Consider the following 230,686-nt stretch of genomic DNA (forward strand, 5'->3'; position numbering starts at 1 on the left):
GGCGTGCCGGGCGACCTCGACACCCTCACCGAGCGCGCCCGCGTGCTGGCGGGCGAGCAGTCGAACACGTCGGTGATCCTGCCGGCCGTCCCGTCGCCGGGCGGCACGGGCGCGATGCTGAAGATCCTGCGGACGGTGGCGGACGGCCCGCACCCGGACGTCGTGGTGCCGGAGGCGCTGACGGCGGACGGCTGGGACGGCGTGCCCCGGTTCCTGGGCGCGCTGGAGGTCGACGCGGGCGACGCGGAGCCGGTGCACCTGGCGATCCTGTCGGAGCTCGTCCCGAACGCGGAGGACGGGTTCGAGCTGGCCTGCGACCTCGCGAGCCGCGACGAGTCGTTCGCGCCGGACGCCGCCGCGCTGGGCCGGCTGCTCGCCGAGCTGCACCTGCGGTTGGCGCGGGTGCTGCCCGCGGGGCCGCCGCTGGACGCCGCGGCGTTCGTGGCCGGCCTGCGGCGCCGGGCCGAGCGGGCGGTGGCGGAGGCGCCGGACGCCCTGGCCGGGCGCGCCGACGAGATCGTCGCGCTCCTCGACGAGCTCGAGGCGCGCCTGGCGGGCCTGTCCGCCCCCGTGCCGACGCAGCACGTCCACGGCGACCTGCACCTCGGCCAGACCCTCGCCGGGGACGGCACCTGGAAGGTGCTGGACTTCGAGGGCGAGCCGCAGCGGCCCGTCGCGGAACGGACCGCGCCCGACCTTCCGCTGCGCGACGTCGCCGGGATGCTGCGCTCGTTCGACTACGCGGCCGCGGTGGGCGGGGCGCACGAGCCGGAGCGGTGGCGGACGGACGCCGCCGCGGCGTTCCTGGAGGCGTACCGCGCCGCGTCGCCGCTGCCGCCCGGGCTCGACGACGACACGGCCGAGGTCGTGCTGCGCGCGCTCGTCCTGGACAAGGCGCTGTACGAGGTCGTCTACGAGTCACGGCACCGGCCCGCGTGGCTGCCGATCCCGCTGGCGGCCGTGGACCGGGCGCTGGACCCGACCGGCTGACCGACCGACCGCCCGGCCACCGGCGCGACAGGCCGGACCTGCCCGCGCGCCGGTGGCCCGGGCGGCGCTCACACCGCGACGGCCCGCAGCAGCAGCACCCGGTCGGCGAACAGCACGGGCAGCGCGATCCCGACGCGCCCGAGCACGGCGCCGGGCGCCGTGACCCCGCCGTCCTCGACCCAGCCGAGCGGCACGCCCCAGCGGGCGGCGACCCCCTCCAGGGTGGTGACCGGCCCGTCGAGGGTGACGCGGTAGGTGCGCGCCGGGTCGAGCCCGGGCAGCGGCACGGCGGGCGGCGGCCACGTGTCCGACGACGCGGTGCACACCCAGGCGAACAGGGCCTCGGAGCCGTCGCGGGCGACGACGCCGTGCAGCGCGTACGCGGGGTCGGGGACGTCGGCGTGCACGACCCGACCGGAGTGCAGCAGGCCACGACGCCGCTTGTAGTGGTCCACCCAGAGCGCGAGCCGGGTCCGGTCGGCGGGCGGCGCCTCGGTGACGTCCCACTCGATCCCCAGGTGCCCGAACAGCGCCACGGCGCACCGGACGTCGAGCGGCAGCGCACGGTCCGACGTCGGGGCGACCGGCGCGGACACGTGCGCGCCGAGCAGCTCGTACGGGACCAGCAGCGACGTCCAGCGCTGGATCCCGACCCGTTCGTGCGCGTCGGTCGAGTCCGACGCCCAGACCCGGTCGGTGCGCTGCAGGATCTCCAGGTCGACGCGGGCGCCGCCGGACGCGCACGTCTCGACCTCCAGGCCGGGGTGGCGGGCCCGCAGCTCGTCGATCAGCCGGTAGACGGCGAGGGTCTGGGCGTGCGCGGCGGCGCGGCCGTCCGGGGGCAGGCCGCCCTCGCCGAGCTCGCGGTTGTGGTCCCACTTGAGGGAGGCGATCGGGTACTCGGTCACCAGCGCGTCGAGCCGGTCGAGCACGTGGGCGTACGCCCCCGGGTCGGCGAGGTCGAGCACCTGCTGGTGGCGGCCCGGTCCGGGCAGCCGGCCGCCCGCGGCCCGCAGGATCCACTCCGGGTGCGCCCGGGCGACGTCGGAGTCCGGGTTGACCATCTCCGGCTCCACCCACAGCCCGAACTCCATCCCGAGCCCGCGCACGTGGTCGACCAGCGGCCACAGCCCGTGGGGGTACACGTCCGCGGAGACCGTCCAGTCGCCCAGCCCCGCACGGTCGTCGCGGCGGGCCCCGAACCAGCCGTCGTCGAGCACGAACCGCTCGGCCCCCACCTCCGCGGCGGCGTCCGCGAGCGCCGTCAGCCGGGACAGCGAGTGGTCGAACGTGACGGCCTCCCAGGTGTTGACGACGACGGGTCGTGGCGAGGCCGGGTGGCCCGGCCGGGCACGCAGCCAGTCGTGGACCCGACCGCTCGCGGCGTCGAGGCCGTGCCCCCAGGTCGCGTACGTCCACGGCGAGGCGTAGGTCTCGCCGGGCGCGAGCCGCACCTCCCCAGGATCCAGCGCCTCGCCCGCCGCGAGCAGGCGCACCCCGTGGTAGCTGCGCTCGGCGACGAACCGCTGGTTGCCGGACCAGGCGGCGTGCACGCCCCACACCTCGCCGCGCCGGGCACCGAAGCCCTCCTCACCCGCGCACAGCAGGAACGCGGTGTCGAACCCGGGTCGGCCCCGGTGCCCGGTGCGCTCGTGCCGGCCGTGCGCGAACGGCAGCCGCTGGGGGCTGCGCTCGCGGAGCTGGTGGCCGGTGAGGTCGAACAGCTCGGTCGCGCGGGCGGGCACGGGCAGCGCGGGGAGCACGCCGGCGACGTCGTGGACGTCTGCGCCCACGTTCGTGACCTCGGCCCGCAGGCGGACGAGCCCGCTGCGGGCCTGCTCGACGACGAGGTCGAGAGCGAGCCCGGCAGCGTCGTCGTGGGCGCTCACCTCGAGCGCCTGCGACCAGGGCGCCTCACGGTCGGCGACGTGCAGCCCGGTCACCTCGAACCGGGTGGTCGGCGCGCCGCCGGACCGGTGCCCGGTGACGCCCCGGACGCCGGGCCACCCGGTGGACGCCTCGGGCAGCACCGACACCGGCATCGGGCCGTCGACGGGGTAGCCGAACGGCTGCGGGGCGGTCGCCCGCACCAGGGCCGCGAGCGCCGCGTCGTCGTGGTCGCCGAGGTCGGCGCCCCAGTGCACGACGACGGGCAGGCGGGCGTCGTGCACCGCCAGGACGAGGCTGACCCCGCCCGCCCGGAGGTGGACGTGCCGGTCGACCGCCGTCACGCCGGCTCGACGAGCTGGTTGAGGGAGCGCAGGACGTCCGGCGTCACCAGGGCGTCCGGGTTCACGACGGCGCCGACGGGGAGCGTCACGTGCAGGTCGACGCTCTCGCCCGGCAGGAGCGTGACGAGCATGTCGTCCACCACGGCGTCCGGGCATACCTTGTCCACCAGCAGCGTGAGGTCCCGCACGAGGTTCGCCGCGGTGACGCGCACCGTGACACCGCCGTCGGCGGGCAGCACCTCGGTCGCCAGGTGGGGCACGGCCAGGGCCGAGTCGCGCGGCTCGGCAGGGAACCACAGGCCGCGGCTCCCGTCGAGGTCCGCCACCAGCAGCTCCGCGGCGGGGTGCTCGAACCGGGTCGTCACGGCGTCCGGCAGGAGCGTCCGGGTCCCGCGCGCCGGGACCTCCACCGGGAGCCGCAGGGACGTGCGCACCGTCCCGTCGAACCCGAGGCGGCGCACGACGAGCTCGCCGGCCCAGTCCTCGTCGGTGTCGTTCACCAGCACCACGGCGAGCACGTCCGTGTCGTCGCCCACCGGCTCGCCGCCGGCCGCGGACCGCGGCTGCACCGTCACCAGCCGGTCGGCGTGCGCGTGCGCCAGCGCGTGCAGCAGCGGCTTCGCCCGGCCGTCGCCGTCCACCGCCGCCCACGACGTCACCGGCCAGCAGTCGTTGAGCTGCCACACCACCGACCCCTGGCAGCGCGGCGCCCACGACCGCAGGTGCTCGACCGCGACCTGCACGGCCGTCGCCTGGTTCCATGACATCGCCCAGTGCCAGTCGACCATGTCGTCCGGCAGGCGCAGGTGCGCGACCAGCCCGTCGGTGAGCTTGTCGTTGCCGCTCGCCGCCTTCTGGTGGACCTGCATCCCCGGCGACTCCGGCGTCAGCGGGTCGTCCGACACCGCCCGCGTCAACGTCGACCACGTCGGCGGGCCCTGCCAGCCGAACTCCGCCATGAAGCGCGGCACCACGTCGCGGTAGTGCGGCCAGTCCTCCCGGTTCCACACCTCCCAGGAGTGCATGGAGCCGTGCGCCGGGTCGTTCGGGAACAGGTCCGCCCGGATCGGCAGGTCGCCCGACCACGGGCTCGACGGCGTGTACGGCCGCGTGCCGTCCAGCTCCGCCACCACCCGCGGCAGCAGGTCCTCGTAGTAGCCCAGCCCCCATGTGCGCCCGTCGAGACGCTTCACCCAGCCCCACGTGCGGTGGCCCCACACGTTCTCGTTGGAGCCGTTCCACAGCACCAGGCTCGGGTGCGGCGACAGCCGTGCCACGTTGTCCCGCGCCTCCGCCTCCACCTCGGACCACAGCGGCTCGTCCTCGGCGTACGCCGCGCACGCGAACGGGAAGTCCTGCCAGGTCAGCACGCCCCGCTCGTCGCACAGGTCGTAGAAGTCGTCCGACTCGTACACGCCGCCGCCCCACACCCGCAGCAGGTTGACGTTCGCCACGACCGACTGGTCGAGACGGGCCGTCAGGCGCTCGCGGGTGACGCGGGGCAGGAACTCGTCGTCGGGGATCCAGTTGGCGCCCTTGACCCACACGGGCCGGTCGTTCACCACAATCGTGAAGGACGTGCCGTCGTCGTCGGGCCGGGTGTCGAGCCGCACCGACCGGAAGCCGGTCCGACCGTGCCACCGGTCCAGGCCTCCCGCGGCGGCCTGGGTCCCGCCGTCGCCGGCCGCGGACCCGGCGACGAGGGTGACCTCGACGTCGTGGAGCGGCTGGTCGCCGTACCCGCGCGGCCACCACACGGCGACGTCGGGCAGGCGCAGACGCACGACACCGGCGTCGTCGACCAGCGCGCCCGTGGCCTCGTGCGTCATGCCGTGGCCGGTGACGGCCACCCGGACGTGCAGCTCGCCCCGGTCGCCGCCCGGCGCCCGCACGGCGTCCACGTGCACGTCGAGCGTGCCGTCCCATGTGCCGTCGTCGGCGCGCACCACGCCGGGCAGCACCCGCACCCCGGCGAACCGGGCCGTGGTCCACGACTCGAGGCGAACGGGTCTCCACAGGCCGACGGTCGCGGCGTCGATGCCCCAGTCCCAGCCGTAGTTGTACGCGGCCTTGCGCAGCGCGTTGAAGGGGTGGTGGTTGACCTGCGGCCGGTAGCCCAGGGCGAGGCTGCGGGCGTCGGCCTCGCGCACCGGGGAGGCGATCTCCACGACGAGCTCGTTGGCACCCTCACGCAGCAGGTCGGTGACGTCGAACCGGTACCGGCGGTGCATGTTCTCGGTGCGGGCCACCTCGACGCCGTTCAGCCGGACGACGGCGACCGTGTCGATGCCGTCGAACGCGAGGTCGTGACGGTCGGCGCCGTCGGGCGCCCAGTCGAACGCCGTGCGGTACTCCCACGCGCAGTGCCCGACCCACTTCAGCAGCGCCTCGTGGTCGTCGAGGTACGGGTCGGGGATCGCCCCGGCCGCCAGCAGGTCGGTGTGGACCGTGCCCGGGACGGTGGCGGGCACCCCCGCCGCGCTCTCGAGCAGGTCGCGGGAGGACGCCGGGACGGGACCGGCGACGGCGCGCACGGTCCAGCCGCCGTGGATCTCGCGGACCGTCAGCGGTGCGGTGGTGGCGGACGGGGACGTGGTCACGAAGGGCTCCTCGGGTGGTGCGGTCGTGGCGGTCGTAGGGTGGTCGACGGTCGGCAGAAGTCGGCAGCGGGCAGTGCTCGGGCGGTCGGGGCGGTCAGGCGACGACGTCGATGCGGACGCCGCCGCCGGGATGGACCAGCTCGCCCTGCAGGACGAGCGCGGCCGCGCCCACGGCGGCCGCCTCGCCCGCGTGCGACGAGATGACGACGTCGACGTCGTGGTCCCCGCGCGCGAACTGGGCGGTGGCGAGGCGCTGCCGGACGGCGGGCAGGTAGAGCGACCCGGCGACCGCCATCGCCGGGCCCGTCAGCACCAGCCGGTCGACGTCGAGCACCTGGACGAGCGTCTGCGCGGCGATGGCGACGTAGCGGGCGGACCGGCCGAGGAGGTTCGCCGCGAGGGCGTCGCCGCCGAGCGCGGCGCGCGACAGCGCGGCGAACCGCTCCGACAGCCCCCGCCCGGCCCCGTCCAGGTCGAAGCCCGCGGCCTCCGCGGCCGCGACGACCGACCGCGGGCCCGCGAGCGCCTCGACGCACCCGCGCGACCCGCACCAGCACTCCGGACCGTCGGCCTCGACGCACACGTGCCCGATCTCCCCGGCGTTGGAGCTGACGCCGCGCAGCGGCACGCCGTCGATGACGGCGCCCGACCCGATGCCGGTGGCCAGGTAGATCGCGGCGAAGGCACGGCTGCCGCCGGCGCCCCCGCCCCAGTGCTCGCCGACGGCGGCGGCGGTCGCGTCGTTGTCCAGCACGACGGGCAGCCCGGTGGCCTCGCCGAGGCTCGCCCCGAGGGGGAAGTCCCCCCAGGCGTCCATCGCGGGGCGGGTGAGCACGAGCCGGGAGCGTCGTGACAGCGGGCCGGGCGCGACGACGCCGAGGCCGAGGACCTGGTCCCACCGGACGCCGGCGCTCTCCACGAGCCCGCGCAGCGTCGCGGCCATCCGCGCCACGCCCACCTCGGGGGCGCCGACGCCCTGGGCGCGGCGCAGCCGGGCCACGACCGCACCGCCCAGGTCGACCAGGACGTACGTGACGTCCTCGGCGTCGAGGTGCACACCCAGCGCGTACCGGCTGGTCGGCACGAGCTCGAGCAGGACGCGCGGCTTGCCGCCCGTGGACTCCCCCCGGCCCGCCTCGCGGACGAGCCCGTCCTCGATGAGGCGGCGGACGGTCGTCGACACCGTCGCGGCGGTGAGGCCCGTGACCTCGGTGATCTCGACCCGGCTGATCGTGCCCGCCACCCGGATCGCGTCCAGCACGGAGGCGCGGCTCGACGGGGGTGCGCCCAGGCCGGGCACCCGCAGCAGGTCAGTCATCGTCGGTCTCCCGGGTCGTCGTCGCACGAGGCGGGTGCGGGTCGGCGCTCACGCCAGCTCGGCAAGCCGCCGCTCCGGGTCCGGTGACGCGGCCCGCAGCGTCCTCGTGTACTCGTGCTGCGGGTGCAGCAGGACCTCGTCCGCCGGGCCACGTTCCACCACCGAACCCCGGAACATCACCATGATGTCATCGCTGAAGTGCCTGGCCGTGGCCAGGTCGTGGGTGATGTAGAGGACCCCGAGGTTCTCCTCCCGCTGGAGCCGGGCCAGCAGGTTGAGCACGCCGAGCCGGATCGACACGTCGAGCATCGACACCGGTTCGTCGGCGACGAGGATGCCGGGCTCCGGGGCGAGCGCCCGCGCGATGGCGACCCGTTGCCGCTGACCGCCCGAGAGCTCGTGCGGGCGGCGGGCCGCGAAGTCCTCGGCCGGGTCGAGCCGCACCCGGCGCAGGAGGTCGAGCACCCGCGTCCGCACCTGGGCCGCGGACAGCCCGGGATGGTGCAGCGCCACCGGTCGGGCGAGGTGGTGCTCGATCGTGTGGTGCGGGTTCAGCGACCCGAACGGGTCCTGGAATACCATCTGCACCTGCCCGCGGTACGCCCGCTGGGCGGCGCGCCCGCGGCCCACGGGACGGCCGTCGAGCAGGATCTGCCCCGACGTCGGCGACTCCAGGCGCATGAGCATCTTCGCGACCGTCGACTTGCCCGATCCGGACTGCCCCACCAGCGCGGTGGTGCGGCCCGGCTCCAGGGTGAACGACACGCCGTCCACGGCGCGCAGGCGCTCCGAGCGCCAGCCGTCTCGGATCCGGTAGTCCTTCGTGACGTCGCGCATCTCGAGGGTGGTCATCGCGGGTCCCCTTCCGCCAGGTCGTGCGAACCGCTGCGGACGAAGTCGCCCCGCTCCCCGGTGAGGCTGGGGAACGACGACAGCAGCCGCTTGGTGTAATCGTGCTGCGGGTCGGTGTACAGGGTCATGGCCGAGGCCTCCTCGACGATCCGGCCCTCGCGCATGACCGCGATGCGGTCGGAGATCTCCAGCAGCAGCGGCAGGTCGTGCGTGATGAACACGACCGCGAACCCGAGCTCGCTGCGCAGCCGCGAGATCTCCTGGAGGATCTCGCGCTGCACGACCACGTCGAGCGCCGTGGTCGGCTCGTCCATGATCATGACCTGCGGGTCGAGCGCCATCGCCATGGCGATCATGACGCGCTGGCGCATGCCGCCCGAGAGCTCGTGCGGGTACGCTCCGAGCCGGTTGCGGTCCACCCCGACCCGCTCCAGCAGCTCGCCGCCGCGCAGCAGCCGCTCCCGCCTCGACAGGTGCGGCCGGTGCGTGGTGAACACGTCGCCGAGCTGGTCGCGGACCTTCTTGACGGGGTTGAGCGAGTTCATGGCGCCCTGGAAGACCATGGAGATCTTCTCCCAACGGAACAGCCGCAGGTCGTCGCCGGCCAGTGCGCCGACGTCGATCGCGTGCCCCTCGCGGGAGTGGAACGTCACCTGCCCGCCCGTGACGACCGCCGGCGGCTTGAGCAGCCGGTTGATCCCGTAGGCGAGGGTCGACTTGCCGCACCCGGACTCGCCCGCGAGTCCCAGGACCTCGCCGCGGCCGAGGACGAGGGACACGTCGTCGACGGCGCGCACGGTCCGTTCGGCGCGGTACTCGACGCCGTATCGCTCGACCGTGACGACGGGGTCGACCTCGTGCCGCGGGGGCCGGGGACGCGCGTCGACGCCGGTCCCCTCCGCCGTGCCGTTCGAGGTGCCGTTCGCGCTCATGCCCGAGCCTCCGTCCCGGCGCCCTGCCCGGCGTCCCTGCGACCGGTCGTCCGGCGCGCCGGGCGGTCCAGGTGCCACCTCTTGCGCGCCTGGCGGGTCTGGTTGCGCAGGCGCGGGTTGATGACCTCGTCGATCGAGAAGTTGATGAGCGCCAGGGCCGCGCCGAACAGCGCGATCATCAGGCCCGGCGGGACGAACCACCACCAGGCGCCGAGGCGCAGCGCCAGGCCGTTCTGGGCGTAGTAGAGCATCGTGCCCCAGGTGAACGACCCCGTGGCGCCGAGCCCGAGGAACGACAGCCCGGCCTCGCCGAGGATCGCGAAGATCACGGCGAACATCGCCTGGGAGGCGAGCAGCGGCACGAGGTTCGGCAGGATCTCCACCATCAGCACCCGGTACGCGGGTTCGCCGGCCACGCGGGCCGCGAGCACGTAGTCCCGGGAGCGCACCGAGAGCGTGTACCCGCGCAGCACCCGGGCCGAGCCCGCCCAGCTCGTGATCGCCAGGACCACCGCCACGAGCCACACGCTCTTGTCCGGCACGTAGCTGGAGATGATGATGACCAGCGGCAGGCCCGGGATGACCAGCATGATGTTGGTCAGCAGGGAGAACGAGTCGTCGAGGAGGCCCCCGACGTAAGCCCCCACGACGCCGAAGAACCCCGACAGCACCACCACGATGACCCCGACGACGAGCCCGATGGTGAGCGACCCGCGCGAGGCGTAGGCGAGCTGGGCGAACACGTCCTGACCGGTCTGGGTGGTGCCCAGCAGGTGCTCCGCGCTCGGCGGGGCCAGACCCACGTCGCTCACCTGGGACGGGTCCTGGACGAGGAACGGTCCCACGACCGCGAACAGCGTCGTGGCCACGACGATCCCCAGACCGACGACGAGCTTCGGCGTCAGCGGCACCGAGAAGGCGCGCCGCCGACGACGGGCGGCCGGCGAGGGTGCGGCGTCCGGGGTGCGCGACGCGACGCCGTCCACCTCGTCCGCCCGCGAGGTCTCGGGAGGCTGCGGTTCTTGCGTGCTGATCGACATCGTCGTCCTTTCAGCTCCGGGCCCGGGTCCGCGGGTCGATCACGGAGTACAGGAGGTCCACGAGCAGGTTCGCGCCGAGGACCGAGATGGTGATGACCAGGAAGATGCCCTGCATGAGGGCGTAGTCGTTGGAGTTCACGGCCGACAGCAGCGCCGACCCGACCCCCGGGTAGGAGAAGACCGCCTCCGTGACGAGGGACCCCGCCACGACGAACCCGAGCGAGATCGCGAACCCGGACACCGACGGCAGGATGGCGTTGCGCGCCGCGTAGGTCCGCATGATGCGCCCCGGGGCGATGCCCTTGGCCTCGGCCGTGAGGATGTAGTCCTCCGAGAGGGTGGAGACCATCATGTTGCGCATCCCCACCATCCAGCCGCCCACGGACGAGATGACGATGGTGATGGCCGGCAGGGTGCCGTAGTAGATCACCGACCCGACGAACGGCAGGTTCCAGCCGATCTGCGTGGTGTAGACGTCGTAGCCGCCGTTGAGCGGGAACACCATCCACACCGACCCGAGCAGGTACAGCAGGATCAGCGCGAGCCAGAAGTACGGCACGGACTGGAACATCGTCGTGACCGGGACGAGGTTGTCCAGCCACGACCCCCGCTTCCACCCGGCGAGCGTGCCGAGCCCCACGCCGAGCACGAACGAGATCACCGTGGAGATGCCGATCAGGCCGATCGTCCACGGCAGGGTCTGGCCGATCACCTGCGTGACCGGGGCGGGGAAGTACGTCACCGAGACACCGAGGTCGCCCTGGGCGAGCTGGCGCAGGTAGTCGACGTACTGCTCCCACAGCGGTGCCGAGGTGTTGGCACCGAGGAGGAGCTCGATGGCCTCCCGCGTCGCCGGCGTGACCTGGCCCTTCTGGGCCAGCTTCGAGACGAGCTGGTCCACCGGGTTGCCGGGCATGAGCCGCGGGATCAGGAAGTTCAGGGTCAGGGCCGCCCACAGGGCGACGGCGTAGAACCCGAGCTTGCGCAGGACGAACGTCATGGCGATCGAGCCCCTCCGTCAGGTGAGTGCAGGTGCAGGTGGTCCGAGTCAGCCGGCGGGGGTGATCGTCTTGAGGACGATCCCGTTGTCCCACGCCTTCCACGAGGCGGCGAACGCGTACTTGTCGTCGTTGTCCGGCCAGCCGGTGACCCGCGTGTTGTTGAACTCCGTCAGGGTCGAGTTCACGTAGATCGGGATGTAGGGCAGGTCGGCCACGATCTGCTCCTGCACGATCGCGTACTGCGCCTTCTGCTCGGCCTCGTCCGCCGTCGCGGCGGCGGCCTCGATGGCCGCGTCCACCGTCGGGTTGTCGTACCGGGCGTAGTTGCCGCCCGAGGCCATCTCGCCCACCTTCGCGCTGTTCGTCGAGCGGTACTTGCCGTTGTACGTGTAGTAGGGGTTGTCCGACGCGCCCAGCCCGATGGAGTCCAGGGACAGCTGGAAGTTGCCCTTGACCTGGTTGTCGTTCCACTCGTTCCAGGCGATCTGGGTGGGCTTGAGCTCGATGCCGACCTCGGCGAGCTGCTGCTTCATCGTGTCGTTGAGGGAGATGAAGTCCGCCCAGCCGGTGACGGTCTGGATGGTCATGCTGAGCCGCTCGCCGTCCTTGGTGCGGATGCCGTCGTCCCCGGCCTCCCACCCGGCGTCGTCGAGGACCTTGTTCGCGGCGGCGACGTCGGCGGTCTGCGGCACCTCGAGGTTCGCGTCGTCGGCCACCCAGCCGGCGTCCCGCTCGGGCAGCAGCAGTGTCGGCGACGCGACGCCCGCGAACCCGCCACCGGCGAGCTGGTTCAGCTGGGTGCGGTCGAGGGCGTGGTAGATCGCCTGGCGGACCGCCGGGTCGGTCTGCGGGCCCTCGCAGCCCAGGTCGGCGTTCGAGCACGTGAAGACGGACGCCGTGAGGGCGGGGGTGTTGACGTAGGAGATCTGCTCGTTGTCGGCGAGCATCTGGTCGAGGCCCGGCAGGAACGAGCTCATCCAGTCGACCTGCCCGGCGAGCAGCGCGCCGGCGGCGGCGTCGGCCGTCTCCAGGGAGATGTACCGGGCCTCGTCGATGGCGGGCTTGCCCTCGTCCCAGTAGTTCTCGTTCGCCTCGATGACGTAGCTCTGCGGCGAGAACTCCTTGAGCGTGAAGGCGCCGGTGCCGACCGGGTCGGGGTTGATCGTGGTGACCGGGTCGTCGATCTCGGACCAGACGTGCTCGGCGACGATCGCCTGGTTGCCCAGCACGCCCGCCTCCTGCATGAACGAGCTCGGCTCCGGGAAGGTCAGGACGACGGTGGTGTCGTCGGTGGCCTCGGCGGTGGCGGCCGTGCCGGACGTGTTGAGCTCCGGGGTGCTCTGGAGCAGGTTGAACGTGAACGCGACGTCGGCCGCCGTGAAGGGCTCGCCGTCGGACCACGTCACCCCCTCGCGGGTGGTGATCGTCAGCTGCGAGCCGTCGTAGTTCCACGAGAAGTCGGTGCCGAGCAGGGGCGTCGGCTCGGAGGTCTCGGCGAGGTTGTACCAGAACAGCGGCTCGTAGATCACGCCGAGCGTGGGCTGCAGCGCGGTGGGCGAGAACGGGTTCCAGTTCTCGTTGATGGTGCCGGTCGCGCCGTTGAACACGGTGATCGACGTGGTCCCGCCCCCGTCGGTGCCCGTGGTGCCGGTTCCCGCGCCCGTCCCCGTGCCGGCGGTGCAGGCGGCGGTGAGGGCGATCGCCGCCGACGCGGCGGCGGCGCCGAGGACACGGCGGCTGGTGCGTCGTTGCGTGGTCATCTGTCGTCCTTCGGTCGGTCGCCGTCGTTGGCGACACCTGGCCGCTGCGCCCCCGTGGCGCACCCCCGTCGGTGGCCCGGGCGTCAGAGCTCGAGCGGCACTTACTTTTGTAGCCGATCAAAGTTAGAGGGGTCAATACCTTTGAGACGGGGAATCTCTCCTGATTCGTCGATAAGCCCTCCCCACTTCGTCAGGCTGTCGAACGAACTCCTCACCCGCTCGCCACACCGGGCGGACACCCCGCCGCCGGGTACGGTGACGACCGTGAACCGCTCCTGGACCCACGACGTCGCCGGGCTGGTCATCGCCCGACCGGCGCGGATGCTCGCCGTCGAGCCCTTCTTCATGGAGCTCGTCGCCGGGACCGAGGAGGTGCTCGCCCCCGCGCAGCGCTCCCTCCTGCTGCACGTCGTCGGCGACCTCGACGCCGAGGTCGCGACCTACCGCCGCTGGGCCGAGCACGGCACCGTCGGGGTCGTCGTCGTCACCAACGTCCGCGACGACGACCCGCGCCCCGCCGCCCTGCACGCGCTCGGCCTGCCGTTCGTCGTCGTGGGAGCCCCGCGCCCCTCCCCCGACGAGCCGCACGTGTGGATCGACAACGCCCGGCCCGCCCGCGACGTCGTCGCGTACCTCGCCGAGCAGGGTCACCGCGTCGTCGCCCGCGTCAGCGGGCCGGCGGAGTTCGCGCACACCACGACCCGCACGGAGGCGTTCGCGGCGCAGTGCGCGACCAGCGGTCTGACCCACCACGTCGTCGAGGGCGAGTACACCGAGGAGTCGGGCGCCCGGGCCACCGCCGAGCTGCTCGACCTCGACCCACGGCCCACCGCGATCGTCTACGACAACGACGTCATGGCGATCGGCGGGCTCGACCACGCCCGGTCGGCAGGGGTGGACGTCCCCGCCGACCTGTCGCTCGTCGCGTGGGACGACTCCGCGCTGTGCCGGCTCGCGAACCCTCCGCTGTCGGCCATGCACCACGACGTCCACGGCATGGGCCGGCTCGTCGGGGAGGCCGTGCTGTCCGTCCTCGACGGTGCGCCGCCGGCCACCCGCACCGCGCCGTTCCCCCGGCTTCTCGTGCGCGGGACGACGGCGCCGCCCGCCTGACCGGCTCGCGCTCTCCCGGTCAGCCCGCCACCAGACCGTCGCGGGCCGCGCGGGCGAGCGCAGGAGCCAGGGGTGCGCGCGGCAGGAGCGTCGCCTGCACGGCGTGGTAGAGGTCCGGCTTGCCCGGCCACACGTCGCCCGCCGGGCGGTTGCGCGCGTCGAGCTGGTGGAACCAGGAGCCCTGCGCGACGTCGACGAGGTGCACGGCGACCCAGTCCCACCAGGTGGCGTACAGCGCCGCGTACCGCTCCTCGCCCGTGGCGCGGTGCAGGGCGTCGGCGGCCGACACGGCCTCCGCCGCGACCCAGTGCATGCGGTCGCGCACCACGGGGGTGCCGTCCCAGTCGGTGGTGTAGACGAACCCGTCGGCACCGTCGACGGACCAGCCGTCCGTCACCGCACGGTCGAACAGGGCCACCGCGGTCGGGCGCAGCGCCGGGTCGGCCTGGTCCCCGAGCGCCGCCTCCAGCTCGACCAGCAGCCGCGCCCACTCCAGGCCGTGGCCCACGGTCGCGCCGAAGGGCTTGAACTGGTCGTCCGGCCGGTCGCGGTTGAGGTCCGGCTGCGGGGTCCAGTCCGGCCCGAAGTGCTCCGGCAGCCGGCCGTCGTGCCCCGCCGCGAGCGCCGCGACCAGCTCCGCGATGCGGGCCGCGCGGCCCCGCCACGCCGGGTCGTCGAGGGCGTCGGCCGCGGCCAGCATCGCCTCCACGGCGTGCATGTTCGCGTTGAGTCCCCGGTACTCGTCGAGCGTCGTGAACGCCGCGTCCCACGTGTCGACGCAGCGGCCCTCGTCCTCGTCCCAGAACCGGTCCAGCAGAACGCCGGTGGCCTCGTCCAGCAGCTCGCGCCCGCCGGGCAGCCCGGCGAGGGTCGCGCTGGACGCCGCCAGGACGACGAACGCGTGGTCGTAGCAGGACTTGCCCGCCGCGGTGTCGGGGGTGCCGTCGGCGGCCACGGCGTGGAACCACCCGCCGTGCTCGGCGTCGCGCAGCACGCCGGTGAGGCCCGCGAGCGCCCCGCGGGCGATCGTCGCGCTGCCGGGGACGCCGAGCATCGCGCCGAGGCTGTACACGTGCACCGTCCGGGCGGTGATCCAGGTCTGCACGCCGCGCCCCGGCTCGGGCGTGCCGTCGTCACCCAGGTAGGCGGCGCCGCCGGCGGGGTGCACGACGTCCCGCCCGAAGGCGAGCAGGCGCCGACACTCGGCGTCCAGCCAGGCCCGGTGCGTGGGCAGGTCGGTCCAGGGCGTCGTCATCGTGCGTCCTTCCAGGTCCGGGCGACGGGCTCGTCGGCGGGCACGAGCAGCGGCCCCCCGCGACCCTCCGGTCCCACGGATCGTAACGGTCGGCCCGCCCCGGGCCGCGTGTTGGCGGCGCGACCCACCGCCGGGCGTGGAATGGTGAACGTATGACGCCCGAGCCACCCGCCGTCGACCCCGAGGTCCTCACCGCGGTCGCCCGCGGCACCACCCACGACCCGCACGCCGTGCTCGGACCGCACCTGCTGCCCGACGCCGGTCCCACGGACGACGGCACGTCCTGGGCCGTCGTGCGCGTCCTGCGGCCGCTGGCCGACGAGGTGACCGTCGTCGTCGCCGGGCCCGACGGACCCACCGAGCACCCCGCCGGGCACGACGCCGCCGGCGTGTGGAGCGCCGTCGTCCCCGCGCCCGTCGACGCCGACGGCACGCGCCACGCCCCCGACTACCGGGTCCGGACCCGCTACGGCGACGACGTCCAGACCACCGACGACCCCTACCGGTTCCTCCCCTCCCTCGGCGAGGTCGACCTCCACCTCCTCGGCGAGGGCCGCCACGAGGAGCTCTGGCGCGTCCTCGGCGCCAACCCGCACACCTACCCGAGCGCGCTCGGCGACGTCACCGGCACCTCCTTCGCCGTCTGGGCACCCAACGCGCGCGGCGTCCGCCTCGTCGGCGACCACAACCGGTGGTCGCCCCTGCACCCCCTGCGCTCCCTCGGCTCCAGCGGCGTCTGGGAGATCTTCGTGCCCGGCGTCGGCCAGGGCACCCGCTACAAGTACGAGATCTGCGGGCCCGACGGCGTGTGGCGCGCCAAGGCCGACCCTCTCGCCAAGGGCACCGAGGTGCCGCCCGCCACCGCGTCCGTCGTCACCGGGTCCGCCTACACGTGGGGCGACCACGACTGGATGGAGCGTCGCCGCTCCGGCGACCAGCACGGCCGCCCGATCAGCGTCTACGAGGTCCACCTCGGGTCCTGGCGCCAGGGCCTCGGCTACCGCGAGCTCGCCGACCAGCTCACCGACTACGTCGTCGCCCAGGGCTTCACCCACGTCGAGCTGCTGCCCGTCGCCGAGCACCCCTTCGGTGGCTCCTGGGGCTACCAGGTCACCGGCTACTACGCGCCCACCGCCCGGTTCGGCCACCCCGACGACTTCCGCCACCTCGTCGACCGCCTCCACCAGGCCGGCATCGGCGTCATCCTCGACTGGGTCCCCGGCCACTTCCCCAAGGACGAGTTCGCCCTCGCCCGGTTCGACGGCACCCCCCTGTACGAGCACGCCGACCCGCGCCGCGGCGAACAGCTCGACTGGGGCACCTACGTCTTCGACTTCGGCCGCCGCGAGGTCCGCAACTTCCTCGTCGCGAACGCCACCTACTGGCTCGAGGAGTTCCACGCCGACGGCCTGCGCGTCGACGCCGTCGCCTCCATGCTCTACCTCGACTACTCCCGCGAGGACGGCGAGTGGGAACCCAACGTCCACGGCGGCCGCGAGAACCTCGAGGCCATCGCGTTCCTCCAGGAGGCCAACGCCACCGCCTACCGCCGCAACCCCGGCGTCCTCATGATCGCCGAGGAGTCCACCGCGTTCCCCGGCGTCACCCGCCCCACCAGTGCCGGCGGCCTCGGGTTCGGCCTCAAGTGGAACATGGGCTGGATGAACGACTCCCTGCGGTACGTCGACAAGGACCCCATGTACCGCAGCCACCATCACGGCGAGCTGACGTTCTCCCTCGTGTACGCCTTCTCCGAGCAGTACGTCCTGCCCATCAGCCACGACGAGGTCGTCCACGGCAAGGGGTCCCTGCTGCGCAAGATGCCGGGCGACCGCTGGCAGCAGCTCGCCGGCGTCCGCGCGTTCCTCGCCTACCAGTGGACCCACCCCGGCAAGCAGCTCCTCTTCATGGGCTCCGAGTTCGCGCAGGACACCGAGTGGAACGAGGGCCGCAGCCTCGACTGGCACCTCCTCGACGACCCCGGCCACACCGGGGTGCACCGCGTCGTCGCGGACCTCAACGGCCTCTACCGCGCCACCCCCGCCCTGTGGGAACGCGACTTCGACGGCGGCGGCTTCGAGTGGCTCGACGCCGACGACGCCGCCCGCAACGTCCTCGCCTACGTCCGCCGCGCCGCCGACGGCTCCCCCGTCGTCGTGGTCGTCAACTTCGCGGGCGTCCCCCACGAGGGCTACCGCGTCGGCCTCCCCCACTGCGGCACCTGGGGCGAGGCCCTCAACACCGACGACCTGCGCTACGGCGGCTCGGGCGTGGTCAACACCGTGGTCCACACCGAGCACGTCGCCCACCACGGCCGCGAGCACTCCGCCGTGCTGCGCGTGCCGCCGCTCGGTGCGCTGGTGCTGACGCCGCGCTGATCCTCGTGCGGGCCGGGGTGGGGGTGGGGTCCTCGGTCACGGCCACGAGCGCGACCCGAGCCGCGCGCACGACGGAGGCGGTGGGGACGAGGCGTGGGGCGCGGTCGTCAGACCGGAAGTGGAGGGCCCCCTGGGGCCCGTGAACGCGACCGCGCCCCACGCCTCGTCACCGCTGCCGGGCCAGGGCCCGGACCCGGACCCGGGACCGGAAGCGGCGAAGGGCTCAGTACAGGTACATCGCCAGGTGGCGGCGGGCCTTCGTCACGCGGGGGTCGGTGGCGCCGACGACCTCGAAGTACTCGACGAGGCGCGCGCGCAGCTTCTCCTTGGCGTCGGCGTCCGCGGCGGGGAGCAGGTCGAGGAGCCGCGCGAGGGCGTCCTCGACCTTGCCGCCGAGCATGTCCATGTCCGCGACGGCGAGCTGGGCGTCGGCGTCCTCGGGGGCGGACGCCGCGGCGGCGCGCACCTGGTGGAGGTCGGCGTCGCGGGTGCGCTGCATGAGGTGGACCTGGGCGAGGCCGGCGACGGCGTCGGTGTCCTTCGGGTCCTGCTTGAGGGCGCGCTCGTAGGCGGTGGCGGCGGCGTCGAGGTCGTCCCGCTCGATGGCGTCGTACGCCTCCTGGTGGAGCGGCGGCAGGGGCTCCGGCTCCGGCTCGGGGGCGGGTGCGTCGGTGTCCGGGACGCCGCCCTGGGCGGGGGCGCGGCCGGTGACGCCGTTCTGCTCGGCGGCGGCGAGGACCTGGTCGAGGACCTGGCGGATCTGGTCCTCGGGGGCGGCGCCCGCGAAGAGGGGCAGCGGCTGGCCCTGGAGGACGGCGACGACGGTGGGCACGCCCTGGGCCTGGAAGGCGCCGGCGATCTGGGGGGACGTCTGGACGTCGACGCGGCCGAGGAGGAACCTGCCGGCGTAGTCGTCGGCGAGGCGTCCGAGGAGGGTGCCGAGGTCGGCGTTGGCCTGGTCGGTGGGCATCCAGAGCAGGACGACGACGGGGTACCGGGTGGAGTCCTGGACGATCTGCTGGAAGTTCGCGTCGGTGACGTCGACGACGTACCCGCCGGCCGTCGGAGCTCCCCCGGGCTCTCCGGGGGGCGGCGCCTGGGGGCGGGTGAGCGCCGACAGGTCGACGGCGCCGCGGGTGCTGATGCCGGGCTCGGGCATGGGGTTGCTCATGGGGCTCATCCTACGGAGGCGTCGGGGCGGGTGGCCGCGGGGACGACGGAGCCCGGCACCGTCCGGGGACGGTGCCGGGCCGGCGCGGTCACTTCTTGCGGTCGGTGTTCTTCTTGTCGGGGATGCTCGTGTCGGCGGCGACGGCCACGTGGGAGTAGCCGAGGGGGCGCATGAGCTCCTCGGACCCGGCGGGCGGCACGTAGAGGGCGACCTGGTCGGTGTACTCGACGTACAGCTCGTTGGTGGCGTCCTTGTCGCCGACGAGCGCCTTCTGGGTCTCGGTGAGGGGGTTGATCTCCCCGTCCTCCTCGACCTTGATGCGCACGTTGCCGTCGAGGGCGCCCATGACGACGGCGCCGCCGTCGGAGGTGCGCACGGCCACGAGGTCGCCCTGCGGGACGAACGTGAGGGCGTACTCGCCGTCGGCCTCGCCGAACCCGTCGTTCTCGCGGACGCTGCTGGCGTCGGCCTGGACGCGGGCGACGAGGTCCTGGCTGCCGGAGGGCAGCTCGAACGCGGCGGCGTTCTTGGAGTCGTCGGTGCCCTTGGTGACGAGGTCGGCGTACTGGGCGAGGGCGTCGGCGGGGGTGACGGCGAGGGAGTCGTCGTCGGGCGTGACGGCGTCCGACCCGATGAGCTCGGGGTCGGCGAAGTTGGGCATGGTGGTGCCGGGGATGAGCTGCACCCAGGCCCAGAGCCGGTAGTTGTCCCGCGCGGAGGCCTGCTGGTAGGCGACGAGGCGGTTGACCTCGAGGTCGGCCGTGGGCTCGGTGATGGTGTAGCTCACGCGGGGCCAGGTCTGCGTGGTGGGCAGGATGGAGCGCAGGACGTCGGTGGGGATGTCGGTGACGAGCGAGTCGTCCTTGCGCTCGGCGGCGACCTTGAGCTGGCTGCTGCGCACCTCGAGGGCCGGCCCGGTGACGCGGGCCTTGAGGAGCTTGGCGTCGCGTTCCTCGCTGGCCTCGGTCAGGACGGACGCGACGTCGGCGACGACGGCGTCCTCCTGCTCGACGGTCACCATGGGGCCGGTGAACGGCTCCTCGGCGGTGGGGGTGGGCACCTCCTGGGCGCAGCCGGCGAGGAGCGCGACGGCGCCGGCGGCGCCGATCGCGACGGTGGCGGCTCGCCGACCGGCGGTGCGGCGGGTCGTGGCGGTCATCGGTTCCCCTCGTCGGTCGTGTCGTCGGTGCCGGTGTCGCGGTCGGCGGCGCCGGCGTCGAAGCCCCAGGTCTGGCGCCAGGCCGCGGACCGGCGGGACCGGTCGGTGGGCTCGGGCCGGCCGGGTGCCGCGCCGGGCGTGCCGTCCGGCGGGGGCGGGACGACGGGGGTCTGCCCGGTGAGGGCGCGCAGCGCACGTCCCATGCCGGTGCCGCCGGCCTGGCGGCGCTCCTCCTCCTGGAGGCGGAGCTCACGGCGGGTGAGGGGGCGGCCGTCGCGGAGGGCCGCCTGGGTGCCGGTGATGGGCTCGGGCTCGTCGACCGGGGACGCGGGGGCGGCGGGGACGGGCTCGTGCACGGCGGTGGCGGTGAGGTCGGCCTCCGGCTCGGCGGCGGGCGCGGGCCGCTGCCCGAGGCGGGAGCGGCGGGAGAACCGCCCGGCGACGGGCACCGGCGCGGTGCCGGAGCCCTCGCGCTCGTCGTCCGGGGTGCTCTCGGTTGCGGCGGGTTCGGCGTCGGGCTGCGCCGGGGCCGGGGCGGGCGCGGTGCCGGGCGCCGCGGCCGCGGGCCAGCCGGCGCCCGCGGCGGGCGACGTCCAGGGGCTGACGGGGCCGTCGCCCGCCGGGGACCCGGCCGACGCGGCGGACGCCGACGACGTCGGGGACTGCGCCGAGCGGGCGGAGCGGGCGGCTCGGCGCTGCCTGCGCCGTCCGACGACGAGCATGACGACGCCGACGAGGAGCAGGACGGCTCCGACGCCGACGGCGGGCCACAGCAGCGGCGTGGCGACGTCGCGCACCCAGGTGAGCCGGAGCGTCGGGGCGGTGACGGTGTCGGCCGCGGCCTCGTCCTGCGTGGCCTCGTCCGCGGCGGCGTCGCCCTCGCCCTCCTCGGCGGGCGCGGCGCCGGTGGCGGCCGCCATGACGACCCAGGGGCCGGGGCGGTCGCTCCAGCGCAGCGTGACCTCGCCGGGCTCGGTCTGCTCGCTGAGCCACAGGTCGGAGCCGCGGGGGTCGAGCAGGGCCGGTGCGGCCTCCTCGGCCTCGGCGTCGGCCGCCTCGTCACCCTCCTCGGGCGTCGCGGCGGCGACCTGCGTGGTCGACAGGGTCTCCCAGTCGGTCATGCCGGTGACGCGCGTGTAGGCGTCCTCGCCGAGCCAGCCGAGGGCGTCGACGTCGCGGCCGACGACGAGGGTGACCTGCTGGCCGTCCGGCACCGAGGCGGTGACCGTGACGTCCGTGCCGACCATGCCCAGCACCCCCGGGTCGGTGACGACGACGGTGCCGTCACCCGCGGGGCGGGCTGTCGCGACCACCGTGTCCGACTCCTTGAGCACGGTCGCGGACGCGACCCCGAACGCGATGACGCCCAGTCCGAGGACGGCCAGGACGGCACCGAGAATGCGTTGCAGCACCGAGTTTCCCTTCGACGTGGACTTCTCAGGATAGGGACACCTGCGGGCGCACCCGCCCCTGGGGCCGGGAGCGCGGGATGGTTCACCAACCCTTCACGAGTCGGGTACCGATGGCCCCGAGCCTGGCACGACCGGCGCGGCGACGGCGAGGCCAGGCGGCGTCCGGCGCGTCGGGGCGCCGCGCAGGGGTCCCGGCGGCGTCCGTCGTGCGGCCCCGGGGTGCCGCCCGGGCTGCGCCCGCACTATCCTGGCCGGTGCCGAGGCGCACCCACGACGTACGGAGGTCTCCACGTGTCCGACGAGCGCACGCTCTTCCCGATCGCCATGCGCGGTTACGACCGCGCGGCGGTCGAGAACCAGATCGCCCGCCTGGAGCAGGCCCTGGAGGAGGCCCGACGCAACGTCGAGGCCACGGACGGGCGTGCCATGCAGCTCTCGTCCGAGCTGGCCGAGGCGCACCGTCAGCTCCGCGAGAACGACAAGCCGTCGTACGCAGGCCTCGGCGCCCGCGCGGAGCGGCTGCTGCGGACGGCCGACGAGCAGGCCGCGGAGGTCCTCACCCAGGCGAACCAGCAGGCCGCCGACGTGATGGCCCGCGCGAAGCTGTCCGCCGGTCAGGTGCGCCAGCGCGCCGAGTCCGAGGCCTCCGAGCTGCTCGGCAGCGCCCGCCGCGAGGCGGAGGAGGTCCGCGCCACGACGTCGGCCGAGACGGAGGGGGTCCTGCAGGGCGCCCAGCGTCGCGCCGAGGAGCTCATCGGCTCCGCGGAGCGCGAGGCCGCGCTCATCACCAGCACCCTCGCCACCGAGGAGAGCGAGCGGCGCGCGAGCCTGGAGCGCGAGATCGGCACGCTGCGGTCCACCGCGGAGCGCGAGGTGACCGAGGCCCGCGTCGTCGCGGAGCGCGAGATCGCGCAGGCCCGCGCCGAGGCCGCCGCGGAGGCGGCGGCGCTGCGCGAGGAGGCCGACCGCGAGTCCACGGGGCTCATGGAGCGCACCCGCAACGAGGCGGCGCGGATCGTCGCGGACGCGAAGCACCAGGCCGCCGAGGCCGCCGCGGCCGTCACCGCCGAGCTGGAGCAGCTCCGCGAGCAGGCCCGCGCCACGCTGGCGGACGCCGACCTGTCGGCCGCGCAGACCCGGGAGCTGGTCGAGGCCCAGGCCGCGGAGCGTCACGAGGTGGCCCGCGCCGAGACGGAGCGACTCGTGCAGGCGGCGGAGGAGCACGCCGCCGAGGCGGAGAAGCGCGTCGCGGTGGCGCTCGCGCAGGCCGACCAGGTCCGCAGCGAGTCCGACGCGTACGTCAAGGAGCTCCTCGCCGACGCCCGCCGCACCGCGGACCGCATCGTGTCCGAGGCACGGGCGTTCGCCGAGCAGACGGTGTCGGACGCGCGGGTCGAGGCGGACCAGAGCCGCACGACGGCGCAGCGTCAGCTCGAGGACCTCACGCGCCGGCACGACTCCATCAACTCCTACCTGGAGGAGCTGCGCGGGCTGCTCGGCTCGGAGCAGGCCTCGGGTGCCGCGTCGTCCGTGCCGGCGGACGGCGTGCCTGTCGCCGAGGTCGAGGCCCCGCAGGCTCCGGCCGCGTCGTCGGCCTCGCCGGTCGCCCCTGCGCGCCCGGCCGGTCCCGCGCAGACCCCCGCCCAGGCGGCCCGTGCCGCGTCCACGCAGTCCGCGGAGGACGCGGCCGACGAGCCGGACGCCGACACCACGTCCGCCGACGAGGAGCCCGCGCCGACGAACGCCTGACGGCGCTCGCCCGACCGCACTCACGCACGACGGCCCGTCCTCGGTCTTCGGCGGTTTCCAGGGGTCCTCGCAACACCTGATGGTTTATGTGGCCGTCAGTAGACCACGCAGACGCTCGGCTGGGGTATCCCAGTCGAGCGTCTTGCGTGGTCGGCCGTTGAGTTCCTGGGCGACGTGTTCGAGGTCTTCGGGCCCGTAGGCCCGCAGGTCGGTGCCCTTGGGGAAGTACTGACGCAGCAGACCGTTGGTGTTCTCGTTCGATCCGCGCTGCCAGGGCGAGTGCGGGTCGCAGAAGTAGACCGGCACGTTCGTGGCAATCGTGAACTGGCGATGGGCGGCCATCTCGCTGCCCTGGTCCCAGGTCAGCGAGCCACGCAGGTGCGCGGGCAGGGTCCCGATCAGCGGGACCAGAACGTCGCGGACCTCCTCGGCGGTGTGTCCACCGGGCAGATGTCCGAGGAGCACGTAGCGGGTGGTGCGTTCCACCAGGGTCACGATCGCGGACTGCGAGGCGGTACCCACGATCAGGTCACCTTCCCAGTGGCCGGGCACGGCCCGGTCGGCGACCTCGGCCGGTCGTTCGGAGATCATCACCATCTCGTCGGCGAACCGGGGCGTGCGCTGCTCCGCGCTACGGCGCGGCTTGCGGCGGGTGCGTCCGGTGCGCAGCGCGGCCGCGACCTCACGACGCAGCCCGCCGCGGGCCTGGACGTAGAGCGCCTGGTAGATCGTCTCGGTACTCACCCGCATGCTCTCGTCGTTCGGATACTCCTTGACCAGAGCGTGACAGATCTGTTCGGGCGACCACCGCACCGCGAGCTTGGCGGTCACGTACTGGCGCAGCGGACCATTCACGGCGAGCTTGGCCCGCTTGGGGCGCGCCCGAGACGCCACCCAGGACCGCTGGGCCGCATGGGGTCGGTAGACCCCGCCGGCCGACCGGGCGTCGATCTCGCGCTTGATCGTCGAGGCCGGGCGCCCCAGCGCCCGCCCGATCGCCCGCAACGAGGCGCCCTCACGGCGCAGGTCAGCGATCTGCTCCCGCTCCGCCAACGTCAAGAACCGTGGATCCAGCTCGGCCTCCAGCGCAGCGAGCGAGGGCGTGATGGCCACTTCCACATGAGTCGTCACGCCCGTGGTGTAGTCCACCCGGCGACCATCCGGGTAGATGCGAGCCCCGCGAGCCTTCCGTACCCCGGCGTCCCAGTCCAGCGCGGTACGCACGTTGACCCCGACCTGCTGCGCGGCCCGCCGCCGGGACATACCCGTGCGGCGAAGCTGTTCGTACTCGACCCTGCGCGGATGCGGGCCACGCCCACCCTGCCCCTCAGAACGCCGACCAGCCTTGCGCACCCACCCGGCAGCCGTATGCCTGTTCACCCCGACCACGCGCGCCGCGATCGTCGCACTCGCTACCTCGTCGAAGACCTCGAAGAACCGCGCCCTGAGCTCTGGTGAAACCACGATCCCCGCAACCCCCTGAAATCCAGGGTGTTGCGGGGACCGCTAGAACCGGCCCTTCCCGAGGACGGGCCGTCGTCGTACCGCGGCTCAGCGGCGGGTGGCGCGGGCGTGCAGCGCCGCGAGGGCCGCCGCCACCGCGGCGGGCTCCTCGACGGCGCTGAGGTGGCCGGCGTTCGGCACGACCGTCAGCGTCGCGTCCCGCGCGGCGGCCACCATGTGCTTCGCGTCCTGCACGGGGGTGATCTGATCCTCCGCACCCACCACGACGGCGACGGGACCGTCGAACTCCGCCAGGACGTGCGTGCGGTCCGGCCGCGCGGCCATCGCCCGCTGCGCCCACGCGATCCCGGACGGCGACTGCGACCGGATCCAGTGCTCCACCGTCGGGTAGAGGCTGCGCCGCTCCAGGTGGCTGGTGGGCCCCAGCACCTTGGCGGGCATGCCCATGACCGCGTCCAGGGTCTGGGAGTCCTCGACGGTCCGCGCGATCTGCAGCCGGTTGGTCCGCACCTCGTCGGGGTCGACGGTCGTCTTGGTGTCGAGCATCCCGATGCCGTGCACGAGGTCGGGATGGCGGTCGGCGAGGGCGAGGGCGACGTAGCCACCCATCGACAGGCCGGCCACGACGACGTTCCCCTCACCGTGCGCGCGCAGCGTCGCGTGCACGGCGTCGGCGGCGGCGTCGAGGCTCGCCGCGACGCCCCCGAGGTCACTGTGCCCCTGCCCCGGCAGGTCGACGGCGAGGACGCGCAGCCCGTCCGGCAGGTGCGCGACCGTCGGCGCCCACATGCGATGGTCGAACGGGAAGGCGTGCAGCAGCAGCAGCGGCACGCCCACGCCGTCGCGCAGGACGTAGTCGGCCAGGGTCGGGGACGTCATCGTCATCATCCTCTCGTCGGGACGGGTGGGACGTCCGACGGGGCCTGGGTGACCTCGCCGTCGTAGTGCGTGGGCAGGGGTGCGTGCCCGGGCAGCACGTGCGCGACGATCTCGTCGAGCACGCGGCGCACGGCCGGCTCCCCCACCCACAGGTGCTTGGCGCCGTCCACGCCGATCACCTCGGCCTGCGGGACCCGCGCGAACCGTTCGCGCGCCTCGGCGGGACGCAGGTAGTCGTCGTGCTCGGGCACGAGGACCACGAGCGGCTTGCCGAACGCGGCCCACCGGTCGAGGTCCGCGTCGGTGGCCCGGTGCAGGGGCGGCGACAGCAGGATCGCGCCCTCGATGCTCGGGTCGGCGCCGTGCTTGAGCACGAGCTCGGTGCCGAACGACCAGCCGACGAGCCACGGCCGGGGCAGCTCGCGGAACTCGGCGAGCTCCAGGGCGGCGGCGACGTCGAACCGTTCGGCCTCGCCGCCGTCGAACTCCCCCTCGGAGGTGCCGCGGGGCGACGACGTGCCGCGGGTGTTGAACCGCAGGACCGCGAGGTCGGCCAGCGCCGGGAGCCGCCACGCCGCCTTGCGGTACACGTGGGAGTCCATGTAGCCGCCGTGCGTGGGCAGCGGGTGGAACGTCAGCAGCGTCGCGACGGGGTCCCGGTCGGCCGGCAGGGCGAGCTCGCCGACGAGCGTGAGACCGTCGGCGGTGTGCAACTCGACGTCCTCCCTCCGCCCGGGCAGGACGGACAGGGAGCGGATCTGGTGGCCGGTGGCGGCGTCGTCGTTCATCACCTCCAGCCTAGTTCGCGGCGCGTCTCCCGCCCGGTGGACGGGGCGTCCCGGCCGAGGTCAGCGCAGGCGTTCCCGCCGGTCGAAGCAGGAGGAGTGCCAGTGCCGGCGCGCCTCCAGCCCGGCGGCCTCCCCGCCGACGACGTCCCGCTGCCAGGCGACCACGTGGGGCGTGCCGGGCGGGATCTGCTGGTGGCACGCCGGGCAGGTGTAGGACTTGTCGCCCGTGACGCGCCGCACCGTCCACTGCCCGTCGCGGCCGTCGACGTGCCGCACTCCCCCGCGGGCCCGCTCGACGTCCAGCTCGGGGTGCTCGGCGCTCCACGGGCGCTTGCGGGAAGGTCGACGGTTCGGCATGCGCACCATTGTCGCGCGTCGGTCGTCCGGCCGCGGGCGCAGCCGGCGCACAGGTGCGACCGCTACAGTGTCCCGGGTTTGCTACCGCGACCGCACTGCTGCCGACCGAAGGGCCTCCCGTGAAGCTCCGCACCTCCGTCGCCCTCGCCGCGACGCTCGCCGCCACCCTCACCCTGTCCGCGTGCGCCGGGGAGAGCGACGGTTCGAGCGACGACGCGACGCCGTCGGCCTCGGCGTCGGCCGAGTCGTCCGCGTCGGCCGACGCGACGACCGCCCCGGAGCCGACGGCGGAGGACATCGCCGCGCTCGAGGCCGTCGAGGTCACCGGTGACGCCGGCTCCGAGCCGGAGCTCGTGTTCTCCGACCTCACCGTGTCCGTGCCGACCACCCGCAACGTCGACGCCGGTGACGGCACCGAGCTCGCCGACGGCATGAAGGTGACCATGCAGTACGTCGCCTACGACGCCACGGGCGAGCGCCTCGGCTCCACCTGGGAGACGGACGCCCCGCAGAGCTTCGTCCTGGGCGACCCCAGCTTCGACCTGCTCACCGAGCCGCTGACCGGCCAGAAGGTCGGCGCGCGCCTCCTCATCGCGAACCCCACCTACGACGCGGACAACAACCCGTCGACCGTGGTGAACCTCGTCGAGGTCGTCGACGCGTACGAGATCCCGTCGCGCGCCGAGGGCACGGCCGTGGAGCCCGCGGAGGGCCTGCCCACCGTCACCCTCGCCGACGACGGCGCCCCGTCGATCGAGATCCCCGAGGGCTACGAGGGCCCGTCCGAGCTCGTCGCGCAGACCCTCATCGAGGGCGAGGGCGAGAAGGTCACGGCCGAGCAGACCGTCACCGCGCACTACACGGGCTGGACGCTCGACGGCGAGGTCTTCGACTCGTCCTGGGAGCGCGGCGAGCCGTCGTCGTTCTCCCTCCAGGGCGTCATCGAGGGGTGGACCGAGGGCCTGGCCGGCAAGACCATCGGCAGCCAGGTGCTGCTCGTCATCCCGGCGGACCAGGCGTACGGCGCCGAGGAGAGCGCGGACAACGAGCTCGCCGGCCAGGACCTGGTCTTCGTCGTCGACATCCTCGACGCCGACTGACCCCTCCCGCGAGTCAGCGCAGGATCCGCCGAGTCAGCGCGGGATCCCGCGAGTCGGCGCAGGTCACCTGAGCGGCCCCGCACCTCCCCGGAGGTGCGGGGCCGCTCCGCGTCGCGACGGGGCGTCCGGCCGCCAGGTAGTTTTTGCCCATGACGAGCGACACCGAACGCGAGATCCTCACCTGGTCCGACTTCGGGGAGGCCTCGCGCCGCCTCGCCGAGCAGGTGGTGGCGGACGGGTTCCGGCCCGACGTCGTCGTCGCGATCGCGCGCGGCGGCCTCGTGCCCGGCGGTGCCATCGCCTACGCGCTCGGCACCAAGGGCGTCGGCACGATGAACATCGAGTTCTACACGGACATCGGCCGCACCCTCGACGACCCGCGCGTCCTGCCGCCCCTCATGGACACGTCCGACCTCACCGGGTCGCGTGTCCTCGTCGTCGACGACGTCGCCGACTCGGGCCGCACGCTGGAGCTCGTCATGCGGATGCTCGACGGCCACGGCGCCGACGCCCGCGCCGCCGTCCTCTACACCAAGCCGCGCTCCGTGATCCGCCCCGAGTACTCGTGGCGGGAGACCGACCGGTGGATCACGTTCCCGTGGTCCGCGGAGCCGCCCGTCGAGGGCGCGAACAGCGACGTCGTCGCCTGACGAGGCGGCTCCGGACGCACGAACGGGCCCGCACGCTCCTGGCGTGCGGGCCCGTTCGCGCGAGGCGGGTCAGAAGTCCCAGTCGTCGTCCTCGGTCTCGACGGCCTTGCCGATGACGTAGGAGGAGCCGGAGCCGGAGAAGAAGTCGTGGTTCTCGTCGGCGTTGGGGCTGAGCGCGGCGAGGATGGCCGGGTTGACGTCGGTCGCGTCCTTGGGGAACAGCGCCTCGTAGCCCAGGTTCATGAGGGCCTTGTTGGCGTTGTAGCGCAGGAACTTCTTGACGTCCTCGGTGAGCCCGAGCTCGCCGTAGAGGGACTCGGTGTAGGCGACCTCGTTCTCGTACAGCTCGAAGAGGAGGTCGAAGGTGTAGGCCTTCATCTCGTCCTGCTCGGCCTGCGTGAGCTTGGCCAGGCCCTTCTGGAACTTGTAGCCGATGTAGTACCCGTGCACGGCCTCGTCGCGGATGATGAGGCGGATGAGGTCGGCCGTGTTGGTGAGCTTGGCGCGGCTCGACCAGTACATGGGCGCGTAGAAGCCGGAGTAGAAGAGGAACGACTCCAGCATGGTGGAGGCGACCTTGCGCTTGAGGGGGTCGTCGCCGCGGTAGTACTCGAGGACGATCTCGGCCTTGCGCTGCAGGTGCGGGTTCTCCTCGGACCACGCGAACGCGGCGTCGATCTCCTTGGTGGAGATGAGGGTGGAGAAGATCGACGAGTAGCTCTTGGCGTGCACCGACTCCATGAACGCGATGTTGGTGTACACCGCCTCCTCGTGCGGGGTCAGCGCGTCGGGGATGAGCGACACGGCGCCGACGGTGCCCTGGATCGTGTCGAGCAGCGTGAGACCCGTGAACACGCGGGTCGTCATGAGCTTCTCGGCCTCGGACAGGGTGTTCCACGACTGGATGTCGTTCGACACCGGCACCTTCTCGGGCAGCCAGAAGTTGCCGACGAGCCGGTCCCAGACCTCGAGGTCCTTCTCGTCCTGCAGACGGTTCCAGTTGATCGCGGTGACGCGATCGATGAGCTTCAGCTTCCCCGTGGGTGCCATGTCCTTCTCTCCTGCTGCCCCGGACCGACCGGGACGTGGCTACGAAACGAACGCTACGCCGTCGTGCGCCATCGGTTGTCGTGCTGGTGCCCGGACGACGAGCGGGGACCGGAAGGGATGCGGGCGCCGGTCGTGGCGGGCCTGGCGGGAGGCCGCGAGGCACGAGCGGCCGGATGGTCGACCGGCGCCCGCATCCCTGGAGAGTCGCCGCGGTGACAACCTGCTCGGTTGCCTGAGGCGACTACAGCATGCAGCTGACGCAACCCTCCACTTCCGTGCCCTCCAGCGCGAGCTGACGGAGACGGATGTAGTAGAGCGTCTTGATGCCCTTGCGCCAGGCGTAGATCTGCGCCTTGTTCACGTCGCGGGTCGTGACGGTGTCCGGGAAGAACAGCGTGAGCGACAGGCCCTGGTCGACGTGCTGGGTGGCCGCCGCGTAGGTGTCGATGATCTTCTCGTAGCCGATCTCGTACGCGTCCTGGTAGTACTCCAGGTTGTCGTTCGTCATGAAGGGCGCCGGGTAGTACGCGCGCCCGAGCTTGCCCTCCTTGCGGATCTCGATCTTCGCGGCGACGGGGTGGATCGACGACGTGGAGTGGTTGATGTAGCTGATGGAACCGGTGGGCGGCACGGCCTGGAGGTTCTGGTTGTAGATGCCGTGCTCCATGACGGACGCCTTGAGCTCGCGCCAGTCGTCCTGCGTGGGGATGTGCACGCCGGCGTCGGCGAACAGGGCGGCGACGCGCTCGGTGGCGGGCTCCCAGACGCGGTCGGTGTACTTGTCGAAGTACTCGCCGGTCGCGTACGTGGAGGTGGCGAAGCTGCCGAAGGCGCGGCCGCGCTCCTTGGCGAGGCGGTTGGACGCCGCGATCGCGTGGTAGGCCACGGTGTAGAAGTAGATGTTGGTGAAGTCGACGCCCTCGTCGGAGCCGTAGTGGATCCGCTCGCGCGCGAGGTAGCCGTGCAGGTTCATCTGGCCGAGGCCGATGGCGTGACCGAGCTCGTTGGCGCGCTTGATGGACGGCACGGACTCGATGCTGGTCTGGTCGGACACGGCGGTGAGCGCGCGGATCGCGGTGTCGATGGTCCGGCCGAAGTCCGGGGAGTCCATCGTCTTGGCGATGTTGAGCGAGCCGAGGTTGCAGGAGATGTCCCGGCCGACGTGGTCGTAGGAGAGGTCCTCGTGGAACGTGGACGGCGTGGAGACCTGCAGGATCTCGGAGCACAGGTTCGAATGGGTGATGCGGCCCTCGATGGGGTTCGCGGCGTTCACCGTGTCCTCGAACATGACGTACGGGTACCCGGACTCGAACTGCAGCTCGGCGATCGTCTGGAAGAAGTCGCGGGCCTTGATCGTGGTCCTGCGGATCCGCTCGTCGGCGACGAGCTCGTCGTACTTCTCCGTGATGGAGATGTCGGCGAACGGCTTGCCGTAGATGCGCTCGACGTCGTACGGGCTGAAGAGGTGCATGTCGGCGTTCTTCTTCGCCAGCTCGAACGTGATGTCCGGGATGACGACGCCGAGGGAGAGGGTCTTGATGCGGATCTTCTCGTCCGCGTTCTCCCGCTTGGTGTCGAGGAACCGCATGATGTCGGGGTGGTGCGCGTGCAGGTAGACGGCGCCGGCGCCCTGGCGCGCCCCGAGCTGGTTGGCGTAGGAGAAGGAGTCCTCCAGCAGCTTCATCACGGGGATGACGCCGGACGACTGGTTCTCGATGTGCTTGATGGGCGCGCCGTGCTCGCGCACGTTGCTGAGCAGCAGGGCGACGCCGCCGCCGCGCTTGGAGAGCTGCAGCGCGGAGTTGATGCCGCGCGCGATGGACTCCATGTTGTCCTCGATGCGCAGCAGGAAGCAGGAGACGGGCTCGCCGCGCTGCGCCTTGCCGACGTTGAGGAAGGTGGGGGTGGCGGGCTGGAAGCGGCCGGCGATGACCTCGTCGACGATGTCGCGGGCCATCTGCTCGTCGCCGTCGGCCAGGCCGAGCGCGACCATGGAGACGCGGTCCTCGAAGCGCTCCAGGTACTTCTTGCCGTCGAACGACTTCAGCGTGTACGACGTGTAGTACTTGAACGCGCCGAGGAACGAGTCGAAGCGGAACCCGGCGGCGTAGGAGCGCTGGAACAGCTCCTTGATGAAGGCGCGCGAGTACTTCGCGAGGACGGTCGGGTCGTAGTACTTGTTCTCGACGAGGTGGTCGAGCTTGGCGTCGAGGGTGTCGAACTCGATCGTGTTCGGCAGGACGTGCTGCCGGAAGTACGCGGACGCCGCCTCGCGGTCCTTCTCGAACTGGATCTTGCCGTCCGGCCCGTAGAGGTTGAGCATCGCGTTGAGCGCGTGGTAGTCCATCTCCGCCTGCGGCAGGGCGACCTGCGCGGCGGCGTCGGACGTGGTGCTCACGCCGAGATCAGTGACTGTCGTTGCCAAAATCGTCCCCATCCGTCTCGGACGCGCTGGGCGTCCTCGGTCGTGCCGAGCAGCTCGAAGGCGTACAGGTACGGGACCTGGCACTTCGCCGCGATGATGTCGCCGGCGATGCAGTACGCAGCGCCGAAGTTGGTGTTGCCCGCCGCGATGACGCCGCGGATCAACGACCGGTTGTGCGCGTCGCCCAGGAACCTGCGGACCTGGCGCGGCACGGCTCCGCCCTCGTTGCCGCCCCCGTAGGTGGGGACCATGAGCACGTACGGTTCGTCGACCGTGAGGAAGCCGTCGGCCGGGCGCAGCGGGATGCGCCGCACCGGCACGCCCTGCTCGGCGAACCCGAGCTTCTGGACGAACCGGTGCGTGTTCTCCGAGACGCTGGAGAAGTACACGAGCGATGACATGTCGCTCTCCCCCGTTCGGAACGTACGTGGTGCCGGCCCGGTCGCGCGGTGGACGCGACCGGGCCGGAGCGTGTCAGGCCGAGACGGCCTGGGCGGCGACGGAGCTGATGCGGTCGGGACGGAAGCCCGACCAGTGCTCCTCGCCGGCGACGACGACGGGCGCCTGGAGGTAACCGAGACCGCGGACCATCTCGAGCGCCTCGGCGTCCTGCGTGATGTCGACGACGGTGTACTCGACGCCCTTGCGGTCCAGGGCGCGGTAGGTCGCATCGCACTGCACGCACGCCGGCTTGCTGTAGACGGTGACGCTCATGTCGATCTCCCCCTCGTCCGCCGCCCGCCTGGCGGCCCGTGATTTCTGTGTGTGGTGGGCGGTTCCCGGGCGGTCGACCGGGGTCCGCGGGACCCTGCGAAGGGCCCCCGACCAGGGACGACACCGGTGTAACTACGCCGATGTGATGCTCTGCGGAGGCTGGGCCCCCGACGTGCTCCAAACACTACACCTAGTGTTCGCCGCGCGCTCGCCCACGACATGTTGTGTTGCCAACGGTGTGATTTCAGCCGTGTCATCCGGTCCTCGGAGGGCCCGACGACCCTTGGCGACACCTGTGGGACCCATGTTCCCAGCCGCCTCCGACAGCCCCGTCGTCCACCGCCGTCGTCCACCGGCGCGACCCGGCGGGGGCCCTGGCAGGGGGCCGCCGAGGGCCCGGCTTCCACACCTGTGGACGCCCGGTCGTCCACAGGTGTGCACGACGACCCCGAGCCCTCCGGGCGGGCCGGAGGGCCGCTCCCCCGACCCCGGCGCGGACCACGACCGGGCCTTTCTCACACGACGACGCGCCCGGCGTGTCGGGCACGCCGGGCGCGTCTGCGGCCACGGGCCGGACGGTCGGGACGGGTCAGGCGGGCTGCGCCTCGAACACCCCCGGGATCCGGCCGGTGCGCACGAGCCGCGCGTACCAGTAGGCCGAGTTCTTCCACGTGCGCTCCCCGGTGGGGTAGTCGACGTGCAGCATGCCGAACCGCTTGGAGTAGCCGTAGGCCCACTCGAAGTTGTCCATGAGGGACCACGCGAAGTAGCCGCGCACGTCGGCGCCGGCGGCGATCGCGTCGGCGACGGCGGCCACGTGGTCGCGCAGGTACGCGACACGGGCGAGGTCGTGCACGCGGGCGATGCCGAGCGCCGGGTCCTCGACGACCTCGTCCTCGAAGGACGCGCCGTTCTCCGTCACGGCCAGCGGCAGGCCCGGGTAGGTGCGGTGCAGGTCGAGCAGGAGCTCGGTGAGGCCGGCGGGCTCGACGTTCCAGCCCATGGCCGTGTGCGGGCCGGGCTGCGGGAGGAACTCGACGTCGTCGGCGGCGACCCACGGGGAGACCGTGGTGGTCTTGTGGCCGTCGGCCCGCACGGGCTCGCCGTCGCCGGCGAACCGGCGCACGCGGGTGGTCGAGTAGTAGTTGACGCCGAGGACGTCGAGCGGCTGGCGGGTGATCTCCAGGTCGCCGTCCTGGACGAACGACCAGTCGGAGACGCTCGCGGTGTCGGCGAGGACGTCGGCGGGGTACTCGCCGTCGAGGAGCGGGCCGAGGAACACGCGGTTGGCGAGCCCGTCGACCTGCCGCACGGCGTCGGCGTCGGCGTCGGAGCCCGACGCGGCGCGCAGGACGTGCAGGTTGAGGGTGATGGAGCACTGCGCGTCGGGCAGCACCTCGCGGATCGCGCGGACGGCGAGGCCGTGGGCGAGGTTGAGGTGGTGCACGGCGGCGAGCGCGGCGGCGGGCTCGGTGCGGCCCGGGGCGTGCACGCCGGACGCGTAGCCGAGGTAGGCGGAGCACCAGGGCTCGTTGAGGGTGGTCCACATCCGGACGCGGTCGCCGAGCTCGGTGGCCATGGCGCGGGCGTAGTCGGCGAACGCGTACGCGGTGTCGCGGTTGGCCCAGCCGCCGGCGTCCTCGAGCTCCTGGGGGAGGTCCCAGTGGTAGAGCGTGACGTAGGGCGTGATGCCGCGCTCCCGCAACGCGTCGAGGAGGTTGCGGTAGAACTCGACGCCCTCGGGGTTGAGGGGACCGCGGCCGCCGGGCTGGACGCGCGGCCAGGAGATGGAGAGCCGGTAGCCGCCGACGCCGAGGCGGGCGAGGTGGTCCACGTCCTCGGCCCAGCGGTGGTAGTGGTCGCAGGCGACGTCGCCGGTGTCGCCGTTGACGACGGCGCCGGGGACACGGCTGAGGGTGTCCCAGATGGAGGGGCCGCGGCCGCCCTCGGTGGCGGCACCCTCGATCTGGTAGGCGGCGGTGGCGGTGCCCCAGAGGAAGTCGGCGGGGAACGGGCCGGGGGCCGCGGCGCCGGTGGCGTGGCCCGGGGTGGTGCTCATCGGTGGTCTACCTCCTGGTGGTCGGTGCGACGGGTCGCACCCTGGGCGTGGGAGCGTTCCCACGAATCGATTCGATGGTACCTCGGGACGGGCGGTGGATCCACCGCCCCGCCGAGGCGGCGCGTCGTGGCCGTCCTCGCGCCCGGCACCCGGGCACGAGGACGACCACGACACCCCTCACAGCACGAGCGTCACCGCGGCGCGACCCGAGGCCGCGGCCACCACGTCCCCGGCCCGCACGGACCAGTCGCCCGGCGCGTCGTCGGACGACACCACGACCTCGTCGCCGCGGCGCCGCACGTGGAAGCGCACCGGCTCGCCGCCGCCCCGGGCCGGGACCGCCGTCACGGCGTCGTAGCCGTCCGGGAGCTCGAAGAGCCGCAGCTCCACGCCGTCCGCCCACGCGTAGTCCGGGCGGTCCGTCCGCGCGCCGAGCGGCAGCACGGTGCCGGGCCGCACGTACAACGGCAGCGAGTCCGCCGCGTGCCGCTCGCGGACCCAGCGCGGACCGGTCACCTGCTCGCCCGTCAGCAGCGAAGTCCACGTCCCCGCGGGCACGTACACCTCGACGTCGCCCGCCGCCGTGAACACCGGCGCGACCAGCAGGGCCCCGCCCAGCATGTACTGGGTGTCGATGCCGAACGTCGAGCGGTCGTCGGGGAACTCCAGCGGCATCGGGCGCATCAGCGGCACGCCCGCCCCGACGACCTCCTCGGCCGCCGCCCCCAGGTACGGCATGAGCCGCATCTTGAGGTGCGTGAACCGCCGGGCGACGTCGACCGCCTCCTCGTCGAACGCCCACGGCACCCGGTACGAGCTCGACCCGTGCAGCCGCGAGTGGCTGGACAGCAGGCCGAACGCCAGCCACCGCTTGAAGACGTCGGCGTCGGGCGTGCCCTCGAACCCACCGATGTCGTGGCTCCAGTAGCCGAAGCCGGACATGGCCAGGGACAGACCGCCGCGCAGCGTCTCCGCCATCGAGGAGAACTGGGAGTCGCAGTCGCCGCCCCAGTGCACCGGCATGGTCTGCCCGCCCGTCGTGGCGGCCCGGGCGAACAGCACCGCCTCGCCCTCGCCGCGACGACGCCGCAGCAGGTCGAACACGGCCTCGTTGTAGGCCTGGGCGTAGTAGTTGTGCATCCGCTGCGGGTCCGAGCCGTCGAACCACACGACACCCTCGGTGGGCACCCGCTCCCCGAAGTCCGTCTTGAAGGAGTCGACGCCCTGGTCGAGCAGCCGCTCGAGGTGCGACAGGTACCAGGCGGTGGCCTCGGGGTTCGTGAAGTCGACCAGGCCCATGCCGGCCTGCCACAGGTCCCACTGCCAGGTGCCGCCGTCGGTGGTGCGCAGCAGGTAGCCCTTCGCGGCGCCCTCGGCGAACAGCGGGGAGCGCTGCGCGATGTACGGGTTGATCCAGACGCACACCTTCAGGCCGCGGTCGTGCAGCCGGGCCAGCATGCCCTCCGGGTCGGGGAACGTGCGCGGGTCCCACGTGAAGTCGCACCACTGGTACTCCCGCATCCAGAAGCAGTCGAAGTGGAAGACGCTCAGGGGCAGGTCCCGCTCGGCCATCCCGTCGATGAAGGCGTTGACGGTGGCCTCGTCGTAGTCGGTGGTGAACGACGTCGACAGCCACAGCCCGTACGACCAGTCCGGCACGCGCGGCGGACGCCCGGTGAGGGCGGTGTAGCGGGTGAGCACGTCCTTCGGGGTCGGGCCCGCGATGACGTGGTAGGTCAGCGTCTCGCCCGGCACGGAGAGCTGGACCCGGGAGTTCACCTCGGTGGCGACCTCGAGCGACACCTTCTCCGGGTGGTCGACGAGCACGCCGTAGCCGCGGCTGGTCACGTAGAACGGCACGTTCTTGTACGCCTGCTCGCTGGACGTGCCGCCGTCGGCGTTCCAGACGTCGACCTCCTGGCCGTTCTTCACGAACGGCCCGAACCGCTCCCCCAGCCCGTAGACGTGCTCGCCGGGCGCGAGCGCGAGCTGCTCGTGCACCCAGGAACCCCCGGCGTCCGCGGAGACCGCCGCGACCGACTTCGGCAGGGACGACGTGACGACCTGGCCGGCGTGCTCGAAGTCGACGCGCCAGGGACCGCCGCGGTGGACGCGGACGGAGAGCTCGCCGGTCTCCAGGACCCCGGCGGCCTCGTCGACCTTGACCACCGGCCGGAACCCCGGCTCGCGGTGCAGCGCGAAGTCGGGCCCGCGGTGCACCCCCCCGGCGTGGTGCTCGACGCGGACGGTGACGACGCCCGGCGCCGGGGAGGAGTAGGTCAGGGTGAGCATCGGCCGGTTGAGCGTGTCGCCGCGGTGGCGGATCGTCGCGGTGGGGGCGTACACGGTCATGGTGCCCGCCTCCTCGTCGACGCGGACGTCGTCCACCTCGACCGCGTAGAGCGGGTGCAGACCGGGCCGGGACAGCCAGTAGCCGTCGGTGAACTTCATGGTGGGTCACCTTCTCGTCGGGTCCATCGTCCGGCGGGGTCCGCCCCTCCGCACTCCCGGCGGCCGGGGCCGGGTCGGCGGGTGGGCGTCGTCGACGTCGATGTCGAAGCGCTTCGACAGCCGAGTATGTGCGGGCTCGCGGCTGTCGTCAAGAGGGGCGGGAGCGGCGGGACGACGCCGGTCGTACCGATTCGAGGCCGGGCCCGCCCGGGACGGCTCCCGTCACGGGTCGCGTGGGTCGAGGACGACGGCGCCGGACGGCGCCAGCACCACCTCACCGGCGACGACCTCCCCCGTCAGGAGGTCGACCGCGGCCCCGGGCACGGGGACCCGCGCCGCGGAACCGCCGTGGTTGAGCACGAACAGCAGGCCACCGCGACGCACCGCCTCCACGCCCGGCAGGTCGCCCAGCCCGGGCAGCACCCCCTCCACCCCGGCGCGGTCGAGCGCCCGGCCGAGCACGCCGGCGAGCACCGCCTCCGGCAGCACGGCCCCCACGTACCAGGCCGCGCCGCCGCCCGCCGGGACGTGGCGCGTCACCGCGGGCGCACCCGCCAGGTGGCCCTCGGCGAACGTCGCCAGCACCTGCGCGCCGTCGGAGCGCAGCAGCTCGCCGAACGTGGTCGCACGCGGCGCGTCCGACGCCGCGGCCGCGGACGCCAGGTCCGCGCCCACCGCCAGGGCGACGCCGTCGTCGGGCAGCGGCACCCACTCCTCGCCGCTCACACCCAGCGTGTCGCGCAGCAGCACCGGGAACCTCCCGGGACGAACCTGCGCGTCGGCGTCCGCGACGCCGCTGAACGGGCCGACGACGAGGCTCGCCCCGCGCCGGACCGCCGCCTCGAGGCCCAGCGCGGCATCCTCGGTGAGCACGTACGACTGCGGCACCAGGACCACGTCGTAGCCCGTGAGGTCGGCGCCCGGCGGGGCGAGGTCGACCGCGACGCCCGCCGCCCACAGCGGCCGGTACCAGGCCCGCACCTGGTCGAGCACGCCGAGCCGGGCCGTGGGTCGGGCCTGCTCCTCGGCCGCCCACCACGACTCCCAGTCGAACAGCAGCACCACGCGCGCCTCGACGCGGCCACCCACCACGGGGCGCAGGCGCCGCAGGTCCGCCCCGAGGCGACGCACGCCGGCATGGACCCGGGTGTCCGGGCCCGCGTGGGGCAGCATCGCGGAGTGGAACCGTTCGGCGCCGGCCCGCGACGCCCGCCACTGGAAGAAGCACACGCCGTCCGCGCCGCGGGCCACCGCCTGCAGCGACTCCAGCCGGGAGCGGTCGGGACTCTTGGTGAGGTTGTGCTCGCGCCAGCTCACCGCGGCGGTCGCCTGCTCCATGAGCACCCACGGGTCGCCCCCGCCGAGCGACCGGACGAGGTCCTGCACCAGCGCGGAGTCGGCCGGGGCGTGCGGGTCGCCGGGGTCGGGGTACTGGTCGTCGGCGACGACGTCGAGGTCGCCCGCCCACGACCAGTAGTCGACCAGGGGGAAGAACCCCATGAAGTTCGTCGTCACGGGGACGTCGGGGTCGGCCGCCCGGATCACGTCGCGCTGCTCGCGGTAGAGGTCGAGCAGCAGGTCCGAGGAGTAGCGCCGGAAGTCGAGGGCCTGCGTCGGGTTGACGTGGTAGACCATGCGTCGCGGCGGCAGGATCTCGTCGAACGAGCCGTAGGCCTGCGACCAGAACGTGGTGCCCCACGCCTCGTTGAGCCGCTCCAGGGTCCCGTAGCGGGTACGCAGCCAGTCGCGGAACCGCGCGGCGGACTCGTCGCCGTGGCACACCTGGCCGAACTCGTTGCCGACATGCCACATCCGCACCGCCGGGTGCCCGGCGTACCGGGCGACCAGGTCGCGGGTGATCGCGAGCGCGTGGTCCCGGTACACCTGGGACGCCGGGGAGAAGTGGTTGCGCGACCCGGCCACCAGCCGGACGCCGTCGACGTCGACGGGCAGGGTCTCGGGGTACCGGTGCCCGAGCCAGGCGGGCGGCGACGCCGTCGGGGTGGCGAGGTCGACGGCGACCCCGGCGGCGTGCAGGACGTCGAGGACCTCGTCGAGCCACGCGAAGTCGCGCACGCCGGGGCTCGGCTCGTAACGGGCCCACGAGAACACGCCGACCGTGACGAGGTTGACCCCGGCCTCGCGCATGAGCCGGGCGTCCTCGCGCCAGACGTCGGGACCCCACTGCTCGGGGTTGTAGTCGCCGCCGTGGAGCAGGCCGAGGTCGTCGGTCAGCGCGGCGAAGCGCCCTGCTCCGGCGGGGCGGGCGGACGTCGCCGTCCCGCCGGTCCTGCTCGCCGTCGTCCGCTCCGTGCTCGGCACCGTCGCCTCCTCGCGTCGTCGCCGCGACACCGCTGTCGAAGCGCTTCGAGCGCACGCTAGCCTGGGCCGATGCCGGGTGTCCAGCGTCGCCACCAGCCCCGTCCCGCCTCCCCGGGCAGCGCCCGCGGCCCTGCCGCGCCGACCGCCCCCGCCGTGCCCCCCGAGGCCCCGCCACGCGCCGAGGCCGGGCCGACGACGGACCCGCACCCGCCGGCCGACGGCCCCGACGACCTGCACCGGCTCTGGTACGACGCCCCCGCCACGACCTGGCTCGAGGCCCTGCCCGTCGGCAACGGCCACCGTGCCGCGATGTGCGCGGGCCGCCCCGGCACCGAGCACCTGTGGCTCAACGACGGCACCGCCTGGTCCGGGCGCCCCGACCCCGACCCCCTCGCGGGCGTCCGGGCCCGCGGGCCCGAGCACCTCGCCGCGGTACGGCGCGCCCTCGACGACGGCGACGTCCGCGAGGCCGAGCGCCTGCTCGCCGCGATGCAGTCCCCCTGGTCGCAGGCGTACCTCCCGCTCGCGGAGGCCGACGTCGCCGTCACGGCCGCCGACCCGCCCGGCGACGACGACGCGCAGGAGGCCGGCGATGACGGCGCGCGGGCGCCCGGAGCGTCCGGCGCCGGGGAGCGCGGCGCCGCGGTGCGTGAGCTCGACCTGCGCACCGGGGTCGCCACGCACCGCTGGTGGACGCCCGCGACCGGCGGCGTCGTCCAGGAGACCTGGGCCGACGCGACCGGCGGCGCGCTCGTCCACACCGTGCGCGCGGAGCGACCCGTGCGCGTCACCGTGCGGGTGGAGAGCCTGCTGCGCACGTCGGGCTCCCCCGACCCCGCGCTCACGCCGGACGCCTCCGGCGACCTCGCGCACGTCGTGGACCTGCCCGTCGACGTCCCGCCGGGGCACGCGCCGGGCGGGAGCGTCGTCCGCTACGCCGACGACGGCCGCCACGGCGTCGTCGTGGTGCGGGCGGTCGGGGACGCCGGGGCCGACGTCACCGGCGGCATGCTGCGCACCGGTGCGGCCACCACCCACGTCCTGCTCGTCGCGACCGCGACGACCGACCCGCCCGGCGACCCGGTCGGACCCGTCGCCGAGCGCCTCGCGGCCCAGCTCGACCCGCGCCCGGCACGGGTCGGCACGGACGCCGGGGCGGAGCCCGGGGCACGTGCCGGGGCCGTCCGCGAGCGCCTGCGCGCCGCCCACGTGGCGGCGCACCGGGAGCTGTACGACCGGGTGCGGCTGGTGCTGCCGTCGGCGGAGGGCGCCGCCGACCTGCCGACGGACCGGCGGGTCACGGCGGCGGAGCACCGCCCGGACCCGGGGCTGGCGGCGCTGGTGTTCCACCACGGGCGCTACCTGCTGCTGTCGTCGTCGCGGCCGGGCGGGCTGCCGGCGACGTTGCAGGGGCTGTGGAACCCGTGGCTGCCGGGCCCGTGGAGCAGCGCGTACACGCTGAACATCAACCTGCAGATGGTCTACTGGGCGGCCGAGCCGACGGGGCTGGCGGAGTGTCACGAGCCGTTGCTGGCGTTCGTGCGGCGTCTCGCGCGGGGGCCGGGGGCGCGGGTGGCGGCGGACCTGTACGGGGTGCGCGGCTGGACGGCGCACCACAACGCGGACGCGTGGGGGCACGCGGCGCCGGTGGGTGCGGGCGAGGGCGACGCGTCGTGGGCGGCGTGGGCGTCGGCGGGCTGGTGGCTGGTGCAGCACCTGGTGGAGCACCACCGGTTCGCGGCGGACCGGGAGGCGGCGGACGCGGTGCTGCGGGAGTCGTGGGACGTGCTGCGCGGGGCGGCGCTGTTCGCCCTCGACTGGGCGCGGCCCGCCGCGTCCGCTCCGCGAGGTGGCACCTCCGGTCGTGGGGTCGTGCCCCCGGGGTACGACCTCTTGGCTGCAGGTACGACCTCGCGGGCGACGGCGCGGCTGAGCCCGTCGACGTCCCCGGAGAACACGTTCGTCGCGCCGGACGGGGCGCCTGCGGCGGTGACGGCGGACGCGACGATGGACGTGGCGCTGGTGCGCTCGCTGGCGGCCGCGTGCGGGGAGGTCGCGGCGCTGCTGGGCGGGGACGAGGCCGCCGAGCCGTGGGTGGACGAGCTGGCGACCCTTGCGGCGGCGCTGCCGGAGCATCGCGTGGGGCCGCGGGGCGAGCTGCTGGAGTGGGGGGCGGAGCTGCCGGAGGCGCAGCCGGAGCACCGGCACCTGTCGCACCTGGTGGGGCTGTTCCCGCTGGGCGTGCTGGGTCCCGCGACGACGCCGGACCTGGCGACGGCGGCGGGGCGGACCCTGGAGCTGCGGGGCCGGGAGTCGACGGGCTGGTCGCTGGCGTGGCGGGTGGCGCTGTGGGCGCGGCTCGGGCGGGGCGACCGGGCGCACGAGCAGGTGCGCCTCGCGCTGCGCCCGGCCGTGGAGGGTGCGGGGCACCGGGGCGGGCTGTACCCGAACCTGTTCAGCGCGCACCCGCCGTTCCAGCTGGACGGGAGCTGCGGGCTGACCGCGGGCGTGGCCGAGCTGCTGCTGCAGTCCCACCGCGGCTCGCGCGACGTGCCGCACCTGGACGTGCTGCCGGCGCTCCCGGTGGCCTGGCCGGACGGCGAGGTGACCGGCCTGCGGGCCCGGGGCGGGCTCCGGGTGGACCTGGCATGGCGGGCCGGGACGCCGGTGCGGGTGGTGCTGCACGCGCCGCGGGGGCGCGACGTGACGGTGACCCTGGGAAGTTCGCCCGGCCGACCCGCGCCTCCGGGGCCGCTGACGGTCCCGGCCGGGGCTATGTTGACCCTCGACCCCATCAGCCTGACCGACCCGGCCGACCGGGGCCGCACGGACGCGGCCCCGGGCTCGGCGGTCGCCGCCCCGTGAGGAGCTGACCGTGCCCACCATCGAGGACGTCGCGAAGGCGGCCGGAGTCTCGGCGTCGACGGTCTCCTACGTCCTGTCCGGCAAGCGCTCGATCTCGGGCCCGACGCGCAAGCGGGTCGAGCAGGCCATCGCGGACCTGGGCTACCGGCCCCACGCCGGGGCGCGCGCGCTGGCGTCGAGCCGCACGAACGTCATCGGGCTCATGGTGCCGTTGCGTGCGGGGGTCGACGTGTCGGTGGTGATGCAGTTCGTCACCGGCGTGGTCACGCGGGCGCGCGGCGCGGACCACGACGTGCTGCTGCTGACGCAGGACGACACGGGCGGCCTGGAGCGGGTGGCGGCGGGGTCGATGGTGGACGCGATCATCGTCATGGACGTGGAGGCCGACGACCCCCGCGTGCCGGTGCTGCGGGGGTTGCGGCAGCCGACGGTGCTCATCGGGCTGCCGCACGACCCGGCGGGCCTGAGCTGCGTGGACCTGGACTTCGAGGCGGCGGGGCGGCTCGCGGCGGGCCACCTGGCGGACGCGGGCCACCGGGAGGTCGCGCTGGTCGGTCCGCCGCCGGCGGTGCTGGCGCGGCACACGAGCTACGCGGACCGGGTGATCCGGGGCTGGTCGGCGACGTGCTCGGCGCGCGGTGTGGCGGGCGTGGTGGAGGCGTGCGAGACGACGCCGGACGGCGCGCGCCGGGCGGTGGACGCGGTGCTGGAGCGGGCTCCGGGCACGACGGGGTTCTTCGTGCACAACGAGCAGGCGCTGCCCCACGTGCTGGGCCGGCTCGCGGAGCGGGGGCTGGCCTCGGCGGCGGGCGCTCCGGTGGTGGCCCTGTGCCCGACGGCGGTGGCGACGGCGCAGGCGGTGCCGCTGACGAGCATCGACATCCCGGGCGAGGTGATCGGCGGGGTCGCCGTCGACATGGTGCTGGCGGGGCTGGACGGGGAGCGGCCGGCGGAGACCCGTCTGCTGGCGCCGGTCCTGGTCGAGCGCGGGGGCGCGACGACGCCCTGACGGCGCACCTCCGGCTGCCACGGCCGCCGTCCGGGACGTTCCCGGACGGCGGCCGTCGTGCGTCCGCCCGGGGGCCGGAGGGTCCCGGGATGCGGTCGACCCATTGCGCGGCGGCCCTCGTCGGTGATATCAATTCGAAGCGCTTCGACAATGTTCGTCGTCGCGCCGACCATCACGAGGGAGTGACAGGTGAGTCTCACGCAGGGAACCCCGGCGGCCACGGGCGCGCCCGCCGCGACGCAGGCCGCGGCGACCCCGCTGCCCGTCGCCGGACGCGGCACGCCGTCCCGGCGTCCCGGGGGGCGACGCCGCGGCGGGCGCCCGTCGAGCGCCCGGTCGTCCAAGACGATGTTCCTGCTCGTCGCGCCGTTCCTCGTCCTGGTGTTCCTCTTCTCGTACCTGCCGCTGGCGGGCTGGGCCACGGCGTTCTACGACTACAAGCCGGCGCTCGGGCTCGCGGGCAGCGAGTTCGTGGGGCTCCAGTGGTTCGAGATGCTCGTCTCCTCGCCGGTGCAGCTCCAGCAGATCGGGCAGGTGCTGACCAACACGCTGGCCATGAGCTTCCTCGGGTTCGCCACGTCGCTGCTGCCGGTGTTCTTCGCGATGCTGCTCAACGAGATCCGCGCCCCCTGGTTCCGCAACGCGGTGCAGACCCTGACGACCCTGCCGAACTTCATCTCGTGGGTGCTGGTCTACCTCATCGCCTTCTCGCTGTTCTCCAGCACGGGCCTCGTGAACTCGGTGCTCGGCGACTGGGGCCTCATCACCGCGCCGCTCAAGTTCCTCGACACCGACCAGCACGTCTGGCTGACGATGCTGCTCTGGAGCCTGTGGAAGGGCCTGGGGTGGGGCGCGATCATGTACCTCGCCGCCATCACGTCGATCGACCCGGCGCTGTACGAGTCCGCCCGGATCGACGGGGCCAACCGCTTCCAGCTCATGCGGTACATCACGTTCCCCCAGCTCATGCCGACGTACGTCGTCCTGCTGGTGCTGTCCATCGCCAACATGCTCAACAACGGGATGGAGCAGTACTACGTGTTCCAGAACGCGTTCAACAAGGAGTACATCCAGGTGCTGGACCTGTACGTCTACAACATCGGCATCACGGGCAACAGCCTGTCGATGGCCACCGCGCTGGGGATGCTCAAGTCCCTGATCTCCGTCCTGCTGCTGGTCGCCGCGAACGCCGTCGCCAAGCGCGCCCGCGGCACCTCGATCATCTGAGCCCGGAGGACGACGATGACGACGCCCACCACGCCCCGCCCGGCCCCCGCGGCCGACGCCGGCACGACCCCGCCGACCCCCGCCCGGCGGCGGCGCCGGTCCCCCAGCGAGCAGCGCTCCCGCGGGGACGTCCCGTTCGCGATCCTCAACTACGGCGGCTTCCTGCTGTTCGCGCTGCTGTGCGCCTACCCGTTCTACTACCTGATCATCAACTCGATCAGCGCGAACGACGTCAGCGCGCTCGGCGACGTCCGGCTGCTGCCGCAGGGCCTGCACCTGTCGAACTACCAGCAGATCCTGGCGCTGGACGGCCTGACGAACGCGGCCGTGGTGTCGGTGGCCCGCACCGTGATCGGCACGGCGGCCACGGTCCTCGCCTCGGCGTTCCTCGGCTTCATGTTCACCCAGGAGCGCATGTGGAAGCGCTCCCTGTGGTACCGGCTGACCGTCTTCACGATGTACTTCAGCGCCGGTCTCATCCCGCTGTACATCACCATGCAGACCCTCGGGCTGACCAACTCGTTCTGGGTGTACGTCATCCCCGCGATCGTGCAGCCGTTCAACATCATCCTCGTCAAGACGTACGTCGAGGCCATGCCGCGTTCCCTGCAGGAGGCCGCGGAGATCGACGGCGCCGGCACGTTCCGGACGTTCTGGCGGATCGTCCTGCCGAACATGACGCCCATCCTGGCGACCGTGGCGATCTTCACCGCCGTGGCCCAGTGGAACTCGTTCCAGGACACGCTGCTCTACGTCACCGACCAGAAGCTCTACTCGCTGCAGTACCTGCTCTACACGTACACGAACCAGGCGAGCAGCCTCGCGCAGGCCGCGCAGAACGCCCAGGGCAACCTCGGCTCCATCGTGTCGGCCGCGACCTCGCAGACGCCGACGTCGATCCGGATGACCGTCGCCGTCCTGGTCGTGCTGCCGATCATCTTCGTCTACCCGATGTTCCAGCGGTATTTCGTCAAGGGCATCATGCTCGGCGCGGTCAAGGGCTGACCGTGCTCCATCGAACACGAAGGGGTGTCATGAATTCCAGGAAGGCTGCGGCCGTGATCGCCGTGCCGCTGCTCGGGGCGCTGTCCCTGACCGCGTGCACGGGCCCGGGGACCACCGAGGAGGCGGGCGGACCGGTCAGCATCGACCAGGACTGGTCGCAGGCCGAACCGCTGACGATCGACGTCTTCGACGGGCTCGCCAACTACATGGGCACGCAGAGCGGCTGGTTCGGCAAGGTCGTCAAGGACAAGTTCAACCTGGAGCTCAACGTCATCGCGCCCAACGTGGCGGGCGGCGGCGACACGCTCTACAACACCCGCGTCGCCGGCGGCGACCTCGGCGACCTCGTCGTGGTCGACAAGGGCGAGAAGCTCGACGAGCTCGTCGAGGGCGGCCTCGTGCTGGACGCCTCGCCGTACGTCGACTCGATGACGAACCTCGCGCCGTTCGACGCGGCGCTCGACCACCTCAACGAGGGCAAGGACGGCGTCTACGGGTTCCCGACGGCGGTGTCGAGCATCAGCCCGACCGAGTCGTCCGAGGGCCTGGAGCCCACGTTCGGGCCCTACCTGCGCTGGGACCTGTACGCCGAGGCCGGCTACCCCGAGATCGGGACGCTCGAGGACCTGCTGCCCGTCCTGGCGGACATGCAGGAGGCCCACCCGGAGGCCGACAACGGCCAGAAGGCGTACGCGGTCTCCCTGTTCAAGGACTGGGACGGCAACATGATGGTGATGGGCAAGCAGCCCACCACCCTGTACGGGTACGACGAGATCGGCTTCGTGCTCGCCAAGGCCGACGGCTCCGACTACCAGAGCATCGTCGACCCGGACTCCGAGTACGTCCGCGCCCTGCGGTTCTACCACGAGGCCAACCAGCTCGGCCTCGTCGACCCGGAGTCGACCACGCAGAACTACGACACCATGTTCTCCAAGTACCAGAACGGGCAGGTGCTGCTGTCCTGGTGGCCGTGGCTCGGCCAGTCGGCGTACAACACTGACGAGAACATGGCCGACGGCAAGGGCTTCGAGCTCGTCCCGATGGCGGACCAGCAGATCTTCTCCTACGGCGCGGAGGTCTACGGCGGCAAGCAGGTGCTCGCCATCGGCGCCGGCGCGGAGGACCCCGCCCGCCTCGCGGCGTTCATCGACTGGCTGTACTCCCCCGAGGGGGTCACCATGAACGGCTCGCAGACCGGCGCGTCCGCGGGCCCGCAGGACCTCACGTGGGAGGTCGGCGAGAACGGCGAGCCGGCGCTCACCGAGTTCGGCGAGCAGGTGTTCCTCGGCGGCGGCGCGGACGTCCCCGCCGAGTGGGGCGGCGGCGCGTACACCGACGGCGTGTCCACCCTCAACGTGCAGACCGTGCTGCCGAAGGACGTCGACCCGAGCACCGGGTTCCCGTACAACTACACGTTCTGGCCGAGCTACCAGGACAAGGTCGCGAACCCGCTGACCGAGGACTGGAGCGAGCGGATGGGCGGCGCGGCCTCGACCATGGAGTACCTCCAGGCGAACGACCAGCTGCTCGTGGCCCCCGGGTCGAGCTTCACCGCCCCGGCCGACACCAGCGAGATCGAGACGATCCGCAGCCAGGTCAAGGCCAGCATCGTCGAGCACTCGTGGAAGATGGTGTTCGCGAAGGACGACGCCGAGTTCGACGCGCTGCTGGCCTCCATGAAGGAGACCGCGGAGGGCCTCGGCTACCAGACCGTGCTCGACTTCGACATGGCGAACGCCGAGGCGCAGAACGACGCCCGGGAGGCCGTGGCCAACGAGTTCGGGTGACCTGACCCGGCCCCTGCCCGGGCAGGCGCCCGGACGGCGAAGGGCCCGGACCGTACGGTCCGGGCCCTTCGTCCTGCCGGCTCAGGCGTCGGTCGCCTGCCAGGGACCGTTGCGCGATCCCGGCTCCTGGTTGCGGGTCCACCACCTGGCCCGGTAGGTGACGCCGTCGTGCCGGACCACGTCACCGGTGTCGAAGACGCGCGACGGCGTCCACCGGTCCACCCCGTCGGCGTCCGTGGCGATCTCCTGCCACGACCCCCACACGCCGGTGCCCGGCTCGTCGCGGGTCCACCAGCCGGCCCGCCACAGGGAGCCGTCGTGGGTGACCTCGTCGCCGGTGTCGTAGGTGGCTCCCCGCTCCCAGGCGTCCGCCGCGGCGTACACCTGGACCTCGACGAGCCCCGCGGCCCAGCTCGCGTCGTTGCCGTTGTGGTCGTTGACCACCTGCTCCACCGCGACCCGGACGTGGCGCCACGCGCCGGCGAGCTCGTCGGACGTGAACCCGACCGTGGTGTTGTCGAGCCGGGACGCGACCCGTTCCCACGTCACGCCGTCGACGCTGCCCAGCACCGTGTACCGGGCGTACGTCTCCGAGCCGTTCCAGCTGCGCCACGCCAGGTCGACGCGGTCGAGCGGCAGCACCTCGCCGAGGTCGACCTGCCAGGTGAACGGCACCCCGGTCGGCTGGAAGTAGTTCGTCGAGTCGCCGCTGCGGTTGAGGTTGGTCACCACCCCGTCGACCGCCGCGGACGCCGGACGTCCCGCGACGGCGGCGGACGACGTCGCCTCGCGGCCCTCGGACACGAGCGGCGTCGTCGGTGCCGACACGGCACCCGTGGTGGTGTCGAGCGACCACGTGGGCCGGAAGTCCAGCGTGATCCCGTCGTCGTCGACCTCCAGGGGCAGCCACACGTACGTGGAGCGGCCCAGCGTGCCCGCGTCCCACCGGTCACCCATGTACACGTGCTCGGTGCCGCCGTCGGCGCGCGTCACCGACATGATGTTCGTCGGCTGGCTGTAGTACGTCGTGTTGTTCCCGACCGGCTCCAGGTCCGACCAGGCGTCGGGGTCCGTGATGTCGGTGGTGGAGGCGACGTACGCCTGGTTGGGGTACCAGCCGGACTGGCCGGACGTGATCATGACGAACCGGTCGCCGATCTTCGCCACCGCGGGCGCCTCGCGGCGCTCGCCCTCGAACAGCGGGTACGACGCCTCCCAGTCGACGCCCGTGTAGTCGTCGGTGAGGGGGTAGAGCCGCATGCTCAGGTGGTCCTGCGACCCGACCAGGTAGCCCTGGCCGGTGTCCGGGTCGGTGAAGACGGTGAAGTCGCGCGAGCCGTAGCCCCACCGCTCGTCGTCCCCGGTGTAGGTCGGGTCCGCCTCCTCGGTGTGCACCGAGCCGGCTCCGGGCCGGAAGTGGTCGAGGAACGTGTAGTCCCCGTCCACGGTGCTGCTGGTGGCGACCACCAGGTGCGAGGCGGCGTAGCTGTCCGCCGTCTCCCAGTGGCCCCAGAGGACGAACGTGTCCGTAGCATCGTTGTACAGCAGCTTGGGCCGCTCGACCTTGCAGTCCGCGAGCTCCGGGTGGGACGCGGGCGTCAGGATGTCCTTGACGTACTCCCAGTTCACGAGGTCCTGCGAGCGGTAGAGGCTCACCCCGAGGAACGACGCGGCGTCGTGCGACTTGTTCTCGCCGACCCAGTAGTACCAGCCGTCCTTCTCGAGGAACCCGCCGCCGTGCGCCTGGATCGGGTTCCCGTCGGTGTCGTACCAGGTGCGCCCGACCGGCACGGTGTCGTAGCCGTCGGCCGGGACCGGCTCGATGTCGAGCACGGACCGGGCGACCGGGCTCGCGACGCCCTCGTCGACGGCGACGGCCCGCACCGTGGCGGACGTCGCCAGGGTGAACGGCCCGGTGTACCGGGTGCCGTGCGCGACCGTGGGGACGGTGCCGTCGGTGGTGTACCGGACGGTCGCACCCTCGGGGGCCGTGATCGACACCTCCTGGGCCGCGGGGTACAGCCCGCTGCCCGGCGTGATCGTCGGCGCCTCGACCACGAACGGCGTCGTGTCCACGGCGACCTCGCCGGCGGCGACCGCCAGCCAGGAGACCACGGGCGCCTCGGTGCCGCCCGCGATCTCGACGCGCACCTGCGCCGTGCCGGCCTGCGCCAGCTCGACCGTGCCCGACGCGACCGCGTTCCGCGCGGTGGCCGAGGCGTTCGACACCGTGACCGACGGCGCCACGACGGTCGCCGTGCCGTCCGGCGCCACCACCGAGACCTTCATCTGGCGCGGCCCGGACCACCACTCCTCGAACCCGAGGGTCACGGTGTGCGTGCCCGCGTCCAGCGGGAGGCGGTACACGATCGGCCGGGACGTGCCCGCCCGTCCGCGCGCCCACCAGCCGGTGGCGTCCTTGTCGGCCACGTCCCCGGAGCGGGCGCCCACGTCGGCGTCGCCCTCGTTGACGTACCCCCACGCGTCGGGCGCCGTGGACCGCCGGTCGGCGGCGTCGTTGCGCAGGTCCGCCACCGCGGCGACGGCAGCGTACGGCGGCGTGCTCGCCGCCGGACCCGAGTCCACGAAGTACTCCACGGACCCGGGCACGACCTCGACCGCGGCCGACACCGCCAGTCCGGCGGCATCGCCCGCCACGGCGTACGTCGCGTACGTGCGGTCGAACCGGAGGTCGGCGACCTGCCAGTCCACCGGCACGGTCCGCGTGCCGCCGGAGGCGGTGCCCACCTCGACCTGCGCGGGCAGGTCCGGCACGGTGCCGGAGGTGGTCGCCACCGACACCGCCTCCGCGAGCGCCACCGGGGTGTCGTCGGCCGCGGTCGCGGCGCCCGCCCCGGCGGTGATCCCGCCCGCCACGAGGGCGGCGACGAGCGCCGCCCCCGTGACGGACCGGGCGTGCGTGACGGGCCGGGCGTGCGGGCCCGCGACGACGCGGCCCGTCCTGGTCGGGCTCACGGCTTCTTCCCCTTGCCGGGGGTCGCCTGCGGCTCGTCCGCGGGCTGCCAGGGTCCGTTCGCGGCTCCGGGCTCCTGGTTCCGCGTCCACCACTGCGCGCGGTAGGTCACGCCGTCGTGCACGGCGAGGTCGCCGGCGACGAAGACGCGGGACGGGGTCCACAGGGCGGTGCCGTCCGCGGCGCGCACGGTCTCCTGCCAGGAGCCCCACACGCTCGCGCCCGGCGTCTCGCGGGTCCACCACTGGGCGGTCCAGTACGCGTCGTCGTGGAAGACGGCGTCCCCGCCGGTGTAGGTCGCGCCGGCGTCCCAGGCGGGCTCGGCCTCACCGGGCACCTTCGCCATGACCCCGATCTCGGACACCACGAGGTGCGTGTTGTCGCGGGCGGTCATGACGACGCGCACGGCGTCGGCACGGACGTCCGCGGGGACGTCGACGACGGGCGCCGTGCTGCCGCCCGGTACGTCGACGGGCTCGCCGACGGCCTGCCAGGTGCCGCCGGTGCGGGCCTCGACCCGGATGCTGCGCGGCCAGCTCTCCGCGGAGCCGTCGCGCCAGAACCGCGTCACGACGCGGGTGAGGTCGCGGGCGGCGGGCAGGGTGACCGTCAGGGTGTCGGTGGTGTTCTTGGTGCCGGAGCGCCAGTTGGACCAGCCCTTGTCGGTGAGGTCGCCGTTGATCACGCGCTGCGCGGGGTAGCCGGGCTCGGTGTACGACGCGGTCGCGGTGGTGCCGTCGGTCAGGGCGGCGTTGGCCTCCCCCGGCTCGGTCACCAGGACGCGGACGGTCGCGGGCAGGGTGCGCCCGGAGCCGGCGTCGGCGGTGCCGGTGACCTCGACGACGCCGACCTCGGCGACCGCGGCGGCGGTGACGTCCTGCCAGGTGACGGGGCGCTCCACGGCGACCCCGCCGTCGGTGACGGCGGTGACGGTGGCGGGGAGCTGCGGCAGGCCGCCGACGTAGGTCGTGGCGGTCGCGCGGCGGGTCGAGACGAGGACGTCGACGACGACGGTCGCGGTGGCGTCCACGGTGGTGCCGGCGGGGGTGGTCACGGTGCCGGGCACCTCGACGGTGCCGGGCGCGGCCCACGCGTCGTCACCGGGGACGTCCCAGGTGACGGGCAGCTCGCCGCGGCCGTCGCGCAGGACCGTGGTGACGGTCGCGGGCAGCTCGGGCGCGGTGCCGGGCGTGGTGAACACGTCCACCGGCTCGGTGCCGAGCACGGTCTCGTCGAGCAGGCGCCAGCGCTGGTTGTCGCCGGAGTTGGCGAGGTACGTGCCGACGGGCGAGCCGTCGGCCGTGGCCTGGCCGCCGACCTCCAGCAGGGTGCCCGACGACGCGTTGACCAGCGTGTACGTCCCGTCGCCGGTGGTGGACAGGATCCAGCGCGCGGTCGCGGGGGTGTCCGCCGGGTCGGCGGGGGCCGCGACGGTAGTGGCGGACGTGTCGGCGGTGACGGCGAGCAGCGCGCCGGTGCCGACGTTCGTCAGCGTGTACCGGCCGCGGTGCGTGCCCGAGCCCTCGGGGGCACCGAGGTCCTGGAGCGTCCACAGCTGGTCGGCGTCGGCCGCGTCGGTCTCGATGCGCACCCCGGCGCCCGACGGTGCGAGCGAGCGGCCCGACTGCACGCCGTCCACGCGGTAGACGTGACCGTCCTGGGCGAGCGGCGCGTCGTCCGCGACACCGGAGACGCCGTCGACGACGAACGTCGTCACGGACTCGGCGGGCACGACGAGCGTCGCCGCGGGGCCGTCGGCACCGTCGGTCACGGCCACCGGGTCACCCTCGACGAGGTAGCCGGCGGTGGACGTCACCACGGGCGTCACCGTGGCGCCCGGCGCCACGTCGGCGAACCCGGCGAGGTCCAGCGTCACCGCACGGTCGGCGGTCGAGGAGTTGACGTGCACGACGGTCGCGCCGGAGCCGTCGGCCTTCACCGCGGCGGTGCTGCTCGTGTCGTCGACCCCGATCAGCCGGTCGCCCGGGGTGATGTGGTGCGTGAAGTTCTGGGTCGCCCAGTACTTCGTGTTCGTGTAGATCGGGCACGTGGCGAGGGTGTCCTCGGCGGTGCAGTCGAACGGGATCTGGATCTCGCCCCAGTTCATGCCGTCCGCGCTCTCGCCGCCGGGCGCCATGTTGTCGTAGTCCTCGACGGGCTGCCAGAACACCCAGGCGCTCGGCTCGAGCTCGCGCAGGTCGTCGACGATGTGCTGGGCGCTGCCCAGCCCCGACTCCATGGTCTCGAAGTCCTGCCCGGTGGAGCTCCAGTTGCCGCCCACCTCGCTCATCCAGAGCGGCTTGTCCGCGCCCTTGGCGATGTCGCGCACCGTGGTGCGCTGCCCCGTGCCGTACGTGTGCACGTTGAGCTGGGACACCTGGTCGCGCACCGCGCCCGACCACGCGTTCCAGTTCGTCGCGAACCGGCCCGGGTTGGTCTCGTCCATCGCGGAGATCACCGCGTCGGTCGACGCGCCGTCGAGCGCGTCCGCGAGCGCGGGGATCACCCGCTGCTGGAGGCCGGGCCCCATGTGGGCGCCCTCCTGGCGGCCCCCGGTGGGGTTGCCGTCCGCGCCGAGCTGGGTGCCCCAGTAGTTGGTGTTCGGCTCGTTGAACGGATCGATGGTGTCGACCTCGATGCCGTGCGCGTCCTCCAGGCGCTCGGTGACGCCCACCAGGTAGTCCGCGAAGTCCTGGACGCTGCCCGGCTCGAGCTGGTCGGCGTTCGCGTCGAACCCGCCCGACACGTAGCCGCTGACCGTCATGAACCAGGGCGGGGAGTTGGAGAACGTCTCCCAGTGCGTCACGTCGTCCTTGATGCGGTCGACCCACCAGCGCTGGGTGGCGTCGGCGTCCGGGTCCCAGTCGTCCTCGTCGTCGGCGTCCCACCAGTCGACGTCGGTGCGGGTGGTGCCCTCGGGCGCCTTCCACCAGCCGTCCACGGCGCCACCGGCGCGCAGGTAGTCCGGGACGTCGGGCGCGTTGCCGCCGCCGATGTTGTACCGCGCGATGTTGAGGTTGAGGCCCTCGTCGCCGAACACCATGTCGGCGAGCCTCTCGCGGACCTCGTCCGGGTAGTCGCCGGTCGCGTTCGCGAACCAGACGAGGCTGGTCCCCCAGCCCTCGAACGGTTCGCCCGCGTACGACGGGTCGGGCCGCACGGTGACGGCCGACGTCGCCGCCGCGACGGCGGCCCCGGCGTCGGCAGGGGCGGGTGCGGCCTGGGCCGCCGGGACCAGCGCGGTCGCGAGCAGCGCCCCCGCGGTGCCGGCGACCACGCCGCGGCGTGCTCGGTGTGTCCTTCTCGTCGTGCTCATCGGTGAGCGTCCTCTCGCCTCGGTGCGATGGGTGGACCAACGGGTGCTGCCGGGCAGCGGGCACGGCCGCGGCGCGGTCGTGCGAGTCGTGCGGGTCGTGCGGGTGGAACCCGGTGCCGGCCCGGGAGGTGGGCCGGCACCGGAGATCAGGCCTCGGTCGGTCCGAGGTCGGGGGCGGCGACGAACCGGGCGCGGGCACGGGCCGCGCCGTGCAGCTCGAGCACCACGAGCTCGTTGGCGCCGTCGCGCAGGAACGGGCCGGGGACGTAGAGCGTGCGCGTCGGGGACTGGGCCGAGTAGCGGCCGAGCAGCTCGCCGTTGACCCACGCCAGGCCGCGCGTCCAGCCGTCGAGCCGCAGCAGGTGGTCGGTGCCCGCGACGCCCGGGAACTCGCCGCGGTGGAACGACGGGCCGGCCAACGGCGCGTCGGCACCGCCGGGCGCGGCACCGAAGGCGTCGGCGAGCAGCGCGGGTGCGTCCGCGAGCCGCAGCGGCCTCGCCTCCCAGTCGGTGAGCTCGCGGCGTGCGGTGCGGACCGCCCCGACGAGGCCCTTGGGCTCGCCGATGCGGGCGCCGTAGTTCACGCGGCCGCGGTCCTCGACCAGCAGGGTCAGGGTGCCGGCGCGCCGCGGCAGCGGCACCGAGCCCGTGTGGCTCGTGCGGTCCAGCACGCCCACGGGCTCCCCGTCGAGCGCGACCAGCGCCCGGTCGCGGATCTCGTCGACCACCACCACCGCGTCGTCCGCCTCGACCGACGTGCGGTAGAGGGTGAAGCCGGACCACTGCCGCAGCGCGTCCGCGGTCGGGGGCAGCCCGGTGGTGCGGGTGACCGCCCCGCCGAGCAGGTGCTCGACGTCGGCCAGCGCCACCCGGTCGGGCAGGACGACGTCCAGCTCCGGCGCGGGCACCGGCTCGGCCGGGTCCTCGTCGGGCACGGGAGCGTGCTTGCCGATGACGGCCTTGAGGGCGCGGTACTTGGCCGTGGGCGCGCCGTGCTCGGACAGGGGTGCGTCGTAGTCGTACGACGTCGTGATGGGCAGGTAGGTGCCCTTGTCGTTCGCGCCGTTGGTCAGCCCCAGGTTGGTGCCGCCGTGGAACATGTACAGGTTGACCGACGCGCCGGCCCCGAGCAGGTCGTCGAGGTCGTGGGCGGTCGCCTCGGGCGTCGTGGTGTGGTGGACCAGGCCCCAGGAGTCGAACCAGCCGTCCCAGAACTCCATGCACATGAGCGGTCCGGTGGGCTGGTGCCGTCGCAGGACGGCCAGGCGCTCCAGGGAGCGGGACCCGAAGTTCGCCGTCTTGTGCAGCTCCGGCAGGCCGCCGCGGGACAGGTGCTCGTCGTCGGCCTGGTCGCTGGTGAACAGGGGCACGTCGATCCCCTGCGCGCGGGTGAGCGCGACGAGCTCGCGCAGGTAGCGCGCCCGCTCCTCGTCGGGCACGCCCGGGTAGGCGCCGTACTCGTTCTCCACCTGCACCATGAGCACCGGGCCGCCGCGCGTCACCTGACGCTCGGCCACGACGGGCAGGACCTGGGCGTAGTACGTGCCGATCGCGTCCAGGAACCGCGCGTCGTGGCGCCGCACGCCCGCCGCGCCGTCGGCGAACAGCCACGCGGGCAGGCCGCCGTTGTCCCACTCGGCGCAGATGTACGGGCCGGGACGCACGATGGCGTGCAGGCCCTCCGCGGCGACGAGGTCGAGGAACCGGCCGAGGTCGTGGCGACCGTCGAGGTGGAACGTGCCCGGGTCCGGCGCGTGGAAGTTCCACGCCACGTACGTCTCGATGGTGTTGAGCCCCATGAGGCGCGCCTTACGGAGGCGGTCCGCCCACTGGTCCGGGTGCACCCGGAAGTAGTGCAGGGCCCCGCTGACGAGCTGGACGGGGTGGTCGTCGAGGAGGAAGTCCTTCTCGCCGATCTCGAACGTGGGCATCGGGGTGAACCTCTCGGACAGGCAGGGTCGAGGGACGGTCGCCGGACGGGGCCGGCGCCGGCGGTGGTGCGGGCGCGGTGGTGCGCGGCGGCGGCCGCGCGGTGATGCCGGGCGGGGCGGCCGGGTCCCGGCCGCCCCGCCCGGGGCGTCACTCGGAGACGGTGAAGCCCTGGTCGTTGCCGTACGCCACCGACTGCTGCTGCCATGCGGCCAGCCCGTCGGTCAGCGTCGTGCCGGACACGTAGGCCTGGCCGACGGTGTCGTTGAAGATCGAGTTCGCGTACACCTGGAACGGCAGGTACTGCCAGCCCTCGACGACGTTCGCCGCGGAGTCCGCGAGGACCTCGTTGACCTGCTGGCCGCCGAAGTACTCGAACTCCTTGCCGCGGAACTCGTCGGACTCGAGCTCGGCGGTCGTCGCGGGGAACGCGCCGCCGTCGACGCGGGTCTGGACGCCGTCGCCGGCGGTCGCGTACTCGACGAACGCGTAGGCGAGCTCGGCGTTCGCGCTCGCGGCGGGGACGGCGAGCGAGGAGCCGCCGTTCTCGGCGGTGGCGTGCTGGCCGGCCTCCCACTGGGGCATCTCGGCGACGCGCCACTTGCCGGCACCGGCGGGGACGCCCGACTCGAGGTTGGCGGGCATCCAGGCGCCGATGGTCAGGGTGGCGATGCTGCCGTCGCCGAGGCCCTGGTACCACTCGTCGCTCCAGGAGCTGACGGGGGCGAGGAGCTCCTCGTCGACGAGCTGCTGCCAGACCTCGGTGAACGTCGAGGTGCCCTCGTCGCCCGCGAAGTCGATGGTGACGTCGGTGCCGTCGACCGTGTAGGGCTGGCCGCCGGCCTGCCAGATCATGCTGGTGGTGAACCCGGCGTCGCCGGTGTCGTTGGCGATGTACGCCTTCGGGTCGGCCTCGTGGATGGCGCGGGCGGCCTCGAGGTACTCGTCCCAGGTGGTGGGGACGTCCACACCGACCTCGGTGAAGACCTCCTCGTTGTAGAACAGCGCCATGGGGCCGGAGTCCATCGGCAGGCCGTAGATGCCGTCGCCGCTGCGGACGGAGCCCCACGGGCCGGTGGTGAACGTGCCGTCGAGGGCGCTCGCGCCGAGGTCGGACAGGTCCGCGAGGGACTCGGAGATCGCGAACTGCGGGACCGCGTAGTACTCGACCTGCGCGACGTCGGGCACGCCGTCGCCGGCGGCGATCGCGTTCTGCAGCGCGGTGTACTGGTCGTTGCCGGTCCCGACGTTCTCGAGGTTCACGGTGACGTTCGGGTAGGCGGCCTCGAAGTCGGTGACGACGTCCTCCAGCGTGGGCTCCCAGGCCCACACGGTGATCTCGCCGCCGGTCTCCAGCACGGAGGCGGTGTCGACGGCCTCGCCGCCGGTGCCGCCGTCGTCGGTGGAGCTGCACGCGGTGAGCGCGAGGGCGAGGGTGCCCACGAGGGCGGTGCCGCGGATCAGGCGGCGGGGTCGAGCGGTCATGACTGTCCTCACTTCGTTGTTCGGTACGGGGTGGGCGGGTGGTGGGGCGTGCGACGGCCGGTGGGCGCCGTGGCCCCGGGGGTCGGTGCGGTGCGGGGGTGCCGGTGGTGCCGGGCGGTCACTCCTTGACGCTCCCGGCGGCCAGGCCGGACTGCCAGAAGCGCTGGAGGAACAGGAACGCGACGACCAGCGGCAGGATGGTCAGGAGCGCGCCGGTGATGACGAGGTTGAAGATCGCCTCGCCGCCCGCGGTGGCGGCCTGCGCGTTCCACGCGTTGAGGCCGAGCGTGAGCGGGTACCAGGACGAGTCGCGCAGCATGATCAGGGGCAGGAAGTAGTTGTTCCAGGTCGCGACCGTGGTGAACAGCAGCACGGTGACGATGCCGGGGGCGAGCAGCGGCAGGCTGACGCGGAAGAAGGTGCGGAACTCGCCGGCGCCGTCGATGCGGGCCGCCTCGAGGAGCTCGCCGGGGATCGCCTCGGCCGCGAAGGTCCACATGAGGTAGAGCCCGAACGGGGAGATGAGGGACGGCACGATGACGGCCCACGGCGTGTTCGTCAGGCCCATCTGGCTGAACATGAGGAACGTGGGCACGGCGAGCGCGGTGCCGGGCACCGCGACGGCGCCGATGACGACGGCGAACACGCCGCGCTTGCCGGGGAAGTCGAACTTGGCGAGCGCGTACCCGCCGAGGACGGCGAGGAACGTGGCGCCGCCGGCACCGAGGACGACGTACAGCACGGTGTTGACGAACCACCGCACGAACACGCCGTCGTCGTAGGCGAGCGTGGCCTGGACGTTGTCCCACAGGGCGAACGAGTCGCCGAACCACAGGCCGAAGGACGAGAAGAGGTCGGCCTGCGTCTTGGTGGCGTTGATCAGCAGCCACACGAGCGGGACGAGCGCGTAGACGAGCACGAGGGTCGTCAGGACGGTGAGCAGCGGGCTCTTGCGGCCGCGGCCGCCGGTGCCGGGGCGCGGGGTGCGCAGGCGCGGGCCGGGGCGGCGGGTGCTCGGGGCGGGGGTCACGGTGGGAGCGGCGGCGGACGCCGGGACGGGTGCGGGCACGGTCATGCCTCCTTGCGCATGCCGCGCAGCTGCACCACGTAGGCGACCACCATGGTGATCAGGCCCATGATGATGGCGACGGTCGCGGAGTAGTTGTACTGCTGGCCGGAGAACGACAGCGAGTAGGCGTACAGGTTCGGGGTGAAGGACGTCGTGATCGCGTTCGGCGCGAGGCTCTGGAGGATGCTGGGCTCGTTGAAGAGCTGGAAGCTGCCGATGATCGAGAAGATCGTCGCGATGACCAGCGCCCCGCGGATGGCGGGCAGCTTGATGGCCGTGATGACGCGCCACTGCCCGGCACCGTCGATCTCCGCGGCCTCGTACAGGGAGTGCGGCACGACGCGCAGCGCGGAGTAGAAGATCAGCATGTTGTAGCCGACGAACTCCCAGGTGACGATGTTGCCGATGGAGGCCAGCACGAGGTCGGGCGACAGCGGGTTCGGCAGGCTGGTGCCGAGCAGGTCGTTGAGGTTGCCGACCAGCCCGAACCGGGTGCCGTACATGAAGCCCCACATGAGCGTGGCCACGACGGCGGGCACCGCGTAGGGCATGAAGATCGAGATGCGGAAGAAGCTCGTGCCGTAGAGGCGGCCGCTGTCGAGGGCGAGCGCCACGAGCAGGGCGATGCCGAGCATGATCGGCACCTGGACGACGAGGAACAGGCCGACGCGGGCGACGCCGTCCCAGAACTGCGGGTCGCCGAGGGCGCGGGCGTAGTTGTCGAGGCCCACGAACTGCGTGCCGCCGACCATCTGGGTGCGGAACACCGACAGGTACAGCGAGTACGCGATGGGGGCGAGGAACACGAGGGTGAACACGGCCATGAAGGGGCCGACGAACATCCATCCCGTCCACCGCCGTCTGCCGGCGCGGTGGGCGACGGGGTTCGTGCTCGCCGTCGTCGGCGGAGACGTCGTCGTCATCACTTCTTCCTTGGGCTGACTGGATGTTGACGTGAACATCGCAGCCGTGGCGTATCGATGTTTACGTAAACATGGACTAGGCTCATCGTGCATCGCCCCCGGCGAGCCGTCAAGTCACGGTCTGGTGACGACGCCCGCGGACCATCGAAGAGGAGAGCACGTGAGCGACCCGGGACCGCGCCCCAGCGGCGCGTCGACCGACACCGCCCCGGCGGACGAGCCGACCACGGCCGCACGCCGCGGACGCCCCGCCGGACGCGTCCAGCGCGTCTCCATGGCCGACGTCGCCCAGCTCGCCGGGGTCTCCTCGCAGACCGTGTCCCGCGTCGCCAACGGCCACCCCAGCGTCGTGGAGACCACCCGCCGGCAGGTCCTCGACGCCATGCGACAGCTCGGCTACCGGCCCAACAGCGCCGCCCGCGCGCTGCGCTCCGGCCGGTTCCGCACGATCGGCGTCATCCTCTTCACGCTGTCCACCACCGGCAACGTGCGCACCCTCGAGGCCATCGCGACCTCCGCCGCCGCCGAGGGGTACGCCATCACCGTCATCCCCGTCGAGGCCCCCACCCAGGACGGCGTCAACGGCGCGTTCACCCGCCTCGGCGAGCTCGCCGTCGACGCCGTCATCCTGCTCATGGAGGTCCACCTCCTCGACGCCGCCAGCGTGTCCCTGCCCACCGACGTGCCCGTCGTCGTCGCCGACTCCGACGCCGGCGACCGCTACCCCGTGGTCGACACCGACCAGGCCGCCGGGTCCCGCGTCGCCGTGGAGCACCTGCTCGGGCTCGGCCACGAGACGGTCGTGCACCTCGCCGGACCCGTCGGGTCGTACGCCGGGCAGCGCCGCGAGGACGCCTGGCGCCAGGCGCTGCTCGACGCCGGACGCACCGTGCCACCCGTGCGCCGCGGCGACTGGTCCGCGGCCTCCGGCTACGAGGTCGGGCTCGAGATCGCCCGGACCGACGCGACCGCCGTGTTCGCCGCGAACGACCAGATGGCGCTCGGCCTGCTGCGGGCCCTCGCGGAGAGCGGCCGCCGCGTCCCGGCCGACGTCAGCGTCGTCGGGTTCGACGACGTCCCCGACGCCGTCGCGTTCCTGCCGCCCCTGACCACCGTCCACCAGGACTTCGCGGAGGTCGGGCGGCGCCTCGTCACCGGGGTGCTGCGCCAGCTCGCCGAGCACACGACACCGCACGGCACCACGCTGGTGCCGACGCGGCTCGTCGAGCGCGCGAGCACCGCGCCCGCACCCGGCCGGACCACCTGACCGCCCCCGCTCACTCCCCCGAGTGCGGGGAGACGGGCTCGAGCTCCGACGGGTCGGCCCGGCGCCGCCGGAACACCCCGTGCAGCAGCAGGGCCAGCAGGTAGGCGCCGAACGACAGGCCGATCGTCGCCGCGAGGAACCCCGTCACCGGCACGAGGTAGACGACGCACGCGCCGGTCACGGGTAGCAGCACCAGCCCGAGCGTGCGCGCCGGCTCGACCAGCGGCAGCAGCAGCGCGTTGCGCAGGCACCGGCGCAGCGGCGCGTCGAACCACGCGACCAGCGCGAACCCGTACAGCGTCGCGGCGAACCCGAAGGTCGCGGCGAGGACCGACAGCGCCCCCGCCACGGCCGTGAGCAGACCGCCCAGGTTGAGCCAGAACACGGCGCTGAACACCAGCATCAGCGTCGGCACGCCCAGGGCCAGCAGCACCCCGGTGCCCCGCCACAGGTTCGTCCGCAGCGCCCGCAGGTAGCCGCGCACGAGGTCGCCGCGCTCCTCGTCGGCATACCGCAGGGTCACCTCGAGCAGGGCGCTCGTCGCGGCCCCGACCGTCACGACGGGCAGGCAGGTCACCAGGTACAGCACGTTGAGCACCACGAACAGCACGAACGTGGAGATCCCCTGGACCTGGCGCCCGTCGGGGTCGATCCTCACCGCGCGTCCCCGACGGCGAGGACGGTGCGCACGGGCAGGTCGACGCTGGAGGGCCCGGCAGCGACGACGTACTCCCCCGGCTGCACCCGCAGCGCGCCGTCCAGCATCCCCGGCCCGTCCGCGTGCCACACCGCCAGGCGGGTGACGTCGACCGGCACGTCGACCACGGCCTCCGTCCCCGGCTCCAGCCGGACGCGCCGGTAGCCCAGCAGCAGCCGGACCGGTGTCGGCACGGCGACGTCGGCGCACCCGAGCGAGTACACCTGGACCAGCTCCTCGACGGCCCGCGACCCCGCGTTGGCCACGCGCACCCGCACCGTGACGACTCCCGGGGACGCCGGGTCCGCGGGGTGCAGCGGCGGGTGGTCGCGGGTCGGGGCCGGTGCGGCGACGGCGTCCGCCGACACCTCGACCCCGGCGTAGCGCACCGCGCCGTAGGTCAGGCCGTGCCCGAACGCGAAGGCCGGCACCCCCGTGGCATCCGCCGGCAGGTGCCGGTAGGTGACCTGCTGGCGGCGGGTGTCGTAGTCGAACAGGTCGCCCGCCTGCTCGGGGCGTGCGGGCCACGTCTGCGCCAGCCGGCCCGTGGGCTCGACGGCCCCCGTGAGGACGTCGACGAGCCCGTGGCCGAGCTCCTGGCCGCCGTGGCTGCTCCACACCACCGTCGCGGCGTCCGCCACGCCCGGGCCGAGCACGTACGGGTAGCTCGACACCAGGGTGAGCACCGCCCGCGGGTTGGCCTCGACCGCGGCACGCCACGTCCCGACCTCCGCCTCCGGGAGGAACAGGTGCGGGCGGTCCTGCGTCTCGCGGCCGCCCAGGTGCGGGTCGTTGCCGACCGCGACGAGCACCGTGTCGCAGCGCCCCGCGACCTCGGCCACCCGGGCCGCGCCCGACTCGAGCGTCCGCACGACGAACCGCTCCGCCTCCGCCAGGGTGCGCGCCTCGGCGCACACCGCGCCCGTCCCGCGCTGGACCCGCACCCAGCGGCCCGAGCCCAGGTGCAGCAGCGACCACGAGCCGTCCGCGTGGACGTGGCGGCGGAAGCTCTCCTGCACCTCCCAGCCGCCCACCCTCGCGGCGTCGGCGCGCATCGGCCACGCTCCGCCGGTGAGCAGCCCGCCCGAGGCCTGCGACCGCAGCGTGAGCACGCCGTCGCCGCGGTCCGCCACCTCGAACCGGCACTCCTTGCCCGCCACCGCTCCGTCCGCGACGACCCGCTCCCCCGCGTCCGACACCGCCACGTACCGGCCGTCGGTCGTCCGCAGCGCCACGACGTCCGCGCCCGAGGCGACCTCGACCCGGTCCGCGCCCCACCGTTCCCGCACGGCGTCCGCGAGCGTCACCACGTAGGGCGGCGTGCCCGAGTACCAGTCGGTGAGCACCGCGTCCGCCAGCGGACCGACCACCGCGACCGACCCCGTGGGGGTCAGCGGGAGCACGTGGTCGTCGTCGCGCAGCACCACCACACCCTTGGCCGCGGCCTCGCGGGCGAGCTCCCGGTGCGCGGGCAGGTCGAGGTCGTCGGCGCCGATCCCCGCGTACGGGTCCGCGCCGGGCCCGTCCAGCTCGCCGGTGCGGATCCGCAGCTCCAGCAGGCGCAGCACGGCGGCGTCCACGTCGTCGTCGGTGAGCAGGCCGCGCTCCAGCGCCTCGGTGACCCGGGCGATCGTGAGGTGGGAGGCCGCGTCGTCGTCGGTGAACGAGTCCACGCCCGCCCGCAGCATCGCGGCGGCACCGCCGGCCCGGTCGGCGGCGGCCCGCTGGAGGGTGACGAGGAACGTGGGGGCCGCGGCGTCCGAGACGACGGCGACCGACCGGTCCGTCCAGGACCGCAGCTCGGCCAGCAGCTCGTCCTGGAGGTGCGCGGGGACGCCGTTGACCCGGTTGTAGGCGGGCATGACCGCGGCGACGGCACCGGAGGCGACGGGCTCGCGGAACGCCGCCAGCTCCTCCTCGTGCAGGGTCCGCGGCGGGAGGTCCGACGACGTCGAGGAGCGGTCGGTCTCGTTGTTGTAGGCGAGGAAGTGCTTGAGGGTCGGCGCGGTCTTCCACACGCGCTCGTCCTCGCCCCGCAGGCCGCGGCAGTACGCCGCCCCGAGGTGACCGGTGAGGTGCGGGTCCTCGGAGTACCCCTCCTCGTTGCGTCCCCAGGCGGGATGGCGCAGCGTGTTGACGACCGGCGCCCACACGTTGAGGCTGACCGTCGGGTCGGCGGCGTGCTTGGCCCGCACCTCGGTGGCCACCGCGTCGCCGACGCGGCGCAGCAGGTCGGGGTCCCAGGCGGCCGCGAGGCCGACGGGCTGCGGGAACACCGTGGCGGTGCCGAGCCAGGCGACGCCGTGGAGGACCTCGCACCCGGTGTGGAACCGCGCCAGCCCGAGCCGGTCGACGGCGGGCATCCGCTGGTGCAGCATCGCCACCCGTTCGGCACGGGTCAGGCGGTCGAGCAGGTCCCGGGCTCGCGCGGGGGCGGGCAGCAGGTGGTCACGGAAGGCCGGCACGTCCATGGGTCTCCTTCGGGCCGCGACGGTGCGGCAAGACGGGGCGCCCGATGTCGAAGCGCTTCGACCACGCTAGCGACCCCTCCCCCTCCCGGGCAACCGCCCCGCACGTCCCGCGCCGCCCGAGCACCGCCGCCGTGGTGCCGTGCGGGCTCAGACGACCTCGGCCCCCGCGCGCAGTACGCGCTGCACCACCAGGTCCGCGTCCGTCACCACGACGTCCGCCCGGCGTCCGGCCAGCAGGCCACCCACGTCCGTCAGCCCCAGCACGCCCGCCGGCACCCACGACGCGCACCGCACCGCGTCCACCAGGTCCACGCCCGCCGCGACCGTCGCCCGCACCACGTCCAGGAGGTGCGACGTACCGCCCGCGATCGGGCCGCCCTCCGGGTGCGTCGGGTCGGTGACGCGGGCCACGCCGTCCTGCACGGACACCGCCATCGGGCCCAGGTCGTACGCGCCGTCCGCCATCCCCGCGGCCGCCATCGCGTCCGTCACCAGCATCACCTGGTCGGCGCCGACGGTCCGGATCACGCTGCGCACGACCGCCGGGTCCAGGTGGACCTCGTCGCCCACCAGCTCGACCACCAGGTCGCCCCGCGCCGCCGCCGCCAGGCACGCCGCCACCGGACCGCCGTCGCGGTGGTGCAGCGGCCGCATCGCGTTGAACAGGTGGGTCGCCGTCATGCGCAGGTCCGGCGCCGACTCCGCCAGCCCGGTCACGACCTCGCGCACGAAGTCCTCGGCGACCTGCGTCGTCGCGTCCGTGTGACCCAGCGACGGCACCACGCCGGCCTGCACCAGCGCCGCGGCGACCCCGCCGGGGCCCGCGACGCCGTCGACGTCCGGGGCGACGGTCATCGTGCGCAGGTGGCCGCGGCCCGCCTCCACCAGGCGGCGCACGAGCGCCACGTCGCCGGTCTGGAGCAGCTCGGGGTCGTGCGCGCCGCGCCGGACCGGCGACAGGAACGGCCCCTCGGCGTGGATGCCCTCGATCTCCCCGGCGTCGGCGAGGTCGGCGAGCAGCGCCGTGCGCTCCAGCAGCGTGTCCGCGTCGGCCGTCACGAGGGAGGCCAGCATCGTCGTCGTGCCGTGCCGCCGGTGCTCCAGGACGGCCGTCATCACGGCCTCGCGCGTCGTCGCGTCGGGGAACCCGGCACCGCCGCCGCCGTGGTCGTGCAGGTCCACCAGGCCGGGCAGGACCAGGGTGCCGGGCACGGGCTCCGCGGCCGCCGCCACGACGTCGCCCAGGCCGGCGGCCACGGCGTCCTGCAGGGGCCCCACCCAGACGATGCGGTCGTCGGCGACGACGACGGCCGCGTCGGGCACGACGGCGTCGGGGACGACGACGTCACCACGGACGGCGAACACCTCGGGGGCAGCAGGGGTTCCGGTGCGGTCGGCGGGCTCGACGGTCATGCTCCCATCCTGCACCACCGCGAGGACGTTTGGTAACTGCCCTGCCTAAACCTAGAAGAGGCGGGAGTCCACGTCGTCGACGCCCCGCATGGCGTCGTAGTCCAGGGTCACGCACGTGATGCCGCGGTCCGTCGCCAGCACCCTCGCCTGCGGCTTGATCTCCTGCGCGGCGAACACGCCCCGCACGGGGGCCAGCAGCGGGTCCCGGTTCAGCAGGTCGAGGTACCGCGTCAGCTGCTCGACGCCGTCGATCTCCCCCCGGCGCTTGATCTCCACGGCCACCGCGGAGCCCGCGGCGTCGCGCGCCAGGATGTCCACCGGGCCGATCGCCGTCATGTACTCGCGCCGGACCAGGGTGTGCCCCGAGCCCAGCAGCTCGATCTGCGCGGCCAGGAGCTCCTGCAGGTGCGCCTCCACCCCGTCCTTGATCAGGCCGGGGTCGACGCCGAGGTCGTGCGCCGAGTCGTGCTCCACCTCGTGCAGCTCGATCTCGAGGCGGTCGTCCGACTTCTGGTGCTGAACCGTCCACACCTCGGTGACGCCCCGCCCGACCGCGTCGGCGTCGGGCTCGCGCACCGCCAGCGTGCAGGGCGGGCTCATCCAGTTCAGCGGCTTGTACGAGCCGCCGTCGGAGTGCAGCAGCACGCTGCCGTCCGCCTTGACGACCAGCAGGCGGGTCGCGAGCGGGAGATGAGCGGTGAGCCGGCCCGTGTACCGGGCCGAGCAGCGGGCGACGACGAGCCGCACGGGAGATCCCTCCAGGTCGTTCGGTCGGTGCTCAGACCACCAGGTCGCGGCGCCCCGGGGGCGCGGCCTCCAGCCACGACGCGAGTCCCGCGTACGCGCCGGACGACATCGTGAGCTCGAAGTCCACGCCGTCGTACCGGCAGCGCACGAGGTACTGGTCCACCTGGCCGGCCTGGTCCAGCGGCGTGCGGCCCGTGATCGTGAGGCGGTCCCGGTACCAGGTCCGCGCGGGGCGCGGCGACAGCGACCAGCACCGCCACCACTCGATCCGCCCCACGGCGTAGTGGGCGATGCCCACGGACCAGGACGCGTGCGGCGCGCTGCCCGGACGGGCGCTGCAGGGGAACGAGCCCACCCGCCGCGAGAGCGTGCGCAGGCGCGACGCCCCCAGGGCGCCGACCAGGAGCACCGCGAGGAGGACCGCGCCGATCAGACCCAGCACGTACCCCACCGCGGATACCTCAGGCGTGGGTGACCTCGGAGGTCTCGTCGATCCCGTCGACGACGATCGTGACGACGTCGCTGTCGACGGACACGAACCCTCCGGAGACGTGCGCCTCGACCGCGACCTGACCCGGCGCGGTGGAGACCTTGACGGTGCCGGCACGCAGCACCGCGAGCAGCGGCGTGTGGCCGGCGAGGATGCCGATCTGACCGTCGGCGGACGGTGCGCTGACCTCGCGCGCCGCGCCGGACCAGACCTTGCGGTCGGCCGCGACGAGGTCGACGTTCAGCTCTGCCATGTCGGGCTCCAGGGTTCTTCAGTCGAGGATGGTGCGTCGTCCTGCCGGCCGGTTCCGGCCGGCAGGACGACGCGTGGCGTGCTCGGGAGCGAGGCTCAGGCCCCGTACTCCTTCTGGATCCGGGCCCAGTTCTCCTCGAGCATCTCGAGGCCGCCGATGTTGTAGAACGCCTGCTCGGCGATGTGGTCGAACTCGCCCTCGGCGATCTTCTTGAACGCCTCGATGGTCTCGCTCAGCGGGACCGTCGAACCGACGACGCCCGTGAACTTCTCGGCCATGTAGGTGTTCTGCGAGAGGAACTGCTGGATGCGGCGCGCACGCGCCACCAGCGTCTTGTCCTCCTCCGAGAGCTCGTCGACACCGAGGATCGCGATGATGTCCTGGAGCTCCTTGTTGCGCTGCAGGATCGACTTGACCTGCGTGGCGACCTCGTAGTGCTCCTTGCCCACGTAGCGCGGGTCGAGGATGCGGGAGGTGGAGGCCAGCGGGTCGATCGCCGGGTACAGACCCTTCGACGCGATCTCGCGGGAGAGCTCGGTGGTCGCGTCCAGGTGGGCGAACGTCGTCGCCGGCGCCGGGTCGGTGTAGTCGTCCGCCGGCACGTAGATCGCCTGCAGGGAGGTGATCGAGTGACCGCGCGTCGAGGTGATGCGCTCCTGCAGGAGGCCCATCTCGTCGGCGAGGTTCGGCTGGTAGCCCACCGCGGACGGCATGCGGCCGAGCAGCGTGGAGACCTCGGAACCCGCCTGCGTGAAGCGGAAGATGTTGTCGATGAAGAGCAGCACGTCCTGCTTCTGCACGTCGCGGAAGTACTCCGCCATCGTCAGGGCGGACAGGGCGACGCGCAGACGCGTGCCCGGCGGCTCGTCCATCTGGCCGAAGACCAGCGCGGTCTTGTCGAAGACGCCGGCCTCGTCCATCTCGTGGATGAGGTCGTTGCCCTCACGGGTGCGCTCGCCGACACCGGCGAACACGGACACACCGCCGTGGTCCTGGGCGACGCGCTGGATCATCTCCTGGATGAGGACGGTCTTGCCGACGCCCGCACCACCGAAGAGACCGATCTTGCCACCCTGCACGTACGGGGTGAGGAGGTCGATCGACTTGATGCCCGTCTCGAACATCTGCGTCTTCGACTCGAGCTGGTCGAACGCCGGCGGCTTGCGGTGGATCGGCCAGCGCTCGGTGATCTCGAGCTTCTCGCCCTCGGCGAGGTTGAGCACGTCGCCCGTGACGTTGAAGACCTTGCCCTTGGTGACGTCACCGACGGGCACGGAGATCGGGGCGCCGGTGTCGGTGACGACGGCGCCGCGGACCAGGCCGTCGGTCGGCTTGAGCGCGATGGCGCGCACGAGCGAGTCGCCGAGGTGCTGGGCGGTCTCGAGCATCAGGGTGAAGGAGTGCTCCCCCTCGCCCTGGCCCGACAGGTCGATGTCGACCTGGAGGGCGTTGTAGATGTCGGGGATCGAGTCCTCGGGGAACTCGATGTCGACGACGGGGCCGATCACGCGAGCGACGCGGCCGGTTCCGCGCCCGCTCTGGTGCTCGACCGGGGCTTCCACGGTGGTGGCGGTCATTGCTTGCCTCGCTTCGAAAGGTTCGGGTGTGAGTTCGTCGATCGACGGCGTCGGACGGAGGTCACGACGCCGCGAGGGCGTCAGCACCCGAGACGATCTCGCTGATCTCCTGGGTGATGTCCGCCTGGCGGGCCTGGTTCGCCAGGCGCGTGTAGGTACGGATCAGGTCCTCGGCGTTGTCCGTCGCCGTGTGCATCGCGCGCTGGCGGGACGCCAGCTCGGACGCCGCGGCGTCGAGCATGAAGCTGAAGATGCGGCTGCGCACGTAGCGCGGCAGCAGGGCGTCCAGCACCAGCTCGGGGGACGGCTCGAAGTCGTACAGCGGCAGCGCGTCGTGCTCGCCGGGGACGGCGACGCCCTCGACGACCTCGAGCGGCAGCATCCGCACGACGCGAGGACGCTGGGTGACCATGTTGACGAACTGCGTGTACACGACGTGCAGCTCGCCGACGCCGCCCTCGGACGCCGGGGCGAGGAACGCCTCGAGGAGCGAGTCCGCGACCTCGGTGGCGACCTCCGCGTCCGGGCTGTCGGAGCCGTAGGACCACTGGCCCGCCAGCTCGCGACCGCGGTAGCGGTAGAACGTCACCGCGCGACGACCGGTGGCGTAGAGGGCGACCTCCTTGCCCTCGGCCGTCAGCTTCGCGACGAGGCGCTCCGTCTCGCGGATGATCGCCGCCGAGTAGGACCCGGCCATGCCGCGGTCCGAGGCGATGACCAGGACCGCGACGCGGTTGGTGTCCTCACGCTCGCTGGTCAGCGGGTGCTTGGTCGACGTGTGCGTCGCCACCGCCGACACGGCGCGGGTGATCGCCCGCTCGTACGGGGCGGCGGCCGCCGTGCGTCCGCGCGCCTTGCCGATGCGGGACGCTGCGATCAGCTCCTGCGCACGGAACATCTTCTTCAGCGACTGCGTCGACTTGATCCGCTGCTTGTAGACGCGCTGGGATCCTCCGGCCATACGATCAGGCCTTCTTCTGCACGACGAGCTGCTCCTGCTCGACCGCAGCGCCCTCGCCCTCGGCGGCCCCGCCGACGAGCGGCGAGCCGTCCGCCTTGAGGAAGCCGTTGCGGAAGTCCTCGACCGCGGACGCGAGGGAGTCCTCGGTGTCCTGCTCGAGCTTGCCGGTCTCGGCGATCGTGGAGAGCACGGAGGTGTTGCGGCGCAGGTGGTCCAGGAGCTCGGACTCGAACCGCTTGACGTCCTCGACCGGGACGTCGTCGAGCCTGCCCTTGGTGCCGGCCCAGATGGACGCGACCTGCTCCTCGACCGGGTACGGCGTGTACTGGGGCTGCTTGAGCAGCTCCATGAGCACCGCGCCACGGGCGAGCTGACCGCGCGAGGCGGCGTCGAGGTCGGACGCGAACATCGCGAAGGCCTCGAGCGAGCGGTACTGCGCCAGCTCGAGCTTCAGCGTGCCGGAGACCTTCTTCATCGCCTTGACCTGGGCGTCACCGCCGACGCGGGACACCGAGATGCCGACGTCCACGGCGGGACGCTGGTCGGCGTTGAACAGGTCGGACTGGAGGAAGATCTGACCGTCGGTGATGGAGATGACGTTGGTCGGGATGTACGCCGACACGTCGTTCGCCTTGGTCTCGATGATCGGCAGACCGGTCATCGACCCCGCACCCAGGTCGTCCGACAGCTTCGCGCAACGCTCCAGCAGGCGGGAGTGCAGGTAGAAGACGTCACCCGGGTAGGCCTCGCGGCCCGGCGGGCGGCGCAGCAGCAGCGACGTCGCACGGTAGGCCTCGGCCTGCTTCGACAGGTCGTCGAAGATGATGAGGACGTGCTTGCCGTCGTACATCCAGTGCTGGCCGATGGCCGAACCGGTGTACGGGGCGAGGTACTTGAAGCCCGCGGGGTCGGACGCCGGGGCCGCCACGATCGTGGTGTACTCCAGCGCGCCGGCCTCCTCGAGGGCGCCGCGCACCGAGGCGATGGTCGAGCCCTTCTGGCCGACCGCGACGTAGATGCAGCGCACCTGCTTCGTCGGGTCGCCGGACTCCCAGTTCGCCTTCTGGTTGATGATCGTGTCGATCGCGATCGCCGTCTTGCCGGTCTGGCGGTCGCCGATGATCAGCTGACGCTGACCACGGCCGACGGGGATCATCGAGTCGATCGCCTTGATGCCGGTCTGCAGCGGCTCGTGGACCGACTTGCGCTGCATGACGCCGGGCGCCTGCAGCTCGAGGGCACGGCGGCCGTCGGTCGCGATGTCGCCGAGACCGTCGATCGCGTTGCCCAGCGGGTCGACGACGCGACCGAGGTACCCCTCGCCGACGGGCACGGACAGCACCTCACCGGTGCGGCGGACCTCCTGGCCCTCCTCGATGCCGGTGAACTCGCCGAGGACGACGACACCGATCTCGCGCACGTCCAGGTTCTGCGCGAGGCCGAGCGTGCCGTCCTCGAAGCGCAGCAGCTCGTTGGCCATGGCGCCGGGCAGGCCCTCGACCCTCGCGATGCCGTCGGCGGCGAAGGTGACGCGACCGACCTCCTCGGTCGCGGCGCCCTCGGGCTCGTAGGACTTCACGAAGCTGTCCAGCGCGGCCCGGATCTCCTCCGGCCGGATCGTCAGCTCAGCCATTGCTCTTCTCCTGTCGTGGCCGCAGGTGCGACCTAACGTTCATCTGCGCCGACCGGTGGCCGGCTGGGCGTCGAATGTTCAGCCGGCCAGCCGGCGACGGGCGTCGGCCAGGCGGGACAGCACGGTGGAGTCGACGACGTCCGCGCCGACCTGGATGCGCAGGCCGCCCACGACGGTCGGGTCGACCGTCACGTTCAGCTGCACGGGGCGCCCGTAGGAACGCTCGAGGATCGCCCCGAGCCGCTCCTCCTGAGCCTGGGTGAGGACGGTGGCGCTCGCCACCGAGGCCACCAGGCGGTGCCGGCGCTCGGCCGCGACGTCGCCGAACCACGTCAGCGTCGCGACGTAGCGGCGCCCCCGCAGTGCGGCGGTCGCGCGTCGGGCGAGCACCAGCGTGACCGGGTCGACCTTGCCGGCGAGCAGCGTCTCGACCAGGGCGGTCCGACGCTCCGCCGAGGCGGTCGTGTCGGACAGCGCCTGACGGGCGTCGCGCTGCCCGACGAGGCCGCGGGTGAGGCGGAAGAGCTCGTCCTCCACCGTCTCCAGCGCGTCCCGGGACTGCGCCCCGGCGAGCACGGCGTCCAGGCCGAGCCGCTCCACGGCGTCGACCAGGTCCGTGTCGGCGGCCCAGCGGGAGCGCACGACACCGGCGACCAGGTCCACGACGCGCTCGTCGAAGCCCTGGAGGACACCGGCCACCAGTCGGGCCTTGTCCTCGCCGTCGCGGGAGGGGTCCGCGAGCGAGCGGCGCAGCGCGCCGGACCCGTCGAGCGCGTCCACGACGACGAACAGCTGTTCGCCCAGCGTGACGGACTCGGCTCCCGCAGACCGCAGCACCGGCTCGAACCGCTCCTGGGCGGCCGCCAGCGATGCTCCGCTCGTGCCTCGCATCAGCCCTCCTTGACGCTCGTCGACTGGCTGGCCTCGAGCTCGTCGAGGAACCGGTCCACCACGCGCGACTGCCGGGCGCTGTCCTCGAGGGACTCGCCGACGATCTTCGAGGCGAGCTCGGTCGCCAGGCTGCCGACCTCGGTGCGCAGCGACACGGCCGCAGCCTGACGCTCCGCCTCGATCTGCCGGTGGGCGGTCTCGACGATGCGCGCGGCCTCGTCGTTGGCCTTGGTCCGCAGCTCCGCGACGATGGCGGCGCCCTCGGCGCGCGCCTCCTCACGGGTCTTGGCGGCCTCGGCACGGGAGTCGGCGAGCTGCTGGTGGTACTCCGCCAGCGCGGCCGCAGCCTCCTCCTGTGCCTGCTCGGCCTTCGCCAGGCCACCCTCGATCTTCGCCGTGCGCTCGTCCAGGACCTCCTGGAAGCGAGGCAGCACGAACTTGTAGAAGACGACCGCGATGACGACGACGATGACCGACGACCAGATGATGTCGTACCAGGCGGGGATGAAGAGGTCGATGCCCTCCGCCGCCGTGTCCTCCGCCGCCACCGTGAACGGGGCGGCGAGGTTCGCCGCCGGCATCACGCGGCCGGGAAGAGGAAGCCGGCGACGAGACCGAGGAGCGCGAGGAGCTCGACGAACGCGACACCGAGGAACATCGTGGCGCGGAGCTGGCCGGCGACCTCGGGCTGGCGGGCCATGCCCTCGATGGTCTTGCCGATGAGGATGCCGAGACCGATGCCCGGGCCGACCGCGGCGAGGCCGTAGCCGACAGCGTTGAGGTTACCGGTGACCTCGGCGAGGGTGGTGACGTCCACTGGGTTTCCTTCCGTTGGGCGTCGGACCGGGCGGTCCGACGTCGCTGACTTGCGTCTGTGGTGGGTGTGGGCGTGCCGTGTCAGGGAGACACCGACCGGAAGGTCAGTGCTCCTCCTCCAGCGACAGGTTGATGTAGACCGCGGCGAGCAGGGCGAAGATGTACGCCTGCAGCGCGGCGACCAACAGCTCGAACGCCGTGAAGGCGAAGCCGCCGGCGAGCGTGAGCGCGCCGATGGGCTTGAGGGCCGCGGAGGCCTCGAGGAAGAAGAAGTGCGTCGCGGAGAAGCAGAGCACGAGCATGATGTGCCCGGCGATCATGTTCGACGCGAGTCGCAGCGCGAGCGAGACGGGCCGCACGATGAGGATCTGCAGCAGCTCGATCGGCGTCACGATGAAGTAGATCGGCCACGGGATGCCCGGGGGGAACAGGTTGTTCTTGAGGTACCCGCCGACGCCGTGCTTCTGGATGCCGACGTACCAGTACACGACGAACACCCACAGGGCGAAGACCAGCGGCAGGCCGATCCGTGCCGTCCCGGCCATGTTGAGGAACGGGATGACGCCCGTGAGGTTGAACGCGAGGATCGACAGGAAGATCACGGTGAGCATGGGAACGAAGCGCTTGGCCTGCTCCTTGCCCAGGATCTGCTCGGCGACCTGCACCCGGACGAAGTCGAGCATCATCTCGATCGCGCCCTGGAACCGGCCCGGGACGAGCTTGGCGCGTCGCGCCGCGATGATGAAGACGGTCAGGAGCACGACCGCGGCGATGATGCGGACGATCCAGATGCGGTCGATCTGGAAGATCGTGTCCTCGAAGAGGATCGCCGGCGGGAAGAACTCGTCGATGGACGGCGCGTGGAAGCCGCCCTCACCTTCGGAGGCGGCGAGCAGCATGGGGGTCGCTGACGTGAACAGGAGGACTCCCGGTGATCTAGGGCCTTCGGGTGGCACCTCACGTGAGTGGGTACGCCGTCGGACCTGGTCGTCATGGATTCGCGGACAGCCTACCGGATGTCGGGCGATGCTCCGAGCCCGTCCCGGCCTGCCCGGGCCGGAATCTGGCCCCTTGTGAACAACAGCACTTTCCTCGCACAGCGGGTGCCGGGCGCCGGTGAGGTCCGGCGGCCCGGGCGGCCGCGCGACACGCCCGGCCCGCCGCCGCGCGACACGCCCGTCAGGGCTGCACGTACGGCATCCGGCTGTCCCGGACCGCCTGGTAGTCCAGCAGCGCGGAACCGATCGCGCCGACCGCCAGGACGACGAACAGCACGTACGGGTCGTAGAAGTCGGCGCCGCGCAGCACGACGAGCACGACGAGCAGCACGACGATCTTCGCCATCCACGTGCCCATCACCAGGCCGGCCATCACCGTCGGCGACTTCCCGACGGAGCGCTGCATCGACCAGATGGTGGTCGCGCAGAAGAACGCGGCCAGGCCCGCCCCGACGAGGGCGCCCCACAGGCCCGCGGTGCCGGCCACCAGGAGCCCGACGGCCCCGCCGACGACGACGAGCGCACCGACGAGCAGCAGGGTCGAGCGCATGGCGCGGCGCAGCATCGCCCGCTCGTGCGTCTGGACCTCGTCGTGCGTGCGGCCGGTGGGCTCGGTGGGCTCGTCGGGCTGCGACGGCACCGCGGTGGGGTCGGTCATCGTCCGGCTCCTAGTCGTGGGAGGAAGAGGTGGAGGACGTCGCGGCCGTCGGCGCCGTCGCGGCGGCCGCCGCGGGCGTCGGGGCGGCAGCGGCCGGGAGGGTACCCGACGCGACGTCGTCGTCGAGGAAGCGGCCGCGTGTCCGCAGCGGCCCGAGCGTCAGCACGAGCGCGACCACGACCGCGACGACCAGCCAGGTGAGGACCACCTGCCAGCGCCAGCGGACCAGCGCCGCGGCGCCGAACGCGAACACGGCCGTCCACACGTACAGGATCAGCACCGCGCGGCGGTGGCTGTGCCCGAGCGCGAGCATCCGGTGGTGCAGGTGCATGCGGTCCGGCGCCATCGGCGACTTGCCGGCCGCCAGGCGCCGCACCACCGCCATCGTCATGTCGAGCAGCGGCAGCAGCACGACGGCGAGCGGCAGCAGGAGCGGGATGAACAGCGGGGCGCGCTGCGCGCCGCTCACCGCGTCCGTCACCGTGGCGTCGATCTGCCCCGTCACGGAGATCGCCGCCCCCGCGAACACCAGGCCCAGCACCATCGACCCGGAGTCGCCCATGAAGATGTGCGACGGATGGAAGTTGTGCGGCAGGAAGCCCAGGCAGACACCCACCAGGATCGCCGTCACCATCGTGGCCAGGCTCGAGAAGTCCGTCGGGCTGGCCTGCTGGGTCAGCGAGTACGTGTAGAGGAAGAACGCCGTGCCGCCGATCGCGACGATGCCCGCGGCCAGCCCGTCCAGGCCGTCCACGAAGTTCACGGCGTTCATCGCCACGACGACCACCAGGACCGTCACGAACAGCGACAGCCGCGCGGACGGGATCGCCAGGCCGACCGGCGTCGGCAGCGACGTCAGCTGGACCTGGTTGATCGCCATGAACCCGCCCGCGAGGATCTGCCCCGCCAGCTTCGTCATCCAGTCGAGGTCCCAGACGTCGTCGGCCCAGCCGAGCAGGCACACGATGACGGCGCCGCCCACGATCCCCAGGACCTGCGGCTCGTCGAACACGGGCCCGAGGAACGGCATCTGCGAGGCCAGCAGGACGGCGACGACGAGGCCGAGCAGCATCGCCAGGCCCCCGAGCCGCGGCGTCGGCAGCACGTGCACGTCGCGGGCGCGCACCGCCGAGATCGCGTTCGTGCGGCGGGCCACCCACCGGGCGCCGGGGGTGGCGAGGTACGTCACCGCGGCGGCGACGAGCATGAGGAGCAGATAGGCCCTCACCCGGCAGGCTCCTCGTCGGCGCCGAGCACGGGGGCGACCTCGCGCAGCGCCTCCAGGGAGATCGCGCCCGCCCGGACGACGCGCAGGTGCTCCCCGGTCGCGTCGACGATGGTGGAGGCCACTCCCCCGGGCGCGGTGCCGCCGTCGAGGTAGCACGCGACGGCGTCGCCGAGCTGCTCGACGGCCTCGGCGGCCTCGACGGCCGCCGGGCTGCCCGTCCGGTTCGCGCTGGACACCGCCATCGGGCCGGTGCGGCGCAGCAGCGCCAGCGCGGCCGGGTGGTCCGGCATGCGCAGCGCGACCGTGCCGTGGGTCTCCCCCAGGTCCCAGTGCAGGGACGGCTGGGAGCGCAGGATGATGGTGAAGCCGCCGGGCCAGAACGCCTCGACCAGCGCGCGCGCCGCGTCGGGCACCTCGGTGGCCAGGCCGTCGAGGGTGCGCACGTCCGGGACGAGCACCGGCGGCGGCATCTGCCGGCCCCGGCCCTTCGCGGCCAGGAGCGCGGCGACGGCGTCCGCGTCGAAGGCGTCGGCCCCGATGCCGTAGACGGTGTCGGTGGGGAGGACCACCAGCCCGCCGCGGGAGATCGTGTTGACCGCCTCGTCGAGGGCCGGGCCCCAGGTGTTCGGATCGGTGGCGTCGTGCAGGCTGCTCACACGCCGCAGTCTTTCACGTCGCGGGACACGTCGGGATCACCCGGCGTGCCCGTGGTCGTCCCGGACGCGCCGGGAGCACGCGCCACGACCATCCGGTCCCGACCCGTGAGGTCGGTCCGGGTCATGGCGTCGACCAGTCCGGCGTCCTGCACGGTCCGGCGGGCGGCCGCCGCCTGGACCTCGGCGTGCTCCATGACGAACAGCCCGCCCGGGCGCAGCAGGCGCGTCGCGGCGGCGGCGATCCCGCGCGGGACCTCCAGCCCGTCGGGCCCCAGGCCGTAGAGCGCGACGGCGGGGTCGTGGTGCGCCACCTCCGGGTCCTGCGGGACGGCGTCGGAGGGGACGTAGGGCGGGTTCGACACGACGACGTCGACGGTCCCGTCGAGGTCCGCCAGCGCCGTGCGCGCGTCCCCCCGCACCAGCGCGACGGCGTCGCCGTGCGCCGCGACGTTCCGGGACGCCCACGCGTGCGCCGTCGCGTCGAGCTCGACGGCGTGGACCCGGGCGCCCGGGACCTCGGTGGCCACGGCGAGCGCGATCGCCGCGCTGCCGGTGCACAGGTCGACGACGACGGCGGTGCCGCGCGCGGCGACGACGGCCGCCGCCTCGTCGACCGCGACCTGGGCCACCTGCTCGGTCTCGGGCCGCGGGACGAACACGCCCGGTCCGACCGCGAGCTCCAGGTGCCGGAACGGTGCGGCACCGGTGAGGTGCTGGAGGGGCTCGCGCGAGGAGCGACGCGCGACGAGCGCGGTGAAGGCCGCGGCGTCGGCGGCACCCACCGGCACGGAGTCGAGGATCGCGCGGTGCCGCACCTCGGCCCGCGGCACGCCCAGGACGTGGGCGAGCAGCAGCTCGGCGTCGGGACGCGGCGACGGCACGCCCGCCGCGGCCAGCACGGCCGTCGCGTCCCGGAGCAGCACGGAGGGTCGGGCGTCGCCCACGTCAGGCCTCGCCCGCGGCGGCCAGGCGGGCCGCCTCGTCGGCGTCGATCGCGGACTGCACGACGGGGTCGAGGTCGCCCGCGAGCACCTGGTCGAGGTTGTACGCCTTGTACCCGGTGCGGTGGTCCGCGACGCGGTTCTCCGGGAAGTTGTAGGTGCGGATCCGCTCGCTGCGGTCGACCGTGCGCACCTGCGATCGGCGCACGTCCGCGGCGGCCGCCGCGGCGGCCTCCTGCCGTGCCGCCAGGAGCCGGGCGCGCAGGACGCGCATCGCCTGCTCCTTGTTCTGGAGCTGCGACTTCTCGTTCTGCATCGACACGACGATGCCGGTGGGCAGGTGGGTGATGCGCACCGCCGAGTCGGTCGTGTTGACGGACTGGCCGCCCGGGCCCGAGGACCGGTAGACGTCGATCCGCAGGTCGTTCTGGTCGATCTCGACCTCGCCCGGGTCGTCGACCTCGGGCAGCACGAGCACGCCCGCGGCGGAGGTGTGGATGCGGCCCTGCGACTCCGTGACGGGGACGCGCTGCACCCGGTGCACCCCGCCCTCGTACTTGAGGCGGGCCCACACGCCGTCGCCCGGGTCGTCGAGGCTGCCGCGCGTCTTCACGGCCACCTGGACGTCCTTGTACCCGCCGAGCTCGGTGGCGTTCGCCTCCAGGACCTGCGTCGCCCAGCCGCGCCGCTCGGCGTAGCGCAGGTACATGCGCAGCAGGTCGCCGGCGAACAGGGCCGACTCGTCGCCGCCCTCGCCCGCCTTGATCTCCAGGATGACGTCGCGCCCGTCGTCGGGGTCGCGCGGGACCAGCACCCGGCGCAGGTGCTCCGCGGCCGCGGCCGCGGCGTCGCGCAGCCCGGGCAGCTCGGCCGCGAACGCCTCGTCCTCCGCCGCGAGCTCGGCCGCCGCGACGGCGTCGTCCTGCGCCGCCTCCCAGGTCCGGTAGGCCCCGACGACGCGGTTCAGCTCGGCGTACCGACGCCCGAGCGTGCGGGCCCGGCCCGCGTCGGCGTGCACGGACGGGTCGGCCAGCGCCCGCTCGATCTCGGCGTGCTCGGCGAGCAGCGGCCGTGCCACCGCGAAGTCCTCGGTCACGTCTTCAGGCTCCCTGGGTCGCTCGGCGGTCGGGGCGCCCGGCCGGTGCCGCCGTCGGCGACACCCTGGTCGCGCTCCGCCCGTGGGGTGCAGACACGACAGCGCCGGCGGTCCGGCGTCCGACTGCCCCTGGAGAGGTTGTCGGGCGGACCACCGGCGCTGCCGGGGGTGCTACTTGGACTTCTTGCCGTAGCGGGCCTCGAAGCGGGCCACGCGGCCACCGGTGTCGAGGATCTTCTGCTTGCCCGTGTAGAACGGGTGGCAGGCGCTGCAGACGTCGGCGCTGATCTTGCCCGACTTCTCGGTGCTGCGGGTCACGAAGGTGCTGCCGCAGGTGCAGGTGACCTCGGTGAGGACGTACTCGGGGTGGATACCGGACTTCATGATGCTCCTTGGGGTGATGCCCCCGGGTCGCCTCGCAGGACCGCGAGCCGTGAACCGGAAGGCCGACGAACCATTGTGCCAGAACGCCCGGCCGCGCGGAACGATTCCGCGCGACCGGCCGCTGTGACGTGGATCAGATCGTCTCGCCGGGACGGTCGGTCGTCAGACCGGCCGGCGTCGTCTTCTGGACCTGCAGCAGGAACTCGACGTTCGTGCGGGTGTCCTTGAGCTTGCCGAGCAGCAGCTCGATCGCCTGCTGCTGGTCGAGGGCACCCATGACACGGCGGAGCTTGTACACGATCCCCAGCTCGTCCTTCGACATGAGGATCTCCTCGCGGCGGGTGCCGGACCCGTTGACGTCCACCGCCGGGAAGATCCGCTTGTCGGCGAGGTTGCGGGACAGGCGCAGCTCCATGTTGCCGGTGCCCTTGAACTCCTCGAAGATCACCTCGTCCATCTTCGAGCCCGTCTCGACGAGCGCGGAGCCGAGGATGGTCAGCGAGCCGCCGTTCTCGATGTTGCGCGCGGCACCGAAGAAGCGCTTCGGCGGGTACAGAGCCGCGGCGTCGACACCACCGGACAGGATGCGACCCGAGGCCGGCGCGGCCAGGTTGTAGGCGCGCGACAGGCGGGTGATCGAGTCCAGGAGCACGACGACGTCCTGCCCGAGCTCGACGAGACGCTTCGCGCGCTCGATCGCGAGCTCGGCGACGACCGTGTGGTCCGACGCGGGGCGGTCGAACGTCGAGGCGATGACCTCGCCCTTGACCGTCCGCTCCATGTCGGTGACCTCTTCGGGCCGCTCGTCGACCAGGACAACCATGAGGTGGACCTCGGGGTTGTTCTGCGTGATCGCGTTCGCGATCTGCTGCATGATGATCGTCTTGCCGGCCTTGGGGGGCGCGACGATGAGGCCGCGCTGGCCCTTGCCGATCGGCGCGACGATGTCGATGACGCGCGGCGTCAGACGGGTCGCCTCGGGGTTCTCCAGGCGGAGCCGCTCCTGCGGGTACAGCGGCGTCAGCTTGGTGAACTCGGGACGCTCGCGCGACTCCTCCGGCGACATGCCGTTGACCGTGTCCAGGCGGACCAGCGCCGCGAACTTGCTGCGCGGGTTCTTCGGCGAGCCGCCCGTGGGCGGCTCCTCGCCCTCGCGCGGCTGCCGGATCGCCCCGACGACGGCGTCGCCGCGGCGCATGCCGGCCTTCTTGACCTGGTTCATCGACACGTAGACGTCGTTGGCGCCCGGCAGGTAGCCGCTGGTGCGCACGAACGCGTAGTTGTCGTGGATGTCGAGGATGCCGGCGACCGGGATGAGGACGTCGTCCTCGCGGACCTCGACCTCCTCCGGACCGATGTCCGGACCGCCCGGGCGTCCGCCGCGGTTGCGCTTGCGGTCGCGGCCGCGGTCGCGACCCCGGCGGCGGCGCGAGCGGTCGCCGTCGGACTGCGGGCCCTGCCCGCCGCCCTGGTGGCCGCCCTGGCCGTTGCCGCCCTGGTTGCCCTGGCGTCCGCCGTCCCGGTCGGAGCGGTCGTCGCCGTCCTGGCCGGACCGGCCACCGCCGGAGTCCTGGCGCTGACCGCGCTCGCGCGGTGCGGCGACGGCCTCGGCCAGCTCGGCCAGGCGCGCCTCGCGCTCCTCGCGCGGCGGGGACTGACGGCCCTGCTGCTCGCCGGACGCGCGGCCGTCGCCGGACGCGGTCGCGGCGTCGACGCCGGTGGTCGGCCGGACGGCGCGCCGCTGACGGCGCTGCGGCGCCTCGGCCGTGGCGTCGGTCCGCAGGGTCGGTGCCTCTGCGGCGGCCGCGGCGACCGGCGCCGCGGCAGGCTCGCTCGTCGCACGACGGCGCGGGGCGGAGCCCTCGGCCGGCGCGGAGGACGTGCCACCGCGACGCGTACGGATCGCGTCGGCGAGGTCGCCCTTGCGCATGCGACTGGTTCCCTTGACGCCCATCTCGGACGCCATGGCCTGCAGCTCGGCGAGCTTCATCGAGCTGAGGTTGTCGGTGCTGTTCGTCACGAAGGACCCTTCCCCCTCGTCTGCGGTCCTGGGGTTGGTCCCACCAGGGCCGAGTGATGGCGTCCGGGCACAGGGGGCACCCGGACGCGAACCTCACATCAGTGGTACGACGACGTCGGCTGACGGGGTTGCTTGCAGCCTTCGGCAGTGACGTGGGAGGCGCTGGATCTGCCGCCGCGGGCCTGACGTCTCCATCCCGTGGCCGCGCGCGATGGCGCCGCAGGCGGGGAGAGTGCCGTCATGGTCGGTCCCGAAGGCTCACACCATGCTAACACTGCTGGCCGTCGCCCCGGTCGTGTCGATGCCGGGACGCAGCGCGCGCCACCCCGCCACCGCGTCGACGGTGTCGGCGAGCACCGCGTCCAGGGTCCCGGCCTGCGCCGCGGTGGTGAGGACCAGCACGGTCGGCCCCGCCCCCGACACGGTCGCGGCCAGCCCGTGCTCGCGCAGGGTGCGCACCAGCTCGGCCGTCCCGGCCATCACCCCCGCCCGGTAGTCCTGGTGCAGCCGGTCCTCGGTCGCGTCGAGCAGCAGCTCGGGACGCCTGGCCAGCGACTCGACCAGCAGGGCCGCGCGGCCCGCCGTGAACGCGGCGTCGGCGTGCGGCACCTGCGCCGGCAGGACGCCGCGCGCCCGACTCGTCGCCAGGCGGACCTCCGGCACCAGCACGGTCGCGGTGATGCGCGGGTCGATCTCCAGGTCGACGGCCCGCGGGCCGTCGACCCCCGCCCAGGCCACCGTCGCGCCGCCGCGCAGCGCCGGCGCCGCGTTGTCGGGGTGCCCCTCGAACTCCGTGGCGACCCGCAGCATCGTCGCGAAGTCCAGCACGCCCGGGTCGGCCAGCAGCCCGCGCGCCGCCACGACCCCCGAGACGACGGCGGCCGCGGAGGACCCGAGCCCCCGACCGTGCGGGATCCGGTTCACGCACCGCATGTGCAGCCCCGTCAGGGGTGCCCCCGCCAGCTCGAGGGTGTGCCGCAGCGCCCGCACCACCAGGTGGTCGGCACCCTCCGGCACCTCCCCCGCGCCCTCGCCGACGACCTCGACGGTGATCTCGTCGCTGGCGACCAGCCGCACCTCGACCTCGTCGTGGAGGGCGAGCGCCATCCCCAGCGCGTCGAAGCCCGGTCCCAGGTTGGCGCTCGTCGCCGGGACGCGGACGTGGACGCGGTCGACGCCGAGCCGCACGTCAGCCCAGCCCGAGGGCGTCCGCGACGGACACCACGTCGGCGGTGACCCGCGTCGGGGCGACCTCCCCGCCGTCCGGCGTGCGCAGGGCCCACTGCGGGTCCTTGAGACCGTGGCCCGTGACGGTCACGACGATCCGCGCGCCGGCGGGGACCAGGCCCCGCTCCGCCCGGGACAGCAGGCCGGCGACGCCCGCCGCGGACGCCGGCTCGACGAACACGCCGACCTCGGCGGACAGGACGCGGTGCGCGGCGAGGATCTCCTCGTCGGTCACGGCCTCGATGACGCCGCCGGACTCGTCGCGCGCGGCCTCGGCCTGCGCCCACGACGCCGGGTTGCCGATCCGGATGGCCGTCGCGATGGTCTCCGGGTCCACGGGGTGGCCCTTGACGATCGGGGCGGCGCCCGCCGCCTGGAAGCCCCACATCGCGGGCGTCCTCGTGGCGACGGCGACCGGCGCCGCGCCCGGGCCGTCCTCGCTGGTCGGGATGCCCGCGTACTCGCGGTAGCCCTTCCAGTAGGCGGTGATGTTCCCGGCGTTGCCGACGGGCAGCGCGTGGATGTCCGGGGCGTCGCCGAGCGCGTCCACGACCTCGAAGGCGGCGGTCTTCTGGCCCTCGATGCGGTCCGGGTTGACGGAGTTGACGAGCTCGACCGGGTAGGCCTCGGCGAGCTTGCGCGCCACGACCAGGCAGTCGTCGAAGTTGCCGTCGACCTGGAGCAGCCGCGCGCCGTGGGCGACGGCCTGGCTGAGCTTGCCCATCGCGATCTTGCCGTCCGGGACCAGGACGGCGCAGACCATCCCCGCCCGCGTGGCGTAGGCGGCGGCCGACGCGGACGTGTTGCCCGTGGAGGCGCACACGACGGCCTTCGCGCCGCGGGCCGCGGCGGCGGACATCGCGGTCGTCATGCCGCGGTCCTTGAACGAACCGGTCGGGTTCATGCCCTCGACCTTGACGTACACCTCGGCACCCGTGCGCTCGGACAGGACGGGTGCGGCCACGAGGGGCGTACCGCCCTCCGCGAGGGTGACGATCTTCTCGGCGACGTGCGCCGGGAGACGGTCGGCGTACTCGGTGATGACACCCCGCCACTGGTGGGCCGGCATGCTCAGACTCCCTCGACTCGCAGGACGGACGTGATCCGCTGGACGGGCTCGAGCCCCTCCAGCGCGGCGACCGTGGCCGCCAGCGACGCCTCGCGCGCCGCGTGGGTGGTGATGACGAGGTCGGCGACCGGCTCGGTCGTGGTCTCCGGTCCCGCGCCGTGGACGGCCTCCGCGACGTGCGTCGGCGGGTGGGCGACGGTCTGCCGCACCGTGTCGATGGACACGCCGTGGTCCGCCAGCACGCCGGCCACCTGGGCGAGCACGCCCGTGTGGTCGTCCACCTGGAGGCGGACCTGGTACCGGGTCACCGCGGCGTCGGCCGGCAGCACCGGCAGCGACGCGTAGGCCGACTCGAACGACCCCTTGCCGCCGATGAGGCGGTCGCGGGCCACGGAGACGAGGTCGCCCAGGACGGCGGACGCCGTGGGACGACCGCCCGCGCCCTGCCCGTAGAACATCAGGGGGCCCGCGGCCGCGGCCTCGACGAACACCGCGTTGAACGCGCCGCGCACCGCGGCCAGGGGGTGCTCGACCGGGACGAGGGCGGGGTGGACGCGCGCCGACACGCCGTCTGCGGTGCGCTCCGCGATGGCGAGCAGCTTGACGACGTGACCCGTGCGGCGCGCCCACTCGACGTCGTCGGCCGTCACCGACCGGATGCCCTCCCGGGCCACCTGGTCGATGGAGACCCGCGTGTGGAACGCGAGCGACGCGAGGATCGCGGCCTTGGCGGCGGCGTCGAAGCCGTCGACGTCGGCCGTCGGGTCGGCCTCGGCGTAGCCGAGCGCCTGCGCCTGCTTGACGACGTCGTCGAGGTCGAGGCCCTTGGTGGCCATCTCGTCGAGGACGTAGTTGGTGGTGCCGTTGACGATGCCGAGGACGCGCGTGACGTGGTCCCCCGCGAGGGACTCGCGCACGGGACGCACGATGGGGATCGCGCCGGCGACGGCGGCCTCGAACGCGATGTCGACCCCGGCGGCGTCGGCGGCCTCGAACAGCACGGGACCCTGCTCGGCCAGCAGGGCCTTGTTGGCCGTGACCACCCCGGCGCCGCCCGCGATCGCGCGCAGGATGAGGCTGCGGGCCGGCTCGATGCCGCCCATCAGCTCCACGACGAGGTCGGCACGGTCGACGAGCGACTCGGCGTCGTCGGTGAGGAGCTCGGCGGGCACGCCGTCGCGGGGCCGCGTCACGTCGCGCACGGCGACGCCGACGAGCTCGAGCGGGGCGCCGGTGCGGGCGGCGAGGTCGTCCGGGTGGTCGAGCAGGACGCGCGCCACCTCGGTTCCGACGACCCCGCAGCCCAGGAGCGCGACGCGCAGCGGACGCACGGCGTCCGCGGGGGCCGGCGCGCTGGCAGCAGGAGCGGACACGGGTCTCACCTTCGGTGTCGGGATCCGGGGGGACGGACGTCAGGATAACGGTGCGGGAGGGCCCTCGGCCCGGCCGTCCCGCATGCGGACGGCCCGGCCGCCGCCCGGTCCGGACGGCGGCCGCGGCACGTCAGCCGAGGTCGAGACCGAGGAGGTCGTCGAGCGTCTCGCGACGCACCAGCACGCGGGACGTCCCGTCGACGGCGGCGACCACGGGCGGACGTGTCAGACCGTTGTAGTTCGACGCCATCGAGCGGCCGTAGGCACCGGTCGCGGCGACCGCCAGGAGGTCGCCCGCCCGCACGTCGCCCGGCAGCATCACCTGGTGGACGACGATGTCGCCGCTCTCGCAGTGCTTGCCGACGACGCGGGCGAGCACCGGCTCGGCGCCCGACGCCCGGCCCACGACCTCGGCGTGGTACTGCGCCCCGTAGAGCGCCGGACGGATGTTGTCGCTCATGCCGCCGTCCACCGACACGTACAGGCGCGTGAACGTGGCGTCGTCGTCGGAGACCGTGACGGGTTTCACCGTGCCGACCGTGTAGAGCGTCAGACCGGCGGGGCCGACGATCGCGCGCCCCGGCTCCACGGAGATGCGCGGCAGGGGCGTGCCGAGCTCGGCGCACACCGCCGCCACCGACCCGGCGACCTCCCGCGCGACGGGGGCAGGCTCCAGGGCCTCCTCCCCCGGCAGGTAGGCGATGCCGTACCCGCCGCCGAGGTCGACCTCGTCCACCAGCACGCCCGTGCGCGCGGCGAGGTCCGCGCGCAGCCGCAGCACGACGCGCGCCGCCGCCTCGAACCCCGACGGGTCGAGGATCTGCGAGCCGATGTGCGAGTGGATGCCGAGCAGCCGCAACGACGGCCGCGCCAGGACCGCCTCCAGGGCCGCGAGCGCCGGCGAGGTGCCGCCGTCGGCCGCGGGCGCGACGGACAGGCCGAACTTCTGGTCCTCGTGCGCGGTGGAGATGTACTCGTGGCCGCCCGCGTGGACGCCCGTGGTGACGCGCACCATGACGGGCACGACGACGCCGCGCCCGGCCGCGAGGTCCGCGACGCGCTGCACCTCGACCAGCGAGTCCACGATGATCCGGCCCACGCCCGCGTCGAGCGCGGCCAGGACCTCGGCGTCGGACTTGTTGTTGCCGTGCAGGCCGATCGCGGCGCCCGGCACGTCGGCACGCAGCGCCACGGCGAGCTCGCCGCCCGACGCCGTGTCGACGCACAGGCCCTCGTCGCGCGCCCAGCGCGCCACCGCGACGGTGAGCAGGGCCTTGCCCGCGTAGTAGACGTCGACGCCCGTGCCGACGGCCGCGAACGCCGCCTCGAACGCCTGCCGGTAGGCGCGGGCCCGCGCCCGGAAGTCCGCCTCGTCCAGCACGTACGCGGGGGTGCCGTGGTCGGCCGCCAGCGCGGCGACGCCGACGCCCGCGACCTCGACCTCGCCGTCCGGTCGGCGGCGCACGCCCGACGACCACGGGGCGCCCGCCGCGTCGGGACCGCCGGTGGGCAGCCCCGCCGCGACGGCCTCGGCCCCGGGGCCGGTCACATCCGCTCCGGCGCGCTCACGCCCAGCAGGCCGAGACCGTTCGCCAGGACCTGGCGCACGGCGTCGTTGAGCCACAGGCGGGTGCGGTGCAGGTCCTCGACCGGCTCGTCCGGGTAGGGCAGCACGCGGCGGTCCTTCTGCTGGTACCACGTGTGGTAGTCGCCGGCGAGCGCCTCGAGGTAGCGGGCGACGCGGTGCGGCTCGCGCAGCTCCGCGGCCTGGGCGACGATCCGCGGGAACTCCGTGAGGCGGCCCAGGAGGGCGGACTCGGAGGCGTGGTCGAGCAGCGACGGGTCGAACCCGTCCGTGCCGTCCTCGAGCGTGCGCGACACCGCCCGGTCCGCCGCGTTGCGGTCCACGGCGCACGTGCGCGAGTGCGCGTACTGCACGTAGTAGACCGGGTTCTCGTTGGTGGCCCGCGTGAGCAGGTCGAGGTCGAGGTCGATGCTGGAGTCGACCGACGAGCGCGCCAGCGAGTAGCGGGCGGCGTCCACCCCGACGGCGTCCACGAGGTCCTCGAGCGTGACGACGGTGCCCGCGCGCTTGGACATGCGCACCGGCTGGCCGTCCTTGACGAGGTTGACCATCTGGCCGATGAGGAGCTGCAGGTTCTTGCCCGGGGTGTCGCCGAACGCGGCGCACACCGCCATCATGCGGCCCACGTACCCGTGGTGGTCGGCGCCCAGCATGATGATGACGTCGTCGAACCCGCGCTCGCGCTTGTCGAGGTAGTACGCGATGTCACCGGCGATGTACGCGGCGTCGCCGTCCGACTTGATGACGACGCGGTCCTTGTCGTCGCCGAAGTCGGTGGTGCGCAGCCACGTCGCGCCGTCCTTCTCGAACATCTTCCCCGCGTCGCGCAGGCGCGCGACGGCGCGGTCGACCGCCCCGGACTCGTGCAGCGAGTCCTCGTGGAAGTACACGTCGAAGTCCACGCCGAAGTCGTGCAGCGACGCCTTGATCTCGCCGAACATGCGCTCCACGCCCCGGGCGCGGAACACCTCCTGCGCCTCCGCGTCCGGCAGGTCGCGCGGGTCCGGGCCGCCGGCGGCCACCGCGTCCGCGATGACGGCGTCGGCGATCTCGGCGATGTACTGGCCGCCGTAGCCGTCCTCCGGGGCCTCCAGCCCGCGGGCCCGGGCGAGCAGCGACCGGGCGAAGCGGTCGATCTGCGCGCCGTGGTCGTTGAAGTAGTACTCGCGGGTCACCTCGGCGCCGCTGGCCTCCAGGACGCGCGCCAGCGAGTCGCCGACGGCCGCCCAGCGGACGCCGCCGATGTGGATCGGACCCGTCGGGTTCGCCGAGACGAACTCCAGGTTGACCTTCGTGCCCGCCTCGGAGTCGCCGCGGCCGTACGCGGCGCCCGCCTCGACGACCGTGCGCGCCAGCTCGCCCGCGGCACCGGCGTCCAGGGTGATGTTGAGGAAGCCCGGCCCGGCCACGTCCACGGCCTTCACGCCCGGCGTCGCGCCCAGCCGGGCGGCCAGGTCCTCCGCGAGCGCGCGCGGCGTCGTGCCCGCCTTCTTCGCGAGCTGCAGGGCGACGTTGGTCGCCCAGTCGCCGTGCTCGCGCTGCCGGGGTCGCTCCACGTGGACCGACGACGGGACGTCGTCGGCGGGCAGGGCGAGGGTGCCGTCGGCCACGGCCGAGGCGAGGGCGGCGCTGAGTGCTCGGGAGAGCTCGTCGGGAGTCACCGGGCGATTCTATCGAGCCGACGGTGCCGCCCCGCGCAGGGTTTTCCGACCAGCGGACCGACGGTGGTAGTCTCGGTGATCGTGCCGCGACGTCACCTGTGGTGACGCACCCGGCACAGCGCGCCTGTAGCTCAGCGGATAGAGCGTCTGCCTCCGGAGCAGAAGGTCGGGGGTTCGAGTCCCTTCAGGCGCACCAGCACGACGGCCCCGGTCCCACGGACCGGGGCCGTCGTCGTCCCCGCGCCGCGATACCCCGTGCCGGTGTCGGCAGAGACGCGGTATCACGTAGGGTGCGAGGGCAGCCACGAGCGACGACGCTCCCGCGATCCGGAGGACCCCATGATCGACCACACCGTCCGCGTCTACCGTGCCGACGAGCCTCTGCCGCGTGCCGACCAGCTCGCCTGGAAGATCGCGGAGGTCGCGACCGAGCGCCTGGAGCCGACGCCCGAGGTCACCGACATGGTGATCAACCGCGTCATCGACAACGCGGCGGTGGCGACGGCGTCGCTCGGGCGGGCACCCATCCTGGCGGCGCGGGCGCAGGCGGAGGCCCACCCGGTATCCCGGGGTGGTTCGGGCGCGACGATCTTCGGGTCGCCGGAGCGGACGAGCCCCGAGTGGGCGGCGTGGGCCAACGGCGTGGCGGTGCGCGAGCTGGACTACCACGACACCTTCCTCGCGGCGGACTACTCCCACCCCGGGGACAACATCCCGCCGATCCTCGCCGTCGCCCAGCACCTGGGCCGGTCGGGGGCCGACCTGCTGCGCGGCATCGTCACCGGCTACGAGATCCAGGTCGACCTCGTCAAGGGCATCTGCCTGCACGAGCACAAGATCGACCACGTCGCCCACCTCGGGCCGAGCGCCGCCGCCGGCCTCGGCACCCTGCTGGGCCTCGACACCGAGACGGTGTACCAGGCGGTCGGGCAGGCCCTGCACACCACGACGGCCACCCGGCAGTCCCGCAAGGGCGAGATCTCCACGTGGAAGGCGCACGCCCCGGCGTTCGCCGGCAAGCTCGCCGTCGAGGCCGTCGACCGGGCCATGCGCGGCCAGACCTCCCCCAGCCCCATCTACGAGGGCACCGACGGGTTCATCGCGTGGATGCTGTCCGGCCCCGACGCCCGCTACACCGTGTCCCTGCCGGCGCGCGGCGAGGACCGCACCGCCATCCTGGACACGTACACCAAGGAGCACTCGGCGGAGTACCAGGCGCAGGCCTGGATCGACCTGGCCCGGCGCCTCGGCCGCGAGCGCCCCGAGCTGCGCGACCCGGCAGCGGTGCGCGCGGTGGTGCTGCACACCAGCCACCACACCCACTACGTCATCGGGTCCGGCTCCGGGGACCCCCAGAAGTACGACCCGACGGCCTCCCGCGAGACCCTCGACCACTCGATCCCGTACATCTTCACCGTCGCGCTGCAGGACGGCGCCTGGGACCACGTGGGCAGCTACGCGCCCGAACGGGCGGGTCGTCCCGACACCGTCGAGCTGTGGCGCAAGGTCACCACCGCGGAGGACCCGGAGTGGACGCGCCGCTACCACTCGTCCGACCCGGCCGAGAAGTCGTTCGGCGGGCGCGTCGAGATCGAGCTGGCCGACGGCTCGCGGGTCGTCGAGGAGATCGCCGTCGCCGACGCCCACCCGCTGGGTGCGCGCCCCTTCGGCCGGGAGCAGTACGTCGCCAAGTTCCGCACCCTGGCCGCCAATGTCCTCGCCGACGACGAGGTCGAGCGGTTCCTCGACGTCGCGCAGCGCCTGCCCGAGCTCACCGCGGACGAGCTGTCCGGCCTCACCGTGACGCCCGTCGTCGACCCGGCCGCGGCCGCACCCGGCGCCCGCGGGATCTTCTGAGGAGGACCCGGTGCTGTACTCGACCCTGACGCCCGCGGCGAAGCGCGCCGCGTTCCGCAGCCGTCTCGCCTCCGGGGAGATGCTGCAGCTCCCCGGCGCGTTCAACCCCCTGTCCGCCCGGCTGATCGAGCGCAAGGGGTTCGACGGCGTCTACGTCTCGGGCGCGGTGGTCGCGGCGGACCTCGGCCTGCCCGACGTCGGCCTGACGACGCTCACCGAGGTCGCCGGCCGGGCCGGGCAGATCGCCCGCATGACGGACCTGCCCGTGCTGGTGGACGCCGACACCGGGTTCGGGGAGGCGATGAACGTCGCCCGCACGGTGCAGACGTTCGAGGACGCCGGGGTGGCGGGCCTGCACGTCGAGGACCAGGTCAACCCGAAGCGGTGCGGCCACCTCGACGGCAAGCAGGTCGTCGACGAGCCGACGGCGCTGCAGCGGATCCGCGCCGCGGTCACGGCCCGCCGGGACGAGAACCTGCTCGTCATGGCGCGCACCGACGTCCGCGCCGGCACGAGCCTGGAGGCGACGATCGAGCGGGCACAGGCCCTCGTGGACGCCGGGGCGGACGCCGTCTTCCCGGAGGCCCTGCGCGACCTCGACGAGTTCGCGGCCGTCGCCTCCGCCCTCGACGTGCCCGTCCTCGCGAACATGACGGAGTTCGGCAAGTCGGAGCTGTTCACCGCGGCCCGCCTGCGTGACGCCGGCGTCGCGCTCGTCATCCACCCCGTGTCCCTGCTGCGCCTCGCGATGGGGGCCGCGGACCGCGCTCTCGACGCGCTGCGCACCGAGGGGTCGCTCACCTCGCAGGTCCCGCACATGCAGACCCGCGCCGAGCTGTACGACCTCCTGGACTACCCCGCGTACGGCGCGTTCGACGCGGGCGTCTTCGACTTCTCCCTCGAAGGCCACCACCACCAGTGACCCGCCTGCGTCCGCCGGGCACCACCCCGCCCGGCGGGCGGACGCACGTCATCCGAGCAAAGGAGCACCGATGACCGACTCCCCCACCGTCGAGGTCCACCGCGGCCTGGCCGGCGTCGTCGCCGACACCACGGCGATCTCCAAGGTCGACCCCGAGTCCAACTCGCTGCTGTACCGCGGCTACCCCGTGCAGGACCTCGCGGCCACGCAGCCGTTCGAGGCCGTCGCGCACCTGCTGTGGCACGGTGAGCTCCCCACCCCTGCCGAGCTCGCCGCGCTGGAGGCCCAGGAACGGGCCCTGCGGCCGATGGACGAGCGCACCCGGCGCGTCATCGACGACCTGCCGCTCGACACGCACCCGATGGACGTGGTGCGCACGGCCGTCAGCCAGCTCGGCGGGCTCGACGCCACGCTGCTACGCGACGGCGGTGTGCTGGACCCCGAGCTCAACCGCGGCCGCGCCGTCCACCTCCTCGCCCAGCTGCCCGGCATCGTCGCGTACGGCCAGCGGCGCCGGCGCGGCCTCGAGCCCGTCGCCCCTCGCGACGACCTCGACTACGCCCGCAACTTCCTGTGGCAGACGTTCGGCGAGGTGCCCGACGACGTCGTCGTCGACGCGTTCCGCACGTCGCTCGTGCTGTACGCCGAGCACTCCTTCAACGCCTCCACGTTCACGGCGCGCGTCGTCGCGTCCACCCTGTCGGACGTCTACTCGGCCGTCACCGCCGCCGTCGGCGCCCTCAAGGGCCCGCTGCACGGCGGCGCGAACGAGGCCGTCATGCACGCGTTCGCCGAGATCGGGTCCGCCGACCGGGCCGAGGCCTGGCTGGACGAGGCCCTGGCCGCGAAGCGGAAGGTCATGGGGTTCGGGCACCGCGTCTACCGCCACGGCGACTCCCGCGTCCCCGCCATGAAGGCCGCGCTCGACGCCCTCGTCGCGCACTACGACCGGCCCGACCTGGCGGCGCTCTACGACACCCTGGAGTCGGCGTTCGTCGCCCGCAAGGGCATCTACCCCAACCTCGACTACCCCGCGGGCCCGGCCTACCACCTCATGGGCTTCGACACCGAGACGTTCACGCCGATCTTCGTCGCCGCCCGCGTCGTCGGCTGGACGGCGCACGTCGCCGAGCAGCAGGCGGCGAACTCCCTCATCCGCCCGCTCTCGGCGTACACCGGCCCGGCGCGACGCGACGTCCCGCGCTGACCGCCGCGCGGTGCCGGTGCGCGGGCCGAGCCGGACCGGGTCCGCGCCGCGCACCGGCCCGCCGACCCGCCGAAGCGTGCGCTCCCTCGCCCGCCTCTGCGCTGACTCACGCACATCCACGCTGACTCGCGTGACGGTGCGCTGACTCGCGCGAACCAGCGCTGACTCACGTGACCTTGCGCTGACTCGCGTGGCGGTGCGCTGACTCGCGTGGCGGTGCGCTGACTCGCGTGGCGGTGCGCTGACTCGCGGGAAGCGGGTCGTGAGCCGACGGAGCCGGGTGGTGGGGGTGCGGGGCGCGCGGCTGGCCGGGCCTGGCGGGAGGCCGCGAGGAACGAGCGGCCGGATGGAAGCCGCGCGCCACGCACCCCCACCACCCGGCGACCCGACCCAACCCGACAAGACCCGACGGGACCCGACGAGACCCGCCCCTAGGTGGCGTCGATGGAGGTGTTCTCGCCGAAGTCCTCGCGGAACCGCGGGCCGGTACGGACGAGCTCCTGGGCGTACTCCGCGGCCCACTCGGCGTAGGGCTGCACGGCGAGGGACTCGTTGGAGAACCGGCGGTCGTCGGTGATCTCGGTGACGCAGAAGTCGGGGATCTGGAGTCCGGTGACGGGGCCGGAGCGTTCGCACTCGGCGACGACGAGGGGGTGGTTGGCGCCGCCGAAGACGTCGAGGGACCAGCCGTCGGCGCCGATCCAGGCGGCGTAGCGGGTCTTGACGACGCGGGCGCCGCCGCGGCGGACGAGCTCGAGCGCGACGAGGGGGTCGAGCTCGCGCTCGGCCTCGTAGCGGGTGCCGCCGGCGGAGGGGCCCTTGACGGTGACGGCGGCGAAGTCGACGCGGTCGCGGACGGCGTCGAGGACGTCGGCGGGGTCGCTCTGCGCGTCGAGGCGTCCGTCCACCCCGCCGGCCTGGACGCGGACGCGGAGCGCGTACCCGCCGTCGGACAGGAAGTAGGACTGGACGATGAGCGACGGCGCGTCACGGAGCGCGTCGGGGAGGGCGCGGACGAGGAAGCGCCGTTCGAACTCGAAGTCGGTGTACGCGGTCGACATGCTGCCGACACTACGCGCCCGCGGTGGTCGCGGGGCGGGGGCCGACGTCAGTGCCAGGTGGTGATCTTCTCGACGCCGGCGCGGTACTCCCAGTGCCAGGGCTCGTACTTGCCGGAGCCGCCGCGCTGCGCCCACGGCGGGTTCTCCCAGCCGTAGGCGGGGGCGTTGTCCCACAGCCAGCTGTAGACCTCGGAGCTGCCGGTCTCCTTGGAGCACAGGTCGATGGCGAGGCCCCAGCCGTGCATGGAGGTGCCGGGGGTGGCGGCGAGGTAGCCGCGGCTGGCCTTGACCGAGTACTGGGAGGACAGCGAGCGGTAGCTGTCGACGAGGCAGAGGTTGCGGCCGAAGCGGGCGTTGAACGCCTCGTTGAGCGCGCTGAGGGAGATCGCGGCGTCGGGCTGGAGCTGTTCGCCGTCCTGCCAGAGGGCGCACAGGGAGTGGTCGGCGAGCTGGCCGTTGCCGCCCTCGACGGGGGTGTCGCCGTCGCAGTCGGGCAGGGGTTCGCGCTCGGTGGCGCGGCTGGCGGCGGCGACGCTGCGCTCGCGGGGCGCGGCGGCGATGGCGGCGGAGGTGGCGGGCGCGGTGCTCCCGGACTGCAGGACCGCGAGGGTCGAGGGTCCGGTGGGCGCGGTCTCCAGGTCGAACGGGGAGCGGGCCTCGCTGTCGGCGCTGGCCGTGAGCGGGACGGCGATGGTGGCGGCGGCGAGGGAGCCGAGGACGGTCACGCGCGTCACCCAGGTGTGCCCGGCGGACGCGGCGTGGGTGCCGCGGGTGCGGGTCCGGGAGGCGGGTGCCGTCCGGCGGGGGGCGCGGCCTCCCCGGGCCTCCTCGGCCTCGCGGATCTCCCGACGGGAACGCGGGACGGGGTTGCCGTCCGGCGACGTCGTGCCCACGACACCTCCTGCCTCAGCCACGTCCGTGGCGCCGACTCGACCTGGTCCCGACCTGCGAGGACGTCGTCGTGACCCGTCCGGGCCACCGGGTCCTCACCGGTTCGTGACCGCACACTAGCGGTGACGGACGTCTCGGCCAAGTCCCGAGTTGTTCAGGACTTGTTCACGCCGTGGGCGTCCCCGGGCGGGGCCTCAACGACGGCGCTGCATCGCGTCACGGACCTCGCCGACGAGCTCCTCGAGGATGTCCTCGAGGAACACGACGCCCACCGTGCGGCCGCCGTCCTCCACGCGCGCGAGGTGCGCGCCGGTGCGCTGCATGGCCCGCAGCGCCTCCTCGACCTCGTCGCCGGGCGCGACGGACGCCATCGCGCGCACGCGCCAGGACGGGACGGGGCGGGTGCGGTTGCCGTTGGTCGCGTAGAGCACGTCCTTGAGGTGCAGGTAGCCCAGCAGGGCGCCCGGCTCGGCGTCGTCGTCGCACAGCGGGAACCGGCTGTAGCCGGTGCGCGAGACGAGGTGCTCGACGTCGTCGGGGGTCGCCTGCGACGTGATGGTGACGAGCTCGGCGGACGGCACCATGACGTCGCCGGCCGTGCGCGACGAGAACTCGATGGCGCCGGTGAGCAGGCCCTGGTCGTCGTCGAGGACGCCCTCGGCGCGCGAGTGCTCGACGATGGACTGGACCTCCTCGACGGTGAACGCGGAGGCGACCTCGTCCTTCGGCTCGACGCCGAGCAGCCGCACGCAGTGGTTGGCGACCCAGTTGAGGGCGACGATGACGGGCTTGAGGACCCGGGCGACGAGGACGAGCGGCGGGGCGAACCACAGCGCGGCCGTCTCCGGCCCGGACACGGCCAGGTTCTTGGGGACCATCTCGCCGAGCACGACGTGCAGGTAGACGACGATGCCGAGCGCGATGACGAGGGCCACGGGGTGGACGAGCTGCTCGGGGACGCCCAGCGCCTCGAACGGGCCCTCGAGCAGGTGCGCGAGCGCGGGCTCGGCGATGATGCCGAGGCCGGTCGAGCAGACGGTGATGCCGAGCTGCGCGCACGCCAGCATGAGCGAGACGTGCTCCATCGCCCACAGGACGATCTTGGCGCGCTTCTCCCCCGCCTCGGCGCGGGGCTCGATGGTGCTGCGCCGCACGGACAGGACGGCGAACTCGGCGCCGACGAAGAACGCGTTGGCGGCCAGCAGGAGCAGGCCGACCAGCAGGGCGGTCCCGGTGGTCACGCGCCCACCTCCCGCACGCGCAGGCGTTCGACGCGGCGGGTCTCGACGACCTCGACGCGCAGCGCCACACCGTCGACGACGACCTCGTCGCCGGGCTCGGGGAGCCGCCCGAGGCGGTCCATGACGAGGCCGGCAAGGGTCTCGTAGGTGGCCCCCTCGGGCACGCGCAGACCGGTGGTCTCCTGGAGCTCGTCGGGGCGCAGCACGCCCGGCACGACCCACGAGCCGTCCGCCTGACGGGACACGCCGCCGCGCCGCCGGTCGTGCTCGTCGGCGACGTCGCCCACCAGCTCCTCCACCACGTCCTCCAGGGTGACGACACCGGAGGTGCCGCCGTACTCGTCGACGACGACCGCCATCTGCAGCCCGAGCCCGCGCAGCTCGACCAGGAGCGGTCCGAGCGTGACCGTCTCGGGGACGCGAGGCGCGTCGGTCATCAGCGCGGCGGCCGGCACGTCGTGGCGGCGCTCGAACGGCACGCCGACGGCGCGTCGCAGGTGCACGAGCCCGACGACGTCGTCACGGTCGTCGCCGATGACGGGGAACCGGGAGTGCCCGGTGCGGTGCGCGAGCGCGACCACCTCGGTGGCGCTGGTGTCCCGGTCGACGACGGACATGCGGGTGCGGTCGGTCATGACGTCGCGCGCGGTGAGCTCGTCGAGCTCGAGGGAGTTGGCGAGCAGCGTCGCGGTGCCGGCCTCCAGGGTGCCCTCCTGCGCGGAGCGCTTGACGAGCGAGATCAGCTCGGACGCCGAGCGTGCGCCGGACAGCTCCTCGCGCGGTTCGACGCCGACGCGCCGCAGGATCGCGTTCGCGGACCCGTTGAGCACCCGGATGAGCGGGCCGAAGACGATCGTGAAGACCCGTTGCAGCGGGACGACGGCGCGCGCGGTGGCGTGCGGCGCGGACAGCGCGAAGTTCTTGGGGACGAGCTCGCCGAACAGCATGGAGAACGCGTTGACCACGACCAGCGCCAGCACGCCCGCGAGGACGGCCGCGACGCCCTCCCCGAGGGAGGTGGAGGCCAGGCCCGCGCCGAACAGCGACAGCAGGGCCGGCTGGGCGGTGTAGCCCAGCAGGATCGTGGTGACGGTGATGCCGACCTGGGCCGAGCTGAGCTCGGTCGACAGGTGCTTGAGCCCGGAGCGGACGATGCGGTCCCGACGATCGGGAGGCGTCCGGCCGGGCGACGGACTGTCGCCCTCCTCGTCGTCGGCCCCCACCACGGCAGGGTCCAACGTCACCAGGGAGAACTCGCTCGCCACGAAGATCGCGGTTCCGGCGGTGAGCAGCACGCCGAGGCCGACCAAGAGCACATCGGTCAGCATGGTTCGTACCGCCGGCCGGTATATCGACTGTCGTCCATCGTGGACCGATGGTAACCGGTCGTCCGCGTGATGTCCCGTGACGGTCGCCACGCCAGCGTGTGCCCAGCGAAACCTCAGGTTCACCGTGCAAGATGGTGCAATGACCACCACTTCGAGCGGCACGGCCCAGGGCCAGCAGAACGCCACGGTGCTCGTCGTCGAGGACGAGCCCGCCATCGCGACGGCCATCGCGCAGCGGCTCTCGGCCGAGGGCTGGCGCGTCGAGGTCGCCCGCGACGGACTCTCCGGCGTCGACGCCGCGGCCCGTCTGCGACCCGACGCGGTGGTCCTGGACGTCATGCTCCCCGGGATCGACGGGCTGGAGGTGTGCCGGCGGATCCAGGCCGACCACCCCACGCCGATCCTCATGCTGACGGCCCGCGACGACGAGACCGACATGATCATCGGCCTGGGCGTCGGCGCCGACGACTACATGACCAAGCCCTTCTCGATGCGCGAGCTCGTCGCGCGGGTCAAGGCGCTGCTGCGCCGGGTCGAGCGGGCGGCGCAGGCCGCGGCGTCGGCCCCCAGCGACCCGCCGCTCGTCGCGGGCGACGTCACGATCGACCGGGCGCAGCGCCGGGTCCACCGGGGCGGCGAGGAGGTCCACCTCACGCCGACCGAGTTCGAGCTGCTCGTCATGCTCGCCAGCTCGCCCAAGACCGTGCAGACCCGCGAGCGGCTGCTCGCCGAGGTCTGGGACTGGGCGGACGCGAGCGGCACCCGCACCGTCGACTCCCACATCAAGGCGCTGCGCCGCAAGCTCGGGCCGGAGCTGATCCGCACCGTGCACGGCGTCGGGTACGCGTTCGAGCCGCCGGCGGGCTGACGTGCCCGACGTGCACGACGACGGCGTCCGACGACGCGACCACCGGCTGCCCGACGTCCGCCCGCTCGACCCGGTCCACTCGCTCAAGGCGAAGCTGGGCCTGCTGGTCGTGGCGAGCGTGACGGTCGCGGTCCTCATCACGTGGATCGGCCTGCGCAACGGCCTCGGGCCGAGCCGCACGTTCCCGCTGGCCATCATCGTGTCGCTGGTGCTCACGCAGCTGCTGGCGCGCGGCATGACGTCGCCGCTGCGGCAGATGACGGCGGCGGCCCGGGCGATGGCGGACGGCGACTACTCGATCCGCGTGCGGTCGACGAGCCGGGACGAGGTGGGGCAGCTCGCCCTGGCGTTCAACACGATGGCGCAGGACCTGGGCGCCTCGGACCGGGTGCGGCGCGACCTCATCGCGAACGTGTCGCACGAGCTGCGCACGCCGGTGGCGGCGCTGCAGGCGCAGCTGGAGAACCTCGTGGACGGGGTGACCGAGCCGACGCCGGCGGCCCTCGAGCTCTCGCTGGAGCAGACGGAGCGGCTGACCCGCCTGGTGACGTACCTGCTGGACCTGTCGCGGGTGGAGGCCGGGGCGTCGGCGCTCGTGCTGAGCGAGTTCTCCGTGGGCGACTTCCTCGAGGAGTGCGCGGAGGCCGTGTCGATGGTCGACGCCGCCAAGGGCCTGACGTACGTCGTGGACGTCACCCCGGAGGACCTCGCGCTGGAGGCCGACGTGGAGCGCCTGCGGCAGGTCGTGACGAACCTGCTCCAGAACGCGATCCGCCACTCGCCGTTCGGCGGGACGGTGCGGCTGGACGCCTACCCGGTGGGCGACAGCGTGGTAATCGAGGTGGGCGACGAGGGTCCCGGGATCGCTCCGGAGGACCGGGACCGGGTGTTCGAGCGCTTCGCCCGCGGGACGCCGTCGGGTCGTCCGGCGGCGACGGGCTCGAGCGGCGGCACGGGGATCGGCCTGGCGATCGTGCGCTGGGCGGTGGACCTGCACGGCGGGCACGTGGAGGTGGCCGACACGCCGGTCGGCGCGACGATGCGGGTGACGCTGCCCGCGGTGGCCCGCCCGGCCCCGGGCGTGTCGACCGAGACGCCCGTCTGACCGTGATCTCCGTCACACCTGTCATGTGGCGGACATCTCGCCGTGAGGCGCGCATGACGGCTCTCGACACAATGTCGCCTCGTCCTTTCCCGCCCTATTACCCGACCCGCACGTCCCGGTGGGACAGGCCTCGCCGGGCCCGCGCCGCCGCCCCGCGAGCCGCTCCGGCCCGGAGCAGGAGGGCCTACCCTTGGTAGGTGCCCGGGGACACCCCTGGGCACGACCGTCAACGAAGCAATGTGGGAAAGTGGGCGAACCGGGCGTGGCATCCCCTCAGGCTGGGTCAGAGTCGATCAACGCCGAAAGTGCGTCGTTCGGGGCCAACGAATGGCTCGTGGACGAGCTCTACGAGCAGTACCTCAAGGACAAGAACGCGGTCGATCCCGCGTGGTGGGACTTCTTCGCCGACTACACGCCGGGCGAGTCGTCCGACGGGACGCCGGCCGAGACCAGCACCCCCGCCGCACCCGCGCCGTCGGCGCCCGCGGAGCCCGCCTCGCCGGCCACCGCGTCCCCGGCACCGGCGTCCCCGGCGGCCGCGTCGACGCCCGCGACGGACGGCACGGCCGCGGCCGAGGCGTCGCAGCCCGCGGCCGCCGCGCCGGTCCCCGCCGACCCCGAGGTGACGGCGGTCAAGCCCGTCGCCGAGGCCGTCGCCGCGACCGCCCCCTACGCCGAGGTGGCCCGTCGCGCGCCCCAGGCGGACGACGAGGAGGCGACCGACGAGGTGCAGAAGCTGCGCGGCCCCGCCGCGCGCGTCGTGACGAACATGGAGGCGTCGATCGCGGTCCCGACCGCGACGTCGGTCCGTGCCGTGCCCGCCAAGCTCATGGTGGACAACCGGATCGTCATCAACAACCACCTGGCCCGCGGCCGCGGCGGCAAGATCTCGTTCACCCACCTCATCGGCTTCGCGCTGGTCGAGGCGCTGGCCGACATGCCGGTGATGAACGCCCACTACGAGGAGGTCGACGGCAAGCCCGGCGTCGTCCAGCCCGCGCACGTCGGCTTCGGCCTGGCGATCGACCTGGCCAAGCCGGACGGCTCCCGCCAGCTCCTCGTGCCCAGCATCAAGAAGGCCGACGAGCTCGACTTCGCCGGGTTCTGGGCCGCGTACGAGGAGCTCGTGCGCAAGGCCCGCGGCGGCAAGCTCGGCGTGCCCGACTTCGCCGGCACCACCATCTCCCTGACGAACCCCGGCGGCATCGGCACCGTGCACTCCGTGCCGCGCCTCATGCAGGGCCAGGGCACGATCATCGGCGTCGGTGCGATGGACTACCCGGCGGAGTTCGCCGGCGCGTCCGAGGAGCGCCTCGCGCGCATGGGCGTGTCGAAGGTCATGACGATCACCTCGACCTACGACCACCGCATCATCCAGGGTGCGCAGTCGGGCGAGTTCCTCAAGATCCTCAGCGGCAAGCTCCTCGGCCTGGACGGCTTCTACGACCGCGTCTTCGCGGCGCTGCGCGTCCCCTACGAGCCCGTGCGCTGGGTCCGCGACAACAGCAAGGACGACGACGTCGAGGCGGCCAAGCCCGCCAAGATCGCCGAGCTCATCCACGCGTACCGCTCGCGCGGCCACCTCATGGCGGACACCGACCCGCTCGCCTACCGCCAGCGCAAGCACCCCGACCTGGACATCCAGAACCACGACCTCACGCTGTGGGACCTGGACCGCACGTTCCCGACCGGCGGGTTCGGCGGCAAGCCCAAGGCGACGCTGCGCGACACCCTCGGCCTCCTGCGCGACTCGTACTGCCGCTCCATCGGCATCGAGTACATGCACATCTCGGACCCGGCGCAGCGCCGGTGGCTCCAGGACCGCCTGGAGCACGGGTACGCCCGCACCCCGCGCGAGGACCAGCTGCGCATCCTGCGCCGCCTGAACTCCGCCGAGGCGTTCGAGACGTTCCTGCAGACCAAGTACGTCGGCCAGAAGCGCTTCTCGCTGGAGGGCGGCGAGTCCGTCATCCCGCTGCTCGACGCGATCCTGTCCAAGGCCGCCGAGAACGGCCTCGACGAGGTCGGCGTCGGCATGGCGCACCGCGGTCGCCTCAACGTGCTCGCGAACATCGCCGGCAAGAGCTACGCGCAGATCTTCGCGGAGTTCGAGGGCCAGCTCGACCCCAAGTCCGTGCAGGGCTCCGGCGACGTGAAGTACCACCTCGGCACCGAGGGCACGTTCACCGCCGAGTCCGGCGCGACCACCAAGGTCTACCTCGCGGCCAACCCGTCGCACCTGGAGGCCGTGGACCCGGTGCTCGAGGGCATCGTGCGCGCCAAGCAGGACCGCATCGACCTGGGCGGCGACGGCTTCTCCGTGCTGCCGATCCTCATCCACGGCGACGCCGCGTTCGCGGGCCAGGGCGTGGTGCCCGAGGTGCTGAACCTCGCGCAGCTGCGCGGCTACCGCACCGGCGGCACCATCCACGTCGTCATCAACAACCAGGTCGGCTTCACCACGGCCCCGTCGTCGTCCCGCTCCACGACGTACGCCACGGACGTCGCCAAGGGCTACCAGGTCCCGGTGTTCCACGTGAACGGCGACGACCCGGAGGCGTGCGTGCGCGTCGCCGAGCTGGCCTTCGCCTACCGCGAGCAGTTCGACCGCGACGTCATCATCGACCTCGTCTGCTATCGCCGCCGCGGTCACAACGAGGGCGACGACCCGTCGATGACGCAGCCGCTCATGTACAACCTCATCGAGGCGAAGCAGTCGGTCCGCAAGCTCTACACGAAGAACCTCGTGGCGCGCGGCGACATCACCGTCGAGGAGGCCGAGCAGGCCCTGCAGGACTACCAGGCGCAGCTGGAGCGCGTCTTCACCGAGACCAAGGGCGGCGGCTACACGGCGCCCGCGGGCACGGAGGAGGTCGCCGGCCTGGAGCGTCCGGAGTCGCAGCGCGAGGACGCCGGCACGATGGTCGGCTGGCGCACCGCGATCTCCCACGCGATGCTCGAGCGCGTCGGCGACGTGCACGTCGCGCCGCCGGAGGGCTTCAACGTCCACCCCAAGCTCGGCAAGCTGCTCGAGAAGCGCCAGATCATGGCGAAGGAGGGCGACATCGACTGGGGCTTCGGCGAGCTCGTCGCCTTCGGCTCCCTCCTCGCCGAGGGCACCCCGGTGCGTCTCGCGGGCCAGGACTCCCGCCGCGGCACGTTCACGCAGCGCCACGCCGTGCTGCACGACCGCCTCACCGGCGCCGAGTGGACCCCGCTGCTGTACCTGTCGGGCGACCAGGCGAAGTTCTGGGTCTACGACTCCTCCCTCAGCGAGTACGCCGCGCTCGGCTTCGAGTACGGCTACTCCGTGGAGCGGCCCGACGCGCTGGTCCTGTGGGAGGCGCAGTTCGGCGACTTCGTCAACGGCGCCCAGACCGTCATCGACGAGTTCATCTCGTCGGCGGAGCAGAAGTGGGGCCAGAACTCCTCGGTCGTCATGCTGCTCCCCCACGGCTACGAGGGCCAGGGGCCGGACCACTCGTCGGCCCGCATCGAGCGGTTCCTCCAGCTCGCCGCCGAGAACAACATGACGGTCGCGCAGCCGTCGACCCCGGCGTCGTACTTCCACCTGCTGCGCAAGCAGGCGTACGACCGTCCCCGCCGTCCGCTGGTGGTGTTCACGCCGAAGCAGCTGCTGCGCCTCAAGGCCGCGGCCTCCGGCGTGGAGGACTTCACGACCGGCACGTTCGAGCCCGTGCTCGGCGACGTCGCGGTGGCCGACGGCAGCATCACGCCGTCGAAGGTCGAGCGTCTCGTGCTCTGCACCGGCCGCGTCTACTACGACCTGCTCGCCGAGCGGGCCAAGCGGGGCGACGACCGCACCGCGCTGGTGCGCCTGGAGCAGCTCTACCCGTTCCCGGAGGAGCAGGTCCGCGAGCAGATCGCCCGCTACGAGGGCGCCGAGGTCGTGTGGGTCCAGGACGAGCCGCAGAACCAGGGCGCCTGGTCGTACCTGCACCTGGCCCTGCCGACCGACCTGCCCCGCGTCGACGTGATCTCGCGTCCCGCGTCGGCCTCCACCGCGGCGGGCACCGCCAAGCGGCACAAGGAGGAGCAGGCCGCTCTGCTGGAGCGCGTCTTCACCCGCTGAGGTCGTACGACGAAGGGCCCGGCAGCCGTACTGCTGCCGGGCCCTTCGGCCGTCCTGGTGGTCGGCGCACCGTCGGGTGCGCCGACCACGAAACGGTCACCAGCGGTCGTGCACGTGCTCGCGGATCGCCTCGTCGTAGATCTCGCGCACGCCGGCGGCGAACAGCGGTCCGAGCACGTCGGCGTGTCCCGCGGCGGCGTTGAGCCGCGCCTGCTCCGGGTTGCGGGCACCGGGGATGACGGTGGAGACCCCGGGACGCTGCCACACCCACGCCAGGGCCGCCTGGGCGGGCGTGAGGTCGCCGGGGAGCTGCTCGGTCAGCGCGGTGAAGCGACGGGCCGCCTCGACGCCGGTCTCGAACGGCACGCCGGAGAACGTCTCGCCGACGTCGAACGCCTCGCCGGAACGGTTGTAGGTGCGGTGGTCGTCGTCCGCGAAGGTGGTCTCGGCGGTGTACCGCCCCGACAGCAGGCCCGAGGCGAGGGGCACGCGGGCGATGATCCCGACGCCCGCCTCCGACGCCGCCGGCAGCACCTTCTCCAGCGGCTTGTGGCGGAACGCGTTGAGGATGATCTGCACCGACGCGACCCCGGGGCGCGCGATGGCCGCGAGCGCCTGGTCGACGGTCTCCACGGACAGGCCGTAGGCCGCGGTGACGCCGTCGGCGACGAGCGTGTCGAGGGCGTCGTAGACCTCGTCGTCCTCGACGACGGCGCTCGGCGGGCAGTGCAGCTGCACGAGGTCGAGGCGCTCGACGCCGAGGTTCTTGCGGGAGCGGTCGGTCCACTGCCGGAAGTTGTCGAGGACGTAGTTCTCCGGCACCTGCTCGCTGCGGCGGCCCATCTTCGTGGCGATCGTGATCCCGGCGTCGGGGTGGTCGGCCAGGAAGCGGCCGATGATCTGCTCGCTGCGCCCGTCGCCGTAGACGTCGGCGGTGTCGTAGAAGGTCACGCCCTGCTCGAGCGAGGTGTCGAGGACGGCGCGTGCGTCCTCCTCGCTGACGTCGCCCCAGTCGGCGCCGAGCTGCCAGGTTCCGAGGCCGATGACGGACACCATCCGTCCGGTCCGTCCGAGCACCCGCTGTTCCATCTGTCCTCCAAGGTGGGGTCGACTCCACACGGTACGCGTACCGCGACCGGCTGGCTCTCCGACTACCGTGTGAGGGTGAACACGACTCTTGAGACCGCCGTGCCGTCCGGTGCCCAGCACCGGATCAGCGCCGGCGACCACACCGCCACGATCGTCGAGGTGGGTGCCATGGTGCGCGAGTACCGCGTCGGTGACCGGGACGTCTTCGTCCCGTTCGACGTGGCCGAGCTCGCCCCCGTCTACAACGCGGCCGTCCTGGTGCCGTGGCCGAACCGGTTGCGCGACGGCCGGTACACGCTGGACGGGGAGACCTTCCAGCTGCCGGTGAACGAGCCGGACCGTGGCACGGCCCTGCACGGGCTGGGCTGCTGGTACCGCTGGGAGCTGGTCCGGGCCGCCGCGGACGAGATGACGCTCGAGCTCGCCCTCCCCGCGCAGAAGGGCTGGCCGTTCCAGCTCACGACGCGCGTGACGTACCGCGTGGACGCCGTCGACGGCCTGGAGGTGCGGGTCCGCACCACCAACGTCGGCGGTGGGAGCGCTCCCTACGGCGTGGGCTTCCACCCCTGGCTGTCCACCGGCGGCGCGGACCTCGACGACTGCGTCGTGCGCCTCGACGCGGGCTCGCACGTCACCGTGGACGACCGCCTCCTGCCGACCGGCGTCGAGCCCGTCACGGGCGACCACGACCTGCGCTCCGCCCGCTCGATGAAGGGCCTCGACCTGGACGACGCGTGGGTGGACGCCACGCGGGACGCCGACGGTCTGTCCTGGTGCCTCCTGGAGCGGCCCGACGGCAGCACGGCGGCCGTGTGGATGGACGAGTCCATGGACTGCTGGCAGGTCTGCTCGGCGGACCACATCGCCGGGTACGAGCGCTTCGGCCTCGCCGCCGAGCCGATGAGCTGCTACGCCGACGCCTACAACTCGGGCGACCGGCTCGTGCGTCTCGCGCCGGGCGACAGCCACGAGGTGCGCTGGGGTGCGACCCTGCGCTGAGCCGCCACCGGGTCCGCGTCGGTGGAAGGTCGTGGACGTCACGTTCACACCTCGTGCCCGAAACGTCACGAATCCCCCGCTCGTCCCTCCCCACACCCCGAGGACGCGAGCAGGCACGGCGTGGGATCATGCGGTGCTGCGCCGGGTCCGGTGACAATGACGGCGCAGGAAGCGACAGGCAGGGGATGGTGACGGGTCGTGACCGAGCGACAGGTGCGCATCTGCGTGGTGGGCGACGAGCTCAGCGCCGGCGTCGGCGACGCCCGCGCGCTGGGCTGGACCGGCAGGGTGCTGGCACGGACCCGGTTCGACCGGCCGGCGATGACGTTCGTGCTGGCGGTGCCCGGCGAGGGCACGTCGGCGCTGGGCGCCCGGTGGGAGGCGGAGACGGACTCACGGTTCGGGCCGGAGGCCACGCACGACAACCGTCTGGTCGTCGCCCTGGGGCGGCACGACCTCGACCCGGGACTGTCGGTGGCGCGGTCGCGGCTCAACCTGGCGAACATCCTCGACATGGCGGACAGCCGGCGGCTGTCGACGTTCGTCGTCGGGCCGCCCCCGGGGCGTCCCGAGGACGGCGGCCGCATCGCCGAGCTGTCGGCGGCGTTCGCGGACGTCGCGAGCCGCCGCCGCGTGCCCTACGTCGACACGTACACGCCGCTGGTGCAGCACGAGCAGTGGCTGGCCGACCTCGCGACCACGGGCGACACCTACCCGGGTCAGGCGGGGTACGGCCTCATGGCGTGGCTGGTGCTGCACACCGGGTGGCACGCCTGGCTCGGGGTGCCCGCCGAGGGCGAGTGAGGCCGTCGCCCGCCCTCGGGCCGGCCGCCGCGACCGAGGTCTCCTCGACGCGGGGCCGGTCCGGGCCGGGTCAGGTCCGGGACACGACGACGCGCGCCGACGTCACCGTGGCGGTGACGTAGGCGACGGACCGGCCGTCGCTGGGCGGGTCGGCGTGGTCGACGCTGAGGGTCCGGCCCTGCGAGTCGAGGACGTGGCCGTCGAGCACCGCCTGCCCCGCCGCGCCACGCACCCGCAGGCTCACGGGCGTGCCCGGGTCGAGCCGGACCGTGACGTCGCCGGAGACCGTCTTGGCGGACACCATCGGCGTGGTCCCGCTCGCGGCGACCGCGATCGCGGCGGACACGCTCGCCACGGTGACGCGACCGAGGTTGCCCGTGACGGACAGGTTCCCCGAGACCGTCTGCGCGGAGACGTCACCGGCGTGGGCGTCGATCCCGGCGTCGCCGGACACCGTCTTGAGGTAGAGGGAGCCGGACGTCCCGACGGTCCGCACGGCGCCCGTGACGGTCTTGACCACGGTGCCGGGCGTGCCGGTGACGTCGATGTCGGCCTCGGTGGTGCCGACGTCCACCGTGACCCCCGCGGGGAGGCGGAGCCGCACGACGGCGTGCTCGGAGTCCCCCAGCGACCGCACGCGGGCGACGAACGCCTCGACGGCCGTGCGCTCGTACCCGACGCGGAGCCGCCCCGCCTCGAGGACGACCTGCAGCGGCTTGTCCCCCACCTCGACGACCTCGAGGACCGCCGAGGTGCCCTCGGCGTCCGCGACCACCTCGACCCGTCCCGCCTGGAGCCGGACCGACGCCGCGGTGACGGCACCGACCTCGATCGTCTGCGGGGCGGCGACCGCCCAGGACTCCGTGCTCATCGAAACCTCCGTGGTGCCGGCGATTCCCTGGCTGCGGTCCCGGTGTGGGACCATGGGGCGACACCCGTCCACCTTCTCGTGAGGAGTCCGCCATGAGCAAGCGCGGCAGCAAGCGTCGCGCCCGCAAGGGCAAGGCCGCCAACCACGGCAAGCGTCCCAACGCCTGAGGCCGAGGTGAAGCGAGGGTGAGGGCCGACGAAGGAGGCACTCGCCCGCAGCGGAACCGGCAGCCTCAGGCGTTCGCAGGAACAGCGTGAGGCACCAGCGTGTGACGTGACGAAGGGCCGGACCCCACGGGGTCCGGCCCTTCGTCGTCGGTGCGTCAGTCGGCGATCGCCATGACGGTGATCTGCTGGTGGATGCGCACGTAGAGCTCCTGGGGTGCGCGTTCGGCGCAGGACCGCTTGACGAGCTTCTTGACGAGCTCCTCGATGGAGAGCTCGGCGAGGCACGGCGAGCAGTGGGCGACGTGGGCGCGCATGCGTCGCTCGTCGGCCTCGGTCATCTCGGAGTCGAGGAACTCGTAGAGGTGGACGAGCGCGTGCTCGCACTCGGTCTCGCCCTCGGCGGGCTCGTGCGGGATGGGGGTGATCTCGCCGCTCATGACTCTCCTTGACGTGCTGCCGTCAGACCACGGTCTGCGGCGTAGTCGGCGAGCAGCTCGCGCAGCTGCCGCCGGCCGCGGTGCAGGCGGGACATCACCGTCCCGATGGGTGTTCCCATGATCTCCGCGATCTCCTTGTAGGGGAAGCCTTCGACGTCCGCGTAGTACACGACCATGCGGCGGTCCTCGGGGAGCTCGGCGAGGGCCTGCTTGACGTCGGAGTCGGGGAGCCGGTCGAGGGCTTCGGCCTCGGCGGAGCGCAGCCCCTGGGAGGTATGGGTGGCGGCGCGCGCGATCTGCCAGTCCTCGATCTCGTCGGTCTGGGACTGCTGCGGCTGCCGCTGCTTCTTGCGGTACGAGTTGATGAAGGTGTTGGTGAGGATGCGGTACAGCCAGGCCTTGAGGTTGGTGCCGGGCTTGTACTGGTGGAACGCCGCGTAGGCCTTGGCGAAGGTCTCCTGGACGAGGTCCTCTGCGTCGGTGGGGTTGCGCGTCATCCGTAGTGCCGCCGAGTAGAGCTGGTCGACGTACTGGAGGGCGTCGCGCTCGAACCGGGCGGCGCGGTCGGCGCCGCTCTCCTCGGTGGGTGCGCGCTCGGTGTCCTCGCCGATCTCGGCCTCGGTCTCCTGCGCGGTGCTGGGCCCGCTGTCGTCGCTCATCACCGTCGAGCCTAGCCCTGTCGGCCAGGGTGCGCGGGCGGGGCCGGTCGGCGTCAGCGCGGCGGGCGCGAGGGCGAAGAGCGGGACCTCGGTGGGGGCGGCGGCGGGTCGCGTCGGGCAGGGTGTCACGTGTGGCGTCAACGGGCGGGTGCGGCGGCGCATTCCCGGTGGCGGGTGTGGCGTCGGTCCGGGGCGGCGCGGCGGTGTCAGGAGGCGACGTCGGCGAAGCGGCGGCGGTAGGTGCTGGGGCTGGTGCGCAGGACGCGGGTGAAGTGGTGGCGCAGGACGGCGGCGCTGCCGAACCCGACGGCGTCGGCGATCTCGTCGACGGACGCGGTGGTGCCCTCGAGGAGCTCCTGCGCGCGGGCGAGCCGTTGCCGGACGAGCCAGGAGGCGGGCGTGGTGCCGGTCTCGGCGCGGAAGCGGCGGGCGAAGGTGCGTTCGGAGAGCATGGCGCGCCGGGCGAGGGTGGGCACGGTGTGGGGTTCGGCGAGGTGGGCCCGCATCCAGTCGAGGAGGTCGCGCAGGGAGGTGGCGTCGTCGGGCACGGGGTCGACGACGTACTGGGCCTGGCCGCCGTCGCGCTGCGGCGGGACGACCATGCGGCGGGCGACGTTGCGGGTGGCCTGGCCGCCGAGCTCGGTGCGCAGGAGGTGCAGGGCGGCGTCGATGCCGGCGGCGGTGCCGGCGCTGGTGAGGATCTTGCCGTCCTGGACGTAGAGGACGCCGGGGTCGACGGCGGCGGTGGGGACGGTCTCGGCGAGGAGGTCGGCGTACATCCAGTGGGTGGTGCAGCGCCGCCCGTCGAGGAGGCCGGCGGCGCCGAGGACGAACGCGCCGGTGCAGAGCGTGAGGAGCCAGGCGCCGCGGTCGTGGGCGCGGCGGACGGTGTCGACGACGGCGGCGGGGACGTCGACGTGGCCGTCGGTGTCGAGGAGGTCGTACGCGACGACGATGACGACGTCGGCGTCGTCGGCGGCGTCGAGGCCGGCGTCGACGACGACGGGGAACCCGCCCTTGGTCATGACGGGGCCGGGTTCGGGGGTGCAGAGGGTGAAGTCGAACGACGGGCCGCCGGTGGCGCTGCGGTCGATGCCGAACACCTCGTAGGCGATGCCGAGCTCGAACGGCGCGACGCCGGGGACGACGAGGGCGGCGACCTTGCGGATCATGTGGCCATCGTGCCACAGCACTGGCAGAAGATCGATGGTGAATGTCGATCCTGCCACTAGTGGCAGGATCGAACCGGTCGAAGAATTACTGCCATGAGCCTCCTCCTGATCCTCCTCCTGGTCCTCGCCCTCCCCTACGCCGTGCTGCTGGCCCGCGCCGTCCGGCACGACGGCCTCGGGCACCGCCCCGCACCCCGGTCGCACCGCGACTGGGACGAGCTGCCCACCACCTGACCCGGGCGCCGGGCGCCCGCCGACCTCGCTCGCTCCGGTGGGCAACCGCCCGCCCGCTCTGCCACAGTGGGGAGCATGCTGCTGCGACGCCTCGCCCGCCCCCTGCTGGCCGTCCCGTTCGTCCACGACGGCCTCTCGGCCGCGCTGCGACCGACCGAGCACACCGACGCCGCCCGCGAGGGCGCCGACCTCGTGACGCGCACCCTCGGCGTCGACCCGCTGGACGACACCCAGGTGTCCCTGCTGGTCCGCGCCCACGGGATCGCGACCGTCGCCGCCGGCGTGCTCCTCGCCGTCGGCCGCGCACCACGCACCGCCGCGCTGACCCTGGCCGCGCTCACCGCGCCGCTCGCCGCCGTCAACCAGCCCTTCACCTCCAAGGGCGAGGTGCGCAAGGAGAAGACGACGAAGTTCGTGCGGAACGTCGGCGCCGTAGGCGCCGCCGTCATCGCCGGCATCGACCTCGAGGGCCGCCCGGGCGTCTCCTACCGCATCGGGCAGAAGCGCGCCGCCGCGGGGCGCTCGATCGAGCACGCCGCCGAGCGGACGAAGCTGCGCGCCGACGCCGCGGCGTCGTCGGCGAAGAAGTCGGCCAAGCACGCGGCGAAGGACGTCAGGCACGCGGCCGGATCGGCCCGCAAGGACGCGAAGCACGCCGCCGGCTCCGCCCGCAAGGACGTGAGGCGGGCCGTCGCAGAGGCGAAGGCGTCGGCCGGGAAGGCCGCGGCGAAGTTGTCCTGAGCCCGGACCACCGGGCCGCCGACGGGGCCCGTCCACTACCCTCGGAGCCATGACGACCACGCCTGCCCGGACCGACCTCCCGCTCTGGCCCGCCCCTCTCGCGGGCGGCCCCCTGGACGCGACGGTCGAGATCCCGGGCAGCAAGTCGCTGACCAACCGGCTGCTGGTCCTCGCCGCCCTCGCGGACGGCCCGGGCGTCCTGCGCGGGGCCCTGCGCTCCCGCGACGCCGACCTCATGATCGCCGCGCTGCGCTCCCTCGGCGCGACCATCACCGAGGGCGACGCCCCCGGCACGCTCCACGTGACCCCGGGGCCGGTCACGGGCGGCGTCGAGATCGACTGCGGCCTCGCCGGCACCGTGATGCGGTTCCTCCCGCCCGTCGCCGCGCTCGCGGACGGCGCCGTCCGGTTCGACGGCGACCCGCAGGCCCGCGTCCGCCCGATGCTGCCGGTGCTGGCCGCCCTGCACGCCCTCGGCGTGACCGTCAGCAGCGACGGCCCCGAGCTGCCCTCGCACCTGCCGTTCACCGTGCACGGCCGTGGTCACGTCGCCGGCGGCGCCGTCGACGTCGACGCGTCCGGCTCGTCGCAGTTCGTGTCCGCGCTGCTGCTGGCCGCCGCCCGGTTCGACCGGCCTCTCATGCTGCGCCACATCGGCGCCACCCTGCCGAGCCTGCCGCACATCGAGATGACGGTGGCGACGCTGCGCGAGGTCGGCGTGCAGGTCGACGACTCCCGCGACGGCATCTGGGAGGTCGTCCCCGGTCCGATCACCGCGCGCGACGTGCGCGTCGAGCCGGACCTGTCCAACGCCGCGCCGTTCCTCGCCGCGGCGCTCGTGTCCGGCGGGACCGTGCGGGTCGCGGGCTGGCCCGCCGAGACCACGCAGCCCGGCGCGATGGTGCCGGGGCTGCTGGAACGCATGGGCGGCACCGTCTCGCTCGACGGCGACGTCCTGTCGGTCACCGGGACCGGTGAGATCCACGGCATCGACGTCGACCTGCACGCCGGCGGCGAGCTCGCCCCCGCGTTCGCGGCATTGGCCGCGCTCGCCGACTCCCCCAGCCGGCTGCGCGGCATCGCGCACCTGCGCGGGCACGAGACCGACCGCCTGGCGGCGCTCGCCACCGAGATCACCCGCCTCGGCGGGCGGTGCGAGGAGACGCGCGACGGGCTCGTCATCACCCCGCGCCCCCTGCACGGCGCGACGTTCCGCACCTATGCCGACCACCGCATGGCCCACGCCGGCGCGATCATCGGGCTGCGCGTGCCCGGCGTGCAGGTGGAGGACGTCGCGACCACCGCCAAGACCCTGCCCGGCTTCGACCTCCTGTGGACGCGGATGCTCGCGTCCGGCGGCGAGGGCCGGGCCTGATGGCCCGGGACCGCGACGAGCACGCGCGCTTCGCGCGGCCCTCCAAGCACGGGTCCCGGCCGCGCACCAAGCAGCGCCCCGAGCACGCCGACGCCGTGCCCGCGATGGTCACCGGGGTCGACCGCGGCCGGTACACCCTCGTGATCGACGACGGCGGACCGGACGAGCGCGAGATCCTCGCCATGAAGGCGCGCGAGCTCGGGCGGACCCGCACCGTCGTCGGGGACCGCGTCGACGTCGTCGGGGACACCACCGGCGACGAGGGCACGCTGGCGCGCATCGTCCGCGTCCAGGACCGCACCTCGGTGCTGCGCCGCACCGCCGACGACACCGACCCGTACGAGCGGATCGTCGTCGCCAACGCCGACCAGCTCGTCGTCGTCACCGCGCTCGCCCAGCCCGAGCCCCGCACGGGCATGATCGACCGCTGCGTCGTGGCGGCCTACGACGCCGGGATGGACGTGCTGCTCTGCCTCACCAAGGCCGACCTCGCCTCCCCCGACGAGCTGCGCGACCTCTACGAGCCGCTCGGCGTCGAGGTGGTGGTCACCCGCCGCGACGACCCGACCAGCGTGGAGGAGGTCCGCGGCCACCTGCTGGAGCGCACCTCGGTGCTCGTCGGGCACTCCGGCGTCGGCAAGTCGACCCTCATCAACGCGCTCGTGCCCGACGCCCGGCGGGCCACCGGCGTCGTCAACGACGTCACCGGCCGCGGCCGGCACACGTCCACCTCCGCGGTCGCGCTGCGGCTGCCCCGCTCCCCCGGCACCCCCGAGCACGACGGCTGGGTCGTGGACACGCCCGGCGTGCGCTCGTTCGGCCTGGCGCACGTCGAGACGGACCGGCTGCTGCACGCCTTCGAGGACCTCGACGCCGCCGCGCAGGAGTGCCCGCGCGGGTGCACGCACGCCGCGGACGCCCCCGACTGCGCGCTCGACGAGTGGGTCGAGGCCGCCGCCGACGACGAGACCCGGGCGACACGCACGGTCCGCCTCGCGTCGTTCCGCCGCCTGCTGAGGTCGCGGACCGCTACCGTGTGACCGTGGCCACCTTTCAGCAGACCTCCAGCCCGCAGGGGCACGGGCGCACGTACGAGGACGACCTGCGCCTGGCGCACGTCATCGCGGACCAGGTCGACTCCCTGACGATGTCGCGGTTCCGGGCGCTCGACCTGCACGTGGAGACGAAGCCGGACCACACCCCGGTGTCGGACGCCGACCGCGGCGCGGAGGAGTTCATCCGCGCGCAGCTCGCCCGCGCCCGCACGCGCGACGCCATCGTCGGCGAGGAGTTCGGCGAGGCGGGCACGGGGTCGCGCCGCTGGATCATCGACCCCATCGACGGCACGAAGAACTTCGTGCGCGGCGTCCCCGTCTGGGCCACCCTCATCGCGCTGGCCGACGGCGACGAGGTCGTCATGGGCCTGGTGTCCGCCCCGGCGCTGGGCCGACGCTGGTGGGCCGCGAAGGGGTCGGGGGCCTGGACGGGCAAGTCCATCGCGGCGGCGTCCCGCATGCACGTGTCGGGCGTGTCCACCCTCGCGGACGCGTCGTTCGCCTACTCGTCGCTGAGCGGGTGGGAGGAGCGCGACAAGCTCAACGGCTTCCTCGACCTCACCCGCGAGTGCTGGCGCACCCGCGGCTACGGCGACTTCTGGTCGTACATGCTGGTCGCCGAGGGCGCCGCGGACATCGCGGCCGAGCCCGAGCTGGAGCTGTACGACATGGCCGCCCTCGTGCCGATCGTCACCGAGGCCGGCGGCCGCTTCACGTCGCTCGACGGCGAGCACGGCCCGTGGGGCGGCAACGCGCTGGCCACCAACGGCCTGCTGCACGACCAGACGCTCGTCTACCTGGGCTGAGCCGGCCCGCGGATCCCGCCGGGTGCCTGCTCAGGGACGCGGGACGGCGTGGACCTCGCTCGGGTCGTACCAGAGCAGGTCGCGGTCCGTGACGCGCTCGACGGCCTCGCCCAGCGCCTCGTCGTCGTCGGCGTCCACCGCCGCGAGGACGGCGAGGACGTCCGCCGCGGCCTCCGGCTCGTCCGCGTGCACCGCCTCGACCCGCACCCCCGGCAGGTCCCGGGTCACGGTCACACCCGACGGCGCCCCGTCCGTCGGGCCGCCGACCTCGACCGCGTCGTCCGGCACGTCGAGGGACAGCACGACCCGCAGCGGCGCCCCGTCGCCCGCGGCCACCAGGGCCAGCGAGTCGTCGGCCGCCATGAGGAACGCCGCGTACTCGTGCCCCTCGGTGTCCTCGTCCGGCAGCGCCGCCACGAGCGCGGCGGTCACCGCGTGGGCGGGCCGCGCCCCCAGGTCCCAGCGGGTGGCGTTCCGGGAGACGACGGCGGTGGCGAGCTCCTCGAGCGTCACGGGCACGTAGATGCGCATGGCACCAGTGTGCCCGTGCCGGGCGCCCGACCGTCCTCGACCCGCAGGTGGGCCGGGACCCGCGCGGGCCGCGCGACGGACCCGCCGGGGTCGTCAGGCGACGGGCGCGGCCACCGCCGACCGCAGGGACGCCGCCAGCCCCGCGAACCCGGCCCGGGCCGCCGACGCCGGGGCCTGCTCCGCGAGCGTCCGGCCCGCGAGCACGCAGGCGTCGAGGGCCGCCGGGTCGTCCGGGACCGTGTGCAGCACCTCGACCCCCGCGTACCGCGCCAGCGCGTCGCCCACGGCGCGGGCCGGGTCCGGACCCACCGCGGAGGACCGGACGCGGTTGGCGACCACCACCCGCTCCGGGGTCACCGGGACCGGGACGTCGGCCAGGTCCTCCAGGGCCCGCACCAGCCGCTGCACCCCGATCGGGTCGGCGGCACCCACCACGACGACGACGTCCGCCGCCTGGAGCGCGGCCAGCGTCGCACCGTTGCGCTGCGGCGCGTGCGTGTCGTACATGAGCAGCTCGTCCGCCTCGACGAGCGGTCCGCAGTCCACGACCGTCCAGTCCGCCACGCGGCGGGCCGTGGCGAGCACCGCCTCGACCGCGCCGGCCGACAGCTCCGGCCACCGCGCGGCCCGCGTGATCCCGGTGAGGACCCGCAGGCGACCCGCCACCACGGGGGCGAGGCGGGCGAGCGTGACCGCGTCGAGGTCCCCGCGCCCGGCGACCCGCGCGGCCGCCGCCAGGCCGGGGGCGTCGTCGAGCAGCCCCAGGCGCGCCGCCAGGCACGCGCCGTACGTGTCGGCGTCGACCAGCAGGACCGGCTGCTCGGCCGGGACGTGACCCCGCTCGCCGCGGCGGCGTCGCCGTCCCGCCGACCCCAGCCCCGCGAGCTCGGCCGCCAGCTCGACGGCGGTGGTCGTGCGGCCCGGTGCCCCCACCGGCCCCCAGACCGCCACGACGCGGCCGTCCCGCACCGGACCGGAGGGCGAGGTCAGCTCGGACAGGTCGTGCTCCGCGGTCGCGAGCGGGTCGCGGATCGGGGCGGTGTCCCGGACGGCGTCCAGGAGCCGGGGGTCGTCGGGCCCGGCCACCACGGCCTCCACCCCGAGGGCGAGGAGCCGTTCGACGGGGCCGTCGTCGGCGAGCGCCACGACCCGCGTGCCGGCCGCGTGCAACCGCGCCACGGCGTCCCGGTCCAGGCCGGACAGCTCGGCCGACACCACCGCGACCGTCCCGGTGCCCGCCGCCGCCGCGGCGAGCAGCTCGGCGAGGTCGCCGCAGCGGCGCGTGACCGTGGTCCCGGCACCGGGGGCGCCCAGCGCGAGGACGACGTCGGTCTCGGTGGGTCCCTGGACGGCGCACAGCACCGTCACGGCGGGCGTCATCAGCTCGCCACCGGCACGACGGCCACGGACCCGTCGGCGCCGAGGGCCGCGAGGACCGCCGGCAGGTCGACGTCCCGCACCAGGACGTGCAGCGTGCCCTGGTCGGACACCACGAGGCCGCTCTCGGCCACGTCGACCTGCTCCACCACCACGTCGGAGACGACCGGTGCGGGGTCGGCCGCGTCGCCGTCGCGGCCGGGCGCCGGGACGAACCAGAGGTCGACGGCGGCGCCGGGGTGGATCCGCTCGGACAGGCCGGAGTCCACCGGTACGGCGACGGACCGGACGTCGACGGCGGCCGCGTCGCCCAGCGCGGACGCGGCCACGAGCTCGCCCTCGTCGACGACGCGCAGGGCGACCCGGCCCTCGGGCAGCCCGGCCTCGGCGAGCAGGTAGGCGTCCTGCTGGTCGCCCAGGTTCACGTCCACGACCCGGAGGCTGTCCGGTCCGACAGGCTCGCCCGGGGTCAGGGTGCCCGCCGCGGCGTACACCGGCACGGTGCGGTCCGCGCCGGACACGACCCACGCGCCCAGGGCGACCGAGGCCGCCACGAGGAGGAGCCCGACGACGAGCCGCGGGTCGCGCCAGGTGGGGCGACGCAGTCGTGGTGCGGAGGGTGCCGGCAGTGCTTCGTCGCTCACGGGCTGTCCTTCGGATCGGCCGGACGCCGTCGGCGGGTCCGGGAGTCGGGAGGTCCGTCGTGGTCGCGTCGCAGGCTAGCGACGTGACGACCGCACCGGACACCGCCATCCATGATCCGGGACGGACCACGCTCGGCGAAGTCAACGAGCATCACCTGTGGACAAACGGCTTCAAACGTTGTCGTGTGCCACCATGGACGACATGGGCAGCCGATTCCTCTCCCTCGCCGACGTCCAGGAGATGCTCAACATCTCCGCCGCCCAGGCGTACTCCCTCGTGCGCTCCGGCGAGCTCCCCGCCATCCAGGTGGGCCCCAAGAAGGTCTGGCGGGTCGAGGCAGCCAAGCTCGAGGAGTACATCGAGCAGCAGTACTCGCGCACCCGGGAGCGGATCGCGTCCGGCGAGCTGTGACCTGATCAGCCCTCGCTGACGCGCAGCAGCGCGGCGAAGGGCACCAGCCGCGCGGTCCCCGGCGCACCGTCGGCGGTCGTGAGGTCGAGGTGGTCCTGCCCGACCCGGTCGATCCGGCCGACGAGCGTGCCCGCCGTCGTCCGGACCAGCACCCGGGCGCGGTCGCGCTGGAGCGCGCGGAGCGCCGTCCCCAGACCGAGGCCGTCGGTCCTGCTCGTGGACGGCCTGGCCTGGGGGCCGATCCCCGCCAGCGACGCGACGGCGGACGTCGGCACGAGGTGCTGCACGCCGTGCGGGGAGGTCCGGGCGTCGACCTGGAACCACGCGTCCGCGACATGGGCGAGCCGGCCGTCGACGACGTCCCCGTCCCGCAACTCCACCCGGACCGGTCGGCCCAGGGCGGCCCGCAGCCGGTCGGCGAGCGGGACGGACGCCTGCTCGGCGCGCGTCAGCTCCGCGACCGTCCCGTCCCGCTCCGCCGCCGCGGCGGCGTCGAGCTGCGCCTCCAGGTCGGCGAACAGCGCCGCCCACCTCGCACCCGAGGTCATGCCTGCTCCTCCCGTCGGCCGGCCAGGCGCCCAGGATGCCCTTCTGCTGGACAGCGACGCCAACCTGCGCTTTGATATCCAGCATCCAACAGCACCAAATGATATCAACCAGCATCATCAAGGCTCATCCGACGGAGGTTGCCATGACCGCCCCGCGCCCGTCCCGCCGCACGTCCAGCGCCGCCGCGCTGCTCGGGCTCGCCGGCCTCGCCGCCACGACGCTCACCCTCGTCGGCGTGCGGCTCCGCAGCACGCTGCCGGCCGCCGTCCAGGACCCGCGGCTCGTGACCGTCGACGGCTGGGTGGAGCTCGTCGTGCTCGGCCTGGGCGCCGCCGTCGCCGGGTGGATGCTGGCCGGGACCCTCGTCGCCCTCCTGTGCGCCCTGCTCGTCCGTGGCCGCCGGGCCGGGGAACGGGTGGACGCCGCGCTGGGTCGCTGGACCCCCGCCCTGGTCCGGCGGCTCGCCCGGTCGGCGGTCGGCGTCGGCGTCGGCGCGGGGCTCGCCCTCACCCCCGTCGCCGCGACCGCCGCCGACGCACCCCCCACCCCGGCACCCGCGGTCGTCCTCGACCTCGGGTGGCAGCCCACCGCGACCGAGGACACGCCCGCCCCGTCGTACCCCGGGCCCGGGCAGCCCGGCACCGACGGGACCACCACGGCCGCTCCGCAGGGCTCGGCCCCGGCCGTGACCGCGGCGGTCGACGCGCCCACCACGGCACCGCTCCCCGCCGCCGACCCGTCCGGCACGCCGTCGTCCGAACCGGGCGGACCGAGCGCCGCCACGAGCACCGCCCCGACGCCCGGGGACCGCGCGACCGCCGCGGACCCCGGTCCGGGTTCCTCGCCGGGATCCGGCGCCGCCACCACGACCGAGGAGCACGGGGGCGCGGCGCCGGACGCCGGCACCGCGGGGCCGAGCCCGGCCGGAGCCGGCACGCAGGGTCCCGGACCGGGACCCGAGCAGGAGACCACCCGTCGGACCACCGCCCCGGTCGAGCAGGCCGACGGCACCGCCGGCGCCCCCGCCACGACGCGGGACCGCCGAGCGGCCGCCCCCGGCGACGACGCCGAGGTCGTGGTCGTCCGCGGCGACACCCTGTGGGACATCGCCGCCCGGCACCTGCCGGCGGACGCCACGGACGGAGACGTGCTGCGCGCGATGCTGCGCTGGCACGACGCCAACCGTGACGTCGTGGGCGACGACCCCGACGTCGTCCTGCCCGGTCAGGTGCTCCGCGCCCCCTGAGGCTCGCCGCCCGCCCCCGTGCCGCCCCGGCCGTCGCGACCCGACGTCCGTCGCGGCGCGCCCCACGCCCGACCCAGCCGCTCCGTCCCGCCCGTGAAGGGAACGTCATGACCAGCACCGCGATCTCGCCCGCCCCCGCCGTCCGTCCGCTGCGCGTCACCGCGCCGCCGACCCGACGTCGCCCGGCGGAGCCCCCGGCCGGACCCCGGCGTCCCGGACCCGTGCGCCGGGTCCGTGTCGGCGCTCCCGCGGTCGCAGCCGCACCGCTGCCGGGACGGCTCGCGGAACCGGGACCGAGCGCACCGGCGCCGGAGCCCGGCGACCCGACGGCCCTGTGCTGCTCGGTCGTGCGCGCGGCCGTCGAGGTGCTGCGGGACGAGCGACCCGCGACGCACGTCGCACGCTGGGTGGCGCCGGCCGTGCTCGACCACCTGGTGGAGCGCGCACGGCTCGTCCGGGCGGCACGGAGCGCCCGACCGTCACAGCGCCGGGGCACCCCCGTCACCGTCCGGCGCGTGCGGATGCTCCGCCTCGGCGCGGGCACCGCGGAGGCGTCGGTCGTGCTGGACGACGACGGCAGAGTGCGCGCGGCCGCGGTGCGCCTGGAGGCGCACCGCGGCCAGTGGCGGGTGGTCGTGCTCGAGCTCGGCTGAGGACTACTCGTTCACGCCGTGGCAGACCTTGTACTTCTTGCCGGACCCGCAGGGGCACTGCGCGTTGCGCGGCGTGCCCGGGAAGGTGCGGCCGTCCGACGCCGGCGCCGACGCCTCACCGTGCAGCGCACGGCGGGCGGCGCGACCGTCGGCGGTGCGGGTCGTCGACCCGTCCTCGCTCGGCGCCGTGTACTGGAGGTTCTGCGGCGGGCGCGGGGCGTCCAGGCCCTTGGCCACGAGCACGGGCTCCTCGGGGCCCCCGAACGCGGCGGGGACCTCGGGCTGCGGCTCCGCGGCCGGCTCGGCGGGCGCCTGCTCGACCGGGACGGCCTGCGCGGGGCTCGCCGCCGGGACGATGGAGCGGGCGGCGGCCGACGTCGCGACGGCCGCGGCGGAGGCCGCCGTCACCGCCGGCGCACCGGGCTCGGCACCCTCGGCACCCTTGACCTGCACCTCGAGGTTGAACAGGTAGCCGACCGACTCCTCCTTGATGGCCTCGGTCATCGCCTGGAAGAGCTGGTAGCCCTCGCGCTGGTACTCGATGAGCGGGTCGCGCTGCGCCATCGCGCGCAGGCCGATGCCCTCCTTGAGGTAGTCCATCTCGTAGAGGTGCTCGCGCCACTTGCGGTCCAGCACGGACAGCACGACCCGGCGCTCCAGCTGGCGCATCGCTGCGGAGCCCAGCTCGTCCTCGCGCCCCTGGTAGGCGACGCGCGCGTCGGACAGCAGCTCCTCGAGCAGCCCGTCCTTGGTCAGGCGGTCCCGACCGCCGGCTTCGGCGACGACCTCGTCCACCGTGATCGACACGGGGAACACCGACCGCAGCGCCGTCCACAGGCCGTCGAGGTCCCAGCCCTCGGCCGAGCCGTCGTCCGCCGCGCCCTCGACGTACGCCGTCACCACGTCCGTGAGGAAGTGCTGCACCTGCTCCTGCAGGTCCTCGCCCTCCAGGACGCGGCGTCGCTCGTCGTAGATGACGGTGCGCTGGCGCGACAGGACGTCGTCGTACTTGAGGACGTTCTTGCGGATCTCGAAGTTGCGGGCCTCGACCTGCGACTGCGCGCTCTGGATGCCGCGGGTCACCATCTTCGACTCGAGCGGCATGTCGTCGGGGAACCCGGCGCGGGACATCATGGTCTCCGCCAGGCCCGAGTTGAACAGGCGCATGAGGTCGTCCTGCATCGACAGGTAGAACCGGGACTCGCCCGGGTCGCCCTGACGGCCGGAACGACCGCGGAGCTGGTTGTCGATGCGGCGGGACTCGTGGCGCTCCGTGCCCAGCACGTACAGGCCGCCGAGCTCGACGACCTCGACGTGCTCGGACGCGACCGACTCCTCGGCCTTCGACAGCACCTCGGGCCATGCGGCCTCGTAGGCCTCCGGGTCCTCCGTCGAGTCGAAGCCGCGGGCCGCCATCTCGGCCACCGCGATGAACTCGGCGTTGCCGCCCAGCATGATGTCGGTACCGCGACCGGCCATGTTGGTCGCCACGGTGACGGCGCCCTTGCGGCCGGCCTGCGCGATGATCGCGGCCTCGCGCTCGTGCTCCTTGGCGTTGAGGACGTCGTGCGGGACACCCGCCCGCTTGAGGAGCTTCGACAGCAGCTCGGACTTCTCGACGCTCGTCGTACCGACGAGAACCGGCTGCCCCTTGGCGTGCCGCTCGACGATGTCCGCGACGACCGCGTCGAACTTGCCGTCCTCGTTCTTGTACACCAGGTCGGGCTGGTCGATGCGGACCATCGGCCGGTTCGTCGGGATCGGCACGACGCCCAGCTTGTAGGTGCCCTGGAACTCCGCGGCCTCGGTCTCCGCGGTACCGGTCATCCCGGAGATCTTCTCGTAGAGACGGAAGTAGTTCTGCAGCGTGATCGTGGCGAGCGTCTGGTTCTCCGCCTTGATCTGCACGCCCTCCTTGGCCTCGATGGCCTGGTGCATGCCCTCGTTGTAGCGGCGGCCCGCGAGGATACGGCCGGTGTGCTCGTCGACGATCATGACCTCGCCGTTCATCACGACGTAGTCCTTGTCGCGCTTGAACAGCTCCTTGGCCTTGATCGCGTTGTTGAGGAACCCGATGAGCGGCGTGTTCAGCGACTCGTACAGGTTGTCGATGCCGAGGTAGTCCTCGACCTTCGCGATGCCCGGCTCCAGCACGCCGACGGTCCGCTTCTTCTCGTCGACCTCGTAGTCGTCCTCGCGGGACAGGCGCTTGACGACCTTCGCGAACTCCACGTACCAGCGGTTCGCGTCGCCGGACGACGGGCCGGAGATGATCAGCGGCGTGCGCGCCTCGTCGATGAGGATCGAGTCGACCTCGTCGATGATCGCGAAGTGGTGGCCGCGCTGCACCAGGTCGTCCGGCGACCACGCCATGTTGTCGCGCAGGTAGTCGAAGCCGAACTCGTTGTTCGTGCCGTACGTGATGTCGGCGGCGTACTGCCGGCGACGCTCCTCCGGGTTCTGCCCCGACACGATGATGCCGGTCGTCAGGCCGAGGAACCGGAACACGCGGCCCATCAGCTCGCCCTGGTACTTGGCGAGGAAGTCGTTGGTGGTGACGACGTGCACGCCCTTGCCGGTCAGCGCGTTGAGGTACGCCGCGGTCGTCGCCACCAGCGTCTTGCCCTCACCGGTGCGCATCTCGGCGATGTTGCCGAGGTGGAGCGCCGCGCCGCCCATGAGCTGCACGTCGAAGTGACGGTGGCCGAGGGTCCGGCGGGCCGCCTCGCGCACCGTGGCGAACGCCTCGGGGAGCAGCTCGTCGAGCGTCGCGCCGTGCTCGAGGCGCTCCTTGAAACGCGCGGTCTCCTCCTGCAGCTCGGCGTCGCTGAGCTCGGTGAAGCTCGCCTCCAGGCCGTTGACCTGCTCGGCGTATCCGTTGAGCTTCTTGAGAATCCGGCCCTCGCCGATGCGGAGGATCTTCTCGAGGATCGCAGGCACGCAGTTCTCCCGTGTCGGTGGTGCCCGGTCGGCCCGGGCCCGTTCGCTGGCAGCACGTGGACCCGGCTGATCCGCCGTCGTCCTCGTCGCACCGTCCGCCATCCTATTCCCCTGCCCGGCGGGCTCGGGACCGGGTTTCGCGGCCGACGAACACCCGGCACCCGACCTCGCAGGTCAGCGACCCGAGCTCAGCACCTCCGCGGCGCGGTCGGCGAGCTCCGCGCCGGCCGCCCCGTACAGGTGGTACACGGCGTGCGCGCCGTGCCGACGCAGCTCGGCCGCGTCGTCGTCGTACCGCGCGATCGCCGCGACGTGCCCCTCGAACCCGGCGTCCTGCAGCCGGGACAGGGCGATGAGGTTCGCGTTGTGGAACGGCATCGCCAGCACGGCGAGGCGGACGTGACCCGCCCGTTTCACCCGCGCCCAGAACTCCAGGTCCGTGGCGTCGGCGCGCACCACGTCGAACCCCTCGTCCCGGGCCGCCACGACGCGCGCCACGTCGTGCTCCACGCCGATCGCGCGCAGCCCGTACTCGTCGCGCAGCTTCGCGCACGTCGCCGACCCGACCCGACCCAGGCCCAGCACGAGGACGTCCGCGTCTCCCACGTCGACCAGCCGGTCGTCCGGGTGCAGACGCGACGGGTCGCGGGCGGGCAGCAGACCCGTGAGCCGGGTCGCGAGCTCGACGCCGCGCCGGTTCACCATCGCGGAGATCGCGAAGCTCGCCGCGACGGCCAGCGAGACCACCACCACCCAGTCCTCGCCGAGCAGCCCCGCCTCCGCGCCCACGGCGACCACGATGATGCCGAACTCGGAGTAGTTGCCCAGCACCAGACCCGACAGGAAGGACGTCCGGCGGCGCAGCCGCAGCAGCCACAGCACCACCGCGAACACCGCCACCTGGACGGGGAGCAGCAGCAGCAGTCCCGCCGCCATCGCCAGGTGCTGGCCCTGCGGCGTCCCGTGCAACCCGATCTCCAGGAAGAACGCGACGAGCATGAGGTCCTTGAACGTCATGAGCGACCGCGACATCTCGCCCGCCTGCGGGTGGGACGCCAGCAGCGCACCCATGACCAGCGCGCCGAGGTCGCCCCGCAGCCCCAGGAGCTCGAACAGGAAGAAGCCCGGCACGAGCGCGACCGCCACCCCGAACAGGGCCTGCAGCTCGCCGTGCCCCACCCGGTCCCACAGCGCGTGCAGCACCCGCCGGCCCGGGATCAGCAGCAGCAGCGCGACCGCCCACGGGCTCGGCGGTTCGCCCTCCGCGACGGCGAGGAAGACCACCGCGACGAGGTCCTGGACGACCAGGATGCCGATCGCGACCCGCCCGTACAGGCTCGTCGCGTCGGACCGGTCCTCCAGCACCTTCACCACGAACACCGTCGACGAGAACGACAGCGCCAGCCCCACCAGCGCCAACGTCCCGAGCGACTGACCGCTCACCAGGGCGACGCCCACCAGGCCCGCCAGGGCGAGCGCACCGGCCGTCAGCACGACGGTGACCACCATGTGAGTGGCCGACGTCAGCCAGACCTCCGGCCGCACCAGCGTCCGGACGTCCAGCTTCAGACCGATGGTGAAGAGCAGCAGCGCGACGCCGATCTCCGCCACGACCGCGAGACCCGGCATCTCGGGCGCGTGCACCGCCCCGAGCGCGAAACCCGCCGCGAGGAACCCGACCAGCGGAGGGAGCTTGACGAACGACGCCAGCACCCCCGCGACGAACGCCACCCCGACGTAGAGCGCCACGACCTCCATGCCCACCTCCCGGGGCCGATCCTACGGTCGGCGGGCGCCGCTCCCCCGTCGCCGTCCGCAGGCCGGGCCCGCCACCGCGCACCCGGGCGGTCGGCCGCCGCTACCCGGGAACGCCCTGCGCCGCCGCCAGGGCACCACGGAGGTCCGCCGCGAGGTCGCCCTGCGCCACGTCCACCTCGTCGAGCCCGAGCCAACCCGCGAGGAGCCGCAGCTCCGCGGCCAGCCGGTCCGCCGTCGTCGCGCCCGTCACCGCGGTCCGGTGCGCCGCCACCACGCGCAGCACGCCACCGGCCCGGTCCGCCTTGAGGTCGACCATCGCGGTGAGCTCCTCGCCCTCGAGGAACGGCAGCACGTAGTAGCCGAGCTGCCGCTTCGCCGCCGGCACGTAGATCTCGATCCGGTAGTAGGCGTCGAACAGCGACTCGAGCCGCCGCCGCTCCCACACCAGCGGGTCGAACGGGCTGAGCAGCGCGACACCCGTCGCACGCCGTGGGACGACGGCGTCCCGGTGCAGGTACGTCGGCTCACCCCAGCCCTCGACCGCGACGGGCAGCAGGACGCCGTCCTCCACGAGGTCCGCGAGCGCCCGCGAGGCCGCCGGGCCCCGCAGCCGGAAGTAGTCCCGGAAGCAGCGGGCCGTGCCCACACCGTGCGCCCGGGCACCGAGCTCCAGGAGTCGGCGCACCGCGTCGTCCTCCGGCACCGGCGCGGCCGCGCGCACGGCGGGCGGCAGCACCCGCTCCGCGAGGTCGTAGCGCCGCTCGAACGCCGCGTTGCGCGACGAGGACAGCACCTCGCCCGTGAAGAACAGGTGCTCCAGGCAGAGCTTCGCCGTCGTCCAGTTCCAGCCCCACTCGATCCGCTCGCGCGGCTGCGTCCGGCCCGAGGACAGGAGCTCGTCGTGGATCTGCGCCGCCGTCACCGGGCCCCGCTCCGCGACCAGGGAGCGCACCAGGTCCAGCTCCGCGCGCCGCTCGGCCGCGTTCGCGATGGCCCGCCACGCCTCCCGCTCGAACGCGCGCCGCCGCCACTCCAGCAGGGGGTACGTCGACGCCGGCACGTAGGACGCGACGTGCGCCCACGTCTCGACCAGCCGCCGCGGCGCGACCCCGGCCGCCCGGTCGAGGAGCGCCGTGTCGTAGGGGCCGAGCCGGGAGTACAGCGGCACCAGGTGCGCCCGGGCCAGCACGTTCACCGAGTCGATCTGCAGCAGGTTCACCCTGTCGACCGTCGTCGTGAGCCGTCGCATCGTCACCGGTCCGGTCGGCCGGGCGCGATCCAACCCCTGCGCGCGCAGCGCCACCCGCCGGGCCTGGGACCGGGACATCGTCAGCATGCCCCCACCCTGCCGGACGCCACCGACACCGTCCTGTCGTCACCTGGCGATCACGCGGGCCCTGCTGTCCGGGGGGTCGTATCGCCGGGTCGCGCGACTCAGCGCCGGCCCCCGCGACTCAGCACACCCTCCGCCGAGTCAGCGCAGCGTCACGCGAGTCAGCGCACGCTCCGCCGAGCCGCGGGAGGCTGCGCTGAGTCGCGGGGACGGCACGACGCCGGGCCCCGTCCCGACGGGCCGGCACGGGAGGTGCGCGGCGGGTCGGGACGGGGCCCGGCGTTCAGGTGGTGCGAGGTGCTGGTGCGTGGACTACGTCAGCTCGGTCACCGGTGCGGTGGCGCTGCACGTGGTGTCCAGCTCGATGACGCCGTACGTCCAGCCGCGACGCCGGTAGACGGCGGCGGGCCGGGCGGACTCCTTGTCGATGTAGAGGAAGAAGTCGTGGCCGACGAGCTCCATGCGCTCGACCGCCTCGTCCGTCGTCATCGGCTCGCCCCGGTGGAGCTTCTGCCGGATGAGGACGGGTGAGTCGCCGAGCTGGTGCTCGACGGCGTCGCCGGGTTCGCTGAGGGTCGCCGGTTCGGGTTCCGGCTGCGCCTCGGCGCTGCCGTCGTACGGACGGACGTCGACGGCGGGGACGACGTCCTCACCTCGACGGCGGTGGTCCTTGCGGCGGTCACGGGAGCGGCGGAGCCGCTCGTTCAGCTTGTCCAGGGCGAGGTCCAGCGCGCCGAACCGGTCGTCCGCGGCCGCTTCGGCGCGGATCACGGGTCCCTTCGACCGGACGGTCAGCTCCACCCGTTCGCTCACGTTCGCGAGCTTCGGGTTCTTCTCGTGCGTGACCTCGACGTCCACGCGGCGCGCGTGCGGCGCGAGCTGGGTGACCTTGGCGAGCTTGTCCTCGACGTGGCGACGGAACCTGTCCGTCACCTCCGTGTGCCTGCCGACGACGGCGATCTCCATCGTGTCGCTCCACTTCGTTCAGTGGCCGTCGCATCCCGCGGCGGCCGGTTTGCTCCTGGTCTGGGCACCGTGAGCGGTGCCAGTGAGAGCACCACCTCCCGGTCGCCGGAACCTGGGTCCGACCCGCTCGTGGGTTGCGACGACGGGCCCCTCGCGGGTCCCGGCGTCGTCGGGTTCCCAGGCTATCCCGAAGGTGTCCCCGGGGTGAACTCGGGTGGTCGAACTCGCTGCGGAGAATTGGTGACGACCCCGGGCGGAGGGGTCGCGGCGAGCACGACGGCGGCCGCGACGACCGCTCCGGCGGCGTCCAGGGCCCGCTCCGCGGCGGCGAGGGTCGCGCCGGTGGTGAGGACGTCGTCGACGAGGACGTGCAGGTCGCCGGGCCGCACGGCGCGGGGTGCGGCGACGACGGAGCCCGCGAGGTTGCGGGCGCGGTCGCGGGCCCCGAGCCCGACCTGGTCGCGGACCCGGCCGCGGCGGCGCAGCGCCCGCACGACGTGGGCGTCGACGCCGGCGGCGCGCAGGCCGCGGGCGGCGGCCCGTGCGAGGACGGCGACCGGTTCCCGGCCGCGGCGGTGCCGGGCGAGTCGGCCTGACGGCGCGGCGACGACGGCGACGGTGCGTCCGGCGGCGAGGTCCCGCAGCGCGGCGCCCGCGTCCCGGGCGGCCCGTTCGACGGCGCCGGCGAGCAGGGGGTCGAGGTCGGCGCGCTCGCGGTCCTTCCAGGCGACGACGAGGTCGCGCACGGGTCCGGTGCAGTCGGCGACGGCCCAGGTCGGCAGGGGTGGCACACCGTCGAGGCGGTCGAGGCGGGCGGCGCCGGCCTCGACGCGGCGGGGGCGGGCGCGCAGGGGCGCGGTGCAGGGTCCGCACCACGGGACGTCGGGGACGCCGCACGCGGGGCAGGCCACGGGGACGACGAGCCGCGCGAGCCGGGTGAGCACGTGCCGATGCTCCCCGACCGCCGCCCGGTCGACGCGGTACGCGGGCAGGATCGGTGGACGGCGGTGCGTCCCGGCCGTCGGTGGACGGGCGCCCGGGCGCCTCAGCCCGGGTAGGTGACCGCGACGACGTCCTCGGACACGGAGGGCCAGAGGGCCGCGCTCTGGCGGACCTGGAGCGTCCCGTCGGCGTCGACGACCAGGGGCGGGCTGCCCCCGCCCACACCGGACGTCACCTGGGTCACCCCGGTGGGCGCGGTGTACTGGCGGGACTCACCGCCGCCGGCGCCGGCGAGCCCGCCGATCCCGGCGAGGTAGAGGGCGTCGGCGCCGTCGGGGTCGCGCCCGAGCAGGAGGAGCGTCGACTCCTCGAACCAGGCGGCCGAGGTGACACCGGCGACGGGCGCGCCGACACGGACCGCCTCGGACAGCCCGGTCGGGGCGTCGTCGGCGTCGCGCTGGACGGCGGCGACCCAAGTCTCGGGCCCGGCGGGACCGTCCAGCACGACCGCGATCCGCGCGCCCTCGGGGGACACGGCGACCGACCGGGCGTGCCGGGCGTCGGTCCAGTCGCCGTCGACCTCGAGCGTGCCGCCGTCGGGCAGCACGGCCCGCACGGCCGCGCTGTCGGCGGTCCACACGGTCCCGAACCGGTCGACGCTCGGTGACGCGAGGCCGTCCCCGACGAGGAGCTCGACCGGGGCCTCCCCCGAGACGCGCACCAGCCGGTCGGTCCCGTCGCGGACGACGACGGTGCCGTCGTCCGGCGCCACGCCCAGCGCCGTCGGGTCGAGCCCGTCGAGGACGTACGCCTGGGCCGTGTCGGTGAGCTCCCGTCCGACCACCCGCCGCAGCACGGTCGCGCCGTCGACCTCGACCAGGGCGAGCGCGTCGCCGACGGTGAGCGGCCGCGACGGTTCGGTGACGGACTGCGTCGCGAGGGGCGACGTGCCCTCGGACAGCACGACGCTGCGGCCCTCACGGTCCCGCAGCGTCTCGGACAGCTGGGCGACCAGCAGCGCACGGTCCTCGGCGGACGCGCCGCCGATCGGCGACGTCACAGACACCTCGATGACGCCGCTGTCGTCGACGGTCACGGCGTCCAGGGCGAGGGTCGTGCCGTCGGGCACGACGGAGATGGTGGAGTGGGCGAGGTCCGCCGGCGGCCCGGCGAGGATCTCGCGGGTGGCGGCGGTCCGCCAGGACTGCTCGGGGAACCACCGGACGTCCGGCACCCACCACTCGCGGTCCGGGGTCGGGTAGCTGAGCGTCGTGCGGTGGAACGAGTCGCCGAGGAAGTTGGCCAGCACGAGCAGGCCGTCGTCGAGGCCGGAGATGCGCCACTGGCCGCCGGCGGCGCGGGACAGCTCGAAGGAGACGTCCACGGGGCTCGGCTCGGGGAGCTCGGTGTAGACGCCGATCTCGTCGACGGTCGCGACGACCTGCGCCTGGCCGGTCACGGTCGCGGTGGTCGCCTCGTCGTCGACGACGCCCGTCTCCCACTCCGGGTACTGGGACAGCACGAGGACGCGGGACGTCCGGTCCCAGCCGGACCAGGCGCTGGGCAGCACGTACTCGCGGGCGACGTTCGCGGTGCTGGCGTTGGCGGGGGCGAACTGCGCGACGCTCACGAAGCTCTGCACGAGCTGCTCGGGGTCGGCGTCGACGGCGGGACCCTGGACGTTGAACGCGATCTCGCGTGCGGTGTCGACCTGGACGGTGCTCTCCATGACGGCCCCGTGGTCGGGCATGGAGGCGCACGCGCCGAGCACGAGCGCGACGGCGGCGGCGCCGGCGAGGGCGCCCGCTGCGCGGCGGCGGTCAGCTGCCGTCATGGTGGTCCTCCTCGGCGGCCGCCAGGTCGGGGATGGCGGTGGGGGTGGGGCCGGTCGGCGGGTTGACGACGGGGACCTGGCCGGTGGGCACGTGCTGCCCGCCGGCGCGGGAGGGTCCGCGCAGCGGCAGCGGGGACTCGCCGAGGGCGATGCCGGCACGACGCGGGAGGGTGAGGCGGAAGCTGGCGCCCTCCCCCGGTCGTCCCCACGCCTCGAGGCGGCCGGCGTGCAGGCGGGCGTCCTCCTGGGAGATGGCCAGGCCCAGGCCGGTGCCGCCGGTGGTGCGGGCGCGCGCGGGGTCGGCCCGCCAGAACCGGTCGAAGACGTGCGCGAGCTCCGGGACGGTGAGCCCGACGCCGTGGTCGCGCACGACGACGGCGACGGCGGTGTCGTCGCCGTCGACGGTGACCTCGACGGGCTTGCCCTCGGCGTGCTCGACGGCGTTGACGACGAGGTTGCGCAGGATGCGCTCGACGCGGCGGGGGTCGATGTCGGCGCGGACGGGGTGCTCGGGCATCGCGACGGAGAGGAACACCTCCTTGCGCTCGGCCAGGGGCGCGGCCGTGTCGACGACCGCCGTGACGACGTCGCGCAGGTCCCGCTGCTCGACGTCGAGCTCGGCGGCACCGGCGTCGAACCGACTGATCTCGAGCAGGTCGGTGAGGAGGTCCTCGAAGCGGTCGAGCTGCGTCTGGAGCAGCTCGGCGGAGCGCCGGGCGGCGGGCTCGAGGTCGTCACGGGCGCCGTGGATGACCTCGCCGGCCATCCGGATGGTCGTCAGGGGGGTGCGCAGCTCGTGGGAGACGTCGGACACGAAGCGTCGCTGCGCGGCGGAGAGCTCCTCCATCCGCGCGATCTGCTCCTCCAGGCCGGCGGCCATCTCGTTGAACGTGCGCGCGAGTGTCGCCATCTCGTCGTCGCCGCGGGAGCCGGGGACGCGGACGTCGAGGCGGCCCTCGCCGAGCTGCGCGGCGGCCGTCGCGGCGCGGCGCACGGGCGCGACGGTCTGGCGCGTGACGATCCAGGTGAGGACACCGATCATCGCGAGGATGGCGAGGGCCCCGACGCCGAGGGTGCGCTGCACGAACCGCAGGGTCTCCTGCTGGGAGGCGAGCGAGTACAGGGCGTACAGCTCGAAGGTCCCGCCGGACGGCACCTCGACGGTGGAGCCGACGACGACGCCGGGCTCGTCGAACCCGGAGTCGGTGGCGGCGCCGGGGATGAGGACGGACTGCAGCGCCTGGTCCTGGGTGGCCAGCGTCGCGGTGCGCAGGGCGGGCGACACGACGTCCTCGACGGACAGGGCGCGGCTGGAGGCCGGGTCGACCAGCGGCAGGCCCTGCCCGGGCGCCTGCCGCAGGAAGTAGTCCTGGGCGCTGGACCCGCCCGCGGCGAGCGACAGGATCACGTCGCGCAGCAGGGACTGCTGGTCGCCGGGGCTCGTGGCCGACGACGCGGCGAGCGTCGTGCGCACCTGCTGGGTCAGCGCCGCGTTCTCGCTCTCGATCTGGTCGACGCGCTGCTCGAACAGCCCGTCGCGCACCGAGTACGACAGGTAGATCCCCAGCACCGCGACCGCCACCACGCCGAGGGCGAGCGCGGAGGTGACGACGCGCACCTGCATGGAGGAGCGCCAGCGGCGGGCGAGGGAACGCGCGCCGGCCACGACCCAGTCGACGACCTCGACGCCGCGGCGACGTCGGTCCCCGGCCGGGGCGCGGTCAGCGGGGGGCACCGGCCTTGTATCCGACGCCACGCACCGTCTGGACGACCTCGGGGTTCTCCGGGTCCCGCTCGATCTTGGACCGGAGCCGCTGGACGTGGACGTTCACGAGCCGGGTGTCGGCGCTGTGCCGGTAGCCCCAGACCTTCTCCAGGAGCACCTCTCGGGTGAACACCTGCCAGGGCTTGCGCGCGAGCTCGACGAGGAGGTCGAACTCGAGGGGCGTGAGGGCGATCCGCTGCCCCTCGCGGGTGACGGCGTGCCCGGTGACGTCGATCTCGACGTCGCCGATGCGCAGCCGCTCGGGGCCGGGGTCGTCGGTGCGTCGCAGGCGGGCGCGCACGCGGGCGACGAGCTCCTTGGGCTTGAACGGCTTGGTGACGTAGTCGTCGGCGCCGGACTCGAGGCCGAGCACGACGTCGACGGTGTCGGTGCGGGCCGTGAGCATGATGATGGGCACGCCGGACTCGGCGCGGATCTCACGCGCGATCTCGATGCCGTCCTTTCCGGGCAGCATCACGTCGAGGAGGACGAGGTCGGGCTGGGTCGAACGGAACACGTCGAAGGCTTGGTCGCCGTCGGCGCAGAAGCTCGGTTCGAACCCCTCCGACTCCAGGACGATGCCGATCATCTCGGCCAGCGCTGTGTCGTCGTCGACCACCAGGACACGGGACTTCATGCGGACAGTGTGCCAGGGGTTCCACAGGTCCCGCTGGCGCGGCACGTCCGCAGGTGGCGAGACGATAGGGTCGTGGCGGTCACCACTCGTCCCCCGGCGCCTCAGGGAGGCCGCATGAGCACGCCCGACCAGCCGACCCCGCCCACGGGCTGGGGGGATGCGCCGCGCCCGCCGGCGCCCGAGCCGGGTCAGTACGGTCAGGGGCAGTACGGCCAGGGTCAGTACGGTCAGCCCCGCTACGGCGCCCCCGGCCCGCAGGGCGCCCCGGCGACGCCGCCCGGGTCCCCCTACCCCCCGTCGCCGTACGGGCCGGCCGCCGTCAAGCCCGGCATCGTGCCGCTGCGCCCGCTCTCGCTGGGCGAGGTGTACGACGGCGCGTTCGGCGCGGTGCGGCACAACCCCGCGGTGGTGCTCGGCCTGGTCACCCTCGTCGTCGCCGTCGCGACGCTCCTGGCGACGCTCCTCGCCCAGCTCGCCGTGCCGTGGCTGACCGGGCTGTTCGGCGACGTCACCGGCGAGCCGGGCATGGAGCTCCTCGTCGGCCCCGACGTGGCGATGCTGGCCCAGCTCATGGCCGTGTCCGGCGCCCTGTCCCTGACGCTCCTGGTCGCGCAGCCGATCGCCGAGGGCGTCGTCACCGTGTCCGTCAGCCAGTCCGTCATCGGCCGCAAGCTGTCCCCGGGCGAGGTGTGGGCCCGCCTGCGGCCCCGCCTCGGCCTCCTCGTCGGCTGGATGGTCCTGCGGACGATCGGCGTGGCCGTGGGGTTCACCGTCGTCCTCGTCGCTGCCGTGCTCCTCGTCGCGGGCGTCGCGAACGTCACCGACTCCGCCGCGCTCGCCGTCGTGCTGGGCCTCCTGATCGCGCTCGGCGTGGTCGCGCTGGTCCTGTGGCTGACGGTCCGCCTGGTCCTCGTCGTCCCGGCGCTCGTCCTCGAGGGCGCGGGGCTCGGTTCCACGATCGCCCGTGCGTGGCGCCTGACCCGCGGGAACTTCTGGCGGGTGCTCGGCACCTACCTCCTGGCGAGCATCATCGCCGGGTTCGTCGGGCAGATCGTCGGGTACCCGCTGAGCCTGGCCGGGATGGCGATCGACGGCGGGGACACCCTCGGGTGGGGCTTCCTCCTCGCGACGATCGTCGCGAGCGTCGTGTCGACCCTCGTCGTCATCGTCTTCGTGTCCGGCGTCGTCGCGCTCGTCTACACCGACGTGCGCATGCGCCGCGAGGGACTCGACGTGACGCTCGCCCGGGCGGCGGCGCGCGCCGCGCAGACCCCGGCACCGTGACGGCCGCGACGGCGGCCCTCGCGGCGCTGGCGGCCCAGGTGCCGGTCGACCCGGACCGGCCGACCGCGACCCGGTGGCTCGCCCGGGAGCTGTCCCGTCCGGAGTACGCGCAGGACGAGTCCCTGCTGCTCCGCCTGGTCGAGTGGCTCGAGGGGCTCTTCGACGGGATCGACGCGACGGCGGTCGGGACCGGCCAGCTCGCCGTGGTCGTCCTGCTGGTCGTCGCCGTCGTCGTCGGCCTCGCGTGGTGGCTGGCCGGCCCCGTCCGGCTGCGCCGCCGACGCGCCGCCGCGTCGATCGTGGTCCACGAGGACGACCCGCGCACCGCCGCCCAGATGCGCGCGGCGGCCGACGCCGCGGCCGTGCGCGACGACTGGACGACGGCCGTGCTGGAGCGGTTCCGCGCCGTCGTGCGCGAGTTGGAGGAGCGGGTCGTCCTCGACGAGCTGCCCGGACGCACCGCCGTGGAGGCGGCGCGCCAGGCCGGCGACCGGCTCCCGGACCTCGCCGGGTCGCTGCGTGCCGCCGCCACGCTGTTCGACGGCGTCTGCTACGGGCACCTGCCCGCGAGCGCCGCGGACGACGCCGTGCTGCGCCGCCTCGACGCCCAGGTGCAGGAGTCCCGGCCGGTGCCCGCCGGGGCGGTGGTCGCATGAGCGCGCCGAGCGACGTCCCCACGCGGACGTGGACCAGCACCCCCGAGCAGCGCGTCCCCGACCGGGCCCGCGCGGCGCGCCGCCGCCGCTCCGTCACCTGGTTCGTCGTCGGGCTCGCCGCGCTCGCGCTGACCGTGCTCGTCCTGGCCGTGTCCCGCCCGCCCGGTTCCGTGATCCCGTACGACCCCGACAACAGCCGGCCCGACGGGTCCCGCGCCCTCGCCCAGGTCCTCGGCGACCAGGGCGTGGAGGTCGAGCACGTCACGACCGTGGCCGACGCGATCGACGCGGCCGGTCCCGGCACCACGCTGCTCGTGGCCCCCGCCCCGCTGATGGTGCGCGAGCAGGCCGACGCCCTCGCGGCCTCGGGCGCCGACGTCGTCCTCGCCGGTGCCGGCCGTCAGCTCGCGGCCGCGTTCACGGGAGGCCGGGTGGAGCCCGACGACTGGGGCACCGCGCCCCGCGTGCGCGAGCCCCGCTGCGACCTGCCCGCCGCCGTCGCCGCGGGCACGGTCCGGCTCGGCACGGGTCTCGTCGCGACCGGCCCGGACGTCACCACCTGCTGGACCGACGGCGACGGGACGTCCGCCCTGGCCGCGGTGACCGCGGACGGCCGCCAGGTCACCCTGGTCCACGACCCGGCGTTCCTGCGCAACGACACGGTGCTCGACGAGGGCGCCGGCACCCTGGCCCTGCACCTGCTGGGCGCCCACGACCGACTGGTCTGGCTCGTGCAGGACCCCACCGACCTGACGGCGATCGACGACCCGCCCGCCTCCGACGGCGACCTCGAGCCCGACACGTCCGCCGTGGTGCCGCGCTGGCTCGCGGCGGTGCTCGGGTGGGCGGCCGTGGTCGCGGTCGTCGCCGCGCTGTGGCGAGGACGGCGGCTCGGCGGCCTGGTCGGCGAGGACCTGCCGGTCGTCGTGCCGTCCGCGGAGTCGACCCGGGGCCGTGCCCGCCTGTACCGCCGGGCTCGCGCCCGCGGCCACGGCGGTGCCGCGCTGCGCGCCTCGACGGCGGACCGGATCGCCCGTCGCCTCGGCGTGCCGCGGACCGCCGACCCGGCGGTCCTCGTCGACGCCGTCGCCCGCGCCACCGGGCACGACCCGGTCGAGGTCGACGCCCTGCTGTACGGCCCACCACCCGCCGACGACGCCGGGCTCGTCGAGCTCGCGCACCGACTCGACATCCTGGAGAGCGAGGTCCACCGATCGTGACCCACCCCGACGAGAACCAGCCCGTGCCGACGCCGGACGCGGAGCCGGTGCCGGAGTCCGCCGACGCCCCGACGACGACGACGGACGCCCCGCAGACCGGGGTCTCCGCGGGTCCCGACGAGCCCGCCCCCGCCCCTGCTCCCGAGCCCGAGCCCGAGCCCGAGCCCGAGCCGACCGTCCCGCCCGAGCCGTCGCTCGAGCTGCGCCGGGCGCTGGCCGCCGTCCGGACGGAGGTGGGCAAGGCCGTCGTCGGGCAGGACTCCGCCGTGACGAGCCTGCTCATCGCGCTGCTCTGCTCGGGCCACGTGCTGCTGGAGGGCGTGCCCGGCGTCGCGAAGACGCTGCTCGTGCGGTCCCTCGCGGCGGCGCTGGACCTCGACTTCAAGCGCGTCCAGTTCACGCCCGACCTCATGCCCGGTGACGTGACCGGCTCCCTCGTCTACGACGCACGCACCGCGGAGTTCTCGTTCCGCGAGGGCCCGGTGTTCACGAACCTGCTCCTGGCGGACGAGATCAACCGCACGCCGCCCAAGACGCAGGCGTCGCTGCTGGAGGCCATGGAGGAGCGCCAGGTGTCGGTGGACGGCTCGCCGCGCCTGCTGCCCGAGCCGTTCGTGGTCATCGCCACCCAGAACCCCGTCGAGCACGAGGGCACCTACCCGCTGCCCGAGGCGCAGCTCGACCGGTTCCTGCTCAAGGTGCTGCTCCCCCTGCCGGAGCGGGACGCCGAGGTCGAGGTGCTGGCCCGGCACGCCGCGGGCTTCGACCCGCGCGACCTGGCCGCGGCCGGGGTGTCCGCCGTCGCGGACGCCGCCGTGCTGGCCCGCGCCCGCGCGGAGGTGCGGCGCGTCGAGGTCGCCCCCGAGGTCCTCGGGTACGCCGTCGACGTGTGCCGCGCGACCCGGCAGTCCCCCTCCCTGCAGCTCGGCGTGTCCCCGCGTGGCGCGACGTCGCTGCTCGCGGCCGCGCGCGCCTGGGCGTGGCTCTCCGGGCGGATGTTCGTCACCCCGGACGACGTCAAGGCCCTCGCCTTCCCCGCGCTGCGCCACCGCGTGCAGCTGCGCCCCGAGGCGGAGCTGGAGGGCGTGACGGCCGAGTCGGTGCTGAGCACCGTGCTGGCCGCCGTCCCGGTCCCCCGCTGACATGGCAGTGACCTGGCGGGCCGTGGCCCTCGCGGCGCTCGGCGTGCTCCCGGTCGCGCTGTGGCCCGTCCCGGGCACGGCCCTCGCGTGGGGGCTGCTCGTCGTGCTGGCGTGCGCCGTCGACGTCGTGCTGGCGGCGTCCCCGCAGCAGGTCGCGGTCCAGCGGTCGACCCCGACGTCGGCGCGTGTCGGGGTCCCGACGACGTCGACGCTCGTGATCACGCACACCGGTGCCCGCCGGCTGCGCGGCACGGTCCGCGACGCGTGGCCGCCGTCGCTCGCCGTGGACCGCACCGCTGACGGGCTGACGCCCCACACCGATCCGGCGACGGTCACGGGCACGGCCCGGCACGACGTCGACCTGCGACCCGGTGGCGCGGTGCGGCTGCGCACGCCGCTGCTGCCCACCCGGCGCGGGCAGCGGCCCGCCGGCCCGGTGACGGTCCGCACGGTGGGGCCGCTCGGCCTCGCCGGGCGGCAGCGGTCCCTGCCGGTCGGCGGCACGCTGCGGGTCCTGCCCGAGTTCGCGTCCCGACGGCACCTGCCCAGCCGGCTCGCCCGGCTGCGGGAGATGGACGGCCGGGCCGCCGTACAGGTGCGCGGCGAGGGCACCGAGTTCGACTCGCTGCGCGAGTACGTCGTGGGCGACGACGTCCGCTCGATCGACTGGCGCGCGACCGCCCGGGGCGGCGACGTCGTCGTGCGCACTTGGCGTCCCGAACGGGACCGGCGCGTCGTCGTCGTGCTCGACACGGGGCGCACGTCGGCCGCCCGGATCGGGCTGCTCGACGACGGCTCGGTCAACACGGGCGGCACGCGCCTGGAGGCCTCCATCGAGGCCGCGCTGCTGCTGGGGGCGCTGGCCGACCGGGCCGGCGACCGGGTGCAGGTGCTCGCCTACGACCGGGCCGTGCGGGCGCAGGTCGCCGGCGCGTCCGGCCCACGGCTCCTGCCCGCGATGGCCGAGGCGCTGTCCACGGCCGAGCCGGTCCTGCTGGAGACCGACTGGCCGGGCCTCGTCTCACAGGTGCGCTCGCGCGTGTCGCAGCGCTCCCTCGTGGTGCTCCTCACCTCCCTCGACCCGGCGGCCGTCGAGACCGGGCTGCTGCCCGTCGTGGACCGGCTGACGGGCACCCACCAGGTGGTGGTCGCCGCGGTCGCCGACGCCGAGGTCGCGGCGATGCGTCAGGAGCGCGACGACTCCGAGACCGTCTACGCGGCGGCCGCGGCGGCCCGCGCCGACCTGGAGCGCACCGCGGTGGCCACCGTCCTGCGCCAGCACGGCGCCGAGGTCGTGGAGGCGCTCCCGGCCGACCTCGCCCCGCGGCTCGCCGACACCTACCTGGCGCTCAAGGCCGCCGGACGCCTCTGAGTTCCGCCCCGGCGGGGGTCAGCCGGCCGTCGGCAGGACGGCCCCCGCCCGGTCGGCGTCGAGGTCACCCGTCTCGCCCGCCCGCACCGCGCGGCGCCCCAGCACGAGGAAGTACGCGAGGAACACGGCGAGCGCCAGGGCGCCGACGACGATCTTCACCCACCAGGGCAACGACGACCCGGTGACGAACCCCTCCACGAGGCCGGACAGCGCAAGCGCCCCGACGAGGCCCACGACGACCGTGAACAGGGCGCGGCCCTCCGTGGCCAGCGCGTCGGCCCGGCGTCGCGGCCCCGGGGACACCCACGCCCAGAAGATCCGCAGGCCGGCGGCCCCCGCGACGAAGATCGCGGTGAGCTCGAGCAGGCCGTGCGGCGTGATGAGGGTGAGGAACAGCCCGAGCTCGCCGTGCGCGGCCATCATGCCGCCGATCCCGCCGATCGCGACGGCGTTGTTGAGCAGCACCCAGACCGGCCCGATCCCGGTGATGCCGAGCGCGATGGTCTGCGCCGCGATCCAGGCGTTGTTGGTCCACACGACCGCGGCGAAGGACAGCTTCGGGTCGTAGTAGGACGCGAAGGCGTGCCGGACGTACTGCTCCTGCTCCGACGGCGTCCCCATCGCGGCCAGGGCCTCCGGGTCCGTGGCGACGCGCACCCCGACGACGACGGCCACGGCGAGGAACGCGAGGGTGACGGCGAGCGTCCACCAGCGGATCCGGTACAGCGCGGCCGGGACGGTGACGGCGACGAAGCGGGTGACGTCGCTCCAGCCGGGCTCGTGCGCGCCGGCGATGCGGGTGCGGGCGCGCGCCAGCAGGTCGGACAGGCGCGCCACGGTCACCGGGTCGGGTGCGGCGGAGCGGACCGTCGACAGATGGGTCGCGACCGCCTGGTAGAGCCGAACCATCTCGTCGGCCTCCGCCCCGTCGAGGCGGCGGCGGCGCACCAGCTCCTCGAGGCGGCGCCACTCCGGTCCGTGCACGGTGCTGAAGGCGTCCAGGTCCACGGGCGCTACCCTGCCACAGGTGACCCGTCGGCCGGGTGACCGGCGGTGCCCCCGCAGCGGGGACCGCCGACCCACGACTGCGGAGGTTCGGTGGACCAGGGAATCGTCATCGGCGAGGGCGTCGTCCTCGAGACCCGGCCCGCGTCGTTCGCGTCCCGCGCGGTGGGGGCGCTGCTGGACGTCGTGGTCACGCTGGTCCTCGCGTTCGGTGCGCTCTACCTCGTGACCGGCACGGCCGTCGCGGGCTCGGAGCTCGTCCTGGACCCGCAGTGGGGCCAGACGCTCACGGTCGTCCTCGTGGTGACCCTGCTCGTCGTGTGGCCGGTGACGTTCGAGACGCTGTCGCGCGGCCGGTCGCCGGGCAAGCTCGCGATGGGTCTGCGCGTGGTGCGCGACGACGGCGGCCCGGTGCGGTTCCGGCACGCGTTCGTGCGGGCGCTGGTGGGGGTGTTCGAGCTGTGGCTCACGTTCGGGTCGGTGGCGGTCGTGGCGTCGCTGTCGAACGCGAGGGGGAAGCGGCTGGGTGACGTCCTCGCCGGGACGTACGCGGTGCGGGTGCGCAGCTCGCGCGGCTGGACGACGCCGCTCGTCCTCGCGCCGGGCCTGGGGGCCTGGGTGGAGGGCGCCGACATCCGCCGCCTGCCCGACGGACTCGCGCTGGAGGTGCGCCAGGTGCTCGACCGGGCGCCCCGGCTGTCCCCCGAGTCGCGGCGGCAGCTCACCGACGCCCTCGCCGGTCAGGTGGAGCCGTACGTGGCGCCGGGGCCGCCGCCCGGCACCCCCGCGGAGCTGTTCCTGCACGCGGTCCTGCACGAGCGCCGGCGTCGCGAGCTGGAGCGGGGCGAGGTGGAACGGGACCGGGCCGCCGCGCAGGCCGCCGTCCTGCACCGCCTCCCCTACGGCGTCCCCGACCCGCGAGGCTGATTCGTCAGGTTTCCGTCCCAATTCGCCGCAGGGTCTAGGCGCGGGCCCGACGAGCGCCCTAGGGTGACCGCCATGCGCACACACCTCACGCGCCTCGGTGCCGCCGCCGCTGCCGCCGCCGTCGCCCTGACCCTGTCGGCCTGCTCCGCGCAGGACGAGACCGTCGTCGCGTTCTGCGACGCGTTCGACTCCCTCGAGGCCCTCACCGGCCAGCCCCAGGACGCCGACGACGACGACCCGGCCGCCGCGGCCGCGGCCCGGCTCGAGACCGTCACCGTCGAGATGGAGGGGATCGACCCGCCCGCGGAGATCGACGCGTCCTTCACCCTGGTCACCGAGCACTTCCGCGCCCTGTCGGACGCCACGGCGAAGTCCCTCGCCGTGCCCGACGACGAGGCCGAGCAGACGGCGGTCGCCGAGGCCTCGCAGCGGATGACGACGGCCGAGTTCACCGACGCGACGGCCGAGCTCGACGCGTTCACCGAGGAGCACTGCTCCTGACCCACGACGACGCCCCCTGCCGCGGTGTGCGGCAGGGGGCGTCGTCGCGCGGGTCGAAGCCCGGCGTTCCGGCCCGCGACCGGCTCAGTAGCGGTAGTGCTCCGGCTTGTACGGGCCCTGGACGGGCACGCCGATGTAGTCGGCCTGCGCCGGGCTGAGCTCGGTGAGCCGCACGCCGAGCGCGTCGAGGTGCAGGCGCGCCACCTTCTCGTCGAGCACCTTCGGCAGGCGGTACACCTGACGCTCGTACTGCCGCTCCTCGGCAGGGCGGGCCATGTCCGCGAACAGCTCGAGCTGACCGATGACCTGGTTCGCGAACGAGTTCGACATGACGAACGACGGGTGGCCCGTCGCGTTGCCGAGGTTCAGCAGGCGCCCCTCGGACAGCACGATGATCGAGCGCTCCGCACGACCGTCGCCCGCCGGCAGGGTCCACTCGTGGACCTGCGGCTTGATCTCCGTCTTGACGATCCCCGGCACGGCCTCCAGGCCGGCCATGTCGATCTCGTTGTCGAAGTGGCCGATGTTGCCCACGACGGCCTTGTCCTTCATGGCGAGCATGTGCTCGACCCGCACGACGTCCTTGTTGCCGGTCGTCGTGATGAAGAAGTCCGCCTCGCCGACGACGTCCTCCAGGCGCGCGACCTGGAAGCCGTCCATCGCGGCCTGCAGCGCGCAGATCGGGTCGACCTCGGACACGATGACGCGCGCGCCCTGGCCGCGGAACGCCTCCGCGGCGCCCTTGCCGACGTCGCCGTAGCCCGCGACGAACGCGACCTTGCCGCCGATGAGGATGTCCGTGGCGCGGTTGATGCCGTCGGGCAGCGAGTGCCGGATCCCGTACTTGTTGTCGAACTTCGACTTCGTCACCGAGTCGTTGACGTTGATCGCCGGGAACAGCAGCTCGCCCGACTCCGCGAGGTGGTAGAGCCGGTGCACGCCCGTCGTGGTCTCCTCGGTGACACCGCCGAGCTGCTGGGCGATGCCCGTCCAGCGCAGCGGGTCCGACTCGAGCGCACGCCGCAGCACGCCGCGCACCACGTTCATCTCGTGCGTGTGGTCGGGCTCCCCCGGCAGGGTGTCCGGCGGGACGATGCCGGCGCGCTCGTACTGCAGGCCCAGGTGGACCAGCATCGTCGCGTCGCCGCCGTCGTCGAGGATGAGGTTCGGACCCTCCTCGCCCGGCCACAGCAGGATCTGCTCGGTGCAGTCCCAGTACTCCTCCAGCGACTCGCCCTTCCAGGCGAACACCGGTACGCCCTGCGGGTCGGCCGGGGTGCCGTGCGGGCCGACGACGACCGCCGCGGCCGCCTCGTCCTGGGTGGAGAAGATGTTGCAGCTCGCCCACCGGACCTGCGCGCCCAGCGCGACGAGGGTCTCGATGAGGACGGCGGTCTGGACGGTCATGTGCAGCGAGCCCGCGATGCGGGCGCCGCGCAGCGGCTGGGCCGCGCCGAACTCCTCGCGCAGGGCCATGAGGCCCGGCATCTCGTGCTCGGCGAGCCGGATCTGGTGGCGGCCGGCCTCGGCCAGCGCGAGCGAACGGACCTTGTACTTCCCGAAGACCTCGTCGAATCCGGGCGCGGTCGCGGGTGCCGACGTGGTGTCGGTCATGGGTGCCCTCCTGGGACGTCGTCGTGTCGTGTCGCGCACTGGGGGCTCCCGTCGGCGCAGGCCGCGCCCTGGGCGCGATCACCCCAGGGTAGTCCGCCCGCGCGCCCGACGGCGGCCCCTCTCGGGGTGACATCGGCGGGACGACGACGGGCCGGCACCCGCAGGTGCCGGCCCGTCGCACGGGTTCGTCAGCCGTTCTTCGAGGCGCGGTAGCCGGCCTCACGCGCCGCCGACGCCGTCGTGAAGCACTCCTCGGGGTTGGTCACCTCGTACCAGCGGCCGCCGGGCACGTGGTAGATCCAGTCCGTGCTCCCCCGGTTGCCCTTGATCGGCGCCCAGCCCGGGCAGTCCCATCCGTCGGGCGACGTGCTGGTCGGGCGCACGCCCGCCTTCACGACGAGGGTCTGGGTGCGGGTCTTCGTCCTGACCTCGCCCCGCTTCTGCCGGGTCACGGAGTCGTACCGCTGGAAGCGCACCTTGGTCGTGACGCGGTACGTCCCCGGCGCCAGCCTCGCCTTGCGCACGTTCTTCGCGACCGTCGCGCCCGTCGACGTCTTCTTCACGGTGATCGTCTTCTTCCGCACCGACACCACGCCGGTGGTCGCCACGCGCGGCTTCACCGTGGCCTTGCCGCCGTACGGGGCACGCTTCGTGGGAATCTTCCTGATCGTCAGCTTCGGGACGACCTTCGTCGCGGCCACCGTCGTACCGACGGGGGCCGCGGTCGCGGCGGGGGTGGCGACGGCGAGCGAGCCGCCGGACAGCAGGGCGCCGATCGTGACGGCGGCGAGGAACGTGCGCATGAGGGGTGCTCCGGGTCGTGGCCGCGGCGCGGCCGGGTGGGATGGCGCGGGGGCGGGTCGCGCCGCACGGCGCGGCCCGCCCCCGCGGGGACCGTCGGTCAGTTCAGACCGTCGACGTACTGCGTCGTGGGGCCGAACTCGGACTCGCCGCTCCAGTCGGTGATCGCCCAGATCCCGCCGCGCGCGGTCGCGGTCGGGACCGTGGCCTCGATCACGACCACTCCGCACCCGTCCTCATCGATCCCGTAGTCCGACTCCGTACCCGTGTACCACGCACCGTTCGACGTGCGGTAGCGGGAGTAGAGGTCCCAGTACGGCGTCGAGGAGACGTCGTCCGACAGCGCGCACGCGGCGACTCCGGCGACGAGCCAGGTGGTGCCGTCACCCATGTTGACGGCCTCGGTCGGGCTCACCATCTGGAGCCAGTAGTTGCCTACGTAGGCGGTCTCCGCGGGGTACGGGTCCGACTCCGTGGAGTCGACGAGGAGCCCGGCGGCCTTGCTCGTGGCAGACCCGCCGGAGTTCTTCACGACCACGCGGTACTCGGCCAGGGTGTCGACAGCGCGCGCCGTGAACGACAGCGCGGACGTGGTGCGACCCGAGAGGTTCTTCCACACGTCTTCCCCGAAGGCGCGGCGCTGCCACTGGTAGGACAGACCCGAGCCGCTCGCCGTGACCGAGAATCGAACGGTGTCACCGGCCAGGACGTAGGTGTTGTCGGGCTGATCGGTGATCCGCGGGGCGACGCGGGTCACGGTGGCGGTGGCCGCGCTGGCGCGGGTCTTCGTGGTGTAGCCGGCGCGCTTGCCGGTGACCTTGACCGTGATCTTGTCGCCGAGCTGGGCGGTGGTCACCTTGAACGAGGTGCCGGTGGCGCCGGAGATGGCGCGGCCGTCGGCGTACCAGCGGTACGCGAAGCTGCTCGGCGCGGGGGTCCAGGTGCCGCGGGTGACCTTGAGGGTGGAGCCGACCTTGGCGGTCCCGGAGATCTTGGGCGTGGCGGCGCTGAACGTGCCGGCGGCGACCGTCTTCTTGGCGCTCTTGCGGACGACCTTGGCGTGGCCGGGGCGCTTGCCGGTGACGACGAGCTGGAGGGTCTTGCCCCGGTGCGACGCCTTGGGCGTGAAGGTCTTGCGGGTGCCGACGGTGGTGCCGGCGACCTTCCAGGCGTAGGTGAGGGTGGTGCCGGACGGCCAGGTGCCGGGCTTCGCGGTGAGGCGGGAGCCGACCTTCACCGTGCCGGAGATGGTGGGGGTCGTCTTCGACGCGGCGACGACGTGGACGCTCGAGGCGACGGGGGCGACGGCAGCCGTGGCGGTGGCGCCGAGGCCGGTCGTGGCGAGGGTCGCGGCGGTGAGGGCCGCGACGAGGCCCGCGCGCACGCGCGCGCGAGGGGACAGCGTGATCTGCAACAGATCCTCCGGTGGGAGGGGGCGGGAGGCCCGGATGTGGGGGTTGACATCGCGCGGCAGGAAGCGCCTTCCGGAGCTGCGGTCGTCGCAGGCTCCGTGCGGGGTCGGGAGAATGCTAGGCGCGCCGTGCGACGCCCCTCGCCGCCCTGCGGCCCTCAGCGGGAAGTTCACCCGGCACCGTGGGCAACCTCACCCGCAGGGCGCGGTGACGTGGGAGCTTCGCGCGGTACGTCCCCCTCCGTCGCGACCGTTATCAATCCGTGATCTATGGTGGATCGGGATGCCGACGACGAGAACACCGACCACGAGCCCGCAGACCTCCGCCGCACCGCCGCGGCTGCACCTGCTCGACCTGCTGCGCTTCGGCGCGGCGGCGGCCGTGCTGGTCTACCACTTCACCGCGACCCCGACCGCCTCCCACTACTGGGGCCAGGACGTCCCGACGCTGTTCGGCGGCCTCAACGAGGTCACGCGGTACGGGTGGCTCGCCGTCGAGGCGTTCTTCGTCATCAGCGGCTTCGCGATCCTGTGGAGCACGCAGGGGCGCGGCGTCGCGCAGTTCGTCGGCTCGCGGGTCGGCCGCCTGTACCCGGCGCTGTGGGCCTGCGTCCTCGCGACCGCCGTGCTGCAGGCCTTCTGGACCGACGGACGCCGGCTCGGCTGGGGCGAGACCCTCGCCAACCTCACGATGGCGCCCGACCTGTTCGGCGCCCAGCTCTCCCAGGTCGTCTACTGGACCCTGCTCGTGGAGCTGAAGTTCTACGTCCTGGTGGGCCTGCTGCTCGCGCTGGGTCCGATCACGCGGGGCCGCGCCCTGACGCTGGCGCTGGGCTGGCCCGCAGCCGGGATCGCGCTGCGCGCCCTCGGGTACCCGGAGGTGGCGGAGCACTTCGTCGTGCGGCACGCCGTGTACTTCGGCATCGGCATGGTGCTGTTCCTGCTGTGGCAGGACTCGCGCGACCGGGCCGCGGGTGCCGGACCGGACCGTCGCGCAGCCCTCACGACCGCCGCTGCGCTGGGACTGCTGCTCGCCCTCGCCGCCGCTCGCGTCGTCGAGTCCGCCGACGCGGCGTCGTCGCTGCAGGGCGTGCCCGTCAGCCCGGTGGTGGCGGTCGGTGTGTTCGCGGCGTCGGTCGCAGCGGTCTGGGCCTCGACCCGCCCGTGGGCACAGGTACGGCACCCGCGCCTCGCGGCGGCCGCCGTGACGGCCGGCGCGCTCACCTACCCCGTCTACCTGGTCCACACCCAGTTCGGGTGGGCGGTGACGCAGTGGCTGACCGGGCTCGGCGTCGGCACGGCCCTCACCCTGGCGGCGGCCTCCGCGGTCAGCCTGCTGCTGGCGGCGGCGATCCACCACGGCGTCGAGCGGCCTGCGCACCGGCCGCTGCGCCGCGCGACGACGGCGGCCTGCACGCGGCTCGCCGAGCGGTACCGGCGCCGGGTCGCCCCCGCTCCGGCATCGCCGAGGGTGACATCGGACACACACTTTCTTGGTGCAGATGTGACGCCGACCACGCCTCAGGTCACGCTACGGTAACGATTCTGTCGCCCGGATCAAGGGTCAAAATGTCGCAAAGCCCCAGCGTACAGCGCCGCAGAGGCCCCTGACCTGCCCTGACGCAGGGGTGGCGCTCCTCCACCCGGACGTTGCAGGGTAAAAGGGCTCCCTCGACGCGCCTCTGCCACTCGACGGCGCACGGCGCACCCCGCGCCGTACCGCGCGACAGGTGAGCGCCCTGTCACCGACACGGAAGGCGGCGAGTCCTGCCCACATGGCAGCCGACCCCAGCACCACCGTTCCCCCCACCACCACCCGAGCCACGACCTCCTCGACGCCACCCGCGGTCTCCGTCCGCGACGTCTACAAGGTCTTCGGCCCCCGCCCCGCCCAGGCCGTCGAGCGCCTGCGCGCCGGCGCCCACCGCGACGAGCTGAAGAAGCTCGGCACCGCCGCGGTCATCGACGCGAGCTTCGACGTCGCCCCCGGCGAGATCTTCGTCGTCATGGGCCTGTCCGGCTCCGGCAAGTCCACCCTCATCCGCATGCTCAACGGCCTGTGGACCCCGACAGCCGGCACCGTGCACGTCGGCGACGCCGACCTCGGCGGCGTCGGCAGGGCACGGCTGCGCGCCGTGCGCCGCGAGCGCGTCTCCATGGTGTTCCAGCACTTCGCGCTCCTGCCGCACCGCACCGTGCTCGACAACGCGGCCTACCCCCTGGAGATCCAGGGCGTCCGCCCCGCCGAGCGGCGCGAGCGGGCCCGGGAGGCGCTCGACCTCGTCGGGCTCTCCGGCTGGCAGGACTCCGTGCCCGGTCAGCTCTCCGGCGGGATGCAGCAGCGCGTGGGCCTGGCCCGCGCGCTGGCCGCCGACACCGACGTCCTGCTCATGGACGAGGCGTTCAGCGCGCTCGACCCGCTGATCCGCACCGAGATGCAGGACCAGCTCCTCGACCTCCAGGCGCGGCTCGGCAAGACGGTCGTGTTCATCACCCACGACCTCAACGAGGCCATGCACCTGGGTGACCGCATCGCGATCATGCGTGACGGCCGCATCGACCAGATCGGCACGCCGACGCAGATCCTCGACGCACCCGCCAACGAGTACGTGGCGCAGTTCGTCGCCGACGTCGACCGCTCCCGCGTCATCACGGCGGCCGCCGCCATGACCGCGCTGGACGACGTGCCTGGCGGCGCCGTCGGCATGGCCGACGGCCCGTCCGTCACCGAGGGCACCACCCTCGCCGACGCGCTGGCGCCCCTCGCCGACGCCGACGGCCCGCTGCGGGTCGTCGGCGACGACGGCGCCACGCTCGGCACGCTCGACGCCGACGACGTCGTGTCCGCGATGGCCAACCCGGCCGCGTCCTCGCCCGCCGAGGCCCCCGCCGCCGACCTCCAGACCACCACGGAAGGAGGCCGCGCATGATCCGCGCCGTCGCCGACACCGGCACGTTCGTCCCCCGCATCCCGCTCGGCGAGTGGGTCGACACGGCGGTCGACTGGGTCACCGCGACCTTCGACCCCGTCTTCGACGCGATCCGCGCCGTGTTCGAGGCCCTGTACGACAGCCTCGAGTGGGTGCTCGCCACCCCGCCGTTCATCGTCGTCGCGCTCGTCCTCGCCGCCCTCGCCTTCTGGGCCAAGGGCTGGAAGCTCGGGCTCGGCACCCTGGTCGGGTTCGGTGTCATCGCCGGCGTCGACCAGTGGGACAACGCGATGGACACCCTCGCGCTCGTGCTGCTGGCGACCCTCGTGGCGCTGGTGCTCGGCATCCCGCTGGGCATCTGGGCCGCGCGGGACGACCGGGTCTCCCGCATCGTCCGGCCCGTCCTCGACTTCATGCAGACGATGCCGGCGTTCGTGTACCTCATCCCGACCGTCGTCATCTTCCTCACCGGGCCCGTCGCGGGCCTCGTCGCGACGGTCGCGTTCGCCATCGCGCCCGGCGTCCGGCTCACCGAGCTGGGCATCCGTCAGGTCGACGCCGAGGTGGTCGAGGCCGGTCGCGCGTTCGGCGCCACGGACGGCCGCATCCTGCGGCAGATCCAGGTCCCGCTCGCGCTGCCGACCATCATGGCCGGCATCAACCAGGTCATCCTGCTGTCCCTGTCGATGGTGGTCGTCGCCGGCCTCGTCGGCGCACCGGGCCTGGGCGCCGAGGTCGTCGCGAGCTTCCAGCGCATCGACGTCGCGCTCGGCGCGGAGGCGGGCCTCGCCGTGGTCCTCCTGGCGATCTACCTCGACCGCGTCAGCTCCGCCCTGGCCGACCGGGCCCCCGTGGCCCGCGCCCTGGCCGCCACCCGCTGACCCCGCCCGGACCTGCGCACCCGGCACCCGCCGACGTGCGTCGCTCCGGTGCACCCCGACATCACCACCGCACCACCCCGACCCGGAAGGAACTCCCTGTGAACACCCGTCGACGCACCATGCGCCGCACCCTCGCCCTCGGCTCCGCCGTCGCGCTCACCGCCACCCTGGCGGCCTGCGCCACGGACGAGCCGGAGGACGCCGCCGCCGACGCCACCGGTCAGGACGAGACCGAGGTCTCGATCGGCATCCCGTCCGGCTGGGACGAGGGCATCGCCGTCTCCCACCTGTGGACCTCGCTCCTGGAGGACGCCGGCTACGAGGTGGAGACCCAGACCGCCGACGTCGGCGTCGTCTACACCGGCCTCGCCGGCGGCCAGTTCGACGTCACGTTCGACGTCTGGCTGCCCTACACCCACGCCTCCTACGAGGAGGAGTACGGCGACCAGGTGAGCGACCTCGGGGTCTGGTACGACCAGGCCAAGCTGACCATCGCGGTCAACGAGGACTCCCCCGCCCAGTCGCTCGCCGACCTCGCCGACATGGCCGACGAGTACGGCAACAAGCTCGTGGGCATCGAGGCCGGCGCGGGCCTGACCAAGATCACCCAGGAGCAGGTCGTCCCGACCTACGGCCTGGAGGGCATGGACTACGCCGTCTCCTCCACCCCGGCGATGCTCGCCGAGCTGAAGTCCGCGACGGACGCCGGCGAGAACGTCGCCGTCACCCTGTGGCGCCCGCACTGGGCCTACGACGAGTTCCCGGTCCGCGACCTGGAGGACCCGGAGGGCACCCTCGGTGAGGCCGAGGAGATCCACATGTGGGGCACCGACGACTTCGCGGACCGCTACCCGCAGCTCGCGGGCTGGCTCGCCGACTTCACGCTGACCGACGAGCAGCTGTTCTCGCTGGAGAACATGATGTTCAACGACGACGCGTACGCCGACGACCCCGAGGCCGCCGTCGACGCGTGGCTCGACGCGAACCCCGACTTCGCGAGCGAGGTCACGGGCGGCACGCTCTGACGTCCCCCGCCTCGACGGGCGGTCGACCGGTGACGGTCGGCCGCCCGTCGGCGTCCCCGGTGCCCGGCCGGGGAGCCACGAGACCGTTGCGTCGGGCGACAGGCACGGTACGGTGATCGGTGCCCGGGCCCCGACCCCGTCCGAAGGAGTGCGACCGTGGCGTTCAGCCCACCCCCCGCCCACCTGACCCGCCCCGACCTGCAGGGCGCGCACGGCATGGCCGCCGCCACGCACTGGCTCGCCGCGGCGAGCGCGCAGTCGGTCCTGGAGCGCGGCGGCAACGCGTTCGACGCCGCGACGGCGGGCGCCTTCGTGCTGCACGTGGTGGAGCCGCACCTCAACGGGCCGGGCGGCGACGTCGTCGCGATCTTCGCCACCGCCGCCGACCCCGGCCGCCCCGTCGTGCTCGACGGCCAGGGGCCCGCCCCCGCCGCCGCCACGATCGAGCACTACCGCGACGTCGAGGGGCTCGACCTCGTCCCCGGCTCCGGCGCGCTGGCCGCCGCCGTCCCCGGCGCCGTCGACGCCTGGCTCACCCTGCTGCGCGACCACGGCACCTGGACCCTCGCCGACGTCCTCGCCCCCGCGATCGGGTACGCCCGCGACGGGCACCCCGTGCTCGCCGCCGTCTGCCGCACCGTCGCCGGCGTCGCCGACCTCTTCACCGAGCACTGGCCCACCTCCGCCGCCCGCTGGCTCCCCGACGGGCGGCCACCACGGCCCGGCGACGTCGTCACGAACCCCGAGCTCGCCGCCGTGCTCACCGGGCTGGTCGACGCCGAGCACGCCGCCCGCGCGGCCGGCGACCCGCGGGACACCGCGATCGACGCCGCCCGCGACCGCTGGCGCGACGTCGTCGGCCACGCCGTCACCGAGTTCGTCGCGACGCCCCACCGGCACAGCGACGGCCGCGACCACGCCGGTGTCCTCGCCGCCGACGACGTCGCCTCCTACGCGGCCCGCTACGAGGACGCCGTCACCGTCGAGTTCCGCGGGCACACCGTCGCCAAGCCCGGCGCGTGGAGCCAGGGACCCGCGCTGCTCCAGGCCCTGCGCATGCTCGACGGCCTCGACGACGAGCACCTCGACCCCTCCACCGTCGCCGGGGCGCACACCGTGCTGGAGACCCTCAAGCTCGTGCTCGCCGACCGGGACGTCTGGTACGGCGACGACGACGTGCCCCTCGACCACCTGCTGTCCCCCGGCTACGCGCGCGAGCGTCGCGCCCTCCTCGGCGAGGTCGCGTCGCACACGATCCGCCCCGGCGACGTCCCCGGCCGCACCACCCCGCCGACGCCGCCGCTGCGGACCACCTACCCGGTCGACGCCCCCGCGGGCTCCCTGCCCGGCGCGTCCGCGGGTGTCGGCGAGCCGACCGTCCCGGTGACGCCCGTCGTCGCGGGCGACGGTCTCGAGACCGACGCGACCGGCCGCACCCGCGGGGACACCTGCCACCTCGACGTCGTCGACCGGTGGGGCAACATGATCAGCGCGACCCCGTCCGGCGGGTGGCTGCAGTCCTCCCCCACGGTGCCCGGACTCGGGTTCTGCCTCGGCACCCGCCTGCAGATGACCTGGCTCGACGAGAGCTCCCCGTCCCGCCTCGCGCCCGGAAGCCGCCCCCGCACCACCCTCACGCCCACCCTCGTGCTCCGCGACGGCCACCCCGTGCTCGCCTGCGGGTCCCCCGGCGGCGACCAGCAGGACCAGTGGCAGCTCCCGTTCCTGCTGCGCGTCCTCGCGGGCGGCTACACGCCCCAGCAGGCGATCGACGCCCCCACCCTGCACACGACGTCCGCCGTCGGGTCCTTCTGGCCCCGCACCTGGACGCCCGGCGGCGCCGTCGTCGAGGACCGCCTCGGCGCCGACGTCCTCACCGGGCTCGCCGAGCGCGGGCACCGCCTCACCCTCGCCGGGGACTGGGCGCTCGGCCGGCTGTCCGCCGTCACCCGCGACCCCGCCACCGGGGTGCTCGGCGCCGCCGCCAACCCGCGCGGCGAGCAGGGGTACGCCACCGGCCGCTGACACCACCGGTAGCATGGCGGGGTCCCCGCCACACGCCTCAGAAAGCGCCATCGAAGCATGCCGTTGCTCCGCGACATCAAGACATTCTCCGGGATCGTCACCTCCGCTTTCGACCGCCGTCGCAACCAGTCCGAGTGGGACCGGTTCGCCGAACAGCGTGGCCCGGTCGAAGAGAACTTCGGTGCGGCGATCTTCTTCCCCGACGGGCCTGTGAACGTCTACCAGCTTCGGCAGTGGTACGAGCCGATGCGGCACCTGGCCGAGCGACGCCCCGTCGCTGTGCTCGTGCGCAACGTCAGCACGGCGAACCTCCTCAAGGACGAGTGTCCGCTGCCGGTGCTGCTCCAGCCGCAGATCGGCCTGACGGAGCAGTGGCTCGCCGAGCACTCCGTCGGGGCGGTGTTCTACGTGAACCAGAACATCGTCAACTTCCGGATGATGCGGTTCCGCGACCCCGCCCACATCTTCATCAGCCACGGGGAGTCCGACAAGGACTACATGGCGTCGAACCAGCTCAAGGCCTACGACCACACGTTCATCGCGGGTCAGGCGGCCTACGACCGCATCGGCCGCCGCCTGGTGGACTTCGACCGCGAGGCCCACCTCCGGCGGATCGGTCGCCCGCAGGTCGACGTGAAGCACTCCGGCCCGGCCTTGCCCGACGACCACCGCACGGTCGTGCTCTACGCACCGACCTGGGAGGGCGACCGTCCCTCGATGCAGTACTCGTCGCTCGGTTCGCACGCCCCGGGAATGCTGGACGTACTGCTCACGACCGGTCAGCACCGGGTCGTGTACCGTCCCCATCCGCGCACCGGGGCGTTCGACCCGTCGTTCCGCGAGCTGCACGACGAGGTTGTCCGCAAGATCGAGGCCGCCAACGAGGCCGACCCCGACGCGAGCCACGTCGTCGACACCGACTCGGTGTTCGGCTGGCACCTCGCAGCCGCCGACGTCTGCGTCTGCGACATCTCCGCCGTGGCGTTCGACTTCCTCGCGACGGGCAAGCCACTTCTCCTGACCGAACCCGCGGCAGCAGCAGCCGAAGTGGATCGGGACGGTCTGCCCGGTCTGCTGCGGACCTTCCGTGCCGAGGACGCCTCGGACGTCCTCACGGTGATCGAAGCGGTCCGTGACGGCGGCGACCGCGAGCGCTACGGACAGATCGTCGAGCACTACTTCGGCGACACGACACCCGGGGTCTCGCTCCGAACGTTCCTCGACGTCTCGTCCGAGATCATCGACCGGCGTCAGAAGCTGGCCACCGAGGCGATCTGAACGGGACGACGAAGGCCCGGACCGGGGCGTCCCGGCGGTTTCCAGGGGTCCTCGCAACACCTGATGGTTATGTGGCCGTCAGTAGACCACGCAGACGCTCGGCTGGGGTATCCCAGTCGAGCGTCTTGCGTGGTCGGCCGTTGAGTTCCTGGGCGACGTGTTCGAGGTCTTCGGGCCCGTAGGCCCGCAGGTCGGTGCCCTTGGGGAAGTACTGACGCAGCAGACCGTTGGTGTTCTCGTTCGATCCGCGCTGCCAGGGCGAGTGCGGGTCGCAGAAGTAGACCGGCACGTTCGTGGCGATCGTGAACTGGCGATGGGCGGCCATCTCGCTGCCCTGGTCCCAGGTCAGCGAGCCACGCAGGTGCGCGGGCAGGGTCCCGATCAGCGGGACCAGAACGTCGCGGACCTCCTCGGCGGTGTGTCCACCGGGCAGATGTCCGAGGAGCACGTAGCGGGTGGTGCGTTCCACCAGGGTCACGATCGCGGACTGCGAGGCGGTACCCACGATCAGGTCACCTTCCCAGTGGCCGGGCACGGCCCGGTCGGCGACCTCGGCCGGTCGTTCGGAGATCATCACCATCTCGTCGGCGAACCGGGGCGTGCGCTGCTCCGCGCTACGGCGCGGCTTGCGGCGGGTGCGTCCGGTGCGCAGCGCGGCCGCGACCTCACGACGCAGCCCGCCGCGGGCCTAGACGTAGAGCGCCTGGTAGATCGTCTCGGTACTCACCCGCATGCTCTCGTCGTTCGGATACTCCTTGACCAGAGCGTGACAGATCTGTTCGGGCGACCACCGCACCGCGAGCTTGGCGGTCACGTACTGGCGCAGCGGACCATTCACGGCGAGCTTGGCCCGCTTGGGGCGCGCCCGAGACGCCACCCAGGACCGCTGGGCCGCATGGGGTCGGTAGACCCCGCCGGCCGACCGGGCGTCGATCTCACGCTTGATCGTCGAGGCCGGGCGCCCCAACGCCCGCCCGATCGCCCGCAACGAGGCGCCCTCACGGCGCAGGTCAGCGATCTGCTCCCGCTCCGCCAACGTCAAGAACCGTGGATCCAGCTCGGCCTCCAGCGCAGCGAGCGAGGGCGTGATGGCCACTTCCACATGAGTCGTCACGCCCGTGGTGTAGTCCACCCGGCGACCATCCGGGTAGATGCGAGCCCCGCGAGCCTTCCGTACCCCGGCGTCCCAGTCCAGCGCGGTACGCACGTTGACCCCGACCTGCTGCGCGGCCCGCCGCCGGGACAAACCCGTGCGGCGAAGCTGTTCGTACTCGACCCTGCGCGGATGCGGGCCACGCCCACCCTGCCCCTCAGAACGCCGACCAGCCTTCCGCACCCACCCGGCAGCCGTATGCCTGTTCACCCCGACCACGCGCGCCGCGATCGTCGCACTCGCTACCTCGTCGAAGACCTCGAAGAACCGCGCCCTGAGCTCTGGTGAAACCACGATCCCCGCAACCCCCTGAAATCCAGGGTGTTGCGGGGATCGCTAGAACCGGCCCCCGGCGGTCCGGGCCTTCGTCGTCGCGGGGAGCCCGAGGCGGATCAGCCGTCGAGGCGCCAGGGCCAGTCGTAGTACGGGTCCGCCACGGACCAGCCGTCGCCGTAGCGCTCGGCCAGGAACGCCTCGGGGTCCGCCGGGCCCAGCAGGTCACGCCCCTTGAACTCCAGCGGCGTCGGCGGCATCACCACGGACGCCGGGATGGTGCGCAGCTTCATGCCCTCCATGTGGAGCGTCAGGCGTTCACCGTCCACGAACAGCGGAAACACGTCCACGTGCAGGCCGGTCGACGGGTCGTGCAGATGAAAGTTGGTGTACGAGTTCGGCCGGGACACCTTCCAGCCGGCCTCACGCAGGTCCGAGCGCAGCTTCTCCAGCACCGGCTCCGCCGCCGCGCGGTCGGGCACCTCCAACGGGACCATGAGGTCCACGTCGTCGTCGTGGGCGAGGAAGTCCCGCTCGCGCACCGCACCCAGCAGCGTCCCGTACGCCAGCATGGTCGGGTAGCCCAGCCCACCGAGCAGCGCCGACGCCCTCTCGATCGTGTCGAGGTATCGAGCGGACTCCTGGCGGAGGCCGCTCTGGTCGACGATGCCGTGGCGCGACAGAATGGCCACCGGCGACCCCAGCACGGCACCGGCCCGGTTGACCTCGTCGGTGAGCCGTTCGAGACGGGCCCGGGTGCGCAGCTGGAGATGGAACGTGCGGATCGACGTCGCCGTGGACGGAAGCCGATGCCGCTCCGCGGCGAGCACATGGCCCAGCAGCGCCCAGTCGTCGTCGTCGAGGTCCTGCTCCACGGGCTCCAGCGGCACCAGGGACACCAGCAGCCGCTCCTCGACGGGATCGGTGGTGAGCAGACCCTCCTGGGCACGGGCGGCGAGGGCCGCGACGACCCGCCGACGTGCCGTCGCCGCCGACGCGACAGCGTCGAGATCAGACTCCGGGACCCTGATGCCCGTCAGGCGCTCGACGAGATCGAGCGTCCGACGTACGACCCGGTCGGAGTCCACCGTGACGACCGCACCGTGGCGTCCTGCGCCGTCCGCGACACCGACGGTCAGGCGCCGGTTGCGGTGGCCGAAACCGTCGAGCCGATTGAACACCCTCACCTCGTCGACAGCGACCGGGGCCTCGAACGAGACGCTCCACCAGGGGCCGATCTCCTTGGCGGTGCGGATCCCCCCGAGTGCGAACGGTGACCGGTCGTCCTTCGTCGTGTCCGAGCTCTGCTCCACCCGTGCCCCGGCCTTCGTCGGATCGACCCGACGACCGCGGCGGTACAGCTCGATGCCGCGCAGGTCGATCTGGCCCGGCTCGTCGGACGGCAGGAAGAGCCGCACCGCACCGACAGTGCCGGAGACCGGGACAGCGAGGTGGTTGGCAGCGATCCCGCCGAAGTATCCGAGCGACGGCAGCAGCGTCGCCGTCCCCGGCCGGTCGACGAGACTGCTGCGCTCGCGGCCCAGAGGCTCCGGACCGCTCGTCGCCTCGACCTCCACCTGCCCCTCCCCGGGGAGTTCCCCGGTCCGCAGCACGTGGACCGCCACGGAGATCCGTGACCTCAGGTTCCGAGGTGTCATGTCAGGACTCCGTCGTGAAGAGGTGCGCGAGGACTCGGGACGCCGCGGCGCCGTCGTCGTGGGGGACGAACTCCGCGACGAAGGCGTCGTAGTCGCCCCCGTGCGCGGCCCAGTAGTCGGCGCTCAGCGCCTCCACCAGGTGCGGTGTGCTGTCGCACAGCGGACCCGGCGCGAGGTCGGCCAGGTCGCGGTAGAAGCCGCGCGTCGTCCCCGAGTACAGCTCGAGGTCGGGCACGAGGAAGTAGATCGGACGACGCAGCACCGCGTAGTCGAACATGATCGACGAGTAGTCGGTGACGAGGGCGTCGGAGGCGAGCATGAGCTCGTTGACGTCCGGGTGGCGGGTCACGTCGATGACGGTGCCGGGCAGGGTGGTCGTCGCGCCCGCGGTGTTCGCGTGACCCCGGTACAGCACGACCGTCCCGGCCGGGAGCTGTTCGGCGTCCAGGTAGGAGACCCGTCCGTAGCCCTGCGACGCCGTGCGCAGGTTGTCCCGCCACGTCGGCGCGTACAGCACCACGTGGGTGTCGGGCGCCAGGCCGAGCTGCTCGCGCACGCGGTGTCGCGTGTCCTCCGCGTCCGCCCCGACGAGGCTGTCGTTGCGCGGGTAGCCCGCGACGACGACGTCCCCGGCGAAACCGAACGCCTCCGGGAAGATCTTCGCCGAGTAGTCGTTCTGCGCGAGCAGGAGGTCCCACCACGCGGCCTCGCGCTCCATGAGGCGTCGGTACGTGATCGACAGGTTCGCGTCCGGCACGTGGTTGCCGATGCGCTTGAGGGGCGTGCCGTGCCACGTCTGCACGTACACCTGCCCGGGGCGCTTGGTGAAGTACCACGGCCAGTTGTTGTTGTTGACGAGCAGCCGCGACCCGCCGAGCGCCTCGAACCAGGGGCGCGAGTACCGCAGCACCGGGGTGGCCCACTCCGGGACCGACGTCCGCAGGTCCGCGACCGACCAGTACTGCACCACCTCGGGGTGCGTGCGGTGCAGCTCGCGGCTCAGCGCGAGCGGTGAGTCACCGACGGTCCGCCCGCCGAACGCCTCGAACAGCGCGGCGTCCTGCAGCGGGCCCCCCGTCGCCCGGTAGGCGTCGATGAGAAGCTGCTGGTGGCGCCGGCCACGGGCGTCGTCCTCGAACGGCGGCCGCAGGGCGACCGCGAGGGCCGCACGGGGCGACGCCGTGACCTCGGCCCGGAGGTCGGCCACGTCCCGCTCGACGGGGAGCCGGCTCCACAGAGCCGTCGCGATGCGCACCGGGCAGGTGACGTCGTCGACGACCATGCTGAGCGCGAGCTGCGGACCGCTGGGCATCGGGATGCCGTGCCGGTCGACCAGGGGGATCACCACGCGGAACGCACCGCCCTCGGACACCTCCACCGGCACCGGGGCGGTCTCCGTGCCGCCGCCCACGAGGACGGCGCTCACGGCGCCCGTGCCGGGGCCGGTCGTGCACCAGCCGGTGACCTCCAGCCCGCCGTCGGTGAGCAGCACCTCGTCGGCCTGGGACACCACCGGGCCGGTCTCCAGCGTGACGTTGCCGTACTGCGACGTGGAGGTCGCGCCGAGCGTCCCGCGGGGCAGGACGAGGCTCGCGGACGCCTCCGCCCACGACAGCCGCACGGACTGCGTCGAACGGGCGCGGCGCATCGCGAACACCCACGAGCGCTCCTCGCCGACCCACGGCCCCAGGTCGAGCTCCGCGACCGTGGACGTGCCGTCGGCCGTGACGGTCGCCTCGACGGAGGCGTCGGTCGACGTCGCCAGGACGGTGGCCCCGGCGGGCAGCGCGTCCAGGGTGAGGCGCACCCGCGTGCCGTCGAGCTCCGCGGCACGCACCGGCACGCGGTTCGCCGTCAGCCGGCGCAGCACGAGCCCGGTGTCCGACTGCCGCTCCAGGCACCAGCGGCCGTCCCCGCCGAGGGCGTCGAAGACGGGCATGCGGCCCCGGCCGCGGTAGTCGGGCTTGGGGAGGGAACCGGTCGCCGACCAGCCGTCGACGGTGACCTCCACCTCCAGGGTGCAGCTGCGCCGCTCCAGCAGACCCAGGTCGAGCGTCGCCGTGAAGCCCGCCTGGGCGTGCTCGTTCCACGGGTCCTTCGCGAACGCGTCGACGGCGGGGTCGTCGCGCAGCTCGACCGCGGCCTCCACCCGCCCGCCGGCGTCGTCCACGGCGAACAGCCGCAGCGACACGTCCGAGCCCGCCGTGGTCGTGACGTTGGCGAGGTGGGCGCTGCCCTCCACCACCAGCGTGCGGTCCTCGATGCGCACCAGGTCGGTGCGGCCCCGCACCTCGGCGTCGCGCTCCAGCGACGCGACGACCTCGTCCGGAGCCAGCGCCAGCTCGTCGAAGAAGCGGTCCTGGACCACCGGCCTGCCGTCGACCACGTGGCCCGGCAGCTTCCAGGTCTGCGACTCCTTGCGCTGCACCAGGACCGCCAGGTCGTCCCGGTGGCCGTGATAGGTCGCGGCCGCCAGCAGACGGTCCGACACCGGGACCTCGGCCAGCACGTCGTAGCCGACCTCGTCCACGAAGTGGCGCACCCGGCCCTGCAGGAACTCCCAGTACTCGGCCGGGGTCCGGGGCACCTGCTCGTAGTACGGGCGCATGTCGAACCCGACCGTCTTGACCTGCCAGGCGCGCAGCAGGTCCGCCGGCGCGTCCTTCATCTCCTCGGCGAGCTCGTCCAGCATCGTCCACCGGCCGACGAGGTCCTTCATCGTCGACTTCTGCTGGGTGATGGACGTGCCGTCGTCACGGATGCGCCAGTAGCACACGACGTCGCTCAGCACGTCGAACGTGCCGTGCAGGTAGGCGCGGGCCGCCGGGACCTGGTCCTCGTAGAGACCGTCCGGGAACTCGCGCACGACCCGCCGGAAGAACTCGGTGCGGTACAGCTTGGTCCACGCGAAGACGTTCTTCAGCACCTCGGGGTCGTCCGAGAAGCGCAGCCCCTGCCGCGTCGTCGCGTGCAGCTTGCGCGCCCACGGCGGCATGAACCGGCCGTCCGACGTGTCCCGCACCAGCGAGCCGACGGCGAAGTCCGACCCGCTGCTCACCAGCGAGCGCAGCATCGTCTCGATCGACGTCGGGGGGATCGTGTCGTCCGAGTCGACGAAGCAGATCATCTGGCCGCGGGCGTGCCGGGCACCGGTGTTGCGGGCCGCGCCGAGGCCCGCGTTGGCCTGGCGGACGATCCGGACGCGATTGTCCTGGTCGGCGAACCGCCGAGCGACGTCGATCGAGCGGTCGGGCGAGCCGTCGTCGACCACCACGACCTCGAGGCGGCGGTGCGTCTGGGAGAGGATCGACTCCAGGCACTCCGCGAGGTACTCCTCGACGTTGTACACCGGCACCACGACCGACACGAGCATGGACCGGCCGGCGGCCCGGTGCTCCTTGACGGCCTCGCGGAGCCGGGTCGGCACGATCCGGGTCGCACGTCGGGCGGCCTTGCTGATGATCTCTTGCACCGTGTCGCGTCCTCGATGTCCTCGGCGGGCGGTGGCGCACCGGTCGTCGCGGCCCCTCGCCGCGCGTGCGCGCACCGGCGGACAGGCTACCGGAGCGCCCCCGCGCGTCACGACCGGCCGGCGCGGCGGCCGGTCGGCCGGCGACGGCCTCAGGCCAGGTCGTCGAGCCGCGCGAGCTCCGCGACGTGGGCCTCCCAGGCCTCCTCGCAGGCCCGCACGAACCGAGCCGTCGACGACCCCGGCGTGACGTCGCCCAGGTAGTACTCGACCAGCCGCTCCCGGGCGGCGCGACCGGGGTCCTCGCCGGCCTCGCGGGCGAGCAGGTCCGTCAGGCCGGGCAGGTCCGCGACGCCCAGGCGCGGGGTGATCTCCAGCAGGGGCGTGGCCGCCACCCGGGCCCAGGGGGCGGACACGTCGGTGACCACCAGGGGCCGCAGCGTCGGCAGCCACTCCGTGGACGCGGCCGAGATGTCGCACACCAGGACGTCGGCCTCGCCGAACGTGGCCGCGAGCTCGCCGTCCGTACGCACGCCGTGCCCCGCGGCGGGGTCCGCCGCGACGGCCCGCGCCACGATCTCACGGACCTCGGCGTCGGCGTCCGCATAGGCCCCCGAGCGCACGCCGCTCAGCGGGTGCGGGCGGTACAACAGGCGCAACCGAGGGTCCGCGATCACCGCGCGCGCCAGGTCGGGACCGAGCACGTCGAGCGAGCCGTACGCCACCGACGGGTTCGCACCCTCCCAGGTGGGCGCGTACAGGACCGTCGCCCGGCCCTCCGGGCGCGGCCGGGCTGCCAGGGGCAAGGCGTCGAGCTGGGGACGGCCGACCGGCACGCAACGGCCCTCCGCGTCGAAGTAGGGCAGGTTCCGCGAGAAGCGGTCGACCGCGGCCCGACCGGCGACGAACACCAGGTCGTACGCCTTGTGCTGGTTGGACACCGACACGGTCTTGTCGGAGTCGCCGTGCAGCAGGGACACGTGCACCACCTGCGCGAAGCTCAGCATCGTGAAGTTCTGCTGGCTGTGGTTGACGTACAGCGCCAGGCGCACGTCGCTGCCCGCGAGAATCTCGTCGAGCGTCGCGTGCCGGGCCACGACCACGACCCGCAGGGACGTCTCCGCGCGGAGCAGCCGCGCCGTGCGCGAGTCACCCGCGACGACGACGAGCGGCATGCGGCGGTCGAGCGCCTCGAACGCGCCGTACCACTGGCGGATCTGGTACATGCTCTGCGGCGGGTCGCCGAAGAACACGACCGCGCGGGCGTCCAGCGTCGTGCCCTGCAGCGCGTCGTCATCACCCAGCCCGTCGGGAACACCGCCGGGCAGCAGGCCGAGCCGACGGATGATCCGACCGCCGGACGAGCGGACCGCCCGGCGCAGTCCCGCGCCTCGTGCCGCGTCAGTCATGCGTCCACCTTCCCAGACGTGCCCGACCAGGTCGGGCGGGGTCGTCACATCATAGGAGCCCTGCACACGCCGCCGACGGCTCGTTTCCCCAGCCATGCGTCCGAACTTCGGACGTGCCCGCGAGCGTGGTCAACTACAGTCGGTCCTGGCACCTCGGGGTGCCGACCCGAGGTCCATGCCTGGCACGAGGCGAGCCGAAGGGTGCCGCACGGCCCCTGGCCCGTCCGTGATGCACGGAGGAGAAAGATGAGCAGCGCCGAAGCGGCCCGACCGACCCCCCTGCCCAACCGGGCGGTGTTGTTCCACATCGGCCTGATGAAGACCGGGACGACAGGCCTGCAGAACGCCGCCACCGCACTCCGCCCCGAGCTGCTCGCCCAGGGGGTGCGCTACCCCGGGCGTTCCGTCAATCATCGCAGCGCCGTCAACGACTTCATGGGGCATTCCTGGGGCTGGGGCACCACACCCGTCGCAGGCGCCTGGGCCAAGCTCCGGCAGGAGATCGACCGGGACACCGAGAACAAGATCTGGATCTGCCACGAGTTCGGTGCGAACGCCGACGACGCCACCGCGGCGCGGTGGCACGAAGAGCTCGGCGAGCGCGCGCACGTCGTCGTCACGCTGCGCGGCTACGGCTCCCTCCTGCCCTCGGTCTGGCAGCAGACCACCAAGGAGGGCGACCGCTGGCCCTTCGAGACCTGGCTCACCGAGATGCTGTCGGACGAGCCGTCCGAGGACCTGCGACCCTTCACCGACCGCCACGACCAGGGCGCCGTCGTGACCCGCTGGGCGAAGGCGTTCGGGCCCGAGAACGTCACCGTCGTCGTCGTCGACAAGTCCACGCCGACCCTGCTGTTCGACGCCTTCGAGGCGATGCTTGGCCTCGAGCCCGGTCTGCTGGGCACGGCAGAGCTCGACGCCAAGGCGTCGAACCGCGGCATGTCGGTCGAGGAGGCGGAGTTCCACCGCGTCCTCAACCTCAGGCTTCGCGACCAGCTCACGTGGCTCGAGTACTGCAAGTGGTTCCGCGACTCCGCCTCGACGTCCCTGCTGCGCCGTCGACGGCCCGGCCCTCACGACACGCGCCTCGTGCTGCCCCGGTGGGCGGCGGAACGCGCCGACGAGCGGGCCTACCGCTACGCCGAGCAGATCTCCGCCGCCGGCGTGCGGGTGGTCGGCGACCTCGAGTTGCTCACGGCCCCGGCACCGTCCGTCGAGGACCCCGTGATGACCGCCGACGTGGTCCCCATCGACGCCGCGGTCGAGGCGCTGCTGGGCGTGATGCGCCAGGGTCGCCGCGACGAGGCCCGACTCGACGCCGCACGGACCGAGCTCGAGCAGGTGCGGGCAGACCTCACGCGCACCCGGGCCGAGCTGAAGAAGGCACGAAGCGGGCGGGAAGCGGCCTCGTCGCGCTCGCTCGACGAGGCGAGCGGTCGAGAGCTCGCGCACGAGCTGCGCGCCCGCGTGGGACGCCGACTTCACCGCGGCTGACTCCAGGCGCCACGAGAGCTAGCGGGGCGGAGCCGTGGCGTCGCGGACCGCAGGCGTCTTCTCCGGCTCGGGCTGCCCCTCGTTCACGTGCAGGTAGCTGCTCGAGATGTGACCCACGTCGATCGCCCACACCCCGGCTCGGGCCAGCCGGCTCGCGAGGATGGTCCCCGCCGGGCCCAGCGCGATGAGGACGAGCTCGTCCGACGCGCGGGCGACGATCTCCTTCTCCAGGCGATCGATCTCCTCGAAGGCGTGCCGAGGAGCCGCCCAGAGGTGCTCCGCACCGGCGATGTTGTCGAAGAGGCCCGGGACCAGGTCGAACCTCGACCCCTCGCCCGTCACGACCAGGACGTGCTCGCCGTCCCACACCTCCCGCCACAGCCGAACGGCGTCCTCGCCGAGCTCGCTGAAGCAGGCCGGACGCGACACGTGGCTGTTGCCGAACTGCTGGCCCTCGGGAACCATCCGCCGCACGTCCTCCCAGACGAGCTCCCAGACGGCGCTGTTGTGCGCCGTGCGGAAGCTCTGGGGCCATCCGAGGAGCAGGGCGTCGGGCGCAGGTGTGCTGAGGGTCTCCCGCAGCGCGGCACGGAGCTCCGCGCTGTTCCGCTGGAACCCGAGGTGGTAGAGCGGGTCGACCATCAGGCGGAACTCGCCGTCGCCGAACCGTGCGAAGCTGACTCGCTTGCGCGCCAGCAGCTCGAGAGTCTGGCGGAGGGTCATCTGCCGACGCGCGCTGAAGTCGAGGACGTCGCTCATCGTCGCCGCCGTCGACGACACGCGGAGCGTCCTGAGCTCCTTCCTGCTGGCCTCGACGTCGGCTCGAATCGTCCCGATCTCGCCGTTCAGACGATCCATGCGGGACGAGAGCGCGGTCGTCAGCTCGGCGACCTGCTTCTCCAGCTGTCCGGCGCGGCGTGCCGTCCGCCGGGAGGCGGCGAGCTGTTTCTCACCCACGGACCGGATGCGGCGCAGCTCCTTCAGCACGTCGCTCGCCACCCGTGCGCCGGGAAGTCGGAAAGTACCCATCGATCAACCTTCACTTCGGTGTGGTGCGGCGTGGACCGCACCGGGACATGCAGAAGGCCGGGCCGTCCGAGGACGGCCCGGCCTGGCCACGGCTGTCAGGCCGAGCGGGGCAGGCCGCCGACCATGCCGGCCGCGACCGTCTTGTTGGTCGCCTCGTCCACGAGGATGAACGAGCCGGTCTGACGGTTCTGCGTGTACGGGTCGACGAACAGCGGGACCGTGACGCGGAGCTGGATGCGGCCGATCTCGTTGAGCCGGATCTCGGTCGCCTCCTCGTCGCGGTGCAGCGTGTTGACGTCGACGCGGTAGTTGATGTCCTTGACCATGGCCCGCGCCCACCGGGACGTGTGCTTGATCGCGTACTTCTTGCCCTTGACCAGCGGGGCGGACTCGTCCATCCAGCAGATCTGGGCGTCGATCTCCTGCAGCGCCGCCGGCTTGTTGTTCGGCCGGGCGATCATGTCGCCGCGCGAGATGTCGATCTCGTCGGCGAGCCGCACGGTCACGGACATCGGGGGGTACGCCTCCTCGACGGGCCCGTCCGCGGTGTCGATCGACTCGATGGTCGTCTCGAGACCCGCGGGCAGCGCCACGACGCGGTCGCCCGCCTTCATGACGCCCGACGCCACGGTGCCCGCGTAGCCGCGGTAGTCGCGCGCGTCGTGGGACTGCGGGCGGATGACGTACTGGACCGGGAAGCGGACGTCCACCAGGTTGCGGTCCGAGGCCACGTGCAGGCGCTCGAGGTGGCTCAGCAGCGGCGAGCCGTCGTACCACGGCGTGTTCTCGGACCGGTTGACGACGTTGTCGCCCACCAGCGCCGAGATCGGGATGAACGTCAGGTCCGGGACGCGCAGGCGCGAGGCGAACTCCGTGAACTCGCGGCGGATGTTCTCGAAGACCTCCTCGGAGTAGTCCACGAGGTCCATCTTGTTGACGCAGACCACGATGTGCGGGACGCCCAGCAGCGTCGCGAGGAACGTGTGCCGCCGCGACTGCTCGATGACGCCCTTGCGCGCGTCCACGAGGATGAGCGCGACGTCGGCCGTCGAGGCACCGGTCACCATGTTGCGGGTGTACTGGATGTGCCCCGGGGTGTCCGCGATGATGAACTTGCGCTTCGGCGTCGTGAAGTAGCGGTACGCGACGTCGATCGTGATGCCCTGCTCGCGCTCGGCGCGCAGGCCGTCCGTGAGGAGCGCCAGGTCGGTGTAGTCGTTCCCGCGGTCCTGGGAGACCTTCTCGACGGAGTCGAGCTGGTCCTCGAAGATCGTCTTGGAGTCGAACAGCAGACGCCCGATGAGGGTCGACTTGCCGTCGTCGACGGAGCCGGCGGTCGCGAACCGCAGGAGGTCCACCGAGCCGTCGGTGAGGGCCTCGGCGGTGGTGTCGGTCGTGGTGGTCATGGCTTAGAAGTAGCCCTCTCGCTTCCGGTCCTCCATGGCGGCCTCGCTCACCTTGTCGTCGCCACGCGTGGCGCCGCGCTCGGTGATGCGCACCGCCGCGATCTCCTCGACGATCTCGTGCAGCGTCGCGGCCTCTGACGCGACCGCGGCCGTGAGGTTCGCGTCGCCGACGGTGCGGTAGCGCACCGAACGGACCTCGGACGTCTCACCGTCCTTGAGGGGGGTGAACTCGTTCACGGCGAACAGCATGCCGCCGCGGTCCACGACCTCGCGCTCCTGGGCGAGGTAGAGGTCGGGCAGGTCGATGTCCTCGGCCGCGATGTACGACCAGATGTCCAGCTCGGTCCAGTTGGACAGCGGGAACACGCGGATCGACTCGCCCTGGTGGACCCGGCCGTTGTACAGGCTCCAGATCTCGGGGCGCTGGTTCTTCGGGTCCCACTGGCCGAAGTCGTCGCGGAAGGAGAACACGCGCTCCTTGGCGCGGGCCTTCTCCTCGTCGCGGCGGCCTCCGCCGAACGCGGCGTCGAAGCCGTTCTTCTCCATCGCCTCGAGCAGGACGGGCGTCTGGATGCGGTTGCGCGACCCGTTCGGCTCCTCCTGGACGAGACCGCGGTCGATCGCGTCCGGCACGGACGCGACGACCAGCTGGATGCCGAGACGCTCGACCCAGCGGTCACGGCAGTCGAGCACGGTCTGGAAGTTCAGGCCGGTGTCGACGTGCATGATCGGGAACGGGATCCGCGCAGGTGCGAACGCCTTGGCCGCGAGGTGCAGCATGACGATCGAGTCCTTGCCGCCGGAGAACAGCAGCACGGGCCGCTGCATCTCGGCGACGACCTCACGGATGATGTGGATGCTCTCCGCCTCGAGGCTGCGGAGCTGGCTCAGGACGTGGGACGTCACGACTGGGCACCTTCCTTGATCTCCACGCCGACCTCGCTGAGCGCCGCGCGCAGGTGCGCGGCCAGGGCCGGGTGGCAGACGAACAGATCGGGGAGCCAGGGATCCTGGCGGTTGTACTCGAGCGGCGTGCCGTCGAGGCGCGTGCACTCGTGGCCGGCGGCGAGGGCGACCGCGACGGGCGCGGCCGAGTCCCACTCGTACTGGCCGCCGCCGTGGACGTACGCGTCGACGGTGCCGTCGACGACGGACACCACCTTGACGCCGGCGGAGCCCATCGGGACGAGCTCGACGTCGTCGCGCTCGGCGAGCGCGGCGACGAAGGCGGGCGGGCGGGAACGGCTCGCCGCGATCCGCAGCGGACGGTCGCCGGCCAGCACCGCGGCGACCGCGGCGTCCAGGTCGGCGGCCGACGACGGCTCGTGCGTCGTGTGAACAAGGTCACGGGCCGGCAGCGCGACCGCGCCGGCGGCGAGACCGCCGGGGCCGCCGGTCGCGTCGTCGGTCCCGCGGACCCACAGCGCCACGTGGACGGCGAAGTCGTCGCGCCAGGGGTCGGTCGGCGCGCCGTGACCGGCGCGCTCGGCGAACTCGCGGGTGCCGTCGAGGGGATCGATGATCCAGACCCGGTCGGCGCCCGTGCGCGCGGCGTCGTCCTTGGCCTCCTCGGAGAGCACCGCGTCACCCGGTCGGGCCTGGGCGACGGCAGCCGCCAGCCAGGCCTGGGCCGCGGCGTCACCGGCGTCCTTGAGGGTCTTGGCGTCGAACGCGCCGCCGGCGGCGTCGACGTCGGAACGGAGACCGAGCAGCACCTCACCCGCGCCCCGTGCGAGGGCGGTCGCCAGCGGGCCGTCCCCCAGGGCGGGGTCCGGGAATGCCGGTTGTGGCGTGGACATCGAGCTCCTCAAAGTCTCGGGCGTCGGCACAGGGATCTCCTGGAACCCGGCCGAGGTTACCATTCCGACCATGCGTGCCTGCGTGCTGAACCGCCGTCCGAGACCGGGCGCCGAGCCCTCCCGGGGCACCCTCCGCGGACCGGGTCGCGCCGCCGGCGCGAACCCCGCGGCGACCGGTGCCGACGCATGATCGACATCGACCCGGGACTCGTCCTCGGCGGCCTCGCCGTCGGCTTCGTCGTGGGGCTGACGGGCATGGGCGGCGGCGCCCTCATGACGCCGATGCTCGTCTTCGTGTTCCGCGTCGACCCGCTCGTGGCGGTGTCGAGCGACATCGTCGCGAGCCTGTTCATGAAGCCCGCGGGCGCGATCGTGCACCTGCGCCGCCGCACGGTGAACCTGCAGCTCGTCCTGTGGCTGTGCCTCGGGTCCGTCCCCGCCGCGTTCTGCGGCGTGTTCCTCATCCGGGCGCTGCCGTTCGGGGACTCGCTCGAGGAGGGCCTCCTCGTCGTCCTCGGCTGCGCCCTGCTGCTGGCGTCCGCCGGGCTCGTGCTGCGCGCCGTCCTCGGCGCGCTCCAGCACCGCCGCGCCCTCGGGGAGGGACCGGCGGTGCCGACCGCTCCCGACGTCGTCGTGCGCAAGGTGCCCACGCTCCTGCTCGGCGCGGTGGCCGGGCTGCTCGTCGGCATGACGTCGGTCGGCTCCGGCTCGATCGTCATCGTCGTGCTCCTGCTCCTGTACCCCGCGCTCAAGGCCTCGCAGCTCGTCGGCACGGACCTGGTCCAGGCCGTGCCGCTGGTCGCGGCCGCCTCGCTCGGGCACCTGCTGTACGGCGAGTTCTCCCTCGCCCTGACGACGTCCCTGCTCATCGGTGCGATCCCCGGCGCCTGGTTCGGCGCCCAGGTGTCGAGCCGCGCACCCGGCGGCCTGATCCGCCGCGCGCTGGCCGTCCTCCTGCTCGCCTCCGGTCTCAAGCTGCTCGGCGCGTCGGTGGAGGTCGTCGTGGGCGCCACGCTCGCCGCGCTGGTCGGCGGCAACATCGCCTGGGTGCTCGTGCGCGACCGCCTCAAGAAGCTCCCGCCCCGGGCGCCGGCCGCGGACGCGGCCGTGCCCTCCACCCCGACGAAGGACCCCGACACCCCGTGAACCTGCCTGCGACCACCCACGTCCTGACCGACGACGAGCTCGACGCGCTCGAGCTCCACCTCGGCGGCGGCTCCCCCGCCCTGGAGACGGGCGCCGAGGCGAGCCCCGTGACCCTCACGGACGCCGAGAACACCCCGCTGGCCGTCCTGGACGGCGCCGTCGCGACGCCGGTCAAGCCGATCGCGCGCGCGGCCGGGCCGCACTGGGACGCCGCGCTGCGGCGCCCGGCCCGCGACGTCGCCGCCGACGTCCGCCGCGCCGTCGGCCCCGACGGCGACGTCCTCGCGGTCGTCGTCGACGAGGCACCGACGACGGCCGAGCTGGCGGCGCTGCCCGGGCTCGTCGCCGGTGCCGCGGCCGTGCTCGTCCTCGCGCCGGTGGCCCGCCGCTCCCCCGCGCCCGGCGCCCTCGGCGGTCCCGGGCTGACCCGGGTCGCGCTGGCCGTGCGCGACGCCGCCCGGGCGGCCGGCGCCCCGCGCACCGACGTCGTCGTGGTGCCCTGGGCCCACGGGCCGCTGGCCGATGCCGTCGCCTGCGCGCACGGCGCCGACCGGGCGGTCCGCCTGGCGGACTCGCGTCCCGCGACCGTCCAGGACGAGGTGGACGCCCTCGCCACCGTGCGGAGCCGCGCCGTCGAGGCCCTCTACCCGCCGGCGGTCGCCCGCGAGGTCGAGGACGCCGCGACGCACGCCCGCCGCACCGGCACCGTCGTGTTCTTCACCGGGCTGTCCGGCTCCGGCAAGTCGACCGTCGCCCGGGCGCTGGCCGCCGAGCTCGACGACGAGGGCGTCCGCACGACCCTGCTCGACGGCGACGAGGTGCGCCAGCACCTGTCCAAGGGCCTCGGGTTCGACAAGGAGTCGCGTGAGCTCAACGTCGAGCGCATCGGCTACGTCGCCTCGCTCGTCGCGCAGCACGGCGGCGTGGCCGTCGCGGCCCCCATCGCGCCGTTCGCCTCGGGGCGCGCCCGCGTGCGCGCGCTGGCCGAGGCCGCCGGGCGCTTCGTGCTGGTGCACGTCTCCACGCCGCTGGAGGTCTGCGAGGCCCGCGACCGCAAGGGCTTCTACGCGAAGGCACGCGCCGGGGAGATCGCCGAGTTCACCGGCATCTCCTCCCCCTACGAGACCCCCGACGACGCCGACCTCGTCATCGACACCTCGCAGGTGTCCGTGGAGGAGGCCGTCGCACTGGTTCGCGCCGTGGTGTAGCCGCCGCGCACGGGTGTGACGCGCCGGTCCTCGGACCGGCGCGTCGCACCCGTCAGGCCGAGCGGCGAGCGACGTCCTTGCGGGCTGCCTTCCCGCGACCCGCCCCCGCGCGCTGGGGCTTGTCGGTGCCGCGTACCCGCCGCTGGCCACCGGCACCACCGCCGGTGCGCGCCTCACGGTTCGCTCGCACGAACTGCTTGTAGGCGCTCGCGACCTCGTCCACGTGACCGTCCATGACGAGTCGGCCCTGGTGCATCCACAGCACGCGGGTGCACATCGCCTCGATCGTCGAGATCGAGTGGCTCACGAGGAACACCGTGCCCGCCTGCCGACGCACCTCGTCGATCCGCGCCTTCGACCGCGCCTTGAAGGCTGCGTCGCCGGTGGCCAGCGCCTCGTCGACCATGAGGATGTCCGGGATGGCGGCAGAACTGATGGCGAACCGCAGGCGCGCGGCCATGCCTGACGAGTAGGTCTTCATCGGCAGGTCGACGAACTCGCCGATGTCGGCGAACTCCACGACCTCGTCGAACTTGTCGTCGATCTCCTTCGGGGTCATACCGAGCGCGAGACCACCGATCTCGATGTTCTTCGCGCCGGTCATCTGGGGCATCAGTGCCGCGTTGACACCGAGCAGCGCGGGCTCTCCGTCCACCCACACCGAGCCCTCGTGCGGCGGGATGAGCCCCGTGATCGCCCGGAGCAGGGTCGACTTGCCGGAACCGTTGATGCCGACGATGCCGATGGACTCGCCGTGCCGCGCCACGAAGGACACTCCGCGGACGGCGTGCACCTCGCTCACGGCCCCGACGTGCTGGCGGCCGGCGCCGAGGATCCGCTGGACGAGCTTGCGCCGCGGCGGCTTGACGTCCTGAACATGCACGCCGGACTGCTTCGCGCTGTCCCGCTGCTTGCCGCCGAAGACGCGGAAGACGACGTGCAGGTCGTCGACGACCAGGCAGGGGTCGCCGAGCGGGATCTCGACCGCGTGCTGACCGCGGTCGTCGTCCTCGTCCTCCATGTCGAAGTCCAGGTGCGCGTCGGCCTCGACCACGTCGTCAGTCACGTCCGTACCTCTCCTCGCCACGCCAGAACACGATGAAGCCGACGACGAAGAAGACGATCGCCCACACGACGCCCAGCACCCACATGAGGGGGTCCTGGGCGAAAGCCTCTTCCGCCATGAGGGACGACCGCCCCAGGTACAGGTACACGGCGACCGGCTGGTACTCCAGCACGGGTCCGAGCCATGCCTGGACGGTCTGGGGCAGGTCGTCCACGTAACGCACCACCGGGAAGATGACACCGGAGGCGTACATCGTGAGACGCAGGACGAAGCTGATCACGTTGTCCAGGTCCGGCGTGATAGCGACGAGCCGCGCCATCACGAAGGCCACACCCATGTTGAAGACCCAGAGCAGGGCGACGGCCGGGATCAGCAGCAGCCACTCCCAGGTCACCGGTTCCGGTGCGTTGCTCCCGACGTAGCCGGAGGCGAGCACGATCCCGCACATGACCACGATCGCGGGGACGAGCGTCGTCAGGTGCGACAGCACGTTGGACAGCGGGAGCACCGCACGAGGGAAGTGCATCGACCGGATGAGGTTGACGCTCTTGCCCGTGAGGGCCCTGGCCCCACCGTGCACGCTCTGCTCGAGGAACCGGAAGAGGAACACCCCGATGACGATGAACGCGATGGTGTTGTCGACGCCTCGGCTCACGTCCAGGAGCAGCCCGAAGATGAGGACGTAGACGATCGCGTTGAGCACCGGGTTCAGGACGGCCCAGAGCTGTCCCAGGTAGGTGTTCTGGTTGCGCGCGTAGGCGGCCGAGGTGCCGAGGACACGGATGAACGGGCCGCGTGCCACGACCTCCTTCACGTACGTCCACAGCGGAGGGCGCACGCCCATGCGCGTGAGGCCGTAGCGCTCGGCGATCGCGATGCGCTCGGCGGAAGTGGTGGCGGGGACGACGGGGTCCGGCGGCCGGGGCGGCGCAGGCCGCTGGGCGCCGGGGGTGTCTCCCGCGGTGGTCTGGGTGGTCACGTCGTGTTCGAACCTGTCCTTCGAAGGGGGACCCGACCGCTCGATCCTACCCACAGTGGGATACTCGGAGATCGCCACCTCGTCTCCTGGCAGAGAGGCTCCGATGCCGAGCACCAGCAGCCCCGCCCCCCGTCCACGGACCGGGGGCGGTACCGTCGACCGAGCTGTCCGGACGACGGCGACCACGGTCCTGAGACTCGGGTCCCGCGCGAAGTCGGCCCTGCACCGCGCCGCGGCCCGCGGGCCGGCGGTCGACCCGCCCCTGGCGGAGATCGACCCGGCACCCGTCGTGGCCTACTTCGGTGACACCCCGGTCACCCTCTACCAGGTCCGCCAGTGGCTGCCGGTGCTGGAGCGGCTGTCGGAGCAGCTACCCGTGGTCGTCGTGGCCCGGCAGCACGACACGGCCGAGGCGCTCCGCCGGCACACCTCGCTCCTGGTGGCGACCGCCGTCGAGATCGACGACCTCCTCGGCCTCTACGACCACCTGGGCGCCAAGGTCGTCATCTACGTCAACAACGGGATGCGCAACTTCCAGTCGCTCATCTACCAGCGCGCGCTCCACGTCCACGTCAACCACGGCGAGTCCGACAAGATGTCCATGGTGTCCAACCAGGCCAAGGCGTACGACCGGGTCGTCGTCGCCGGTCAGGCGGCCGTCGAGCGGCATCGTCGGGTGCTCCTCGGCCTGCCGGACGACCACCTCGCCGTGTGCGGGCGTCCCCAGCTCGACGTCGACCCGGGCCCCGCGCTGCCTGCCCCCCCGACGGGTCGCCGGACCGTGCTCTACGCCCCCACCTGGTCCGGGGAGAACGACGCGAACAACTACACGTCGGTCGACGTCTACGGGCCTGCGATCGTCCGGGCCGTCCTGGCGAGGGACGATCTGCGGCTCGTCTACAAGCCGCACCCGCGGACCGTGAGCGGGACAGATCCCGCGAACCGGCACGCCCATGCCGAGATCGTCCGGCTGATCGAGGCGGAGGATGTCGACGCGGGACACCTCGCCCCGCTCGACATGGACCCCCTGTCCGTCTTCGCCGGCACCGACCTCCTCGTGACCGACGTCTCATCGGTCGGGCTCGACTTCCTCTACCTGCACCCCGGGGTCCCGATGCTGCTCACCGACCGGCGCACCGACCGCGCCCGGCTCCTGGCGGAGTCCCCGGTCGCCCGCGCCGTCGACGTCGTCGACGACGAGACCCTCGGTTCACTGCCGGAGATGCTCGACCGCAACCTCGGGACCGACCCCTGGCACGAACGACGTCTCGCCGCCCGCGACCACTACTTCGGGTTCCGGCACGGCGAGTCGACCCGACGGTTCGTCTCCCTGATCGGGGAGTGCGCGGACCGGCGCGACGCCCTGCTGGACCGGCAGCAGCCGTCGGCCTGAGCCCTCATCGCGGCCTGTTCGCGATCTCGGCCGCGACCTCGGCCCACCGCTGCGCGACGCGGGCGTCGTCGAATCGCTGCGCGGACCGGACCGCGGCCTGTCGCATCGGTACCAGCGTCGCCTCGTCGAGGCCCGTCACGTGCTCGATCGCCGCCGCGAGCGACTCGGTGTCGCCCGCAGGGACGAGGAAGCCGTCGACCCCGTGGGTGATGACGTCGGCCGGTCCGTACCGGATGTCGTACGCGATCGGGAGACAGCCGCGTGCCATGGCCTCGGCCAGCACCAGGGCCATCCCCTCGGAAGTGCTGGTCAGCAGCATGAACGAGGCGTCGGCGAAGCGGTCGGCGGCGCCCGGCACGTGCCCGCGCAGCCGCACGCCCGGGGCTCTCGCCGCCAGCGCCCTCAGCGCGGCCCGCTCGGGGCCGTCGCCGTACACGTCGAGACGCAGCGGTCGGCCCGTGCGCCGACGGACGGCGTCGACGGCCGCGATCGCGTGGTCGATCCGCTTGCGCGGGTGCAGGCCGGCCACCACGACGCCGCGGGCCGGGTCACGGCCGGTCAGCGCGGTGTTCACGCCGAGCTCGGTGCTGTTGGGCACGACGAACGTCCGCACGCCCGGGCCGAGCCGCTCGCTGAGCTCTCGCTCCTGGGTGGGGGTGAGCAGGACGACGCCGTCGTAGTCGGCCAGCACGCCGAGCATCCGGCTGCGGCGGCCGACGAGCTCGCCGTGCGCGTCCTGCGCGTCGGTCGACAGGTGGGCGCCGTGCACCAGGTGCAGCGTCCGCAGCGAGGGCACGTCCCTGAGCGACGCGAAGAACCGGATGAGGACCTTGCTGTCGACCACGACGAAGGTCGGGTCGTCCGGCAGCACCTGCGTGGTCCACTCCAGGTGGAAGGCGCGCCGGGACGGCCAGGTCCGGCCGGGGCGGCCCGTCCGGGTGAAGGTCGCCACCGTGCGCCGGGCGCCCTGGCGCTCCTCGACGGCGAGCAGGCTGCGGTCCCGGCGGAACACGAGGGTGCGCACGCCGCCGGTGCCGTCGGGCTCCTCGCGGGTGAGCTCGCCGCGGCGGCCTCGAGGGCGCCGACCGGGTGCCTCGTCGCCGCGCGGGTCCAGCGCCTCGTCGGGCAGGTCGCGCAGGTCCTCCCACACGTTGTGCAGGGTGACGCCGTCGACCAGGTCCCCGCGGCGGGTCAGCCGTCGACGGGCCTCGTCGACGTCCAGCCCGGGCGAGTACGTGAGGATCCGCACGGGCGCGTCCAGGTGCGCGGCGAGGATCCGCGAGCGACGCAGCAGCGCCGACGTCATCCCGCCGAAGTCGTGCGGGACCGACCACGTCGCCGTCGCGAGACCGCCGGCGGGCGGCGGGGCGTCGGGGAGGCCCGCGGGGCGGGGCAGGGCACCAGGAGCGGTCACTCCCGGATCCTAGAGGCCGGGCGCGCCGGGACGTCCGGGCACCGGGCGTTCACCGACAGGTCATGCGCCGTCCCCCGGCGCGTCGCACGGCGGTGCGACGCTGACCGCGTGAGTGCGCTCGTCGAGTCCCCGCTGCAGCTGTTGTGCGTCGTCGAGGCGCACGCCGCCGGTCTGACCGGCTTCCCGACACGGGTCGTGGCCCGCGCGGACGTCCCGACGATGCGGGCCGCGGTGGACGCGGTGCGTGCCGTAGGCCCGCCGGACGGCCTGCACGTCGAGGTGGGTCCGGCGCGCGACGCGCTGGGACCCGCGGACGTGCGCGTCGTCGGGGACCCGTTCTCGGGGGCGTTCCAGTCGTCGCTGGTGCGGGGCGGGGGCGCGGACCGGTTCGTGGTGGTCGACGACGGCCTGGCGACGGTGGACGTGGCCCGCCGCCTCGTCGCGGGCGAGCCGATGGTGCGGCTCGCGGCGCCGGGCGGCCCGCTCCGCTCGGCGCTCGGCACGGTCGCGACGCGGCGCCTCCTGCGGGCCGCGCGGCAGGACCGGCTGACGCTGTGCACGATGCTGCCGCCGGACGCGGTGCGGGCGGACGCCCTGCGCGGTCTCGGCGTGGACGTGCAGGAGCACTCCTTCGAGTGGCTGGCGTCGCGGCCGGCGGACACCGACCCGGCGCTGCGGGTGGACGAGCCGACGGTGGTCGTGGGCTCGGGTCTCGTCGGCGACCGGCTGGTGCACGCCGACGCGTACGCCGCGTGGCTGCGCGGGCTGGCGGCCGACGGCCCGGTGCGCTACCTGCCGCACCGTCGCCACGACCCGCTCGTCACGGCGCTGTTCGAGCAGATCCCGGGCGTCCGGGTGGACGCCCCCGGCGCGCCGGTGGAGCTGCGCCTGCGTGACCTGCCGGCGGGACGGCGCGTCGTGTCGCTGCCGTCGACGTCGGCGATCACCCTGACGCGCCTGCTCGCCCCGCGAGGCGTCGAGGTGGTCGGGCAGCACGTGCCGGACGCCTGGTGGACGGACCGCGCGGGCCCGCGCCTGCGGGAGCACCTGGGCCTGGCGGCCGACCTCGCGGCGCAGGCGGCGGGCCGGACCCGGGCGCGCCGCGTCGCATGAGCGGCCCGTCCGTCCTCGCCGTCGCCGACTCGGACTCCTACCTCAAGTGGGCCGCGTGGACCCTGGCCCGGCTGCGGTCCGGCGCGGGGGCGCGCGGCACCGCGGTGGTGGTGCGCTCGCCGCTGGCGCCGACGCCCGAGCAGGCGCGGTCCGCGGTGACCGGCACGGGCGTGGCGCCGCCGGCGGTGCTCGGCCCGGCGGCGCTGGCCCGCCGGGTGCGGGACGAGCGGCCGGACGTGCTGCTGGTCGCGGCCACCGGACCCGTGGCCGAGCTGGTGGCGCGCGCGGTGGTGCGGGCCGGGGGTGACCGGCGTCCCGCGCTGGTCACCGGGCTGCCCGGCATGGCGCTGCCCGCCACCGTGCACGGCACGGGCTGGCGGCGCTGGGCGGACGCGTTCGTCGTGCACGCCCCGGGCGAGGTCGCGCCGTACCGGTCGGCGTTCGCCGGGCACGACCGGCGTCCGGCCCTACCCGTGACCCGGCTGCCGTTCCTCGACGCCGCCACCCCCCTGCCCGGCACCGTCCGCTCCGGCACCGTCCGCTCCGGCACGACCACCGCCGCAGGGTCCCGCCCGGTGCCGCCCCACCGGGTGGTCGTGGCGGCCCAGGCGAAGGTGCCCGCGACGCGTGCGGAGCGCCTCGGCCTGCTGGACGGCCTGGCCCGGCTCGCCGACGACGGGTTCGAGGTCGTGGTGAAGCTCCGGGCCCGCGGGGGCGAGCGGCAGACCCACAACGAGCCGTACCCCTTGGACGTGCTGTGGGCGGCCGAGGCCGCGGCACGGGGGCACCGCGCCGACGCGGTGACGTTCGCCGTCGGGCCGATGGCGGACCACCTCGGGCCGGGCACGGCCCTGCTCACCGTGAGCTCGACGGCCGCCCTGGAGTCGCTGGCCCGCGGTCTGCCGACGGTGTTCCTCGACGACTTCGGGGTGGGGCCGGAGCAGCTCAACGTGCCGTTCGCCGCCTCGGGGTGCCTGGTCGGCCTCGCCGACGTGGCCGCGGTGCTGCGGTCCGGCGGGCCGGTGCCCGACCCGCAGTGGTGCGCCGCCGGCTACCTGCACGACCGCGACGAGCTCGGCGCGGTCGTCACGGACCTCGCCGCGGCGGCCCGGGCCGGTGCCCTGCCGCCCCTCGGCCCGGTGCGGCCGTTCTCCCGCCCACGCCACGGCTGGTCCCGGGTGCGCTCGGCGCTGCCCGTCGCGGTGTCCGCCCGCCTGACGCGCTGAGCCCTCCCCGCCCGGAGGCGGGGAGGGCTCGCTGCCGGCGGGTGCGCCCGCGCGTCAGGCGCGGTGGTCGGCGGCGGCCCGCGCGGTGAGGCCGCGCACGAACCCCGCCCCCCACGTCAGGTGCATGACCACGAGGACGACGGGCAGCGCGAGCGCCGCCCGCGCGCGCAGCCGGGGCGACCGCGCGGCCGCGACCGCCGACGCGCCGACGACCCCCAGCAGGTAGGTGACGGGGAGCGCGAACCCGGCGGCGGCCAGGCCGGCGGTGCCGGCGGCGAGCCCGACGGCGCCCGCGGCGACGGCGAGGCCGAGCAGCAGCACGAGGGCGGGCGGCGCCAGGTACCGCCACGACACGGTGGACGCGTCCCGGCGCACCACCTCCCGCCGCCACATGCCGGTGCGCCAGAACTGCTTCGCGACGGCACGCAGGGTGCGTCGCGGCCGGTACTCCACGACGAGCGCGGGGTCGAACCAGAGCAGGCCCCCCGCCCGGCGCAGGCGCAGGCACAGCTCCCAGTCCTCGGCGCGGAACAGGGACGGGTCGTACCCGCCGACGGCCTCGACGGCCGCCCGCCGGAACGCGCCCAGGTACACGGTCTCGGCGGGGCCGGCCCGCCCCCCGGTGTGGAACGCCGCGGGGCCGATCCCCACGGGGTGGCTCATGGCCCGCGCCGCCGCCTCCTGGACGGCGCCGTCACCCCGGGGGGACATGACGCCGCCCACGCCGACCGCGTCGTGCGCCCGCAGCAGGGCGACGCAGCGGCGCACGTAGTCGGGGGGCAGCACGGTGTGCCCGTCGACGCGCAGGACGACGTCGCCCGCCGGGCCGTCGTCCCGGTGCCCCACGGCGAGGTTGAGGCCGATGGACCGCGAGCCGGTCGGGTTGTCGAGCACGGTGACCCGCGGGTCGGCCGCCGCGAGGTCCGCCGCGATCTCGGCGGTGCGGTCGTGCGACGGCCCGACCGCGAGGACCACGTGCAGGTCGCCGTCGTGCTCCTGGGCCAGGACGGAGCCGACGGCGGCGGCGAGGTGGTCCTCCTCGTCGCGCACGCACGCGACGACGCGCACGTCGCAGCGGCCGAGGCGGCCGGGGGTGCGGACGTCGTCGAGCTCGCGCAGGCCGTCAGCCGTCACCGTCGAGCCTTCCTCGCATCGCCCCGACGGCGGCACGCAGGTCGTCGCCGCCCACGGCGTACCGGGCGCGCACGACCCGCCGCAGACGACCGCCGAGCAGGCGGCGGTCGACGACGTCGCCCAGGTGCACGATCCGCGAGGACCGCCACCACGGCACGGGCAGCCCGCCGGGCAGCCCGAGGGCGGTGAGGCGCTTGCGCCGGAACCAGCGCCGCAGACGGTCGTCGTCCAGGCCCGTCAGCAGGTCGGCGGCGTCGTCGCGCAGCCCGGGCAGGAGGCCGGGCTGCTGGCAGTACGAGACGGCGCGGACGAGCCGCTGGAGGTCGGCGACGTCACCCGCCCACGGGTCGGCGGACCAGAGGGCGTCGACGACGACGGCGGGCACCCGGTTGGAGTTCGGGTACGGCTCGAGGCGGTCGAGGAGCAGGTCGGTGCCGACGGCGGCGACCTCGACGTCGTAGAGGGCCCGGGCGGTGGCGAGCGCGGTGGAGAAGCAGGACACGACGAGGCCCGGCGCGGACTCGCCGAGCAGGGCCTCGGCGAGGACGGCGGCGGGCGCCACCTCCAGCTCGACGCCGAGGGTGCGCGCGTGCGCGGCGAGCTCCTCGGTGCCCTGCCGCGGCGCGGACGGGTGCGGCTTGAGCAGCACGTGCCGGTAGCCCCGCTCCGCGGCGTGCGCCACCATGCGCCGGTGCAGCGCCGCCTCCTCGGCGACGTCGATCAGCCCGATGGCGGCCATGTACTGCCCGAGCACGAGGGCGTACGTGCCGGGTGCGGGCAGGTGGTCGGCGAGCCGGACGCCGGTGCGCTCCTGGCCGGCGGACCCGGCCGGTCCGGTCACGGCGTGCTCGGTGAGGGCGGCGACGACCTTGCGGAACGACTCCGCGGGCACGACGACGCCCGGGACGTCCCACTCGGCGAGCAGGGTGGGGCGGACGCCGGGCAGCAGGTCGAGGTGCAGGAGCCGCTCGACGCGCCCCCCGGTCTCGTACCGCAGGGCGAACCGCGTGGGCCCGTAGACCATGAGGCCGTCGGCGTACACGGTGACGGCGGCGGACGCGAAGATCGCGACGAGCGCGCCGGTGGGCGACGTCGCCACCGACTCCCCCACGAGCTCGACCGGCCCGTCGCCGAGGTCCCAGCGCTCCCGCAGGAGCCGCTCCCACAGCGGCGCGTCCTCGGGGCGGGGCCGCCACTGCTTGGGGTGGTAGGGCGCGACGACGTCGTTCCACGCGACGACCTCGTCGAACCGGTCCGCGAGCGCCGCGAAGGCGGGGCCCGCGGTGAGGTCACCGCTCGCCTCGGGCGCGGGGACGTTGTGCTGGACCACGAGCACGGTGCGCTCGCGGCGCGGCAGGACGCCCGCGTCCCAGGCCGCGACGACGGTGGCGGCGCCGAACAGCGTGGACGCCGTGACGACCTGGGTGCTCACCTCGGTCATACGTGGACCCCCTGCCTGCGGAGGTCGTGCGCACGCTCCGCGTCCATGGCGGACCGCTGGTCGGCCCGCACCGTCGCGTCGAACCGGTCGACGAGCCGCTGGGTGCTCTGCGTCATGCGTGCCCACACGTCGTCGGGGTAGGCGTCGCGCCGCTTCACGTGGTGGTGCAGGACGGCGAGGGTGTCGCGCAGCGCCTTCGGCTCGTAGCGGGCCAGCGCGTCGTCCTCGCGGAGCAGGTCCAGGACGCCGTCGTAGGCGGTGACGAAGCCGAGCTGGCGGGCGTCGCCGATGGCGGTGAGCGAGTTCGCGACCTGCCGCCGGTAGACGTAGCCGGGGGCGTCCACGACGGCGTAGCGGCGGGTCCCGAGCAGGAGCCGCCAGGCCCACTCGCGGTCCTCCGCGGTGGGGAGGTCCTCGTCGAACACGGCGAGACCCTCGTCGACGACGCGGCGGGACAGGAACCGCGAGGACACCTGCACGTAGTTGACCATCGTGGAGCGGTTCGTGGGCAGGATGCCGGTGCGGGGGTCGAGGGCGACGTGGCGGCGGACCTCGGGGGCGCGGACGCGCTTGCGGTTCTCGCCGTAGGCCTGCACCTGGTCGCACACGAGGAAGTCGACGTCGAGCGTCCCGGCCGCGGCGACCATGCGGGCGAGGTGCCCGGGGTAGAACCAGTCGTCGGGGTCGAGGAACGTCACCCAGCGGCCGCGGGACTCCCGCACGCCGCGGTTGCGCGCGGCGGACACGCCGCGAGGGGTGCGGTGGTGGACCCAGCGCAGCCCGGGCAGGCGCGTGGAGGCCTCCTCGAGCACCTCCTGGGTGTCGTCGGTGGAGCCGTCGTCGACCACGACGACCTCGAGGTCGACCGGGTCGATCCCCTGCCGGCCGAGGCTGCCGAGGGCGTCGGGCAGGTGCCCGCCGGCGTCCCGCGCGGGGACGACGACGGACACCTGGGGTCGTGCGTGCGTCATCGGGCGTCCGGGTCAGCCGACGCGGCGCAGGCGCGACATGGGGGCGAGCTCGCCCGGCATGACCTTCTTGACGCCGTCGCCGAGCGCGTCCTGGAGGATGCGGATGTCGCGCACGAGGTTGCTCAGGCCCTTGGGCTCGAGGGAGGCGGCGTGGTCGGAGCCCCACATGGCGCGGTCGAGGGTGATGTGCCGCTCGACGGCGACGGCGCCGAGCGCGACGGCGGCCAGGGAGATCTGCAGGCCGGTCTCGTGGCCGGAGTACCCGACGGGGACGCCGTAGCGCTCGGCCAGGGTCTCGATCGTGCGCAGGTTCGCCTCCTCGGGGGGCAGCGGGTAGGTGGAGGTGGCGTGCAGCAGCACGAGCCGGTCCGTGCCGAGGATCTCGACGGCCTCGTCGATCTGCTCCACCGTCGACATGCCGGTGGACAGGATGAGCGGCTTGCCGGTGTCGGCGAGCGCGCGGAGCAGGTCGTGGTCCGTCACGGAGGCGGACGCGATCTTGTGCGTGGGGACCCCGAACTCCTCGAGGAACGCCACCGAGGGGACGTCCCACGGGGAGGCGAACCACTGGACGCCCTGCGCCTTGGCGTACTGGTCGATCTCGGAGTACTGCTCGTGCTCGAACTCGACCCGGTACTTGTACTCCAGGTACGTCATCTCGCCCCAGGGGGTCTGGCGGATCTTGTCCCGCTGGTCCTTCGGGGTGCTGATCTCCGGGGTCCGCTTCTGGAACTTCACGGCCTGGCAGCCCGCGGCGACGGCGACGTCGATCAGCTGCTTCGCGATCTCGACGTCACCGTTGTGGTTGATGCCGATCTCTCCGATGACGTAGACGGGCTCGCCGGCGCCGACGACGTGCTCGCCGATCTGCACCGGGCTCGGGGCGGTCGGGGTGGCGGTCATGGCGGGTTCCTTCCGATGGGTGGTGGTGATGCGGTCGCAGACCTCGCGGACGGCACCGTGGCCGCCGCGGGCTGACGTGACGACCCGCGCGGCGGCGAGGACGTCGGGGTGGGCGTCGGCGACGGCCACGGGCCAGCCGACGACGCGCAGGGCGGGCAGGTCGTTGACGTCGTTGCCGACGTAGGCGACGCGGGCCGGGTCGATCCGGCGCACGGCGAGCCAGTCGCGCAGGGCGCGGGCCTTGTCGTCGACGCCCTGGAGGACGTCGACGCCGAGCTTGCGGGCGCGGGCGGTGACGACGGGGTTGCGCTCCTTGGACAGGACGAGCATCGGCAGGCCGGCGTCGCGCAGACGGGCGACGCCGAGGCCGTCGCCGCGGTGGACGCGCACGCTCTCCGTGCCGTCCTGGTCGACGTACACGGCGTCGTCGGTGTGGACGCCGTCGAAGTCGGTGACGAGCGCGTCCACGTCGAGCGGCTCGGCGGCCGCGGGCTCGTGCGCCGGGGCCGGCGGTGCGGCGCTCGGGGTGCCGCCCGGCTGGTCCAGCAGGGTGCGGGCGAGCCACAGGTCGCGCGGCTCGTCGATCTCGACGGCCCACTCGGGGGCCACGGGCCGCAGCCCGACGGACCCGAAGAACCGGGAGCCGTGCTCGCGCAGCCCGGCGGTGCGCATGGCGTAGAACGCGCCGGTCTCGCGGAAGTGCGGGGCGCGGTCCTGGCGGCGGGGCCGGTGGTCGGTCGTGTGCCCGACGGGCACGGGGCCGTCGGCGTCGAGCCGCCACTGGAAGTCGTGGGTGGGGGCGACGGCCACGACGACGTCGTGGGTGCCGTCGAGCACCTGCCGCACGGCGTCGTCCAGGTCGCCGGGGTCGACGAACGGGCTGGTGGCCTGGAGCAGCACGGTGACGGCGGGGTCCGCGGCGCCGGACCCGGCCGCGAGGACGTCGAGGGCGTGCAGCACCGCGGACTCGGAGCTCGCGGCGGCGCCGGCGAGGTCCGCGGGCCGTCGCACGACCCGGGCACCGTGCCGCTCGGCCTCGGCCGCGATCTCCGCGTGGTCGGTCGACACGACGACGTCGGTCACCGAGGGTGCGGCGAGCGCGGAGCGGACGGCACGGGCCACGAGGGAGCCGCCGCCGACCTGCTGGAGGTTCTTCAGCGGCACGCCGACGGACCCTCCACGGGCCGGCACCACGACGAGCACGGATTCGTTCATGGCGGCGAGACTAGGAGGCCTGTGCGGCGAGATCGGCCACTTCTCGATAACTGTCACCGAACATTGCGTGGACCGTCGATGAACATTTGTCGACCTCGCCATCGAACAGCAGAATCCGGCCACGCGGACGTCATTTGCGCAAAGGTCCGTGCATTAACGTCTCGACCGAGCCGATCCCTATCCGCAAGGAGCCACCATGACCACAGCGACCGCCCGCAGCACCGCGTGCGCCGTCGCGGTCCACCTGTCCGCCCACCGGGCGAGCGGGGCGACGGTCCACCGCTGGTGCGAGACGCACCCCGGCCCGCTCGCGGGGGCGGGGGTCGCCGTGCGCACGTCCGACGCCGCCCTGCGCGAGGCCGTGCCCGGGCTGGAGTGGCGGTCGGACCGGGGCCGCCGGCGCCTGCACGCCCACCTCACGCCCGGGTCGGCCACCCTCGTCTCGACCGCCGCCGTGCTCGGCCCCGCCTACCGGCACACGGGCGGGCACCTCCACCCCGACGCCCGCGCCGGCGTCGCGGCGCTCGCCGCCGCCCTGCACGACGTGCCGTGGCGGGTCCACCTGACCGTCGGCGACCACGCGAGCACGGTGGTGCAGGCCTGGGTGGACGCCGTCCGTGCCGGGCACCGCGTGCCGTTCGACGACTTCGCGGCCACGCTGGACGAGCCGTCGTGGGTCCCGCTCGTGCACCGCCTCGTCAGGACGGTCGGGGCCGACCGCGTCGTCGTGCACGACGCCACCCGCGCCCGCCCCGACGACCAGGCCGCCGTGGCCGCCGTCGCGCGGGACGTCCTCGGCGCCCTGCTCGGCGCGCTCGACGCGACCGCGCCCGTCCACGACCTCGAGGTGCCGCCCGACCCGGCGCGCTGGTCCGCACGGCAGGTGGACGTCGCGCTCGCGATGCTGCCGCACCTGCGGTCCTGGGAGGACCGTGGCGCGATGCGCCGCTTCGTCGACGACGAGGTCGACGTCGGCGGCGGCCCGGCGTGGCCCGTCCCGCCCGCCCTCGCGGACCGCCTCGCGGCCTGCGACGCCGCCGACCTGACCCGCCTCACCGAGCTCGTGGAGGTCCGATGAGCCCCCTGCCCACCCCGCGCCGGCTGGCCGGCCGCACCGCCCGCGCGCTCGGCCTGCGCCGGCCCGACCGCCGGGAGCGGCGGGTCGTGCTGCACCTGGGATCGCAGAAGACCGGTACGACCGCCGTGCAGGCGTGGTGCCGCGACCACGCCGCCGACCTGGCCCGCGGCGGGGTCGCCGCGCGCACCCGGCAGCCCGACATCCGCGAGGCGCTCGGCGGGTGGTACGAGACGTCGCGCGACGGCGCGGACGATCTCCTGGCGGCCTACCTCGCGGCGCCGTGGCGCGACCGGCAGGTGCGGGGCGTCCTGTACTCGTGCGAGTCGAACGTCGGGGCCGCGTTCCGCGACGACTCCCGGGACCTCTACCCGCGGCTCGGCCCCAACCTCGAGGCGATCGAGCGCGCCACCGCGGGCAGCTCGCGGCACGTGCAGTTCACGGTGCGCAGCTACGGCCCGTTCCTGGAGTCCGCCTACCAGCAGCAGCTCAAGCACGGCCACCCCTCGTCGTTCGACGCGCTCGCCGACCGGGTCGCCCCGACGCTGTCCTGGCGGCCGGTCGTGACCCGGCTGGTCGAGGTGTTCGGCGCCGAGAACGTCACCGTCTACGACTACGACCGGGCGCGCGAGGCCGACGTCCCGCTGGTGCGCCAGGTCCTGCTCGACGCGCTGCACCGGCTCGGCGCGGGCGACCTCGACGTCGTCGTCGACGACGGTCACCGCCCCAACACGCGGTACACGCAGCGGATGGCGGACCTCAGCCTCGCCACCCTTCCCCTGCTGGAGGGCCGCGAGGAGCGCGAGGCCCTGCACCGGTTCTCCGTGGCGACCCTCGGCCGCCGGCCCGCCCCCGACGACGCGCCGGCCCGGTTCCTGGCCGACGACGCCGCCGCGGGGCTGGCGGACCGCTACGCGGCCGACGTCGCGTGGCTATCCCGGCTGGTGGAGGTCAGGTGAGCCCCGTAGCCGAACACCTCGGTGAGCAGCCGCTCGCGGGCCGCGACCCGCTCCCACGCGTCGGCGGGGACGGCGAACCCGGCGTCCGCGTCCAGGCGGGAGCTCGTGTTGAGGCGGGCCTGCGCGGCCAGGGCCGCGAGGGCCGCGTCCCGGGACGGCCGCCACGCCAGGTCGTCGCGCCGCACCAGCGCGGCGAGGTCCTGCGTCATCGACTCGTTGCGCAGCACCACGTCGACGACGGAGAGCTCCCGGTAGCCGGCGACGAGCTCCTCGGACGACCCGACGCGGCGCAGCCAGCGCAGCGCGCGCGGCACCGTCAGCCGGGCCACGCGGAACGACAGCAGCCCGGTGTGCGGCGCCACCCCGGTGCGGGCGTACGAGCGCGGGTTGAGCGCGTCGGCCGAGGCCGGGTCCAGCACGACGTCGAGCCAGCGGTCGAACCCGGCGGCCGTCCCGTCGTACAGGTGGCCCAGCCCCGCGTCACGCATCGTGCCGCTGAGCCCTCCCTTACCCTGACACCCGTAGGAGTACAGCGACAGGTACGAGTCGAGCGGGTCACGGACGGAGACGACGTGGAGACGACCTGCAGGGGGACGGTCCTCGACCTCGACGTGCTTGCGGAACGACACCTCGTCGTCGTCGAGGAAGTCGCGCAGGAACTGCGACACGTACGTGGAACCGGACTTCTCGACGTCGAGGTAGGCGAGAGAATGAAAGGCGTGCACAGGTGCTCCGAACAATCACGGTGGACGACGCTCGAATTCGATCGTCGTGGCGAATCACGCCAGCATCGGGAAGGTCGATGACATGACGATGAACTCTCACCGAACGTCGGATGTCGGAACGGTGGCGCTCGCCCACCTGGACAACACCGTGCAGCGTTACGACTGGGGCGGTCTCGAGGCCATCCAGGACCTCGTCGGCCTGCCGTCGGACGGCAGCCCGGCGGCGGAGCTCTGGCTCGGCGCGCACCCGTCCGCCCCCTCGCGCCTCGCCGGCGGGACCTCGCTGGCGGACGTCGTCGCCGCCGACCCGGACGCCGTGCTCGGCCGCCGGGTCGCGGACCGGTTCGGTCCCCGCCTGCCCTACCTGCTCAAGGTCCTGGCGGCCCGCCGCGCGCTGTCCCTCCAGGTGCACCCGCGTCCCCACGCCGCCCGCGCCGGGTTCCAGCGGGAGAACCGCGCCGGGCTGTCGCTCGACGCGGCCGACCGGTCGTTCCACGACGAGCAGCACAAGCCGGAGATGCTCGTCGCGCTGACCCCGTTCGAGGGCCTTGCCGGGTTCCGCAGCCCGCGCGCCGTGCTCACCCTGCTCGACGGGCTCGACGGCAAGCTGGTCGAGCAGGTCCGCGAGGCCCTGGGACGCGCCCGGTCCGCCGTCGGCCTGCGAGCCGCCCTGGAGGTGCTCGTCGCGGCCCGCGGCTCCGCCTGGTGCGCCGCCGACGTCGAGGCGACCGTGGCCGGGGTCCGCGCCCGTGCCGGGGCGTCGCCCTCGCAGCGCGCCGACGCGACCGTGCTCCAGCTCGCCGAGCAGCACCCCGGCGACCCGGGCGCCCTCGTGTCGCTCCTGCTCAACCGGGTCTCCCTCGAACCGGGCGAGGCGATGTTCGTCCCCGCCGGGGAGGTCCACGCCTACCTGTCGGGGCTCGGCGTGGAGATCATGGCGTCGTCGGACAACGTCCTGCGCGCCGGGCTGACCACCAAGCACGTCGACGCCGACGCCCTGGTGGAGTGCGCCGCGTTCGCGCCCCGCCCGCCGGTCCGGCCGGACGCCGAGGTCGTCGGGACGCACAGCCTCGTGACGACCTACCGTGCGCCCGTGGAGGAGTTCGCGCTCACCACGTTCGACCTCGACCCGGCCGAGCCCGCGGCGCTCGCGCCCGACGGCCCGCGCATCGTGCTCGCGCTCGACGGTGCGGCGCAGGTGCGGACCGAGGCGGGGTCGATCGACCTGGCGCGCGGCGAGTCCTGCCTGGTGCCGCACGCCGCCGGCGCGACCACCGTCGCCGGCGACGGGCACCTCGTGTGCGCGTGGGTGCCGTGACCCCGGCGGGACGCCCGCACGGACGGCCCGCCAGGACCGGCGTCAGGCCGTGAGCTGGTTGTCCACCATCGACAGGGCCGACCCGATCGCCATGTGCATGTCGAGGTACTGGTAGGTGCCCAGGCGCCCGCCGAAGTAGACGTCCTTCTCCCCCGCCATCAGCTCGCGGTAGCGCAGCAGGCGCTCCCGGTCGGCCGGGGTGTTCACCGGGTAGTACGGCTCGTCCGCCCGCTGCGCGAACCGCGAGTACTCCCGCACGACGACCGTGCGGTCGGTCGGGTAGTCGCGCTCCGGGTGGAAGTGGCGGAACTCCAGGATCCGTGTGAACGGCGTGTCCTCGTCGGCGTAGTTCATCACCGACGTGCCCTGGAAGTCCCCGACGTCGAGGACCTCCTGCTCGAAGTCGAGGGTGCGCCACGACAGCTCGCCCTCGGCGAAGTCGAAGTAGCGGTCCACCGGCCCGGTGTACACGACCGGCACCTGGCCCACGACGGACGCCTTGCTCACCGGCTGGGCGTCGTCGAAGAAGTCCGTCGACAGCCGCACCTCGATGTTCGGGTGGTCCGCCATCCGCTCCAGCCACGCCGTGTAGCCGTCGACCGGCAGGCCCTCGTAGCGGTCGTTGAAGTAGCGGTTGTCGTACGTGTACCGCACCGGCAGGCGCGAGATGATCGACGCGGGCAGCTCGCGCGGGTCGGTCTGCCACTGCTTGGCCGTGTACCCGCGGATGAACGCCTCGTACAGCGGGCGGCCGATGAGGCGAACGCCCTGCTCGTCGAGGTTGGCCGGGGTGCGGTCGCCCAGCTCGGCGGCCTGCTCGGCCAGCAGCGCGCGGGCTGCGGCCGGTCCGTGCGACGACCGGAAGAACTGGTTGATCGTGCCGAGGTTGATCGGCATCGGGAACACCTCGCCGCGGTGCGTGGTGTACACCCGGTGCCGGTAGTCCGTGAACGCCGTGAACCGGTTGACGTACTCCCACACGCGCTCGTTCGAGGTGTGGAACAGGTGGGCGCCGTAGCGGTGCACCTCGATCCCGGTGGTGGGCTCGGCCTCGGAGTACGCGTTGCCCCCGAGGTGGTCGCGACGCTCCACCATGAGGACGCGGCGGCCCGCGGAGGCGAGGCGCTCGGCGACGGTGAGGCCGAAGAACCCCGTCCCGACGACGACGACGTCGGCATTCATCTGGTCTGGCTCCTAGAGGTCGTCAGGCACGTAGCCGCCGCGACGGCGGACGAAGGACTGGTAGCCGGCCCGGCGCAGCCGCTGCGGCACCAGCCGGTAGCCGGCGCGCACCACCACGTTGCGCACCATCTGCGGCGTCGAGACGAAGCCCTCGGTGTGCAGGGTGCGCTGCAGGGCGAGCTCGGAGGCGAGGAGGCGACGGCCACCGCGGCGCGCGTACGCGCCGGCGCCGACCCGGTACAGCACCAGCGGCTCGGTGACGTTCTCCGCGTGGGCGCCCGCGGCGATCATCCGCGCGAACAGCAGGTAGTCCTCCATGAGGTCCAGGTGCTCGTAGCCGCCCACGGCCGCGACGGCGGACCGCCGGTACACGACCGACGGGTGGTTGAACGGGTCGCGGAACCGCGCCGACTCGGCGATCGCGGCGCCCGTCGGCGGGACGCGCACCATGCCGCGCTCGTGCTCGTCGTCCTCGAACTCGCAGATCGCGGAGCCGACGAGGTCGAACCCGGACGCCACCAGGGGGACCTGGGTCGCGAACCGGTCGGGCAGCGAGATGTCGTCGGCGTCGGCGCGCGCGACGATCTCGTGGGTGCAGGCCGCCAGGCCCTCCTCCAGCGCGCGGGCCAGGCCGAGGTTGTGCGGCAGCCGCACCACCTTCACGGGGACGTCCGTGATCTCGTCCAGCCGGTCGAGCACCGCGGCGATCTCGGCGCCCACGGGCCCGTCGCGCACCACGACGATCTCGTCGGGCGGCAGCGTCTGGTCGACGCTCACCGACCGGAAGCCGCGCTCCAGGTGCGCGGCGTCGTCGCCGCGGTACACGGGCAGCAGCACGGAGAACCGGGCGTCGGTCAGGGGCTCGCCGGAGACGAACGTCCCCGGAGCGGCCGCGATCCGGTTGACGTGCACGGGCGCGGGCAGCGCCGCACCGGCGCCGAGCCGGGCCACGGTGAGCGCGGCCGGTCCGACGCCGGACAGCACCTCGGTGTCGGGGCGGGGGTGCTTGGTCAGGCCGTGCCACAGCCCGCGACCGCCCGCCCGCCAGAGGGTGCGACGGTCGGCGGAACGGACGAACGTGCGCACCCAGCGGCGCACCGTGGACCCGCCGTACAGGACCCGCTCGCCGAACGACAGCGCGGGCGACCGCGAGAACATCCAGATCTTGTTGCGCACCTCGTAGTAGAACCGCGGGCCGGGGTCGGCGTCCGTCGCCCCGAGCTTCTTCGTGCGGTGCTCGACCACCGAGCCCGGGACGTACAGCCCCACCCGGCCGCGCAGCAGGCGCGTCGAGTACTCGAAGTCGTCGTTCCAGATGAAGTAGTCGGTGACGGGCAGGCCGGACCGGCGGATCGCCACCGCGTCGATGAGCATCGACACGAACGACATCGACCGCACCGGCATCGCGCCGGCGGCCCGCGCCCGGGACACGTCCGCGGCCGAGGCGCGCGGGTGCTGCCGCGGCGTGTTCATCGGGTGGTCCGACCCGTCGGTCCACACGACCCGGCTCGCGAGCGCCGTGACGTCGCCGTCGTAGGCGTCCCGCGCGGCGAGGAGCTCGCCCAGCGCGGTCGGCGTGGGGATCGTGTCGTCGTCCATGACCCACACGAGGTCGGCGCCGAGGTCGGCGACGGCCGTCGCGATGCCCGCGGCGAAGCCGCCGGCGCCGCCGGTGTTCCGGGCGAGCGCCACGACGTGGGGCACGCTCGGGTGGTTGCGGGCGACCTGGAGGGCGTCGTCGGTGGACGCGTTGTCGACGACGACCACTCGGTCGACGGGACGCTTCTGGTCGGCGAGGGCGTCGAGCGCGGCACCGAGCAGCTCGGCCCGGTTGTAGGACACGACGACGGCGACCACTACGGGGGCGGACATCCCCGACATCCTAGTGGCCGCCGGTCGGGCCGAAGGACGCCCGCCAGGTCTCCGGGTCCACCAGGCCGGGCGCGGCGGCCCGCCAGGTGCGGGCCAGCGACCGCCAGCGCAGCGCGAGGCGCAGGTGCGCCCCGACCGTCGCGGCGGCCAGGCGCCAGAACGTGCGGGCGTCGCGGCGCAGCCACACCCCGGTGGTCCCGGCGGCGTCGAGCACGAGCACGGAGTCGTGGGCGGGCACCTGCCACCACCCGGCGGCGTCGCGGGTCAGCACGGCCGCCGGGGTGCGCCGGGCGGCGGCGGGCACGGGCCGCAGGGTGCGCAGCACGCCGCGGGCCACGAACCCGGCCAGCGCGGCCGCGCCCCCCGGCTTGGCGGACCCGTCGGTCGCGGGCAGCGGTGCGCCCGGACGCACGACCGCGTCGAACACGGGGTCGCCGGCGGTGTGCCGCACCGTCTCCGGGTGGCGGGCGCCCACGCCGCGTACGGACCCCACCAGCGTGCCGAGCTCGCGGTGCAGGCGGCCCGGACCGCCGAGCACCTCGCGCAGCGCCCGCACGTGCAGGTCCACCGGGTAGTAGCGCATGGCCAGGAGGAGCTTGAGATCGGTGGCGAGCAGCGCCGCGGGCAGCAGGTGCGGGCCGTCGGCGTGCAGCAGCGCCGTGATCACGCGGTTGCGGACGTGCAGGTACGCCTGCCACTCCACGGAGTCGTCCTTCTCGGTCCACGCGACGTGCCACAGGCAGAACCCGGGCAGCGACACCGTGGGCACGCCCGCGGCGGCGGCGCGCAGCCCGAACTCGGCGTCGTCCCACTTGAGGAACAGCGGCAGGCTGAGGCCGACCTCGCGCAGCACGGCCGCGGGGATCAGGCACATCCACCAGCCGTTGAACTCGGACTCGCCGCGACGGTGCAGCCACGGCGTGGCCGTCAGCCCGCCCGCCAGGTCGTGCCACTGCTGGTCCATCGCGGGCGGGCCCCAGTTGAAGGTGCGCCGGTGCACCACCTCGGCCCAGGAGTTCAGCACCGTCGGGCGCGCCAGGTCGAGCATGTGCCCCCCGACCACCACCGGGTCGACGGCCGCCCGGTGCAGCCGCACGGCCCGCAGCATCGACTCCGGCTCCACCTCGACGTCGTCGTCGCAGATGAGCACGGCGTCCGCCCCCGCGGCGAGCGTGTCCGCCATGCCGCGGGAGAACCCGCCCGAGCCGCCCAGGTTGGCCTGCTCGACGACGCGCAGCCGGTCCCCGAGCGCGGCGGCGACCGCAGCGAAGCCCTCGTGCTCCCGGACCGTGCGGCCGCCCTGGTCGACCACCTGCACGGTGACGTCCGACGCCGCGAGCTCCGCCGACCCGGCGAGCACGGCCAGCGTCGCCACGCAGTACTCCGGCTTGTCCATCGTCGTGATCGACACCACCACGGTGCCCTCGCGCCGGGGCGCCACGTCGACGTCCCAGTCGCCGCCCGTGACGACGACGTCGTCGTGCGCCTCCACGCGGGCCCACAACCAGCCGCCGTCCCGCATCCCGGTGAGGTCCGCGTCGACCGGCTCGCCGAGCGGGGCGCTGCCCACCTCGACCGTGCTGCCGTGGACGCCGGAGCGCAGCACCCGCACGGTCGCGCCACCCGTCCCGGTCACGGTCAGCCGGGCGCGGGTCGCGCCGGTCCAGCGCGCCCAGTAGGCGGCCGGGAAGCCGTTGAGGTACGTCCCGAGGCCCTGCTCGGTGCCCGCGGGCAGGTCCAGGCGCCCCTCGGTGAGCACCCCGGCGCCGTCCTCGACGCACAGGGCACGGCGCTCGGACCGGCCGGACAGGATCAGACGTTGGGCGAGGTGCACGCGCGAGAGCCTACGCGGAGTTGTCCTCCGTCGAGGTCGCCCCGTGACGTCCGACCAGGCCACCGGCCCGCGACCGCAACTTGCGGGTCAGCGCGGCGACCAGGTCCTGGGTCGACGCACCGTCCAGCATGTCCCGGGTGTCGACGGGCTCGACGTGCGGGACACCGTGACGCCCTGCGCGCTCGACGCCGAGGCGGCCCTGGGCGATCGCCCCGAGCACGGCCCTCGCGGCCGCGTCGACGGGAACCGTCGGGGAGTCGAGCACGGGACGCTCCTCGTGCGGCACCGGCCGGTCGAGGAGGTCGAGGTCGCCGACGACACGCGCCCCCGACGACGAGATCTGCTCCACGAAGCGCGCCGAGCGCTTCGCGGCCTTCTCCGCGGCCCAGGTCGGCAGCACGATCCGCGTGTCGTGCTCACCGGGCGAACGCTCGCCGAGCATGTGCCCGGCGACACCGAGCCGCAGCCACCACCGGTACTCGGTCCACGACAGCTGCCCGCGCAGCTCGTGGTTGACGGCGCGGAGCAGCTCGGCCTCCTCCACGCTCATCGACCGGTTCGAGGCGTAGCCGTCGAGCTCTGCCTGCGACAGCATCCCGCGGTCGAGGCCGAGCATCGACTCGAACGCGTCGAAGAGCAGCTCGGGGGTGGACTTGTCCACGACGACGACCGTCACCTTGTCGGGTCCGAAGACGGACGCCCACCGCTGCACGATGGCGCCCTGGTCGAGCCGCTCCTGCGCGCGCCGCGTGCTCTCCAGCTTCGGGGCGTCGGACAGGACGCCCTTGAGCCAGCTCTCGAACGGCCTGGTCCGACCGCCCTTCATCGTCTGCTGCCAAGCCGAGGGGAGGACGGCGGCGTAGTTACGCAGCGTCACGACGACGTGCGTCCGGTCGCCGAGCTCGTCGCGGAACCGACGAGCGAGGTCGTCGTCGCACTCGGACACGAACTCGTGCCCGACCCACACGCGGCGAGACTCCTCCGCCTCGATCTCGGCCTTGAGGTCGCGCCAGGCCTCGGGCTGGGGCGTGCTGTTCCAGCCCCAGCCGCGCCCCATGACGGCGGTCAGGGCGGTGCGGTGGTTGAGCCCGTTCCCCGGGTAGCGCACGCCGGCGGCGAGAAGGGGCTCACGCAGGGAGGACGCGGCGTTCTGGAGGCCGGTGGTCCCCGTCTTCATCAGCCCGATATGGAGCAGCCGTGCCCGCGGTGGCAGCAGCAGTCCGTCGGTGGAGGCGTTCGCGGACATGTCTCTCCTGGTCTGGCGGGTCACGGCAGCCGTCACGATACCGCGACGACCGGAAGGAGCAGGTTCCCGGCAGCGGATGCCGTCGACGGGTGCCTGGGGCACAGTGGATCGCAAAGGGGGGATTCACCGTGGAACACCGAAGACTGCACCGAGCCCTCGCGGGCGCCGTCGCCCTGCTGGTCGCGGCCGCCGGAGGGCTCGCCGTCGCGGCCCCGGCGTCCGCGGCCGTGCCGGACGACTTCACCGTCACCGGGTCCGGCTACGGGCACGGCGTGGGGATGAGCCAGTTCGGCGCCTACGAGCTCGCGCGGGAGGGTCGTTCCGCCGTGAAGATCCTCCGGCACTACTACTCCGGCTCGAAGGTGCCTTACACCTCGACCCCGAAGCGAGTCCGGGTACAGGTGTACGGGCCCGACCCGTACGGATACTCCGGCTACGGCGACTCGGGACGCACGACGATCACGGTGAGCGGGGGCGACTGGCGGGTCCGGGTCCCCGGGAAGGGGACCGTCGCGCAGGGCAGCGGGACCAAGACCCTCAAGGTGCGGATCGGCGCGAAGGGCAACGTCCGGGTCCGGGTGGACGACAGGACCCACGTCGCCCCGAAGGTGCGGATCCAGTGGTCCGGCACGACGTACTGGCGCCCGTCGGGCCGCACGGCGGTGGCCACCGTCGTGGGAACCCACGGCTCGTACAAGAACGGCCGCCTGACGATCCAGGGACGGTCCGGCACCCCGAACATCACCAACGACGTCCTCCTCAACACCGAGTACCTGTACGGCATCGCGGAGATGCCGTCCTCCTGGGGCCTGAACGGCGGGGACCGCGCACTGCGCGCGCAGGCCGTCACGGCCCGGTCGTACGCGCTGTCGAAGATCGCGTCCGTGCGCACGGCCTGCGACTGCCACGTCGTCGACGACGTCCGCGACCAGAACTACGCGGGCTGGCGCAAGGAGGCCGAGGGCACGGGCGGTCGCTACGGTGCCGCGTGGAAGAAGGCGGTGGACGCCACGACCCGGGACACGACCACGGCGCGGGTCCTTCAGGTCGGCGGACGACCCGTGGCCGCGCACTACTTCTCGTCCAGCGGCGGCCGCACCGCGAACTCCGAGGACGTGTGGTCGTCCGCGCTGTCCTACGAGCGCAGCGTCGCCGACCCGTACAGCCTGCGGGCGCCCGGCAACTCGTACCGGTCGTGGACCCGGACGATCACGCAGGCGAAGGCGCGCCAGCTCTTCGGCCTGCAGAACGTCGCGTCGATCAAGGTCACCCGCACGTGGTCGAGCGGTCAGATGCGCACCCTGACGGCCACGCAGCCCGACGGGACGACGGCGACGCTCACCGGCAAGGCGGACCAGATGCGCGCCTGGGTGGGGCGGGCGACCACCCGCGGCAGCCTGCCCGCGGCGTGGGTGTCGCGCATCAGTGGGTGAGCCTCAGGTCCGCGGTGGCGCGGGTCGTCGGCCGCTCGGCTCGACGGCGATCCGACGTCGCAGCCGGGCGAGGCGGCGGCGCGCGCGGCTGATCGCGGTGGGCGGAGGTGACGGCGGCGGTTCCGTGGCGGTCCTGTCCGGTGCGGCACGCCAGGGCAGTCCCAGCTCTTGTACGCGCCACCTTCGGTGGTAGCGCACCATCTCCGACCGGGGCATGTCGGCGAAGACCTCCGCGGTACGGTCGCGAAGGTGCTCCACGAGTTCCGGCTGCATGGCGTACGCGAGCGCGTCGACGAGACCTTGCAGCCGTTCGACCGTCGTGTACGGCGTGTCCGGACGCGTCAGCGCATCCATGATCGCCACCGGGATCCGGTTGCTGTTGGCCCATGGCGCGAGCCGCTTCAGGACCCGGTGCGTGCCGACGGAGCGCACCGGGATCCCGAAGATCTCCCGGGCGGTCAGCAGCGCCGTCGAGAAGCAGCCGAGGACGAGGCCCGGACGTTGCTCGACATAGAGCACCTCCACGGGGCGGTCGTCCCGCAGCACGTCGATCGCGACCCCGCGCAGCTGTGCGACCTGACGCATCGCCGCCACGTACCCGGGCGGCGACGACGGATGGGGCTTGAACACGACCCGCGCCATCCCGGCGTCGGCTGCTTCGCCGACCATCCTGGCGTACAGCTTCCCCTCCTCCGTCGGAGACATGAGTCCGAGCGCCGACAGGTACTGGCCGACCACGACGGCCGTCCGCGCGGGCGTGATGGTGCCCGCCTCGACGTCGGCGACCGCCGCCTCGACGGGCGTCGACGCTGCCGCGATCTCGGTGAACACCTTGCGCGCCACGTCGAAGGGGATGGTGCGGGTTCCGACGCCGTGCTCGGAAAGCAGGACCGGGCTCAGGCCGGCGACGAGGTCGAGGTGGACGAGCCCGCGGACGCGGCGCGCCGTGCGCAGGGGAACCTTCGTCCGTGTCGGCCCGTAGGTCATCAGCCCGTCCGAGAGGACCGTCACCGGTGCGTCGTCGAACACCTGGGCGAGGGTCGACGCCGGGGGTAGCGCGACCGACTCGAGCACCAGCTCGACCTCGTCGTCGTCGACTCCCCACGCCCTGCGCAGCAGGCGACGGACCATCGGCTGATCCGCAGCCCGCAGGGACCAGGAGTGCGGGTGCAAGGGTTCGACCAGCTCAGTGAGGTGTTCGACGCGGTCGAACCGCGCCAGCACGGGCCGGGCGCCGGGAATCTCGTCGAGGGCGGGCGTGAGTTCCGGCTTCGGCGCGCTGTTGACGACCAGCAGGATGCGGCGGTCCGGCGTGCCCAGCAGCCCGCTGTCCACGGCGGCCGCAGCGCAGGCACCCGCGAAGAGCGTGCTCGCCATGACGATCTGCGTGGTCATGCGGCCGAACCCGTCGCCTCGAGATCGTCGAGCGTGGGCACGGGGAGCGCGGCCCAGTCGGGCCCGAGCAAGCCGTCCACGAGCGCTGTCCGTTCCGGTGGCCCGGAAGCCGCCTGGCGCACGACGAGATCGACGGGCAACGACTTCAACAGTGCGCTCGACACGGCGAGGAAGTCCGCGTAGACACCCGGCGCCATCCGCGACGAGTTGCGGTAGTGGTGCATGGTCACGGCCACGATCGTGCGGACCAGCTTGGGCAGGAATCTGGCGGACTCGGCATCGTCCATCAGGACGTCGCGCGCAACGCCGAACGCTCGGGCGAAGTCCAGCTGCCGGGAGTCGTAGACCTGGGTGAGGGACGTGCTCACCCCCCGTCGGTAGCAGATGCTCGGCGCATCGACCACGGCGTAGCGGGGGCCGTTGAGGTGCAGGTTCCAGATCCAGGGTCGGTCCTCGGCCGTGTGCAGACCGTCGACGAAGTCGAGCAGCCCGTCGGTCTTCAGCGCACGGTCGAAGATCCCGGCCCAGGCGTAGGGATAGTCCACCATCGTGATCTCCGCCGCCGGCACGATCGAGTCGCGGGGGTCGAGAGCGACCCCGCGCAGCCCTTCCGGGGCCTGGCGCCGAACACGGTGACGACCGTTCACGGTCGTGTGGTCCGTCCGCACCCAGGCGCACCCCAGCCGTCGGCACGCGGCGACGAGGGCCGGGAGTCGGCGTGGCGCCATCCAGTCGTCGGCGTCGAGAAAGGTCAGCCAACGACCTGCCGCGGCGTCCGCCCCCTGGTTCCGAGCGGCCGCCAGGCCGTGCGGCCTGTCGTTACGCAGCACCACGAGGTCGGCAAGTCGGTCGCGGAACGAGTCGACGATGTCCCCCGTGCCGTCGGTCGAGCCGTCGTCGACCACGACCACCTGCAGCTCGCGTGGTTCGTCGACCTGTCGGCCGAGGCTCGTCAGGGCGTCTGCCACGTAGTCGCTCGCGTCCTTGGCGGGGACGATCACGGAGATGAGGGGTCCGTCGGTCACCGAGGCAGCGTAGCCACGACGACGGGGACGGAATGGCCGATTCCCGGCTTCGGAGCCGGGTGTTGTCCCGATCGTCGCCACGCGTTCACGCGGGTGTCATCCGAGGCTCAGAGCGGGCGGGCCTCGCTCTCCAGCAGGACGGGGATGCCGTCACGCACCGGGTAGGCCAGGGGTCGCTCGGGGTCCGTGGAGCGCAGCTCGGGCGCGCCGTCCGGGCCGGTGGCGTCGACGAGCTCGGCACCGGTGACGGGGCACCGCAGGACGGACCGGACCCACGGGTCGATCCAGGGGCTGTTCTCGGTCATGCGTCCTCTCCTCGGACCAGCGACAGCACGTCGTCGCGCAGCTTGGTCATGATGTCGGCGTCGGCGGCCTCGACGTTGAGCCGCAGCAGCGGCTCCGTGTTGGAGGCGCGCAGGTTGAACCACCACTGGGGGTGCTGGCCGTCCCAGTGGGCGACGGTGAGCCCGTCGAGGGTGTCGATCACGGCGTCGGGGTACGCCGCCGCGTAGGTGTCGCGCACGCGGGCGGTCGTGGCGGCGGCGTCCGCCACGGTCGAGTTGATCTCGCCGGACGCGACGTACGGCGTGTACATCTCGGCGAGCGCGGACGCGGGGTGCTGCTGCTCGCCGAGCGCCGCGAGCACGTGCAGCGCCGCGAGCATGCCGGTGTCGGCGAACCAGAAGTCGCGGAAGTAGTAGTGCGCGGAGTGCTCGCCGCCGAACACGGCGTCGTGGGACGCCATCTCGGCCTTGATGAACGAGTGGCCGACCCGGGTGCGCACGAGGGTCGCGTCGGTGGCGCCGAGCAGGTCCGGCACGGCCCGGGAGGTGATGAGGTTGTGGATCACCGTGGCGGGGCGGCCCGCGGCCTGCTCCTTGGCGATCTCGCGCAGCCCGACCAGGGCGGTGACGGCGGACGGGGACACGGCGGCCCCCCGCTCGTCGACGACGAAGCAGCGGTCGGCGTCGCCGTCGAACGCGAGCCCGAGGTCGGCCTCGTGCGCGACGACGGCGGCCTGCAGGTCGAGCAGGTTCGCGGGCTCCAGCGGGTTCGCCTCGTGGTTCGGGAAGGTCCCGTCGAGCTCGAAGTACAGCGGCACGACCTCGAGCGGAAGGGCGGGCAGCCCGGCGGCGGTGCCGAGCACCGCCGGGGCGGTGAGGCCCGCCATGCCGTTGCCGGCGTCCACGACGACCTTCAGGGGGCGGATGCCGGACAGGTCGACCAGGCCGCGCAGGAACCCCGCGTAGTCGGCCAGCAGGTCGCGCTCGGTGAGCGAGCCGGGCTCGTCCGCGCTCGTCGACGGCGCGCCGTCGAGGAGCTCCTCGGCGAGGCGTCGCACGTCGGCGAGGCCGGTGTCCTGCCCGACGGGGCGGGCACCCGCGCGGCACAGCTTGATCCCGTTGTAGACGGCCGGGTTGTGCGAGGCGGTGAACATCGCGCCGGGCGCGTCCAGGTGCCCGGAGGCGAAGTACAGGCCGTCGGTCGAGCACTGCCCGACGTCGACCACGTCGACGCCGGTGGCGCGGACGCCGTCGGAGAACGCCGCGACGAGCTCGGGGCCCGAGTCGCGCATGTCCCGCCCGACGACGACCCGGCGGGCGCCCTCGGGGAGCACGACCACGCGGGCGTACGCCTCGCCGAGCGCGCGGGCCACGGCCGGCGAGAGCTGGTCGGGGACGGTGCCCCGCACGTCGTAGGCCTTGACGAGGCCGGTCAGGTCGGTCACGGTGCCCACCCTACGGCCCCGGGCCGGGGCAAGGTCCGGCCCGCGACGGACCTCACCCGGGCGACCGGTCAGTCGGGGTCGCCGCGCAGCACCCGCAGGTGGCCGCGGCGGGCCGTCTCGGTGACGCCGTCGGGCTCGGGGGCGGCGACCTGCCGCCCCCCGCGACCGGCCTCGCGCACGGCTTCCGCCAGCGCCGACAGGTCGTCCTTCGACGGGGGCGGGGTGTCGAACTCGGGCTGCAGGCGCACGACCTCCCAGCCCCGGGGCGCCGTGAGGCGTGCCGCATGGACGGAGCACAGGTCGTAGCTGTGCGGCTCGGCCCGTTGCGCCAGGGGGCCGAGCACCGCGGTGGAGTCCGCGTAGACGTAGGTGAGCGTCGCGACGGCTGCCTGGGTGCATGCCGTGCGCGAGCACTGCCGGACCGATCTCACGCGGGGAGGATACGCCGCCCGGACCCGGCGGCGCTCCCCGGCGCGCCGCGCTGGATAGGCTCGGGGGATGAGGAGCGAGGAGCCGGACGGCACCCCCGGTCACCTGGTGCCGCTCGGCGGGGGCCCGGCGGGCGGGCTGCCGCCCCGCGGGGTGCGGCGACGCGACCGTCGTGGCCGGGGCCTGCGCGGCACGCTGCTGCCGCCGGGAGCGCCCGCCCACCGCACGCGCGCGGAGAAGTTCGACGACGCGGTCCTCGCCGCGGTGGACCGGATCGAGCGCCGCTGGCCCGCGGTCGGCGGCGTCGAGTTCGCCGTCGAGGACGTCCCGCCGTCGGACCCCGCGCCGTGGGAGCCGGGCGGCGTGGCCCTGGGGCGGTTGTTCCCGGCCGAGGCCGGTCAGCCCGCCCGGATCGTCGTCTACCGGCGCCCGGTGGAGACGCGCGCGCTGGACGCCGACGACCGGGACGACCTCGTGCACGAGGTCGTGGTCGAGCAGGTGGCGCACCTGCTGGCGCGCACCCCCGAGGAGATCGACCCGGAGTTCCGCGGTCGCTGACGGCTCAGGGGACGTCGTCGCGGCGCACGGCGACCTCGCCCGCCGCTCCCCCGGACGCCGTCGGCTCGAGCGTCGCGACCAGCGTGCCGGTGGTGTCCGTGCCGTCGGACGCGGTGAGGCGGACCGACCACGGGACGGACCCGGCGGCGGACGCGGGCACGTCGACCAGCACCGCGGAGACCGCGCCGACGTCGGCGGCCGGGACCTCGACGGTGCCGCCCACGGGCACGGCGACCCGTCGCTCCCCGGCGACCGCGCCGTCGGCGTCGACGCCGCGCACCGTCACCTCGATCTCCCCCTCGGGCGCGGCGTCGGTGTCCCGGGCGGCGGGCACGCCGGCCAGGACGACGGTCGCGTCGGTGCCGGCGGGCAGCGCGACCTGGCCGGTCGCCGCACGCTCCGGGCCGGGCACGGCCGGCGCGGCGCTCCAGGCGACGTCGTAGGGCGTGCCGTCGACGACCGCGTCGTCGGGCAGCACGCCGGGCACGGCCGCGTGGGCACCGGCCACGACGGGCACGTCCGCGTCGACCACCACCGTGTACGTCCCGGCGTCGAGCCCGCCCAGGGGCACCGCCGTCACCTCGCCGGCCGTCAGCTCCGTGCTCTCGGCACCGCGCAGGGTGACGCGTCCGTCGGGTCCGTAGACGTGGACGGCGGCCCGGCCGTCCTCGTCGGGTGCGAGGAGCCACAGCTCGGCGGCGTGCGGGTCCGCCGGCGCCTCCCCCCGGGACACGACGCCGGTGACGACGACGGCGTCGGTCGGTCCGGCGCCCGGGGTGACGACGTCGGTGCCCGCCGGGACCAGACCGTCGATGCCCTGGGTCTGCAGGGACGCGGTGACGCGGGCGCCGGTGGCGCGCACGTGCACGGCGAGCCGCTCCTGCTCGGGGGCGAGCGCGTCGAGGCGCACGACGGTCTCGGCGCCGGGTTCGAGGGCGAACGCGCCGCTGCCCCCGACGGGCAGCGGCCCGGTGGACCCGTACACGTCGAGGCGCACGCTCGCGGGGCCGTCGCTGGGGTTCTGCACCGCCAGCAGCGCGCTGGACCCCGTCGCGCTGTCGCCGCCGACGAGCCACCGGTCGGTCGCGGGCGCCGCGCAGGACGCGGCCGCGAGCCCCCGCAGGTCGCCCTGGGTCGTCACGGACGCGGTGGCCGCGGCCGCCCGCAGGGGCCGTTCGGGCACCGGCACGACCGTGAGGGTGCGCGGGCCGTCCTGCGCGGTGGCGACGGCGGCGTCGGGGCCGGCGGTCAGCGGGTCCTCGTCGCCGCCGTCGAGGGCTCCGAGAGACCCGTCGCCCGCGGCTCCCACGACGGCGGCGCGCAGGGTCGTGGCGGTGGCGACCGGCGTGGCGCCGAACTGGTCGTCGCCCACGTCGGCCCCCTCGGGCAGGGCCGCGGCGGGCGGGCAGACGAGCCGCACCGGGGCCGGCTCGACGGCGACCTGCCGGGTCGCGGCCTCCAGCGCGACGGCCTCCGCCCCGGTCCAGCGCTCGACCCCGACCTGGCCCCCGACGGCGACGGCCGCGAGCACGCCGACGACGACCACCCCGCTGACGGTGCGCAGGACGACGCGGACGGCCCGCGAGCGCGGGGACGGCAGCGGGCTCATCGGGTCCTCCGGCGGCCGACGGGCAGGGCGAGCAGGGTGAAGACGACCAGCACGAGGGCGGTCAGGGCGAGCCACGGGGGCCGGGAGGCGGCGGCGTGCTCGACGACGAGGTGCCCTCCGGCGGCCCCGAGCTCGAAGGCCTGCCGTCCGTCGACGTCGAGCGCGGCGAGGCGGCGGCCGTCGAGGCTGGCGCGCCAGCCCTGGCCCGCGCTCTCGGCGAGGACGACGGTGCGGTCCGGCGCGCCGGGGCCGACGTCGGTGCTCACCCGGCGGCCGTCGGAGGCCAGCACCACGGCGGGGGTGGCGGGGTCGGCGTCGGCGGCGTCGAGGACGGTGGCCCACCCCGTGCCGGGGTCGGCGTCGCCGACCCGCCAGAGCAGCACGCCCTCCTCGGTGACCCGGTGCAGGCCGGGCACGAGGTCGAGGGAGGTGACGAGGTCGGCGTCGCCGTCGGCGGGGACCTGGACGGCCCCGACGCCGAGGGCGGCGAGGCGGTCGGCGAGGTCGGGGCTGCGCCCGGCGGCCACCTGCGCGACGAGCGCGTCGAGGGCGTCGACGTCGGGACGCGCGGGTCCGGGTGCCAGGCCCGCGTCGCGGGCGCGCACCACGACGGAGGAGTCGAGGAGGCTGCTGCCGTCGGCGTGCAGGACGGCGTACTCGACGACGTCGTCGACACGGTCGAGCTGCAGGACGCGGGCGGAGCGCGGCGGCGCCTGGAGCTGGCGGCCGACGGCCGGCACCGCGTGGTCGGCGTCGGCGGTGAGCGCCCCGACCCCGGCGGGGGTCACGGACTGCGCCCACCACACGGCGAGCCCGCCGGCGGGCACGGCGAGCGCGAGGGCGGCGACGAGCCCGACGGCGACGCGGCGGGCCGGGTGGCGGCCGGGGCGCGGCGTCGCGGCCAGCGCGGCGCACCCGAGGCCGAGCAGCAGCACGGACAGGCCGGCGCCGGGCCAGCCGTGCACGACGGCCGCGGACCCGTCGGGGGCGGCGCCGGACGCGACGGCGGTGCCGGCCGCCGTGAGGGCGACGACGAGGCCGAGGATGGCCAGCAGGAACCCGCCGCGCACGGCGGCGGTCCGTCGTCCGGGGAGCGCGGCCGCGGCGAGGACGAGCACGAGGCCGCCGAGCAGCCAGGGCCCGGCGCCGCCGGCGGCAGCGAGGGGGTCGGGCAGCGTGCCGGTGGGCCAGGCCTGCGGCGGGGCGGGCTGGCCGAGCAGCAGCGTGAGCCCGTCGGGGGCGGCGGACGGCAGCGGCACGCCCGGTTCGGCGAGGACGGCGCGCCAGCCCCCGTCGGCCCACGTCGCGGTGACGTGCCACCAGAACGGGAGCCCGACGACGACGGCGGGGACGAGCACGAGGAGCAGCCGACGCCAGGACCGGCGGGCGACGACCAGCACGCCCGCGCACGCCAGGACGGCGACCGGGAGGAGGGCGGGGGCCCCGCTCACCGCGACGGCGAGCAGCAGGCCGGCGGCGGCGGCGGCCCCGAGGGACCCCGTGCGCGGGCGGGCGGGCCCGACGCCGTCGCGGGCCTGCGTCCCGACGGCCCGCACGGTGGCGACGAGCACCCACGGCAGGGCGAGGTGCGCGACGACGGCGCCGACCCGGCCGGACGCGAGCGAGGCGAGGAACGCCGGGGACGCGGTCCACACGAGCGCCGCGGCGGCGCGCGCCCACACGGACCGGGTGACCACGCCGGCGCCGAACCACCCGGCGAGGGCCGCCAGCGGCAGGGCGCCGAGGACGAGCAGGTCGACGCCCTGCTGCACGGAGCCGGTGAGCGCGCCGAGCGCCGTCAGGAGGGTCAGCAGCGGGTCGGCGGGGGCTCCGGTGCTTAGGGCGTCGCGCACCCAGCCGGAGGTGGCGGCGGCGAACGCGTCGCCGAGCGAGCCGGGGGCGGGCAGCAGCGCGCCGCCGACGATGCGGCCGCCGTCGGCGAGCACGCCCTGCCAGGGCGCGAACGTGGCGGCCGTGAGCAGGAGGACCGGCACCACGACCAGGGTGAGCGCGGTGCGGCGGCGGCGGGCGAGGCGCCGCAGCTCGGCCCGTTCGAGGTCGGTGGGCCCGCGCCGGACGCGGTGCGCCTCGGCCCGGGTGAGGCGGGCGTCGCGCCGCTCGGCGGCCACGCGCCGCCAGCTCGCCCGCAGGGGGCGCAGCACGCGGCGCGGTCGGGTCCGTGTCGCGGCGGCACGGCGCCGGCCGCGCACCAGCGGGACGACGCGCAGCACGGTGACGACGGGGGCGAGGATCTCGTCGCGGGCGCGGGCGGGTCGCTTGAGGGCGAGCCGGTACGCCGCGGCGAACGGCGCCCAGACGAGCATCGCCACCATCGCGACGGGCACGAGGGGCAGGGGGACGCCGACGAGGCGGGCGTAGAGCTGGCTGCGGCGGCGTGCGTACGCCGACGCGTCGAGGCCGGCCCCGCGGCGGGCGCCCCGCAGCCCCCGCAGGGACGCCTGCGCGTGGTGCACCAGGGCGGCGGGCACGACGACGACGCGGTGCCCCGCGAGCCGGGCGCGACGGCTGAGGTCGAGGCCGTCGCCGTAGCGGCCGGCCTCGGGGTCGGTGCCGCGCAGCTGCTCCCAGACGCTGCGCCGCACGAGCGCGCCCGCCAGGCCGACGGCGAGCACGTCCTCGTTGGCGTCGTGCTGGCCCTGGTCGATCTCGGAGTCGTCGATGCCGGTCATGCGCCGCCCGAGCGGCGAGACGGTGAACCCGACCTCGAGGAGGACGCCGGGGCGGGACCGGTCGGGGACGACGGGGGTGCCGTCGGCGTCGAGGTCCCAGCGCACCTGCTTGGGTCCCGCGACGGCCACGGCCGCGGAGTGCTCGACGGCGCGCAGGAGGTGGCCGAGGGCGTCGGGCGCGGGGGCGGAGTCGTCGTGCAGCACCCAGATCCACCCGGCGTCGCCGAGCGCGCCGACGGCGAGGGCGTGGTCGACGGCGTCACCGAGGGTGCGGGAGCCGGAGGCACCGACGTAGCGGTGCCCGCCGAGGCTGAGGTCGGCGTGCGCGGCGGTCGAGGGCGCGGCGTCCACGTCGACCACGACGACGTCGTCGGGGGCGTGGCCCTGCGCGGCGAGCGCGTCGAGCGTCGCGGGCAGGTAGGCGGTGCGCCCCCGCGTGACGACGACGGCGGTGACGGCCACGGCCGTGCGCGACGGACGGCCCGCGGCGAGCGCGAGCCCCGGGGTCGCGCCAGGTGGTGCGACCCCGTCAGCGGGCGTCCGGGTCAGGTGCGGTGCAGTCATCCTGCCCGCCATGATGCGTTCCCCGGGCGCCGGGGTGTGGGACCCGCGTCAGACGGCGCGCCGCTTGAGCTTGCGACGCTCCCGCTCGGACAGGCCGCCCCAGATCCCGAACCGCTCGTCGTGGGCCAGGGCGTAGTCGAGGCACTCGGCCCGGACCTCGCAGGACGCGCAGACCTTCTTGGCCTCGCGCGTGGACCCGCCCTTCTCCGGGAAGAAGGCCTCCGGGTCGGTCTGGGCGCACAGGGCTCGCTCCTGCCACCCGAGCAGCGTGTCGTCGTCCTCGACGACCGCCTGGCCGAAGAGCGGCAGGACCGGTGCGACCCGCTCCGTCCCGCTCTCGACGTCAGACGGGAAGACCCCCTGGTCCCCGTCGAACAAGTTCCACATGGCGTGCCCCTCCATGCCGTCCGCTAGGAAACTGCATACCTGGAATTACACGCGTGTCTTTCGGGGTCGTCAAGCCGAAATGTGCTAGGTCGGCCACCTGCACGGTCTGTTCACAACCACCTGAGGTCGAGTTGAGGTCCGACCACGAGACGTCGACCCAGGTCGGAGCCGTAGGGTTGGCCGGTGACCACCGAGCCCCGCACCGTGACCGCACTGCTCGACCGGCTCGCCGCCACCGGCGGACGCCCGGCCCTCACCTGGTACGGGGACGACGGCGAACGGGTCGAGCTGTCGGGGGCCGTCGTCGGCAACTGGGTCGCCAAGACCGTCAACCTGCTCGTCGAGGAGTTCGACGCCGGTCCCGGCACCGACGTCGTCGTCGACCTGCCCGTCGGCTGGCGCCAGACCGTCTGGGCGGTCGCCGCCGCCCGCTGCGGCGCCACGCTCACCCTGGTCGACCCCACGGCCGACGGCACCGGCCACGACGCGGACGTCGTCGTCACCTCGCGCCCCGGGCACTGGGGCGGGACCACGGCCGAGGTCGTCGCCGTGACGCTCGCGGCGCTGGCCCGCCGGTACGACGGCGACCTCCCGCCCGGGGCCGTCGACGCCGCGGCGGCCGTCATGACCTACGGCGACGTCATCGGCTTCGACCCCGCCCCCGGCACCTCCGCCCCGCTGGCCACCCTGGTCGGCCCGGTGCCGGCGGAGCCCGCCGGGCGGGAGGTCGTGCGCGGCGACCGTCCCGTGGCGGACGTCCTCGCCACCACGATCGGGGTGTGGGCCCGCGGCGGGTCCGTGGTGCTGCTGTCCGCCGCGACCACCGCCACGCTCGACGCGGACCCCGCGCGCCGCGACGCCCTCGTCGCCACCGAGCGGGTCACGGGCGTCGCTCAGGACCTCCCGAGCGCCCGGTAGGTCCAGCCGGCCGCCTCCCACGCGGACCGGTCGAGGGCGTTGCGGCCGTCCAGCACGGTGCGGCGCGCGACCAGCGAGCCGACCCACGCCGGGTCGAGCTCGCGGTACCGGCGCCACTCGGTGAGGACCAGCACCGCCTCGGCCCCGGTCAGGGCGTCGGCGAGATCGTGGGTGTAGACGAGGTGCGGGGCGCGCGCCCGCGCCGTGCCGAGCGCCTGCGGGTCCGTCACCACCACGTCCGCGCCGGCCGCGGCCAGCCGCTGAGCGACGTCCAGGGCGGGAGAGTCCCGCACGTCGTCGCTCTCGGGCTTGAAGGCCGCCCCCAGCACCGCCACCCGGCGTCCCTTCAGCTCGCCGCCCACGACCTCGGCGGCCAGCTCCACCATGCGGTGCCGGCGCCGGTTGTTGATCCCGTCGACCTCGGCGAGGAACGCCACCGCCTCCCCCGCCCCGAGCTCCTCGGCCCGCGCCATGAACGCGCGGATGTCCTTGGGCAGGCAGCCGCCGCCGAACCCGAGCCCGGCGTCGAGGAAGCGGCGCCCGATACGGACGTCGTGGCCGATCGCGTCGGCGAGCCGCGTGACGTCGCCGCCCGCGACCTCGCACAGCTCGGCCATCGCGTTGATGAACGAGATCTTGGTGGCGAGGAACGAGTTCGCGGCGACCTTCACCAGCTCGGCCGTGGGCAGGTCGGTGACGATGCGCGGGACGCCCTCGGCCAGCGGTGCCGCGTACACCTCGTCGAGCAGGGCGGCCGCACGCTCCCCCGCCGCGCCGGCCGGGACCCCGTAGACGATCCGGTCGGGGTGCAGGGTGTCGTCGACGGCGTGCCCCTCGCGCAGGAACTCCGGATTCCAGACGAGGGTCGCGCCGGTCGCGGCGACCTGCTCGGCCAGCCGCGCCGCCGTCCCGACCGGCACCGTCGACTTCCCGACGACGACGTCCCCCGGCGCCAGGTGCGGGACCAGTCCGGACACCGCCGCGTCGACGAAGCGCAGGTCGGCGGCCAAGGAGTCGGGCCGTTGCGGGGTGCCCACGCACACGAAGTGCACCGCGCAGCCGGCTGCGTCCGCCACGTCCGGCGAGACCGTGAGCCCGCCGGAACCCTGCACGCGCGTGAGCAGCTCGTCGAAGCCCGGTTCGTAGAAGGGCGCCTTGCCGAGCGCCAGGGCCTCGACCCGGGACGGGTCGACCTCGACCCCCACGACGTCGTGACCGAGGCTCGCCATGCTCGCCGCGTGCACGGCGCCGAGATAGCCCAGACCCACCACGGAGATGCGCATGCCGCGATCCTAGGTCGCGGCGTCGTACCGGTCACCGGTGCCTGCGGGTGACGCCCGGGTGAACTCTTCGCTCGTCCACGTCGTCGGACATGTCTCGCGTGGCGGGATAGGTCCGGGTCGATGCTGCGCGTGTGCCCCGGGCGACGTACTGTCCTGCGCGTGATGCGCAACACCAGGCTCGGCCGCGTCGGCGCCGCCACCCTCGTCGCCCTGCTCTCGACCGCCCTCGCGGTCCCGGCGGGCGCCCAGGAGGCGCCCTCCCCCGGACCGGCCGACCGGGCGAGCGCGTCGCCCGACGCCACCGCCGGTCAGGAGCCCGTCGCGGTCACCGACACCGCGACCGAGGCCGTCACCGATGCGGTCACCGAGGTCGTGCCGGTCACGCCCCCCGCCGCGGAACCCGTCGAGCCCAGCACCGAGGAGGCCGGGTTCGTCCCGGACGACCTCGTCGCCGACGCGGTCGCCCCCACCCGCACCACGGCCGACGCACGCGCCGCCGCGGCCGCCGGGGAGCCCCTCGTCGCGACCGCCGACGTCACCGGGTTCGGCGTCGTCGGGGTCACCTGGACCGGGGACGTCGACCCGACGGCGCTCGTCGTCGAGGTCCGCACGAGCGACGACCCCGCCGCCGACGCCGGCTGGAGCGCCTGGGAGGAGATCCAGCCCGAGCCCTCCCCCGACGGCACCCTCGACGGGACCGAGCCCGTCGTCGTCGGCGACGTCGCCCGCGTCCAGGCCCGGGTGGCCGGCACCGGCGCGGACGGCGTCCACGACCTGACCCTCACCGTGGTCGACCCGGGCACGTCGGCCGCCGACGACGACGTCGCCGTCCCGCCCGCCGAGGCCTCCCCCGGCGGCGCGTCGGTCGTCGCCGCCGTGCCCGCCGCGCCCACCGTCGCGACCCGCGCCGCCTGGGGCGCCGTCGAGTCGATGATGACGTGGAGCCCCACGCAGGGCTCGATCCGTGCGGCGACGATCCACCACACCGCCGGGACGAACAGCTACTCCGCGGCGCAGGTGCCCGGCATCATCCGCGGCATCTACGCGTACCACGCGAACACCCGCGACTGGGGCGACATCGGCTACAACTTCCTCGTCGACAAGTACGGCCGCGCCTGGGAGGGCCGCGCGGGCGGCATCCTCAACCAGACGATCGGCGGCCACGCCCGCGGGTTCAACACGAACACCACCGGCGTCTCCGTCCTCGGCAACTACGACGTCGTGCAGCCGTCGACCGCCTCCGTGACCGCCGTGGTGAAGCTGGTGGCGTGGAAGCTGGCCCTGCACGGGGTGCCCGCCACCGGCAGCACCACCATCGAGGGCGTGCGCCTGCCGCGCATCCTCGGGCACCGGGACGTCGCGTCCACGGCCTGCCCCGGCCGCTACCTGTACCCGAAGCTCGGGGAGATCCGGCGCCGTGCGCAGGCCGTGCAGGACGCCGCCCCGCGCCCCGTCGTCCAGGACGGCACTCTCGTGCGCAGCCCCGCGGGCGACGTCGCGCTGGTCGAGGGCGGACGGCGGCACGCCTCCTGGTGCTCCACGGCCGCCCACTACGGCCTGCGGTGCGGCGCCGCCGCACCGGTCACCGCCGCGCAGTGGGACGCCCTCAAGCCCGGCGGACGCCTGCGCCAGACGGTCCGCACCACCGACGGCCGGCTGTTCCGGGTCGTGAACGGCGCCAAGCGGGAGGCCTTCGACACCGCGTCGCTGAAGCGCGCCGGGATCCTCACCGCCACCGTGACGATGTCGGCCACCGCGCTCGACCGCCTGCCGTACCGCGACCCCGTCGTGCGCCCCGGGGTCGTGGTGACGAACCGCACGACCGGCGGCACGCGGCTGGTCACCTCCGGGCTGCGGCACGGCTACGTCGGGGACGCGATGCGGCAGAACACCGCGCTGCGCGGCCTCGACGCCGGCTACCTGGACGGCGCCAGCGTCGCCCGCATGAGCAGCACCCGGAAGACCACGGGCGTCGTCACGAAGTCCAACGGCCGTGTCTTCGTCGTGACGACCAAGGGGCTGCTGCGCATCGACCGCAGCGGGACGCTGCGCTCGAGCACCACGCCGCAGTACTGGGCGTCCGACGCCGTCCACGAGCTGCCCCGCGTGTCCCGCCCGTCCCTCGTCGTCCTGCGGGTCCGCACCAAGGACCAGCTCTACGTGCTGCGCGACGGCGTCCTGCGGCCCGTGACCGCCCAGCGGGCCCGCCAGCTCAACGGCGGGACGGCCCCGGCCGTGCACGTCGTCGTCAAGCTGACGAAGAAGCAGTTCCCCGTCGGGTCACGGCTCTGACCGACACAGGACCTCTACGCCACCGGCGCGGGTACGCAACAGGCGCGACTCGTGCGCCCTCTATGCTCGCCCCGTGAATCGCACGCCTGCCCGCCACGTGGCGCCCGCCGAGGACCCTGCCAAGGGGCCCGCGCACGCCCGGAGCCTCGACGGTCGTCCGGTCCTGCGTGCGGTCGGGCTCGTCGCCACCGCCGCCCTCGTCTTCGTCGGTGCCGGGATCGGCACCGCCGCCGTCACCCTCACCGGCAACATCACCGCCGTCGACGCCGAGGCCGCCCTCGGCACCGACCGGCCCGAGAAGGAGGAGCCGACCGACCCGAACGCCGGGTCGCCGCTCAACATCCTGCTGCTCGGGTCCGACTCCCGCGAGGGCGACAACGCGAAGTCCGCGAACGACGGCACCGAGGGCGCGCGGTCGGACACGACGATGATCATGCACATCTCCGCGGACCGTTCCCGCGTCGAGATGGTGTCGATCCCCCGCGACACGACGGTCGACATCCCCTCGTGCCCCACCACGAGCGGTGCCCAGACGCCCGAGCTGTACGGCACCAAGTTCAACGCCGCGTTCTCCCAGGGCTACCTCTACGGCGGGGACGTCGAGTCCGGCGCCCTGTGCACGATGAAGACCGTCGAGACACTCACCGACGTCTACATCGACGGCTTCATCGTGGTCGACTTCTCGGGGTTCCGGAAGATGATCGACGCCATCGGCGGCGTCGAGCTCTGCATCCCGAACGACATCGACGCCCCGAAGGCGGACAACCTCGTCCTGTCCGCGGGCGTGCAGACGCTCAACGGCAAGACCGCGCTGAAGTACGCCCGCGCCCGCATGGGCGACGGTCTCGGGGACCAGTCGGACATCAGCCGCATCGCACGACAGCAGGAGCTCATGGCGGCGCTCGCGCGCACCGTCCTCGGCCAGAACCTGCTCACCGACTCCCCGCAGCTGCTGAAGTTCCTCGGGGCCGTCACCGGGTCTCTGACGATGAGCAGCAACTTCGCCTCGGTGACGGGACTCGCCGGGCTCGCGTACAGCGCCCGCAACGTGCGGCCTGACACGATCGCCTTCATGACGGCGCCGTTCCAGTACGACCCGTCGAACCCGGCGAACGTCTTGTTCACGGACGAGGCCACCCAGGTGTGGGAGAACATGGAAAAGGACCTTCCGCTCAGCGACGCGATCGCCGTGGAGAAGAAGGAGAAGAAGAACAAGGACAAAGACAAGGCCTCGACAGACGGCGCCGACACCGGCACGTCGGACGGCGCGGACGACACCGCGAGCGCCGAGCCGACGGCCGAGTCGTCCGCCGAGGCCAGCCCGGACCCGTCCCCGACGCGCACGCGCGACGCCGGGGCCGAGGCGTTCACCAGCGCCGACGTCACCGCGGTCTGCGGGTGATCGCATGACCGACGAGCGCCGTATCCCGCCCAGCTTCACTCCCGCCGGGGGCCGCAGCTCCCGCCCGGCCTCCTCCGGCGACGCCATCTGCGTGGGTGGCAGCGCCGGGTCGCCCCCGCGCCCGACCGGCCGCGTCGGGCGCCGCGACGACGCCGTCCCGATGGACGGCCGCGAGCCCCGCGTGCGCCGGCAGTCCTCCCGCGAGGTCCCGGTGACGCCGCCGCAGCGTTCCGGCCCGCACCGGCAGGCCGCCCGCCAGGCAGCCCCGGAGAGCCGGCAGCCGCGGTCGTACCCGCCGGCGTCCGCTCCCCGCGGCGGGGCCCAGCAGCCTCCGTCGCAGCGCCCCGCCGCCCAGCGGCCGGCCGCGACCCGGCAGGCCGCCGCCCCCGCACGCGCCGCCGGCGGTGGCGCGCCGCCGCGCGGTCCCGGCGCGGCGGCCCCCGCGACCGCGGGACGTCCCGACGGGTTCCGCGTCCGCAAGGGCCGGGTGGCCGTGCTCGTGCTCGTCGCGCTGCTCGCCCTGGTCCTGGCCTGGCCGATCGGGCTCCTGGTGTGGGCCAACGGCCAGGTGCAGCACGTGGACGCCCTGTCGGGCGCCGACGGCACGCCCGGCACCACGTACCTCCTCGCCGGGTCCGACCAGCGCGGCACGGGTGGTGTGGACGACGGCACCGCCGGCGCCCGCACCGACACGATCATGGTGCTGCACAAGCCGCGCAGCGGACCGGTCGCCCTCATCTCCATCCCCCGCGACACGTACGCGGAGATCCCGGGGGAGGGCATGAACAAGATCAACGCGTCGTTCGCGTGGGGCGGCCCGCCCCTGCTCGTGGAGACCGTCGAGCAGCTCACCGGCCTCACGGTGGACCACTACGCCGAGGTCGGCTTCGGGGCGCTCGAGGACCTGGTGAACGCCGTCGACGGCGTCGAGCTCTGCTACGACGAGACCGTGAAGGACAAGCGCAGCGAGCTGAACTGGAAGGCCGGCTGCCACGAGGCCGACGGCGAGACCGCGCTCGCGTTCTCCCGCATGCGCTACTCGGACCCGAAGGGCGACATCGGCCGCGCCGAGCGTCAGCGGCAGGTCATCTCCGCCGTCTCCGCGGAGGTCGTGCAGCCGGGCGTCTTCCTCAACCCGTTCAAGCAGGTCAAGCTCGTCAAGGCCGGCACGGGCGCGCTCGTGGTCGACGAGGACACGGGGATCGTCAACCTCGGCCAGCTCGCCCTCGCCTTCAAGGCCGCCACCGGCCCCGAGGGCGTGACCGGCACCCCGCCGATCGCGGACCCCGGCTACGACGCGGGCGACGGCAGCGGGTCCACCGTGCTGCTGTCCGACGACGCCCCCGCGTTCTGGGTGGACGTCCGCGACGGAAACCTGGAGCCCGGCACCGTCGGCGGACTCGGCTGACGACCGTCGCGCCCGCACGAGCGGGTGAAGTGCGGGTCTGACGAGCACACGACGCCGGCCCCGCCCTCCCTCAGGACAGGGACGGCCGCGCGCCGTCGTGGCACGCCCCTCGCACGGCCCGACCGGGTCGGCGCCCGACGTCGTCGTGCCACCGTGCGCGGCGCGACGCCGCACAGCGGGGAGCGGGCCGATGGACGACAGCACCAGGGGCCGCCGGGGCGAGGTCCCGGGCGCCCCGTCACCCGTGGCGTACCCGTGGCCCCCGCCCGACAAGGTCCGGGAGAAGGACCGGGACAGGCCCCGCAAGCGGATCTGGGTGCCCCACGTCGACTCGGAGCTGCGCGCCCTGTGGCTGCGCACGGACCTCGCGCTCGCCCAGGCGGACGCGCGGGACGCGACGGTGCCGGCGCCGGGCACGACCTCCGCCACCACCGGCACCACCGCGGAGGAGCGCAGGATCCTGGCCGACGGGATCAAGGACCTCATCAGCCGCGCCGTCAACGCCGCGCACCGACGCGACCCGGTCCCGGGCCGCATCCTCAACTGGTGGCGGGGCACGCTGGTCGAGCAGACCTACCACAACCTCCACATGGCCCGGGCGCAGATCATCGACCTGCTGCCGGAGGAGGAGGTGAACGCGGAGATCCCCGGCGTCGTCGCCCGGGTGCACGCGACGCTGCACCCCGACGACACCCGGCGGGTCAGCCAGCAGCAGCTCTACCTCCAGCCGCTGGCGGACCGGCGCGCGTGGACCCGGCGGCTCATGGAGGACGGCTACGAGGCGCTGGACTACCGGCACGCCCGGCTGCGCAACTTCCGCAACATCGTGCTGGGCGCCGCGATCGTCATCATCCTGCTCCTGACGGCGACGTGCGTGTACGTGACGCTGCACCCGTCCGACGTCCCGCTCTGCTTCGCCGAGGTCACCGCCTCCGGTGCCCCCGTGGCGAGCGCCGGGACCGTCCTGAACTGCCCGACCGGCAGCGGGGTCGCGGCGCCGTCGGGCGGCGACGTGCTCGTCGTGGCCCTGCTCGGGCTGCTCGGCGGCGCCCTGGCGGCCACGGTCTCGATCCGCAAGCTGGGCGGGTCGGACGGCGCCTACGACGTCCCCGTCGCGCTCGCCTGGCTGAAGGTGCCGCTCGGTGCGCTCACCGCGATCCTCGGCCTGCTGGCCCTGCGCGGCCAGTTCGTGCCCGGCCTGACGAACCTCGACTCCCAGGAGCAGATCCTGGCCTACGCCGTCCTCTTCGGCTTCGCGCAGCAGGCCTTCACGTCCGTGCTGGACCGCAAGGCGGGAGACCTGGTGGACGCCCTGCCGACGAAGGACTCGCAGCCCGGCGGCTCCGCCGCGCCCGAGAAGCTGTTCCCGCCGCCGTCCACGAAGGACGGCGGCGACGCAGCGGCGGAACAGGCGGGCGGCGCGCAGGCGGGCGGAGTGACCCCGCCGAAGGAGGCCCCGTCGGGGCGGGGTGCGGCGCGGACCGGGCCGCGGGCCCGGCGGCCGGCCGGGGCCTGACGGGTCAGCCCGCGGACCGGGCGGCGCGCAGCCGCGCGCCCTTCGCGTGGGCGACGTCGCGCAGGTTCTCCTGGAACGCGACCATGCGCTCGCGCAGCGCGAGGGACTCCGCGTCCGTGCCCGCGCCGAGGATCTGCGCGGCGAGCAGGCCCGCGTTGCGCGCGCCGCCGATGGAGACGGTGGCGACGGGCACCCCGGCGGGCATCTGCACGATGGACAGCAGGGAGTCCATGCCGTCGAGGTGCTTGAGCGGCACGGGGACGCCGACGACGGGCAGCGGCGTGACGGCGGCGAGCATGCCCGGCAGGTGCGCCGCCCCGCCGGCGCCCGCGACGATGACGCGCAGGCCGCGGCCGGAAGCCTCCTGGCCGTAGGCGATCATCTCGGTCGGCATGCGGTGGGCGGAGACGACGTCGACCTCGTAGGGGACGCCGAGCTCGTCGAGGGCGTCGGCGGCGCCCTCCATGACGGGCCAGTCGGAGTCGGACCCCATGACGATGCCGACGACGGGTGCGTTCTCGCTCATCAGTCCTCCAGGTTCTGCGGCGTCTCGCCGCGCAGCAGCGCCGCGGCGGCGAGGGCGCGGCGGCGGACCTCGGTCAGGTCGGTGCCGCTGACGTTGACGTGCCCGAGCTTGCGGCCGGCGCGGATGCCCTTGCCGTACAGGTTGACGCGCGCGTCGGGGAACTGCTCGCCGACGGCGGGCAGGGCGTCGGTGAGCCGGTCCAGGGTGGAGCCGAGGACGTTCGCCATGACGGTCCAGGTCGCGACGGCCTCGGTGGACCCCAGCGGCAGGTCGAGGACGGCCCGCAGGTGCTGCTCGAACTGGCTGGTGACGGCGCCGTCGATGGTCCAGTGACCGGAGTTGTGGGGGCGCATGGCGAGCTCGTTGACGAGCACCTGCGTGGTGCCGTCGGGGCCGGGGGCCTCGAACATCTCGACGGCGAGGACGCCGGTGACGTCGAGGCCGTCGGCGATGCGCACGGCGACGTCACGGGCGGCGGCGGCGAGGTCGTCGTCGAGGTCGGGGGCGGGGGCGATCACCTCGGCGCACACGCCGTCGCGCTGGACGGACTCGACGACGGGCCAGGTGCGGACCTCGCCGGAGGGTCGGCGGGCGACGAGGACGGCGAGCTCGCGGGTGAACGGCACCTTGGCCTCGACGAGCAGCTCGGGGCCGCCCGCGACGTGCGCGTCGAGCCAGTCGTCGACGGCGTCGGCGGCGGTGACGACGCGGACACCCTTGCCGTCGTAGCCGCCGCGGGCGGTCTTGACCACGGCGGCGCCGTCGGGGGCGTCGGCCAGGAAGGCGGCGAGCGCGTCGCGGGCGGCGGCGGGGTCGGTCGGCAGCGCGGCCCAGCGGGGGCAGGGCGCACCGAGCTCGGTGAGGCGGCGCCGCATGACGATCTTGTCCTGGGCCTGGACGAGCGCGTGCGGTCCGGGCCGGACCGGGGTGCCGTGCTCGGCGAGGTCGGCGAGCAGCGTGTTGGGGACGTGCTCGTGCTCGAACGTGAGGACGTCGGCGGCGGGGCGACCGTCGGCCGGGGTGACGAGGTCGCGGATCGCGGACTCGTCGGCGGCCCCTCCGACGGGGGCGTCGACGACGACCTGCGCGGCGGACGTCGCGGGGTCCTCCACGAGGACGCGCAGGTGGACGCCGAGCTCGGCGGCGGCCGGGGCCATCATGCGGGCGAGCTGGCCACCGCCGACGACGGCGACCACGGGTGCTGCGGGGGAGGTCACGGTCGTCGAGGATACCGGGCCGGTCGCCCCGCTCCCCCATCGGCGCCGTCCGGCGCGGGTCGGCCGGCGCGGGCGGCCCAGGGGACGGGACGCCGCGGGGCGCCTCCCGTGCGGCCGATAGGGTGTGCCGCATGTCGGAGCACTCTGCCGGGGACACCGCCGTCTCCCCGCGGTCCTGGCCCGTGCGCGTGCTGGCCGAGACGTGGCGGCGCCGCGTGGAGCTGCTGCGCTTCGGCACCGTGGGCGGCGTGGCCTACGTGGTCAACCTGGCCGTGTTCAACCTGCTGCTGCACGGCCCGGCGCCGTTCGACGTCCTCTCCCACAAGCCGGTGACGGTCAACGTCATCGCGGTGGCGGTGTCGACGCTGGTGGCGTGGCTGGGGAACCGGTACTGGACGTTCGCGGCGCACCGCACGACGCGGCACGTGCGCGAACTGGTCGAGTTCGGGCTGGTGAACATCGGCGGCCTGGTGATCTCGTCGGCCTGCCTGGCGTTCTCGCGCTACGTGCTCGGGCTGGACTCGCCGCTGGCGGACAACGTGGCGGCGAACGGCGTGGGCCTCGTGCTGGGCATGGTGTTCCGGTACGTCATGTACCGCGCGGTGGTGTTCCGCGGCGACCGCTGAGCGGCGACCGCGGATCCGCCGGTGCGGTCAGTCGTCGGCGTGGTGGAGCCAGCCGCGGCGGCGACCCCGCGAGGAGATCGTGGTGCCGGGCGGCAGGACGACGCGGGGGTCGAGCGTGCGGGGCACGCCGGACAGGAAGATGCGGAACACGGGCGGGCGACGCTGCGCGAGCTCGAGGCGTCCGCCGTCGGCGGCGACGAGGTCGCGGGCGAGCGCGAGGCCGAGCCCGGTGCTGTTGCCGGTGGTGGCGCCGCGCTCGAACACGCGGGGGGCGATCTCGTCGTCGACGCCGGGACCCTCGTCGGTGACCTCGAGGGCGAGCGCGCCCTTCGCGCCGGGGGTGCGGGACCGGATCGTGGTGGTGCCGTCGCCGTACTTGAGGGAGTTCTCCAGGAGTGTCGCGATGACCTGGGCGAGGGCTCCGGGCGTGGCGAGCACGCGGTGCTCCTCGGCGACGTCGACCACGAGCTCGCGGCCCACCTGGGCGAAGGTGTCGGCCCACTCCTCGTGCTGCTGGCGCACGACGTCGAGGAGGACGACGGCCTCGGTGGTGCCGCCCTGGGAGCGCCGGGAGGTCTGCAGGAGGTCGTCGACGACGGCGACGAGGCGTTCCACCTGCTCGAGGGACACGCGGGCCTCCTCGACGACGGCGTCGTCGTCCGAGGTGAGCATGATCTCCTCGAGCCGCATCGACAGGGCGGTGAGCGGCGTGCGCAGCTGGTGGGAGGCGTCCTGGGCGAACTGCCGTTCGGCCGCGAGGCGTCCCGCGAGCCGGTCGGCGCTGCGGGCGAGCTCGGCGGCGACGAGGTCGATCTCCTCGACGCCGGACGGTTCGAGGCTGGGGCGCACCTGCCCGGAGCCGAGCTGCTCGGCGGACGCGGCGAGGTAGACCAGGGGCGCGGAGAGCCGGTTGGCCTGCCACACGGCCATCGCGATGCCGGCACCGATCGCGACGACGCCGGCCACGATGACGAGCGCGACGATCTGCGCGGCCTTGACGTACACGCCCCAGGCGGAGACCTCGAACGACACCCAGGCGCGGTTGTCGGTCTCGGCGGCCTTGACGAACGTGGGCTGGCGCTGCTCGCCGCCGTAGGTCAGCAGCTCGCCGTCGGGCATGCTGACCGTCACCAGGGCGGGCAGGTCGCCCTGACGCCCCTCGGAGGCCCGGGCGACCTGCTCGTCGGTGGGGCGCTCACCCCGCTCGACGGTCCGTTCCAGGGTGCGGACGAACGAGTCGACCCGGTCGGAGACCCGCTGCTCCTCGATCGCGACGACGTACCGTGCGCCGAACATGCCCAGCGGGACGCCCAGCAGGATCACCGCGACGGCGACCGCCGAGATGGTCGCCAGCAGGACGCGACGGCGCACCGGGGGTCAGGCCTGCTGGCCGAGCTCGAACCGGAAGCCCAGGCCACGCACGGTGGAGACGTAGCGGGGCGCGTTGGCGTCGTCGCCGAGCTTGCGGCGCAGCCACGACACGTGCATGTCGAGCGTCTTGGTGGAGCCGACGGGGTCGGACCCCCAGACGTCGCGCATGAGGGTGTCGCGCACGACCACGGAGCCCGCGTTGGCGACGAGCACCTTGAGCAGGTCGAACTCCTTGGTGGTCAGGTGCAGCTCGCGCTCGCCCTGGAACGCGCGGTGCGCGGCGACGTCGACGCGGACGTCCTGCGCGCGCAGCTCGTCCTCCTCGACCGTCTCCCCGTGGGTGCGCCGCAGGAGCGCGCGGACGCGGGCGAGCAGCTCGGCGAGGCGGAACGGCTTGGTGACGTAGTCGTCGGCGCCGGCGTCGAGCCCGACGACGAGGTCGACCTCGTCGGCGCGTGCCGTGAGGACCAGGATCGGGGTGCCGAGGCCGCGCCCGCGGATCTCCCGGGCGACGTCGAGCCCGTCGATGTCGGGCAGACCGAGGTCCAGGACGACGATGTCCGCGTCCCCCGCGTGGTCGACGGCTCCTTGACCAGTTCCTTGCACGACGACGTCGTAACCTTCACGCGTCAGCGCCCTTGCCAAAGGCTCGGCAATCGCCGGGTCGTCCTCGGCCAGCAGTACGTGGGTCATTCCCTCATGCTAGCGGCACAGCCCCAGGTCACCGCACGTCGCCACACGCCGGGTTCGTCACCCCGTGGTGGGACATGGGGCCACCGACCGTCCCACCCCGGGCGGACGCGCGGGCCGCGCACGCCTGCCTAGGGTGGTCGCATGGGGTGGTACGGGCGGGTCGTCCGCTGGTCGGAGCAGCATCCGTTCGTGCTCGACGCGACGGGCGCCGCCGTCCTCCTGCTCTTCGTCGGGATCACCGCCACCGACCTCGGCGGCGCCGACCGTGGCCCCGCCGTCGTGCTGTGGTCGATCGCCACCGTCGCGCCCCTGGCCTGGCGGCGCGTCCGCCCCGTGCTGTCGGCGGTCGCCGTCTACGCGTGCGCGCTCGGCCACCTCCTGGCCGGGTTCCCCCTGCTCCTGCCCGCCGACGTGGCCGTCCTGGTCGCGCTGTACTCCGTCACCGTGTGGGGTCCGCGCTGGGCCCACCGGACCGCCATGGCGTCGACCGTGCTCGGCTGCCTCCTGCTGGCAGCCGTCGTCGGCCTGGCCGGCGGGCCCGCCACCCTGGGGTTCCTCGCCCTGCTGCCGGTCACGGTCTTCCTCGGGAGCCTCGCCACCGCCGTCTGGGCGTTCGGCCTGACGCGACGCTACCGGCGCGTCACCGTCGAGACGCTGCGCGACCGCGCCCGCCGGCTCGAGGTCGAGCGCGACCAGCAGGCCCGCATCGCCACCGCCGCGGAGCGGGCCCGCATCGCCCGCGAGATGCACGACATCGTCGCGCACTCCCTGTCGATCGTCGTCGCGCAGGCCGACGGCGGACGGTACGCCGCCGGGCAGGACCCGGCCGCGGCCACCCGCGCCCTCGGCGTCATCTCCGAGACCGGCCGGGCCGCCCTGGCGGACATGCGCCGCCTGCTCGGCGTGCTGCGCGACGACCCCGCCGGCGGGGAACCCGCACCCGGGGCGACCGGACGGGCCACCCTGGCGCCCGGGCCCGGCCCGACCGGGCCCGGCGGCGCCGGCCCGACGGGTCCGGTCCCCGCGGGCGCCCCCCGCGCGACCACCTCGGGCGCCCCGCTCGCGCCGCAGCCCGACGACGCCGACCTCGAGACCGTCGTCGCCCAGGCCAAGGACGCCGGGGCGCACGTCTCGCTCGTCCGGGTCGGGACGCCCCGCCGCCTCCCCCCGGGCGCTGGCCTCACGCTGCACCGCGTCGCCCAGGAGGCCCTGAGCAACGTCCGCAAGCACGCCGGGCCCGACCCCCGCGTGACCGTCGTCGTGCGGTGGGAGCCGGAGGCCGTCGTGCTGGAGGTGTCCGACGACGGCCGCGGCGCCGCCGCGGGGCACGACTCCCCCGGGTTCGGGCTGCTCGGCATGCGCGAACGGGCGGCGCTGTTCGGCGGCAGCGTCACCGCGGGTCCACGGCCCGGGGGCGGCTGGCGGGTACGGTTCACGATGCCCCTGCCGGGCGTCGCCCCCGCGCCGGAGGCCGGCCCCGCCCCCGCCGACCCGCCCCCGGCCGCCGGGGGCGGGGCCGTCCGGCACCCGGTACCCGAGGACACCCAGGAGCCCGCATGACCGACCCCGTGCGCGTCGCGCTCGTCGACGACCAGCAGCTCGTCCGTGCGGGGTTCCGCATGGTCATCGACTCCCAGCCGGACCTCACCGTGGCCGTCGAGGCCGGGGACGGCGCCCAGGCGCTGCGCCTGCTCGCCGACCACCCCGTCGACGTCGTGCTCATGGACGTGCGCATGCCCACGATGGACGGCCTCACCGCGACCGCCCGTCTGACGGCCGACCCCGACGCGCCGCGCGTCGTCGTCCTGACGACGTTCGACCTCGACGAGTACGTCCTGGAGGCGATCCGGGCCGGGGCGTCGGGGTTCCTGCTCAAGGACGCGCCGCCGGAGGAGATGCTCGCCGCGATCCGCACCGTGCACCGCGGCGACGCCGTCATCGCGCCGTCGACCACCCGGCGGCTCCTGGAGCACCTCGTCACGGCGATGCCGGCGGCCGCCGCCCCGGCGCAGCACGACGCCCTCGCGGAGCTCACCGAGCGCGAGCGCGAGGTGCTGGTGCTCATGGCCCGCGGGCGGTCGAACACCGAGATCGCGGGCGACCTGTTCGTCGCGGAGGCCACCGTGAAGACCCACGTCGGGCGCGTCCTGGCGAAGCTCGGGGCCCGCGACCGCGTGCAGGCCGTCGTGACGGCCTACGAGGTCGGGCTGGTCCGCCCGGGGTCCTGACCCCGGGACCACCCCGGGTGAACCCCCGACCCCGGTCGGGGTCGGTGTCATCCCTGGGGATGACCTGGACGTCGTGGGGACCAGCCCGCGGGCCGACGACGCGGGCGCGCCGCGTCCGTAGCGTCGGTGGTGTCATCGGCTCCCCGTGCGGGAGACCGTCAGCAACGACAGACGTGGAGAGCTCCCGTGGACACCACCGTGTTCGTCCCCCTCGACGACGGCGCCGTCGGCGCCCCGACCCCCGCCGTGCGCGCCCGCTCCCTGACCAAGACGTACGGGTCGGGCGAGGCGCAGGTCCGCGCGCTCGACGGCGTCGACGTGGACTTCGCGGCGGGCCACTTCACCGCGATCATGGGTCCGTCCGGCTCCGGCAAGTCGACCCTCATGCACCTGCTGGCCGGCCTGGACACGGCGACGGGCGGGCAGGCTTTCCTCGGCTCGACCGACGTCACCGCGCTGGGCGACAAGGAGCTGACCCGCCTGCGCCGCGACCGCCTCGGGTTCGTGTTCCAGCAGTTCAACCTGCTGCCGATGTTCACCGCCGAGCAGAACATCGTGCTCCCGGTCGAGCTCGCGGGCGGCACCGTGGACCGCGCCTGGTTCGACACCCTCGTGAGCACGCTCGGCCTGGAGCGCCGGCTCACGCACCGCCCCGGCGAGCTGTCCGGCGGCCAGCAGCAGCGCGTCGCCATCGCCCGCGCCCTCATCTCCCAGCCCGAGGTCGTGTTCGCCGACGAGCCGACCGGCAACCTCGACTCCCGCTCCGGCGTGGAGGTGCTGAGCTTCCTGCGCCGCTCCGTGCGCGAGCTCGGCCGCACCGTCGTCATGGTCACCCACGACCCGGCCGCCGCGGCGTACGCCGACCGCGTCGTCCTCATCGCCGACGGCCGCATCGCCGGCGAGATCACGGACCCGACGCCCGAGGCCGTGCTGGCCGGGCTCGACGCCCTGCGCTCCCTCGAGACGCCCGTGGCCGACGACGCGGGGGTGCGTGCCTGATGCTGCGCATCACGCTGGCGCAGATGCGCTCCAGCGCGGGCCGGCTCGCCGCCGCCGGCGTCGCGATCCTCATCGGCACCGCATTCGTCACCGCGACGCTGCTCGCCTCCGGGGTCATCACCCGGACCACCTACGACGCCGTCACCGCCCGCTACGCCGACGCCGACCTCGTCGTCAGCGCCACCTCGGACGCCCCGCTGACACCCGCGCAGGTGGCGGACGTCGACGCCCTCGGCGACGTCGAGGCCACCGCCGTCATGGACTACGTGGGCGTCGCCCTCGTCGGCGGGTCCCGCACCGTCTACCAGAGCGTCGTCGGCGTCGTCGACGACCGCCTCCAGCCGCTCGAGGTCACCTCCGGCGCCCTGCCGGCCGCCGACGACGAGGTCGCCCTGCCCACCGACGTCGCGGAACGGCTCGGCGTGGCCGTGGGCGACGGCGTCGGTGTCGAGACCTGGTCGAGCGAGACCGGCGAACCCGCCACGACGACGTTCACCGTGTCCGGGCTCGTCGCCGACCCGAGCGGCGCGTTCATGACGACCGGCGGCGCCGCCGTCGTCTCCCCCGCCACGTTCGACACGTGGCTCGCCGACCAGTGGGGCGGCGAGCCGCAGGTCACCGAGCTCGCGGTGGCGCTCGCCGACGGCGCGGACGTGGCCGCGGCCCGCGGCGAGGTCGCCGACGCCGTCGGCGGCACCGGGCGCGAGGTCGTCACGACCGACGAGCGGGCCGAGGCCGTGACCGCCGACTTCACGGGCGGGCAGGACCTCATGTTCCTCGTCTTCACGCTCACCTTCGCCGCCATCGCGCTGCTGGTGGCCGGGCTCGTCATCGCCAACACCTTCCAGGTGCTGGTCGCCCAGCGCACCCGCACCCTCGCGCTGCTGCGCTGCGTCGGCGCGGACAAGCGCCAGGTCTCGCGCGGCGTGCTCACCGAGGCCGCGATCCTCGGCGTCGTGGCGTCCGTCGCGGGCGTCGTCCTCGGCGCGCTGCTCGGCCAGGGCGCCCTGTGGGTCGCGCACGCCATGGACGTCCCGGTGCCGCTGCCCGCGACGATCACCCTCACCTGGCAGGCCGTGGTCCTGCCCGTCGCGGTCGGCACGCTCGTCACGGTGCTCTCCGCGCTCGTCCCGGCCCGCGCCGCGACCCGCGTCGCCCCGCTGGCGGCGCTGCGCCCGGCCGACGCCCCCAGCGCCGTGCGGGGGGCCGGCAAGGTCCGGCTCGTGCTGTCCGTGCTGGCCACCGTGGCCGGGTTCGCCCTGCTCGCCGGGGGCGCCGCCCTCGGGCTGGCGGACCAGCCCGGTCCCGGCCTCCTCGCGGGCGTCGCGGGCGGCACGCTGTCGTTCGTCGGCGTCGCCGTCGGTGCCGTGTTCTGGCTGCCGAAGGTCACCGCCGCGGCCGTCCGGCTCGTCGGGGTCTCCGGCCCCACCGCCCGCCTCGCCGGCGCGAACACGCTGCGCAACCCGCGGCGCACCGCCGCCACCTCCACGGCGCTGCTCATCGGCGTCACCCTCGTCGCCACGATGTCGACCGGCGCCGCGAGCGCCCGCGAGTCCCTCACCTCGGCGCTGGACGACCAGTACCCCGTCGACGTCACGGTGAGCTCCGCGGAGTACGACGAGGAGGGGAACCCGGCCGCGCTGCCGGACACCCTGGTCGGCCAGGTCGCGGGGACCGACGGCGTGGCACGAGCCGTGCCCGTGACGTCGTTCAGCCCGCAGATCACGTGGCCCGGGAGCGAGGACGAGCCGTACTGGCCGCAGGCCGTCGGCGTCGACCCGGGGGCGGGGCGCGACGTGCTGCGCACCGACGGCCTGGCCGAGCTGGCGCCCGGCACCGTGCTGCTCCCCTCGTGGACCGTCCCGACGGGCGCGGACACGCCGGCGACGGTCACCGTGACCGTCGGTGACGAGAGCCTCGAGCTGCGGGCCGTCGTCGCGCCCGTCGAGGCGTGGGGCGCGGTGCTGAGCGCCGCGGACACCGCCGCCCTCACGGGCGGCACGCCCACGACCGACCTGTGGGTCGGCGTCGCCGACGTGGCCTCCGCGGACGACGTCGTGCCGACCCTCCAGGACGTCGTCGCGGACTCGGGCGTCGTGGCCGACGTCAGCGGCGCCGCCGTGGAGCGGGCGAGCTTCGAGCAGGTGATCGACACCCTGCTGGCGATCGTCGTCGGGCTGCTCGCGGTGGCGGTCGTCATCGCGCTGATCGGTGTGGCGAACACGCTGTCGCTGTCGGTCATCGAGCGCCGCCGCGAGTCCGCGACGCTCCGCGCGATCGGCCTGTCCAAGGCCCAGCTGCGCGGGATGCTCGCGATCGAGGGCCTGCTCATCGCCGGCGTCGGCGCGGTGCTGGGCATCGCGCTGGGCCTGGTGTACGGCTGGGCGGGGTCCGCGGCGGCGCTCGGCATCATGGGTGACGTCAGCCTGGCCGTGCCGTGGCTGGACGTGACGCTGGTGCTGCTGGTCGCGGTCGTCGCGGGCCTGGTGGCGTCGGTCGTGCCGGCCCGGACGGCGCTCAAGGCGTCGCCGGTGGAGGCGCTGGCCGCCGAGTAGCCCGCGCACCCGTGAGGGCGACGTCCCCGCGCCGGGGTCGACCGACGGTCGGTCGACACGGCGCGGTGGCGTCGCCCTCACGGTTCTCCACAGGGGTGTGGACCACGTCGGCACGCCACCGGCGACGACGGCAGGCTGGCCCGCATGCCCGTCCGCGTCACCATCGCCCCCGGCGAGGACGTCGAGCTGCCGGACGGCGTCCCGCTCGACGACCTGCGCCCCCGCCTCGCCCGCCTGCTCCGGCGGCCCGAGCTCGACCACGCCCCCCTCACCGCGGACGGCGTCCCCCTGCACGACGACGCGCGCGCCGGGAGGCGCCCCCTGCTGCCGGGCGCCGTGGTCCGGGTGCGGTCCGCCCCCGCGGACCCGGACCTCGACGCGGTGCGCAGCCCCTGGTTCGTCGCGGTCGCGTCCGGCGCCACGGCCGGGGACCTCGTGCCGCTGCGCGCCGGCGTCGTCCTCTCCCCGGCGCCCGGCGTGCAGGTCCGCCTCGACCGTCGGGGGCGGCCCCGCGTCACGGCGCCCTGGTCGGGCCGCGCCCGGGTCCGCCGGGTGACCGCGACGGGTGGTGGGCACGTCCTGCGGGGGCGGGGGCACCGGTGGCCCGCCCCCACCCTGCTGGAGGTCGACGGCGTCCGGCACGCCCTGCACCGGTCCGGCGACGTGACGACGCTGCTCGTCCCGCCACCCGCCCCGGACCGGACGGCGCCGCTGCGCCCGGCGCAGCTCGTCGCGGGACTGGTGCCCGTCGTCGCGTCCGTGGCGCTCGCCGCCGCGTTCCGCCAGCCCCTGTACGCGCTGTTCTCGCTGGTCGCGCTGCTGACCGTGGGCCCCCAGCTCGTCGCGTACCTGCGGCACCGCCGCCGCCCCACGACACCCGCCCGCCCAACGGTCCCCGGCGCCGCGCCGGGCAGCACGACGGCGCGGGTCGCCGCCCTCTACCAGGCGTCGGACGGTGCCTGGCGGGAGGTCCTGGACGACCTGGGCCGGCGCGCCGGTGACACCACGACCGCGGCCGGTGCGCCACCGCCGGCCGGGCTGCCGGACGGGTCGGTGCTCGTCACCGGGCCCGCCGACCTCGCGCGGGCCGCCGCCCGGGCGCTCGTGCTCGACCTCGCCGCGGCCGGCGCCACCGTCGACGTCGCCGGGACGGGCCGCGGGTCCTGGGACTGGTGCCGCTGGCTCGCCCCGCAGACCACCACGGGAGCGCCCGCCGCGGTCCTCGTCGTCGACGACCCCGACGACGACGCGGCCGCCGCCGCCGACGCCGCGGTCCGCCGCGGGTCCGTCGTCGTGCTCCGCCTGGCCGAGGCAGCCACCCGGCCCGTGCCCTCGTGGTGCCGCGCCACGCTGCAGGTCACCACCGACGGCCGCACACGACGGACCGCCCCCGACGGCACCGACGAGACCGCCCCCCTCGCGGGGGTGTCCGCGGACCGCGCCGAGCGCACCGCCCGCCGGATCGCCGCCCTGCGCGCCCTCGGCCGCTCCACCGCCGACCTCGTGCCGTCCCCCGCCCCCGTGCTCGGCGGCCCCGCGACGCCCGCCCTCGACCCCGCCCGCGACGACCTGCCCGCTACGGCGCCGCTCGCCGGGCTGGTCGACCTCACCGACCCGGCCGCCGCCTGGACCCGCGCCGACGGGTGGTCCGTCCCCCTGGGCGTGGGCACCGACGGCTCGCCCGTCCGGTTCGACCTCGTCGCCGACGGTCCGCACCTGCTCGTCGCCGGGACCACGGGGGCCGGCAAGTCGGAGCTCCTGCAGTCGCTCGTCCTCGGGCTCGCCGCCGCCCGGTCCCCCGCCGACCTCGCCCTCGCGCTCGTCGACTTCAAGGGCGGCGCGTCGTTCGGCCGCTGCGCCGACCTCCCCCACGTGGTCGGGCAGGTCACGGACCTCGAGCCGGGCCTCGCCGGCCGGGCCCTCGCCGGGCTCCGCGCCGAGCTGCGCCGCCGCGAGCACGTGCTCGCCGACCACCGCGCCGCGTCGCTGGCCGACGCCCCGCCCGGCACCCTGCCCCGCCTCGTCGTCGTGGTCGACGAGTTCCGGGCCCTCGCCGACGACCTCCCCGAGTTCCTGCCCGGCCTCCTGCGCGTCGCCGCGCAGGGCCGGTCCCTCGGGGTGCACCTCGTCCTCGCCACCCAGCGACCCGCGGGGGCCGTGGGCGCCGACGTCCGCGCGAACGTGACCGCCCGCGTCGCGCTGCGGGTGGTCGACGCCGCGGACTCCCTCGACGTCGTCGAGGACGCCGCCGCGGCCCGCATCCCCGTGTCCGCCCCCGGCCGCGCGGTGCTGCGCGTCGGCGCCGGGACGCCGGTGGTGCTGCAGTGCGCCCACGCGGCCGCGCCCGCCACCGACGGACCGGCCGTGCGGCGCGCACCCGCCTGGCACCGGCGCACGCCCGCCGACCCGCCCGCGACACCGGGGCCCACCGGGCGCGGCGACGCCGCGGACGGCGATCCCGCGGGCGACGACGTCGTGGGCCGGGCCGTCGCCGCCCAGGTCGCCGCCGCCCGGGCGCTGGGCCTCCACCCCGGCCCGGCACCGTGGCTGCCCGCGCTGCCGGACCGCGCCACCGTCGCGGACCTCCCCGCCGCCGGGCCCGGCGACCTCGTCACCCCTGCCCGCGCGGGCACGGCCGCCGCCCCGACCGGCACCGCGGGCGGCCGGGGTCGGACGCTCCCGCTCGCCCTCGGCGACGACCCCGACCGCCAGCGGCGCACCGCCGTGGAGTGGGACCCGACGGACGGGCACCTGGCGGTCGTGGGCCGGGCCCGGTCCGGCCGCAGCACGACCCTGCGCGCGCTCGGGGCGGCGGCGCTCGCCCGGGGCTGGCACGTGCACGCCCTCGTCCCGGCGGCGGCCGCCGGCGCGTGGGACGACCTGCGCCGCCACCCCGGGTTCGGCACCCTCGCCGGCCCCGACGACCCCCGCCGTGCACGCCGGCTGCTCCGGCTCGTCGCCGACCGCGGCACGACGCCGCCCGACCCCGTGCTGGTGGTCGTCGACGGCGTGGAGGAGCTGCGGGCGGCGGTCTCCGCCCACGACCCGTGGGACCCCCTGGCGGCCGCGCTCGGGGCGGCGGGGACGGCGTTCGCCCTGTCGGCCGACGGCGCCACCGTCGGCGGCGTCGCGGCCCGCGTCGGTCCGCGCCTCGTCCTGCTGGGGACCGACCGGCACGCCGACGCCGTGCTCGGGGCGCCGTCCGACGTCGCGGGGACCGGCGGTCCCGCCGGGCGCGGCGTCCTGCTCGGTCCCGGCGCACCGGTGACGTGCCAGGTGCTGCTCCCGCCCGCGGTCCCCGCCGGGCCACGACCGCGGGTCGCGCCGGTGCGCGTGCTTCCCCTGCCCGACAGGGTGCACGCCGGGGACCTGGCCCGGCCCGGGGCCGGCGCGGCACGGGGTCGCGGTGGTGCCGGGGCGGCCGTCGAGGTCCTCGTCGGGGTCGGCGGTGACCACGCGACGCCGCTCGCCCTGGACGTCCGCGACGGGGCGCTGGTCGTCGGGCCGCGCGGGTCCGGCCGCACGACGACGCTGCGGACCGTCGCGGCGGCGCTCGCCGTCGACGGCCGGCTCCGCGGCGTCGTGGCGCGGGACCCGGCCCTGCGGGCGGCCGCCGGGCCGGCGCGGACGTTCGAGCCCACCGCGGCGGGCCTGCGGGCGCTGCTCGACGCGCTCGACGCGGACCCGTCCCGCGTGCGGGCCGGTGCGGCCCCGGGCGGGCCCGCAGCGGTGGTGGTCGTGGACGACCTCGACGTGCTGGTCCAGCTCTGCCCCGTCGAGGCCGAGCGACTCGCGGCGTTCCCCGGCGGCGCCGCCCTCGTCGCCGCGACGACCACCCAGGGCGCCCTCCTGGCGCACCGCGGCCCGGTCGCCGAGCTGCGCGGGCGCCGCACCGGCGTCGTGCTGGCCCCGGGCGAACGCGGCGCCGACGAGGTCCTGGGCGCCGCCCTGGGGGAGGTCGCCGACCCGGGACCGCCACGTCCCGGCCGGGGCGCGCTGGTCGTCGCCGGTCGTGCCGTGCCGTTGCAGGTGGCCGCGCGGACGGCGTCAGCCGGCGGTGTGCTCCACGACGCGACGCGACAGCAGGGCGACGACGACGAACGCGGCGAGCGCCACCGCGAGCACCCCGGCGAGCGCGGCCCACAGGGCACCGCTGGTGAGCAGGGCGAACCCGATGAGGATCTGGAACGCCTGCCAGCCGATGATGATCGGGCGGCCGCTGCGGCGGCCCTGCCACACGGCGCGGGCGGAGCCCACGAGGAACGCGGCGAGGGCGAGGAAGAACAGGACGACGAAGACGCTGACGCCGGTGTTGGACGACCCGCCGCCCACGAGCTCGACGAGCACGGCGCCGGCGAAGACGGCGAAGAACAGGGCCTCGACGACGACAGCGGCGACGACTCCCCCCACGAGGCGGGGTCGGGGCCCGCCGACGGCGGGGGTCTCGGGCTCGGCTGCGGCCATGGGCGTGAGGATACGTCGCCCCCCGAGATCTGTGCAGTGTGATGAAACCCTCAGGGTTCACACGGCAGAAATGTGACCGTAACCCCTTGTGCCTGGGTTCACGAGGTGTGACCCTGGTAGGCAGATCCCACCCCCGGAAACACCCGGGCCATCCGGACCTGGACACGGCGGACTCCCCCTTGAGAATCGACCTCTCACGGGCGCGCCCCCGTCCAGGTCGAAACCAGAGGAGATGACATGGACTGGCGCCACAAGGCGGCCTGCCTCGACGAGGACCCCGAGCTCTTCTTCCCCATCGGCAACACCGGCCCCGCCCTCATGCAGATCGAGGAGGCCAAGGCCGTGTGCCGCCGCTGCGACGTCGTCGACACCTGCCTCAAGTGGGCCATGGAGTCCGGCCAGGACGCCGGTGTCTGGGGTGGCATGAGCGAGGACGAGCGCCGCGCCCTCAAGCGCCGCACCGCCCGGGCCCGCCGCGCCGGCTGAGCACCCCGCACCCTTCGACGAACGCCCCCCGCGCACCGCGCGGGGGGCGTTCGTCGTCCCGCCTCAGCGGTGGGACTCGACGCGCAGGTCGAGCTCGAGGACGACCTCGGTGCCCCCGCCGTCCCGGGGCCGCCAGTCGATGCGGCCGCGCAGCTCGTTGGTCACCAGCGTCCGCACGATCTGGGAGCCGAGGCCGCTGCGCGCGCTCCGGCCGAGCTGCTCGATGCCGTTGCGCATGCCCTCGCCGTCGTCCGCCACGACGATCCGCAGCGACGGGCCGTCGCGGCTCACGTCGACCACGACCGTGCCGGACTCGCGGCCGGGGAACGCGTGCTCGACGGCGTTGGTCACGAGCTCGGTCAGCACGAGCGCGAGGGGCGTCGCGTCCTGGGCGGGCACCATGCCGAACGACCCGGACTGCTCGGTGCGCACCTTGGTGCGCGTGGACGCGACGTCGGCGGCCAGCCGCAGCGCCCGCTTGAGCATGTCGTCGAGCTCGACCTGCTCGTCGAGGGTCTGCGACAGCGACTCGTGGACGAGCGAGATCGTGGCGACGCGGCGCATCGCCTCCTCCAGCGCGGCCCGCGCCTCGGGCACCTCCATGCGGCGGGCCTGCAGCCGTAGCAGGGCGGCCACCGTCGCGAGGTTGTTCTTCACGCGGTGGTGGATCTCGCGGATCGTCGCGTCCTTGGTCATGAGCTCGCGCTCGCGTCGCCGCAGCTCGGACACGTCGCGGCACAGCAGCACGGCGCCGACGCGCTGCCCGTGGTCGGTCAGCGGCAGGGCCCGCAGCGACAGCGCCACCCGGCCGGCCTCGATGTCGGTGCGCCAGGGCGCGCGGCCCATGACCACCAGCGGCAGCGACTCGTCGACGGTGTCCTGCTGCTCGACGATGCCGGCGGTGACCTCGACGAGGGACTGTCCCACGAGCGGCCCGATGACGCCGAGCCGGTGGAAGCACGACAGGGCGTTGGGGCTGGCGTACAGGACCTCGCCCTCGGAGTTGAGGCGGATGAGCCCGTCGCCCACGCGGGGCGCGCCGCGCCGCGGCCCGGTGGCGGCGTTCGGCGACGGGTACTCGCCCCGGCCGACCATGGCGAGCAGGTCGTCGGCCGACTCGACGTAGTTGAGCTCGAGGCGGCTCGGCGTGCGGCCGGACCCGAGGTTGGTCTGTCGCGCGACGACGGCGACGGCCCGTCCGCGGTGCACGACGGGCACGGCCTCCTCGCGCACGGCGTAGGCGCCGAACCATCGCGGCTCGCGCGACCGCTGGGCGCGTGCCTCGGTCATCGCGGCGGCGAGCTGGCCGGTGTGGCCGTCTGGGGCGAAGGACCCGACGACGTCGTCGTAGTGGACGGTCGCCCCGGTGCTCGGGCGGCACTGCGCGCCGGCGACGAAGCGGCCGTCGCGCGTGGGCAGCCACAGCACGAGGTCGGCGAAGGCGAGGTCGGAGATGATCTGCCAGTCGCCCACCAGGAGGTGGAGCCACTCCACGTCCCCCTCGGCGAGGTCGGTGTGCTCGGCGATCAGGTCACTCATGGCTGACACGTCCCACAGCCTACGGCGGTGCGGCGGGGGTGCCGTCCCGGGACCTGCCGGTAGGGTGAACGCGTGCACCTGTCGGTCGAGCTGACGTACGCCGCGGACGTCACCACGGTGGCGGCCGTGCTCGCCGACGCGGAGTTCGTGCGGTGGCGCTCCCACGCCCCGGAGGTCGGGGCGGTGGGGCCCGTGGACGTGGCGGGCGATCCCGGCCAGGGCTTCACGGTGTCGCTGCGGCGCACCCTCCCGACGGACGTCATCCCGCCCCAGCTGCGGCCGCTCGTGGGCGACCGGGTGGAGGTGCGCCAGACGGAGGCGTGGGAGCCGCCGGTCGAGGGACGGCACGTCGGCACGATCGTCGTGGAGTTCACGGGTGCCCCCGTGCGGCTGACGGGCCGGCTCCTGCTGGAGGACGACGGGGCCGGCGGTTCGCGGCACCGGTACGACCTCGACGTGCGCTCGTCGGTCCCGCTGTTCGCGACGGCGGTCGAGGAGGCCGCGGCGTCCGCGGTGCGCGGGACGCTCGCCGCGGAGCAGCAGGCAGCGCGGGAGTGGCTGGCCCGACCGTGACCCGGGGCGCGCCGTCCGGCGTGTCGTCAGGTCACATGTTGGTCACGGAAGCGCTCCCACCAGGCCGCTGACCTGCGGAAACGCCTCAGAGGAACGTCACGTCATGGCATCGCTCCCACACAAGGCTTGACGCGAGCCCACGAACAGGGGAAACATCGTGGTCGGCCGTGGAAGCGCTACCACGTCGTCGCCGACACAGCGCTCCCAGCACGTCCGTCCTGTATCGACCCAGACAAGGGAGTCACCGTGCTCAGCAGCACCCGCCCCCGCCAGGCGCGCCGCGTCGCAGCGGCAACCGCCGGCATCGCGTCCCTCGCAATCGTCCTCACCGCCTGCTCGAGCGACGCCGAGCCGACCTCCGAGGGCTCCACCTCCGCCGACGAGGACATCACCCTCACCGTCGCCACGTTCAACAACTTCGGCTACACCGACGAGCTCCTCCAGCAGTACATGGACGAGAACCCGAACGTGACCGTCAAGCACGTCACCGCCGCCGAGTCGGCCGACGCGCGCACCAACCTCACCACCAAGCTCGCCGCCGGCGGCGAGGGCCTGGCCGACATCGAGGCCATCGAGGTCGACTGGCTGCCGGAGCTCATGCAGTACCCCGACCTGTTCACCGACCTCACCGACGCCGAGCTCGACGGCCGCTGGGTCGACTGGAAGGTCGCCCAGGCCACCACGCCCGACGGCAAGCTCATCGGCTACGGCACCGACATCGGCCCCGAGGCCATCTGCTACCGCTCCGACCTGCTCGAGGCCGCCGGCCTCCCGTCGGAGCGCGACGAGGTCGCCGAGTGGATCGGTGGCGACTCCGCCACCTGGGACTCCTACTTCGCCGCCGGCAAGGAGTACGTCGAGGCCACCGGCAACGCCTGGTACGACGGCGCCGTCGCCACCTTCCAGGGCATGATCAACCAGGTCGACGCCGCCTACGAGGACCCGTCCACCGGCGAGCCGAAGGACCTGGCCTCCAACACCGAGGTCAAGGACCTCTACGACCAGCTCATGACGGCCTCCGTCGACGACAAGCTGTCGGCCGGCCTCGAGCAGTGGGGCGACGACTGGGCCGCCGGCTTCCAGAACGACGCCTTCGCCACCATGCTCTGCCCGGCCTGGATGACCGGCCCGATCGAGCAGAACGCCGGCAACGTCGAGGGCTGGGACATCGCCGACGTCTTCCCCGGCGGCGGCGGCAACTGGGGCGGCTCGTTCCTCACCGTCCCCGCGTCCGGCGCCCACACCGACGCCGCGAAGCAGCTCGCCGCGTGGCTGACCTCCCCCGAGGTCCAGACGCAGGCCTTCACCGAGGCGGGCACCTTCCCGTCGCAGCTCGAGGCGCAGGGCTCCGAGGAGGTCCAGTCGTTCGTCAACGAGTTCATGAACGAGGCGCCGGCCGGCGCGATCTTCTCGGCCCGTGCCCAGGCGATCACCGGCAACCCGTTCAAGGGCCCGAACTACTTCGCGATCCACACCGAGGTCCAGAACGCCATCAACCGCGTCGACCTGACCGGTGACGACCCCGAGAAGTCGTGGGAGCAGGCCGTCGCCGAGGTGCCGAACGTCATCCAGTGACGCACCCCGGGGCCCGCTGAGGCGACCGCCGCAGCGGGCCCCACGCACCACCCCCGGGCCGGCCGCCCTCCCCCGGCGGCCGGCCCGGCACGCCCCCTCGTCAGCGGAGAGACGTACAGGAAGCAGTCATGGCACTTTTGTCCCCCAGCAAGCCGGCGCACGCGCGCAACGGCTCCGAACGCCCGCCGCGGCGCGTCGGGTTCTCCCAGCGGCTCGGCCGGCTGGACGTCAAGGTCTCGCCCTACCTCTACATCTCCCCGTTCTTCCTGGTCTTCGCGGTCGTCGGGCTCTTCCCCCTGATCTACACCGCCGTGGTGTCGGTCTACGACTGGAACCTGCTGGGCGGCCAGGGCGACTTCGTCGGCCTGCAGAACTACGTCGACGTGCTGAACCAGCCGCTGTTCTGGAAGTCGCTCGTCAACACGTTCTCGATCTTCCTGCTGTCGTCCGTGCCGCAGGTGATCCTGGCGATCGTCATCGCCGCGCTGCTCGACCAGAACCTGCGCGCCGCGACGTTCTGGCGCATGGGCGTCCTCATCCCGTTCGTCGTCGCACCGGTCGCGGTGTCGATGATCTTCGGCCGCCTCTTCGCCGACCAGTACGGCTTCATCAACGAGATCCTCGGCCTGGTGGGCATGGACCCCGTCGCCTGGCACGGCGACCGCCTCGCCAGCCACGTCGCCATCGCGACGATGGTCAACTACCGCTGGACCGGCTACAACGCCCTCATCTTCCTCGCCGCGATGCAGGCCGTGCCGCGCGAGCTCTACGAGGCGGCCGTCATCGACGGCGCCGGCCGCGTCCGCCAGTTCTTCTCGGTGACGGTCCCGCAGATCCGCGCCACCATCATCTTCGTCGTCATCACCTCCACCATCGGCGGTCTCCAGATCTTCGACGAGGTCCGGATGTTCGACGCGCAGGGCCTCGGCGGCCCCGACCGCGACTGGATGACCACCGTCGTCTACCTCTACGACGTCGCGTGGGGCAACCAGAAGGCGTTCGGCCGCGCCGCCGCGGTCGCCTGGCTGCTGTTCCTCATCATCATCGTCATCGGCATGATCAACTTCCTCGTCACGCAGCGGATCTCCACCTCGGGCGCCAAGGGCCCGAAGGTCAGCCGCCGGCAGACGCGGGAGCTGATCCGTCAGGCGCGCGCCGCGGGCGAGGTCCCGGCCGTCGCCCCGGCGTCGGGCTCCGCGGGCGGCCCCGCCCCGGGCACCGCGCCGAGCACCCGACGCACCGCACACCCGTCCGACGTCTCGGACCACAACCACGGGGAGGACGCCCGATGAGCTCCGTCGCCGTCACCGCGCAGACCGCCGGCAAGGGCGCCGCCCGGGCGGCCGCGCGCCGCCGCGCCCAGGGCAAGGCCTCCGGCAGCGCCACCCGCCGCGCCGGCTGGGTCGTCTACCTCCTGCTCGCGATCGCCCTGGTGGTCTCGGTCTTCCCGCTGTACTTCACGCTGCTGCTCGGGTCCTCCGACCCGGTCTCGATCGCCCAGAACGCGATCCCGCAGTGGTTGCCGGACGCCAGCATCTTCGGCCAGTTCCAGGAGGTCGTCACCAGCGACGCCATCAACTTCTGGAAGGCGCTCGGCAACTCCGTCCTCATCGGCGTGGTCTGCTCGGCCTCGGTGGTGCTGTTCTCGACGCTGGCCGGGTACTCGTTCGCCAAGCTGAGCTTCCGGGGCCGCGGCCCCCTGCTGGTGTTCGTCATCGCGACGATGGCCGTGCCGACCCAGCTCGGCATCATCCCGCTGTACATCCTCATGAGCGAGATCGGCTGGTACGGCAAGGTGCAGGCCGTCATCATCCCCGGCCTCGTCACGGCGTTCGGCGTGTTCTGGATGACGCAGTACCTGTCCGAGGCCCTGCCGTACGAGCTCATCGAGGCCGCCCGCGTCGACGGCGCCTCCATGATCCGCACCTTCTGGTCCGTCGCGCTGCCCGCCGCGCTGCCCGCCGCGTCGATGCTCGGGCTGTTCACGTTCGTGCAGCAGTGGACCAACTTCTTCTGGCCCTCGATCATCCTGACGAACGAGAACCCGACGCTCCCCCTCGTGGTGCGGTCGCTGCAGGCCAACTACTTCGTCGACTACTCGCTGGTCATGGGCGGCATCTTCCTGGTGACGCTCCCGCTGCTCGTGCTGTTCGCCTTCGTGGGACGACAGCTCGTGGCGGGCATCATGGCCGGCGCCGTGAAGGGCTGACCCACCGCACTCCCCCGGCGTCGCCCGGGCCGGCCGGCCCGGGCGACGTCTTGATCCTCCCAGGGATGGACGCCATGACGCAGAGCACCTCCAGCACGGGCGCACGCACGGCCGCGCCGGGCACAACGGTCCCGTTCGTGCCGTCGTCGCCGCTCGTCGGCGCGACACCCAACAGCACCGGCCGGGTCGAGTTCCCCCCGGGCTTCCTGTGGGGCGCGGCGACCGCCGCCTTCCAGATCGAGGGCGCCGCCACCGAGGACGGCCGCCAGGACTCGGTCTGGGACGTGTTCTGCCGCGTGCCCGGCGCCGTCGTGA

General features: G+C 74.1%; 182 protein-coding genes, 1 tRNA gene and 2 pseudogenes (2 of these 185 cut by a window edge). 71 read left to right on the forward strand and 114 right to left on the reverse strand.

Translation table 11 applies throughout. The features are described from left to right. Nucleotides 1-990: the 3' portion of a phosphotransferase gene (locus tag ATJ88_RS13170; protein WP_098464219.1), read on the forward strand. The gene continues 420 nt to the left of window position 1, outside the view; the window shows 990 of its 1,410 coding nt (coding positions 421-1,410); its start codon lies off the left edge, out of view; it ends in the stop codon at nucleotides 988-990. A gap of 68 nt (nucleotides 991-1,058) precedes the next feature. On the opposite strand, the gene ATJ88_RS13175 is transcribed toward ATJ88_RS13170, so the two are convergent. From ATJ88_RS13175 to ATJ88_RS13210, 8 genes are all read right to left on the reverse strand, one after another. Next, nucleotides 1,059-3,221, reverse strand: a complete 2,163-nt coding sequence (locus ATJ88_RS13175; RefSeq protein WP_098464220.1) for an alpha-galactosidase — start codon at nucleotides 3,219-3,221, stop codon at nucleotides 1,059-1,061. Continuing rightward, entirely contained in the window at nucleotides 3,218-5,821 is a 2,604-nt protein-coding gene (locus ATJ88_RS13180) for a glycoside hydrolase family 2 protein (RefSeq protein WP_245852424.1), read from the reverse strand. Before ATJ88_RS13180 ends, ATJ88_RS13175 begins: the two co-directional genes overlap by 4 nt. Nucleotides 5,822-5,915: 94 nt before the next feature. Next, nucleotides 5,916-7,139, reverse strand: a complete 1,224-nt coding sequence (locus ATJ88_RS13185; RefSeq protein WP_098464221.1) for an ROK family transcriptional regulator — start codon at nucleotides 7,137-7,139, stop codon at nucleotides 5,916-5,918. Nucleotides 7,140-7,187: 48 nt separating this feature from the next. After that, complete coding sequence (locus tag ATJ88_RS13190) at nucleotides 7,188-7,991, reverse strand: ABC transporter ATP-binding protein (protein WP_098464222.1); 804 nt, start codon at nucleotides 7,989-7,991, stop codon at nucleotides 7,188-7,190. Continuing rightward, nucleotides 7,988-8,923, reverse strand: a complete 936-nt coding sequence (locus ATJ88_RS13195) for an ABC transporter ATP-binding protein (protein WP_098464223.1) — start codon at nucleotides 8,921-8,923, stop codon at nucleotides 7,988-7,990. The genes ATJ88_RS13190 and ATJ88_RS13195 overlap by 4 nt, the downstream gene beginning before the upstream one ends. Then, nucleotides 8,920-9,963 (reverse strand): ABC transporter permease, encoded by a 1,044-nt coding sequence (locus tag ATJ88_RS13200; RefSeq protein ID WP_098464224.1) that lies wholly within the window; start codon nucleotides 9,961-9,963, stop codon nucleotides 8,920-8,922. The genes ATJ88_RS13195 and ATJ88_RS13200 overlap by 4 nt, the downstream gene beginning before the upstream one ends. Before the next feature lie 10 nt (nucleotides 9,964-9,973). Next, nucleotides 9,974-10,963, reverse strand: coding sequence for an ABC transporter permease (locus ATJ88_RS13205; protein ID WP_098464225.1), 990 nt, complete (start codon nucleotides 10,961-10,963; stop codon nucleotides 9,974-9,976). A gap of 48 nt (nucleotides 10,964-11,011) precedes the next feature. Next, nucleotides 11,012-12,724, reverse strand: a complete 1,713-nt coding sequence (locus tag ATJ88_RS13210; protein ID WP_098464226.1) for an ABC transporter substrate-binding protein — start codon at nucleotides 12,722-12,724, stop codon at nucleotides 11,012-11,014. A gap of 264 nt (nucleotides 12,725-12,988) precedes the next feature. On the opposite strand from ATJ88_RS13210, the gene ATJ88_RS13215 reads away from it, so the two are divergent. After that, a complete protein-coding gene (locus tag ATJ88_RS13215; RefSeq protein WP_245852426.1) occupies nucleotides 12,989-13,837 on the forward strand; it encodes a LacI family DNA-binding transcriptional regulator in 849 nt (282 codons plus the stop codon). Nucleotides 13,838-13,856: 19 nt separating this feature from the next. On the opposite strand, the gene ATJ88_RS13220 is transcribed toward ATJ88_RS13215, so the two are convergent. Further along, complete coding sequence (locus ATJ88_RS13220; RefSeq protein ID WP_098464227.1) at nucleotides 13,857-15,092, reverse strand: AGE family epimerase/isomerase; 1,236 nt, start codon at nucleotides 15,090-15,092, stop codon at nucleotides 13,857-13,859. A 152-nt stretch (nucleotides 15,093-15,244) separates the two neighbouring features. Here ATJ88_RS13220 and glgB point away from each other — a divergent pair, with 152 nt between their 5' ends. Then, nucleotides 15,245-17,470, forward strand: a complete 2,226-nt coding sequence (gene glgB / locus ATJ88_RS13225) for a 1,4-alpha-glucan branching protein GlgB (RefSeq protein ID WP_098464228.1) — start codon at nucleotides 15,245-15,247, stop codon at nucleotides 17,468-17,470. A 223-nt stretch (nucleotides 17,471-17,693) separates the two neighbouring features. Here the strand turns inward: glgB and ATJ88_RS13230 are convergent, their stop codons facing one another. The 3 genes from ATJ88_RS13230 to ATJ88_RS13240 all read right to left on the reverse strand — a co-directional run bounded on the left by ATJ88_RS13230 (nucleotide 17,694) and on the right by ATJ88_RS13240 (nucleotide 21,212). After that, entirely contained in the window at nucleotides 17,694-18,641 is a 948-nt protein-coding gene (locus ATJ88_RS13230; RefSeq protein WP_098464229.1) for a tetratricopeptide repeat protein, read from the reverse strand. A gap of 88 nt (nucleotides 18,642-18,729) precedes the next feature. Next, nucleotides 18,730-19,800, reverse strand: coding sequence for a DUF8094 domain-containing protein (locus tag ATJ88_RS13235; protein WP_098464230.1), 1,071 nt, complete (start codon nucleotides 19,798-19,800; stop codon nucleotides 18,730-18,732). Continuing rightward, a complete protein-coding gene (locus tag ATJ88_RS13240) occupies nucleotides 19,797-21,212 on the reverse strand; it encodes a hypothetical protein (protein WP_098464231.1) in 1,416 nt (471 codons plus the stop codon). The genes ATJ88_RS13235 and ATJ88_RS13240 overlap by 4 nt, the downstream gene beginning before the upstream one ends. Nucleotides 21,213-21,503: 291 nt before the next feature. On the opposite strand from ATJ88_RS13240, the gene ATJ88_RS13245 reads away from it, so the two are divergent. Next, entirely contained in the window at nucleotides 21,504-22,961 is a 1,458-nt protein-coding gene (locus tag ATJ88_RS13245; RefSeq protein WP_098464232.1) for a coiled-coil domain-containing protein, read from the forward strand. 84 nt (nucleotides 22,962-23,045) lie between these two features. On the opposite strand, the gene ATJ88_RS13250 is transcribed toward ATJ88_RS13245, so the two are convergent. From ATJ88_RS13250 to ATJ88_RS13265, 4 genes are all read right to left on the reverse strand, one after another. Continuing rightward, the gene (locus ATJ88_RS13250) at nucleotides 23,046-24,224 is read right to left on the reverse strand and encodes an IS30 family transposase (RefSeq protein WP_141538613.1); all 1,179 of its coding nucleotides are present in this window, start codon (nucleotides 24,222-24,224) and stop codon (nucleotides 23,046-23,048) included. 288 nt (nucleotides 24,225-24,512) lie between these two features. Next, a complete protein-coding gene (locus tag ATJ88_RS13255; RefSeq protein ID WP_342744853.1) occupies nucleotides 24,513-25,304 on the reverse strand; it encodes an alpha/beta fold hydrolase in 792 nt (263 codons plus the stop codon). A gap of 5 nt (nucleotides 25,305-25,309) precedes the next feature. Beyond that, complete coding sequence (locus ATJ88_RS13260) at nucleotides 25,310-26,092, reverse strand: alpha/beta hydrolase (RefSeq protein WP_098464234.1); 783 nt, start codon at nucleotides 26,090-26,092, stop codon at nucleotides 25,310-25,312. A 60-nt stretch (nucleotides 26,093-26,152) separates the two neighbouring features. Beyond that, complete coding sequence (locus ATJ88_RS13265; protein WP_098465343.1) at nucleotides 26,153-26,449, reverse strand: hypothetical protein; 297 nt, start codon at nucleotides 26,447-26,449, stop codon at nucleotides 26,153-26,155. A gap of 119 nt (nucleotides 26,450-26,568) precedes the next feature. On the opposite strand from ATJ88_RS13265, the gene ATJ88_RS13270 reads away from it, so the two are divergent. Beyond that, a complete protein-coding gene (locus ATJ88_RS13270) occupies nucleotides 26,569-27,549 on the forward strand; it encodes an FKBP-type peptidyl-prolyl cis-trans isomerase (protein WP_098464235.1) in 981 nt (326 codons plus the stop codon). 149 nt (nucleotides 27,550-27,698) lie between these two features. Then, a complete protein-coding gene (locus ATJ88_RS13275; RefSeq protein WP_098464236.1) occupies nucleotides 27,699-28,199 on the forward strand; it encodes a phosphoribosyltransferase in 501 nt (166 codons plus the stop codon). Between the two features lie 69 nt (nucleotides 28,200-28,268). Here ATJ88_RS13275 and nrdF read toward each other — a convergent pair whose 3' ends face one another. The 7 genes from nrdF to ATJ88_RS13310 form a co-directional block, all read right to left on the reverse strand. Beyond that, entirely contained in the window at nucleotides 28,269-29,249 is a 981-nt protein-coding gene (gene nrdF / locus ATJ88_RS13280; protein ID WP_098464237.1) for a class 1b ribonucleoside-diphosphate reductase subunit beta, read from the reverse strand. Nucleotides 29,250-29,490: 241 nt separating this feature from the next. Then, nucleotides 29,491-31,596, reverse strand: a complete 2,106-nt coding sequence (nrdE, locus tag ATJ88_RS13285) for a class 1b ribonucleoside-diphosphate reductase subunit alpha (protein WP_211287587.1) — start codon at nucleotides 31,594-31,596, stop codon at nucleotides 29,491-29,493. A 47-nt stretch (nucleotides 31,597-31,643) separates the two neighbouring features. After that, a complete protein-coding gene (gene nrdI / locus ATJ88_RS13290) occupies nucleotides 31,644-32,075 on the reverse strand; it encodes a class Ib ribonucleoside-diphosphate reductase assembly flavoprotein NrdI (RefSeq protein WP_098464239.1) in 432 nt (143 codons plus the stop codon). A 73-nt stretch (nucleotides 32,076-32,148) separates the two neighbouring features. Next, complete coding sequence (gene nrdH, locus ATJ88_RS13295; RefSeq protein WP_098464240.1) at nucleotides 32,149-32,388, reverse strand: glutaredoxin-like protein NrdH; 240 nt, start codon at nucleotides 32,386-32,388, stop codon at nucleotides 32,149-32,151. 589 nt (nucleotides 32,389-32,977) lie between these two features. Further along, nucleotides 32,978-34,447 carry a GH1 family beta-glucosidase gene (locus ATJ88_RS13300; protein WP_098464241.1) on the reverse strand — a complete coding sequence of 490 codons (1,470 nt, stop codon included), beginning with the start codon at nucleotides 34,445-34,447 and terminating at the stop codon, nucleotides 32,978-32,980. 177 nt (nucleotides 34,448-34,624) lie between these two features. Beyond that, nucleotides 34,625-36,898: an alpha-xylosidase gene (yicI, locus tag ATJ88_RS13305; RefSeq protein WP_098464242.1), complete on the reverse strand. Its 2,274-nt coding sequence runs from the start codon at nucleotides 36,896-36,898 to the stop codon at nucleotides 34,625-34,627. A 222-nt stretch (nucleotides 36,899-37,120) separates the two neighbouring features. After that, nucleotides 37,121-39,133, reverse strand: coding sequence for a beta-galactosidase (locus ATJ88_RS13310; RefSeq protein ID WP_245852661.1), 2,013 nt, complete (start codon nucleotides 39,131-39,133; stop codon nucleotides 37,121-37,123). 156 nt (nucleotides 39,134-39,289) lie between these two features. Between ATJ88_RS13310 and ATJ88_RS13315 the strand changes: the two genes are divergently transcribed. The 5 genes from ATJ88_RS13315 to ATJ88_RS13335 all read left to right on the forward strand — a co-directional run bounded on the left by ATJ88_RS13315 (nucleotide 39,290) and on the right by ATJ88_RS13335 (nucleotide 47,113). Further along, nucleotides 39,290-42,085, forward strand: a complete 2,796-nt coding sequence (locus ATJ88_RS13315) for a glycosyl hydrolase family 95 catalytic domain-containing protein (protein ID WP_098464244.1) — start codon at nucleotides 39,290-39,292, stop codon at nucleotides 42,083-42,085. 10 nt (nucleotides 42,086-42,095) lie between these two features. Next, the gene (locus tag ATJ88_RS13320; RefSeq protein ID WP_098464245.1) at nucleotides 42,096-43,094 is read left to right on the forward strand and encodes a LacI family DNA-binding transcriptional regulator; all 999 of its coding nucleotides are present in this window, start codon (nucleotides 42,096-42,098) and stop codon (nucleotides 43,092-43,094) included. 189 nt (nucleotides 43,095-43,283) lie between these two features. After that, nucleotides 43,284-44,321 carry an ABC transporter permease gene (locus ATJ88_RS13325; protein ID WP_245852428.1) on the forward strand — a complete coding sequence of 346 codons (1,038 nt, stop codon included), beginning with the start codon at nucleotides 43,284-43,286 and terminating at the stop codon, nucleotides 44,319-44,321. Nucleotides 44,322-44,336: 15 nt separating this feature from the next. After that, the gene (locus ATJ88_RS13330; RefSeq protein WP_098464246.1) at nucleotides 44,337-45,326 is read left to right on the forward strand and encodes a carbohydrate ABC transporter permease; all 990 of its coding nucleotides are present in this window, start codon (nucleotides 44,337-44,339) and stop codon (nucleotides 45,324-45,326) included. A 29-nt stretch (nucleotides 45,327-45,355) separates the two neighbouring features. Continuing rightward, nucleotides 45,356-47,113 (forward strand): type 2 periplasmic-binding domain-containing protein, encoded by a 1,758-nt coding sequence (locus ATJ88_RS13335; RefSeq protein WP_098464247.1) that lies wholly within the window; start codon nucleotides 45,356-45,358, stop codon nucleotides 47,111-47,113. An 81-nt stretch (nucleotides 47,114-47,194) separates the two neighbouring features. On the opposite strand, the gene ATJ88_RS13340 is transcribed toward ATJ88_RS13335, so the two are convergent. The 6 genes from ATJ88_RS13340 to ATJ88_RS13365 form a co-directional block, all read right to left on the reverse strand. Then, nucleotides 47,195-50,089, reverse strand: a complete 2,895-nt coding sequence (locus tag ATJ88_RS13340) for a chitobiase/beta-hexosaminidase C-terminal domain-containing protein (RefSeq protein WP_098464248.1) — start codon at nucleotides 50,087-50,089, stop codon at nucleotides 47,195-47,197. Next, a complete protein-coding gene (locus ATJ88_RS13345) occupies nucleotides 50,086-53,403 on the reverse strand; it encodes an RICIN domain-containing protein (RefSeq protein ID WP_098464249.1) in 3,318 nt (1,105 codons plus the stop codon). The genes ATJ88_RS13340 and ATJ88_RS13345 overlap by 4 nt, the downstream gene beginning before the upstream one ends. A gap of 146 nt (nucleotides 53,404-53,549) precedes the next feature. Beyond that, entirely contained in the window at nucleotides 53,550-55,334 is a 1,785-nt protein-coding gene (locus ATJ88_RS13350; protein ID WP_098464250.1) for a glycoside hydrolase family 35 protein, read from the reverse strand. A 148-nt stretch (nucleotides 55,335-55,482) separates the two neighbouring features. Then, the gene (locus ATJ88_RS13355; RefSeq protein WP_098464251.1) at nucleotides 55,483-56,817 is read right to left on the reverse strand and encodes an ABC transporter substrate-binding protein; all 1,335 of its coding nucleotides are present in this window, start codon (nucleotides 56,815-56,817) and stop codon (nucleotides 55,483-55,485) included. 118 nt (nucleotides 56,818-56,935) lie between these two features. Further along, on the reverse strand, nucleotides 56,936-57,892 hold the full coding sequence (locus ATJ88_RS13360; RefSeq protein ID WP_098464252.1) for a carbohydrate ABC transporter permease: 957 nt from the start codon (nucleotides 57,890-57,892) through the stop codon (nucleotides 56,936-56,938). Further along, nucleotides 57,889-58,809: a carbohydrate ABC transporter permease gene (locus ATJ88_RS13365; protein ID WP_098464253.1), complete on the reverse strand. Its 921-nt coding sequence runs from the start codon at nucleotides 58,807-58,809 to the stop codon at nucleotides 57,889-57,891. Before ATJ88_RS13365 ends, ATJ88_RS13360 begins: the two co-directional genes overlap by 4 nt. Before the next feature lie 274 nt (nucleotides 58,810-59,083). Between ATJ88_RS13365 and ATJ88_RS13370 the strand changes: the two genes are divergently transcribed. Next, nucleotides 59,084-60,076: a LacI family DNA-binding transcriptional regulator gene (locus ATJ88_RS13370; protein WP_098465345.1), complete on the forward strand. Its 993-nt coding sequence runs from the start codon at nucleotides 59,084-59,086 to the stop codon at nucleotides 60,074-60,076. A 10-nt stretch (nucleotides 60,077-60,086) separates the two neighbouring features. Here the strand turns inward: ATJ88_RS13370 and ATJ88_RS13375 are convergent, their stop codons facing one another. The 25 genes from ATJ88_RS13375 to argS all read right to left on the reverse strand — a co-directional run bounded on the left by ATJ88_RS13375 (nucleotide 60,087) and on the right by argS (nucleotide 86,921). Then, nucleotides 60,087-60,734, reverse strand: coding sequence for a YesL family protein (locus tag ATJ88_RS13375; RefSeq protein ID WP_098464254.1), 648 nt, complete (start codon nucleotides 60,732-60,734; stop codon nucleotides 60,087-60,089). Continuing rightward, a complete protein-coding gene (locus tag ATJ88_RS13380; protein WP_098464255.1) occupies nucleotides 60,731-63,244 on the reverse strand; it encodes a glycoside hydrolase family 3 C-terminal domain-containing protein in 2,514 nt (837 codons plus the stop codon). Before ATJ88_RS13380 ends, ATJ88_RS13375 begins: the two co-directional genes overlap by 4 nt. A gap of 147 nt (nucleotides 63,245-63,391) precedes the next feature. Continuing rightward, entirely contained in the window at nucleotides 63,392-64,657 is a 1,266-nt protein-coding gene (locus ATJ88_RS13385) for an N-acetylglucosamine-6-phosphate deacetylase (RefSeq protein WP_098464256.1), read from the reverse strand. A gap of 51 nt (nucleotides 64,658-64,708) precedes the next feature. After that, a complete protein-coding gene (gene nucS / locus ATJ88_RS13390) occupies nucleotides 64,709-65,404 on the reverse strand; it encodes an endonuclease NucS (RefSeq protein ID WP_098464257.1) in 696 nt (231 codons plus the stop codon). Nucleotides 65,405-65,435: 31 nt separating this feature from the next. After that, nucleotides 65,436-65,855, reverse strand: a complete 420-nt coding sequence (locus ATJ88_RS13395) for a DUF2550 domain-containing protein (RefSeq protein ID WP_098464258.1) — start codon at nucleotides 65,853-65,855, stop codon at nucleotides 65,436-65,438. A 10-nt stretch (nucleotides 65,856-65,865) separates the two neighbouring features. Beyond that, entirely contained in the window at nucleotides 65,866-66,147 is a 282-nt protein-coding gene (locus ATJ88_RS13400) for a F0F1 ATP synthase subunit epsilon (RefSeq protein WP_098464259.1), read from the reverse strand. A gap of 95 nt (nucleotides 66,148-66,242) precedes the next feature. Next, nucleotides 66,243-67,724: a F0F1 ATP synthase subunit beta gene (gene atpD / locus ATJ88_RS13405; protein ID WP_098464260.1), complete on the reverse strand. Its 1,482-nt coding sequence runs from the start codon at nucleotides 67,722-67,724 to the stop codon at nucleotides 66,243-66,245. Between the two features lie 61 nt (nucleotides 67,725-67,785). Further along, on the reverse strand, nucleotides 67,786-68,685 hold the full coding sequence (locus ATJ88_RS13410) for a F0F1 ATP synthase subunit gamma (protein ID WP_098464261.1): 900 nt from the start codon (nucleotides 68,683-68,685) through the stop codon (nucleotides 67,786-67,788). Between the two features lie 4 nt (nucleotides 68,686-68,689). Then, on the reverse strand, nucleotides 68,690-70,318 hold the full coding sequence (gene atpA / locus ATJ88_RS13415; RefSeq protein WP_098464262.1) for a F0F1 ATP synthase subunit alpha: 1,629 nt from the start codon (nucleotides 70,316-70,318) through the stop codon (nucleotides 68,690-68,692). A gap of 78 nt (nucleotides 70,319-70,396) precedes the next feature. Next, entirely contained in the window at nucleotides 70,397-71,209 is an 813-nt protein-coding gene (locus tag ATJ88_RS13420) for a F0F1 ATP synthase subunit delta (protein WP_098464263.1), read from the reverse strand. Next, on the reverse strand, nucleotides 71,209-71,790 hold the full coding sequence (locus ATJ88_RS13425) for a F0F1 ATP synthase subunit B (protein ID WP_098464264.1): 582 nt from the start codon (nucleotides 71,788-71,790) through the stop codon (nucleotides 71,209-71,211). The genes ATJ88_RS13420 and ATJ88_RS13425 overlap by 1 nt, the downstream gene beginning before the upstream one ends. Continuing rightward, nucleotides 71,790-72,026: an ATP synthase F0 subunit C gene (locus ATJ88_RS13430; RefSeq protein ID WP_098464265.1), complete on the reverse strand. Its 237-nt coding sequence runs from the start codon at nucleotides 72,024-72,026 to the stop codon at nucleotides 71,790-71,792. Before ATJ88_RS13430 ends, ATJ88_RS13425 begins: the two co-directional genes overlap by 1 nt. A 103-nt stretch (nucleotides 72,027-72,129) precedes the next feature. Continuing rightward, nucleotides 72,130-72,924 carry a F0F1 ATP synthase subunit A gene (atpB, locus tag ATJ88_RS13435; RefSeq protein WP_098464266.1) on the reverse strand — a complete coding sequence of 265 codons (795 nt, stop codon included), beginning with the start codon at nucleotides 72,922-72,924 and terminating at the stop codon, nucleotides 72,130-72,132. A gap of 280 nt (nucleotides 72,925-73,204) precedes the next feature. Next, the gene (locus ATJ88_RS13440; protein WP_245852430.1) at nucleotides 73,205-73,681 is read right to left on the reverse strand and encodes a Cg1360 family ATP-synthase-associated protein; all 477 of its coding nucleotides are present in this window, start codon (nucleotides 73,679-73,681) and stop codon (nucleotides 73,205-73,207) included. Nucleotides 73,682-73,691: 10 nt separating this feature from the next. After that, entirely contained in the window at nucleotides 73,692-74,909 is a 1,218-nt protein-coding gene (locus ATJ88_RS13445) for a glycosyltransferase family 4 protein (RefSeq protein WP_098464267.1), read from the reverse strand. Continuing rightward, a complete protein-coding gene (locus ATJ88_RS13450) occupies nucleotides 74,906-75,556 on the reverse strand; it encodes an L-threonylcarbamoyladenylate synthase (RefSeq protein ID WP_098465347.1) in 651 nt (216 codons plus the stop codon). Before ATJ88_RS13450 ends, ATJ88_RS13445 begins: the two co-directional genes overlap by 4 nt. A 5-nt stretch (nucleotides 75,557-75,561) precedes the next feature. After that, nucleotides 75,562-76,509 carry a peptide chain release factor N(5)-glutamine methyltransferase gene (prmC, locus tag ATJ88_RS13455; protein WP_098464268.1) on the reverse strand — a complete coding sequence of 316 codons (948 nt, stop codon included), beginning with the start codon at nucleotides 76,507-76,509 and terminating at the stop codon, nucleotides 75,562-75,564. A 1-nt stretch (nucleotide 76,510) separates the two neighbouring features. Next, nucleotides 76,511-77,602 carry a peptide chain release factor 1 gene (gene prfA, locus ATJ88_RS13460; protein WP_098464269.1) on the reverse strand — a complete coding sequence of 364 codons (1,092 nt, stop codon included), beginning with the start codon at nucleotides 77,600-77,602 and terminating at the stop codon, nucleotides 76,511-76,513. Between the two features lie 171 nt (nucleotides 77,603-77,773). Next, on the reverse strand, nucleotides 77,774-77,986 hold the full coding sequence (rpmE, locus tag ATJ88_RS13465) for a 50S ribosomal protein L31 (RefSeq protein ID WP_098464270.1): 213 nt from the start codon (nucleotides 77,984-77,986) through the stop codon (nucleotides 77,774-77,776). 133 nt (nucleotides 77,987-78,119) lie between these two features. Then, complete coding sequence (rho, locus tag ATJ88_RS13470; protein ID WP_245852663.1) at nucleotides 78,120-79,976, reverse strand: transcription termination factor Rho; 1,857 nt, start codon at nucleotides 79,974-79,976, stop codon at nucleotides 78,120-78,122. A 288-nt stretch (nucleotides 79,977-80,264) separates the two neighbouring features. Beyond that, nucleotides 80,265-81,194 (reverse strand): homoserine kinase, encoded by a 930-nt coding sequence (gene thrB, locus ATJ88_RS13475; RefSeq protein ID WP_098464272.1) that lies wholly within the window; start codon nucleotides 81,192-81,194, stop codon nucleotides 80,265-80,267. 1 nt (nucleotide 81,195) lies between these two features. Further along, nucleotides 81,196-82,302, reverse strand: a complete 1,107-nt coding sequence (thrC, locus tag ATJ88_RS13480) for a threonine synthase (RefSeq protein WP_098464273.1) — start codon at nucleotides 82,300-82,302, stop codon at nucleotides 81,196-81,198. 2 nt (nucleotides 82,303-82,304) lie between these two features. After that, nucleotides 82,305-83,675 (reverse strand): homoserine dehydrogenase, encoded by a 1,371-nt coding sequence (locus ATJ88_RS13485; RefSeq protein WP_098464274.1) that lies wholly within the window; start codon nucleotides 83,673-83,675, stop codon nucleotides 82,305-82,307. A 130-nt stretch (nucleotides 83,676-83,805) separates the two neighbouring features. Further along, the gene (gene lysA, locus ATJ88_RS13490; protein ID WP_098465348.1) at nucleotides 83,806-85,188 is read right to left on the reverse strand and encodes a diaminopimelate decarboxylase; all 1,383 of its coding nucleotides are present in this window, start codon (nucleotides 85,186-85,188) and stop codon (nucleotides 83,806-83,808) included. Between the two features lie 32 nt (nucleotides 85,189-85,220). After that, the gene (argS, locus tag ATJ88_RS13495; protein ID WP_098464275.1) at nucleotides 85,221-86,921 is read right to left on the reverse strand and encodes an arginine--tRNA ligase; all 1,701 of its coding nucleotides are present in this window, start codon (nucleotides 86,919-86,921) and stop codon (nucleotides 85,221-85,223) included. A gap of 120 nt (nucleotides 86,922-87,041) precedes the next feature. Here argS and ATJ88_RS13500 point away from each other — a divergent pair. The 4 genes from ATJ88_RS13500 (at nucleotide 87,042) to ATJ88_RS13515 (ending at nucleotide 90,907) form a co-directional block, all read left to right on the forward strand. Continuing rightward, nucleotides 87,042-87,117 (forward strand) — tRNA-Arg (locus tag ATJ88_RS13500). Between the two features lie 143 nt (nucleotides 87,118-87,260). Continuing rightward, on the forward strand, nucleotides 87,261-88,778 hold the full coding sequence (locus ATJ88_RS13505) for an MmgE/PrpD family protein (RefSeq protein ID WP_098464276.1): 1,518 nt from the start codon (nucleotides 87,261-87,263) through the stop codon (nucleotides 88,776-88,778). Nucleotides 88,779-88,788: 10 nt separating this feature from the next. Continuing rightward, entirely contained in the window at nucleotides 88,789-89,700 is a 912-nt protein-coding gene (prpB, locus tag ATJ88_RS13510) for a methylisocitrate lyase (protein ID WP_098464277.1), read from the forward strand. A gap of 70 nt (nucleotides 89,701-89,770) precedes the next feature. Continuing rightward, on the forward strand, nucleotides 89,771-90,907 hold the full coding sequence (locus ATJ88_RS13515) for a bifunctional 2-methylcitrate synthase/citrate synthase (protein ID WP_098464278.1): 1,137 nt from the start codon (nucleotides 89,771-89,773) through the stop codon (nucleotides 90,905-90,907). Nucleotides 90,908-91,338: 431 nt separating this feature from the next. Here the strand turns inward: ATJ88_RS13515 and ATJ88_RS13520 are convergent, their stop codons facing one another. The 4 genes from ATJ88_RS13520 to ATJ88_RS13535 form a co-directional block, all read right to left on the reverse strand. Beyond that, the gene (locus ATJ88_RS13520; protein WP_098464279.1) at nucleotides 91,339-91,968 is read right to left on the reverse strand and encodes a CYTH domain-containing protein; all 630 of its coding nucleotides are present in this window, start codon (nucleotides 91,966-91,968) and stop codon (nucleotides 91,339-91,341) included. Nucleotides 91,969-92,015: 47 nt separating this feature from the next. Continuing rightward, on the reverse strand, nucleotides 92,016-92,861 hold the full coding sequence (locus tag ATJ88_RS13525; RefSeq protein WP_098464280.1) for a M15 family metallopeptidase: 846 nt from the start codon (nucleotides 92,859-92,861) through the stop codon (nucleotides 92,016-92,018). 192 nt (nucleotides 92,862-93,053) lie between these two features. Then, entirely contained in the window at nucleotides 93,054-94,100 is a 1,047-nt protein-coding gene (locus ATJ88_RS13530) for a hemolysin family protein (protein ID WP_098464281.1), read from the reverse strand. After that, complete coding sequence (locus ATJ88_RS13535; protein ID WP_098464282.1) at nucleotides 94,097-95,428, reverse strand: hemolysin family protein; 1,332 nt, start codon at nucleotides 95,426-95,428, stop codon at nucleotides 94,097-94,099. Before ATJ88_RS13535 ends, ATJ88_RS13530 begins: the two co-directional genes overlap by 4 nt. Before the next feature lie 139 nt (nucleotides 95,429-95,567). Between ATJ88_RS13535 and ATJ88_RS13540 the strand changes: the two genes are divergently transcribed. The 3 genes from ATJ88_RS13540 to ATJ88_RS13550 all read left to right on the forward strand — a co-directional run bounded on the left by ATJ88_RS13540 (nucleotide 95,568) and on the right by ATJ88_RS13550 (nucleotide 101,494). Further along, on the forward strand, nucleotides 95,568-96,296 hold the full coding sequence (locus ATJ88_RS13540) for a response regulator transcription factor (protein ID WP_098464283.1): 729 nt from the start codon (nucleotides 95,568-95,570) through the stop codon (nucleotides 96,294-96,296). Between the two features lies 1 nt (nucleotide 96,297). Next, a complete protein-coding gene (locus ATJ88_RS13545; protein WP_245852432.1) occupies nucleotides 96,298-97,401 on the forward strand; it encodes a sensor histidine kinase in 1,104 nt (367 codons plus the stop codon). Nucleotides 97,402-97,663: 262 nt separating this feature from the next. Continuing rightward, nucleotides 97,664-101,494, forward strand: coding sequence for a multifunctional oxoglutarate decarboxylase/oxoglutarate dehydrogenase thiamine pyrophosphate-binding subunit/dihydrolipoyllysine-residue succinyltransferase subunit (locus ATJ88_RS13550; RefSeq protein ID WP_098465350.1), 3,831 nt, complete (start codon nucleotides 97,664-97,666; stop codon nucleotides 101,492-101,494). 96 nt (nucleotides 101,495-101,590) lie between these two features. On the opposite strand, the gene ATJ88_RS13555 is transcribed toward ATJ88_RS13550, so the two are convergent. After that, entirely contained in the window at nucleotides 101,591-102,583 is a 993-nt protein-coding gene (locus tag ATJ88_RS13555) for an aldo/keto reductase (protein WP_098464284.1), read from the reverse strand. A 75-nt stretch (nucleotides 102,584-102,658) separates the two neighbouring features. On the opposite strand from ATJ88_RS13555, the gene ATJ88_RS13560 reads away from it, so the two are divergent. Together ATJ88_RS13560 and ATJ88_RS13565 are read left to right on the forward strand one after the other, a co-directional pair. Next, a complete protein-coding gene (locus tag ATJ88_RS13560; protein ID WP_245852434.1) occupies nucleotides 102,659-103,582 on the forward strand; it encodes an aldose 1-epimerase family protein in 924 nt (307 codons plus the stop codon). 198 nt (nucleotides 103,583-103,780) lie between these two features. Then, on the forward strand, nucleotides 103,781-104,386 hold the full coding sequence (locus tag ATJ88_RS13565) for a GDSL-type esterase/lipase family protein (protein ID WP_245852435.1): 606 nt from the start codon (nucleotides 103,781-103,783) through the stop codon (nucleotides 104,384-104,386). A 70-nt stretch (nucleotides 104,387-104,456) separates the two neighbouring features. On the opposite strand, the gene ATJ88_RS13570 is transcribed toward ATJ88_RS13565, so the two are convergent. Continuing rightward, nucleotides 104,457-105,257 (reverse strand): DUF4097 family beta strand repeat-containing protein, encoded by an 801-nt coding sequence (locus ATJ88_RS13570; protein ID WP_098464285.1) that lies wholly within the window; start codon nucleotides 105,255-105,257, stop codon nucleotides 104,457-104,459. Nucleotides 105,258-105,349: 92 nt separating this feature from the next. On the opposite strand from ATJ88_RS13570, the gene ATJ88_RS19145 reads away from it, so the two are divergent. Continuing rightward, complete coding sequence (locus ATJ88_RS19145; RefSeq protein ID WP_374108520.1) at nucleotides 105,350-105,424, forward strand: 50S ribosomal protein bL37; 75 nt, start codon at nucleotides 105,350-105,352, stop codon at nucleotides 105,422-105,424. A gap of 155 nt (nucleotides 105,425-105,579) precedes the next feature. On the opposite strand, the gene rsrA is transcribed toward ATJ88_RS19145, so the two are convergent. The 3 genes from rsrA to ATJ88_RS13585 are packed head-to-tail and all read right to left on the reverse strand — an operon-like array spanning nucleotide 105,580 to nucleotide 107,692. Continuing rightward, on the reverse strand, nucleotides 105,580-105,861 hold the full coding sequence (gene rsrA / locus ATJ88_RS13575; protein ID WP_098464286.1) for a mycothiol system anti-sigma-R factor: 282 nt from the start codon (nucleotides 105,859-105,861) through the stop codon (nucleotides 105,580-105,582). Then, the gene (locus tag ATJ88_RS13580; RefSeq protein WP_098464287.1) at nucleotides 105,858-106,682 is read right to left on the reverse strand and encodes a sigma-70 family RNA polymerase sigma factor; all 825 of its coding nucleotides are present in this window, start codon (nucleotides 106,680-106,682) and stop codon (nucleotides 105,858-105,860) included. The genes rsrA and ATJ88_RS13580 overlap by 4 nt, the downstream gene beginning before the upstream one ends. A 44-nt stretch (nucleotides 106,683-106,726) precedes the next feature. Continuing rightward, the gene (locus ATJ88_RS13585; RefSeq protein ID WP_098464288.1) at nucleotides 106,727-107,692 is read right to left on the reverse strand and encodes a GlxA family transcriptional regulator; all 966 of its coding nucleotides are present in this window, start codon (nucleotides 107,690-107,692) and stop codon (nucleotides 106,727-106,729) included. A 93-nt stretch (nucleotides 107,693-107,785) separates the two neighbouring features. Here ATJ88_RS13585 and ATJ88_RS18385 point away from each other — a divergent pair, with 93 nt between their 5' ends. From ATJ88_RS18385 to hisN, 5 genes are all read left to right on the forward strand, one after another. Then, nucleotides 107,786-107,926: a hypothetical protein gene (locus ATJ88_RS18385; RefSeq protein ID WP_170023626.1), complete on the forward strand. Its 141-nt coding sequence runs from the start codon at nucleotides 107,786-107,788 to the stop codon at nucleotides 107,924-107,926. Between the two features lie 75 nt (nucleotides 107,927-108,001). Further along, on the forward strand, nucleotides 108,002-108,667 hold the full coding sequence (locus ATJ88_RS13590) for a DoxX family membrane protein (RefSeq protein ID WP_098464289.1): 666 nt from the start codon (nucleotides 108,002-108,004) through the stop codon (nucleotides 108,665-108,667). 49 nt (nucleotides 108,668-108,716) lie between these two features. Further along, the gene (gene aroA, locus ATJ88_RS13595) at nucleotides 108,717-110,042 is read left to right on the forward strand and encodes a 3-phosphoshikimate 1-carboxyvinyltransferase (RefSeq protein ID WP_098464290.1); all 1,326 of its coding nucleotides are present in this window, start codon (nucleotides 108,717-108,719) and stop codon (nucleotides 110,040-110,042) included. Next, on the forward strand, nucleotides 110,042-111,082 hold the full coding sequence (gene rsgA / locus ATJ88_RS13600; RefSeq protein WP_098464291.1) for a ribosome small subunit-dependent GTPase A: 1,041 nt from the start codon (nucleotides 110,042-110,044) through the stop codon (nucleotides 111,080-111,082). The genes aroA and rsgA overlap by 1 nt, the downstream gene beginning before the upstream one ends. 2 nt (nucleotides 111,083-111,084) lie before the next feature. After that, entirely contained in the window at nucleotides 111,085-111,903 is an 819-nt protein-coding gene (gene hisN, locus ATJ88_RS13605; protein WP_098465353.1) for a histidinol-phosphatase, read from the forward strand. Between the two features lie 30 nt (nucleotides 111,904-111,933). Here hisN and ATJ88_RS13610 read toward each other — a convergent pair whose 3' ends face one another. The 3 genes from ATJ88_RS13610 to ATJ88_RS13620 all read right to left on the reverse strand — a co-directional run bounded on the left by ATJ88_RS13610 (nucleotide 111,934) and on the right by ATJ88_RS13620 (nucleotide 114,455). Further along, nucleotides 111,934-112,434 (reverse strand): DUF6912 family protein, encoded by a 501-nt coding sequence (locus tag ATJ88_RS13610; RefSeq protein WP_098464292.1) that lies wholly within the window; start codon nucleotides 112,432-112,434, stop codon nucleotides 111,934-111,936. A gap of 93 nt (nucleotides 112,435-112,527) precedes the next feature. Then, on the reverse strand, nucleotides 112,528-113,814 hold the full coding sequence (locus ATJ88_RS13615) for a CpaE/TadZ family protein (protein WP_098464293.1): 1,287 nt from the start codon (nucleotides 113,812-113,814) through the stop codon (nucleotides 112,528-112,530). Beyond that, nucleotides 113,814-114,455, reverse strand: a complete 642-nt coding sequence (locus ATJ88_RS13620; RefSeq protein WP_098464294.1) for an SAF domain-containing protein — start codon at nucleotides 114,453-114,455, stop codon at nucleotides 113,814-113,816. Before ATJ88_RS13620 ends, ATJ88_RS13615 begins: the two co-directional genes overlap by 1 nt. Nucleotides 114,456-114,657: 202 nt before the next feature. On the opposite strand from ATJ88_RS13620, the gene ATJ88_RS13625 reads away from it, so the two are divergent. Then, nucleotides 114,658-114,867 carry a helix-turn-helix domain-containing protein gene (locus tag ATJ88_RS13625; protein ID WP_098465354.1) on the forward strand — a complete coding sequence of 70 codons (210 nt, stop codon included), beginning with the start codon at nucleotides 114,658-114,660 and terminating at the stop codon, nucleotides 114,865-114,867. A gap of 5 nt (nucleotides 114,868-114,872) precedes the next feature. On the opposite strand, the gene ATJ88_RS13630 is transcribed toward ATJ88_RS13625, so the two are convergent. Further along, nucleotides 114,873-115,415, reverse strand: a complete 543-nt coding sequence (locus tag ATJ88_RS13630; protein WP_098464295.1) for a hypothetical protein — start codon at nucleotides 115,413-115,415, stop codon at nucleotides 114,873-114,875. 143 nt (nucleotides 115,416-115,558) lie between these two features. On the opposite strand from ATJ88_RS13630, the gene ATJ88_RS13635 reads away from it, so the two are divergent. Then, nucleotides 115,559-116,662, forward strand: coding sequence for a LysM peptidoglycan-binding domain-containing protein (locus ATJ88_RS13635; RefSeq protein ID WP_098464296.1), 1,104 nt, complete (start codon nucleotides 115,559-115,561; stop codon nucleotides 116,660-116,662). 107 nt (nucleotides 116,663-116,769) lie between these two features. Beyond that, complete coding sequence (locus ATJ88_RS18595; RefSeq protein WP_211287517.1) at nucleotides 116,770-117,315, forward strand: Rv3235 family protein; 546 nt, start codon at nucleotides 116,770-116,772, stop codon at nucleotides 117,313-117,315. A 3-nt stretch (nucleotides 117,316-117,318) separates the two neighbouring features. On the opposite strand, the gene secA is transcribed toward ATJ88_RS18595, so the two are convergent. From secA to mtrA, 8 genes are all read right to left on the reverse strand, one after another. Then, entirely contained in the window at nucleotides 117,319-120,255 is a 2,937-nt protein-coding gene (gene secA, locus ATJ88_RS13645) for a preprotein translocase subunit SecA (protein ID WP_098464297.1), read from the reverse strand. A 174-nt stretch (nucleotides 120,256-120,429) separates the two neighbouring features. Beyond that, nucleotides 120,430-122,013: a cation:proton antiporter family protein gene (locus ATJ88_RS13650; RefSeq protein ID WP_098464298.1), complete on the reverse strand. Its 1,584-nt coding sequence runs from the start codon at nucleotides 122,011-122,013 to the stop codon at nucleotides 120,430-120,432. A 100-nt stretch (nucleotides 122,014-122,113) separates the two neighbouring features. Next, nucleotides 122,114-123,349, reverse strand: a complete 1,236-nt coding sequence (locus ATJ88_RS13655) for a winged helix-turn-helix domain-containing protein (RefSeq protein ID WP_098464299.1) — start codon at nucleotides 123,347-123,349, stop codon at nucleotides 122,114-122,116. A gap of 309 nt (nucleotides 123,350-123,658) precedes the next feature. Beyond that, the gene (hpf, locus tag ATJ88_RS13660) at nucleotides 123,659-124,312 is read right to left on the reverse strand and encodes a ribosome hibernation-promoting factor, HPF/YfiA family (RefSeq protein WP_098464300.1); all 654 of its coding nucleotides are present in this window, start codon (nucleotides 124,310-124,312) and stop codon (nucleotides 123,659-123,661) included. 182 nt (nucleotides 124,313-124,494) lie between these two features. After that, nucleotides 124,495-125,256: a ComF family protein gene (locus ATJ88_RS13665; RefSeq protein ID WP_141538687.1), complete on the reverse strand. Its 762-nt coding sequence runs from the start codon at nucleotides 125,254-125,256 to the stop codon at nucleotides 124,495-124,497. Between the two features lie 101 nt (nucleotides 125,257-125,357). Then, the gene (locus ATJ88_RS13670; protein WP_098464301.1) at nucleotides 125,358-127,088 is read right to left on the reverse strand and encodes an LpqB family beta-propeller domain-containing protein; all 1,731 of its coding nucleotides are present in this window, start codon (nucleotides 127,086-127,088) and stop codon (nucleotides 125,358-125,360) included. After that, nucleotides 127,075-128,823 carry an MtrAB system histidine kinase MtrB gene (gene mtrB, locus ATJ88_RS13675; RefSeq protein WP_342744855.1) on the reverse strand — a complete coding sequence of 583 codons (1,749 nt, stop codon included), beginning with the start codon at nucleotides 128,821-128,823 and terminating at the stop codon, nucleotides 127,075-127,077. Before mtrB ends, ATJ88_RS13670 begins: the two co-directional genes overlap by 14 nt. After that, entirely contained in the window at nucleotides 128,810-129,490 is a 681-nt protein-coding gene (gene mtrA, locus ATJ88_RS13680; RefSeq protein WP_098464302.1) for an MtrAB system response regulator MtrA, read from the reverse strand. The genes mtrB and mtrA overlap by 14 nt, the downstream gene beginning before the upstream one ends. Before the next feature lie 114 nt (nucleotides 129,491-129,604). On the opposite strand from mtrA, the gene ATJ88_RS13685 reads away from it, so the two are divergent. Genes ATJ88_RS13685 through ATJ88_RS13705 form a run of 5 tightly spaced genes read left to right on the forward strand, consistent with a single transcriptional unit; the run spans nucleotide 129,605 to nucleotide 135,164 of the window. Continuing rightward, nucleotides 129,605-130,774: a glycerophosphoryl diester phosphodiesterase membrane domain-containing protein gene (locus ATJ88_RS13685; RefSeq protein ID WP_098464303.1), complete on the forward strand. Its 1,170-nt coding sequence runs from the start codon at nucleotides 129,605-129,607 to the stop codon at nucleotides 130,772-130,774. Further along, nucleotides 130,771-131,430, forward strand: a complete 660-nt coding sequence (locus ATJ88_RS13690; protein WP_098464304.1) for a DUF4129 domain-containing protein — start codon at nucleotides 130,771-130,773, stop codon at nucleotides 131,428-131,430. Before ATJ88_RS13685 ends, ATJ88_RS13690 begins: the two co-directional genes overlap by 4 nt. Further along, complete coding sequence (locus ATJ88_RS13695) at nucleotides 131,427-132,650, forward strand: DUF4350 domain-containing protein (protein ID WP_098464305.1); 1,224 nt, start codon at nucleotides 131,427-131,429, stop codon at nucleotides 132,648-132,650. Before ATJ88_RS13690 ends, ATJ88_RS13695 begins: the two co-directional genes overlap by 4 nt. Continuing rightward, nucleotides 132,644-133,792 (forward strand): AAA family ATPase, encoded by a 1,149-nt coding sequence (locus ATJ88_RS13700; protein ID WP_425432703.1) that lies wholly within the window; start codon nucleotides 132,644-132,646, stop codon nucleotides 133,790-133,792. Before ATJ88_RS13695 ends, ATJ88_RS13700 begins: the two co-directional genes overlap by 7 nt. Nucleotide 133,793: 1 nt before the next feature. Then, a complete protein-coding gene (locus ATJ88_RS13705; protein WP_098464306.1) occupies nucleotides 133,794-135,164 on the forward strand; it encodes a DUF58 domain-containing protein in 1,371 nt (456 codons plus the stop codon). A gap of 18 nt (nucleotides 135,165-135,182) precedes the next feature. Here the strand turns inward: ATJ88_RS13705 and ATJ88_RS13710 are convergent, their stop codons facing one another. After that, nucleotides 135,183-136,172, reverse strand: coding sequence for a stage II sporulation protein M (locus ATJ88_RS13710; protein WP_098464307.1), 990 nt, complete (start codon nucleotides 136,170-136,172; stop codon nucleotides 135,183-135,185). A gap of 90 nt (nucleotides 136,173-136,262) precedes the next feature. Between ATJ88_RS13710 and ATJ88_RS13715 the strand changes: the two genes are divergently transcribed. Together ATJ88_RS13715 and ATJ88_RS13720 are read left to right on the forward strand one after the other, a co-directional pair. Further along, nucleotides 136,263-137,096: an RDD family protein gene (locus ATJ88_RS13715; RefSeq protein WP_098464308.1), complete on the forward strand. Its 834-nt coding sequence runs from the start codon at nucleotides 136,263-136,265 to the stop codon at nucleotides 137,094-137,096. Between the two features lie 72 nt (nucleotides 137,097-137,168). After that, nucleotides 137,169-137,597, forward strand: a complete 429-nt coding sequence (locus ATJ88_RS13720; RefSeq protein ID WP_141538688.1) for a hypothetical protein — start codon at nucleotides 137,169-137,171, stop codon at nucleotides 137,595-137,597. An 84-nt stretch (nucleotides 137,598-137,681) separates the two neighbouring features. Here ATJ88_RS13720 and ahcY read toward each other — a convergent pair whose 3' ends face one another. The 3 genes from ahcY to ATJ88_RS13735 all read right to left on the reverse strand — a co-directional run bounded on the left by ahcY (nucleotide 137,682) and on the right by ATJ88_RS13735 (nucleotide 141,426). Continuing rightward, nucleotides 137,682-139,211, reverse strand: a complete 1,530-nt coding sequence (gene ahcY / locus ATJ88_RS13725; RefSeq protein WP_098464310.1) for an adenosylhomocysteinase — start codon at nucleotides 139,209-139,211, stop codon at nucleotides 137,682-137,684. 188 nt (nucleotides 139,212-139,399) lie between these two features. Further along, nucleotides 139,400-140,014, reverse strand: coding sequence for a sunset domain-containing protein (locus ATJ88_RS13730; protein ID WP_098464311.1), 615 nt, complete (start codon nucleotides 140,012-140,014; stop codon nucleotides 139,400-139,402). A gap of 98 nt (nucleotides 140,015-140,112) precedes the next feature. Next, nucleotides 140,113-141,426: a hypothetical protein gene (locus tag ATJ88_RS13735; protein ID WP_098464312.1), complete on the reverse strand. Its 1,314-nt coding sequence runs from the start codon at nucleotides 141,424-141,426 to the stop codon at nucleotides 140,113-140,115. Nucleotides 141,427-141,706: 280 nt separating this feature from the next. Between ATJ88_RS13735 and ATJ88_RS13740 the strand changes: the two genes are divergently transcribed. The 6 genes from ATJ88_RS13740 (at nucleotide 141,707) to ATJ88_RS13765 (ending at nucleotide 149,562) form a co-directional block, all read left to right on the forward strand. Beyond that, nucleotides 141,707-142,963, forward strand: a complete 1,257-nt coding sequence (locus tag ATJ88_RS13740; RefSeq protein ID WP_211287518.1) for an acyltransferase family protein — start codon at nucleotides 141,707-141,709, stop codon at nucleotides 142,961-142,963. Between the two features lie 235 nt (nucleotides 142,964-143,198). After that, nucleotides 143,199-144,353, forward strand: coding sequence for a quaternary amine ABC transporter ATP-binding protein (locus ATJ88_RS13745; protein WP_098464313.1), 1,155 nt, complete (start codon nucleotides 143,199-143,201; stop codon nucleotides 144,351-144,353). Continuing rightward, entirely contained in the window at nucleotides 144,350-145,234 is an 885-nt protein-coding gene (locus tag ATJ88_RS13750) for an ABC transporter permease (RefSeq protein ID WP_098464314.1), read from the forward strand. The genes ATJ88_RS13745 and ATJ88_RS13750 overlap by 4 nt, the downstream gene beginning before the upstream one ends. Nucleotides 145,235-145,332: 98 nt before the next feature. Next, a complete protein-coding gene (locus ATJ88_RS13755; RefSeq protein ID WP_245852438.1) occupies nucleotides 145,333-146,259 on the forward strand; it encodes a glycine betaine ABC transporter substrate-binding protein in 927 nt (308 codons plus the stop codon). A gap of 156 nt (nucleotides 146,260-146,415) precedes the next feature. Continuing rightward, nucleotides 146,416-148,284, forward strand: coding sequence for a gamma-glutamyltransferase family protein (locus ATJ88_RS13760; RefSeq protein WP_098464315.1), 1,869 nt, complete (start codon nucleotides 146,416-146,418; stop codon nucleotides 148,282-148,284). A gap of 57 nt (nucleotides 148,285-148,341) precedes the next feature. Continuing rightward, a complete protein-coding gene (locus tag ATJ88_RS13765) occupies nucleotides 148,342-149,562 on the forward strand; it encodes a CDP-glycerol glycerophosphotransferase family protein (RefSeq protein ID WP_098464316.1) in 1,221 nt (406 codons plus the stop codon). A 67-nt stretch (nucleotides 149,563-149,629) separates the two neighbouring features. On the opposite strand, the pseudogene ATJ88_RS13770 reads toward ATJ88_RS13765, so the two are convergent. The 4 genes and pseudogenes from ATJ88_RS13770 to ATJ88_RS13785 all read right to left on the reverse strand — a co-directional run bounded on the left by ATJ88_RS13770 (nucleotide 149,630) and on the right by ATJ88_RS13785 (nucleotide 157,524). Continuing rightward, nucleotides 149,630-150,808, reverse strand: a pseudogene (locus tag ATJ88_RS13770) (IS30 family transposase). Nucleotides 150,809-151,107: 299 nt separating this feature from the next. Next, complete coding sequence (locus tag ATJ88_RS13775; RefSeq protein WP_098464317.1) at nucleotides 151,108-152,646, reverse strand: LicD family protein; 1,539 nt, start codon at nucleotides 152,644-152,646, stop codon at nucleotides 151,108-151,110. Between the two features lies 1 nt (nucleotide 152,647). After that, on the reverse strand, nucleotides 152,648-156,118 hold the full coding sequence (locus tag ATJ88_RS13780) for a bifunctional glycosyltransferase/CDP-glycerol:glycerophosphate glycerophosphotransferase (RefSeq protein WP_098464318.1): 3,471 nt from the start codon (nucleotides 156,116-156,118) through the stop codon (nucleotides 152,648-152,650). A gap of 149 nt (nucleotides 156,119-156,267) precedes the next feature. Then, nucleotides 156,268-157,524 (reverse strand): glycosyl transferase, encoded by a 1,257-nt coding sequence (locus ATJ88_RS13785; RefSeq protein WP_141538689.1) that lies wholly within the window; start codon nucleotides 157,522-157,524, stop codon nucleotides 156,268-156,270. A 246-nt stretch (nucleotides 157,525-157,770) separates the two neighbouring features. Here ATJ88_RS13785 and ATJ88_RS13790 point away from each other — a divergent pair, with 246 nt between their 5' ends. After that, nucleotides 157,771-159,018: a hypothetical protein gene (locus tag ATJ88_RS13790; protein ID WP_098464320.1), complete on the forward strand. Its 1,248-nt coding sequence runs from the start codon at nucleotides 157,771-157,773 to the stop codon at nucleotides 159,016-159,018. 18 nt (nucleotides 159,019-159,036) lie between these two features. Here the strand turns inward: ATJ88_RS13790 and ATJ88_RS13795 are convergent, their stop codons facing one another. The 4 genes from ATJ88_RS13795 to ATJ88_RS13810 all read right to left on the reverse strand — a co-directional run bounded on the left by ATJ88_RS13795 (nucleotide 159,037) and on the right by ATJ88_RS13810 (nucleotide 163,252). Then, nucleotides 159,037-160,047 carry a GT-D fold domain-containing glycosyltransferase gene (locus ATJ88_RS13795; RefSeq protein ID WP_098464321.1) on the reverse strand — a complete coding sequence of 337 codons (1,011 nt, stop codon included), beginning with the start codon at nucleotides 160,045-160,047 and terminating at the stop codon, nucleotides 159,037-159,039. Nucleotides 160,048-160,142: 95 nt separating this feature from the next. Next, entirely contained in the window at nucleotides 160,143-161,453 is a 1,311-nt protein-coding gene (gene cysN / locus ATJ88_RS13800; RefSeq protein ID WP_098464322.1) for a sulfate adenylyltransferase subunit CysN, read from the reverse strand. Between the two features lie 3 nt (nucleotides 161,454-161,456). Continuing rightward, nucleotides 161,457-162,359: a sulfate adenylyltransferase subunit CysD gene (cysD, locus tag ATJ88_RS13805; RefSeq protein ID WP_098464323.1), complete on the reverse strand. Its 903-nt coding sequence runs from the start codon at nucleotides 162,357-162,359 to the stop codon at nucleotides 161,457-161,459. Then, nucleotides 162,356-163,252 carry an inositol monophosphatase family protein gene (locus ATJ88_RS13810; protein ID WP_098464324.1) on the reverse strand — a complete coding sequence of 299 codons (897 nt, stop codon included), beginning with the start codon at nucleotides 163,250-163,252 and terminating at the stop codon, nucleotides 162,356-162,358. Before ATJ88_RS13810 ends, cysD begins: the two co-directional genes overlap by 4 nt. 186 nt (nucleotides 163,253-163,438) lie before the next feature. Between ATJ88_RS13810 and ATJ88_RS13815 the strand changes: the two genes are divergently transcribed. Next, nucleotides 163,439-164,398: a sulfite exporter TauE/SafE family protein gene (locus ATJ88_RS13815; RefSeq protein ID WP_170023630.1), complete on the forward strand. Its 960-nt coding sequence runs from the start codon at nucleotides 163,439-163,441 to the stop codon at nucleotides 164,396-164,398. Further along, on the forward strand, nucleotides 164,395-165,606 hold the full coding sequence (gene cysC, locus ATJ88_RS13820; RefSeq protein ID WP_098464325.1) for an adenylyl-sulfate kinase: 1,212 nt from the start codon (nucleotides 164,395-164,397) through the stop codon (nucleotides 165,604-165,606). Before ATJ88_RS13815 ends, cysC begins: the two co-directional genes overlap by 4 nt. A 52-nt stretch (nucleotides 165,607-165,658) precedes the next feature. On the opposite strand, the gene ATJ88_RS13825 is transcribed toward cysC, so the two are convergent. After that, the gene (locus tag ATJ88_RS13825) at nucleotides 165,659-166,672 is read right to left on the reverse strand and encodes an ABC transporter ATP-binding protein (RefSeq protein WP_342744856.1); all 1,014 of its coding nucleotides are present in this window, start codon (nucleotides 166,670-166,672) and stop codon (nucleotides 165,659-165,661) included. After that, nucleotides 166,665-167,651 carry an ABC transporter permease gene (locus ATJ88_RS13830; RefSeq protein ID WP_098464326.1) on the reverse strand — a complete coding sequence of 329 codons (987 nt, stop codon included), beginning with the start codon at nucleotides 167,649-167,651 and terminating at the stop codon, nucleotides 166,665-166,667. The genes ATJ88_RS13825 and ATJ88_RS13830 overlap by 8 nt, the downstream gene beginning before the upstream one ends. Nucleotides 167,652-167,754: 103 nt before the next feature. Between ATJ88_RS13830 and ATJ88_RS13835 the strand changes: the two genes are divergently transcribed. Further along, complete coding sequence (locus tag ATJ88_RS13835; RefSeq protein WP_170023632.1) at nucleotides 167,755-169,044, forward strand: CDP-glycerol glycerophosphotransferase family protein; 1,290 nt, start codon at nucleotides 167,755-167,757, stop codon at nucleotides 169,042-169,044. A 4-nt stretch (nucleotides 169,045-169,048) separates the two neighbouring features. On the opposite strand, the gene ATJ88_RS13840 is transcribed toward ATJ88_RS13835, so the two are convergent. Further along, the gene (locus ATJ88_RS13840) at nucleotides 169,049-170,458 is read right to left on the reverse strand and encodes a glycosyltransferase (RefSeq protein ID WP_098464328.1); all 1,410 of its coding nucleotides are present in this window, start codon (nucleotides 170,456-170,458) and stop codon (nucleotides 169,049-169,051) included. A 108-nt stretch (nucleotides 170,459-170,566) separates the two neighbouring features. On the opposite strand from ATJ88_RS13840, the gene ATJ88_RS13845 reads away from it, so the two are divergent. Beyond that, the gene (locus tag ATJ88_RS13845) at nucleotides 170,567-171,571 is read left to right on the forward strand and encodes a hypothetical protein (protein WP_098464329.1); all 1,005 of its coding nucleotides are present in this window, start codon (nucleotides 170,567-170,569) and stop codon (nucleotides 171,569-171,571) included. Beyond that, nucleotides 171,568-172,797, forward strand: a complete 1,230-nt coding sequence (locus ATJ88_RS13850; RefSeq protein WP_098464330.1) for a DUF6716 putative glycosyltransferase — start codon at nucleotides 171,568-171,570, stop codon at nucleotides 172,795-172,797. Before ATJ88_RS13845 ends, ATJ88_RS13850 begins: the two co-directional genes overlap by 4 nt. Before the next feature lie 54 nt (nucleotides 172,798-172,851). Here the strand turns inward: ATJ88_RS13850 and ATJ88_RS13855 are convergent, their stop codons facing one another. The 5 genes and pseudogenes from ATJ88_RS13855 to ATJ88_RS18605 form a co-directional block, all read right to left on the reverse strand. After that, nucleotides 172,852-173,931, reverse strand: a complete 1,080-nt coding sequence (locus ATJ88_RS13855; RefSeq protein WP_245852440.1) for a glycosyltransferase family 2 protein — start codon at nucleotides 173,929-173,931, stop codon at nucleotides 172,852-172,854. After that, nucleotides 173,921-175,372 (reverse strand): polysialyltransferase family glycosyltransferase, encoded by a 1,452-nt coding sequence (locus ATJ88_RS13860; RefSeq protein ID WP_211287519.1) that lies wholly within the window; start codon nucleotides 175,370-175,372, stop codon nucleotides 173,921-173,923. Before ATJ88_RS13860 ends, ATJ88_RS13855 begins: the two co-directional genes overlap by 11 nt. Next, nucleotides 175,369-176,343: a glycosyltransferase family 2 protein gene (locus tag ATJ88_RS13865; RefSeq protein WP_098464331.1), complete on the reverse strand. Its 975-nt coding sequence runs from the start codon at nucleotides 176,341-176,343 to the stop codon at nucleotides 175,369-175,371. Before ATJ88_RS13865 ends, ATJ88_RS13860 begins: the two co-directional genes overlap by 4 nt. Before the next feature lie 12 nt (nucleotides 176,344-176,355). Further along, nucleotides 176,356-177,246 (reverse strand): N-acetylneuraminate synthase family protein, encoded by an 891-nt coding sequence (locus tag ATJ88_RS18600; protein WP_211287589.1) that lies wholly within the window; start codon nucleotides 177,244-177,246, stop codon nucleotides 176,356-176,358. Nucleotides 177,247-177,375: 129 nt separating this feature from the next. Continuing rightward, a pseudogene (locus tag ATJ88_RS18605) lies at nucleotides 177,376-178,563 on the reverse strand (cytidylyltransferase domain-containing protein); the annotation flags it as partial. Between the two features lie 94 nt (nucleotides 178,564-178,657). Between ATJ88_RS18605 and ATJ88_RS13875 the strand changes: the two are divergent. Next, the gene (locus ATJ88_RS13875; RefSeq protein ID WP_098464333.1) at nucleotides 178,658-179,539 is read left to right on the forward strand and encodes a hypothetical protein; all 882 of its coding nucleotides are present in this window, start codon (nucleotides 178,658-178,660) and stop codon (nucleotides 179,537-179,539) included. Continuing rightward, nucleotides 179,536-180,495: a hypothetical protein gene (locus ATJ88_RS13880; RefSeq protein ID WP_098464334.1), complete on the forward strand. Its 960-nt coding sequence runs from the start codon at nucleotides 179,536-179,538 to the stop codon at nucleotides 180,493-180,495. The genes ATJ88_RS13875 and ATJ88_RS13880 overlap by 4 nt, the downstream gene beginning before the upstream one ends. Here ATJ88_RS13880 and ATJ88_RS13885 read toward each other — a convergent pair. Beyond that, nucleotides 180,447-181,235 (reverse strand): sulfotransferase family protein, encoded by a 789-nt coding sequence (locus ATJ88_RS13885; protein ID WP_141538691.1) that lies wholly within the window; start codon nucleotides 181,233-181,235, stop codon nucleotides 180,447-180,449. The genes ATJ88_RS13880 and ATJ88_RS13885 overlap by 49 nt on opposite strands. A gap of 67 nt (nucleotides 181,236-181,302) precedes the next feature. On the opposite strand from ATJ88_RS13885, the gene manA reads away from it, so the two are divergent. Then, on the forward strand, nucleotides 181,303-182,538 hold the full coding sequence (manA, locus tag ATJ88_RS13890) for a mannose-6-phosphate isomerase, class I (protein ID WP_245852441.1): 1,236 nt from the start codon (nucleotides 181,303-181,305) through the stop codon (nucleotides 182,536-182,538). 42 nt (nucleotides 182,539-182,580) lie between these two features. Here the strand turns inward: manA and glf are convergent, their stop codons facing one another. Genes glf through ATJ88_RS18390 form a run of 4 tightly spaced genes read right to left on the reverse strand, consistent with a single transcriptional unit; the run spans nucleotide 182,581 to nucleotide 188,672 of the window. After that, nucleotides 182,581-183,720 (reverse strand): UDP-galactopyranose mutase, encoded by a 1,140-nt coding sequence (gene glf / locus ATJ88_RS13895; RefSeq protein WP_098464336.1) that lies wholly within the window; start codon nucleotides 183,718-183,720, stop codon nucleotides 182,581-182,583. Nucleotides 183,721-183,732: 12 nt separating this feature from the next. Next, nucleotides 183,733-185,592, reverse strand: a complete 1,860-nt coding sequence (locus ATJ88_RS13900; protein WP_098465362.1) for a glycosyltransferase — start codon at nucleotides 185,590-185,592, stop codon at nucleotides 183,733-183,735. A 10-nt stretch (nucleotides 185,593-185,602) separates the two neighbouring features. Beyond that, the gene (locus ATJ88_RS13905; protein ID WP_098464337.1) at nucleotides 185,603-187,426 is read right to left on the reverse strand and encodes a glycosyltransferase; all 1,824 of its coding nucleotides are present in this window, start codon (nucleotides 187,424-187,426) and stop codon (nucleotides 185,603-185,605) included. A gap of 10 nt (nucleotides 187,427-187,436) precedes the next feature. Next, nucleotides 187,437-188,672 (reverse strand): hypothetical protein, encoded by a 1,236-nt coding sequence (locus tag ATJ88_RS18390; RefSeq protein ID WP_098464338.1) that lies wholly within the window; start codon nucleotides 188,670-188,672, stop codon nucleotides 187,437-187,439. A 128-nt stretch (nucleotides 188,673-188,800) separates the two neighbouring features. Here ATJ88_RS18390 and ATJ88_RS13915 point away from each other — a divergent pair, with 128 nt between their 5' ends. Further along, nucleotides 188,801-190,105, forward strand: coding sequence for a SpoIID/LytB domain-containing protein (locus ATJ88_RS13915; protein ID WP_098464339.1), 1,305 nt, complete (start codon nucleotides 188,801-188,803; stop codon nucleotides 190,103-190,105). 3 nt (nucleotides 190,106-190,108) lie between these two features. Here ATJ88_RS13915 and ATJ88_RS13920 read toward each other — a convergent pair whose 3' ends face one another. From ATJ88_RS13920 to ATJ88_RS13940, 5 genes are all read right to left on the reverse strand, one after another. Continuing rightward, on the reverse strand, nucleotides 190,109-191,500 hold the full coding sequence (locus tag ATJ88_RS13920; RefSeq protein ID WP_098464340.1) for a polysialyltransferase family glycosyltransferase: 1,392 nt from the start codon (nucleotides 191,498-191,500) through the stop codon (nucleotides 190,109-190,111). Then, nucleotides 191,497-192,501, reverse strand: a complete 1,005-nt coding sequence (locus ATJ88_RS13925; protein WP_170023634.1) for a glycosyltransferase family 2 protein — start codon at nucleotides 192,499-192,501, stop codon at nucleotides 191,497-191,499. The genes ATJ88_RS13920 and ATJ88_RS13925 overlap by 4 nt, the downstream gene beginning before the upstream one ends. Nucleotides 192,502-192,632: 131 nt before the next feature. Further along, nucleotides 192,633-192,830 carry a Trm112 family protein gene (locus ATJ88_RS13930; RefSeq protein WP_098464342.1) on the reverse strand — a complete coding sequence of 66 codons (198 nt, stop codon included), beginning with the start codon at nucleotides 192,828-192,830 and terminating at the stop codon, nucleotides 192,633-192,635. Further along, the gene (locus ATJ88_RS13935; RefSeq protein ID WP_098465363.1) at nucleotides 192,827-194,254 is read right to left on the reverse strand and encodes a phosphomannomutase/phosphoglucomutase; all 1,428 of its coding nucleotides are present in this window, start codon (nucleotides 194,252-194,254) and stop codon (nucleotides 192,827-192,829) included. The genes ATJ88_RS13930 and ATJ88_RS13935 overlap by 4 nt, the downstream gene beginning before the upstream one ends. A 68-nt stretch (nucleotides 194,255-194,322) precedes the next feature. Beyond that, a complete protein-coding gene (locus ATJ88_RS13940) occupies nucleotides 194,323-194,685 on the reverse strand; it encodes a DUF3499 domain-containing protein (RefSeq protein ID WP_098464343.1) in 363 nt (120 codons plus the stop codon). A gap of 67 nt (nucleotides 194,686-194,752) precedes the next feature. Between ATJ88_RS13940 and ATJ88_RS13945 the strand changes: the two genes are divergently transcribed. Beyond that, the gene (locus ATJ88_RS13945) at nucleotides 194,753-195,241 is read left to right on the forward strand and encodes a metallopeptidase family protein (RefSeq protein WP_098464344.1); all 489 of its coding nucleotides are present in this window, start codon (nucleotides 194,753-194,755) and stop codon (nucleotides 195,239-195,241) included. A 4-nt stretch (nucleotides 195,242-195,245) separates the two neighbouring features. Here ATJ88_RS13945 and ATJ88_RS13950 read toward each other — a convergent pair whose 3' ends face one another. From ATJ88_RS13950 to ATJ88_RS13960, 3 genes are read right to left on the reverse strand one after another with little or no spacing between them, the layout of a single operon-like run. Further along, nucleotides 195,246-196,850, reverse strand: coding sequence for a DUF5719 family protein (locus ATJ88_RS13950; RefSeq protein ID WP_098464345.1), 1,605 nt, complete (start codon nucleotides 196,848-196,850; stop codon nucleotides 195,246-195,248). Continuing rightward, entirely contained in the window at nucleotides 196,847-200,104 is a 3,258-nt protein-coding gene (locus tag ATJ88_RS13955; RefSeq protein WP_170023636.1) for a glycosyltransferase, read from the reverse strand. The genes ATJ88_RS13950 and ATJ88_RS13955 overlap by 4 nt, the downstream gene beginning before the upstream one ends. A 48-nt stretch (nucleotides 200,105-200,152) precedes the next feature. After that, a complete protein-coding gene (locus tag ATJ88_RS13960) occupies nucleotides 200,153-200,491 on the reverse strand; it encodes a WhiB family transcriptional regulator (protein ID WP_098465364.1) in 339 nt (112 codons plus the stop codon). Between the two features lie 183 nt (nucleotides 200,492-200,674). On the opposite strand from ATJ88_RS13960, the gene ATJ88_RS13965 reads away from it, so the two are divergent. Then, nucleotides 200,675-201,409: a TIGR03089 family protein gene (locus ATJ88_RS13965; RefSeq protein ID WP_245852443.1), complete on the forward strand. Its 735-nt coding sequence runs from the start codon at nucleotides 200,675-200,677 to the stop codon at nucleotides 201,407-201,409. Here ATJ88_RS13965 and ATJ88_RS13970 read toward each other — a convergent pair. Continuing rightward, nucleotides 201,385-202,692, reverse strand: coding sequence for a UDP-glucose dehydrogenase family protein (locus ATJ88_RS13970; RefSeq protein ID WP_098464347.1), 1,308 nt, complete (start codon nucleotides 202,690-202,692; stop codon nucleotides 201,385-201,387). The genes ATJ88_RS13965 and ATJ88_RS13970 overlap by 25 nt on opposite strands. A 162-nt stretch (nucleotides 202,693-202,854) precedes the next feature. Here ATJ88_RS13970 and ATJ88_RS13975 point away from each other — a divergent pair, with 162 nt between their 5' ends. The 4 genes from ATJ88_RS13975 to ATJ88_RS13990 all read left to right on the forward strand — a co-directional run bounded on the left by ATJ88_RS13975 (nucleotide 202,855) and on the right by ATJ88_RS13990 (nucleotide 209,310). Next, complete coding sequence (locus ATJ88_RS13975; protein WP_141538692.1) at nucleotides 202,855-204,984, forward strand: N-acetylmuramoyl-L-alanine amidase; 2,130 nt, start codon at nucleotides 202,855-202,857, stop codon at nucleotides 204,982-204,984. A gap of 73 nt (nucleotides 204,985-205,057) precedes the next feature. Then, nucleotides 205,058-206,386: an LCP family protein gene (locus tag ATJ88_RS13980; RefSeq protein WP_245852444.1), complete on the forward strand. Its 1,329-nt coding sequence runs from the start codon at nucleotides 205,058-205,060 to the stop codon at nucleotides 206,384-206,386. Nucleotides 206,387-206,390: 4 nt separating this feature from the next. Further along, nucleotides 206,391-207,794 (forward strand): LCP family protein, encoded by a 1,404-nt coding sequence (locus ATJ88_RS13985; RefSeq protein ID WP_098464349.1) that lies wholly within the window; start codon nucleotides 206,391-206,393, stop codon nucleotides 207,792-207,794. A gap of 190 nt (nucleotides 207,795-207,984) precedes the next feature. Beyond that, on the forward strand, nucleotides 207,985-209,310 hold the full coding sequence (locus ATJ88_RS13990; RefSeq protein ID WP_141538693.1) for a hypothetical protein: 1,326 nt from the start codon (nucleotides 207,985-207,987) through the stop codon (nucleotides 209,308-209,310). A gap of 4 nt (nucleotides 209,311-209,314) precedes the next feature. Here the strand turns inward: ATJ88_RS13990 and purE are convergent, their stop codons facing one another. Together purE and ATJ88_RS14000 are read right to left on the reverse strand one after the other, a co-directional pair. Next, a complete protein-coding gene (gene purE, locus ATJ88_RS13995) occupies nucleotides 209,315-209,836 on the reverse strand; it encodes a 5-(carboxyamino)imidazole ribonucleotide mutase (RefSeq protein WP_098464351.1) in 522 nt (173 codons plus the stop codon). Beyond that, nucleotides 209,836-211,053 (reverse strand): 5-(carboxyamino)imidazole ribonucleotide synthase, encoded by a 1,218-nt coding sequence (locus tag ATJ88_RS14000; protein WP_098464352.1) that lies wholly within the window; start codon nucleotides 211,051-211,053, stop codon nucleotides 209,836-209,838. Before ATJ88_RS14000 ends, purE begins: the two co-directional genes overlap by 1 nt. Nucleotides 211,054-211,184: 131 nt before the next feature. Between ATJ88_RS14000 and ATJ88_RS14005 the strand changes: the two genes are divergently transcribed. Continuing rightward, entirely contained in the window at nucleotides 211,185-211,679 is a 495-nt protein-coding gene (locus ATJ88_RS14005) for a GtrA family protein (RefSeq protein ID WP_098464353.1), read from the forward strand. 27 nt (nucleotides 211,680-211,706) lie between these two features. On the opposite strand, the gene ATJ88_RS14010 is transcribed toward ATJ88_RS14005, so the two are convergent. After that, nucleotides 211,707-213,050 carry an ATP-binding protein gene (locus ATJ88_RS14010; RefSeq protein WP_098464354.1) on the reverse strand — a complete coding sequence of 448 codons (1,344 nt, stop codon included), beginning with the start codon at nucleotides 213,048-213,050 and terminating at the stop codon, nucleotides 211,707-211,709. 6 nt (nucleotides 213,051-213,056) lie between these two features. Then, complete coding sequence (locus tag ATJ88_RS14015) at nucleotides 213,057-213,743, reverse strand: response regulator transcription factor (protein ID WP_098464355.1); 687 nt, start codon at nucleotides 213,741-213,743, stop codon at nucleotides 213,057-213,059. 141 nt (nucleotides 213,744-213,884) lie between these two features. Between ATJ88_RS14015 and ATJ88_RS14020 the strand changes: the two genes are divergently transcribed. From ATJ88_RS14020 to ATJ88_RS14045, 6 genes are all read left to right on the forward strand, one after another. Then, nucleotides 213,885-215,303 (forward strand): sensor histidine kinase, encoded by a 1,419-nt coding sequence (locus ATJ88_RS14020; protein ID WP_098464356.1) that lies wholly within the window; start codon nucleotides 213,885-213,887, stop codon nucleotides 215,301-215,303. Continuing rightward, nucleotides 215,300-215,971 (forward strand): response regulator, encoded by a 672-nt coding sequence (locus ATJ88_RS14025; RefSeq protein WP_098464357.1) that lies wholly within the window; start codon nucleotides 215,300-215,302, stop codon nucleotides 215,969-215,971. Before ATJ88_RS14020 ends, ATJ88_RS14025 begins: the two co-directional genes overlap by 4 nt. Before the next feature lie 186 nt (nucleotides 215,972-216,157). Beyond that, on the forward strand, nucleotides 216,158-216,970 hold the full coding sequence (locus tag ATJ88_RS14030; protein WP_098464358.1) for an ABC transporter ATP-binding protein: 813 nt from the start codon (nucleotides 216,158-216,160) through the stop codon (nucleotides 216,968-216,970). Further along, entirely contained in the window at nucleotides 216,970-219,525 is a 2,556-nt protein-coding gene (locus tag ATJ88_RS14035; protein WP_098464359.1) for an ABC transporter permease, read from the forward strand. Before ATJ88_RS14030 ends, ATJ88_RS14035 begins: the two co-directional genes overlap by 1 nt. Before the next feature lie 144 nt (nucleotides 219,526-219,669). Continuing rightward, nucleotides 219,670-224,031 (forward strand): FtsK/SpoIIIE domain-containing protein, encoded by a 4,362-nt coding sequence (locus tag ATJ88_RS14040; RefSeq protein ID WP_098464360.1) that lies wholly within the window; start codon nucleotides 219,670-219,672, stop codon nucleotides 224,029-224,031. Between the two features lie 195 nt (nucleotides 224,032-224,226). After that, nucleotides 224,227-224,475, forward strand: coding sequence for a WhiB family transcriptional regulator (locus ATJ88_RS14045; RefSeq protein WP_068204216.1), 249 nt, complete (start codon nucleotides 224,227-224,229; stop codon nucleotides 224,473-224,475). Nucleotides 224,476-224,538: 63 nt separating this feature from the next. Here ATJ88_RS14045 and ATJ88_RS14050 read toward each other — a convergent pair whose 3' ends face one another. Beyond that, nucleotides 224,539-226,014 (reverse strand): sensor histidine kinase, encoded by a 1,476-nt coding sequence (locus ATJ88_RS14050; RefSeq protein ID WP_098464361.1) that lies wholly within the window; start codon nucleotides 226,012-226,014, stop codon nucleotides 224,539-224,541. Nucleotides 226,015-226,086: 72 nt separating this feature from the next. Here ATJ88_RS14050 and ATJ88_RS14055 point away from each other — a divergent pair, with 72 nt between their 5' ends. The 5 genes from ATJ88_RS14055 to ATJ88_RS14075 form a co-directional block, all read left to right on the forward strand. After that, a complete protein-coding gene (locus tag ATJ88_RS14055; RefSeq protein ID WP_098464362.1) occupies nucleotides 226,087-226,587 on the forward strand; it encodes a DUF2505 domain-containing protein in 501 nt (166 codons plus the stop codon). 246 nt (nucleotides 226,588-226,833) lie between these two features. Continuing rightward, a complete protein-coding gene (locus tag ATJ88_RS14060) occupies nucleotides 226,834-228,162 on the forward strand; it encodes an ABC transporter substrate-binding protein (RefSeq protein ID WP_098464363.1) in 1,329 nt (442 codons plus the stop codon). A 128-nt stretch (nucleotides 228,163-228,290) separates the two neighbouring features. Beyond that, on the forward strand, nucleotides 228,291-229,454 hold the full coding sequence (locus tag ATJ88_RS14065; RefSeq protein WP_098464364.1) for a carbohydrate ABC transporter permease: 1,164 nt from the start codon (nucleotides 228,291-228,293) through the stop codon (nucleotides 229,452-229,454). Further along, nucleotides 229,451-230,371, forward strand: a complete 921-nt coding sequence (locus ATJ88_RS14070; RefSeq protein WP_098464365.1) for a carbohydrate ABC transporter permease — start codon at nucleotides 229,451-229,453, stop codon at nucleotides 230,369-230,371. Before ATJ88_RS14065 ends, ATJ88_RS14070 begins: the two co-directional genes overlap by 4 nt. A gap of 74 nt (nucleotides 230,372-230,445) precedes the next feature. Further along, a protein-coding gene (locus ATJ88_RS14075) for a glycoside hydrolase family 1 protein (RefSeq protein WP_098465367.1) crosses the window boundary here: on the forward strand, nucleotides 230,446-230,686 show its beginning. Its footprint extends 1,310 nt past the window's final position; the window shows 241 of its 1,551 coding nt (coding positions 1-241); its start codon is at nucleotides 230,446-230,448; its stop codon lies off the right edge, out of view.

Origin of the sequence: Isoptericola jiangsuensis (assembly GCF_002563715.1) — a bacterium.
Lineage (GTDB): Bacteria > Actinomycetota > Actinomycetes > Actinomycetales > Cellulomonadaceae > Isoptericola > Isoptericola jiangsuensis.

Bases quoted from the DNA above. Each gene is read 5' to 3' on its own strand.
- ATJ88_RS14020 (WP_098464356.1), top strand. From the start codon at position 213,885: ATGGGGTGGTACGGGCGGGTCGTCCGCTGGTCGGAGCAGCATCCGTTC.
- nrdE (WP_211287587.1), bottom strand. From the start codon at position 31,596: ATGGACTACCACGCGCTCAACGCGATGCTCAACCTCTACGGGCCGGAC.
- ATJ88_RS13585 (WP_098464288.1), bottom strand. From the start codon at position 107,692: ATGATCCGCAAGGTCGCCGCCCTCGTCGTCCCCGGCGTCGCGCCGTTC.
- ATJ88_RS13440 (WP_245852430.1), bottom strand. From the start codon at position 73,681: ATGACCGACCCCACCGCGGTGCCGTCGCAGCCCGACGAGCCCACCGAG.
- ATJ88_RS13835 (WP_170023632.1), top strand. From the start codon at position 167,755: ATGCCGAGCACCAGCAGCCCCGCCCCCCGTCCACGGACCGGGGGCGGT.
- ATJ88_RS13590 (WP_098464289.1), top strand. From the start codon at position 108,002: ATGCTGCTGCGACGCCTCGCCCGCCCCCTGCTGGCCGTCCCGTTCGTC.
- glgB (WP_098464228.1), top strand. From the start codon at position 15,245: ATGACGCCCGAGCCACCCGCCGTCGACCCCGAGGTCCTCACCGCGGTC.
- ATJ88_RS14045 (WP_068204216.1), top strand. From the start codon at position 224,227: ATGGACTGGCGCCACAAGGCGGCCTGCCTCGACGAGGACCCCGAGCTC.
- ATJ88_RS13195 (WP_098464223.1), bottom strand. From the start codon at position 8,923: ATGAGCGCGAACGGCACCTCGAACGGCACGGCGGAGGGGACCGGCGTC.
- ATJ88_RS13865 (WP_098464331.1), bottom strand. From the start codon at position 176,343: ATGACGCACGCACGACCCCAGGTGTCCGTCGTCGTCCCCGCGCGGGAC.
- ATJ88_RS13860 (WP_211287519.1), bottom strand. From the start codon at position 175,372: ATGACCGAGGTGAGCACCCAGGTCGTCACGGCGTCCACGCTGTTCGGC.
- glf (WP_098464336.1), bottom strand. From the start codon at position 183,720: ATGAATGCCGACGTCGTCGTCGTCGGGACGGGGTTCTTCGGCCTCACC.
- ATJ88_RS13970 (WP_098464347.1), bottom strand. From the start codon at position 202,692: ATGCGCATCTCCGTGGTGGGTCTGGGCTATCTCGGCGCCGTGCACGCG.
- ATJ88_RS13265 (WP_098465343.1), bottom strand. From the start codon at position 26,449: ATGCCGAACCGTCGACCTTCCCGCAAGCGCCCGTGGAGCGCCGAGCAC.
- rsgA (WP_098464291.1), top strand. From the start codon at position 110,042: ATGGCCCGGGACCGCGACGAGCACGCGCGCTTCGCGCGGCCCTCCAAG.
- ATJ88_RS13570 (WP_098464285.1), bottom strand. From the start codon at position 105,257: ATGAGCACGGAGTCCTGGGCGGTCGCCGCCCCGCAGACGATCGAGGTC.
- thrC (WP_098464273.1), bottom strand. From the start codon at position 82,302: ATGCCGGCCCACCAGTGGCGGGGTGTCATCACCGAGTACGCCGACCGT.
- ATJ88_RS18390 (WP_098464338.1), bottom strand. From the start codon at position 188,672: ATGTCCGCGAACGCCTCCACCGACGGACTGCTGCTGCCACCGCGGGCA.
- ATJ88_RS13335 (WP_098464247.1), top strand. From the start codon at position 45,356: ATGAATTCCAGGAAGGCTGCGGCCGTGATCGCCGTGCCGCTGCTCGGG.
- ATJ88_RS13610 (WP_098464292.1), bottom strand. From the start codon at position 112,434: ATGCGCATCTACGTGCCCGTGACGCTCGAGGAGCTCGCCACCGCCGTC.
- ATJ88_RS14025 (WP_098464357.1), top strand. From the start codon at position 215,300: ATGACCGACCCCGTGCGCGTCGCGCTCGTCGACGACCAGCAGCTCGTC.
- ATJ88_RS13785 (WP_141538689.1), bottom strand. From the start codon at position 157,524: ATGACTGACGCGGCACGAGGCGCGGGACTGCGCCGGGCGGTCCGCTCG.
- ATJ88_RS13250 (WP_141538613.1), bottom strand. From the start codon at position 24,224: ATGTCCCGGCGGCGGGCCGCGCAGCAGGTCGGGGTCAACGTGCGTACC.
- ATJ88_RS13900 (WP_098465362.1), bottom strand. From the start codon at position 185,592: ATGTCCGCCCCCGTAGTGGTCGCCGTCGTCGTGTCCTACAACCGGGCC.
- ATJ88_RS13945 (WP_098464344.1), top strand. From the start codon at position 194,753: ATGAGGAGCGAGGAGCCGGACGGCACCCCCGGTCACCTGGTGCCGCTC.
- hpf (WP_098464300.1), bottom strand. From the start codon at position 124,312: ATGGAGATCGCCGTCGTCGGCAGGCACACGGAGGTGACGGACAGGTTC.
- ATJ88_RS13535 (WP_098464282.1), bottom strand. From the start codon at position 95,428: ATGCTGACCGATGTGCTCTTGGTCGGCCTCGGCGTGCTGCTCACCGCC.
- ATJ88_RS13355 (WP_098464251.1), bottom strand. From the start codon at position 56,817: ATGACCGCTCGACCCCGCCGCCTGATCCGCGGCACCGCCCTCGTGGGC.
- ATJ88_RS13740 (WP_211287518.1), top strand. From the start codon at position 141,707: ATGCCGACGACGAGAACACCGACCACGAGCCCGCAGACCTCCGCCGCA.
- ATJ88_RS13730 (WP_098464311.1), bottom strand. From the start codon at position 140,014: ATGCGCACGTTCCTCGCCGCCGTCACGATCGGCGCCCTGCTGTCCGGC.
- ATJ88_RS18600 (WP_211287589.1), bottom strand. From the start codon at position 177,246: ATGACCGCCACCCCGACCGCCCCGAGCCCGGTGCAGATCGGCGAGCAC.
- ATJ88_RS13540 (WP_098464283.1), top strand. From the start codon at position 95,568: ATGACCACCACTTCGAGCGGCACGGCCCAGGGCCAGCAGAACGCCACG.
- ATJ88_RS14040 (WP_098464360.1), top strand. From the start codon at position 219,670: ATGCCCGTCCGCGTCACCATCGCCCCCGGCGAGGACGTCGAGCTGCCG.
- ATJ88_RS13930 (WP_098464342.1), bottom strand. From the start codon at position 192,830: ATGACCGAGAACAGCCCCTGGATCGACCCGTGGGTCCGGTCCGTCCTG.
- ATJ88_RS13275 (WP_098464236.1), top strand. From the start codon at position 27,699: ATGACGAGCGACACCGAACGCGAGATCCTCACCTGGTCCGACTTCGGG.
- ATJ88_RS13360 (WP_098464252.1), bottom strand. From the start codon at position 57,892: ATGACCGTGCCCGCACCCGTCCCGGCGTCCGCCGCCGCTCCCACCGTG.
- ATJ88_RS13210 (WP_098464226.1), bottom strand. From the start codon at position 12,724: ATGACCACGCAACGACGCACCAGCCGCCGTGTCCTCGGCGCCGCCGCC.
- ATJ88_RS14035 (WP_098464359.1), top strand. From the start codon at position 216,970: ATGCTGCGCATCACGCTGGCGCAGATGCGCTCCAGCGCGGGCCGGCTC.
- ATJ88_RS13920 (WP_098464340.1), bottom strand. From the start codon at position 191,500: ATGACCACGCAGATCGTCATGGCGAGCACGCTCTTCGCGGGTGCCTGC.
- ATJ88_RS13230 (WP_098464229.1), bottom strand. From the start codon at position 18,641: ATGAGCAACCCCATGCCCGAGCCCGGCATCAGCACCCGCGGCGCCGTC.
- ATJ88_RS13330 (WP_098464246.1), top strand. From the start codon at position 44,337: ATGACGACGCCCACCACGCCCCGCCCGGCCCCCGCGGCCGACGCCGGC.
- ATJ88_RS13385 (WP_098464256.1), bottom strand. From the start codon at position 64,657: ATGACCGTCGAGCCCGCCGACCGCACCGGAACCCCTGCTGCCCCCGAG.
- ATJ88_RS13720 (WP_141538688.1), top strand. From the start codon at position 137,169: ATGCGCACACACCTCACGCGCCTCGGTGCCGCCGCCGCTGCCGCCGCC.
- ATJ88_RS18385 (WP_170023626.1), top strand. From the start codon at position 107,786: ATGAGCCTCCTCCTGATCCTCCTCCTGGTCCTCGCCCTCCCCTACGCC.
- ATJ88_RS13695 (WP_098464305.1), top strand. From the start codon at position 131,427: ATGAGCGCGCCGAGCGACGTCCCCACGCGGACGTGGACCAGCACCCCC.
- rho (WP_245852663.1), bottom strand. From the start codon at position 79,976: ATGAAGCTCGCCGAGCTGCAGGCCATGGCGTCCGAGATGGGCGTCAAG.
- ATJ88_RS13705 (WP_098464306.1), top strand. From the start codon at position 133,794: ATGGCAGTGACCTGGCGGGCCGTGGCCCTCGCGGCGCTCGGCGTGCTC.
- aroA (WP_098464290.1), top strand. From the start codon at position 108,717: ATGACGACCACGCCTGCCCGGACCGACCTCCCGCTCTGGCCCGCCCCT.
- ATJ88_RS13750 (WP_098464314.1), top strand. From the start codon at position 144,350: ATGATCCGCGCCGTCGCCGACACCGGCACGTTCGTCCCCCGCATCCCG.
- rpmE (WP_098464270.1), bottom strand. From the start codon at position 77,986: ATGAAGTCCGGTATCCACCCCGAGTACGTCCTCACCGAGGTCACCTGC.
- ATJ88_RS13975 (WP_141538692.1), top strand. From the start codon at position 202,855: ATGCGCAACACCAGGCTCGGCCGCGTCGGCGCCGCCACCCTCGTCGCC.
- ATJ88_RS13650 (WP_098464298.1), bottom strand. From the start codon at position 122,013: ATGGAGGTCGTGGCGCTCTACGTCGGGGTGGCGTTCGTCGCGGGGGTG.
- nrdI (WP_098464239.1), bottom strand. From the start codon at position 32,075: ATGTCATCGCTCGTGTACTTCTCCAGCGTCTCGGAGAACACGCACCGG.
- ATJ88_RS13810 (WP_098464324.1), bottom strand. From the start codon at position 163,252: ATGTCCACGCCACAACCGGCATTCCCGGACCCCGCCCTGGGGGACGGC.
- ATJ88_RS13880 (WP_098464334.1), top strand. From the start codon at position 179,536: ATGAGCCCCCTGCCCACCCCGCGCCGGCTGGCCGGCCGCACCGCCCGC.
- ATJ88_RS13615 (WP_098464293.1), bottom strand. From the start codon at position 113,814: ATGACGCCCGCCGTGACGGTGCTGTGCGCCGTCCAGGGACCCACCGAG.
- ATJ88_RS13300 (WP_098464241.1), bottom strand. From the start codon at position 34,447: ATGAGCACCACCCCGGGCCACGCCACCGGCGCCGCGGCCCCCGGCCCG.
- ATJ88_RS13990 (WP_141538693.1), top strand. From the start codon at position 207,985: ATGGACGACAGCACCAGGGGCCGCCGGGGCGAGGTCCCGGGCGCCCCG.
- ATJ88_RS13345 (WP_098464249.1), bottom strand. From the start codon at position 53,403: ATGAGCACGACGAGAAGGACACACCGAGCACGCCGCGGCGTGGTCGCC.
- ATJ88_RS13315 (WP_098464244.1), top strand. From the start codon at position 39,290: ATGCCGGGTGTCCAGCGTCGCCACCAGCCCCGTCCCGCCTCCCCGGGC.
- ATJ88_RS14070 (WP_098464365.1), top strand. From the start codon at position 229,451: ATGAGCTCCGTCGCCGTCACCGCGCAGACCGCCGGCAAGGGCGCCGCC.
- ATJ88_RS13420 (WP_098464263.1), bottom strand. From the start codon at position 71,209: ATGCGAGGCACGAGCGGAGCATCGCTGGCGGCCGCCCAGGAGCGGTTC.
- ATJ88_RS13400 (WP_098464259.1), bottom strand. From the start codon at position 66,147: ATGGCAGAGCTGAACGTCGACCTCGTCGCGGCCGACCGCAAGGTCTGG.
- ATJ88_RS13370 (WP_098465345.1), top strand. From the start codon at position 59,084: ATGGCCGACGTCGCCCAGCTCGCCGGGGTCTCCTCGCAGACCGTGTCC.
- ATJ88_RS13960 (WP_098465364.1), bottom strand. From the start codon at position 200,491: ATGTGGAACTTGTTCGACGGGGACCAGGGGGTCTTCCCGTCTGACGTC.
- nrdH (WP_098464240.1), bottom strand. From the start codon at position 32,388: ATGAGCGTCACCGTCTACAGCAAGCCGGCGTGCGTGCAGTGCGATGCG.
- ahcY (WP_098464310.1), bottom strand. From the start codon at position 139,211: ATGACCGACACCACGTCGGCACCCGCGACCGCGCCCGGATTCGACGAG.
- ATJ88_RS13235 (WP_098464230.1), bottom strand. From the start codon at position 19,800: ATGACCGCCACGACCCGCCGCACCGCCGGTCGGCGAGCCGCCACCGTC.
- ATJ88_RS13220 (WP_098464227.1), bottom strand. From the start codon at position 15,092: ATGACGACGCCCTGGACCGACCTGCCCACGCACCGGGCCTGGCTGGAC.
- ATJ88_RS13380 (WP_098464255.1), bottom strand. From the start codon at position 63,244: ATGGACGTGCCGGCCTTCCGTGACCACCTGCTGCCCGCCCCCGCGCGA.
- ATJ88_RS13955 (WP_170023636.1), bottom strand. From the start codon at position 200,104: ATGACTGCACCGCACCTGACCCGGACGCCCGCTGACGGGGTCGCACCA.
- yicI (WP_098464242.1), bottom strand. From the start codon at position 36,898: ATGAAGTTCACCGACGGCTACTGGCTGTCCCGGCCCGGTCTGCACCCG.
- rsrA (WP_098464286.1), bottom strand. From the start codon at position 105,861: ATGAGCGGCGAGATCACCCCCATCCCGCACGAGCCCGCCGAGGGCGAG.
- nrdF (WP_098464237.1), bottom strand. From the start codon at position 29,249: ATGGCACCCACGGGGAAGCTGAAGCTCATCGATCGCGTCACCGCGATC.
- ATJ88_RS13205 (WP_098464225.1), bottom strand. From the start codon at position 10,963: ATGACGTTCGTCCTGCGCAAGCTCGGGTTCTACGCCGTCGCCCTGTGG.
- ATJ88_RS13985 (WP_098464349.1), top strand. From the start codon at position 206,391: ATGACCGACGAGCGCCGTATCCCGCCCAGCTTCACTCCCGCCGGGGGC.
- ATJ88_RS13850 (WP_098464330.1), top strand. From the start codon at position 171,568: ATGAGCGGCCCGTCCGTCCTCGCCGTCGCCGACTCGGACTCCTACCTC.
- ATJ88_RS13505 (WP_098464276.1), top strand. From the start codon at position 87,261: ATGATCGACCACACCGTCCGCGTCTACCGTGCCGACGAGCCTCTGCCG.
- atpA (WP_098464262.1), bottom strand. From the start codon at position 70,318: ATGGCTGAGCTGACGATCCGGCCGGAGGAGATCCGGGCCGCGCTGGAC.
- ATJ88_RS13670 (WP_098464301.1), bottom strand. From the start codon at position 127,088: ATGACGGCAGCTGACCGCCGCCGCGCAGCGGGCGCCCTCGCCGGCGCC.
- ATJ88_RS13790 (WP_098464320.1), top strand. From the start codon at position 157,771: ATGAGCAGCGCCGAAGCGGCCCGACCGACCCCCCTGCCCAACCGGGCG.
- ATJ88_RS13950 (WP_098464345.1), bottom strand. From the start codon at position 196,850: ATGAGCCCGCTGCCGTCCCCGCGCTCGCGGGCCGTCCGCGTCGTCCTG.
- ATJ88_RS13515 (WP_098464278.1), top strand. From the start codon at position 89,771: ATGACCGACTCCCCCACCGTCGAGGTCCACCGCGGCCTGGCCGGCGTC.
- ATJ88_RS13520 (WP_098464279.1), bottom strand. From the start codon at position 91,968: ATGTCGACCGCGTACACCGACTTCGAGTTCGAACGGCGCTTCCTCGTC.
- ATJ88_RS13200 (WP_098464224.1), bottom strand. From the start codon at position 9,963: ATGTCGATCAGCACGCAAGAACCGCAGCCTCCCGAGACCTCGCGGGCG.
- purE (WP_098464351.1), bottom strand. From the start codon at position 209,836: ATGAGCGAGAACGCACCCGTCGTCGGCATCGTCATGGGGTCCGACTCC.
- ATJ88_RS13350 (WP_098464250.1), bottom strand. From the start codon at position 55,334: ATGCCCACGTTCGAGATCGGCGAGAAGGACTTCCTCCTCGACGACCAC.
- ATJ88_RS13685 (WP_098464303.1), top strand. From the start codon at position 129,605: ATGAGCACGCCCGACCAGCCGACCCCGCCCACGGGCTGGGGGGATGCG.
- ATJ88_RS14005 (WP_098464353.1), top strand. From the start codon at position 211,185: ATGTCGGAGCACTCTGCCGGGGACACCGCCGTCTCCCCGCGGTCCTGG.
- ATJ88_RS14015 (WP_098464355.1), bottom strand. From the start codon at position 213,743: ATGACCCACGTACTGCTGGCCGAGGACGACCCGGCGATTGCCGAGCCT.
- mtrA (WP_098464302.1), bottom strand. From the start codon at position 129,490: ATGAAGTCCCGTGTCCTGGTGGTCGACGACGACACAGCGCTGGCCGAG.
- ATJ88_RS13255 (WP_342744853.1), bottom strand. From the start codon at position 25,304: ATGACGTCCCCGACCCTGGCCGACTACGTCCTGCGCGACGGCGTGGGC.
- ATJ88_RS13745 (WP_098464313.1), top strand. From the start codon at position 143,199: ATGGCAGCCGACCCCAGCACCACCGTTCCCCCCACCACCACCCGAGCC.
- ATJ88_RS13425 (WP_098464264.1), bottom strand. From the start codon at position 71,790: ATGCCGGCGGCGAACCTCGCCGCCCCGTTCACGGTGGCGGCGGAGGAC.
- ATJ88_RS13655 (WP_098464299.1), bottom strand. From the start codon at position 123,349: ATGCTGACGATGTCCCGGTCCCAGGCCCGGCGGGTGGCGCTGCGCGCG.
- ATJ88_RS14050 (WP_098464361.1), bottom strand. From the start codon at position 226,014: ATGAGTGACCTGATCGCCGAGCACACCGACCTCGCCGAGGGGGACGTG.
- ATJ88_RS14065 (WP_098464364.1), top strand. From the start codon at position 228,291: ATGGCACTTTTGTCCCCCAGCAAGCCGGCGCACGCGCGCAACGGCTCC.
- ATJ88_RS13365 (WP_098464253.1), bottom strand. From the start codon at position 58,809: ATGACGACGACGTCTCCGCCGACGACGGCGAGCACGAACCCCGTCGCC.
- atpD (WP_098464260.1), bottom strand. From the start codon at position 67,724: ATGACCGCCACCACCGTGGAAGCCCCGGTCGAGCACCAGAGCGGGCGC.
- ATJ88_RS18595 (WP_211287517.1), top strand. From the start codon at position 116,770: ATGACCAGCACCGCGATCTCGCCCGCCCCCGCCGTCCGTCCGCTGCGC.
- ATJ88_RS13795 (WP_098464321.1), bottom strand. From the start codon at position 160,047: ATGGGTACTTTCCGACTTCCCGGCGCACGGGTGGCGAGCGACGTGCTG.
- ATJ88_RS13555 (WP_098464284.1), bottom strand. From the start codon at position 102,583: ATGGAACAGCGGGTGCTCGGACGGACCGGACGGATGGTGTCCGTCATC.
- manA (WP_245852441.1), top strand. From the start codon at position 181,303: ATGACGATGAACTCTCACCGAACGTCGGATGTCGGAACGGTGGCGCTC.
- ATJ88_RS13630 (WP_098464295.1), bottom strand. From the start codon at position 115,415: ATGACCTCGGGTGCGAGGTGGGCGGCGCTGTTCGCCGACCTGGAGGCG.
- ATJ88_RS13625 (WP_098465354.1), top strand. From the start codon at position 114,658: ATGGGCAGCCGATTCCTCTCCCTCGCCGACGTCCAGGAGATGCTCAAC.
- ATJ88_RS13875 (WP_098464333.1), top strand. From the start codon at position 178,658: ATGACCACAGCGACCGCCCGCAGCACCGCGTGCGCCGTCGCGGTCCAC.
- ATJ88_RS13260 (WP_098464234.1), bottom strand. From the start codon at position 26,092: ATGAACGACGACGCCGCCACCGGCCACCAGATCCGCTCCCTGTCCGTC.
- ATJ88_RS13190 (WP_098464222.1), bottom strand. From the start codon at position 7,991: ATGACCACCCTCGAGATGCGCGACGTCACGAAGGACTACCGGATCCGA.
- ATJ88_RS13775 (WP_098464317.1), bottom strand. From the start codon at position 152,646: ATGACACCTCGGAACCTGAGGTCACGGATCTCCGTGGCGGTCCACGTG.
- ATJ88_RS13635 (WP_098464296.1), top strand. From the start codon at position 115,559: ATGACCGCCCCGCGCCCGTCCCGCCGCACGTCCAGCGCCGCCGCGCTG.
- cysN (WP_098464322.1), bottom strand. From the start codon at position 161,453: ATGACCACCACGACCGACACCACCGCCGAGGCCCTCACCGACGGCTCG.
- ATJ88_RS13185 (WP_098464221.1), bottom strand. From the start codon at position 7,139: ATGACTGACCTGCTGCGGGTGCCCGGCCTGGGCGCACCCCCGTCGAGC.
- ATJ88_RS13410 (WP_098464261.1), bottom strand. From the start codon at position 68,685: ATGGCCGGAGGATCCCAGCGCGTCTACAAGCAGCGGATCAAGTCGACG.
- ATJ88_RS13765 (WP_098464316.1), top strand. From the start codon at position 148,342: ATGCCGTTGCTCCGCGACATCAAGACATTCTCCGGGATCGTCACCTCC.
- atpB (WP_098464266.1), bottom strand. From the start codon at position 72,924: ATGCTGCTCGCCGCCTCCGAAGGTGAGGGCGGCTTCCACGCGCCGTCC.
- ATJ88_RS13580 (WP_098464287.1), bottom strand. From the start codon at position 106,682: ATGCGCCGCCGCACCCGCCCGTTGACGCCACACGTGACACCCTGCCCG.
- ATJ88_RS13815 (WP_170023630.1), top strand. From the start codon at position 163,439: ATGATCGACATCGACCCGGGACTCGTCCTCGGCGGCCTCGCCGTCGGC.